Source organism: Candidatus Methanosphaera massiliense (assembly GCF_028890305.1).
In the GTDB taxonomy this organism is placed as follows: domain Archaea; phylum Methanobacteriota; class Methanobacteria; order Methanobacteriales; family Methanobacteriaceae; genus Methanosphaera; species Methanosphaera massiliense.
Genome location: NZ_JARBXM010000001.1, coordinates 579,214 through 809,899 on the forward strand (window position 1 = coordinate 579,214; position 230,686 = coordinate 809,899).

Below are 230,686 nucleotides of genomic sequence, written 5' to 3' on the forward strand. Positions count from 1 at the left end.
TGTCGATTATTTGGAAGTATACGTTTGCCATTCCATAGATTCCCGGGTCTCCTGAGCTGATTATTGCAACTTTTTTTCCTTCTTTTTCTTTTTCTATTGCAAGTTCTACTCTGTCCATTTCATCGCCCATACCTCTTCTGTATACTTCTTTTCCTTCTATTAGGTCTTCTATGTGTGTTAAGTATGGTTTGTATGCTATTATTACATCAGCTTCTTTTATTCTGTCTGCTGCTTTGAGAGTCATGTGCTCTCTTTTTGATCCTATACCTATTAAACTTATCATAATAATTCCCCATTTATTTACAGATTTTTAACTCAAATTAAAATAGTTTATATGTAACTGAATTATTATGTATTTTTTATATTATTTATTGATTAAGGTCATTTAAATCCAATTATAGTGATATTTGTTATGTTTTTCTATAATTTTGTTTTAAAAGATAATAAAAAAAGTGGGGGTTATATTATTCATCTTTTAGTAGGGAAGTTGAATAATTGTTTTATGCTCTTGCTCTACTTGTTGATGTATTATTTGCTGCTGTTGTGTTTGTAGCAGTTGTATTGTTTTGTGCATATTGTAAGAGGTTGTCTATTGATTGATTTGATGATGTGTTATTGTTTTGGTTGTATAAGAGTATTTTTTCTTTGATTGATATGGAGCTTGTGTTTATTTTTACTTTTCCGCTGGAGTATACTTCTCCTATTGCTGTTGCTGTTATACTATATGTTTGTTCTGGAACTATTTCTATTGCTCCTCCAGAGGTTACCTGTGCATCTTTTGTTGCTGTTGCTGTGATTGTAACTGTTTGATTACCAGGATCCTCACTAGACACCTTCGCAGTTACCGAGTTCAAGTTAACACTTAAATTTGTCATATTATTTAGTAATAAGGCTACATCATCATCATTTGTAATATTCATCGTGTTTTGATCATTAATATCTTTTTCACCAGAAAATGAACCTACAAAGTCAGATATACCGTTTAATTGTACTGAAACTAAATCCACGGGATTTGCAGAATCAGATGATATTAGACTATAAGATGCAAATAAACCTATTTCAAAGAATACTATAAGTCCTACAATAAACAGAATTATTTTCAAAATCCTTGACATTAATTCACCATCCCTATTTTTTCTTTAATATAATCAGAAAAAGCATTATATTTTTTAAAGTCTATTATTATTTTAAGTTAATTATCATATATATTATATTTTATTATTCTTGAAAAACATAAATAATTAATATTAAATAAAGAAAAAATAATTTAAGAACAATATAAAAAAAAATATTTTTAATAAGTGTGCTGATTATGTCAAGTGATATAATAAAAAAATTTCAACAAGCAAATCTTTTATTAAATAATAATGCATATGCAGAAATTAGAGGAAATGATGATTACGATTATTTAATAAATGAATTAATTCAATATGTAGAAGAAAATGAGAATGATCAGTATATAATAACAACCCAGACCATCAGAAATTACCAGGAACATGAAAGACAGCGTATACACGAAGCAATAATTGAAAATCCTAAAACAAGAGAAATCAGAGCAAAACAGGAAACACCATATGAAATAGTATTAGATGTGACAAACAAGTCATATACTGATGGAGATATTCAGGATTTAAATAAATACTTTAACAGCCGATATGATAAGCTTAAAAAAATAATACAACAAAACCCTGAATTTAAGAAAATTAATGAACTAAAAACAACCAAGACCAACATTGATAATCTTCATGCAATAGGTATAGTAAACAGTATCAACAACACAAAGAATGGTCATAAAATAGTGGAGATAGAAGATCCTACAGGTACCGGCAGTGTAATAATCCTTAAAGATAATGAGGACTTGATGAATGCTAGCCAATCATTAGTTAAGGATGAGATTATTGGTGTTAGTGGAAGTACTAATGGTAATCTTATACGAGCTGATGAAATAGTACATCCTGGTATTCAGAGAAGAAATATAGAAAAACCAATGGATTTCTCAATAGTATTCTTATCAGATGTACATATTGGAAGTAAACAATTTGATGAACAAGCATTCAATAAATTTATCAAATGGATTAATGGTAATTACGGTTCTGAAAAACAACAAGACCTCGCTAATGATGTAAAGTACCTTGTAATTGGTGGTGATCTTGTTGATGGTATAGGAATATATCCAAACCAGGAAAAGGAATTGAAAATCAAGGACATATACCAACAATATGAGGAAGCTGGTAGATTATTAGGTGATATAACAGATATTCCTATTATATTAAGTCCAGGTAACCACGATGCAACAAGATTAGCAGAGCCACAACCAGCAATAACTGAAAAATATGCTAAAGACTTATGTAATCAGAAAAATATTGAAATGGTAAGTAATCCTACAGTTGTTAATCTGGATAATATTAAAGTTGAAGTATATCATGGAAGAAGCTTTGATGATATTGTAATGGCACTGAATTATAGTCATGCAGAAACTGATAAAATTATGAAATTATTACTTGAAAAAAGACATCTTGCTCCTATTTATGGTGAAAGAACACCTCTTGCAAGTGAATTTGAGGATTATCTTGTTATTGATGAAGTTCCAGATGTATTACATACTGGTCACGTTCATATCAATTCTCATGTTAAATATAAAGGTGTTCATATGCTAAACTCAGGTACTTTCCAGAAACAGACAGAGTTCCAGAAAATATATAATATTGTACCAACTGTAGGACAAGTTCCAATACTTAGTCATGGAACTTTTCAGATGCTTGACTTCAGAAGTGATTAATTAAGTAGAATAAGGAGTTTTTATTATGATGAATAATAATATAATAGATAAAATAGTTAAAACAGCACATCATTTATATGATTTAGGGATGGTTATTGGTAAATCAGGAAATATTAGTATAATTGATGATGAAGGTGAATATGTTTACATCACAGCATCTGGTACTGACTTTAAAAGTCTTGTATATGAAGATATCTTGAAAGTTAAAATTGATGACTTAACATATACTTCAACTGATAACAGGGTTCCTTCAATGGAAACTAATCTTCACATAGGTGTTTATAAAAATAGGCCTGATGTAAAAAGTGTGGTTCATGTACATTCACCTTATGCTACTGGATTTGCATTTAGTAAAAGACATTTATATCAACAGGAGGGCTTTGGCGAAATCACTAGCGAATATATTGCTGAAGTTGACTATTATCCGCCAGGTAGTAAAAAATTAGCTAAGCATAGTAGTGATGCTCTTAAAAAAGAAGATGCTGTATTATTAAAAAATCATGGGGTTATTAGTGTTGGTAAAAATATTGAAGAAGCTACACTTCTATGTGAATATATAGAAGGTATAGCTAAAACACAATATATTACACATGTACTTAATCTTTAACTGCTTCTAATTCACTTAGAATGTTCCAAACAAGAATTCTTGCATGAATTGGTATGTTTGGATCATTACTTATATCATCTAATATTGATATAACAGTACTTGCCTTTATTGTTGGCTCTTCATCTTTAGCTAAAAGATTTGTTGAATCTTCTGCTGCTTTTCTTATATTACGTGGTACACTATTGTCATTGATTATTTGTGATAATATTTCAGTACAATTTTCAAATATTTCATCGTTACTCATTATATCATTCATAATTACACTCCCCTATTACAGTATATTATATAATTTATTTTTTATTAAATAAAACATGTAATGTAAAATTATCTTGTTATTATTAACAAAAATTACTGAGTATTTCTATTTTTTTATTCTTTGATTGATTATTAATATGCATAAATTAAATTTTTTTATATTATTATATTTATGGTAGTTATAATATATAAAAACAAGTGTTATGAACATTTTTGAGGGATAAATAGAATAAAAAATTTATTGTAGTGAAAATATGGAAAAAGAATGATTTCAAGTGATAATTAAAAATAAATGTTAAAAAGAAAAAGATATGTTTCTAGTGCAAAAGTTAGTTATTATTAACTGAAACAGCAATAGTAACACCATTATATGCAGTTTTTTTAAAGATTAACTCTGAATTATCACCATTAACTATCAAACATGCTGGTTCACAAACTCCTTTCACTCCAAATTGTTTCATAACAAAATCAGACTTTGAAATATCATTATTTTCATAATTCTTAATATCAGACATTTCAACTATTTCCAATATCTTATCATATTTAGACATTACATCCAATATTCCTTGTTCTTTAGCTTTAACATCAGCAGTGGCAAATAAGTCAATTCTATCAACAGGTACTTCTAATATTTTACAGGCTTCAAGTACAGCATGTTCAACTTTACTAGTAGCTATATTCTTCCTAGCACCTATGCCCATAACTAATCTTCTTGGCTTTAATATAACTTTGTGACCATCAATTTCTGAAACAATCATTTCAAGTGTATTATCTATATGAATATTATAGGAATATCTAACTGAATCAGTTAATATAAATGAAAATTTAGAAGGTAAATAAAGTTCCACTTTTCTATCATCAACTAATGCTCTGTTAATAAATTTAATATTACCAGTATTTTCTAAATTACAATAATAATGCTTTGCTATTGAATCAATACCTATTTTATTATTTATATCAGTTGAAGTAGTTATAACAGGAGTAGCATCAATAATATCAGCTATTTTATGTGTTAAATTATTAGCTCCGCCAAAATGTCCACTAAGTAAGCTTATTACAAAATTACCATTATCATCAACTAATAAAATTGCCGGATCAGATAACTTAGAATTAACGTAGGGAGCTATGGACCTGATCATAATACCAGATGCCATAATACCAATAATACAATCATATTCATTGAAAATATTTTTTATTGTTTTTTTAACATTTTTATGATATTGCTGAACATGAAGTATTAATGGATTATTTTTAAGATTAGAATATAATTTGTCTGAAATTAATTGTCCTTGTTCTGTTATAGAAATTATTGCTATTTTCATATTTAACACGCCAATTTATTTTATAATAATAACATTGCTATTATAAAGTAAACTAAAAGAATTGTTACGATAAATAGTATTGATGTTACTTTAGTAAGTTTAATTGATTCGGTTATTTTATCACTTGTTAACTCGGTTGTTCCATAGCCTAGCTGATATACTCCTTCTTTAGTTAAGGTTATATTTAGTGCTCCTGCTGCTGCAGACATTGTGTAACCACTATTTGGACTTGGTGTTTTCAATGCAAATTCTTTCATCACATGATATGATTGTTTGTAATCATAGCGTAGTATGTATGCTGATAGTATCATATAATATCCTGCTATTCTTGCAGGTATATAATTTAGTATATCATCGAGTTTTGCAGGATAACAACCCACATCTATTAATTCTTTTGTCTTGTAGCCTAACATTGCATCCATTGTATTACATACCCTGTATATTACAGCACAGGGTATTGCTATGATCATTCCGAAGGGTATGCTTATTATTGTTGTGTAAAATAATGGTGATATTATACTGTCAGTTATGTTTTCAGTTAGTGTTTCTATTGCTGCTGATGTTATTCTTGATTCTGTTAGTTCCTGTGTATCTCGGCTTACTAGATAGGACATTGATTGTCTTGCCTTGTCAATATCTTCATTTAAATCTTTTTGAATGTCTTTAACAGATTTTATTAGGAAATTGATTGAGAATGTTGTTGATAATATGATAGATGCTATTATTACATATAACCAGTTGTTGAGGTATGCTGTGATTAATAATAATATTAATGTTATTATTGAAAATGTGAAGTTTGTTGCTAGGATTATTAATAGTCCTGATGTTTTTGTAGCCGGCAGGTAATTTTTTAGTTTTGAAATAAAATGTCCCATATATATTACTGGATGTATTTTATCAGGTACCTCTCCTATTAATAAATCAATAAGTACGGCTAGACCTAGTATTGAAATTGAGTAAATTAAACTTTCATATATCATTATTATTATATTATATTAAAGTTGTATATAATAGACGTGTATTTCAAGTGTAAATATTTGTTTTTCCTATCAAAACAAATAGTGAGACGTACATTGCAAGTGTAATGTTTTTTTCATAGCAAAAATTTTCAAATAGTGAGAGGTATTTTTCAAGTGTAAAATTTTTTTGTACCTAACGCAAAAAGTTAAGACGTTTATTTCAAGTGTAATTTTTTCTGAATAAAAAATTTTGAAAAAAATAAAATTAAATTTCAAGTGTAAAAATTTTTGAAAAATATTTTTAAAAGTATTACTATAATACTTATAAGTATTTTTATATTACTTTTTTATTAAATTTTTAAATTAAATTAAATTAAATTAAATAATAAAATAATAAATAATAATAAATAGAATAATAAAATAATAATAAATAATAAAATAAATAATAAATAAATAATAATTAATAAAATAAATAGAAAAATAAATAAAAATAATAAATATTATATAATAAAAATTATTAATTTTCTTTTTTATTAATAAAAAAGAATTATTTAACTTTATTTTTAGCTAAAAACCATTTTTAAACATTTTTATTTTTCACTTTTTGCGGAATTTTAGTGGGGGGTACCTTTTTAATATACACTTGAAATATACGTCTCACTCTCTAAACCTTTTTATAGTATAAATTAGAAATAAAATATTATTAATTTTTCACTTGAATTTCTAATATTACATTTAAAATTATACTTGAAATTAAACTACATAACCAGGCGATTATATGACAAACATTTTTGAAGATTTAAATGACAGAAAAACAATATTCAAATCTAAACAATATTTAGATCATCGTTTTATTCCAGAAACACTGCCACACAGAGATGAAAAAATTAAATCAATTGCAAACTATTGGGTTGAAGCATTACAAAAAAACACACCACCTGACATAACTATCTATGGTAAAACAGGAACTGGTAAAACAGCAGTAACCCTATACGCTAAAAAACAGTTAGAAGAAGTAGCATCAAAACGAAATTTAAACATCAGAATCGAATACATAAGATGCACTGATTACAATACAGAATATCAGATACTAGCAAGATTATGTCAACAATTAGGAAAACCAGTACCGTACAGAGGATGGACCAAAGCAGAAGTAGTCAACACATTTAGAAATTTATTTAAAAAGAATATATTAGGTGAAGATTTAATACTAATCGTAATATTAGACGAACTTGATGTTATACTCAAAAATGATGGAGACAGTATTTTATATACATTAACTCGAACTGATAATGTATCTATAACATCCATAAGTAACTATGTTGACTTCAAAAGTTTTATTAAACCAAAAGTAAAAAGTAGTTTAAGAGACCGGGAAATTGTATTTCCTCCATACAATGCACAGCAACTAATAGATATTCTTAAAGAAAGATCACAACTATCCTTCAAAGAAGGAACAATAGCTGATCCAGTAATACCTTTATGTTCAGCATTAGCAGCAAAAGAAGAAGGAGATGCAAGATATGCTCTTGATTTATTAAAAACTTCAGGTGAAATAGCAGATGAAAAAGGGGCAGATGTTGTAGAAGAAAGCTTTGTTATAGAAGCTAAAGATCGTATAGAACACAATAAAATTATTGATGTTGTAATGACTTTACCTATTCAACAACAAAGAGTATTACAAGCTATAACATATCTTACAAATAAAAAAGAAGAAATCACATCTGGAAGATTATACGAAATATATGAGGACTTAGCTAAAAATGATAAAGTATCATATCGTAGAATCTTCGATTTTATCAATGAATTAGAAATGCTTGGTTTAATTTCCGCAAATACAATATCTCGTGGTAGAGGAAAAGGAAGAACAAATATCATCACATTACAATGTGATCCAGAATTAATTGAAAAAGCATTAGTATTTAAAGATTAAACTCTTTTTCAATTTCTTATTTTTTTCTAATTGTTTAATTTACAGTTATAATTAATCTTTTTTTATGAAAATAGCAGTTAATATTTTAGAATTTCTATTAAAATTTATATTTTTTAATATTGAAAAAATGAACTTTACACTTGAAAATAATCTCAAGTGTATAAAAAAAAATAATAATTTATATAAATTGGTATTTATACTTGTAATACAACTTTACAGAAAATAATCGTATCTTATTCTGATTTTATCATAGATAGTATCATTTTAAATCTTTCAGCTGCATGTAATGCATGTGGAGCATTTGCTGGCATTATAATCATATCACCCTTTTCAAGTGTATATAATTTTTTGTTTAATGTTAATTCTAGTTTTCCATCTATTATTTGAATCATTGCATCGTATGGAGCTGCATGTTCGGATAATCCTTCTCCTTTATCAAATGCAAATACTGTTATTGTTCCTGTTTCTTTTTTTACTAATTCTTTACTTACAACAGAATTTTCCTGATATTCTACTAATTTATCTATTTGATATATTGTTGATTTTTCAGTCATATTTATTCCTATCCTTTTGATTTTTCTATTTAACTTCTATATTAGCCTTGTTTATATAATAATTTGTAACTTAAATAGTTAATTAGAAACATCTTATTTTATTATGGAATCAAGTAATGCCATTCTAATTGGAACACCATAAAATGCTTGTTTAAAGTACATAGCATTATCTAGTTTATCAACATCAAATGATATTTCATCAACCCTGGGAAGTGGATGCATAACTATGACATCAGAATTCTCCAAATCTTTTCCCTTTAATGCATATTGACCTTTAACTTTCAAGTATTCCTGTGGATCAGGGAATCTTTCCTTCTGTATTCTAGTCATATAAACAACATCAACATCACTTATATTATCAGCTAAAGAACTTTTAATACTGAATTTACAATTAATCTTCTCCAAATCTTTAAGAATCTCCGGAGGCATCTGTAATTCATTAGGTGATATAAACACTATCTCAGCATTAAACATTGCAAGAGCATATACAAGACTATGAACAGTACGTCCATATTTCAAATCTCCAACAATAGCAATTTTAATATTATTAATATTATCTAATGTTCTTCTCATAGTATAAAGATCAAGTAATGTTTGTGTAGGATGTTGTCCTGCTCCATCTCCAGCATTAATAACAGGAACATCAACCTTGTTAGATATGAATCTTGCAGCTCCTTCCATATCATGTCTTAAAACAATAGCATCAGTATATTGGGATATAATCTGTGCAGTATCATATAATACTTCACCTTTCTGTATACTTGTTCCCTGTTTCTGGTTAAATCCTATTACATCTCCACCTAATCGTTTCATTGCAGTTTCAAATGATAATCTTGTACGAGTTGATGGTTCATAGAACATTACTCCTAATAATTTACCATCCTTTTTATGACATACTTTCTCTGATTTAGCAATTGGCTCCATGTCTTCAGCAAGATCTAATATGTATTCAACATCACTTTTCTTAAAATCTCTGATAGAAATTATATTTTCTAAATTAAAACTCATAATACTTCAACTCTTTATTAATCCACTTCTTATTTTTTCATTATAGCTTTCTTGCAAATGTAATATATCCTGTATGTCCTGCCATTCTACTATTAGGCCTTGTTTTATTATTTTTTATTTCTAATTCTCTAACATTACCCTCTCTTATTCTGATATTTTTAAATTTATTCTTCTGTAATTCTCTTGTTACTACTTGAAACTGTTCGACATAAGGAGTATACACTGCTATAAATCCACCAGTCTTAAGTATCCTATAAGAATCTTCAATTACATCTCCTGGTCTTGGAAGATCTAAAAATACTAAATCAACTGAATTATCTTCTTCTAAAAATCCTTCAGTAACATCTCTGTTATGTAATGTTATATTATTAAAATCAGTACCTTCAATGTTTTCTTTTATAATTTCTACAAAGTCTTCTCTTATCTCATAACTAGTAACATGTCCTTCTGGTCCTACAATGTTAGCAAAGAATAGTAGACTACTACCAGCACCTGTACCTGATTCTACAATTTTACTACCATAGCCTACTCCTGTAAATCCAATTATTAATCCAAGATCCTGGGGTAGTAATATTGAGCATTTTCTTTTCATTAATTCGATATAATCATTAATATTAGGTTCTATAACAGTATACTTTTTACCCATATGTGTTTCTAGTACATCACCTACTTTAGCATTTTTAATATCTTCTTCAGGTATTACTCCCTTTTCTGAATGAAATTCTTTATCATGTACTACGTATTTCCTGTTTTTTCTGTCTACTATTATCTTCATATTTTATCCCTTGTATATTATATAGGCTTTGTAGAGTTATTATTTTTTATTGAATTTAATTAATAAAATATTCATAAATGTCCTCTCGTACCGGATATTTTAGTTTTAATTTAAAGTTCACAGTATCCTTAAGTTCACCATTCTTATCCATGACTTTAGCTTGAGCTGGCTGTGTAGGAATAATAGGACCCATGTAATAGAATGTTTTTCCTTCTTCATTATTTTTTTTCATAAACAAGTAGAATTTCATATTTGTCTTTTTATAGTTAAGAATTTCTTTAATATCCTTTGATTCAAATGTTCTGGAACTAGTGGCCATCCAACTTAGTGTTTCATTATCATAGAATTTATTAACATATTTAGTGCTTTCTTCATTATTTTCTTTTTTATCATATGTTACACAGAATGGACATGTTTTCTCATTATCTATATTATTTTTTATCACATAACCGTATATAGCATCTTTTTCAGGCCAGTTTAGTAATTTAGCTATATCTGCTCTTGAATATCTTTCATATAACTTGAAATTCATGTTATCGAGATGTTCATTATAGTTATCTTCATATTCAGTTAATCCTACTTTTAAAAGGTCACATACATTATCTTTAAATTCTTTATTATCTAATAGTCTTTTAAATATTGGATCTATTGTGATTTCATCGTCTTTAACATCTATTATTTTACTTTTTAAGTAATAATCATGTTCTCTTGGTTTGTAGAATGATTTGTCAAGTACACGTATGGCACTTTCAATGGATATTCTGTCGTTAATAATATTATATCTTTCTTTGAGTATATTTTCAAGAACATAAATTTCAAGTGTATTATTTTTAATCAATTCCTCTATAATTACCAGTTCATGAGGTCTTCTACCATTTGCAAGTTTCTGAGTAATAAATTCTAAATATAATAATTCTAAGGTATTCATTGAATTATTATAATCATTATCAACTTTAGCAACAAAGTAAGGGTATGTTTTACTTTCCTTTAATGAATTAAGCTTATTCATACAATTAATTATAAACATAGGATTCAATTGATTATACTTGTAGAACTCATAAAGAGTAGGAATGTGTCCAAGCTTGTTTTTTAATTTGAAATACTCGTTTCTAATAAAATTCAAGTTATTGAATTTAGCTTTATTGATGGATTTATAAATTCTCTCAGATGATATTTTATCAAAATTGATTGTAGAACATCCAACAAGCATATTATCACGGTTAATCATAAACTTACGAATTGTATCCTTATCATAAGTGGTATCTCCTGATAATGCTATGGGAATCATGAAATTATTATTATAATTACCAATAAAGTCCAGTACGACAACATATTCCTTTCCTGGTGATTTACGAAGTCCTCTTCCAAGTTGTTGTATAAATATTATACTGGACTCTGTTTCACGTAACATTACTATTTGATTAACTTCTTTAATATCAACACCTTCATTGAAAATGTCAACTGTGAATATATAGTCAAGGTAATCTTCACGTGTATCACTAGTTAATCTATCGATTGCTTCATCTCTTTCCTTTTGTGAGTTATCACCACTAAGACTAATTGTTTTATATCCGCGTCTATTAAATTCATCGGATAATAATTTTGAATTTTTATTAGTATTACAGAAGACTAATCCTTTAACTCGATTTCCACTGTAACCATAATATTCAATGTTTTCAATTATATTATCTATACGAGTGCTGGATAAATCATTAACATCTAATGCTTTATCAGTTATACCAAAATAATTAAATGTGCAGAGCATATTCTCTTCCAAGGCATCTTTTAATCTTATCTCGTATATTATATTATGGTCAAATAAGGAGTAGATGTCAAAGTCATCTGATCTATCTGGAGATGCTGTCATTCCTATATAAAACTTAGGCTCGAAATAATTCATTATTTTCTGGTAACTTTTAGCTCCTGCTCTGTGTACCTCATCTATTACAATGTAGTCAAAATGATTCTTATCATATTTAGTATAATTCTCTTCACGTGACATCATTTGAATAGTACTGAATATAAAGTCGCTATCATAGTTTTTATTATTTCCTGAGAGCATGCCCATAGTTTTATTGTTAAATACATGTTCATATGATTGTTTTGCTTGTTTTGCTATTTGTTCCCTGTGTACTAGGAATAATACTCTTTTAGGATTAAGTTTTTTTAATCCAAATGCTGATGCATATGTTTTACCTGTACCTGTTGCACTTATCAGTAATCCTCTTTTCTTACCTGAATCTACTAGTTTACTTAGATTTTCCATGAATCGTTTCTGCATATTATTTGGTTTAAATTGTTTTGGAGCAGGTTTTATCCATGATTTCATCTGTAATTCTATATTTTCTTCATATAATTCTTCATATTGAGTTATACACTCATCTATATCTATTGAATTATTCCAATATTCATTGAATGTTTGTATTATCTCCTTGTTTACTTCATTATTAATACTGTCTTTTGTTAGTATATTCCATTCTTTGTTAACTGTCAATGCTTTTTGTGTTATGTTGGAGCTTCCTATCAGTATATCATAGTTTTCCTTGTTTTTAAATATGTATCCTTTAGTATGAAAGCCATATCCCTTTTCATTTACTGAGTATAATCGTACATCTATGTTTTTTAGTTGATTTAGTTTTCTTAATGCTTTAGGTTCACTGAAAGATAGGTAATCTGTTGTTAATATTTTACCAGGTATGTTATTTTCTTCTAATTCTTTTAGTGTTTGTAATAATGGTGTTATTCCACTTTCTGTTATGAATGCTACACTTATATAGAATTCTTCACAGTTTTCTAATTCAGCTTGTAGCGTACTTATCACTTTAACATTGTATTTTGAGTTGTTTATTATGAATTTAGAATTAGACAAGGTATAACTCCCCATTAATATGTTGATTAGTTAAAAATTATGGTGGTGAGGTTGTGTAACATTATTCATCTCTGAATTCTCTTTGTGTTACATCTATAATATTCGTAGCTGTTTTTTCTCCTATTCCTTCTACTTCTTTTAATTCATTTTTTGACGCATTTATCATGTTTTTAACAGTTTTAAAATGTTTGAGTAGACTTTTTGCTGATACTGGTCCTATTCCTGGTAGGCTTTCTGTTATGAATAATTGCTGTTCTGGTAGTGTAACTGGTTTTGTTTGTGTTCGTATACTTACTGGTTTTTTGTTGTCTTTGTCCTGTTCTCTTAATGCTATTCTTTTTAATAGGAATGCTGTGTCGGTTTCACTTTGAGTTTGAATAATTGGTATTCTGAAGTCAAGTGCTATAGATGCAAGTGCACCTCTTATAGCATTTGGATGAAGGAATGTATGATAAATGTTTTCACCTTCAATTATCATAAGGGGTTTTCTACAATTAGTGGTTAATTCTTTAGCTTGTTGATATAATCTTTTATCTGTTATTGACTTGCTGAAATCTTCAACAGTTTTTCTTTCAATAATAATATCATCAGTAATTTGATAATCACCAACACCCATACTTTTTACTTTTATCTCACAATTGATTTTATCTAATTCTCGCATCATGTTAGAATTTTTCTCACGATAATCAACATATATAGTTACTTCAGCATTATCTGGGTCTGTGTTGATATTATAAGATTGTACTTCTTCATTATTAGCCACGTAGTTATCAAGTGAAATATTATTCTTGTTGTATGCATTGTAGATGTTATTCTTCATTGCTCTTTCTTTTCTTTGACTAGCCCAGTAATATGATTCATCAAGTGTACCTTTAGTCATTAATATATACATTTCACCTTGATGTTTACGTCCTGTTCTTCCTTTTCTCTGAATCATTCTAATTTCAGATGGCACTGGTTCATATAATATAACATAATCTACAGCAGGTATATCAATACCTTCCTCTGCAACACTAGTTGAGATAAGCACGTTGTATTCATCATTCTTAAATTTATCAATTACTTCAATCTGTTTTTTCTGACTTAATCCCTTATCATTATCTCGTGATGCCTGACCATAAAATCTGATAGATTTAATATCATTTTTTTCACAATGTTCATGAATACTTTTTGTGGTATCTCTAAACTGACTGAATACTATAATCTTATTCTGATTATTTTCATCAAGAATTTGTTGAATTAACTCCATTAATCTTTTCATTTTTGGATGATCAATACCTCTATCCACATATTTTCTTGTTAACATCACAGCTTTATTAAACTTATAATCATTTTTCAATGATTTAGATGCTTTTGTTTTCTTCTTTTCAAGTTTATTAAAGTAATTATTCAATGTTTTAATACTCTGAGTTTCAAGAAGTTCTTGAGAATGCATAATATTTATTACTTCAGTTAATATTGAAATTCCTGTGAAATATTCTTTTTTAGGATTATTACTTGAGGCTATTTTTTGTTGAAGTCTTTTTTGTTCAACAAGAATTTCTCTTTTTGATGGTTTAGCTATTGAATCTATAATACCTAATTTTTTAAGAGTTTTTAATCTTATTTTCAGAGTTTCTGCTAATAAATCTTTTATTTCTTTTAATTCAGGTGTTAGTTTTACCTTTATCCATTTAGTCTGCACTTGATTAAAGTATGGTGCTACGTCAGGGTCATCTTCACTTTTAATTATAACATTATTTATGTAGATGTTATGGGATACTTCTTTTATTTTTTTCTCTTCCCATCCTGGACTAGCTGTTAAACCTAATACTAGTTGGTCTTTAGCTTGCTGAATATACTTTTGTGCTAAGTATACATAGGAATATGATCCTACTGCGTGATGACATTCATCAAAGACAATTAAAGAAACATCTTTAAAATCATATTCACGTGATATAATATCAGATTCTACAGTTTGTGGTGTAGCACAAATTACTCTATTTTCCTTCCATAATTCTTTTCTATCAGCAGGTTTGTTATTTCCTGTTATACTAGTTACTGAAGTATTTAAAAATTTTTTAAAGCTTTTTTCATGTTGTAATGTCAGTGGTTTACTTGGTGCTAATATTAAAATCTTACTATTTTCATAGTTTTTTAGTCTTTCAGCTGATATTAAAGCTGCAATTACTGTTTTACCCATTGCAGTAGGTGCTATTATCATTGTGTTACCTTTTTTAAGTACACTCATAGCTAAATTCTGTTGGTATATCCTTCCTTCTATCGTATTTTTATTTATGTATTTATGATCTATCCAATTTTTCATGCTAAATAAGTGTTTGTTTTATATTGTTTATTAATTATGTTTTTTTCATCGATATTTTATTCATAATAATAACACTGTGAGTTATTAATAGACAATGTTTAGTTATATACCTATAGAAACCTATATATACTAGTAAATATAATCTATTATTGTGAATAAGTATAAAGAAAAGAAATAATTTCTAAAATATTTATAAACAATAATAAATAAAATTAAAAAATAGATAATAAGTAAATTAATATTAACATTGTATATTAAAATAAATATAGAAAGATATATATAATAACAAAATATATTTATTATTGTGAATAAGTATAATTAAATTAAAAAATTTCTAAACAATTAACTCTATTAATTGTTGTAATATACAAATATTAACAAAGAAAAAAATTTCACATAAAGTGATGAAAATGAAGCGATGAAAAAAATTATTCTTAAAATAACGAAACAAAAAAAATATGAACAACTTATCACAAGCATATCACAGTTGTGATGAAAATGAAGTAAATACAATAAAGAAATTATAACATATAATACAAAAAAACTAACATTATAATAAATGAAAAAATAGATGAAATAATTTTTTGTAGTCGTGATTAAAATGAAGAACTAAAAACAACAACTTTAAATCGAATATTCTATTACAACATTACAAATTACAATATAATTAAGATAAAATAATAATTCAAATAATCATTTAGAGCGTGGTTGATATGAAGTGAGTCATATACTTAAGGAATCAAATAAATTAAATAAAATAATAAGAAAAAGGAATTTCAAGTAATAAATTATAGTGACAGTGGTTTATATGAAGTGAATCTTTTAATTAATGAATTAAATCATTGATTAAATAAAAAAAAGATCTAAAAACATAAAAAAAACAAAACATAAAAAAGACACTAAAATAAAAAATTCAAATTTAAAACAAAAAATAATCACATATGTTGTGATGAAAATGAAGTGAAGGTTAATAAAATATATAATTAAAGCTATATCGTAAATATAAATAAAAATTACTATCAAATATTCTAGTCGTGATAAAATGAAGAACTAAAAACATTTATCCTTAAAAAAATATTTCCAAAATAAATCACCACGACGAGAAGTGATGAAAATGAAGCGATAGAATAAAATATTATAAACCTAATCTAAAAACTCTTCAAAAATAATAATGAAAGATAAAATAATACCTTATAAGTATATATGACTAATAAATAAAATCTTTTCGGTGATAATTTAAATCAATTAATGATATTTATTAAAAAATATCTATAAAATAATCTCTTAATAAAAAAAATCAATAGAATTAAATCAATAAATTAATTAAACTACCATATTAAATAAAAAGAAGAATACCTGAACCTATAAAAGTAGTATAATTAATAAAAAGAATTGTTTACTTCTCTATTGATTTCATGTTTTATAATTAATAGAAATAATGATATTAAAAACATGTAAAAAAAGTTGTGTTAAAAAAAAGTATTGACGTGGTTGAAAAATACTTTTCTCAAATAAATTTCATAATTTGTTAATAAAACAAGGAAAAAAGGAAATATAAATTACAAAATCCCGGTGTAAAGGTAGGATTCCTTTATATTGTAATTTATATTCTCTAAACTATTTTTTTTATATTTAAAATTTATTCAGATATCATATCAATTAAATTCTCTACAGTATCATAAACAACATCTAACTTACACATGTTAGGCACATAATTTGCTGCTTTTGCTGAATTAACTCCAATAACTTCATAATCAAGTTCTTCAATAGGAGCTACAACCATACATGTATCAGAAACTATTTTTCCACCAGCTTGTTCTATAATATCAAGATATCCGCATTGTTGACTTATTGCTTTTATAGCTTTAGATGTGCAAATCCATAAGTCTTTAACTAGTTTTTTACCTTTAACAAGTTGAGTTACTTTCTGAATTTCAGTTATTGACGCATGTGGACATCCGAGACATACAAGATCAGGAATTTTATCTGTAGTAGATAACTTACTAATAGTATCCTTGATTATAGTTTCATCAATATCTATTGTTTCAAGTTCATCGAATGATTCATGATTTCTTGCAAACTCGGCTTCTGGAGTAATTCCTTCTACATGGTATTGACTTACAGCTCCACTACTTGCGAGAGCTGCTCCTAATAGTTTTAGATTATTTCTTCCAGGATTACTTGTAAGTTTAAAGTATGGTTTTTTATCATTAACTATTTGTCCAACATAGTATCCTAGTGCTCCGATTTCTGCTTCATTATTAAAATCATAGGATACATCAAATATCATGTCAGCTACTCTATTTTCTAAGATATGATTTCCATAGTATGGTGTTCTTCCAACTATTGCTGCTAGTAATGCACTTGGACCACCTTCACGGTTTGTTCTAGCACCTATAACACTATTTACATAGCATACAGCTGATGATTCGGACCATGATACATGATCATTCAGCATTGGAGTATTACCTATTAGGTATGGTGTACATGTACATGTGCTCATTACACCTATACTTTCATATCCTTTTATTATATCAATCTGTTTTTTAGTGAATTCTTCGCTGAATCCTAATTCTTCCCAGTTTTCAATATCTACTCCAGCAGGGTTAAGCATGGTTTCTAGTGTAACATCTGCTTTTTTACCTAAATCAACTACAAAATCCAGTCCCGCATCACCAATAGTTTTGTATGATACTCCAGATACTTGTGCAGATGTAATTGGTATCATTTTTTCTGCATCATATATTTTTCCTAGACTTACTAGTATTTCCATACATTCTGCTTTTCCTTCACCATATTCACCATTATACATGTCTTCTTCATACTTTGTAAGTTCCATATCTACCACTCATATCTTATTATATTTTTTTCCTAGTTGTTATTTATTTGATATTCTACCATTTCATCTACTAGGTGTATGAAATTATCTTTTTGGTTAGCAGGGATTGTTGCACCAGCTGCTATGTTATGTCCACCACCAGATCCATTGAAGTTGTTAGATGCTTGGTTCATTATAACACCTAGATTAACACCTTGTTCTACCATATTGTCTGTTGTTCTAGAGGATACTTTGATTAAGTTATCCATCTTCATCAGACTTAACACAGGTTTATCTGGAAGTATGCCAAGATCTATACCAATACTACTTACTGCTGCTGCAACTTTTTTAAGTTCTTTGTCTTCTGTGTATATGTATTGGATATTTTCTTCTTGAATACTGCCTTCTCTTTTTATCCACTCAATTCCATTCTGCATATTACTACTGTACTTAGATAATAATGATTCTGCATAGTCTATTTGTGCGTATTTTCCTAGTTGTATGCTTAGTGCTGCTGTGTATTCTTTGTTTTTACCACATGCATTTAATAGATTAGAATACTCTTCAATATTTGTTAGTTCTCTTCTGATATTAGGTATAGTGTATATTTCGCCATATATATTCTCATTAATATTGATTAATTCATTTTTCAATGTTTCATATTCTTCTTTAGATAGTTGACTTAGTAGCTTATCTTTAGGAATGTTATGATTATCTAAGAATTGTTTTGTTTCATCAATATTTCCAGATAATCCTTGAATTACTGGGTTGTATGTGTATGTTATTGCTTTGTATAATGGTTGACTGTTAGAGTATGCTAGTTTTAATTCGTCTTTGATTTCCATTGTATTATGTTCAATGGCTTCATCTAAAATTAGTTTGTTTATGCCTGTTGGACCATGTTTGAATTGCATATCACCATATGCACCAGTTAATGCTAATCCTGCTAGTTCATAGAATTCATAGCCATGCACTGATAAATATGAAAGTCCAGAACCACTAACATCTTTGGTTCCATCAATATTAAATATATGAGGATTCACGTGTATTATCTGCTTATTATCCACTTGTATTTCTGGGTCTGTACCTTCGGGTACTTGATGATGGTCTGCTATTATCACATCACCCTTGAGTTTAGAAATACTGTCCAGATTTCCACTTCCCATATCTGAGAAAATAAATAGTTTATATTTGGATTTGTTAAGTTCTTTAACGTTACTGTCTCTAAGACGTGGTAATATTGTTGTATGGAATCTTCCACCTGCCTTCTGTATTGCGTTAGCAAATATTCCAGCAGATGTTAGTCCATCAGCATCATTGTGAGATATTAATCTCACAACATGCTGTTTTTCAATGTGTGATTTAAGTAAATCACAAGCTTCGTCAGCTCTATTTAACAAGTAAAGCTGCTGTTGTTGGGTCATATCTCCATCCTTCAGGAAGAACATTGTTTTTAGTGTAGTATTTTACTAATCTTCTGATTTTAGATTCTATTTTGATTAATCCTCTTTTTGAGTGGATATCTTTTGGGTTTTCTTCGAGGTGTTCTCTTATGTTTACTGCTCTTTTAATTAAGTTTAGTAAATCTTCTGGGTAATCGAATACTATTCCATTTTTTTCGAGGATATCTGTAATTTTTTCACCTAAAACTGTTTTTGTACTTGGAATTCCGTATTGGTCTCTTAGTGTGATACCAATTTGGCTTGTACTTTGTCCGTCTCTGTATAGTTTTACGATTAATTCTTCTATTTCTTCTGGGCTTTGTTCTACCCATTCAGGTTTGTCTGCCATGTTATATTATTCTCCTAATTTATTAGTCTGTTTTTTTTAAGTAGTTTATATTATTTTAAAAAAATGTTTTACCTATTTTTTGTTTTAAATAATATAATAATGTTTTACTTGTGAATGTTCATTGTTCAGAATACCATTTGGCAAATTTTTCCATTGATTTTCTTCTATGGGAACATTCATCTTTTTCACCAGTAGTGAGCTCTCCAAATGTTTTATTATATTCTTTTACATAGAAGAGTGGATCATATGCAAATCCATTGTTACCTCTTTCTTCTGATAAAATTTCACCAGCGACAGTGCCTAAAAAAGTCTTGGGTTCACATTTGGGTGCACAGTAACCAATACATGACCTGAATTCGGCGTATCTGTCCTGTTCATCTTTTAGTAATTTTATAATTCCCTTATTGGTTAGTGTTTCCTGGACATAAGATGAGTATGTTCCTGGAAAACCGTTAAGGGCTCTGATAAACAAGCCGGTATCATCTACTATTATTGGTTTTTGAAGTTTTTCAGCAACGTATTTTGCTCCATATGCTGCTACTTCTTCTATTGAACCTTGAACTTCAGGATATCCTGGATTTTCATGGTTAACTTCTATTCCAAATTTTTCGAAGATATCTCTTGCCTCTTTAACTTTATGTTCGTTTCCAGTAATAAATGTTACTAACATATTTATAACTATGTTTTTTATCAATAATACTTTTTATGTATACTTAATTTTTTTTAAGAAAAAGAATTTATAAAGGGAGGGTAAAAGAGTTGTATACTTTTCTTAATCAAAGTTTGCTCTTGTTAATTCCTCTGCTTTTTTACGGTATTGCTCTGGGGTTATACCCTTAAGATATGCATAGAATATAGCTCCTCCTGCTCCTACTCCTTCTTTAATACAGCCTTTTGTATAGTTAACAAGTCCTTCCTCTGTTGAATTTTCAAACTTAGGGTCAGCAGCATATATTGATACATCACATATTTGTCTGAATATATCAACCATATTTGCAGTTTCATCATTAGCAACATAGATTGTTGTTGCTACACATATGTTATCAAAATTAAATTCTGGGTCCATAGCTTTAATTATACCACAAACAGCTGCCATCTGAGTACCACCACATAGTGTTACTGGAACAGTACTTCCCATTACTATACCTGCTGTAGCAATCATTGTAGGATCTCCTGCTATTTGAACAGCTTTAATTGGGTCGTCTTTGAGATCTCCTGGTTTAATATCATGTTTTTCTAGTGTAGCGTCTACAACACTATTTTTTAGTTCATGAGGATTAGTAACCATACATCCACTAACTTTATTTCTAACATCATATCCTAATGCTGTTAATACTCCCTGTGCAGTTGTTGTACCTGCAGGTGTGGATTCACCAATCATAATATGGTCTGTTATTTTAGATAATGTTGAACCTATCTCTTTAGCATTAATGTATAGTTCTTTAGCGTTTTCTACACCTATTCCTTCTCTTAGGTCTCCTCCAGGGGTTCCATGTAAATCAATGTATGGTACTTTTGGTGCAATTTCTAGTCCTGCATTAATAGGAATGAAAGGCATATCTAATAAATCGATTGTTGCCTTTGCCAGAATAGCTGGTGATGGTGCAGATAATTCCTCACTGTCTGTACTAGCAATTTCAGGTAAGGTAAGTGGTTCATCTCTTAATATTACTTCTACATCTAGTGCAGGAGTGTATGATGTAAATTCTGGTCCTCCAGCTCCTGTTAAATGGGGTATTTTAGAAATAGCTGTGTTTGATAATACACAGAGAAATACTGTATTTTTTGAATCTTCAACTACTTTCATTTGTTTGTCTGATCCGAATATTTTTATGTTTTCATACAATTTTTTCACCAAAATATAATTGTTTAATTATTAATGTCCTTTTCATAGAAAAAGAAATCCTATTATATTATTATAATATAGATTTTAAATATAATAATAATTATTAAAAATTATTAAATTAGATAAACAAAGATGGGAGAAATTTATTTGATTTGTTTAGGAATTGAAGGAACAGCTGAGAAAACAGGTATTGGAATAGTTGATTCTGATGGAAATATATTAGCTACCTGTGGAGACCAATTATATCCAGAAAAAGGTGGTATACATCCAAGAGAAGCAGCTAATTTTCATGCTGAGCATATTGTTCCATTAATACAGGATGCACTAGAAGAGTCATCACTCACACTAAATGATATTGACCTAGTTTCATTTGCAAAAGGTCCTGGTTTAGGACCAGCACTAAGAACAATAGCTACAGCTGCAAGAAGTCTTTCACAAAATATTGGCGTGCCTCTTATTGGAGTTAACCATTGTATAGGTCATGTTGAAATAGGAAAATTAACAACAGGCGCAAAGGACCCTGTTACATTATATACTAGTGGTGGAAATACTCAGATAATAAGTTATGAAGCTGGCAGGTATAGAATTATAGGTGAAACACTGGATATTGCAATTGGTAATTGTTTAGACCAATTTTCACGTGACATCGGATTAGGTCATCCAGGAGGACCTATTGTAGAAAAACATGCTAGAAATACTGATGAAACAATAGAATTACCCTACGTTGTTAAAGGTATGGACTTATCATTCTCAGGTATTCTCACAAGTGCTATCAATAAGTATAATAGTGGAATTGACCTTGATGTGATATGTAATAGTTTTCAGGAAACATGTTTTGCAATGTTATGTGAAGTTACTGAGAGAGCATTAAGTTACACGGGTAAAGATGAAGTATTATTATGTGGTGGTGTAGCTGCTAATAGTAAGTTACGTGAGATGTTACAGGTAATGTGTGATGACCATTATGTTGATTTTTACATGCCACCAATGAAATATTGCGGGGATAATGGTTCAATGATTGCAAGACTAGGATTATTATCATACAGTGAAGATAAGACTGGTATTAAGAATAGTTATATCAATCCTAAGTATAGGACAGATCAAGTAGAAGTAACATGGATTAAAGATAAAGTAGAGCATAACATAAATCTCCCTAATAATATTAAACATAAAGGTGCGGAAGCTGATATACTAGAAGCTTACTGGGATAATAAACCAGCTATCATAAAAAACAGAGTTAAAAAGAATTATCGTATAGATAAATTAGATAATAAATTACGAGTTGAAAGAACAAAAGAAGAAGCAAAACTATTATCTGATTGTAAACAATACAATGTAAGAACACCATTTATATACTCAGTGGACATCAACAATAAACAATTAATACTAGAAAAAATAGACGCACCACAACTACATGAAATAATAACAGACAATAAAACAGACGGCATGGAATCATTATTTAATAACATCGGCGAAGTAGTTTCAAGCATGCATAATGGGGGAATAATTCATGGTGACTTAACTACATCAAACATACTAGTAGATAATAACATGCCAATATTCATTGACTTTGGACTTGGAAAATATAGCGATTTATTAGAAGATAAAGGAACTGATTTGCTAGTGTTTAAAAAATCATTAACTACAATAACACCTGAAATGTCAGAACAATACTTCAAATGGTTTCTCAGTGGATATGATGATAAAAAAGTAGTAAAAAAAATAGATGAGATCGAAAAGAGAGGAAGATACCTCTAAATTAAGAGTTATTTCATGACTCTTTCCCTTTTTTTATTAATTATTATAATACTATTGATAATACAAATGTTAGTATACCAACAATCCAACAGTAGTATGCAAATATATCTAGACTCCATCCTTCAATCATTTTCATGAGTAATTTAATGGATAAATATCCGAATATTACTGAGGATAAAAATCCAGCTACAAGAACTGTTGTAGTAGCATCGATAATAGCTAAATCTTTAACTTTAAATACTGCTGCTCCTACTACTGCAGGTACACTTAAAAGGAAACTATATCGTGCAGCGTATTCTCTGTTTAATCCAAGACATAAACCTGATGCTATAGTTGCACCTGACCTTGAAATACCAGGTAATACTGCAATTCCCTGACAAATACCTATAGTTATTGCCTGTTTAAATGACATGTCTTTTTCTGTTATGTTTCCTGATGAATGTCTTTCAGAGTAGTATAATATTATTCCTGTAATTATTAAGAATAGACCTACAAATACAGTTCCTCTGAAAATTGTTTCGACAGCGTTATTAAATAACAATCCTATAATTCCTGTAGGTATTGTTGCAATAAGTATCAGCCATGCAAAACGTTCTTCAGGTACTCTTCGTAATCCATCCTTAAATTTATCAAAACCCTCGGTTAGATTAATTATACTAACAATAAATCCTTTAATAATATTTATAATATCTTTCCAGAAGAAAGTAAATATAGCAACTAATGTTCCTACGTGTAGTATGACATCAAAAGCAAGTCCTGTTTCTACACCAAGAAGATGTGGAACTATAACTAGATGTCCTGAACTACTTATTGGTAGAAATTCACTAATACCTTGTACTGCTCCTAGAATGATTGCACTAATTATATCTAGCAATATATCACCATTTAATATGAATTAGGAAAGATGTAAATTTTCCTTAATTACTATTTGTTAAACAAGATATAAGGTTGTTAGTAATTTATTTAAAAATAAGATAAAAAAATAGAAAAAGAAAGATAATATTGATGGAGTTTAGATGAAATCTAACCATCCGTATTTATCTTCTACTTTATTGTTTAATACATCAAACAAGTGTTCCTGTATTTTCTTGGTTACTGGGCCACGTTTTCCTTTACCAATTTGTATTTTATCAATAGATCTAATTGGTGATAATTCAGCTGCGGTACCTGTGAAGAATACTTCATCAGCTGTGTATAATCTTTCTCTAGGTATACGTTCTTCATGTACTTTGTAACCTAAATCTTTTGCAATAGTTATGACAGTATCTCTTGTAATACCTTTTAATACTGATGATCCAATGTTTGGGGTGTATAGTTCACCATCTTCTACAAAGAACACGTTTTCACCAGTACCTTCTGCTACCTCACCATTATAGTTTAGTAATATACTTTCCTTGTAACCATTAGAAGTTGCTTCTATTTTAGCTAATTGTGAGTTCATATAGTTTGATCCAGCTTTAGCTAGGTTTGGCATAGTGTCAGGTGCCATTTTTCTCCAAGAGGAAGTGCATACATCTATTCCTTGTTCTAATGCATCTTCACCGAGATATTGACCCCATGCCCAAACACCTATAACTGTTTCTATAGGACAGTTTAATGGGTAAACACCTAATTCCTGATATCCTCTGAATACGATTGGTCTTATGTAACAAGATCGGATATTGTTTATGTTAATTGTATCCTTGACAGCTTCACACATTTCATCTAGTGTGTATGGGATGTCCATTCTGTATACTTTTGCTGAGTTTTCCAATCTTTTCATGTGGTCTTTTAATCTGAATACTGCTGGTCCTTTTTCTGTATCATAGCATCTAAGACCTTCAAATACACTACTACCATAGTGAACTACGTGTGACATTACATGTATTTGAGCGTCTTTCCAGTCTATTAATTCTCCATTGAACCAGATTTTTCCTGTTTCATCGAATGCCATATTATTAATTCCTTCTATTTATTCTTATAATATTATATCTTTTTCTTATAATATAACTATTAAGATTATAAATACTAATTCACAATTTCCTTTATAAAGAAACATGCTTTTCATAGTAATATTTAATAATTCTTTAATCATTTATCTATAAAAAAAAGTTCATGACAAGAAAGTGTCTTGCCATATCATGTTTTAATCATTTAATTTGAACTTGAACTTGACCCTGAGCCTGAGCTTGATCCAGAGGATGAACTTGATCCGGAATCTTCATAGTCTTGACTTGACCCTTCATCTGAGCTAACAGTATTTGAATTAGAGTTACTTTCCCCGTTTATGTCATCTGTTCCATTGATATCCATTGTTTCATTTGTTTCATTTGTCATGTTAGTTGTATTTGTATTATTTATAGTTGTATTATTGTTATTGTTTGTTGTATTATTTGTTGAATTATTAGTATTATTAGGAATAAATGGTGTAATTTGTCTAAGCATGTTTAAGAAATCATTCCACCACATGTCAACATGTCCTATTATTCCAGTTTCTTTTGGATGTTTACAGGAACAGTTATCTGGACAGTCACATGATTCGTTACAATAGTAACATCCATTATTATTCCTTATCTGATTTTCATTTCCAGTTATGTTTTCAAAGTTTGGATCTTTACATAAGCATGAATTATTACAATGACATTCTGTAGAATTACATGCATAACATGGTGCACTTTGGTCATTATAAGTAGGTTGTGCTGCTGATAATGAGGTTATGCCTATTGTAATAACTGCAATTAAAGATATGATTGCTATTATTATCTTTTTATTCATAGTATCCTTCTCTATTTATCAAAAAATTATTTCCTTATCAATTTAATCTGTTATATTATATCATTTTTAGTAAATAAAATATTTTGGATATTTCACGTGATTTTATTCTATTATTTTCAGACTTTATTATTTAATTAATCATGATAATTTATGGAAATGTTTATATATAATGATTATAAAAAGTATAATATGTTGATATAATTTATATCATAACATGGGCTGGTGGTCTAGGGGTATGATACCTCCCTTACAAGGAGGGGATCAGGAGTTCAAATCTCCTCCGGCCCATTCAAATTAACTAAAATAACTAATTTTCAGTTTAACATTACATGATTCAATATAATCATATTATTTTAAAATGTCAAATAAAATAGTAACATTTATATAGTACTTTAAAGTAATAGTATAATAGTGCTTTAATTAGGACTACTACGATTTTTTTAACATGGGCTGGTGGTCTAGGGGTATGATACCTCCCTTACAAGGAGGGGATCAGGAGTTCAAATCTCCTCCGGCCCATTCAAATTAACTAAAATAACTAATTTTCATACAATTAATCAGATTATTACTAAAATTAAATAATTTATTCTAAAAAATCCTTAGAAGTTATAATACTTATTTTAAAAACAGTAACTCAGTTTAATTAAAAAAATAGTATAGTCTAATTTTAAATTTAAGTTTTTTATATTTTAAAAAAATAGAAAATGAGAGAAACTTTAAATATTCTAGTTTTACATTGTTAATGTTGCAATAGCTATTATTAGTGATATAAAGAATAATACAAATCCTTTGAATAATACATCAGATAGGTTTCTATCCACCAGTAGTAATCCACCGAAACAAATTACTGCACTTGTACCAATTTTACCTATACCTGTGTATGGTCCCATTGTCATTATATTAAATAAGTAAGATACTGCTGATGCAATAATTAATAATACTATCATGTATACTATGGTATGGTTTTTGAAGAAATCTAATACTCCACCCATATTCACTGAAACATGACTTACACTAGAACCAACATTACTTAATCTGTTACGTGAAGAGTAAGATGGTCTTGAATAATTAATATTTCTATTATTATTGTTATTTCTTTTAAATAAGGAGTGGGAGCTACTTCTATTGCTACCTCGATGTGGATTTAGACTAGCTGGTTTAGTATTAACCGGTTCATAGTATTCGTAGTCATCATAGTCTTCTTCATCTGTTGGCTCTGTTACTATGGTACGTTTTGCCGCATAGTTTTTAGCTATTTTTATTAATCCTTTTCTGTCTACAAGTTTAATATTTCTTTTTTGTGCATATACTGCTGCACTATGTGTATAACTACTTGTTGTAAATATGATTATTTTAGATGCATTGGTAGCTCTTGCTGCATTTTCCATATCTTTTAATACATCTAATCCTATCTTCCAGGGTTCTTCATAGTTTTTACAAGCTACTATTACGTTAACTTCTCCTACAGAAGTATTAAGAACACCATAGATATCAATTACTTGATTAGCTATTTTATAATTTTTTGTTATTCTAAAACCACTATCTTCCATGATAGTAGCAATAAAATTAACCAATCGATCTTTTTCCAAGTTTCTCCCTCAATATAATTAGCTTTATGTTTGTTTTGTGTATATTTTTTATATTTAATACTGAGTTATATTTTTATTATTTCATGTATAATAATTTAACGATATACCTATTTTTTTGGTAATTACTATATTTCTATGTATTATCTTGTTAATTTATTGGAGAATAGATTATTTTCTCATGGTTTCAAGGGGCTTCTAGTATTATTTTTTAGTAAATGTTTAAAGAATAATAAGAAGAACGTGATATACATAATAATATGAAAATCTTAATAACGAACGATGATGGAATACATTCTAGTGGTCTTCTAGCTGTGAATAATGCTGTGAAGGATTTTGGAGAAACAACAATAATAGCACCAGTAACACAGCAAAGTGGTGTAGGACATGCAATAACATTAATGAAACCTTTAAGAGCTTATGATACAAAATTAAAGGATGGAACTATAGGATATGCGGTAACAGGAACACCTACTGACTGTGTGATAATAGGGTCACAGGGTATTATGGATGAACAGCCTGATCTTATAATATCTGGTATAAATACTGGTGAGAATTTAGCTAAATCAATTACAACATCCGGAACTTTAGGCGCTACTTTCGAAGCATCAACATTTAATATACCTGCAATTGCTGTATCTATACAGGTTATACGTGAAGATATTAAATTTAAAGATGGTGCACATGAAATTGATTATAGTTTTGCTGAGAAGATACTTAATAAATTAGTTAAAAAGGTCATGAAACAGGGAATGCCGGATGGAGTAGATATTTTAAATTTAAATGTACCATCAAAACCTAAATCTGAGGAAATTATTCAAGCTCCATTTGCTGATAGAATGTATAGTACTAATGTAGAAAAAAGAATAGATCCATATGGTCATCCTTACTATTGGATAGTGGGCAGTCTTACAGGAGAAGAAGATGTTGGAACAGATGTACACACATTACGGGTATTACGCCAACCTGTAGTAACACCAATATCAACAGATATGGATGCTAATGTAGATATTACTAAATGGTTAGAAGAATAAATATTTTTTACTTATTTTCTAATCACATCAATACCCATGACTTTGTCCACACCCTTTTTTTCTATATCATACGCAATATAACTGCTTCCAATAGCACCACTTTTACTTGTAAGAACCCGTACTGGTGCTAGACGTTCAACTTTTTCTTTTATCATACCACTTATGTTGATGGGAGTTGTCATACATCCTCCAGAACCTGTAAGGATAATACCATCAAGGTCAGATTCCATGATACCATATAATCCATATATTTCCATAACAACACTCATTACAAGGGAATCTATTGCTAATAATCCTTTCTTATCTTTTTGAACAGCTTTTTTTATTATATCCTCTTTCACATTGTTTATTTTACTGTTTACATCTGCAATTTTTGATATTCCAGCATGTGAAAAGCATTCATTTGCTGTTTTCTTGCCTTCATCTATTTCCCGTATCATGCTTAGGTCTAGAGGACCGTGTATAAATCCCATTGCTCCTAGACATGCATCTATTGCACCTTTTATTTCACCATTTTCTACCAGTATGCAGACAGTGTTTGAGCTAATATCTGCTATTATCATGTTTTTCCATCCAGTTGTTTGATATGCGTAGTAGGTTAGGCTTACTTTTTCTGAACTTGCACAATGTGAGTAGCTTGCCCTGAATCGGTCATCTAGGAATTCACAGTCTGAATGTAGTCCTGGTATGAGTACTGCTGGTATTTTTAGGGATTCAATGTCTGTGTATACGTTACTTCCTCCTCCTGTTACTTTTCCAGCACCGTGTATTGATTGTATTCCTCTGTTTTTTACTTGTCCTAGCGGTGTTATTTTTGTTATTGCATCACCCATTGCATAGGTCATTGCCAGTAGTTTTATTTTTTTTATATCTACTTTTTCTTGAAGTGTATCTTTGAATGATACTTCTTTTCTGGATAGTTTATTCCTGTTTAGTTGAATATATGTTACCTCTTCTTTGTTTTCATCTATTATTTCGAAGGATACTGCTGTTGTTCCATGATCCATACCCATATAGTAATTCATATTTTCACCGTTAAATCTATTTATTTTAAAATTAGTGGGGTGTAATGTAATAAAATAAGAGTGTTATTGTTTAAAAAGAGTTATTATATTTTTAGTTTAAGTTGTAATTTTTTTAAAAAAAAGAGTTAAAAGAGGTTATTGTATTTATTCCTCTTTTTCTAATCCACATGCGATTCTTAGGTTTTTACCTACTTTTTCGATTTGTTTTTCTCCTTCTAATCTTCTTTGTGTTAAGAGTTTAGGATAGGAGTTTGAAGAGTCTACAGCAAATTCAGTTGCGAATGTACCGTTCTGAATTTCTTTTAAGATTTCTTTCATGTTTGCTTTTGATTCGTCTGTGATGATTCTATCTCTTCTTGTTAATCCACCGAATTCTGCGGTGTTACTTACATCATGCCACATGTTTCCGAATCCTTTTTCATAGATTAAATCTACGATAAGTTTCATTTCGTGGCAGGTTTCGAAGTATGCCATTTCTGGTTTGTATCCTGCTTCTACTAGTGTTTCAAATCCAGCTTGAATAAGTGCTGTTAATCCACCACATAATACAGCTTGTTCTCCGAATAAGTCTGTTTCTGTTTCTTCTCTGTAGGTTGTTTCAATTACACCTGCTCTTGTGAGTCCTACTGCTTTTGCCATTTCCATTGCAATGTCAAATGCGTCTCCGGTTGCATCTTGTTCAATTGCTACTAGACCTGGTGTTCCGAATCCTTCGAGGTATGTTTCTCTTACTTTGGATCCTGGTGCTTTAGGTGCAATCATTGTGATGTTTACGTCTTCAGGTACTCTTATACGATTGAAGTGTATGTTGTATCCGTGTGAGAATGAAATTGTGTTTCCTGGTTCAAGGTTGTCTTTGATTTGGTTTTCATATACATCTTTTTGTATTTCATCAGGAATTAAGATGTGTATGATATCTGCTTCTTTAGAAGCTTCTTCGATTGTTTTTACTGTTAAACCTGCTTCTTTTGCTTTGTTCCAGGATTTTCCGCCTTCTCTTAAACCCATTACAATGTTTAATCCGCTATCTTTCATGTTTAGGGATTGTCCATGTCCTTGGCTTCCGTATCCTATTACTGCAATGGTTTTGTCTTTTAATACGTTTGTTGTAACGTCATCGTCATAATAAACTTTCATTTTATCGAGTACTCCTATAATTTAAATAAATTTTATAAATTACAAATCTGTATACAATAAATAATATGTCATGTCTTAATATAAAACATTTTATTTTATTATCATAACCAAAAGTTATTTTTTAATTATTTAATAGTCAATTAAAATAAAGAATGCATGCATATATATTATATAAGATTAGATTACCCTAGGTGAAAATATATGAAGCCATTAGAATTTAGAGATACAGAAATACGTGGAAGAAAACATCCTGCAATTGACCAGGTTCAGATTATAAATAATCAGACAAACTTTCCTATCAGTTGGTTAAATACTCAGGGGTATTGTGAATATTCCCTGTATTTAGAAAACTTTCAGCATATTAAAGTTAAAGCAAATAAAGCAATGCTAAGGGGTACAAAGGTACATAATAAACTTGAAGAGAACTTTAAGAAGGATGCGGTTGTTAAGCCATTAGATGAGATAATATCAACATCAAAGACACAGGAAGTTCTCTCCAGGGAATTTTTTGTCATGAGTGAATCCTATGGTATAAGAGGGTATATTGATGAAATATGGCTTACTCCAGATAGTATTGTTATAATAGATGATAAACCAGGTAGTAGAGCTTATTATTCAATGATTCATCAGGTATATGCATATTGTTTAGCATATAAGGATTCTATTGGTGATGATAGGAAAATTGAGGGAGCACTTAGAACTAGAGGTACTGATAATATATTTTGGCGTCATGAATTTGATGAGGAAGCTGAAAATGAGATAATAGATCTTATAGAACATGTGCAGAATTTAATTGCAGGTGAAGATGACTTTATTCCAACAACTAATCCGAATAAGTGTCGCGCATGTAGATTTAATAATGCATGTCCTAATGCACAATAAAAAAAGAGTATATATAAAAGGGGGATTATAATACTTTATGTCCCCGTGTAATTGCTGTCACACCCGTTTTTGCTGTTTCTTTTATACCATAGGGTCTTACTAATTTTGTCAATGCCTTTATCTTTGTTGGGTCTCCTGTTATCTCTATTGTCACTGATTTTTCTGTAACATCAACTATATGTCCGCGGAAGATGTTGGTGTACTGTATTATCTCTGATTTTGTTTTCTCATCTGGTGCATGTACTTTTATCAGTGCTAATTCTCTTCTTATACTGGTACTTGGATTTAGTTCTCTGACTTTTATTATTTCTATTAGCTTGTTTAATTGTTTTGTTATCTGTTCCAGTATCTGGTCGTCTCCTGTTGTTGTTATTGTTATACGTGAAAGTGCTGGGTCATCTGTTTTTCCTACTGTTATATTATCTATGTTAAAGTTACGTCTTGTGAATAGTCCTGAAACTCTTTGTAGTACTCCTGGCTTATTTTCTACTAATATGCTTATGGTGTGTTTTTGTATTTTACTCATATTAATCAGTCCTCTGTTTTATATTCTCCAACTATTTTTGTTATTTTTTCACCAGGTGGTACCATTGGTAGTAGTTCATCTGAATCTATCACTACATCGATTACTGTTGGTTCTCTTGATTTAAGTGCATTTTGTATTGTTTCTCTTAATTCTCCTGGTTTTTCTACTTTTGTTCCTTCTATGCCATATGATTTAGCTAGTTGTACAAAGTCTGGTCTTGGTGATAGTTTTGTCTGTGATATTCTGTTGTTGTAGTATAGTACTTGCCACTGGTATACCATTCCGAGGTATCTGTTATCTAATATAACTGTTACAATAGGTAGGTCGTAGTCTTTTATTGTTGCTAGTTCCTGGGATACCATTTGGAATCCTCCGTCACCAACTACTGCCAGTACATTTTCTTCTGGTTTTGCTACTTGTGCTCCTATTGCTGCTGGTAGTCCGAATCCCATTGTTCCCAGTCCACCGGATGATATGAATGTTCGTGGTTTTCTTGTTTTATAGTAGTGTGCCATCCACATCTGGTTCTGTCCTACATCTGTAGTTACAATGGTTGTTGGTGTAATGGAATCCATTATTTCTTTTATTGTATCCTGTGGTTTTAAGGGTGTGGTATTAAATGTCATTTTAGGTACATATGCCTGTCTTTTTGCTACTACATCATTTGTCCATGCATCATGATTTCCATCTTCTATCTCAGATATCATGTCTCTTAGAACTATTTTTGCATCTCCAACTATTGGAATGTCTATTTTAACATTTTTACCTATCTCTGCCGGATCTACATCAACCTGTATCTTTGTAGCATTAGGTGCGAATTCGGATACTTTTCCTGTTGTACGGTCTGAGAATCTGCATCCAATAGTTATTAGACAATCACAATCAGTGACAGCATGATTTGTTGATTCAAGTCCATGCATTCCAAGTAATCCTAGGGATAATTCATCATCCTCTGAAATAGCTCCTTTTCCCATTAAAGTAGTGGCTACTGGTATGTTTGTAATCTTTGCAAATTTAGCTAATTCATTTGATGCATTTGCTAGTATAACTCCTCCACCAGCAAGTATTATAGGTTTTTCTGCATTTTGTATAGTTTTTACAGCATGAACTATTTGTTTCTTATTTCCCTTGGTTGTTGGTTTGTATCCTGGTACCTTAAACTCCTTACGCATATCATGCTCTGTTACCTCACCTTCAAGAACATCCTTTGGTAGGTCAATTACAACTGCTCCAGGTCTTCCAGTTGATGCTATATGGTATGCTTCATCAACTACTTGCGGTAATATACTTGATTTTCGTGGTTGAAAGTTTTCTTTTGTAATAGGCATGGTTAAACTTACAGTATCTACTTCCTGGAATGCATCTGTTCCTATGATTCCTGTTGTTACCTGTCCTGTTAATGCTATTATTGGTGATGAATCTATATTTGCTGTTGCAATACCTGTTATTAGGTTGGTTGCTCCAGGACCTGATGTTGCAATACATACACCTGGTTTTCCGGATACTCTTGCATATCCATCTGCCGCATGTGCTGCTGCTTGTTCGTGTCTTACTAGTATATGTCTAATATCAGAATCATATATAGAATCATATAATGGCAGTAGTACTCCTCCAGGATATCCAAATACTGTGTCTGTACTATTTTCTTTTAGTTTTTTTAGTAGTGCTTCACTTCCGTTCATGTTTTATAGCTCCCATAATTGAATTATTCTTTACTTTCTATTATTTTATTCTCAAATATTTTTCTTTTTTTTTATAAATTCATAGATTGACATTCACAACGTTTTATGTCCCCGTGTAATTGCTGTCACACCTGTTTTTGCTGTTTCTTTTATACCATAGGGTCTTACTAGTTTTGTCAATGCCTTTATCTTTGTTGGGTCTCCTGTTATTTCTATTGTCACTGATTTTTCTGTAACATCAACTATATGTCCGCGGAAGATGTTGGTATACTGTATTATCTCTGATTTTGTTTTCTCATCTGGTGCATGTACTTTTATCAATGCCAGTTCTCTACGAATAGTATTCCCTGGTTTAAGTTCTCTGACTTTTATTATTTCTATTAACTTGTTTAATTGTTTTGTTATCTGTTCCAGTATCTGGTCGTCTCCTGTTGTTGTTATTGTTATACGTGAAAGTGCTGGGTCATCTGTTTTTCCTACTGTTATATTATCTATGTTAAAGTTACGTCTTGTGAATAGTCCTGAAACTCTTTGTAGTACTCCCGGCTTATTCTCTACTAGTATACTAATTGTATGTTTACGTGTACTATTCATCTTTTATTCTCTCCTAACTTAATGAAATTCTGTTTTCATACAATCAAGTCTGCTACCTGGTGGTACAATAGGTAATAATTCATCTGGATTTATTACAACATCTATCACAGTAGCTTCTCTTGATTTAAGTGCATTTTGCACTGCTTCTTTTAGTTCTCCTGGTTTTTCTACTCTTTCTCCTTTAAGTTTGTATGCTTCGGCTAGTTTTACAAAGTCAGGAGTATCTGTTAGTTTTGTAGCATATACGTGTTTGTTGAATAATTTCTGTAGCTGTGCTACCATTCCAAGGTATCTGTTATTTAGAATACATACTACAATTGGTAGATCATTTTCTTTTATTGTTGCTAATTCCTGAGATACCATTGCAAATCCGCCATCACCTACAATAGATACAACATTTTCTTCTGGTTTTGCTACTTGTGCTCCTATTGCTGCTGGTAGTCCGAATCCCATTGTTCCCAGTCCACCGGATGATATGAATGTTCGTGGTTTTCTTGTTTTATAGTAGTGTGCCATCCACATCTGGTTCTGTCCTACATCTGTAGTTATTATTGTGTCAGGGGTTACAGCTTCCATCAATTCTTTAATTGTCTGCTGAGGTTTTAATGGAACTTCATCGTAGCTAATATTTTCTACAGAGTTCTGTCTTATTTTTGTAAGTTCCTTTGTCCAATTAGTTCTGTCTGGAAATTCTACTTCTTTAATAAATTCATTTAGCGTGATTTTTGCATCACCTACTATTGGAACATCTATTTTAATTGTTTTACCGATTTCTGCAGGGTCTATATCTATCTGAATCTTTGTAGCATTTGTTGCAAATTTATCCATGTTGCTGACACTACGATCTGAAAACCTGCATCCAATAGCTATTAGACAATCACATTCCGTTAATGCTTTGTTTGTGGATTGTATTCCATGCATTCCAATCATTCCAAGAGATAAGGGGTCTTCCTCTGAAATTACTCCTTTTCCCATTAAAGTAGTTGCAATTGGAATCTCAGTTAGTTTAGCAAATTTAATTAATTCCTCAGATGCATTAGATAATATAACTCCTCCACCAGCAAGTATCAAAGGCTTTTTTGAATCATTAATTATTTCAATTGCCTTTTTTATCTGTTTTTTATTTCCTTTAGTAGTAGGTTTATATCCTGGTGTCTGAGTATTTGGTTTAATATTATCTAATGATATTTCCTCTTTAAGAGCATTAGTAGGTAAATCTATAACTACAGGACCTGGTCTACCTGTTGAAGCAATATAATATGCTTTATCCACCACTTCTGGTATTTTATCTGCACTTCTTGGCTGATAATTGTGTTTACTAATAGGCATTGTGATTCCAATAGTATCTACTTCTTGAAATACATCTTTTCCAATGAGATTTGTAGCTACTTGTCCTGTTAACAATACTATTGGTGAAGAATCCATATGAGCAGTTGCCACGCCTGTGATTGTATTGGTTGCTCCCGGACCTGATGTTGCTAGGCACACACCCACTTTTCCTGATGCTCTTGCATATCCATCCGCTGCATGAGCTGCTGCTTGTTCATGTCTTACGAGAATATGATTAATATCTGATTCACATAGGGCATCGTAAAATGGCAGTAGTACTCCTCCAGGGTATCCAAAGATAGTATCTGTACCATTTTCCTTTAATTTCTTAATTAATAGTTCACTACCTTTCATTTTAACACCAATTTTTTCCATATTGAAATTGTAAATCTCAATTATTTTTTATTATTATATAAATATGTTATTTGAAAGAATTATATTTTTTTATGAATTAAGCTAGCTGGATGTGAACAGTTAAATAGAATAATTATTAAAAATTTTACAAAAGAATTAAGATATCCAGTATTCTCATATGAATTCTTGAAAAATAGGAAGATATAATTTAAGTTTTATTTGGTGAAGAAATGGATGAAAACAAAAGTAATGATAATGTTGATATAATTAGAGGAGATCCTAAAGAAGCAATTAGAAAATTAGCACCGCCTTTAATTATTTCACTTTTAATTATGAGTCTGTATAATATTATAGATAGAATATGGATTGCAGGTTTAGGAACTGAGCCGCTTGCAGCATTAGGATTTGTAGCACCTCTTTACATGGTTATTGTAGGATTAGGTAATGGTTTAGGTGCTGGTGCAAATTCATTAATCTCACGATATATTGGTTCTAATAATTATGATGAAGCAAGTAATGCTGGTATTCATGGATTGTTGATTGTAGTACTATTTTCAATATTAATTCCAATCATAATAATACCTTTTTTAAAACCTATAATTGTTTTAATAGGAGCTTCAGAAGTATTAACATATGCTGAAAGTTATATTTCTATAATATTTATAGGTACATTTGCATTCCTGTTAAATGGTCTTTTTGCAAATCAATTAAGAGCTGAAGGGGATGTAAAACGTTCAACATTTATCATGGTTTCTGGAGGAATAATAAATATTGTCCTTGATCCTGTAATGATATATCTATTAAACTTTGGATTAACTGGTGCAGCTTATTCCACTGTGATATCGAATATTATTCCTGATTTACTGGCAGTTTACTGGTTATATATAAGTAAGTCTACTTATCTGGATTATGGAATTAATAGGTTTAAATTCAAATGGACTGTTATTAAGGATTTATTAGCTGTCGGACTTCCTGCAAGTATTGAAGAATTAATAATGGCAGTTGTAAACATAGTTACAAATGGAATGTTGTCAATTGTTGCTGGAACTGCTATTGTAGCATCATTCACATCTGCATTTAGTATTATTGAAATTGCTACAATGCCTACAGTCGGTGTTGGTATAGCTGCTATTACAGTTGCGGGAGTTGCATTTGGTGAGAGAAATTATAATAAACTTAAAACTACAGGTCATTATTCAATTAAATTAAGTTTAATAGTCTCCTGTATATCATTAATTATAATATACTTGTTTGCTCCACAAATAGCATATCTATTTGCATATGGTTCTAATAGTGGATCTTTAAATACATTAATAGTTCAATGTTTAAGAGACCTGTCTTTATTCCTTATTGCTGGTGCAATAGGTATTGTTTCTGCAAATGTTTTACAGGGAATGGGAAAAGGAACAATGTCTTTAATCCTAACAGTTAATCGTGAAGTAATCTTGATATTGTTATTCTCTTATATCTTAGGCTTTGTATTCTCATGGGGAGTAAAAGGCATATTATATGGTATGACTATAGGTGTGCTTGTAGGTTCATTAGTAGCTTTATTAGTATTTGAATTATATTTAAAAAGATTTAAAGAGATTGAACTAAGAGGCACGCATTGAATTTAATAATTACTAACTAATAGTAGTTATTTTTTCTATTTTTTTTAGATGCTTATTTTAACTTTATTAAGTATCCTTTCTGAATTAATGATTAATGTTAAATTTAATAGAAAATTAGGCTTTGTAGAAATCCTATTTTTGCAAAATTTGAATAGATCTATAAATATTATAAAACACATTTTTTAATTTTGTTTCTTTTATTTGTAATTTCGTAGATCTACTATTGTTTATTCCATTAAATCTTCTTTTTTGAATACTATTCACACATTCTACTTGATTTCTGAAGTTATATACTGGTTTTAAGAAGATAGTTCTACATTTACTCCTATATTTTCCTGATTTTTGTCTAGTTTTCACAGGTATTTGTGGTAATGCTGTTGTTTCTTCTACTATTGTTTTTTTAATTATTTCTGAGTCATATGCTCTATCTGCTAATATATACCGTGGTTTGTACTTCTTTATTGCTCTAATTGCACTTATTGCAAATACTGTATCGAATTTTGGTCCTTTTAAAGCATTGTAATGTCTTATTAACATATATTTTGAATCGATTGTGATATGGTTTTTTATGTATTGTCGTCTTGTTTTATTTGTTCTATTGTTGTAATAGATGTCTGAATAGGAATTAGTGTATCCTGTTCCATCTAAACTGAAATAACACTCTTTCACAGGGAAATATTGTAATAATAGTCTGTTAATATTGTTTATTTGTTTTGTTTCTATTCTTTTGAAGAATTTCTGAATTGTTGTGTGATGTGGTATCGTTTTTAGTCTTAAAGCTTTCTGTAATTTAGTTGATACGTTTAGATTATCAATTGTTGTTCTGTAATCGTATTTATTGTATATTTTATAAGCTATTATTGCAAATAATTGTGGTTGTGTGTATTTTTTCTTTGAATAGTGTGATGAATATTTGTTAAAAGTTAATTTAGCATAATTATATGCTGTTAATACGAAATCTAACATCATATTGTGTGTTAAATTTATTTTTTCATTTTTGGATATTTCTGATAAATAATTATTATTTTGTCTTTGAATTCCAAAATCGAAAAGTTTAAGTTGTTTAGAATTCAAATACTTATTTGTAGAATAGATATTTTCGTTTAGCATATTTATATCTATTCTACTCTTTAAATAAATACTTATTCTTATTGTATTACTTTTAAACTTATTATTATTCTTTGATTTTATAATTTAGATTAATTTCAAGTGTAATTTTTTTATTTAATTATCTATTTTCTATTATAATTTAATTTTAAAAGATCTGATAATGTTTTCATAAAGATTTTTATTATAAAATTATATGTTTTCTACAAAGCCGAAAATTAATAAAAATATAAAAATTATATATATTAATAACGTTACTATTTCATGATAGATTAAGAAATAACGGAATATCACTTAAATTAACGGGATGTGAATATAGAATGAAAATATTAGTAGTAGGTAGCGGTGCACGTGAACATGCAATAGCTAAGGCATTAGATAGGACTGCAGATGTATACACATATATGGGAAGAAAAAATCCAGGACTAGCAAGATTATCTGTAAACTATGAAGTAAATGATGAATCAGACTTTGGTTCAATAATTAAATTTGCAAAGGATAATGAAGTGGAATTAGCATTTATCGGACCTGAAGCACCTCTGGAAAAGGGTATTGTAGATGAATTAGCAAAAGAAGGAATCCCTTCTGTAGGACCAACAAAGAAAGCAGCACAAATAGAAACAAACAAAGCATTTATGAGACAGTTATTCGATGATTATAATATACCAGGATCAATAAAACATGGAACATTTTATGATCTTGACGAAGCATTTAAGTACATCGATGAGTTTGGTGGTCCAGTAGTAATAAAACCTATAGGATTAACTGGTGGAAAAGGAGTTAAAATTGTTGGTGATCAACTAGCAGATAATAATGAAGCAAAAGAATATGTAAAAGAGATTTTCGACCAGAAAATGGGTGGATTTGAAGGAGTAGTAATAGAAGAATTATTACTCGGAGAAGAATACACAATACAGGCATTTGTAGATGGAGAACATATTTTACCAATGCCAGCAGCACAGGATCATCCACATGCATTCGAAGGAAATAAAGGACCGATAACTGGTGGAATGGGTTCATACTCTGATAAAAATCATCTATTGCCTTTTTTAACTAAAAAAGATTACGATGAATCAGTATCCATAATGAAACAAACAATAGATGCAATAAAAGAAGAGGCAGAACCATACAAAGGAATATTATATGGACAATTCATGCTATGTGCAGATGGACCAAAAATCATAGAATACAATGCAAGATTTGGTGATCCAGAATCAATGAATGTATTATCACTACTAGAATATGACTTAGCACAGATAGCAAGACAAATAGTAGACGGAGAATTAAATACAGTAGTATTCAGTAACAAAGCATCTGTATGTAAATATGTAGTGCCAGATAAATATCCAAACACAGAAGCAAATGACACAATAGTAACAATTGATGAAGAAAAAATCAATGATTTGGATGCTGAAGTATACTATGCAGCAGTATACAGTGATGAAAATGATGATATAAAATTAACTTCATCAAGAGCAATAGCAGTACTAGCAGTAAGAGATACAATAAGCGAATCAGAAAAAGCATGTGAAGAAGCAATAAACTATATTAATGGTGAAGTATACCATAGACGTGATGTTGCTACAGAAGCATTGTTAAATGAGAAAATAGAGCATATGAAAGAGATTAGAGGATAATTTTAATATTATTCTTATTTAATTTCATACTACCACTATTTTTTTCTTAATCAATCATATTTTATAATTTTTTTTTAATTATTTTCGATAATATCTACGTAATTTAATAATCTTTTTTAATTACTTAAAACAAATAGATATATTATTTATTATTCGAAATTATAGTTTATAAAAAAAATTTTTTTATTAAAGGGGAAGGAATAAAATGGACAATTTATTATCAATGTCTGATGCAAAAGATGAAGTATTCGATATACTTGACACAGCAGCAGATTTAAAATCAGGCAAAATAAAAGAAAAACCGTTTAAAGACAAATATTTAGGAATGATTTTTGAAAAATCATCAACAAGAACAAGAGTATCCTTTGAAGTTGGAATGAATCAGCTAGGTGGAACACCATTATATTTATCAAGTAAAGATTTACAGTTAAATAGAGGAGAACCAATATCTGACACAGCACGTGTACTGTCACGATTCCTTGACTGTATAATGATAAGAGCAAAGAAACATGAAACAGTAGAAGAACTAGTTAAGTATGCTACAATACCTATTATCAGTGGATTAACTGATAAAGAACATCCTTGTCAAGCATTCGCTGATTTATTAACAATCAAAGAATATAAAGGAGATTTTAATAGGAAACTAGTGTTTGTTGGTGATGGAAATAATGTATGTAATTCACTACTATTAGCAGCAGCATATGTAGGTATGGATATGACTGTATCATGTCCAAAAGGCTATGAACCAGATAAAGAAATATATGATAGAGCAAAAAAAGTAGCAGAAAAAACGAATGCTACAATAACAATTGAAGAAGACATACACAAAGCAGTAGAAAATGCAGATATACTATATACTGATGTTTGGGTAAGTATGGGTGATGAAGAAGAACAAGAAGAAAGAGAGAGGATATTCAGACCATACCAAATAAACAAACAACTATTATCAGAAGCAAAATCCGATGCAATAGTTATGCACTGTTTACCTGCAATAAGAGATCAAGAAATAACAGATGAAGTAATGACCTCATCTCAATCAGCAATATGGGATCAAGCAGAAAATAGGTTACACGCACAGAAAGCAATATTATATCATATATTAAAAGAATAGAAGATAATTAACAAAAGAACCTTTCCCAAATTATCTTTTTATTACAATAAATCAACACCATATAAAAAATAATTTTTTTTTAAACTTTTAGAGTGGAAGTAAAAATGTTATCAAAAAGAATAATACCATGTTTAGATTGTGATTTACAAGTACCAGAGGGACGTGTAGTAAAAGGAGTTGAATTTAAACAGATTCGATATGCAGGTAATCCTGTAGAATTAGCAACAAAATACTACCAACAAGGTGCTGATGAAATAGTATTTCTAGATATAACTGCATCCCATGAACACAGGTCAACCATGGCTGATGTTATAAAAAAAGCAGTAGAAAATGTATTTGTACCAATATGTGTTGGTGGAGGAATACGTAAAGTGGATGATTATGTTAACATGTTAAAAGCAGGAGCTGATAAATGTTCTACAAATACTGCTGCTATAAAAGATCCATCACTAATCAACAGAGCATCTGAACTAGTAGGAAGCCAAGCATGTGTAATAGGTATAGATGCAAAGAGAAGATATGTTGATAATCCAAGTGAATCAGATGAACACTATATAGTGGAAACTGATGAGGGATATTGTTGGTTTGACTGTAGTATATATGGCGGACGTGAATTCACAGGAATAGATGCAGTTAAATGGGCAATTGAATGTGAAGAACGTGGAGCAGGAGAAATACTACTAACAAGTATGGACCGTGATGGAACTAAAGTAGGATATGATTTAGACTTAACACGTACAATAAGTGAGAACGTCACAATACCTGTTATAGCATCAGGTGGTGTGGGAAATCCAGAACATATATACGAGGCATTTGACAAGGGAAAAGCTGATGCAGCACTAGCAGCTAGTATATTTCACTTTGATGAATATCCAATACATGAAGTAAAACAATATCTTAAAAATAAAAATATTTCAATAAGATTATAAAAAGAACTGGCGATTAATATGACACTAATTATAAACGTGACAACACCTGATGGAATAGTAATGGCCTCAGATAGTAGACAAACACAGAGAAATAATAAACAGATAACAAGAATATCAACAAACAGTGCATACAAACTATTTGAAGTAGATAATAGAATAATAATCGGAACAGCAGGATTAGCATTCTTTGCAGATAAAACAGGAATTCAAAAAAATGTGTCAACATATATTAAGGATTATTGTAATAAAACAGACCTTGAAAATTTAACAGTAGAGGATATAGCTGTAGGAATACATGAATATACAAATGATAACTATCCATGGGAACAACAATTAGATATGTCTGCACAACAACTAAAAATGGATGCAGAACGAAATGGAGCTGAAGTATTATCAATAGAAAAAATCAATGATTCAGTAGAATTCAGAATTAAACAGCCATCAGGAAAAATAGAAAAAGGTCATCTTAATATAGAACCAGTAAATCTACTGATTAGTGGATATAATAAAGATGGAACTTCAGAAACATATGAAATAAGATTTCCTGGAAGAATAGATAAAAAACGTGGAAATAATGAGTATGGAAGTACCTGGGTAGGACAAGGAGATCTTGTATCAAGGATGATTTTAGGATATGATGGAAAAATGCTAAATCTACCGTTATTCCAAAAAACATTATCAACAGTTCCACAAGAGGAAGTATTACGACAATTAAGAGGTATAGAATACAACATACCATGGGGATTACTAACATTACAGGATGGAGTAGACATCGCAGTATTTCTAATAAAAGCAACATCAATGATTCAAAGATATGCTGATGGAGTAAATATGGATAATGGAGACATACAAGGAGTAGGTGGACCAATAGATGTTGCAACAATAACGAAAGAGAATGGAATTCAATGGGTAAAACAAAAACAGATAACATACCCTGAATTCTGAACACAACACAAATTTCAATTACATCCTTTTTTTGAAAATTCTTTTATTTATTTGGTGAAATAATGGTAACAGGAAGCTTTACAATTAACAATGAGGAATATGATGGAGATTTTAACCTAGAATTAACACTAAATTCAGGACAAACAAGTCAACCACCATGGAATCATGAAGGTGACGTATACTCCGAAATATTACTAGTAGATGATACATTAGTATTAGTAGAAGTAACACAGCAAGATACAAACACGCCTTTAATTGTTAACTATTACAGTAAAGAAGAAGTGAATGAAGAACACATAAGAAGTACATTATTCTATATATTTGACCTAGAATACAATATAACAGAAGTATATGATTTTCTAGCAGATAATAATGAGTTAAGTGAGGTATATAGTTTTAACAAGGGATTAAGATTATATAAAGCTCAATTTCCATTTGAATGTATAATTTCCTCAATATGTTCAGCAAATAATTCTATAAAACGATGGACATCATCAATAATGCAAATAAAAGAAGCATATGGTAAAAAAGTAACAATCAATAATAAAAGTGGATATATCTTTCCAGATGAAGAGGTATTTGTTGACATACCAGAGGCAGACCTTAAAGAATATGGTGTAGGATACAGAAGTTCATACATGATAAACTCATCTAAAATGATATTATCCGATTCAGAATTCCATGATACATTAGATAAAATGAATTACAGCGATGCATATGATAAGGTAATAGAATTAGAAGGAGTAGGACCTAAAGTAGCAGATTGTATTTTATTATATGGTTATCATAAACGTGAAGCATACCCTGTTGATGTATGGATAAACAGAATAACTTCCTATTTATATTTTGATAGTAAAAGACAAGCTAATAATGTTATAGTGGATTTTGGACAAGAAAAGTTTGGACAATATGCCGGATATATACAGTTATATCTATTTAACTATGCAAGACTATCTGGATTAATGGAAAAGATTAAAAACATCTAAAATAAGAATTCCTAGAAATATGTTAGAAAATGTATTTTTAGGGAGGTGAAGGGTTAGAATGAATATTACATAAATTCTATTATTCTATCTATTTTTTTTATTATTTAAAATTTTATTTAATTTTATTCATCTGTAACTGTTACTTTTGTCATAACGTCACCTTGTCTAATTTTGTAGACAACATCCATACCATCAATTACTTGACCAAATACAGTATGTACTCCGTCGAGATGTGGTTGTGGGCTATGAGTTATGAAAAATTGACTTCCACCAGTATCTTTTCCTGCATGAGCCATGGATAAAGCACCAGTACCGTGTTTATGTGGGTTACCTTCGGTTTCACATTTAATTGTGTATCCAGGTCCACCGGTTCCATCTCCGTTAGGATCTCCACCTTGAATTACAAAGTCTGGTATTACTCTGTGGAATGTTAGACCATCATAAAATCCACTGTTTGCTAATTTTTCAAAGTTTGCTACTGTTCCAGGTGCTTCATTAGGATATAATTCTAATGTAATGTCACCTTTTTCTGTCTTTATAACGGCTTTTTTCATTATTTTCACCTACTTAATCTTATGTTATAAGGTATATAATAAACTCATTGTTTATAATAACTTAGCAACTAACTTCATCGTATCTACTTAAATGATAATATATATAGTTAATAGAATATAAAATATAAAATAGAATATTATATTTTTTAAAATCTTAATTTTCATTATATTAAATAACATAACACACTATTTGGAGGCTATTTTTTTGAATACACAAGAAGTTAAAGATACACTTGATACATATGTAATGCATACATATGGAAGATATGATTTAGTAATAGACCATGGACATGGTAGTAAAGTTTACGATAAAGAAGGTAATGAATACATAGACTGTGTAGCAGGAATAGCAGTAAACAGCATAGGACATACACACGAAAAAGTTGCAAAAGTGATAGCAGAACAAGCAAAAAAATTAATACACGTGTCAAACCTATACTACACTGAGGAACAAGCAAAATACGCAGAAAAAATCGTTAAAAAATCACCACATGATAAAGTATTCTTTGCTAACAGTGGAGCAGAAGCAAATGAAGGTGCAATAAAACTTGCACGTAAATACACAGGCAAAGGAGAAATCATAACAACAAATGGTTCATTCCACGGAAGAACTCTTGCAACATTAACAGCAACAGGACAAGACAAAGTTAAAAAAGGATTCGCACCACTACCATCAGGCTTTAAATACATAGATTACAACAACATAAAACAGGCAGAAGAAGCAATCACAGATGATACAGCAGCAATACTAGTAGAACCTATACAGGGAGAAAGTGGAGTAAGAGTACCTGATGATGATTACCTACCATCACTTAGAAAATTATGTGACGAAAAGAACATATTATTAATCTTCGATGAAGTACAAACCGGTTTTGGCCGTACTGGTAAATTCTTTGCATCAGAACTAACAAACACAGTACCAGACATAACAACCTGTGCTAAAGCAGTAGCAGGAGGTTTACCAATGGGATTAGTACTTGCAAACAAAGAAATTGCAGATGCATTTAATCCTGGAGACCATGCTTCTACATTTGGTGGAACAGCATTAGTATGTTCAGTAGCATCAGCAGTACTAGACATATACGATGAAGAAAACCTTGTTCAAAAATCACATGATAATGGTCAATACTTCATGGAAAAACTAGAATCTTTAAAAGAAAACCACGACTGTATCAATGAGGTACGGGGAAAAGGTTTAATGGTGGGTGTAGATATTAACTATGACTGTGGTGACTTAGTAGCTAAAGCTCAAGAAAAAGGAGTTCTTATAAATGTTACAAATGGTAACGTAATTAGATTTGTACCACCACTACTCATCACAAGAGAAGAATTAGATAAAGTTGTAGAAGTTATAGATGAAATATTACCATAAACTTCTTAACTCTTTTTTTTATATTACTATTTTTTACTTACTTTGTTATAGCTTCCCTAAAGAATTTAGGAATTAGCTTTCTATACATCTTATTTCTAAGTATTGTTTGTATATTCTTATCCAGAATATATGTGTCACAATGATCATTTTCTGCTCTCATACCACGACCATATGCCTGCATTAATGTCATAATTGTTTTATAAGCATACCATTGAGGGTCAATATTTTTTCTTTCATTTATCTGTTTATCACCAAGATAAGGGTAAGGTACCTTGTATATTACCTGGAATTGACATTTCTCGTAGGGTAAATCTACTCCCTCACTCATTGAAGGACTTACTAGTACATAAGGATTCTTTGATTTTTCAAATTCTGCTAGTACTTGTTCTCTAGTCTTAGGAGTGTGAGATAATATTCTCTGGTCACGAATATGCTCTGTAATGTATTGTTGACATTTATAACTATTAGTATGTATTAATCCCTTCTCGTCTCTATGTTTATCTAATATTTCTCTAAGTACAGGTATTGTTTTTGGTGCTGTATGCCATAATGCTCTTTTTGACATAGGTCCAACGAGTCTCATGTGTATTGGACGGTATTCCTTTTTAAATGGACTTTCACTTTTTATGTAGTATACTTCCTCAGGGTCTAATCCTAGCCATTTACAGAATAAATCCTTGTCAAGAATGGTTGCACTCATAAATAGAATCTTATCTGCATACTGGAATAATGTTTTTTCTGCATATTTATCTATTTTTAATGGTTTGAATGATACCATTTCACCCTCTGTTGATACAACCCAATTTTCGGAATCATTCTTGATGTTCTCTGTTATTTCTTTTATTTTTCTTTTTGTATGGTCTATTCTATCTCCTTTTTGTTTTGTCAGCATTGTTGTATTTATAGTATTATAGGAGTCGAATATTGCTTCTAGGAAGGCTATCCAATCTTTAACATCTGTATAGCTCATCATGTCACGGGGTATTGTTTCATTAATGTCTTTTTCTAGTTGTCTGCTGTAAATGTTTAGTTCAAGTTTGTGCATTATCTTATCTTCGATGTTATGTGCTTCATCCAGTACCATTAGGTTACGTTTCTGGAAGTGTTGTACGTAGTTTAATTCTAGATATGCGTAGTCATAGTTAAGTAGAGTCACTGGTTCTTGTATTGCTATTGCTTTTTGATTCCAATATGGACATTTTTCTGTTGATTTGAATGTGAATGGTGTAGTATAATAGTTGCTATGATCGTCTTTTCTTAAATCTTTCTGATGATTTGGTTCCATCTTTATACCATAAGGGCATGTGAATTCATCAGATGTTCTTATTGTTTGACATGTTCCCTGGTCACAAGTATTTAAAGACCCGCTATCTAAACAGGAAAAGTTGTTTCTTCCCTTCACTTGCGCATATCCAAATTCATCAGAATACTGTCTTTGTAATTGTTTTGTCATGGTTAATATGTATGCTGGCTGTAAGATTTGTCCAAGTGTTGCTGCGATAGCTGATTTTCCTGTACCCGTTCCTGCTTCTAGAATCACATAACGTTTTCCATCTTCAAAGGCATTAAGTATTTCTGTTATAAGTTCTAGCTGGTTATGTCTTGCTTCTTTGAATGGAAAGTTTTCTATTATTTCATCATCGATGTCAGGGTGTTGTCTTTGTAGTTCTTCTTTTTCTTCTGCGGAAGGTCTTTCAAGTAATGAGTTATGTTCATTATCCTTATCTGAACATATACACTTGGTTTTTATCATTCCACATTTTGGACAAAATATTGTATTCATATTATCATATCTTTATTTCATCTGTTTTTATTTTTTTCAATGTTTTCCATGCGATTCATATTTAATTTATTACTTTGTAGCCTTTTTTAAATATGGATTTAAAAATTATATATACTTAAACTTTTAAATTATTAGTATAAAGATATTCTATATTAGAAATTTAATTTTAATTGAATTTTTTAATAGAAACAGGAATTTATTAATTATTTTTTTTTTAAACATTAAAGGAACGATAACATGGCAATTGGAAAATTATATGGTATAGGAGTAGGTCCTGGAGACCCAGATTTATTAACAATAAAAGCAGCAAAAATCATCAAAAATACAGATATAATATTTGCACCTAAATCTAAGAATGGAAAGCCTAGTGTTGCATTAAATATAGCTCAGCAAATTATTGATGAAAGAGAGGAAGAGTGTGAAATATTACAGCCATTATTCCCAATGACCGAAGATAAGGATGAACTTGATAAATCATGGGATGAAGCAACAAACATGCTATATGAGAAATTAGCTACTGGACTAAACGCAGTATTTGTAACACTGGGTGACCCAACAGTATTCAGTACATTCTCATATATTTCAACAAGACTACAGGCAAAAGGCGTTGAAGTAGAAATTATTCCCGGTATAACATCATTCACCGCCTGTGCATCAAGAGCTGGAATACAGCTAACAGAACAAGATGATATAATGGCAGTTGTACCACAGGTAGATGAAAGATTAGCAAAAATATTACCATATGTAGATACTGTTGTTGCAATGAAAACATCCAGACATCTTGATGTTTTAGAAGATTGTATAAATAAAGATCCAAGAGAAAAAGAAATAGTATCAGTACAAAACTGTACAATGGATAATGAAAATATTGTACATGGATTTGTTGATAATAAGAAATACTTTTCAACCAGTATTATTAAATTTAAGAAATAATCTTCCTCTTTCATGTTCTTTTTTTAGGAGATTATTTATTTTTTCATTTATGAAGTTTAAGTGTTATCTTTTTTACTACTAGAAATAGTAAATTATAAACGAGAGTATTTACTAATATAATAATATTGTTCTAATAACAAGTTATTTTTCATATGCTCCAATAGTGTAGTCCGGCCAATCATTCGGGCCTCTCGAGCCTGAGACTCGGGTTCGAATCCCGATTGGAGCATTTAATTATTCTAAAAATTATTATACTATTTTTATGAAAGCTTATTTAATTTAAGTATTATTTTAAAAAAAAAGTTAGGTGATTAATAAGAGGTTTAAATTATTCCTCTTAGTATTTATAAAATCCTTCTCCGGCATTAACTCCAGTTTTACCAGCATCTATTTTTTCTTTGAGTTTTGCTGCTATTTTTCCTTCTGTTGTGTTAATGTCAGATGCTTTCGGATTCATTATTACAATGTTGTAAGCAGTAGTTAATCCTACAACATCAAGAATTCTGAATGGTCCTACTGGTGCACCTGTTGCTAGTACCCATGTTTTATCTATTGTTTCCGGGTCTGCTACATCATTTGCATATAATGCTTCTGCTGCAGAGAGGAATGGTACTAACATAGAGTTTAATATGTATCCTGCTTGTTCTTTCTTTAGTTTTAGTGGAACCATATTGATTGCTTCCGCAAATTCCACTACTTCATCATAATATTTCTGTTCTGTTTTTGGTTGACCCATTATTTCTGCAGTATTGTTTTTCCAGATTTCATTTGCAAAGTGAAGAGCTAAATATTTTTCTGGTCTTCCAGTGAAGTCTGCTAGTTGACTTGGCAGTAATGTTGATGAGTTTGTTGCTATTATTGTTTTTTCAGGGAGGTGTTTTGATAATTCTTCATAGAATGCTTTTTTCTGTTCTGGGTCTTCTGCGATTGCTTCTATTACTAAATCAGCATTTTTTCCAGCTTCTTCGTAGCTTGTTGTGAGTGTTAGATTTTCATAGCCTGATTCTACTTTGTTTTTTAATTCATCTATTTCATCGTCTGTTAGATTTTGTTTATCTGTGAATCCTCTACAGTATGCTTGAGGGTTTGTTTTCATTGCTTCTAGTGTTTCGAGGTATATGTTTTTTAGTCTGTCGATTTTTGGCTGTGCTCTTTCTATTGATCCTTCGCTTCTTAGCCATATTGTTACATTAAATCCGCTAAATGCTGTTTGAAATGCTATTTGACTACCGAGTACTCCTCCACCAGCTACTACTACGTTTTTTATATTCATAATATGCCTCCATTATAAATGTCATGTCCGTGTTTTTTTTTTTGAATATTTATTATTTTATTAAGATTATTATATATATTTATCATGAATAATTATGATAATTAATTTTATCTGTTCATGTAATTATCTAATGTTTTACAAAGATTAATCCAGCTAAAATGTTCATATATTGTTTTCTGAATTTTTTCAGGATTTTCTTTTATTTTATTCCAATTTTTAATAGTGTTTTTCAGTGTATTTTCTAATTGTTCTTTGTCATGTTCTATTATTTTTCCGTATCCTGTTTTTTCTATTATATCCGGTGATCCTCCTACATTTGTTGATATAATATAGTTTCCATGATATGCTGCTTCTAATGTGGATATTCCAAAGCTTTCCTTACTAGAAGTACAGCAATATATACTTGATTTAGCATATTCATTTGCAAGCACATGTTTTTCTGAAATATATCCCTTAAGTATGATTTTATCCTTTAATTCAGGATTATTGTTATAGAAATTATCTATAAAATCAGTCATATCCTCTTTTACTTCACCAATTAACACTACTTTCCAATCATTTAATTCAATATTACAAATAGCATTTAATAACAAGTCTATTGACTTATTTTTCTTTTCAATAGAACCAACATATAATATTGTTTTATTCTTATTATTTACATCAACATCAGTTTTAAGAATCCCATTTGGCAGATAAAGTAGTTTATTATTATCAATTAGATTACTACTTTCTAAAACATGATAATTCCTAATAGTTTCAATACTAACAACATCTATAAACTTAAACAAGATTTTAACTAATAATCTACGTACACATGGCTTGAAACCTTCACGTTTAACTAGAAAATCAATAAAATCATTATTAGCATCTAATTTTAGGTGTATGGTGCCCTTTTTGTTATGAAGTTTATATGTAAATACATACCATGGCAGAAGATTATATCTAAGATGATAGAATTCAATAAAATCAATATCACCTGCATTAGATCTGATATATCTAGTAACATCCCGTCTCTCATTTCCTGTATTTTCCAGATAATTGATTTCCAGGTTATCACTATTTAAAATATTCTCCATGTAGGTGTAGTTGTCATTATCATATGTTGTGATAATAGAATCATATTTCTCTGACAGCACATAGGGAATCATTCCAACATCTTTAGTTAGAATATAATTATATAATCCCGGAAATATACAGTTAAATTTCTTCAATTTAATTAAAACTCCTATTTATTCTTTGTAACAAAGTATTTCAACTTATTTTTTAATGTTATGTTAATTATTTTTCACCTAAAATAATCAGCGTTTAAAGTCGTCAAGTAATTTAAAATCAGCTTCTATAATTTCTTCATAGTCCTTATGCATTATAATTTCCACTTCATTTATTCCTTTATTTGTTTTCATATCTTGAAATCTATAATGGTATGAGTCCTAAGTTGACATATTAATTACAAAAATTAATTGTTTTATATTGATATTATATTAATCAAATAAATTATATATAATATATAACTAATATGCTATGGAGTAATAAAACATGTCTAATAATAAAAATTCAGGGGATAATTCAAAAGAGGATATTATTCAAAAAGGTAAATATGCTTTAATATTCATGGGTGGAGTAGCTGTAGGATTAGGACTAAAAAAAGTTGTTGATTCTCCAGAATTCCAAAATATTAAAGATAATGCAGCAGAGATGATAAATGATTATTTTAATCCTCAAGTAGAATACGTGAATGTAGATGATAATGACATTGTAGCTGATGAATCAGCATCTCAGAATCAAACAGAATAATTAGAGGGATTATTATTAATAATGGGAGAGTATCTATAGTACTGCTTAATTGGAATGGTGAAGAGGATACTGTAGAATGTTTAGAATCATTAAAAAGAATAGATTATTCTGATTATGATATTTATTTAGTAGATAATGATTCAAAAGAAAATTCTGTTAATTATATAAAAAATTACCTTGAACATGATGATTATTATTCATTTGATATCAAAACTAAAAATGATTTAGATAATTATTATAAACCAGCAGATATTGATGTTTTATTTATATTGAATGATGAAAACAGTGGATTTGCTGGTGGTAATAATGTTGCTCTTAATTATATTTCAGAAAAGAAGATTTCTGATTATATAGTATTATTAAATAATGATACAATAGTATCTAACGATTTTATTAATGGATTGCTTGATAAATTTAATGAATCTGATGATACAGGATTTGTTGGAATTAATCATTATTACTATGATAATAGAACTACTTTACAAACTGTTGGTGGAGGTAAAGTTGATCTTGTTCATGGTGAGGCAATGGCTATTACTAGTAAGGGTACTGTGCATGATTTTGATTTTATAACTGGTTCTTGCATATTAATGTCCCTGAATATTTTATTAGATGTTGGTCTAATGAGTGAGGATTTCTTCATGTATTGGGAGGATGTAGACTGGTCTACTATTGCACGTGAACATGGATATAAATTACGCGTATCAGACTATGGATATATATTTCACAAGGAAGGAGCATCAATAAAATCATTATCACGAATATATTACCATACACGTAATAGAATATTCTATATGAAACGTCATACTACTGGTTTAAAGTACTATAAATTCATTATATACATAATTCTATACGTACTAAAAGAATCTGTTACAAACATGACAAAAAATAGTAGCTATTCAAAAACACTATTAAAAGGGCTAAAAGATGGATTATTAAAAAATTAATAATCTAAAAATATATAAAATGATTTATAAAATAATAACTATTACACCAACCACAATTAATATGGATAAAAAGAGGATTGAAACATGACAGACAGAAAATTAAAGATTGCAGTTTTTCATAATCTACCATCTGGGGGAGCAAAAAGGTCACTATACACCTATATAGATTATCTAACACAACAAGGACACACAGTAGATGTATATATACCAAGAACAGCAAATGAAGATTACCTACCATTAGCACCTATAGCCAGCAACATGATAGAATATGATGTTCGTCCAAGTTTTATCAGAGAAAAAATCTATTCAATATTCAGTTATGTACCAGCAATAATCAAAAGAGTATCCGTAAATAATGTAATGAAAACAGAAAAACAAATAGCAGAGGACATCAATAACTCAGATTATGATATTGTTTACTGTGAACAAGACCAATACACGATGACACCAGTAATACTAAAATATCTAAAAAAACCAACAGTATACTACTGTCAACAGCCTATCAGAAAAGACAGAATACTAAAAGTTGTCAATGACCAAAAAGAAAAAGTAGGCATATTCAATAATCCAATAATCAAACCATTTGCACAATACTTTGTAAACTACATAGAATCCAGGGATTATGATAGGGACATGGCCTTTGCACAATATGGAGAAAATCTACTTGCAAATTCCTACTTCAGCCATGAATCAATACTCAAACAATATGGTAAAAACTCCTACGTATCCTATATTGGTGTGGATACAACAATGTTTAAGCCATTAAACCTTGAACGTGACAATTTCGTATTATCCGTGGGTACATGTATACCACCAAAAGGATTTGATTTTCTAATAAAATCAATAGCACACATACCAAAAGATAAAAGACCAGAATTAGTTGTTGTTGGAAATAGTAGTGATGAAGGATGGGTGAACTTCCTAAAAGAATTAGCAAGAAATAAAGATGTAGAATTAGATATTCTTACAATGATATCTGATGAAGATCTTATAAGATTATACAATAAAGCTAAGCTAGTAGTATACGCACCTTACCTTGAACCATTCGGTTATGTTCCATTAGAAGCAATGGCCTGTGGAACACCAGTAGTAGGTGTTAAAGAAGGTGGAGTTAGAGAATCAGTAAAACATAAAATAACAGGATTATTAGCTCCAAGAGATGAAAAATTATTTGCAGAAGCAATAGTTAAATTATCAGAAGACAAAGAATTATGGAATAAATGTTCAGTAAATGGAGTTAAATATGTACATTCATTCTGGACACTAGAACATGCAGGAGAGAGATTATTAAATCACCTGTACCGAGTACTTGAAAAAGAAAAAGATGATTAAAAATGACTAAGTCGACAAAGCCCTTGGTATCAATAATTTTACTAAATTGGAATGGTTATAAGGATACATTAGAAGCACTAGAATCATTATATCAAATTAATTATCCAAATTATAATGTTATAGTGGTAGATAATCATTCAACTAACGATTCCATAGATAAAATAGAGCAATATGCTAAGGGTAATATTAAATTTGAAACAGAATATACAATGTTTCATGAAGAAAATAAGCCAATTGAATTGATAGAATTAGCAGAAGATGAATTAGACCATGCTGTTGATTATACCTCAACAGAAGATCAAAAAAAATTATTACTCATTAAGAACTTTGAAAACTATGGTTTTGCAAAGGGTAATAACATAGCAATGGATTACACACTAAAATACGATAAACCCGATTATGTGTTACTATTGAATAATGATACAATAGTAGACCCTGATTTTCTTATTAATATGATTGATGTAGCACTAACAGATGGTAATATAGGTATTGTAGGTCCTAAATTCTATTATTATGAATATAATCAATCACACAATAATGTATGGTGTATAGGAAATGTAGTAGATTTAAAACATTATCCGGGCCATCATAGTATAATGGAAGAAGATAGTTATGATTTATCAAAGAATGTGATAGATTGTGATTGGGTTTCTGGTGCAGGTTTGTTAATTAAAAGCGAAGCAATACCTGAAGGTTATTTAGACACTAGTTTCTTCTTCGGATGTGAAGATGTTGATTTAGCAGTCACCGTAAGAAAGGAAGGCTATCGCATAGTATCTGTTATGGATTCTATCATATGGCATAAAGTTGGAATGTCTAGACATAAAAGTTCTACATTTCATACAGAATATAATCATGTGAAAACTAACCTACAATTTATTAAAAAATATAATAAAAATTATTATAAGGATTTACCAAGATATATCGGTCAGATATTTAAATTGTATGTCAGGGCGATTATTAATAAATTCTAATAACTCTTCTTTTCATTCATTCTCTTTTTAGTAGACGTAAATTGCTTTAAAAATCTATTTTTTAGGATATAATTTTAATAGTATTGTTGAATAAAAATAGTATTACATACTTCATATGGAGTCATGTTAATTATTTTACAATAAAATAAATTATCTTTGAAATGAATATAATAGATAATTTTAATAGGAGTTGTTAAGATTAAGAAAGTACTTATCTTAGTACTACTGACAATAGTATTAATAGGTATATCTGCAGTATCTGCAGAGGATAATAATCAAACATCTGCCTTAACAACAGGTAATAGTCAATCATTATCTTCAAGTACAGCGGATACTCAGAGTATATCATCAAATATAGCTGCAGAATCGGATAATCATGTGAGCTCACAGTCAAATTCTACAGTAACTAAGAAAAATACTTCAAGTATTCAAAAAACAACGAATAAATCAGTAAAACAATCAACACGAACTACATCCACTAAACACACTTCAACAATTACAGTGACAAACAAAACAATAAAATACGGTAATAGTGTGACTTTAGTAGCAACCGTTGCTGATAAAACATTGAATAGTTATGCTAAAAGTGGAAAAGTAGTATTTAAGGTAAATGGTAAAACAGTTGGTTCTACAACAGTATCCAATGGAAAAGCTTACTATACTTACAACTCAAAATCATTAAGTGTTAAAACATATACCATATCTGCAGTATATGGTGGTAATTCCACAATAACAAGTAGTAGAAATACAGGTTATCTTAAAGTAATAAAACAAGCATCTTCGATGAGTGTAAGTAATAAATCTGTTAATGCTGGATCATCAGTACAACTAGTAGCTACAATCGTCAATAGCCAAACTAATGCTTATATTACTGGTGGAAAAGTAGCATTTAAGATTAATGGTAAAACAGTAGGTTATGGAACTGTAAGTAATGGTAAAGCATATTATACATACAGTACTAAATCATTGGGTGCAAAATCATATAAAATAACTGCAACATATTCAGGTAATAATAAATATCAATCAACAACTGGCTCAGGGACATTAAAGGTTACTTCTGTCTCTTTCACATACTCACAGGTTAAAAATGCTGCAGTATATGTTAGAAATCAACTAGAATCTAACCATATGATTAAAACAGTAACGGTAGGAAGTACTACAATGGGAATTGAAGATTTCTTACCAATAATGATAAATATGGTTAATAATGTTAAAAACAAGAAAAGCTCAAGTAAGGTTGCATACCAGAATTATAATTCAATATCATCACAGACTGATACAATGTCTACAACAACATTGTATTTATCACAGATGATAACTGTAGGAAATTCAGTGTTAACATTTTATAAAAATAATAATCGTCCGCCTACATATGTCACAGTAAATGGAAAGAAATTTGGATATTATAATATTATTTACTCTTATAGTAAGATATTAGATGTATCTACGACTTCATACTTGCCTGCAACAACAAAGGTATATAATTGGAATTCAATACATCCAACAGTTGTAACGGCTAGAGCAATATATATTTCATCAGATAATATATATTCAAACACTAAGGATAAGGCATTTGTAAAGCAGATAAAATCATTACTTGAAGCTAAAGGATTTAAAGTATATACTTTAGGCATTGGTCCGAATACACATAATACTGCAATATGGTCTGGTTCATTACCAGATAATGCAGTTCAATTATCATTATTTGGTGGAGCTGATGCTGGAGTAATATATGATGTATGTACAAGAAGCTATATGAGAACAAAAGCTAATCGGTTAGTCTTCTTTGCATTCAATGCTAATACTGCTAAAAATATTACTGGATTAAGTTGGCTTGAAAGAGCACACGATGATAACTATAGTCCAAGTAGTTTTAAAGGTATAGCAAATCCGGATACATATCTTAAAAACCATGGATACGACTATATGTATTATACTAGTGCGTCACAAATAGTAACTGCATTAATAAAATACATTAGTTAAAACTCAAGAAAAAGTATTTTTCATTTTTTCTTCTTTTTTTTATAAAAATAGTTAATTATTAGGAATTTAATTCTAATTTTATAAAATATAATTATTTATTTATTACAGATTCTATTGTTTCAGTAAATGCATTGACCATGTTAGAATACTGAAACTTATTTTCAATAATTATTCTAGAATTCTTACCCATTATTTCCTCTGTAGTGTCATCACTAATAATTTGATACATTGCTGAATATAATTCATCACTATTTCTTTCTGGAACAATAAATCCATTATCTTTTATCATATCCGGGGCTGCTCCAACAGCAGTTGTAGCAATTACTGGATTACCATAATACATTGCTTCATTTAATACGAAAACCCATGGATCACCCATACCCTCATTAATAGAAGGTATAACAACAAGATTGCTCTGTTGATAATAACTCTTCAATTGGTTATTATCTATTTTACCAGTAAATGTAACATTATCTATGTTATTATCACGCACATATTCTTTTAAAGTATCTTCTTCTGGGCCAGAACCAATAATAATTAATTCAATATTATTTATTTGTCTTTTTAATTTAGAATATGCCTTAATTAGATAATCTACACCTTTACGTGGAATAAGACGTCCAACATATAATATTTTTTTATTATCATGACTTCTTTTAATGTTCTCATCATATCCAGAAATATTACTTACATTAGGCATTATATGAATATTATCTGATAATACACCGAGTTTGGTGAAGTATTCTTTATGAAGTGTTCCAGGTACAAGTATAGCGTCGGAGTGGGTTGTTATATACTTTATAACACGATTTAATATCTTTTCTTTGAAAGTGTTTTCTCTTTCCCAATCCCAATCTTCACGCCATATTATGAATGGTTTATTTTTTATCCGGGTCATCAGATGTAACATAATTGTTTCAATAAGTTCCTGAGCAGTGTCCCAGCTTCCTCCAACTACTACATCATAATTTCCTCCTGCTTTTTTAAAAAGTCCCTTACAAAATCCATGAGTATTAGGTAGTATGGTATAATTCACACCTTCAAGACCTTCTATTTCATTGTTTATATTGTTGTCATAGATGTCTTTTATAACATTAATGTGTGTGAACACCAAATCTAAATCATAGATTTCGGATACTTTCTTGAAGAAAGGTAGCCTGTACCACATCGCTGTATTATGCGTAAATAGTATTTTTGTCTTGTGTGACATAGTTAATATCTCCATTTATGGTATTACTCGTTTATATATCTGTGAATCTCCATTATCATATATTTTACTTGACTTTACAAGTCCTTCATAAATTGGTATGTATTCTCCATTACCATAGAGGAATGTTGAATGTTTAATATTATGATCTCGCAGGAACAGGTAACTACCTGGCTGCATATCCGACATATTCTTAGGATTTGTTGTTCTAATATCATTAAGCCAGTATAATAGTATATTACTAAATGCATCAGAGAATACTGTGTCATTGTCATTCACCCGGTAATCTCTAAACCATGCTACTCCTGCATATTCACCTTGACTAAATATTGGAGCATCAATTGAGCTATCTAATGGTAGTGTAGAGCTTTGTCCTAATTCTAAATCTATTAAACCAGTGTTCAATATGAAGAATACTACCATAAATAATCCTATGACTTTAAATATGTTTTTATTCCTTTGTTCTAAGCTCATTGATTTAATGAATCCTATTGCAGAGTTACATATGTAATATAATCCTATTACACAGAATGGTGCAAGAACCACAAATGTTACCTCATAAATTCTCTGTAGACTAAGCTGACCTCTGAATGATGGTATGAATAATCCACATGCAAGTATAACCATGTTAAATACTGCAAATGCATTATATTCTCTTGTGAAATGATAATACTTAGGTTTTATAAGATTCATTACAAATCCTACAATAATGAAGTATACTGATAAGAGAATTACTCTCTGAGCATTAATGCTAACAATATTCATGAATCTGAATGGCCACCAAATATGAAGAATCACAAGCACAGTGATTAATACAATTATGCCCTGTTTTCTTCTAAGACTCATATTAGTTAATTTAACAATGCTATCATGTATTCTAGGATATGATGTTATATCCTCTGGGTCAATATCCTTGGATATTTTCTTAAATATTTTATATCCAACAACTGCTATTATGATAACTAACCCAATACCTGCTAATATAAGCATAGGATGGACAGCACCTGAGACGGTTAATGTTTTAACATTACCACTAACTATCTTTAAAGCATCAAATAAAGAAGCTATTGGCTTACTGTCTGCGGTAAGAGAATAATACACTATGATAAATCCAATGAAAAACAATGACAAGGGTAAACTTATTGTCTGATCCTTTGTTTTGAAATATTTACCAAAGTATTTACGTTGAGCTCCACATTTAATCAAGATAGTGTTTAGTATATTACCAAAACTGCTATGTAGTAATGTTAATGTTATGATAGTAGTAAGTAACATGAACATGAATAGGTATGTAATACTGTAATGTGATAGAATCAATCCAACACCAAACAAGAGGTATAATAGTTTACGCTTGTTTTGTGGAATTTGTCTATCTATCATCAGCCATACTAGAAGCACAAGGAATATTTCAGCGATTTGCTGACGTGCCATTTGCACCATCCAACCATATGAAAACCCATTGTAGGCTATGAAGAAGAATGCTGCGAGGAATGCCACTTTACTTCCTGTGTGTTTTGCAAATATCTTATATAATCCCATACTTATTAATGAGAATAGAAATGGATAAATGAATTTTAAAATCCATGTTAACGTCATTCCAGATAATTTATTATATATAGGAGCATACATCACAACACTTAACATAGCATTATAGGCGTGTGGCCATGTATAATCCCATATACCATTCTTTATAACATATGTAGCAAACTGGTACTCGAAGAATATGTCATATCCCCATATATGGTTAGATATTAAAACACTATAATATAATAAAGATATTGCAATACTGAAGATTGCTAAATGATAATATTCCTTTTTCAAGTAACCCCAAGCCATAGCTAAAACTACAACACATATACAAAGTAATAATAATATTTGAATGCTATTATTATCATAGTACTGGTAAGTATATGCACCTATAATAGCAATTAAGGGTAACAGACAAATACAAAGGAATTGATTTGATGTTAATAATTCAAAACTTAACTTTGAACTACTTTCATGATAATAATCCCTATCAGTAAAGTATGATATCACTAGCAATACCATGTTATATATTGTGAATGTTACCAGTAATGGTATAGTCTCTATTGGATGAGCTATTCCAAACCAAGGATATACCTGATTCATGAATAAACCAATTAACATCACAGATATTATACTCAAACCAACACTAAGCAGAGTAGTAAAAGTGTTTCCAAGATCATGTAGCTTAAGGTCTCTTAAAATTATTATACCTGGTATGAATCCTATGTATAATAATGTTATAATATCATTAAAGATAGGTATATGAATACTATTATTGGCAGCTATACCTACAATCCACATTAAAACCTGGACTAATATAATTACAGCCGCAAATTCATTAAATTTCCAGTCATTTAATGTAAACATGTTTCGAACTTTCATAATATTCATGTCCTTAATAATTTTTTATATTCTTCAATCATTCTGTCTGTCATTATCTTCATAGAATTTTCTGGTAATGTTGAAGCAGCATTATCCTCTAATCGTCTGAGTAATACATTATTATTAATTATAGTCAATATTTTATCTTTTAAATCTGCACTGTTTCCTGGTTCAAATAATAATCCATTATAGTTATCTATGATAAGCTCGGGTATTCCTCCAATGTCACTGCCAATAACAGGGGTTCCTGTACTAAAACTTTCATAAATGACAAGTGGTGAGTTATCATAACATATTGATGGAATGATAACAATATTAGAAGAATCATAATACTCTGTTATGGAATTGTTATCTACAAAGCCATGGAATATGATTCTTTTATCATTCTGTGCTCTTTGTTTGAACTCTTCCTCATCATAACCTTTACCTATGATGTGTAATCTGATATTTGAATTAGGTATCTCTTTAAATGCATTAATTAAGGTATGTACACCTTTATGTTTTCCAAGTGTACCAATATATGTTATATCTATTATATCATAGGTCTTGGCTGATTTGTGATTAGTATATTCTACACCTAAAGGTATTTTTACACAGCGTGTATTGTTAAAGAATTGATTTTCTTTAAATTTTTCTATCATGAAGTGTGATGGAGATATTAATAAATCCACATTGTCTGATAATAGTTTACGTTGTTTATCAACATATATATCACATATCAGGTTTCTTTTTTTACATAATGTGTTATTTCCACGTATTAAATTAGCCCTAGGACATATTAATGAGAAATCATGTGATTCAAATACAACAGGAATACCTAAATCCTTTCCAGCTTTGAAACAAGATAAAGATAATCCTTTATAATTGTTAATATGAATAATATCAGTATCTGTATCCTGTAGTATTTTCTCTATCCTGTTTAATGTATCATTGTTCCAAAGGTCATAAATATGCCATAAAGGCTTTTTAATACCACTAACCTCTGTTTGTCTGTATACGGGGTATAATTTTGTAGTATTTATCTGATAAATACGGATATTTTCATGTTTTATGAAGTGTTCTTCATAATCCGGACTAGTGGTAATGACAATAACCTTATGACCCTTTTTAACCATTTCCAGAGCAGTTTTTTCTACAACTATCTCTGCTCCACCCAGTACTGTTGGCGGATATAGATTAGTTATATAGCATATTTTCATAGTAACTCCTCATATAAGCTGTGTATTTCATGGGCAATTTTTTTCCATTCATATTTCTCTTGTACTAGTTTTCTTCCTGCATATCCCATTTTTTCTTGTAATTCTGGATTTGATAGTATTTCTATTATGGCGTCTGTTAGAGCGTCAACATCTTTGGGTGGTACTATTATACCACTATTTGTATTAATAACATCATCTGCAACGCCTACAATATTTGTACTGATAACGGGGGTTTGACATGCTAGGGCTTCCAGTACTACTATTCCGAATCCTTCCTGTAAAGATGATATTGATGGTAATATGAATAATTCAGATGTTGTATAGTAATTTATTACTTCCTCATCTTCTAGAAATCCTTTAAACTCGACATTATCTTTTAATCCCATTTCTTCTACTTTTTCCTGATAATATTCAAGTAGTTCTCCTTTTCCTCCTACTATGAGTTTAATATCGGGTATTGTTACTTTTACGTTAACTAATGCTCTTAGAAGGTAGTCTAATCCTTTATATTTATGGAATTTGTCTAATACGCTTAGGAAGAATATTTGGTGTTTTTGACGTTTAGTATTCTGAGGTTTGAATAGTACTGTATCTACTCCGTTAGGTATTGTTACTATCTTATCCTTATAGTTTTGTAGATGTGGTGATTGTATGTAGTCATCTTGTGTAATTATTATCTTGTCTGCCTTGTTCAATAGGAATTTTAGTGCTGTTTTGTTGTATATATTTGCTATTGTGTTAGCTACTCCTGTTCCTATTATGTCATTATGATATGTTACTACAAGTGGCTTGTTTTTTATTCGGGTTATGATGTTACTCCAATCACTACTCCAAGGTGTGGGTATATGTGTATGAATAATGTCAAAGTCTTCATTGTAAAGAACATTTGGAAGTGATAACGTTATGTTTGTATTAGCAATTTTTCCAGAATATTTAAGACGTATAATATTTATGTCATTATACTGTTCTTTAGATACATTATTTGGTTCATTTGCACAAATAACTGTAACATCACAATCATCATACTTCACCAATTCTTTGGAAATATAATAAACATACTGCTCCACCCCACCAATAAAGGGATAAAAACGTACGGGGGTTTGTAAAACTTTCAATGTGTAACCTCTCCTAAAAGTAATAAATTAAAAAGAATAACTATACACTAATTATTCATATTCCATGAATTTAGATTTAATATAATATATAAGCTTAATTACTTAATAGATTTATCCTTAATTATAAAAAAAATAGTAGAAATATCTAATAAAAAATAGATAAATGATATAAATAAGAGAATCATGTCTTATTAACAATATCATAGTAATAATTTTCAGTTAAACTAGTTATATGATTCCAATCATACTTTTTAGCAAATTCTCTACATTTATTTCGCATTTGATGAGGAATACCCTCAGAAATACATTGATTAATAATCTTTGCGAGATTTTCACAGTTATCATTAATGACCCATCCATTTTGATGAACCACTAAATCCTTAGAAGCATTCATAGGAGCATTCACTGTAACAACAGGAACACCACAAGCATTAGCTTCAATAACAACTATTCCAAAACCTTCTCTAAGTGATGGTAAAACAAACAGAGATGAACTTTTCAAAGTCTTATATAAATCTCGCTGATCCTCATAAAAGCCTTTGAAGAAAACATTATTTTCAAGATTTAAATCTGACACTTGTTTTCTAAGAGCATCCTCTGATGGTCCCTCACCAACAATAAAACATTTAACATAAGGATGTTTCTTTCTAACTATATCAATAGAATCAATGAGAAGATCCACATGTTTCTCAGGTATCAATCTACCCGCATATAATACATCACAATAAGTATCACTAGGATCAATGTAGACAATATCCTTAATATTCACACCATTTGGAATAATACAAGCGTTAGAAGGATTACTGTTCTGTATCATGTTATCATATGTTAATTCTGATACACATATAACATTATCAGTTAAGTGAAGAAGTCCTTTCTCAACAATCTTTCCAATGAATCCCTTTTTACCCAGGTACTCATACCAATAATCATTCCATATTTCATGTAATGTGATAACAAGATTTGTTTCATTAATAAATGTTTTAATTTTACTGGTATAACATGAAAAATATGGAAAACCCTGACAATCAACTATATCAAAATCATCAAAGTTAGCACTTAATACACGTCTAGCAAAATATAATGCCTCTCTAACAGACCTAGTATTATTATCAGTGTATAAATCCATTGGTTTTCCCAAACTATGGTATGTTATTCCCTTATATTTTATAACTTCTTGTCCTGCATATTCCTTGGTATTCATCCAATAGCCTAGAGAAAAAATATGAACGTCATGTCCTCGAACCACAAGACGAGTTCCAATTTCATAAATTCTACGTTCTGCTCCTCCAGTAACCCATGGATAGGCAGTATCATATATTAATGCTATTTTCATCGATAAGCTCCTGAAAGTATATATTTAATAAGATTCTTTATAAAAAAATTAGGTGGTAAGTAAAGGTGTTTATTATGTTAATTTTTGCCAAATTTACGGGTTAACATGTATTTAACATGTCTCCATCCATCATCAAATGAACTGAGTTTGGCTTCTCCACCACCACGCTTTTTATAACGTATAGGTACTTCTTTTATATGCAAACCTTTTTCACTAGCTTCAATAACCATTTCTATAGCAAATTCCATTCCGGGTGCTTTTAAGTCCATTTTATCTAATGCTTCTCTTGTAAAAGCTCGCATTCCACAATGAGTATCCGAGTAATCTGAGTGGAATAAAATATTTAACATCTTGGTTAATAATGGATTTCCAATGTACTGGTGTAATGCAGGCATAGCACCATCCTCAATAGTACCATCAAATCGTGAACCAATAACAAAATCACAGTTATCATCAACAAGATAATTTATGAAATCCATTGACTGCTCTAAAGGATAGGTTCCATCAGCATCACCCATTATTATAATATCACCTGTAGCTTCCTTGAAACCACGTAGGTATGCATTACCATATCCTCTTTTCTCTTCTAAAAATACTGTTGCACCAGCATCGCTTGCTTCTTGAGCTGTATTATCTGTAGAATTATTGTTAACCACTATTATTTCAACAGTATATCCTGCTTCTTCTATTTCTTTAACAGGAATACTTCGTATAGTTTTTCCTACAACTCCCTCTTCATTTAAAGCTGGTATTACAAATGAAACTTTCATATTTCGACAATCCTTAACTAGTTACCCCTATGAATTAATGTTATATTAATTCTAAAAAAATACGTATATATTATATTATTTATGTTTTTATTAATATATAATTAGAATGTTTTTAATTATTTTAAGTTATATTACTATTTCATCAATTATCTTTTCTATTTTATGTGTTGCCCTCTTCCATGAATAATTTTTTTCAACAAATAATCGGGCATTATCTGAAATCCTATTTCTAAGCTTATCATTGTGGATTAATACTATAACAGAATTTTTAAAGGTAATTGCATCATCGGCTAATATAAATTCTTTTCCGTCTGTAGCATCTATTCCACTTATACCTCTTGTTGTTGATACAACTGGTAAATTCATGCTCATAGCTTCAAGAATCTTATTTTTTATTCCAGTACCTGAAACCATTGGTGTTATAAATATTGTGCCCTGTTTCAAGTATGTTCTAACATCTTCAACAGAACCTGTCACAGTTATATGTGAATCCTTTTCTAAACTTTTAATATAAGTAGAAGGGTTACGTCCAACAATATAAAAGGGAATAGTTTCCTTTTCTAGAATTAATGGATAAATTTCATTAATAAAATACGTTACAGCATCATTATTTGGTGGTGTACTCATATCTCCAAGAAATACTAATTTTTTTTCTGATTGAGCTTCACTATTTTTAAAATAATTTGTGTCTACACCATTAGCAACGACTTCAATTGGCGTATGAATATATTTTTCCAATAATTCCTTGTCTTTTTCATTAACAACTATACATGAATCAAAACAATTGTATGTTTTTTCATATCTATGAATCTTAAAGTAGTTTAAATACCAATAAATCTTAGAGTAGATGCCTTTTGCCTTCTGATACATGTTATAATTATAATTACTAACAGCGTCAAATGCATACACTATTTTAGGAATATTTACACGTTTAACATAGAATGCCATAGGCATATCTGTAATTATAACATCATATGATTCATTTAAAGTATTTTTTATCAGTTTACTCATGTTTTCATGATAATAGTAGTTCATAAAGCTACGTGTATGTAAGTTATCTAATGATATCATGTTTTTAAGAGTATATATGAATTGATCTTTAACTGATAAATATTCTGGAATTGCAATTGTATCATAATCACTAAGATATTCTTCAAGTTCGCTAATATTGTATTTACCTGAATCAAAGGATATTAAATGGATATCATAATCTTTTTCCATGTTTCTTATCAGATGATAGAAAGGTAATGTTGCTCCTACAGTCATGGAAGGTATATCATGACAGATTAATAGTATTTTTTTCATTGTCTTTTTCCTATTACTTTTTCATATACTGATATTATTTTATCTGAAACAGTACTCCATTGTAGATTAGATTTAATATATTCCTGACCTTTTCTAATCTCTGTGGACGTGGTTTCTTTATCTTCAAGAGACTCTATCATGGCAGTCTTTAACAGTTCAATATTACCATATTCAATGATTTTACCTGCACCTATTTTTTCTATTAATTCTCCCGATTCAGGTGTTACAATTACAGGGGTGTCTGATAGTAATGCTTCAAATACTGTTATTGACACGCCACCCATATATTTGACAGGATTTACAAATACTTCAGCATCATGATATATGCTTATTTTATCCTCTTCTTTTATAAATCCAGTAAATATGACCCTGTTTTCTAATTTTTTATCATTTATTATTTTATCTAGTACTGTTTTATAATTAGTTATTTTTCCAGCTATTACTAGTTTATATTCTGAATATTTCTCAGGTAATAATGAAAATGCTTCTATTAAATGATTTATTCCTTTTAATCCATCCATTCTTCCAAGATACAGAATGTAGGGTGCATTAATATGTTTGTTTCTGAAGGTTCCCTGTGGTGGTAGTTGATTATATTCTTCAATATTCATTCCATTATATATTAATTCTATATCTTTTGCATGCATCCGTTTATCATAATATGCTTCTTCTTCAGATACTGCTATAACACTACTAGCGTTTTGCATTATCTTGTTTCCATATAATTTATCATATACATTCTTGATGAATGATTTGCTAATGTGTTTCGGTGTTGAAGCATGTGGCTGTAATACATAGGGGATGTTATACTTCTCTGCGTACTTAATTACTATATTATTCTGGTATGATCTGAGTTCATGGAGATGTATTACATCATACTCCTCAATATTTTCCTTAAGCCATGATTTGATTTTTGGAGAGTAAATAAATAATGCTAAGTTAAATACGTATGGTAATGGTACCATTGTAAGGTTTGGTATTTTATCAGTATCTTCCTTATTATAGTCCATGGTTGTGGTTAGTATGGTTACAGTATGTCCTTTTTTAATCAGTTGCTTTGTTAAATTATAACATACATTTACATCGCCACCTCTTGTAAATGAGAAGTAGGGAATAATTTGTAATATGTTCATGTAATATCACTCAAAAAAATGGTTAAAAATGAGGAGTTTAATGTTATATATCTTTTAATAGAATATCCAAGACTATGTCTTCAAGTATACCCTCAAATTGTAATGTAAGATTACGCCAATCATTACTTTTTACAAAGTTGTATCCTGCAGATCCTACGTTTATTATTTCGCGTTTGTTTGTGAATTTTTGTTGTACTATTTTAAGTACTTCTTCGGGTGTATTAATGTAGACTATTCCATTTCTTTCTCCAAATTCTGCTACTAATCCTGGAAGTCTTGTTGCTATAACTGGTTTTTTCATCGCCATGTATTCATAGATTTTTATTGGTACAATATCCTGCATTATTTCCTCATCTTTATATGCCGGTAATATACAGATGTCACTTGCTCCTATTAAATCAGGCATTAACTTGTATTTTTGCCTTCCAGTTAATATCATCTGGTCTTCTAATTTATATTTCCTCTGGATTAGTTCTAGTGCTTCGAGTGCGTCCCCATCACCAGTTATCATTATTTTTATATTAGGATACTTTTCCTTGTTTTTTCCTAGTTCTAGTGCTAATTCTTTAAGTCCTGCAAAGTTGTATAGGAATCCCATGAAGAATAATACTATATCATTGTTTTTAATGTTATAGAATTGACGTATTTTGTATCCATTATGTTTTTTGTAGTTGAATTGGTTTAAGTTAATTCCTGCTCCAATGATACTCATTTTATGTGGATTAGCACCTAATTCCACTGCTGTTTCATTGAGTTTTCTATTTATTGTTAGCACGTATGATGATCTTTTTATAGTATTCTTTGTTATACGTTTACCCAGTCCTCTGAAATGTTTTTCTGGAATTAATTTATATAATACATCTATGAAATAGTATACAAATGGAATATTTGCTTTTTTAGCTTCTTTTGCAGCTATATTTGCGTTTAATATTCCGAATCCTACTATAACATCTGGTTCAAATTCCTTAATTTGGCGTTTTATTTCTTTTCTGTGATAATATAGTACTGAAAAATAATTTAGTACAGGTAATTTAATTAATGGTGGTCTAATTACAGTAACGTTATCTGTGTTATATATTTTCTTGTAATGTTCGAAAACTTGTCTTGGGCTTTTATATTTATATTCAGAATCTTTTTTATCAAGTTTCCAATCTACTTCATAGTCTATTACACGAATAGTATGTCCTCTTAGACCTAGTAATTCCATTAAGTGGTGTTGTTGATGAGGATTTCTTTTAATCCAGTCAGATTCCTGCACTACTAATATTTTCATTTTTCATCACCATTTCGTTGTGGAATTATTATTATATTTTTTCTTCAAATAAATTTTTTGATATTAAAAAGATAAAAAGGGTGTTTAAGTAGGTGGTTAGAATCTATTTTATTTAATTAGAATTCTGCACTTTTTTGTATATTATCCCAGTTTTCTACAAACCATTCATGTGTATTTTCAAGTCCTTCTTCGAAGGTATGTTGTGGTTTGTAATCTAGAATTCTTTTTGCTTTATCTATTGAAGATAGGAGTTTATTTTTAGCATCCCAATTTCTACGTTCCTTATATTCTACTCCTGCTTCATTACCACATAATTCATTAACTTTATTTGCCATATCAATTACTCTATGGTCTACTCCAGAACCAAGATTTATTGATTCTCCTATTGCTTCTTCAACAACTCCTAATCTTGTTAATCCTTGAAGTATGTCATCTATATATGTCCAATCACGTGTTTCACTACCATTTCCAGTTATAGGTAGTGCTTGACCGTTCATTGCCCAATACATGAAGTTTGGTATAACATTTCTGTATTTTCCTGGAACTTCTCCTGGTCCAAACACATTGAAAAATCTAGCATTAGCAATTGGTAAATCATATAGGTTATGGAAGTAGTTTGTGTATAATTCTCCTAATAATTTAGTAACCTGGTAAGGTGTGTGTAAACTAATACTAATGTCATGTTCTTCAAATGGCATTTTTGATTCTAATCCATAAACTCCACATCCACTACTAGAGTATACAAATCTTTTTACTCCAGTTAACTGTGCATATTCTAATACTTTTAATATACCTAGCCCATTTACTTTTAAATCTAACTCTGGTTTGTCTACTGAATTTTGGTTAGCAAAGTGTGCTGCTAAATGGAATACATAATCAGGGTTTTGTTTGAATACCCATTTTAATACCTGATCATCACATATATCTCCCTCTATGAATTCTACACAATCTAATTTTGGTATATTCCATGTATATGCTGAGGATAAGTTATCTAATACAATAATTTTCTTAGGATTATATTCTGCAAGCTTTTTTGTTAAATTACTTCCAACACAGCCTGCTCCTCCTGTTATTAATATAGTCTGGTCTTCATATGCACTAGCAACATCAATCATTTTTATCTCCTTATATTATTATATATCATGTTAAATTTTTATTAATCTCTATTAAGAATTATATTTCTTTTTAGTTTTATTTAAATTTTAAAATAGTTTTTCCTATATATAAAAATAAAAAAATATTGGAAGTAATAAATTAATTAAACTATTCTCTGACCTATTTTATATAAAATTAATTTATTGATAGGATTATTCAAATAAATAAAAATAGGTACTTCTTCTTTTTTAAGAAGGGAGATTAGGGTATTATCTTTTTATTTAGGACAGTAAACCTAATCAGTATATTTTGTTAGATAGTGTTCCTTGTTTTAGCTACATATATTTGGATTTGCACTACTAAACTTTTCTAGTCATATGAGCATGGCAATTCTATTATCTTCAATAGTTATCTCTGTTATTACTTTTAATGTCTTGTTTAAACATCTTAATAAGAATAAGGTTAATTAAGGCTTATTTCAGAAGTGTTTTGCACATCTGTTCAATTTATATGAAAAAATAAATCTTTATATATCCTAATATGCATATAAGTATTTATGAATGATAAATCTTACTGGGAACAATACTACAAAAAGAATCCTAACCCTGTAGAACCATCTACATTTGCTAGATTTACAAGTGGATTTTTACATCCAGGAAATTCATTAATAGAATTAGGCTGTGGAAATGGTAGGGACAGTGTATTTTTTGCTCAAAATAACTTAAACGTGACAGCTATTGACCAAGTAGAATCAGAAATGGATTATTTAAATCATAAATATAGTTTATATAATCTTGATTTTAAAGCAGATGACTTTACTCGCTTAAATTCTGATAAATCATATGACTATGTATACTCACGATTTACACTACATTCTATTAATGAAGAAGCAGAATCTAGAGTATTAAAATGGATAGGCTCAAATCTTAAAGATCAAGGTTACTTTTTCTTAGAAGTACGTAGTATTAATGATCCCATGTTTCAAAAAGGCGAAAAAATAAGTGATAATGAAAATGTAACAACTCATTATCGTAGATATTTGAATTTAGAAGACACAATCAACAAGATAGAAAAATGTGGATTAAAAATAATCTATCAATTAGAAAGTCAAGGATTGGCAGTATATAAAGATGATGATCCTATGTTAATTAGGATTGTTGCACAAAAATAAATTTATCTAAAATTTTCATTTATATCTTTTAATTTTTGTATTGCTTCCTCAAATCCTTGATTAATCTCTTCTTCATTATTATTAAACTGATTTTTAACAAATCCTGTAGTATTATGGTCTAATGCTATACGAGGAATATGCATATATTCTGGACCATAGATTAGAGGCAGATATTTTTTGTAGTTATTTGGACAAGAGAACTCATAGTGTTCAAATCTAATTTTTTTAAGTGGGAAAACATATTCTGTTTTATATATTCTATTATGAATATTATTATGTAAACCATCAACAGCATCTGAAATCTGGTTTGTTCTCTCATCACAGAATTTCATTTTATTTCTCTGTACTTCAAGACCTTCCTCAAATGTCCAGTCACCACTTTCTATCTTATTTCTTAGTTCTACTTGTAATTCTGTTTCTAAGTTATTACGTTCTGGTGTAAGTCCTTCATCTTTTATATACTCTTTAGGAAATACATCAAAGTGAACAAATGGTTTTTTATATGCACATTGGAAGAATAGTATAAATGTATTGTTATTTAAAGCATCTAATTCATTAGTATCTTCTAAATTATCGTGTGGTCTTGTTAGTTTAGATATAATTATGTTATCTTTTATACTGTCAAGCTTTTCAATTTCCTGTGGAAATATCTCAACGAATTTATCATAATCCTCGCGTATCATTCCAATATCTATATCATCATCCCATGGAACAAAACCACCATGTCTTACAGCACCAAGTAAAGTTCCATAATCTAGCCAGTATTCTAAATCATATTTATTACAGATATTATCAAATAATTTAAGTAGTTCTAGTGATAATAATTGGATTTGTCTCATCACACCCGTCGCTTTTATATCACAACTAGCAAAAATCATATCTAACATCTTATAATGAGAATCTATTTCCCTAAATTTGTTATTATTGTTGAACCGCTGTACTAATTCAATCATACGTGGATGATTTTTTATGCTTTCTGGTAATATTTGGTATAATTTAGATAATACTGGAACCATATCTTTTTTCTCCTACAATTTTTGTCTAGTATTAATTTTATCTTTTTTAAATTATATAAAGAAAACTTTTTATTAATTAATTATAAAAAAAATATTATTTCAAAACTCTTATTATTACAAAAAATAATCTGAATATTCTATTTTAAAATAATTTTTAATTTAAATCCATTTTACGTATAAATCGTATAATTTCCTTAACTTATTATAATAACATTTATATTATCTTTAAGATATAACAGTAATCATGATTCCTATAAATTATTATAATACTACAAAGATTAAAATCTATTCTACGAATAAGGGAATAAAAATAGTAGATAGTCCTATAAAAATACAAATACTTAACTTATTAGAGGGAGAAATAAGCGAAGCTGACATAGTAAAAGAAACAGGAAAATCCAAATCAACAATATCTGTACACTTAAAAAATTTGATTGACGAGGGAATAATAAGTTTCAAATCCCATCCACTAGATAGGAGAAGTAAATTATTTTACATCATTGCAGATTACATTGGAGAAATATATCCAGACAAGATAATCTACAAATTACCAGAAACAGAGTCTGACCTCGAATCACAGGATCAATTATACATTGAAATACTCAGACAATTCAAGTCAATCTTATTAATTCATGGATTACAAGTAGAACCTCTAGAAGTATCAACAGGACAACGTATAGGCGAAAAAATATACAGTACTTTTGATTATGAAACTATAGATGATTTAATAGAATTAGTAAAAAATAAATTTGAACAATTAAATTTAGGAAAAATAAAAATAAGTAGTATTGAACCATCAATAATAATAAAAAATACTGGGTGTCATGAATGTTTCAAACTACAATATAATATTCCAACATGTAACATAACAAAAGGAATACTAAAAGGTATCTTTGAAAAACACTTTGAAAAAGAAGTTCAAGTAGATGAAGTAGAATGTACTTCAAAATATGATGATTGCTGTACTTTCATCATAGACTACTAGTATTTTTTATATTTTTTAATTAGTCTCTGGATTCTAATAGGAACAAATGTAAACCAGTCTCCCATACATGTACGGATTAATTTCTCTTTTTTATACTTTTTTTGTAAATTAGGTAATGTCTTGTAATATGATTCAGACATTGAAGCACCCTTTGAACGATGATCTAATTTTGATGGAATAAGATAAGCATTATAACCCTCATTTTTAATATTATAAACATAATCCACACAATATAAATGCCAATCAGGACACTGCTTTTCATCCAATGGGTATTTATTGAAGATAGTTCTAGGTATGATAAATAAACACTCATCAAGTGTACTGGCAAGCTCGGGTTTATTAATCTTAAACTGTGTTAAATCGACAGGATTAATTCCCTGTCTAATATTTCCCCGAACAAGACTATCAGTAGTTTTACCAGCAACACCAGCAATACCCATATTATCCAGAGCTTCCAATTGTTTAACAGTATCTTTTATCCACTCCTCTGAGAAATATATATCCTGATGACTAAATACAAAATAATCACCATTAGCCTTACTAGCCCCGTAATTTAAAGCGGAAGCAGCACTTGTAAATAATTGTTCTCTGTTATCTACAAGTACTAGTTCATAATCTTCATCCTGGTTTTCAAGGCTTTTTATTAAGTATTTATCAAGTATTTCCTTATTATTGTACACACATATAATACTAATCATGGATTTCATCGTCCTAGCTTATCTAGTTTCTCATTAACCTTTGCAGGTAGTAATTGTTTTATTATTGAGATATCTTCATCATTAAATGTTCTAAGAAGGAATATCATAGCAAAATATACTATTACTCCAATTATGATGCTGACGAATAGGTCTAAGTTTAGTACATGGATTACAGCTCCCATAACTATACTAGCAATGAGTGGTTTTATGATTATTTCTCTTAATGGTACTGAGTATCCATATTTATGCATTATATAAATATAGAATATAACCATACTTACCTCATTAAGAACAGTAATCATTGCAGCACCAACACCACCAAATAACTTAATTAATATGAAGTTTCCTATTGTACTGAATAGTAAACAGATAAATGTAGCTTTCATAGTTTCATGTTGCTTATTTATTGAAGCAATACTAGTACCTAAAATATAACTTAAGAATATTGCAGGTAGTGCCCATATTATTAATTCAAGTATTGGTATAGTGTTCACATAAGCTGGTCCATAGATAAATAATATAATCTTATCTGCAAGTATTGTTGTTCCCATTGCTATAGGTATACTAAGTATTGAAAGATATTTTAATGATTTTTTGTACGTATAATTAAGCATTTCTGGATTGTCAACATAGAATTTTGAGAACAATGGTAGAACTGCAGTTGAGTATACTGTTGGTATAAAGATTAGTGCCTGCATTAAATTGAAAGCAGCAGTATATTCCCCTACAACAGCACTTGTAGTTAACATATTTAATAGAATTGTATTCATTTTAAATGATATTAAAGCGAATATACTTGTTATTGCTAGTGGAAATGCATTATATATTAAATATTTCCAGAATTTAAAGTCTGCCTGGAAGTGTATTAATCCATAATTTTTACTACACATTGCAAAGTCATATATTAAAACTATTACTGTTGATATAAGATATACCATTGCAACTGCTATTACAGACTGTTTTGTAAATACACAAATCATAACACCAATAAACATGGTTACAGCATTGATGATTTCTGCTATGGACTGATATTCCATTTGTTCATATGCTCGGAACATGGATGTGAATGTTCCACTAAATGCATCAATAATAACAGATGATCCTATCAGATATACAACATATTTTGTAGTATCATTAAAAACACCTATGTTTACAAAGGTTACTAGAACTATCATTGTAATTATTGATAAAATTAGTTTTATAGTTCCATGATTTCCAAGATATTTATATGTTCTACTTTTATCTCGCGCAACTTCTCGTATTGTTAATGTTGATAATCCGAGATCTGTGAAAATAGCAAATAATCCTGATATTGCTGTTGCAAATGAAATTATACCAAAATTAGTTGTTCCAAGGTATCTGGCTGAATATAATGTATAAAAAAATGCTAGAACATAACCTATCATTTGTGATAGGAATAATACGCTCGTGTTTTTCGCTAATGTTCTAACAGTATTCATTATTTAACCTTCTTTTAATTACAATTTCTTTTATAGTTATTAGGATATATATTTTATAGTTTCATCAGGGATTGTATCTTCTTTTAAAAATTTAGTTTCAACAAGTTCTAATGCTTCTTTGACAACTTGGTCCATATTTAAGTTTTTGTACTGAGCTAACCTTCCAATGAATGATACCTGAGGGAATTTTTCTGATAATTCAAGATATCTTTCATATAATTCCTGGTTTTCTTCGCGTGGTATCGGATAGTAGGGGATATTACTTTCAGGATAGTTTGGATTATAGTCTATAGGAAATTCAAATTGAACAGCTGACTTAAATGATTGTTGTCCAGTTATATACTTGTATTCTGTTATTCTTGTAAAATGGTACTCATTAGGATAGTTTATTGTAGCATTATCCTGGAAGTGTGGTCTGTCAACAGTTTCATCCATTAAAATTAATGACCTGTACGGTAAACGGCCGTATATGAAGTTAAAGAATTCATCAATCATGCCGGTGAATATTACTTGTCCCTTGAATTCCTCATCATGATAATATATTTTTTTATTTTCAAAATCAATATTTAATACGTCATGATAATCCTTTTCAAGTAGTATGTTAATGTTATGATTAGATATCATATTTTGAAACATTTGAGCGTAACCATTTGTTGGTACGCCTTGATAGATGTCCTGATAATACCTGCAATCATATGATAAATGTAAGGGTAGTTGCTCCATAATTGCTGAGTCAAGTTCCTCTGGACGATAGCCCCACTGATTTAATGTATAATTAAGATATATTTCATTATACAGGTAGTCTGCAAGTTTTTCAATATTAGGGTCGTCTGATTTTTTTAATTCATGAATAGGAATCTTATCATTAACATTATATTTTTCTAGTAATGCTGTTTTTATATCTTCTGATTCCTCTGGCATACACTTATCTATACTGATAAGATTAAATGGTAAGGGAACATAATCTCCATCAATTTTTCCAACTACTTTATGGTTATATATGTTCCAATTAGTAAATCTGGATAAATATTTGTATACTTTGATGCTGTCTGTGTGGAAAATGTGTGGTCCATATTTATGAACTAGTATTCCCTCCTCATTATAGTAATCATAACAATTTCCACCTATATGGTCTCGTTTATCGATTAATAGTACTTTTTTATTAAGTCTGTTTGCTACTTGTTCTGCTACAGTAAGCCCTGCTATCCCTGCACCTACTATTATAAAGTCATATGCCAAAATATTTATCCTCCCTTAATTTATTTAAATAATGTCTTTTAATGATTTATCAATTATTTTTATTCCCTTTTTCTGTAGGAATATGAACATTGCAATGGTTATGAAGGTTTCCGTTATTGCGAATGAAATTGCTATTCCTATCTCTTTCATTAATGTTATAAGTATTATTCCAAGTATAATGTCAAGTATGCCTCCGAGCATTACTATTGTTGTGAATGCTTTTTTATAGTTGAATGTTAACATGGTTTCTATACCGAATATTGTACTTAAACTAACTACGAATGGTAGAACTGATAATATTCTCAGTAATATAATTGAATTATGATATGCCTCTCCAAATAGTATTGAAATTATAAGATCTGCAAATACAAATAATCCAACAGATAGTACTATTCCCACTATAGCCATTATTTTTGTTATCTTACGTATGAATTCGATACTTGTTTTTTTATCACTTGCTACTTCACGGCTAATAAATGGATATAATGCCTGTGATATAGGATTTAATAATCCATTCACAGCTAATACTATCTTCTCTGCAATACTATAATATCCTACGAGGGTATTGTTTGTTAATAAACCTAATAGGAATGTGTTAGTGGTTGTGTACATATTTATAGATATTGTAGATATGAATACATGCCATCCTTCCTTTAGCTGATACTTAATATTACTTATAGATGGTAGTTTTATATTAATATCAAATCTTGTTAAAGCTACATATATTCCAAGAACACCCACTATGATAAATCCTAGAGAGTTTATCACAGGTACTAATAAATAATCTGATGTATTATGTACAAATACAAATATAAGCACGGTGAATATTACTTTTCCGATAATATTAAGAATACTAGTATACTTCATATACTCCATTCCCTGAAATAGCCATGTTGGAAAGAGCATATATCCAATAACCATACCAAAAGTTAATAGGTATACATCAGCATCAGCACTAAATTTAGGAATGAATGTTATTATAGCATATAATATTAGAAAGCTTAATATACATAGGCATACCTTAATAAACATCACAGAATTAAAAATTTCCGACACTTTATCTTTATCAGTACGATACAGAGCTAGTTCTCTTGTTGCTGATAAATTAAATCCATAATCAGTTAAATATTCAAAATAAGTAATTAGTGATATTGCATATTGGGTTAAACCGAATTTATCTGGTCCCAACACCATTGTTAAATAGGGAAGTGTTATTAATGGTAAAATATAACTTGCAAATTGAAGTCCTGTTAAGGATACCATGTTTTCAAGAATTCTCTTATATTCCTTTTTCTTAAATAGACTTTTTATTCTTGAAATCATTATATCACCATTAGAAACAATAACAAATAAAATAGGATTTAAATCCTATTTATTCTTTTTCAAATTCATTCACATAAAAATTAATAGTTTCCTTCAGCTCTTTTTTGAAGTCATGTTCACTTTCAAATCCAAATGCTTCCTGTGCTTTACTAATATCCGCAACGGAGTTTCTAATATCACCATTACGCACAGGTTTATAAACTGGGTTGAAGTCACAATCCATTATTTCACAAATAATTTCAAGTAATTCATTAATAGATGTTGTTTTTCCATGAGCAATGTTATATACTCCTGTTGCATTACTTTTTGCTACTTCATAGTTTGCTTTTGCGATGTTTTTTACGTATATGAAATCACGTGTTTGTTCTCCATCACCATATATTATAGGTTGTTCCTTATTCAGTAATGCTTTGATGAATTTTGGAATAACACCACTATATGGTGAACCTACACTTTGTCTAGGTCCAAATACGTTAAAGTATCTTAGACAGGCAGTTGGAAGATTATATGTGTTTGTAAATGTGTAGGAGTATAATTCAAGCAGTGCTTTTGAAACAGCATAGGGTGATAATGGTTGTAGGGGCAGTGTTTCTACATTTGGAAGAACATCTGTTTCACCATAAACTGCTGCTGATGAAGCGGATACTACTTTTTTAACATTTGTTTTACAAGCAGCTTTAAGTACGTTAAATGATCCATCAATATTAGTTTTATTTGTTTCAGTTGGTTTTTCAACACTCTCTGGTACACTTATAAGTGCTGCTTCGTGAAATACATAGTCATGATTCTCAAATATAGGCTGTAAATCTAAACTTCTAATATCCCCACAGATTAATTCTATTCTGTCATGATCTAAGTCTTTAAGATTTTCTACTTTTCCCGTAGACATATTATCTATAATTGTTACTTTAGATACGTTATTATTTAGTAATGTTTCTGTAATATGTGAGCCAATGAAACCAGCTCCTCCTGTAACTATGCATCTTGTATCTTTCATTTATTTAACCTCTATTTTATTGGAAAATATTATTGTTTTCGACTAAATCTTTTTCTAAATAGTTTATATAGTCATGTTTCATTAAAATTTCTATATTTAATATATATTTATTCTATAATATGGTTGTTTATTTAATTATGAATATAATATTATATTTTGTCTGTTATTTAATGTTTTTTTATATTCTTATTTACCGTATGATGATTTTTGAAATTAAACAGGAATTTTAGTTTGCTGTCACATTGTATAACAGTTTTAAAGTTCTATAAGGATTACTATCATTTCCTTTATATAATTCCACATCTAATTCCTGATTAGCACCGATATAGCTAGTTCTATCAATATAGTATGGAGTAATACTCTCCTCATTATTTTTCAAAGTTCTATTATACTTTGTAATAGTATCATTATGACTCTTGATTTTCACAGTATAATTCATGTCCTGATGTTCCTCATTTTTTATACCAATATTAATCTTCTGAATAGAATACTGTGGAATGCTAGTTGGATAATCTGTTGTGTTATTATGGTGGTCTAACATATAGAATTCAGTATATCCTTCACCTGGATTGTGAATTACAACTAAATAAATAACTGATATTATTGCTATTATAAGGATAGTCACTAATATACCTTTAATAACCTTATCTATTAATCTCATAATTCACCTCCCAATTCTTATCTAAAAACTAATTATAATTTAATATGTATCTTATAATATAGATATTTATAGAATATAAAAGATTACTTATTCATGATTAATAGTAGGAGTTCATATAATGGATAAATTTTATGTAACCGACTGTGAAGGACCATTATCTGTTAATGATAATGCATATGAGATATCAGATTATTTTCTTCCAGAAGGTGGAGATTTTTTCAGTATACTAAGTAATTATGATGACATGTTAGTAGAACGTAATACTGAAGGATATCTTGCAGGCAGTACATTAAAACTTATATTGCCATTTTTCAAAGCACATGGTTTAACAGAAAATGATTTGATAGAATTCTCTGAAGATAATATTCTCATGATTGACGGAGCATATTCCATGATTAAATATGTTCAAGACATCATGCCTTTTTATATTGTAAGTACAAGTTATAATCAGTATATTAAAGCATTATCTGATAAAACAGGATTTAAGTATGAGAATACATATTCCACAAAGCTGGAATTAGATAAATATGAATTAAATGAGGAAGAACAAGATAAACTCATAGATATTCATAATAATATATTATTTGATTCTAGTTTTGAGAATATTGATAGACTCTTCAATGACGTAATATCTAAAATGGAAATCAATAAACTGGTAGAATCAGTAAAACCTGTTGGTGGAATAGGTAAAAGAGATGCAATTCTAGATATTATTGAGAAAAATAATTATCAACCAGAAGGTCTGATGTATAGTGGAGACAGTATAACTGATAAAGAGGCTCTGGAATATGCAAAAGATAACAATGGTTTAAGTATATCATTTAATGGAAATAATCACTCAATAAAATCTGCTTCAATTGCAATTGCTTCAACAAATAATTTAATATTAGCAGTAATAGCTGATATATTCAATAATAAGGGAACAGAAGGAGTATATGATTTTATAAATGAATACAATGAAGAACCATTGGAAGCAATTCTAAACTCTTCAAATAATAATGAAATCACACAAGAATTACTACTTAGTAAACCATCAATTGATGTAATAAATGAAGATAATATAGAAGAATTAACTAATAAAAGTAAAATAACACGTGATAAAGTACGTGGAAAAAGAATAGGAAATTTAGGATAGTGATTAGAATGGATTTTGAAATAGAAGATACATATTGTGAAGCATTTACTGGAACATGTGTAAGAATGCTTGTCACAGCAGAAGATGATATAACAATACAAAAAATAGCAAATGATGCTACAGCAACACCTGGAACGGTAATAGGAAGAACAGAATCTGGAGTAGAAAAATTTGTTGATAAAAGCGAAACACCAGATAACAGGCCAGGAGTAATCATCCAATTCTGGTATAATACAAAAAATCTTGATAAATTTGATAAAGAATTATCATTCAGGATAAGACAAGATATACTAGTAAAACCATTCGTTAAAATATTTGATGCATCAATAGACCCATTTGATTACATAGACACAACAGAACATGTAGGACACTGTGGAGATGGATATGAATGGACAGAGGAATTATATGGCAGAACAATGATTCATGTACCTATTTGTGTACCAGACTTCTACATAGAACAAAAATTAGGAGCAATGGAAGGAATAATGGGTGTAAACTTCTGGTATTATTGTAGTACTAAAGAAGCAGTATTAGAAGCAGGATATAAAGCACTAGATGCACTAGCAGAAGTTGATGGAATATGTACGCCATTTGACATATGCTCAGCAGGATCAAAAGTAGAAACAAATTATCCTGAAATAGGTCCAACAACAAACCATCCATATTGTCCATCACTCAAAGATAAAATTGGAGATGAATCTAAGGTAGAAGATGGAGTAAACTATATACCTGAAATAGTAATCGATGCATTAACCCTAGAAAATGCTGAAGAATCATTAAAAAAAGGAATAGAAGCATTAAATGGTGTTGATGGTGTAATAAAAGTATCTGCAGGTAATTATGGTGGAGATCTTGGTAAATATAAATTCCATCTAAAAGATGTATTAGATTAAATTTTAGAGTTGAAACAAAGATGAACTTTGATATAATTGGATGGGGTGCATTAAATATAGACAGATTATGTCATGTAAACGAGTTTGCACCATCAGATGGAGAAACATACATAAATAATGAAACAAAGGCATGTGGTGGTTCTGCATCAAATACTATAATAGGAATATCAAAACTAGGATTAAACACTGGATATATTGGAAAAGTAGGTACTGATTCTAATGGAAAATTAATGAAACAATACCTCGAAGATAATAATGTTAATACAGACCACTTAATAGTAGAAGAAGGAGAAACAGGAGAAGTAATAGGTTTTGTAGATAACACAGGGGATCGTAAACTATACGTAACACCTAAAGTTAATGACAAAATATCTAACGATGAAATAAACAGGGATTACATTAAAAATACTAAAATATTACATTTAACCTCATTTGTAGGATTAAATCCTGAAGATCCATCAATAAATACACAAATGGAATTATTAGAAGAACTACCTGATGACATAATAATTTCATTTGACCCTGGAATGCTGTATGTAAACCGAGGAAAAGAATTCATGGATAAACTGATATCATACACAGATATCTTACTTATCAATGAAACAGAATTATTAATGACAACAGGTAAAGATACATTAAAAGAAGCAGTAGATATTATTGCACCACAAGTAGATATTCTAGTAGTAAAAAGATCAACAGAGGGGTCATATATTCGTAAAGGTAATGAAGAATATAATGTTGGAATATTTAAAGTGGATACAGTGGATACAACAGGTGCTGGTGATGCATACAATGCAGGATTCCTTTATGGAATACTAAATAATTATTCCCTTGAAGATTCTGGTATAATTGGAAGTTATATTGCAGCACAATCCACTATAAAACCTGGAGCAACAGAATCAATACCATATATAAAAGATATTAATTTAAATCAAATAATACAAAATTTTAAAAATCAATAAGAACAAAATATAATTAGTGTTATAAATAATTTAATTTATTATATACTCTAATATTCATATAAGACTAATCAAAAATTATAATAAAAAAAGGAGACTGAAAATGTTACACGGAACAAAAGTATTAAAAGAAGGATTCGCTAAAATGACAAAAGGCGGAGTAATTATGGATGTAGTAAATGCTGAACAAGCAGCAATAGCTGAAGATGCTGGTGCTGTATCAGTAATGGCTTTAGAAAGAGTACCTTCAGACATAAGAAAAGCTGGTGGAGTAGCAAGAATGGCTGATCCTTCCAAAGTAATAGAAATTATGGATGCTGTAGACATACCTGTAATGGCAAAAGTAAGAATCGGACACTTTGTAGAAGCACAAGTACTACAATCATTAGGAGTAGACATGATTGATGAAAGTGAAGTACTAACACAAGCAGATGAAGACTTCCATATAGACAAAGAAAAATTCACTATACCATTTGTATGTGGAGCAAGAAACCTTGGTGAAGCACTAAGAAGAATTGATGAAGGAGCAGCAATGATCAGAACTAAAGGTGAAGCAGGTACTGGTAATGTTGTAGAAGCAGTAAGACATATGAGAGCTATTAAAGGAGCTATAAGAGAAATAGAAAACAAAACAGAAGAAGAATTATGGCAAGTAGCTCGTGAAATAGATGCACCAAGAGATTTAGTAAAACTCACAGCAGAAAAAGGAAGAATTCCAGTAGTAAACTTTTCAGCAGGAGGAATAGCAACACCAGCAGATGCAGCATTAATGATGCAATTAGGAGCTGATGGAGTATTTGTAGGTTCAGGTATATTCAAATCAGAAAACCCAGAATTAGTTGCAAAAGCTGTAGTTGAAGCAACAGCACACTATGAAGATGCTGATTTAATTGCAGAAGTATCCACAGATTTAGGTGAAGCAATGCCTGGTATTGATATTAATGAAATACCTGAAGAACAAAGATTACAAAACAGAGGAAACTACATATAATTCCTCTAAACTATTTTTTTTATATTTAGATTTATAGTAAATTTATTCTAATACTGTTTTTTTTAATATTTATAGTAGTATGTATCATATAGACTAATACTGAAGAATATTGGTGAATAAATGAATTCCAATTCTAATACTGAAACTTTGAAAACATCTAAAAAACTCGAAGAAATCAGAAAAACTCTTCCAAAAGAAAACGTCACAATAAGAATATTACTTGATAATCTATTAAGTGAGGGAATTTATTTATTAGTTATTATATTAGTAGCTCCTTTTATCATACCTGTATCTATACCAGGAAGTAGTACACCATTTGGGATAATGATCATGTTACTTGCTTTATCAAGCTTACTTAATAAAAAGATTTATCTTCCAAAAAGTGTTGAAAATTATGAAATATCCCCTGAATCATTTGATAAAATATTCAATGTATTGTATAAGGCATTAAAATTTATAGAACGGATAGCTAAACCAAGGGGAAATCTTGTTAATAACACATATATTTTAAAATTTAATTCAGCAGTTATCTTTCTATTAGCATTCTTTTTATTCTTACCGATACCAATACCATTAACAGATTTTTGTCCTGCACTTGCAATACTTGTATTATCAGTAAGTAATCTAGAAGAAGATACATATTTAATGATAGTGGGATATTTAATTACTTTAGCAGGTATAACTTATTTCTTGTCTGTGAGTTACACTGGATTAGAATTAGCAAATACAGTTTTAAATCATTATAATATTACAATCTTAAATAATATAATTTAAAAAAAGAAATTAGGTAGTATGAGGATGTTTAATTAAAATAAAATATAAATGGATTCCTTTATCTTTTTTTACCTTTTGGGTGTGGAACTCTTTTTTTACGTTTATTAGCATCTGTCCTATTAAAGTCATTTAATTTTTGTTTCCAGTTGCGTCTGTTTATGTTTTCAGAGTTAAAACTTAGTTTTTCCTCATTTTCTTTTTCTTTTCTAACATGAGGAACTTTAGCATCTTCCCGTATGACTTTAACATCATTTTTCATGTTCTGTGCACGGTTCACATTCATATCAAAGTATTTTTTCTCTGGTTTTTTATTTGTATTTTTTTTAGGAGTACTAGCTACCTGTTTTGTTTTCACTGTTTTGTTTTTGGTATTTCTTGTTGATTTTTCTAAATCCGTGAATAATTCATCTGAGTCTAACACTATGTCATCGGTATTTACTGGAACTACTTCTTCATGTTCTACAGTAATATTCTCATTATCTCCATGGTCAATTGTTATATTTTCGGTATCGTTAGTTTCTTTGTTTTGGGATTGGTTGTGATGTAATTTTAGATTGAATTTGTTATTGAGATTCATGTGGCCTGATTTTTCGTCAGAAAATAGGTTGTTTTTTGGTTCTGTTTTTGTGACTTTTGCTTCTTTTGGATGGAATGTTCTGAGTATTGTATCTTTTAGCATTGATAATGTATTACCATTATTTTCTTTTTTTGGCTCATGAGCGTCATTGTGGAATGGATTATAGCCACTTAGTATGTCTTCTTGTATGACTTCATGTCTTCTTTCTTCTTTATCGTTTAAATCTTCTATTTCTATTTCTACATCATTAAATGGATTATTTGTTGTTTTTATGTAGTTGTTTAACCATGGATCAAGAGGATAATCTGTTATTCTGTTAAGATCAATCCAGCTATAGTTATCATATTTTTTTGAGAGAAGTAATTCTCCATTTAGGATTACACTATCCATAATGACATATAAGTCTTTTTTGTCATGTTTTTGGTAGCTAGTTACACCAAGTATTTTACCGGGGTATGTGTAGTATCCTATTTCTTTCTGGATATTAGTAAGTACTGTTTCATCAAAACTTTGATCTTCTGTTAGTGGTGCTCCTGGTAAATCCCAACGTGCTTTTTTATCCATACGTTTTTGTTTTAGTAATAGTATTTTACCGTGTTCACTACGTATAATAGTTTTAACATGCATATTAAATGTGTTCATTTTATTAAACATCCTATGAAATTATCAATTTTTAGTTAGTTCATGCGTTAGTATATACTAATATAATTTATGTCATTACTTGATATTATTATTTTAGTATTATTACTAAATTCATAAAAATAACTAGTTTTCTTTTTATTTTAAACTTAATTAGAGTGGATATATAGTACAACTTTATAAAAAATTAAGTTTCCGTTTAATTTTAAAAAAAATAGGTGGAGGGAGAATTATTGTGTTGTAGTTGTATTATTCACGTTTTGTGCTTGTGCCTGTGTGCTAGGTTCACCATAGAATGCTGGGTCTAGATTTAAATCATGTACTTTTTTATTTAAATCTGGGTTTTGGGCGAGTAATGTTTTTATGTCATTGTATGTCTGATTTAATTCATTATTTGAGCTAGTTGCATCATCATTGGCTCTGTTTATTGCATTTTGTGCGTCTTCATTTGTTTTTTCACCTTTGACATATTGTGATACTGCATTTAATGTAGTAACTGTTGCATTTAGGTTTTTAGATTGTAGTTCTACTCTTTTTATTTGTAAATCTATGTATTTTTTTTCAGTATCATTATTAGTAACAGCACCCGTTTCATTTAGCCGTAGTAGTTCCTCGGAATATTTAGGTGTTATGTCATTGTTTATGGTATTCATAAGCACATCCACATCTGTACTGTTTTGGTTATTGAATTGTTGCGTTGTGGTTGAAATACTAGACTCAATACTACTAGCATTCTGTAAAGTCTCATTGAAATGCTCTGACAATAGTTGGTCCTGGTATGATTGGTATTGTGGAATTCCTATTATTAAGATTATTGCTATAACAATAAGAGCTCCTATAACCTTATTATTCATTTTATCACCTAGATTATTTTTTTTATCTTATCAATGTTTTTCTTTTTCAATTTATATTAAATTATACTATATTTTTCTTTATGTGTAAAATCTTCGGTTAATCCTTTTATTAAAATGATGGTCATGTAAACTCATGAATTATAGTTGTAAAGTTTTAATATTGCATAATATAAATATTAATAATATTAGAGTAAATTAATCATGTATTAATTAATCATGATAAGGACGATTAGTGAAGTTTATTTTTTTTAATTTTGCTAAATTATACATTAAATAAGATATATCTTATTATAATCAGTGCAAGGTGTATTCAATGGGAATTAATGACGAAAATCCAAAAATGGAAGTTTCTAATCAAATAAAAGATTTGATTCATGAAGTTTTTGAATTAGAATTAAGTGGTCATAAAGATGCGAGAAATTTATACAGTGATGAAATAGCAGGTTTTTTAATTAGAACTGAGGACGGTTCATATACATTAACATCCGGTTCACGTGATGAAAACGATCCAGAAACATTACATAGTACATTTGGAGCAAGAACAGAAGCTTTTAAAAAATTTGCAATACCTTCCAAGTTAAGAGAAAAATCAGAATCAAGTAATTATTTAAGAATATTAGATATTTGCAGCGGTATTGGATATAATGCATCAGCAGTACTTGATTATTTAAATGATTCTGATACAGAAATTGAAATTGACATGGTTGAATCATCTCTTGAAACATTAGCTACCACCTTATTTATTCCTAATATCTGTGAATCACACGGATATGTTAAAAAAACCATTGAATCCTACTTAATGGATAAAGGATATCTACGTTATAATAAAGTATTAAGTGATATACCATCTAATATTAAACTCAATATTCATGTAATGGATGCTAGAACTTATGTTAAAAATATAATGAATGTTGAATATGATGCTGTATTTTTAGACCCATTTAGCCCATCTAAATGTCCTGAATTATATACTGTTGACTTTTTTAATAAATTAAAAGAACTATTAACACCTACAGCTTTAATATTAACCTATACTGCTGCCAGCCCAGTTAGAAGTGCAATGGTTGATGCTGGATTGGAAGTTGGTGAGGGACCAGAATTCCATAGAAGTGGGGGAACTGTTGCTTCTAGGTCTCCAGATTTAATAGAATCACCTTTAAGTTTCTCTGATGAAAAATTAATTGCATTAAGTGATGTTGGTGTTCCATTTATGGATCCTGATTTAAACGATGATTATCACACCATTATTGATAGACGTAGGTCTATACGTGGAAAAATAAGAGGAGTGTCAGTTTTCCCTGCATCTAATAAACTTCCACGTTATTTAGGTCTTGACCCAGAGACTATTGAAGATGAACGTCTACGTAATAAACTTAATTCTTATGTTCAAAGTATGGGATTTGATGCTATAAATGATTCTAAAATAATGGATATTTTAGATATTGATGATTCATTAACTAGTAGAAATCAAATCCTTCAGTTAAGAGATAATTTGAGGGACATGTTAGAAAAAATGAATGAGAATTAGAATAATTGCATTCTAATTCCTTATTAATTATTGTATTGACTATATTTATTTCTATTTCTTTTAGACCTGATTATATTTACAGCACTTAATTCACCTAGTAGGTATACGTGTATATCCCACATAGGATTTTTATTATTCACAGGTATATTTATTAGCTCTTCTATGTTCGTTTTTAAGTTTTTTTCTAGTTTTATTCTGTCAAATGTTACTGAAAATGAGTAGATATGGTATGTTACATTGAATGTATCATCGTAGGCTACTTTATGTTTTATTTTTCTTATAATTGCTGAGGTTATGTAATTTATGTTGCTTTGAACACATTCTACTGGTACTAGCTCTACAATATTCTTTAAATCATCCCTGATTTCAATTTCTTTTATTAATTCATCTGGTTTTGGATATTCTAATATGAATATGAATGGATTTTCAGATTCTTTTAGGAAGTAATTATATGCTTGTTCATTCATTTTCTTTTCAAACAGATAAATTTCTTCATCTAATTCCTGTGGCGTTGTTACTTGGTTGAATTTTACTAGCATTTCGTTTTGTTTTTGTTTGTTTATTCTCATAGTTATTTAATCTCACTCCATTATACATTGTATAATTATTTATCAAATAGATATTATTTTTTATATTATATAAATATTATTATTATAAAATTTATATTAAATTAATAATATAATTATAAACATGGAAGAAAAAGGAACAATAATCTTAGAATATATCATAGTATTTTTTATATTAATAGTACTATGTTCATTACTAATTTCAATAACATTCACAGAATTTCAAATGGCAGATGAAACACAAAACAGAAAAGAAGCAAGAATCATATCCAATCAAATAAGCGAGATAATAAATAATGTTAATATAAATCAAAATGGGTACTCAACAACATACACGCTTCCAGATAAAATTAATAAAGAATCATATATAGTAAAAATAAATAAAACAGGAGTCTACATAAATAGCCACTATCAATTAACAAGATCAAATATTATACCAAAAAACGCACTAAAAAATACTAATTATATTTTAACACCTGGAAATACATATGAATTTAAAAATATAAACCAAACTATAGTGATAACTCAAAAATAATTAAAATAACACTAATAATAAACGTAATATAACAAAAAAATATCATGAATAATAAAGGACAAATTACAGCAGAATACATGTTACTTGTAGGCGTGATAATCATAATACTGATAACCACAATAAACATGAGCATAACTCAACAAGAAAAAAACACAATACAAGCATCAGCACAAATAGGAGCACAAAATGGGGTGGATAAAAATGGATACGCCATGTACTACAATGATACATTTAACAACTACCAAGACAACTATCCAAAACTACTAACAAGCACACATATAAAAATAATACAAATTAAAATGATAGAAAAAGACAATAAAACCATAGAATTACAAGCATATGCCCACTCAGATACGACACTAACAGTACAAGAAAAAAATCACATAGGCTCAAGAATTAACTACTATATAAGAAGAAGCATAACCGAAACATTCAACAAAGAAAAACAAAACGAATACTACAACCCTGCTGAATCAGATAACTATATAATAAAAACAAGAACAGTAATATGGAAATAAAAAAAATAAAAAATAGAAAATGTATTAGATAATAGCGCCTCTAGCAAGATAAGCTATTATAATACCTAATAATCCGAAAAATAAACCAATACCCCATATAATATGAACAACTTGTTCCTCACGCATAGGTTTTTTAAGTATTGATCTAATCAATGAATTAAAACCACCAGGAGGAGCAATTAGTATTCCATTCTCCTTAACCTGAGTAGGCTTAAAGTTTTGACGTTCCATAACACCAGCGCTTCTAAATTTAAGAAAACCATCTACAATATTAGGAATAAGAACAATAAGAGCAATAATTTTAACCCTACCAATAAATGCAATAATAGCAATACAGGCTCCAATAATTAAAGTTCCAACATCACCCGGGAAAACATTTGCAGGATACTTATTGTAGAATAAAAATGCTATAAGTGCACCTAACATTGAAAAAGAAATAATTGCAACGTCATACTTGTTCATAATAATACATGAAAGTGTAAGTGATGTTAAAGCAATTACTCCAAGACCCGTTTCAATACCATTAAGTCCTGCTAACATATTAGTAAGATTTGAAGCAATTGAAACAGCAATAGGTATGCTTAACATGTAGATAATACTAACATTAGGTGGAGTAACCCACATTATTGGAAGACCCGCAATCCATAATAATATCAGCTTCTCTTTAGAAGATAACATTATTAAATCATCAACCATACCAATTATTCCAGTTAATAGAATAACTATCAGTGAAATAGTAAGCTGGGATTGCCATTCTGGACACAGATACACTCCAACCATAAGGGCTATAGCAAAACCGAACAGTATACCAATACCACCCATTTCTGCTACTTCTGGCTTAGATATCTTATGAATATCTTTTCCAACAATTTTAGCTTTCTTCAGTCTTCTGATTAATGTAGGCATAACAGCAAAAGTAATAAGAAATGCTATTAATCCACATCCACCTGATATTAAGAGAAGCTCACTTTGAATCAATAATTACACTCCTTCTTGTTTATTTTTTTTATTCTGTTCTAGTATGTAATAAACAGTTCTAACAGGTATATCTAGAGCTGAGGATATGTTTTTTACAGAAGTTCCCTCATTTTTCATTTTAATTATTTCTTTTTTTGTTTCATCAGAATACTTTGATTTAGGGCCTTGTTTAAGTTTTTTATTTTTAAGATAATAAACAGTTTTAACATTGATATGTAAACGGTTTGCTATTGCTTTAGGATTAAGACCTGAGTCTAATAATTCATCTATTTTTTCTTTTAAAGAGTCATCATACTTTTTTGGTCTTCCTCTGTTTTCGATAACGGATATTGTTATCTCTAATTCGTTTAATGCGTCAATATATGTTTCGGAGGTTCTATCATATAAACTTTGAGGGCATTCTATTTCTTCTAGATCGGGATTGTCATTTAATAATTCAATAATTAATCTTGATGACAATGGTTTATCTACATGTACTTTAGAACTCATAATACTTCACCATTACTTATTAATTATATCTAAGAATTTTTTAGCTTTCTTAGTTGATGGTTTTTCAATTTTTTGAAGTGTTTTTTTAGCATCAGTAGCTTCTTTTTTATCAACATATAGTAAATCAGCAGCTCTATTTAGTGATAACGTTGTTTTACTGTTTAAAGCAACAGCACCATAAGCTGCATGATTTGATTTTAAATGTAAATTTTTACGTTTAGTTTCTAATTCAGAATTATATTGGATAACATCCCTCATGTTTGGAATAACATCTATATTTTCACCATCGTCCTGTAATATTTGAACGACGTCTCTTGGAAATTCATCATCAAATACTTTCATTTGATTATAATCAAGGGTAGGTCTAAGATTAGGGAATGGTCCTGAATAATTATTCCTTCTATTTTCGGATGTTGTTAGATAATATTTAAAAATATCCCATCTAATAAGAGTGTGTGGTGTCTCAATATAATAATGTCTTTTTATTTCAGACTGTCTGTTAAGATCTGATTTTAATTCACGATCTAATTCATGATTTTCATTAATGAGATTAGCTTTTTTGAGTTTAATGTATTTTAAATCTTCCTCTAAATCCATACGTTCTTCAGCGCCACGTGCTAATCTATTAGCATCCTTACGGGCTTCTTCAACTAATCGGTCATATGTTTTTATTTTGTCCATATTATGGATATGTTTTGGAATAATATCATCAAGTTTTTTATTTACTATATTTTCTGAATATTGTAGATATGCTATAGCAAGAGCATTTTGCACATATTTATCATTTATTAATGATGGCTTTTTATAGTGGAATTGAAGTAATTCTATGCGTACATTTGGACCATATCTTTTACGAAGTTCTAACTCATAGTTAGATTCGTCAGCATAGTCAATGTTCATTTTTTTACTTTTCCATTTACCAGTTCTTTCATCTTTTATTTTAGCAATTACAGTTATACTTTTTACACGTCCCCGTTTTTCCTGTTTCATAACCTTAATTATTTTACGGTATGCCTCGAGGCTGTAATTATTTAACTGTGATCGTTTAAGAAGATATTCTCCGCCTAATGGAAGATATTTAATCATATCTAAACGGTAAATTCCATTACTATTAGGATTAAATATGAATTCATGTGAACCACATGTACATTCATAGTTTGTTACTTCAAAGTTTTCATCATAATTCAGAATACTTTCAAGAGTATTTGTCTTATATTCCTGTCCACATTGTTTACATGTGATTTCAGCGTATTCTTCTAAGTGACCTATTGCTATCTTATGTGATGCAATAGCAGATTTTACCTGGTCGAGAATATTCTTCTTATTTGATGCTTTAATACGGAAATATTGAGCATGCCTTGACTGGTCATAGACGTCATCAGGAATAATTTCTTGATTACTATTACCTTTTCCATATCTTTTCAAAGCACTATAAGGAGAAGTAAACCCTCTGATTTCCATTTTATTTCGAAGATCTTGTAATTTGTTAAGATTATTCTTAAGATAGCTGTATATTTCTATAAAGCTATCAAAATCTTCAATGGATTCAGCTATTATGGGTTTATGCTGTATCTCTTTAAGAAACTTCTCACTCTGTGTCACTAAGAGTTCGCTCATTTTATATATTCACCAACATTTCCTTCTGTTGTTAAAAGTTCCATGCTATCAGTTGCTAGTAACATACCATTGGATTGTACTCCGAATAGTTTTGCTGGTTTAAGGTTTGCAACTACTATTACTTTTCTGTCAATTATTTCATCAGGTGCATATTTCTTTGCAAGACCTGCTACAATTTGTCTTATTTCATCTCCAAGGTCTACTTGTAGTTTTAATAGGTTGTCTGATCCTTCAATTCTTTCTGCTTCTTTTACCTGTCCTACTACTAATTGTACCTTTCCGAATTCATCTATTGATATTTGTTCGCTCATATTTTTTTCCTCTTTCTTATCTTTTTCTTTTTCTTCTTCTGCCTGTTCTAGTGCATATAATTTGTCTTTCTCTTCTTTTATTACTTTATCCTCTATTTTCTTAAATAAAGGTTTTGATTTTTTAATTTCATGTCCTGGTTCTAGGAATTCTTTTGATTCATCCCATTTTACTAATGGTCCTCTTTCATCAAATTCTGTGAATCCCTTGACATTCTCAACAGGCATACTTAGAACTTCTCTTATTTTCTGTGCACTTTCAGGTATGTATGGGGTTAATATTACTGCTAATTCATGTACTAATTGGTTGGAAAGATATAAGCATGTTTTTGCACTTTCTATATCTTCTTTAACTCCTTTCCATGGTTTTTTATCATTGAAGTATTTATTTGCTTCTTTGGTTAATGTCATGATTTCCAGTAATCCATCACGGAATTCAAATTCTTCAATCTTTTCAGCTACAGTATCAGGTAATGCTTTGATTTTTGCTTCAAATTCTTTGTCTATTTCATCATATCTACCAGGTTCTGGTATTTTACCATCAAAGAATTTGTTTGTAAATGTAAATGTCCTGTGTATGAAGTTACCAAGATTGTCTGTTAATTCATTATTTATTCTTCTCTGGAAGTCATCCCATGAGAAATCAGTGTCTTTGCTTAAGGGTGCATTAATTACCATGTAATATCTGAGTAAATCACTATCAAATTTTTCTAGGAAATCTTTTACCCAGATAACCCATCCTCGACTTGTTGACATTTTCTGTCCTTCAAGTGAAAGGTATCCTCCACCTACTACTGAGTATGGTAGTTTCCAGTCATGTCCCATTAACATACTTGGCCAGAAAATGGTATGATGATATATAATATCTTTTCCTATGAAGTGTACAGTTTTATCATCCCAGTATTCCTTCCAATCCAGTCCATGTTCTTTTGCCCATGCACCTGCTGATGATTGATAACCTACGAATGCTTCTGCCCATACATATAATACTTTACCTTCTGCTCCTTCAAGAGGTACAGGAATTCCCCAATTCATATCACGGGTCATAACCCAATCCTTTAAACCATCTTTTATCCATTCTTTTGCAAAATTTTTAATATTAGAAGATAAATGGTCATTGTTAGATATCCATTCACGGAGAGGTTCTTCAAATTCATGTAATTTAAAGTAATACTGTTCTGATTGTTGAACATGTGGTGTTCCATCACATATTAAACAATGAGGCTCTTTAAGTTCTGTAGGATTTAAATGACGTCCACATACTTCACATTGATCTCCTCTTGCTTCACTATCACAATATGGACATATTCCCTCAACATATCTATCAGGTAGACTACGTTGACATGTATCACAATATAACTGGTCAATCTTCTTTTCATAAATGTATCCTTTATCATATAATGTTTTGAAGAAGTCTTGTGCCATTTCATAATGTAATTCATCGGTAGTTCTTCTAAAGCTATCGAGTGAAATATTACATGCTTTAAGGTCATCTTCTATTACTTTATGATAATAAGTTGCTATATCTATAGGATCTTTATTTTCCTGTTCAGCCCTTACCGCAATAGGTGTCCCATGTTCATCACTAGAACATACCATTACAGTATCTACGCCATTCATTCTATTAAATCTAGCATAGATGTCTGCTGGAATATAGGTAGAACGTAGATGTCCTAAGTGACAAGGACCATTTGCATATGGTAATGCACATGATATAAATAATTTACTCATTTTTTTTAATTCTCCATACTTCATTTTACATTATTATTAAATATAATGTGTAATTTCTATAATAAAATAATCAATAATCAATTTTTAAGTATAATTATTATATAAACTCGTTATTCTTCTCTTATTCTTTAATTTAATCTAATTTCTTTATTTAGAGTAAATATAATTAATTCCAATTAAGGATAATAAGATATTATTAATATTTATATATGTTTTTAATCATTTATTTATTTTACTAGATAATACTTTTAACACCTAAAGTGAAAAAATCAGTATATAATTATTACTACAATAGATTATAGATATTATATTATCATGATAAAGACTTCATTTATAAATCCATTTAGCAGTGATGCTAAAGAAATTGTAAGTAAACTAGGACAAATTGATAAACTAGACACTCAAGAGGCTAATTTAATAAATATCATCAATCACACACATGGACAAATATTAGACCGTTCTGCAAAAATACCAGAAACAATAAAACAACTAGCAATACGTAAATATGAATGGTATCTTTACAGGAAAACAGATAAATTTGATGAAAAAAGATACGAATACCTTTTTAATCCGGATATCTATGAATATGATGTAGTATCATTTTATCTTTTATGTCAAGCAGTAGCAATAGGATACGGTCCGGATAGTCATGAGACAAAACAAGTAATAGACATGGAAAAAGAACTTATCAATCAAAGACTAGAAAAAATAAAGATAGAACCTAACGACTTCCAGGAAAGCTTCCTGAGAAAAACATTAAACCAACTAATAGATACAAACAACACATACTGGGTAAATCTAAAAGAAGTACTAGAACAAGGAGAATTAGATCTTAATAAACTATTATTAGTTAATGGTAGAGTAATAATAGAATACGAGGACTTCATGGAAGAATATGGAAACCTAATAGAACATAGAGACCCACGTACAATGTATGAAGTAACATGTGGAGTAGAACTTAAATCACGACTACTGAAAAGCTTAATAATGTTACATACAAAAAACTACATTAAAACAGTATCTGAAATGTCAAAAAGGATGGTTGAACCAAATCCATTAATGCAGGACATATCACAGAGCCTTAAAGAAATTCAACTTAAAGCACAGGAAGCAAGATATGGTGGTAAAGCAGGTTCAATCTTCGCAGATAATCAGCCAGTAACATATGAAATGGAAGCATTTCCACCATGTGTACGTAAATGTATGCGTGGAATAAAAAGTGGTGGACGTAATGATGCAATAGTACTATTTCTCACACCATTCATTTCATATGCAAGATTATATCCGGGAATATTCTCACAGGAAGGCACGGTTAAAGTATCTGATGTAGATCCGTCACTAGAAATAACACATAATGAAGTAATTCCTATGATTTATGATGCTGCAGAAGCTTGTAGTCCACCATTATTTAAAGACCAGCCTCAAGAAAAGATTAATATTAACTCTAAATTAGGCTTTGGAATGCATGAAGAATTAAAATTAGAGAGTGAGGGAGAAACACAATGGTATACTCCTATGAGTTGTGAAAAAATAAAATTACACATGCCAAGCTTATGTACGCCTAATGTAGACTGTAAAAAAATAGGAAATCCCCTCACATACTATAATCGTAAACGAAAACTAATGAAACGAGATAATAAAAATAACAAAGGGCAGGTGAATAATAATGGAAATTGAACTTAAACCTGCATCAAAATATGAACGTAGAATATTCTATAAAGAGGAATGGAATGTTAAAGATGTTCCAGACTTTATAATTGATTCAATAACAAGTAGAGAATTTGGATTTGATCATTATGGTCAAGGACCAAATGATAGATATAAAACATTTCCAGATGCTCTAAGATTAAAACGTTTTATTAAAGTAAAACAACCATTTGCAGCATATTGTTCTGTTGCTTTTTATGAAAAACCAAAACAGAGAAAAGGATGGCAACAATCAGAACTAGTCTTTGATGTAGATGCAAAGGATATACCAATAAGAACATGTGACTGTAAAGAAGGAGAAGTATGTGATAAATGCTTAAATCAAGCAAAAGACATTGTTTTAATGATAAAAGATGTTCTTAATGATGATTTCGGGCTTAATAATATTAACATGGTGTACTCTGGAAGAGGATATCACGTGAGAGTGCTTGATGAGGAAGTGATGGATGCTTCCAGTGACCTTAGAGGACAAATTGTACAGTATGTTATAGGTGCAAAAGAGCCAGATTTAACAAATAATCTTGGATTTAATAACTTACAGCATTTCATCATACCTTATGGTTATCCATATAATTTCACAAGATGGGCAAAATACACAATACTTCATCTTACAAAGGATTCAGAACTAGATAATGTAAATAAAAAACTATTGCGTGATGTATTAAAGGAAAGACATTTCCTTGAAGAAGATTCATGGGGATTATTTAGGGTTAACATTGGTCCTATAAGATATAAAAGGTTAATAAGTGCTGTTGCCCGTGTAAATATGGGTATTACAGATACAAAAGTTTCCATTGACTTAAAACGTATATTACGTCTTCCATCTACATTACACTCTAAAGTAAGTATGAAATCAACACTTATTAAAAATATTGAAACTTTTGACCCATTTGATGATGCAGTACCTCAATTTGTATATGACCGTAAATAAAATGGAATTAACGTTCTAATAGATAATTTGGATGTAAATACAGGTATAACTCTGACATATCATCCTGTTTTTCTATGAATTCGTTAATTTTCATTAACTGGTAGTTATCCAGTATTTCCTTTTTTATATTTTTTCCAAGTTTTAATATACTCATGTTCTCTTCTTTTAGTATATCATGTATCATATCATCCACGTTAACATATTTACGGTTACTTAATACTATCCATTTATTGTTATGAATATATGCTTCTGGATATTTCTTTTTAAAGCTATTACTATTTTTCTCATCCTGGATTAGTGGACCATGATGTATCTTAACATTGCTTAGAGTATCAACATCATATTCTAGGATGATATTTGCCGTATTATCTTTTGTGATATAATATCCTTTTTCTAGTAATCTGAAATCATACATCTTTGAGACCTTTTCCAATGAGTTCATAGTCTTATTTACCTGTGGATAAATAACATCTGTTGGTAGGTCGGGCACATTAAATGATAAAACATAGCAATGTGTACCTCTAGTATTGAATATGTTTATTAAATCCTTGTCTGATGTGCATATGGTTCTATCCTGGAAGTACTCTATACTTGGATTAGCCAGGTAATTACGTGCTGCTACAATAAATTCTGATAATTTTTGCATAGATAGTGCAGCAGCCACATTTCTATTTGCATCTACTGGATCAATTGCTATTAAGGGGTCTTTATAGTTATCACAGGTACCATAATCTTCAATATCAATATGAAATTTCATATGCCAATTATTAGCAGCTTCCTTTATTACATTGATAAATGAATGATATTTTAGTATTAATATTTCACAGAGATAACCAGAAAATCCGCTTACCTTATAGTTTGCTCCATACGTGTTTATTGACGTCATGAATTTCTTAAGTAATAATACTTCATCAGCTTCTTTGTCTGTAAGATGTTTTTGAACATAATCTGTGTGTAGTATGGTACGGTCTACAGCAGATTTTAGTTGACTTGCATCTTTTATATGATAGCAAGGTACAAAATCTATCTCATAGCCGTCTATTAATCCTGTGATATAAGGGTGTGATGCATATCTCTTCTCAGATTTACCATGAACCTTGTTAATACAATACTGTCCGAATTCAAGGCCATATTCTTTAAGCTCATCATCAGAGTAACTAAGTGGAAAAGTCATGAATATGTCAATATCTGCTTTGTTTTTAAGTGATGTTTTCTTAGCCATAGAACCTACAAGTCTACAATCAATATCTACGCCTTTACTATTAGCATATTCTAGTATTATGTTTATAAGCTTATCCGAGAAATCTATTATCTTTTTTCTTTCAGTAGCAGTTGGTTTGATTGTATCTAGTATTTTATCGTAAATATGTATCACCTATAATTATTTTAGTAAAACAAGTTTAATTTGGTGTTGAAAAAAAAATTTAAAAAGAAAATTTAATTAGTTGTTTTATATTTTTTTAGCACTTACAATAGTTATTGGATTTAATGCTTTCATCATAACTCCACGGTCTAATAGGTGACCTCGAGATACTGTTATGTTAACAACCTCTGGCTTTGCACCTAATTCTTTTAGCATGTGAACACTGTCAGTTGCTGTTTCTAGAACTATTGAAGTAATAATAATACGTCCACCAATTGGTAGTTTAAGATATCCTGTTTCGATAATGTTCTGAAGATTACCTCCACTTCCCCCTATCATTAATTTAGTAAAGTCTTCTATATTATCTAATGCTTTTAGACCTTCATCTTCTATTAATTCAACTTTGTTTTGAAGTCCGAATTTCTCAAGATTTTTTCTGGTAGTTTCTATTGCATCAGGATTCATGTCGATACTGTATACTTTTTTGGCACGTTTTGCAAATTCTAGGGTTAATCCGCCGGTACCACATCCAACATCAACTACAACATCTTCATCGGTTAATCGTACTTTACTAATAACAAGTGCTCTTATTTCTTCCTTTGTAGGTCCTGGTACTTTTTTTGTTTTGATGAATTCATCATCGGGTGTTATTTCGAAATACATTTAAAATTCTCCTAAAATTATTATATGTTATTATTAAGTTATTGTTTCCATTTTGTAAATAGATTATTATTAATATCAAGTATATCGAAAATTTTTCCTATAATAAAATCAATCTGGTCATCAATTGTTTTAGGTTTATGATAGAATCCAGGCATAGGTGGTAGGATTATTCCACCTTCTCTACTAATATTCACCATATTTTCTAGATGTATAGTACGTAAGGGAGTTTCACGAGGTACAATGATAAGTTTTCTTCTTTCTTTTAGTGTTACATCAGCAACACGATTTATAGTATTATCTGCATAACCATTACTTATTGCTGATACAGTTTTCATACTTGCTGGTATGATTATAGTAGCATCAAATTTAAATGAACCACTATTAATTATAGCACTAAGGTCATCTTCATCATAAAAGAAGCTTGCTATAGATTCAACATCCTTAACGGAGTAGTCTGTTTCATATTCTATGATGTCCTTTGCTATGTTGGATATCACAAGATGTGTTTCAATTTCCTTCTTTTTTAATTCTTCTAGTAATCTAATTCCATAGATTACTCCACTAGCACCTGTTATGCATACTACTATTTTCATTTTCATTGCCTCATAATATGTATTCTTCTTCTGTGTTATAGATAGGACCGTTAGGTGTAAGTTGGCTGGATTTAAGACAGATTTTATTCACTTCAAGTTTACCATAATAATTATTTTTTAGTTTTTTTAGTGTTTTTGTTAATTCTGTATTGTCAGATACTTTCTTTACTCTTCCTATGGTAATATGAGGAACATAATCATGTTCTTTTTTAAATCCTATCTTGTTAAATGATTCATCTAATTCTTTAGATAGTTTTATAGTGTTTTTATTCTTATCTCTGGCACCTACCCATATTACTCTTGGACGGTTATTGTTTGGAAATGTGCCTACTTTAGCTAACTTCAGAGTATATGGTTCATAGTTTTCTATTGTGTTGTTAATTATTTTAGAGATTTGTTTTTGTTTTCTTTTGTTAATATCTCCGAAGAATTTAAGAGTTAGATGAAGATTTTCATTTTCAACGTATTTGATTTTAGCATTTTTATTCTTTCTAAGAATATCTTGCGTATCGTTAATCTTGTTTTTTAGATAATCATCTAATTCTATTGCTAAAAATGCACGCATAAGAATTAACTCCATTATTTTTTCTTTAATGTATAAAATTTTTAATAATAAAAAAAGGGTTATATCACAGGGGTAATCCTGTGATATTAATTTAATTGGGGAATTGTTCTATTTATTTTTCAATAATTTGTTCTTCTATTGCCATTCCAAAGTGTCTTGCTCCTTCACTAAAGAATGCTAATATTTTGTCGCCTACTTTTAGTTTAGCTACAGATACGGGTTCTTGTTTGTCTGATACTAATCTAATTGTTTCAGCATTTTGTAGAAGTGTTCTGATTTTTATTCCTTCATATTCAGCTTCTACTAGTAGTAATGGACGTTTTTCTATTTTCACACGTCCTACTATTGCTGTTGATGCTTCACCTTTTGTGTTTATTGTAAGAACTTCATCTCCTGCTTCTAGTTCGGAGAGATATCTTGTTTTGTTTCCGGGTGTCATCACATATGCTTGTACAGGTCCTGCATTTACTCTAAATGGTCTTGAAGCTACATATTCACTTTCTAGTGTTTCACTGTGAACTAGGAATAATCCTGTGGCATATGATCCTATTAGCATTCCCTCACCTACTTGCATCATGGAGCAGGTGTCTACGCATACACGGTCTCCAATTCCTACTGGTTCCACTTTTGTTACTGTTGCTGCTTTAAGGTCATATGTTTCTTTGGATTCTTTTTCTATTAGGGTTCCTAATTTTCTTATTTCGCTTCCTTCATTTGATGATAGAAGTACTCCATCTGATCCATGTTCCATTGTTTCTAGTGCTAGTTTTGCTTCATCATAGTTTGGTACGTCTACAATTATTTTGCTGCTACGGTCTTGTAAGCTTGCTATGATGTTTTCTAGAGGGATAACTTTCCAATTTTTTCCTTTTAGTATAACATAATCTGCTACTGTTCCTAGTTTGGATACTAGTTTTTCATCTTCTTTATTGTTTATTTCGACGTATGCAGCTACTTGTTTTCCTTTGTTTTGTTCTTTTTTAACATCGGCTACTGTTACTTTTTCATTAAATCCTAGTAGTTTAATATCTGCATCATCTTTATCAGATATTATGGATACGTTTCCTAATTGTTTTATTGTATCGGTGTTGTCAAAGTCAAGGATATGATCAAATCCTGATTCTAATGCATCTACTATTGCATCTTTTCTATCGTTCCATGTTCCATTTGGTCTTATCCATGCAAATTTCATTGTTTTTCCCTCTTATTCTTTTAATATTTCTAATGCTTCGTCAGGTGTTGCTTTGTTATGTACAACTTCAACAAGTGCTCTTGTTATTTTAGTTGGGTTTTTAGCTTGGAATATGTTTCTTCCGAATGCTACTCCTGCTCCACCTACACTAATTGCATCGTATACCATTTCAAATAATTGTCTTTCTGTTTCAATTTTTGGTCCGCCTGCAATTATTACAGGTACTGGACATCCATCCACTACTTCTTTGAATGTGTCTGGGTCTCCGGTGTAGTTTGTTTTTACTATGTCAGCTCCAAGTTCTGCTCCTACACGTGCTGCTAGTTTAACTACTTCAGGGTCATGTTCATTCTCAATTTTTGGTCCTCTTGGGTACATCATTGCTAGTAATGGCATTCCCCATTCATCACATTCTTCTGCTATTCTACCAGTAGTTGCTAACATTTCTGGTTCTTTTTCTGAACCTATGTTTACGTGTACACTTACAGCGTCTGCACCTAATTGTAATGCTTTTTCTACGCTTGTTACTTGTACTTTGTGGTATGGGTCTATACTTAAATCTGTACTTGCAGATAAGTGTAAAATTAATCCTATATCACTACCGTATCCACGGTGTCCGTTTTTTACCATACCTTTATGCATAAGTACAGCATTAGCTCCACCATTTGCTACTGCATCAATGGTCTTTGTCATGTTAATTAGTCCTGGTATAGGTCCGCCAGATATTCCATGGTCCATTGGAGCTATAACACATTTTCCTGTCTTACGATTTATTATTCTTTCAATTCTTATTTTTTTTCCAATCATTGTATCCCTTTTAATAAAAATTTTCTATTTCAACGTATATCTATTATACGTTATTTTATGTTTTTTATTCTTTAAACAGTTATTGATTTTCATGTTCTCTATAGAGGTAATATTTTTATTATTTTGTTCTCTTTTTGAGTTCTGAGGGTATTATTTCTTTAGCAGAAGAAGTTAGATACCCCTTATTTGACAGGATATTTTCACTTGAAATGGACGTGTTTACAAAGTCCATCAAACCCCTGTTTCTTATTAAAGTTACACGTGGCCGAAGTATTGAAGACCATAAAAAGAATACTTTGAATACAGTATCCGGATGGTATCCTCCGCCAAGATCTATACATAAAACGTCAATATCATCACATTTTTTTGAAAATTCATATAATGATTTCTTATCCCGTACATCTAGCTGTTTAAATTCAATATTTCTATACTCTATTCCTAAATTGTGCATAGCCTCTACACTTTCAGGACTGTTATCAAAGGCATAAACAGTTCCATCTTGGCATAATCGTGACAATATCTTTGTGGATGTTCCAATATGACATCCTAACTCAACCACATTATCTAATAATTTAACATGTTTAATCATATCTTCTTGATATACATCTCTGTTATAACTAATATGAATCATGATTATCTCCTTGATTTTATTGATGTGGCTGCAAGAACTCCTGTTGAAAATGCTTTCTGCAAGTTATATCCGCCACATATTCCACATCCCTCTATAAGTTCTCCTACAATATATAAGTGAGGTACTATTTTTGATTCACATGTGTCAGGATTAATTTCTTTTCGTTTTATTCCGCTATTTGTCACTTGACTCTCATTTTCCAGAACATCTACAACCGTTAGTCTTGTTCTTTTTAATAAGTCTCTTATTTTCACCCTGTCTTTCTTAGTCACTTGATTTAACTTGGTTGTTTGGTCAATATTAATCTGTTCTAGAAATATTTCCACCATATTTTTTGGAAGATATTTGTGAAGATATCTCTTCAAGCCCTGTGTAGGATGTTTTTGAAAATCCTCCTGCAAGGTTTTATATAATGATTCATAAGTATAATCCGGAGTTACATCCATATTAAGAATAACTTCCCTGTTTTTACGTAAATGTCTTTCAATAGTCATACTATTATTCATTATTACAAATCCGCTAATTCCATTATGAGTGAATATTATTGAACCAGAATCCTTCACTATTGACTTGTTATCTGCTTTAAATTCAAGTTTTACAGGTAGTGTTATTCCTTGCAACTTATTTATCCAGGTTTCCTCTATTTTTATTGGTGAAAGACCACCCATATTTTTTGTATTCTTATGTCCTAATGCTACTGCAAAACGTTTACCATCACCAGTTGAACCAGTTTCAGGATAGGATAAACCTCCTGTAGCTAGTATAATGTTATTTGCACTAATATGGGTATTGTTATAATCTATGATAAATTGATTATCGTTTCTTGTTATTGAATTTACGTTACAGTTTAGCTTGTATTGAGTTTTCTTATTGTCAAGTATGTTTATTAACGTGTTTAATACAGTTTTTGATTTATCAGTAACTGGGAACACGCGGTTATCATCTTCCACTTTTGTTTTACAACCATTGGATTCTAGTAATTCTATAATGTCTTTATTAAAGAATATGTTGAAGGCTGGTCTAAAATAGTTTCCTGAGTTATAATAACTATTAATGTATTCCTTGAGTGTACTATTGTTGGTTAGATTGCAGCGTCCTCCTCCTGTAATCAGTAGCTTCTTTCCAAGAGTATTGTTTTTTTCTAGAATTATACTATGTGGGTCGTTAAGATATATTCCTGCTAATATACCACTTGCTCCTCCACCTATTATGACTGTATCATAATTCTTCACTTTTAATCAAATCCCTATTCATCAATTAGATTGTACATTATTCTGATTGAGTCAAGTAGTCCATGTGCATAGGCAATACAGGCAAATGAGGTTAGTTCATCATCAATATCTAAATAATACTTTGTGTCTTTGTAATATCTTATAGCCATGTCTTTAACTAGCACTTCTTTTTCTGTTAAATCTAATTTTTCAACTTCTACAATATTATCTTCAAATATTTTTAAATCTTTAGTTATACGTTCTTCTGGTTTCATAATGAATCATATCCTCTTTTTAGTATATTATCTGTTTTTGATTGTTTATTTTAATATTCATAAAAATAGTCAGTATATTTCAATTGTAATTAAAAAAAATTTAAAAAGAAAAAAATAGTTGGAATTAAATTATTAAGTATTAATTTCTAATAATTCAAAAAGTATTGGTTATTTATAGTTTTTTTGAGAAGAATATTTGCTTTTTCAATACTATAAAAAAATAGGAAGAAGGAGGTTATTTTAATTGTTTAGTTCTACATATACATGGTATACTCTTTGGAATACTGTAATGTAACTGAGTATTGTTAGTAATGCCATTGTTATAAACATTATACTGTGTGATCCACCAAATATGGCTGCTATTATAGAACCTACAACAATTATAAGTAATCTTTCTGCTCTTTCTGCAATTCCCACTGAACATTTTATTCCTTCACTTTCTGCCCGTGAACGAACATAACTCACTGTTAATGAAGAATGTATTGCTAAAGCTCCTAGTATTGGGTCTACAAATCCACTATACATTATTCCTATAATTATAGCAGCATCTGCAAAACGATCACAAGTGGAATCTAAAAATCCTCCAAATTTTGTTTTACGATTTTGAGAGCGTGCAATTGCTCCATCTATCATATCACAGACTCCACTAACAAGAATGAATAATGCTCCAGCTGCTAAATTTCCTGAAGCAAATAATACTCCTGCAAAAATACTAATAAATAATCCAAGCAACGTGATTATGTTTGGATTTATAGGTATGTTTTTACCTATCTTTCCTGTAATTTCATTAGTCTGTGGTCGTAATCTATTATTTAACATAGTATTTTATTTATAAATTAGGTTATATATAAGTATATAATTAATTTTAGTGGATGGTAGAATGAATATAGTAGAAAACCCTAATAAAAAAGAGTTAGAATGTGTGATTTCTGATTTAAAAAAGGGTCATTTGATTGTTTATCCTACTGATACAATTTATGGTATAGGAGCAAATATTTATGAAAATGATGCTCTGAAGAAGGTGTATGATGTTAAACATAGGGATATTTCAAAACCAGTATCATTATGTTTACATGATATTAATCAAATGGAGGATGTGGCATATTTAACTAAGCCTATAAAAGATATTATAGAAAAGATTCTGCCAGGACCATACACATTATTACTCGAGAAAAGGGATATTGTTCCGGATATTTTAACTTCAAATACCAGTATTGTTGGTGTTAGAATACCCAATAATAGGCTATGTTATGAATTAACAAAAGAGTTCCCTATTACAAGTACTAGTGCTAATATATCTAACATGGAAACTCCTAATAATATTGATGATATTGTTAAGCAATTAGGAAGTAAAATAAACACCTATATTGATTGTGGAGATGTAACAGATAATACTCCTTCTACAATTATTGATTTAACTGGTGAATATCCTGAAATTATAAGAAATACTCAGCAGCATACTAAATTATTAGAGAGTATATTGAAAATTAATTTATATTAATTATTTTAATAACTATTATTATAGGAAGTGTAATCATGGTTGTCACTGATAAATTAGGAAGAGAAATAACTGAAGGTGCACATGTAATATATACAAATGTCGGAACTATTGGTAAGGTTCAGGATATTAAAACAGATGAAAATGGATCCTGGGTTCTTATACAAATTGATGAATTAACAAAACTTTGGTATAACACAGAATATGTGGAATTAACAGATCAGACATCCAAAGTAACATTCAATGAAGAAAAGGATAAAGAAGTATCCATTGATGATATTAAGGATGAACTTAAAAATAATTTTGAAAACACGGAAATGGGTGATGATGGAGTAGGAGGAGGATAACCTCCTAAATCATTATAAACTATTTTTATTTAATTTTTTTAATCTAAATCTTCTCTGATTTTTTGATAAACATTATTTTTCTTATTATTCATTTCGTATTCAATCATTCTAGCTTTTCTATCAATTTTCTTATTCATTTTATATAATTCAACATCAATCTCATGATATTTCTTGTTAAATAATTTTTGATGTTCTGAATTAATTTGATCCTTAGAGTCAATAAGGTCATGATATACTTCACCAATACTACTGTCAGAGATTAAACTTTCAACAGTATACTTATCACTTTTTAATTTTTCATCTAAATCCTTTACTCCTTTATCAATTAACTCGTCACGTATTTTTTCACGTTTTTCAAGAGTTTCGTCAATTAAATCTTTAGTTTTTGACCTAAGCATAATTACCACCTAACCCTTCATTGATTATTCATCTGGAATAACAGCTATACAATATCTACACACTGCTTTTTCATTATCTATATTGTATTTTTTCACAGGACAATAATATTTTTCACCATCAGTATAGATACTTACCATACCAGGGAATACGGTGCCAGGAAGATGCACTGGCCTATGTTTTAGATATGTTGTATATACTACAATTACATTTAATATATGTCCTACTAATTCATCATTATCATCAAGTAGTTCATTAATTTCCTTTGCTTCTTTTTCTGTTATCTGACCTTCAAAGTTTATCTTTGTATTCTTCAGCATTGCAAATCTACTGATAATTACATTGAGTACGGATTCAGTGTATTTCTTCTTATACTCTCTTGGCAAGTATCGTGTGTCTTCATTGAATTGAAATGATAACTCATATAACTCTTCTAATGTTACATTTTTTATTTCATTCTGTAACATTTCTTTTAGTTTATTTTTTTCTAATCCTGCTTTAACTTTTTCCATACTTTATTCACTCCTTATTTTCATAGAATTTTATAATATTTTCTGCAGTTTTTTCTCCAATACCATCAATACGTGTTAAATCTTTAATATGAGCATTACCCAGATTATCTCCATATGTATCAACAAGGGTACGTGCACGTTGTCGACCTAAACGTTTTATACCAACAACTAATGGTATTAATTCTTCTTTTACTCCATAATATAATCTTGATGCTAGTTTATCTATCTCATTAAGGAATTTGTAATTACCGAGGACATCACATATATCATAGAAGTATTTGACAAGGTTGGATGCTTCATAACTAGCTCTTCTTGTAGAAGCTGCATAGACCTTTAAGTAATTCTCAATTTCATATTCTTTTCTTTCATTAATCCATTCTAGTAGACTTGCAGCTGTTGATTCATTATTAGATACAAAGCTTATAAATACTCCATTTTTACTTAAAACTTCCTTGATATTATCCTTGTTTGCCCTAAATTTAGTGTTGATTTTTGGCATGTCATGTGTCTTTGATATTTCATATATAAGTGATCCCGGATTAAAGTTATCACCCATCATTGTACTGTAATCTTTAAGTTTTACTGCAGTTTTTACCTCATAATTATTCCTTGAAATCAGTGTTCCAAGAGGCGTTGTTTGTAGTCCTGACGGAGTAATTCGTATAATACCATTCTGTACAAGATATTCTAGTGCACTAGATATTTCATATTTTATGGATTCATCTGAAAAGCCTAGACTCATAGTGTTATAGGTATGTGATATCTGGAATCCATAGAATGTCTTGTTAAAGAAATCTACAAGCTCATCCATGTCTTTTGCAAATCCACTTGATACCTGTGTTATGATTTGTTTTAGTACTGCATCTTCGTTATCTATGAGTTTGGAGTTTGTCACCTCTATTTCTCCATGTACATAGTATTCATCAAGATTGAATGCTTCATCATATGTTTTTGCTAGTAGGTAGGAGTATCCTTCGGTATCAAAGCCGGGTCTTCCAGCTCTTCCTGACATCTGTTCATAGTCAAATACAGGTATATTTGTCTGTCCTTGATCAGTCCATCGTGTATAATCACGTATAACTACATTTTTTGATGGAAGGTTTACACCATACATAAGACTAGGTGTTGCTGTTATCATTAGAAGATTACCATTAACAAATTCTTCTTCTATTATTTCCTTTTGTTTATCAAATAATCCTGCATGGTGGAAAGCTATACCATTTTTAACACAATCCGCTAGTTTGTAACAGACTTCCGTTGGCTGTGTATTGTTTCTTCGAGGAACATCCAGTATATCCTCAGCTATGTTATTGAATATTTCTCTTTTACCATCAGGTATGTATTTTGAAATTTTCTTGGACATATTCTGAGCTAATGATTCTGTGAATCTTCTAGTAGATACAAATGTTAACATTTGTGAGGATTCATTAAGTGAATCATTAAGTATCTTAAATACCATGTTGTTTTTATCTTTTGTTCCGAATTCCTCAGCACATAGTACTTCCTTATGTAAGGGTACTGGTCGGTAGTCATGGGTCACTACTTCTGCTTCTAGCCAGTGTGCCATTTCGTCCATGTTCTGTAGTGTTGCTGAAAGTGCTATTATTCTTATTCCAGGGTTATGTTCCTTTATTCTTGTTATTGCACATTCTATTGTTGGTCCCCTTGAATAATCGCCTATCATATGGAATTCGTCTAGTATGAGAAGATCTATTTCATTTAACACATTTCTTGAAAATCTTGTTAATGCATCGAAGGATTCAAAGACCATTACTGCAATGTCTGCTCTTGACGGATGTTTTCCTACTTTAAATCCAAATTTCTCAAATACTTTGAATTCCTTGTATTTCTCATTTTGTAGTGAGATTAATGGAACAGCATATACTACTTTACCCCCTTTGAGTAATACTTTAAGCGCTGCTAATACTCCTAGTACTGTCTTTCCACTTGCTGTTGGAATAGATATAATATAATTCTCATCATTATCTAGATATCCTGATTCTATCACTGCTTTTTGTGCTGGATTATATTCTTCTATATATGGATAACACTCTTTCATTATCTTCTGAATATCAGGATCTATATTATTCAAAAGTTCACCTCCACTTTAGTTTAGCTCCAGTTTTATTCTAATTTTAGTTATTTATTTTATATTATTTATGTATGGAATATTCATTTTAGAATATTTTTCTATTATTCGTTTACGTGCATTTTTTCCTATTTCCTCTCTTCTAGTTTTATCCTCTATAAGATTATCTATAGCGTGGGATAGTTTTGTCGGATTTCTTGTGGGTACTATTATTCCATTTGTATTATTTGTTATGGTTGTTCTTATATTGCCCGTATCTGTTGATATTAATGGTTTTCCACAGGACATACTTTCAAGTGCTACTATACTAGCGCCCTCTGATACTGATGGTAACACCATTATATCTGATTCGGGTATTATCTTTTCGGGTTCCATTGTTTTTCCCATTAGGTATGTGTCTTGGATATTATTTTCTCTTATAATATTTGAAAGCTTGTCATGTTCTGGACCGTCACCATAGATTAGAAGAGTGTACTCTGTTTCTGATATTTTCTTTGCTTCCAAGAGGTATTCTAGTCCTTTTTGTTCTACGAGGTTTCCTATGAACATTACTATTGGCATGTTATATTTCTTGTTTAATGTTTTTTTATCAGGGATTATTGGTTTGAATTTCTCTGTATTCACAGTGTTGGGTGTTATACTTGACTTTTCTTTTAATCCAGGTATTCCAATTTGTAATGCTTTTTCCTCTAATTTTTCACTTACAAAATATACTTCATCCGCCCTTTTCAGGGTTCGTTTTATTAGTTGTTTTGTAATCATGTTTGTAGATAATATATTTATGTCTGATCCATGTGCAGTTATCACTATCTTTACATGACTATCTTTAATTAATGATGCTACTAATCCAGGAGGAATTATGTAATTTGCATGAATTACATCTATATTATATTCTTTGACAATTCTTTTTAGAAGCTTATAACTGGATATTGTGAAGCTTATACCTCTTAGCAGAGGAATATTAATAACATTTGCCTCAAACACGTTATCTTTTCTTGGACAATTCTGTGCATAAGTTAATATATATACATTATGTCCTCTACTTCTTAATTCATCCTCTAATTGTTTAGTGTATGTTGCTATTCCACCAACCTGTGGGGGATATTGACCTAATATACATATATTCATAATAGCACCTAATGTATTCTAATTCTTCCATTCAAATGGTATATCTTTCATTTTAGAAGGTGTTAATATTGTTCCATCCATTTTAGCTATTATTGCATGGAATTCTATGTTATATTTTGAGTTACATAATTCTATAATCTTATCTGCAATTAATTCAAATACTTCTGTTGTAATGCCTTTCTTGTCTAGTATTTTTATAACATCTTCTGTGGTGATACAATCATATACGGCTTGTAATGTTTCCTTATCTGCCCCTATTAGTGCAGTGTATGCTGTCATTATCTCTCGTCTTGCATCTGCAACACTCTGTTTTGTGTTAAATATTCCTGCTGCAATTTTTATTAGTTTACCTGCATGGCCAAAAAGTGTGATAGATTTTATTTTTCCAGTTTTATCAGCTTCATCTAACATGTATCCTACAAAGTTACTCATCTCTATTATTGCATCCTCATCTATTACTAATCTCTCATTTGCTATTCTTGTTCCAATATTTCCTGGTACAAATAGTAAATCTTCATATTTATTAGCTATTGCAACATCTATCTGTATTTTTAATGAGTCTGTGTATGCTTTTGAAGACATTGGACGGGCTATACCTGTTGTTCCTAATATAGATATACCATCTATTATTCCAAGTCGGCTATTCATTGTTTTAGGTGCTATTTCTTTTCCTTCAGGAATAATAATTTTCACTATAGCTCCCTTATTTTCTGGAAGATATTTTTTAACATTTGCTTTTATCATTTTTCTTGGAACAGGATTTATAGCATATTCTCCAACAGGTATTTGGAGTCCAGATTTAGTTACTTTTCCCACTCCTTCTCCGGCAGTTATTTCCACGTTACCAGCATCATCAGTTAAGGTCACCTCTGATTTAATAAGGATTCCACGTGTAACATCAGGATCATTATATGTAGGTTTTCTAACGGTTGATATAGCTTTATTTTTACTTAATAATTTGTTATCTTCTATTTCAACTGTTAGTTCATCATTTGGAGCAGTTATTTCAATTACTTCAGGAGCTTTATCTGTTATGGTGAGTATTGCTGCTACACTAGCTGCTGTTGCAACACTTCCAGTGGTAATTCCTGATTTTTCATCAGAGTTTTTATGAGCTTCTATTTTAATTCCCCCATTTATGGATGGTTATATTGTATTTGAATTTTTATTAATTCTTTTTATTAATTAATATATTATGAGTTAATTATTCTAAAATATTTCATATAAAATTTGAATTAATTAGCATTATATTATTTAGATGTATTAGAGGATTAAAATGAAAATTTAGATAAATTTTAAATTATTAAAAAAAGTTTAAAAAAAAGAAGGGTATGGGTTTATATTTTTTCTTTTAGTTTTTCGATTAGTTCATCAGATTCTGGTGCACCAATGAATGCTACTTCACCATCTATAACTACTGTTGGTACAGACATAATCTGGTATTCTCTTACTTTGTCCATATGTTCATTTACGTCTAGGTGTTCATACTCTATTTTGTCACCTAATTCTTTTACTGCATCTTCTGCAGCTGCTACTGCCATTGGGCAGTATGGACATGATTGTGATGTGTAAACTTCTAATTTTACTGCCATTGATAGTCCTCCTTAAATTATTATAATTAATATTTTGTCTGTCATTTTTTTTTATTTATTTTTTTCTTTCTTATGATTTTATAAATACTTCTTGTATATATAAATTTTTTTCTATTATTTTGTTTTAGGAGTGTATTCAGAATGTATTATATATTATTATGTATTTTTTTTTATTTTCCATGTAGGGGTTAATGGTTAAATTTATGAATATAGGGGAAGATATATAATATATAAATTAGAGAAGTGTATATTTATGGTTATAGTTCGTTCACCAGCATCTGCAACTGTAGTCAATGCTATAAGTATGGGTAAAGGTTCTGCTTTTGGTATAAAATTATATGTTACTGCAGATGTCACTGTTTTAAATTATGATTCAGATAAAGATATTGAATGTAGATTTAAGAGTCTTGATGATCCAGATATGGACTCTGAACTTGTTGAATTATGTATTAGAATGGTTTATGATGAATTAAATAAGTATGATGATTTTAATTTAAAAAATATTTGTTTAAAAGTTGAGACTAAATCGGATATTCCACCAGGTTCTGGTTTATCTAGCAGTAGTGCTGCTTCAAATTCAGTTGTATATGCTACTTTTTTATTATTACTTGAAGAAGCTGGTATGACAAGGGAAGATGTTGATATATCTGAGTGGGATCTTCTTAATATTGGTATTGATGCATCATTAGAGGTTGGTGTTACTAAAACTGGTTCTTTTGACGATGCTACTGCATCATTTTATGGTGGTTGGAAGGTTACTAATAATTATAATAGAGAAATTTTACATGATTATCTAGTTGACTATTCGAAAGTTTTAATATATATACCGAACAAATCGTTATATACTGCACAGTCTGATGTTAAGGCTATGCAAACCTTAGCACCACTTGTGGAAATAGCATTTTCATATGCTATGAAAAAGAATATTGAGAAAGCTCTTACTCTGAATGGCTTCTTATTTTGTGTTGCATTGAATGTAGATTCTCAAGTTTCAATGGATGCACTTAAAGCAGGAGCAAAGGCTGCAGGATTATCTGGAACAGGTTCTGCATATTCTATATTAGTAGATGATTCAACGGATATTGATGAAATAAAAAGTGCACTTTCAAAGTATCCTGGAAGATTAGTAGAAACTGAGCCTGATAATGTGGGATCTGTAGTATTAGATAACTTGTGATAATATGAATAAAGAAGAAGCAGAAAATTTATTAAAAGAATCCCGGGATAAAATAGACGTGCTAGATGAACAAATAATAAATTTAATTGTTAAACGTACATCTCTGGCATATGATATTGCAATATCTAAGAAAGCTCTTAATAAAGAGTTATTAGATACTTCAAGGGAAAATATTATCCATGATAAGATAAATAATTTGTTAGATGGTATAGATATTGATAAAGATAGTGTGATAGAAATCTTTGGCATTCTAGCATCTATGAGTAAAGAAGAGCAGAAAAAATATTTAGATTAACGTTAATTTAAAAAAAGAATTTTTTATACAAAATATATGGAGGCATGATTATGGGAAACATAAGAACAACATTCGTAAAAAGAACAGCAAAAGAATTATTAGAATTACACGGTGATAAATTCACAAACGATTTCGAAAACAACAAACAAGTAGTTGCCGAATACTCAACAGTATCCACAAAACACTTAAGAAATCAAATTGCTGGATATGCAACTCACCTTTTAGAACAATAAATAATTAAATTATTTATTTTTAATCTATTTTTTTTAAATAAATTTTATATTCTATTTAATTGGACTATTTTTTAATACTATTACTCAGTCATAGTCACTATTTTTTAATCACATTACCTGAAATTCTACTTTAATGATTTATAAATATATATAAAAATTTTTAATAGTATAAAATCATATATTTATTTAATAATAACTTTATGGTTAACTTGTTATTAAGAAAAAATATTATTTATAAGAATAATTAGAATAAAAGGTGAATTTATGGGAATAATCGTGGCGAAATTTGGTGGTACATCTGTAGGTACAGGAGAAAGGATTCATAAAGCTGCCAATTCCGTTGTTAATGAATACATGCAGGGAAATCAAATAGTGGTTGTGGTCTCTGCTATTAATAAAACTACTGATGAATCTATAAAATTAGTTGATGAATCAATTGGAGAAAATATCACTGAAAAACAATTAGCAGGCATCCTCTCCATGGGAGAAATGCAAAGTGTACGTATAATGGCTGCTACAATAGAGTCACTAGGTGTTAAAGCAGAATATATTGACCCATTCAGTGAAAAATGGCCTGTAATAACAGATAATAATTATCTAAATGCTAAAATAGACAGGAAAGAAACAAAGAAACGAGTAGAAGAACATATTCAGAAACTATTAAATCAAGGGATTATACCAGTAGTATGTGGCTTCCTAGGAAGAGATGATGAGGGATGTGTAACAACTCTTGGTAGAGGTGGAAGTGATGTTTCAGCATTTTTAATAGGGCACTGTTTAAATGCTGATGAAGTAATAATAGTTACAGATGTAAAAGGAGTCATGTCCACAGATCCACGTAAACTAAACACTGCTCGTAAATTAGATAAAATTACAGTAGAAGAAATGATTGATTTAGCAAATTATGGAGCACAGGTATTACATCCTAATGCATTAAGATTCAAGGATCCAAATATAAAAGCAAAAATAATTAGTTTTGAATATGGAGATTTGAGAGTACAGGGGACTGATATTATAGGACCAACTTATTCTGAAGAAGATGTTATAACAATAACAAAATTAGATGAAAAATTATCCTTGGTCGCTGTAGTAGGCGAAAATTTAATGAATAAACAGGGAATAATTGCAAATATTACAGAGAAAGTATATGAAAATAACATTGGAATCTATGGTATTTCAACTGGCGAAAGTTCTATAACATTATTCTTCAAGGAAAAAGATGCAAGTAAGGCACATGAAGTATTACATGATCTTATAATACATGGTGATAGATTAAGTTCTATATCATTAGGTCAAAAGATTGCAATGATTTCTGTTGTAAGTCATGATTTTATTGATACACCAGGCATAATAACAAGTATAACAAAACCGTTACATGAAAACAATATAAATATAGTTGAATTATCCTCTAGCCAAACAGCAGTAATAGTATTTGTTGATTGGAGTGATGGTGATAAAGCATATAAGCTAATTAAGGAGAATTTACAATGAATTTAGATGGAACACACGTAGCAATGATAACACCTATGGATGCAGATAATAATATTGATGAAGAAAAATTCAGAAGTTTAATAGATTTTCTCATAGAAGGAGGAGTATCTGGAGTAGTTGCTGCAGGAACTACTGGTGAATCAGCAACAATGAGCCATTCTGAACATCAAAAAGTAATAGATATAATGGTTGATGAAGCTAATGGAAAAGTCACAACCATAGCTGGAGCAGGAAGTAATGCAACATCAGAAGCACAGGATTTAGTAAAATATGCTGAAGATGCAGGGGCAGACACAGCACTAGTAATAACACCATACTATAATAAACCACAGCAAAGTGGATTATATAACCACTTTAAACTACTCAATGATTCAAACAACATTCCTATAATAGCATACAACGTACCTTCAAGAACAGGAGTAGATTTAGCAGTAGATACAATAATAGACTTAGCAAAACTTGATAATATAGTAGCAATAAAAGAAGCAAACCCTGACCTTAATAAACTTGCAAATGTATTCAGCCAATTAACAAAAAACAACTTAACAGATAATTTCACAGTACTATCTGGAAATGACTCTCTTACACTACCTATGATATCACAGGGAGCAAGAGGAGTAATAAGTGTAGTAGCAAACATACTACCTGATGAAATGTCTGACATGGTAAACAGTGCATTAAATGGGGATTATGATAAAGCAAGAGAATTATCAAATGATTTATTTGATTTGATGGATGTTTTATTTATAGAAGCTAGTCCAGCACCAACTAAAAAAGCATTAAGACTAATGGGACATGATGTTGGTGGACTAAGAATGCCTATAAATGAAATTTGTAAAGAAAATGAAGAAATACTAACAGAAGTACTTAAAAACCACAATTTAATATAAAATAATAATGGAGAGATAATCACATGATAAAAGTAGCAGTAACAGGTTGCGCAGGAAATATGGGTTCTAGAATAATTAGGACAGTACAAGCACAAGATAATATGGAAGTAGTATTAGGTATAGAAATGCCTAACACACCTTTAGAAGGTAAAGATTTAGGAGAACAATTAGGATTAGGAACTATGGGCGTTGAAATAATAGGCTCACAAAACCTAAAAGAAGGATTAGAATCAGTTAAACCAGATGTATTAGTAGATTTCACAATAGCATCAGCAGCAGTAGAAACAGTAAAAACATGTGCAGAATGTGGAGTAAATGTTGTTGTAGGAACAACTGGATTAACAGATGAACAATTAGATGTTATGCATAAGGCAATAAAAGACAATGATGTAAAAGCAGTAATATCTCCTAACATGGCTACCGGTGTAAACGTATTCTTTGAAATCGTAGGACAAGTAGCAAAAATACTAGGTAATGACTATGATGTAGAAATAATAGAAGCTCACCATCATAACAAACAAGACGCACCATCAGGAACAGCTAAAAGAGCAGCAGAAATTATAGCTGAAAACCTTGACTTAAATCTTAAAGAAAATGCTTGTTATGGAAGAGAAGGTATGGTTGGTAAACGTCCTAAAGATGAAATAGGAATTCATGCTGTACGTGGTGGAGACATTGTTGGAGATCATACTGTAATGTTTGCAGGTGATGGTGAAAGAATAGAAGTAGTTCACAGAGCATCATCAAGACAAGCATTTGCAAATGGTGTGATAAGAGCAATTAACTATCAAAATACTAAACAAGATAAAAATATTGCAGACATGTTTGATGTACTTGGATTATAAATAAAGTACTAATGGAATTATGGAATGATTAAAATGGTAAAAAATGTATGTGTACTTGGTGCTACTGGAATGGTAGGACAGAGATTTATACAATTACTCTCCAATATACCTGACTTTAATATTGTAAATGTAGCAGCTTCAGAAAGGTCTGCAGGTAAAAGATATGAAGATGCAGTAACATGGCATCAGACAACACCTATACCTGAAGAAGTAAGGGATATGAGAATAGTAAACACTGATCCTAATGAAGTTAGTGATGATGTAGACTTTGTATTTGCTTCATTACCAGCACAGCTTGCTGGACCAGTAGAAGCTGCATTTGCAGAAAAATTCATTGTAGCATCAAATGCTAGTGTTAATCGTATGAAAGAAAATATTCCTCTTGTAATTCCAGAGGTTAACCCTGAACATCTTGAAATGATGGAATTACAGAAAGATATTAATGGATGGGATGGATGTATAGTAACAAATCCTAACTGTTCAACAATAGCATTAACATTAACTCTTAAACCATTATTTGATAAATATACATTCAGAAGAGTAACTGTTACTACAATGCAGGCAATTAGTGGTGCAGGATATAATGGTGTTCCATCAATGGGTATACTTGATAATATTATACCATACATTGGCAGTGAAGAGGAAAAGATGCAGTCTGAAACATTACATTTACTAGGTAAAGTAAATGGTGGATTAGTTGAAAAAGCAGATTTCCCACTCAGTGCATCATGTAATAGAGTAGCTGTTGTAGACGGTCATACAGAATCTGTTGCAATAGAATTTGAGGAAGATGATGTTACTGTTGAGGATATAGAAAAAACAATGTCTGAATTCAGAGGATTACCGCAGAAAGAAAAATTATCCTTTGCTCCAGAACAACCGGTTATTGTAAGAAAAGAGGAGGATAGACCACAGCCTCGTATGGACAGGGATGCTGGTCATGGTATGAGTGTTTCTGTTGGTCGTGTACGTGAAGATGTATTCGATAACAGTTTCAAGTATACACTAGTAGGACATAACACTATACGTGGTGCAGCAGGAGCTTCAATATTAAATGCTCAGTTAATTTCTAAATTATATTTATAAGTCAGATTTAACCCCACCAATTCTTTTCCTTTTTTTTCAATTTCTTTTATTTAGATGATTATCATGATTTCATTATATTCTATAGATGTGGCGATACTTGAGTTTGTGAATTTATCGTATCATACACCTTTTACTAATATGTTAGCTCAGCTTGTTTCATGTATGGGTATACTTTATTTTGGATTAGCTGTAGCAGTGATATTATATCTACTTGGTGGCAAAAAAGAAAAGCATGTTGCTAAAAGGTTATTTGTTATACTATTAGTGACTTATGTTTTAGTTCAGATAGTGAAAATTTGTGTCATGCGTCCAAGACCTTATACTGTGTTATCTACATTGATTGTTGTGAGTCTGGAACCAGATTTTTCATTTCCATCAGGACATACTGCATTAAGTACTGCATGGGCATATGTATTAGGAAAGAATTATGGACATCGTAGATATTTTATGATAATACCTATACTTGTAGGACTTTCTAGATTATATTTAGGGGTACACTATCCATCAGATGTAATTGGTGGTTTTTTATTTGGTATTTTCACCGTTTATCTATGTGAATATTTGTTCATGAATAAAACAATAAGAAAATACTTATAATAAAGAAAAACTTTTAAACTTTAAAATTAATATATATAAATTAGTGATGAATATGGCGTTTTTAAAGGATGTAGAATCAGAGGAATTGAGAGAACTAGTAAAATCTTGTTTTAAAGAAATAAATAGCCTTAAAGAGCAATTAAATGAAGAAAACAAGGATATCAAGACAAACGAAGTAGTAAAAAACGTTTTAATACAAAATGAGAGTAATAAATCAGATTTACATAAAAGAATAAATGAATTATCAGACGAATTAGAAAAGCAAGAAAATGCTCTCAAAGAAAATGAACTTAAAATACAGGAAAAAGACACACAATTAAAGGAAAAAGATTTACAAATAAGTGAAATACAATCCAAACTAGAGACTTCCCTATCTTCTTTAAATTCAACAGAAGATGTAGATGAATATAAAAAACAAATAAACGACCTTCAAGATAAAATAAGAACACAGAATGTAGAAATATCAGAACTAAAGGAATCTGAAAAAATATCAGATGATGATGCAGAAAAAGATTTAAAAGATGAAATTTCAAGACTAAAATCTGAAAATGAACAACTTAAGGGAGCATCATCACAGACAGAAATTCATCAACTAAAAACTGTAATAGATAGACAAAATGAAGAATTAAAAGAGATTCCTGAACTAAAAAATCAACTAACAAGAGAAGTTGGACTGAGAGATCAGAAGATAAAAAAATACGAAGAAGAAATAGAATCCTTAAAAAATAATAATACTAATGCAGATAATGCTGAGAGTGAACAAAGGATAGCTGAATTAGAACAAGAATTAGCAGAAATACAGGATGCAGCAACGACAGAAAATCAAGAAACAGTAACAGAACTAAATAATAAAATAGAACAATTAGAACAAGAAAATAACTTGTTAAAAGAACAATCAACATCTGATGAATCATTAACATCAAGCAGTATACTGGAAGATTACACCAAGAAATCAGAAGAACTAATTTCACTAAGAGCAGATTATCAAAGACTAGAAGATTCAAATAAGATAACAGGATTTAAGATGGAAGAGTTACAAAAAGAAAACGCCAAATTAAAAAACTCTGTAAATCTTAATGATTCATCTGAAATAGAAGCTCTCAAAGAATCAGTTATAGACAAAGAACAACAACTCAAAATAGCAAATGACAAGATAGAACAACTAAACAATAAAATAAAAGAAACAGAATCACAAGTAGAAGAAATTAAAAACGTACCAGACACAGAATACAACACAATAAAACAAGAACTAGTTGATAAAAATAATGATTATGATGTTCTAAAGAAAGAATATGATACCTTACAACAACAATACATAAACATCGAAACAGACAACAAAGAATTAAGTGATAAATTAACAGAAATATCACAAGAATCAGAAAACAACAATTTCAAAGAAGAATTAGATGATAAAATTTCACAACTAGAAGAATTACAACAACAATACTCTGACCTAGAAGAGAAGAACGAGAAATTATCAAATGAATTAACAGAAACAAGAGAAAAGACTGGTGAACAACAAGATCTTAAAAAAGATTTCAACGAGAAAACAATAGAATTAAACACATTACAGCAAAGATACGATGATCTTAAAGACAGTAATCAAAAATTAGCAGAAGAACTATCAGAACTCAAAGGAAAAAATAATGAACAAGATGCAGCAATAAGATCATTAACTCAAGATAATGATGCAAACGAATCAAAAGTAAAAGATTTAGAGAATCTATTATCTAAAAAAGATGATGAACTAGCAGAACTAAAAGTAAAATTAGACTCAGTTGACATAGAATCACAATCACGGGAAGAATCATCTGATTTAAATAATCAACTTAAAGAAACTAAAAAACAATTATATGATAAAGATGCAGAATATGACAAATTAAAACTAGATTACAATCAACTACGCAGAAATACTTCAGCACAAATAAGAGAACTCAATGAAGGACTAGAACAAGTAAGTAATGATAATGAAAAAATAAAATCAGAGAAAGAATATCTTGAAAAAGCATTAAATGAGAAAAATACATCAATTAACAAGTTAGAACAAGAGAAAAACTCATTAGATATACTAATAAAAGAAAAAGATTCCGATTACCAGAACTTAAGAAATAATTACCTGGAAACTAGAAAAAACTCTGAAGATCAAATAAGCAAATTAAAACAAGATGTTCAAGATAAAAATGATAAAATAGCAGCATTACCTCAAAAATTAGAATTAAAGGACATTGAAATATCACAGCTAAATAAATTACTCAAATCAAGTGAAGTAGAAACCACTAGTAAAAACAAGGAAATCAAAGATTTAAGAAATAATTTACAGCTTGCACAGGAAAAAATCAAGAACTTAACAGATAAATTATCAGAAAGTTCCAACGCTGTAGAAGAAAAATTATCCTCAAAAGAAGATGAAATATTCAAATTAAAAGAGAACTTTAACGCTGATAAGAAAGAAAAAGACCAGGAAATAACCAAACTTACTTCCTTACTTAACCAGAGAAAATATAAGATTGATGAATTAACTGAAAGTATTGAATCATTAAATAATGATATTGATTCCTTGAAATCTAATCTTAAAGATGAATCTGATAGAAATTCACAATCTGCAGAAATTATTCAATTAAAAGATAAACAAATAAGAGATAGAGAAGAATCAGTAGAGGATTTAAACAGACAACTTGAAAGATTAGAAAACAAATTAAAACTTAAAGATGATGATTTAACTGACTTAAATAATGTCATTTCAGATAAAGATGGTGTAATTAATAATCTTAAAACAGAGATTGACGATGCTAATAGGAAACTTGTAGAGATGGATAATTTATCTGAAGAGATAACTAGAAAAGATGGAGTTATTGAGGATAAAGAAAAACTTATACAAGAAAACTCACGAGCTCTTGAAGTTGAGAATACCCGTATAGCTGAGCTTAAAGACATTGTTGAACGTAAAAATCAAGATATAGAAAATCATAAAAAACTTATCTCTGACAAGAATGAGGAATTAGATAAACTTAAAGATTTAAAACCTCGTGTACGTGAATTAGAATCTGAAAAAGCAACTTTAAAAACAGATTATGAGAAAGAAATAGCTTCATTAAAATCTGATCTTTCAAAGATTGATCTCTTACATGAAGAGAATGAGAAAAATTCACAGGAAATCAATAGGTTAAATGAGGAACTTGATGACAAAGATGCTCAACTTACAGATTATGAAAGGTATAAGGATTTCTTCACAGTGATGATTGCTAAACCATTACCTGGTCTAACAAGTTTCCAATCACAAATTTATCAATTATTACCTGATGCTAAGAGTGCTACAGAATTATATGATTACTTATTAGAGTTAGGTTTCACAGATCTTGAGAAAGAGAACTTTGCTAAAACACTTAAAGCATTAGAAAAACGTGAATATTATCAGAGAGCACGTGATGGAGATAGAGTTATTTGGGTAAAATCAGGTAAATAAACTCCACACTTCTCTTTAATTACTTTTTTTTATATTATTTTTCTGTTTTTATTTGATTATATTTGATTTAATCTTTTTCTGTGTTTTGTACAGAAAAATAACCGCAAAGTATTTATATAAGGTCAAACCCATTTATGAATATAGACTGATTATGAAATTTAGATTTTTTAATGAAATAATATTAAACTAAAAATATATGATTTAAATTAATAGAGGTAATAACATGGCACAACAACAACAACAACCATTAATCATCTTACCTGAAGGAACATCAAGAAGCATAGGTAGAGATGCACAAAGAAACAATATCTTAGCTGCAAAAGTATTAGCAGAAACAGTAAGAACAACATTAGGTCCAAAAGGAATGGACAAAATGCTTGTAGACGGACTAGGAGATATTGTAGTAACAAACGACGGTGTAACAATCCTAAAAGAAATGGATATTGAACACCCTGCAGCAAAAATGTTAGTAGAAGTTGCAAAAACACAAGAAGACGAAGTTGGAGACGGAACAACAACAGCAGTAATTATCGCAGGAGAATTACTCAAAAAATCAGAAGATTTATTAGACCAGGAAATCCACCCAACAATCATAGCATTAGGATACAGACAAGCAGCAGCAAAAGCAATCGAATTATTAGACGACATTGCAATTGATGCAAAAGATGAAGATACCTTAACCAAAGTTGCAATGACAGCAATGACTGGTAAAGGAACAGAAAAAGCAAGAGAACCATTAGCAGAGCTCATCGTAGGTGCAGTAAACCAAGTAGTAGAAGATGGAAAAGTAGACACCGAACAAATCAAAATTGAATCAAAAGACGGTGCAGCAATTGATGATTCCGAATTAGTATCAGGAGTAATCATCGACAAGGAAAAAGTACACCCAGGTATGCCATCAGAAGTTTCAGATGCAAAAATCGCATTAGTAAACAGTGCAATTGAAGTAAAAGAAACAGAAGTAGATGCAGAAATAAGAATCACTGATCCAAATCAAATGCAAGCATTCATAGAACAAGAAGAAGCTATGATAAAAGAAATGGTTGATGGATTAGCAGCAGCTGGAGCAAACGTATTATTCTGTCAAAAAGGTATTGATGATTTAGCACAACACTACTTAGCTAAAGCAGGAATCTTAGCAGTAAGAAGAGTTAAAAAATCAGATATGGAAAAATTAGCAAAAGCAACTGGTGCAAAAATCATCACAAACCTCGAAGATTTAACAGCAGATGACTTAGGAGTAGCTGGAAACGTAACAGAAGACAAAGTAGCTGGCGACGACATGATATTCGTAAAAGAATGTAAAGATCCTAAAGCAGTAACCTTATTATTAAGAGGTTCAACATCACACGTTGTTGACGAAATCGAGAGAGCAGTTGAAGACGCAATAGGTGTAGTAGCATCCACAGTTGAAGATGGAAAAGTTGTTATCGGTGGAGGAGCTCCAGAAATAGCAATTGCAAAAGGATTAAAAGACTATGCAGAAACCATCAGTGGAAGAGAACAATTAGCAGTAACTGCATTTGCAGAAGCATTAGAAGTTGTTCCTAGAACACTCGCAGAAAACGCTGGACTCGACAGTATTGACTCCTTAGTAGATTTAAGAGCAGCTCACGAAGATTCAATATACATGGGATTAAATGTATTTGAAGGTGGAGTAACTGACATGAAAGAAGCTGGAGTTATCGAACCTCACAGAGTTAAAAAACAAGCTATACAATCTGCAGCAGAAGCAGCTGAAATGATTTTAAGAATTGATGACGTAATCGCTTCCTCAAGTGAAGGCGACGCTGCAGCAGCAGCAGCTGCTCAAGGCGGTATGGGCGGAATGCCTCCAATGTAAATTGGATAGATCTATTTAGTTAAGAACTACTAGACTACTGATAATTTGTAATCATAATATTTAAATGGAAAGTTCATGAATTAATTTTTTTCATGAACTCTTTTTTTTTATTAACTATATTATTATATCTTATTTTTTACAAACATTTACTTAGACAATAATTATTCTTTTAACATGTTAGGGGTAGCAATTATGAGTAAGATATTAGATTTTAATGAACTTTTTTTCGGAGATTTAACTGAATATAAAAAATTAATTATAGAATTATTAGAATCTTTAAGAATAGTATCACCCACTACGTTCTGGAGTATGGATGCTTCTACAAAAAAGGGATTATCTACTGTTGTTACAATGGAAATTATTAATATTATCTTGGATTCTTTCGATGCAGTTTCTGATAACTTATATTCTAATACATTAATGGCTCATGAATTTCCTTATTTTGTGGAAACTAAGGAAATGGTTGAATGTTTATTAATGGATCCCATATATGAATCTGACGAGTTTCTTAATTTAGCTATTACATTAACCTCAGATTTTTTCACATTATTAGAGGTTAAATTGTTGTTGTTTGATGGATGTCAAACTGAGATTGAAGCGCCTCAAAATGTAATTGAGGAATATGATAGAGAGCTTGATAATTATTTCAAACGTTTTAATAATTATCGTGATGAATTTATGGAGTTACATAAGTAATCTTTTTTTTTACTATTTTTTTTTAAATAGATTCCTTTTTTTTAGATTTTCTTTGTTTGAGTTCTCTTTTTTTTCACTTTATTTTATTTATCTGTGCTTTTAGAGAATAATTTCAACTGTAATTTGTTTTTCAGGTATTCCTGCTATTTTCTAAAATATCTAAAAAAATGAAAAAAAGTAGTTAATTGTATTTTTTTTTAGTTAGTAGTTATTATTTCATAACACTTATTTATTAAATCATATGTCCTGTTTGTACTGTCTTGTTCTGTTATGTTTTCAGGTATTTCATATACTAGTGTTTTATAACCTGCATCAGCAATAGGTTTTGATGTTAATTCTATAGATGTACTTTTATAATTTTCTGTTTTCTGTGTACTGTAATAGTTAAAATCAATATTACTGTTATTAATTGAATGAGCAAGATTTACTGATGCTGAATCCATAGCGGGTGTTGCAATATAATAACCTTCACCATAGGTAGGTATATGGGAGTGGCTAATTATCACTACATCTGCATCAGTATTATTAATGTCGGGTACAACATACTGATTTACTAGATGTTCTCCATTATAACGACTTTTTGAATAATCATCAGCATCTTTAGTTACTTTAACATTATAGTTAATTACTTTAACATTTCTATTATTTGATGCAAATTGATTAGCACTATCTATTTCAGGGTCTATTGCTAGTTTTTCTCTTGGATGAATTCCAGTAACAAGAACTATTGTAGCATCTGCTCCTGTAGGATTATATACTGTTTTTTCCACATAGCCCATATCATTGGATCCAATAGTATGGGTATTGTTATCTAATACTAGAAAGTATACTGAGACTATGATTAGTAATAGTATGATGAGTGTAATTCCTATTTTTAATGATTTTCGCAAATCATCATCTCCTATTATTTATATAGGAATATTATCTTTAATTAAATTAAGTATAGAAAAAGTATAAATGTGGAGGGGATGAATTATAATTATTCTTATTTTCTGTTAATGGATAAGATGTGTACTGCTGCTGTACCACCAGTTCCACCAATATTTAATGTTAAACCGTTTTCAACGTCACTTACTTGACGTTTGTCTGCTTCTTGTCTTAATTGCCAGGTAACTTCTGCTGCTTGTGCTATACCTGTTGCACCTAATGGGTGTCCTCTTGCTTTTAATCCACCAGAAGTGTTTACTGCTATATCTGAATCTCTTTCAATTAAGCCGTCTTCTATTGCTTGTCCACCTTTTCCTTTTTCAAAGAATCCTAAATCTTCAATTGCAAGTAATCCGTTGATACTGAAACAGTCGTGTACTTCTGCTACATCCATATCTTCTGGTTTTAGTCCTGCTATTTCATATGCTTTTCTGGATGCTAGTACTGTTGACTGGATTGTTGTTAAACTTTTTCTGCTGTGTAATGCTATTGTGTCTGATGCTTGTGTTGATGCTCTTACATATACTGGTGTGTCAGTATATTTATGTGCTTCGTCTGCTGGTACTACTATTACTGCTGCTGCTCCGTCTGATACAGGTGAACAATCTAGTAGGTTTAATGGTTCTGCTACCTTTGTTGAGTTAAGTACTGCATCTATACTTATTTCTCTTTGGAATTGTGCTTTAGGGTTTAATGCACCGTTTTTATGTCCGAGTACTGCAAATCCTGCAATCTGTTCACGTGTTGTACCGTATTCGTACATGTGTCTTCTTGCCATCATTGCATATAGTGATGGGAATGTTACTCCTTGTTGTGCTTCCCATTCTTGGTCTGCTGCTGCAGCAATTGCTGGTGTTGCGTCTACTACATCAGTCATTTTTTCTACTCCTGCAGCCATTACATGGTCGTAATATCCTGATGCTACTGCCATGATTGCTTGTCTTAGTGCTAATCCACCTGATGCACATGCAGCTTCTACTCTTGTTGCTGGTATTGGTGCTAATCCTGAGTGTTCTGCTATTAAAGCACCTATGTGTTCTTGTCCTACGAATAATCCTCCGGACATGTTTCCTATGTACATAGCATCTAGGTCGTCTCCAACCATATTTGCATCTCGTATAGCTGCTACTCCTGCTTCTACTACTAAATCTCTAAAGGATTTTTCCCATAATTCTCCGAATTTTGTCTGGGAAACTCCTATTATTGCGACATCTCTCATGGTTTATCCTCCTATTTCTTGTTTATTTCTTGGTTTCACGTTTTTATAGTCTTTCTAATCCATTCGTATTTTACCTTTGAATTTAGCATATGTTGCATAGTTTACATAGGTTACATTTTTCTGTATTTCATCGGATGTTTTAGCATTATTACGTACTTCATCTATTCTATCATTTACAGTTATTTTGAATGCGTCACTTCCTGCACCTGAACCGTATGATACTACGAATATATTATCTCCTGGTTTTGCTATATCAAGTACTGATGCTAATCCAAGTGGTGTTGCTCCAGAATAAGTGTTTCCTATGGTTGGAGTTAGTAATCCTCGTTTGTATTGTTCTTCTGTGAATCCTAATTTCTTTGCTGCTCTTATGTAGAATTTACCATTTGGCTGGTGGAATACACAATAGTCATAATCTTTTGCAGTGGTACCTGTTTCTTCTAGCATCCTATTAGCTGCTCCTAGAACATGTCTGAAGTATGCTGGTTGTCCTGTGAATCTTCCTCCGTGTGAAGGGTATGTTTGTCCTTCTCTTCTGTAGAAGTCAGGTGTATCAGTAGTGTAACTGCATGTTTTTTCAATGTCTGCAATTGTGTTATCTTCACCGATGATGTATGCTGCTCCTCCTGCTGCTGCAGTGTATTCTAATGCATCTCCTGGTGCTCCTTGGGATGTGTCAGCTCCTATTGCTAATCCGTATTTAATCATTCCTGATTTTACTAATCCCATTGCTGCTTGAATACCTGCTGTTCCTGCTTTACATGCAAATTCTAAATCTGCAGCTGTGAGGTTTGGTGTTGCTCTTATTGCATCTGCTACTATTGTTGCTGTTGGTTTTACTGCGTATGGATGTGATTCTGATCCTACATATATTGCGCCTATATCTTGTGGATCTATTTCTGCTCGTTTAAGTGCGCGTCTTGCTGCTTCTACTGCAATTGTTACAGTGTCTTCATCTGGTCCTGGGACTGATTTTTGTTTTACTATTAATCCTTTTGAAATAGATTCTGGGTCATCTCCCCATACTTTAGCAATTTCTTCTACTTTTATTCTGTATGAGGGAATATGAGCTCCATATCCGACGATTCCTGTCATTTTATCACCCGCGATGTATAATTAATAATATTTTTTTCTTTTCTAAATATTTTGTATAAATGTATTATACCTAATATATTTTAGAATCAATTATCTAGTCTATAATTATATGATTTAGTTAATAATATTAATATATTTATCATATTTTGTCAAATTTTTGTTATCTTTTATATAGAATAACCTAATATAATAACTTTCTTATTATGTGAGTAACAAATAATATTAATATAAAAAATATTTATCTTAGGAATTAGTCACGTGTTTTATAATAATATATCTTATTAATAGATAAGATTTTCATGGACTAATATTCTATTATATGCATATAGTCAGAATGAGACAATTAGGTAATTGGAGGTTAATTTATGTATGGTGATTCAGGACGTTCTCCAATCAGTTCTTCTAAGATACTTGTCGTATTGATTATTGCAGTAATTGTTATTATGGGGGCTACTGTCATGTTAAATGGTACACAGCCAACAGCTCCTGTTGAAAATGATACTGAGAATCAGACTAATAATACGGTTAGTGTTGAACAAACGGTAATTGGTAATAATAGTATGGGTAGTGTTACTAAGTATTCTTCTTATGGTGATGCTAGTTCCGATATTCATATTGCATTAATTGTTGGTGTGGATCAGAGAAAACAGAGTTCAAATGCTATTATTCCAACAATGGAAAATGCTAAAAATTTAAAATATGCCTATGATATATACGTGATTAACACAACAAACAATACTCAAACTAATAACAGTAGCAATAGTTCAAGTAACCTTACAGTAAATAATATGTCTGAGTCATTAGCTAATGAATATGCAGTACCAGATATAATTAACAATCAATATAATTTCAGTGTAGATATACATGATGCAAATGATTCAAATTCATACATGTTTGTACCATCTGAGGATACATTTACTTCAAAAGTAGCTGTTTCAAATATTTCAAATACTACAGGTATAGGAGTATATACTCCAAATAAATATTCATATGCAAGTTCAGTGTCAATTCCATTAATTTCAGATAATATTCCATCAATAGTTTATGTAACTAATGAGTATTATGGTAACAGTACTTCACAGGAAATTAGTAATGTAATCAGTGCTTTAGATAATTTTGATTTTAATCATTTATTAGACAATAGCACTAGTGGTAATAGTACTGGTAATGGTACTACTAATAGTTCAAGTAGTAATAATTCAAGTAGTAGTGATACTATGGCCTCTGTAGAAAGTGGTAACACAGAGATTAAATAATTATTTATTCTCTTATCTTAATTTTTCTTTTTTTCTAATTAATTTTTTGTAGTGTTTATTTTTGTTTTTAGGTTGTTTTTATCTTTTAATATTAATATTTTTTTTAGTAATTTTCAAAAAACTTTATATTAACATATGAATAAATATTCATATGTAAAGTGATTCAAATGAAAGAAGATAAATTATACAATGTCGGAGATGACATGTGCAGCATACCAGTGTTACATCAAGAACCAATAAAAAGAGCAAAAGAGAATTTATTAAACGAAGAGGCATACATGGAATTATCCGATACGTTTAAAATCTTCGGAAATCCAACAAGACTAAAAATATTATCCTTGTTAGCTGTTGAAGACTTATGTGTATGTGATATTTCAGAAGCATTAGATATGAGTCAATCAGCAGTATCACATCAATTAAGAACACTAAGAAGTAAAAACTTAGTAAAATTTGTTAAAGAAGGAAAACAAGCAAGATACTCTTTAGCAGATAGACACGTAACCGAAATACTTAAAATAGGAATCGAACACGTATTAGAATAAAACTTATATAAGGTGGAAATATATGGCAGAAGTTCATAAAAATGTTGAACAAAATAGGTGTTATGATCCATCCTGTGATAAAAAAGAGTGTTTTAACCCTGAACACTTTAACTATATATGTATGGATCCTAACTGTGAAAACACTCACTGTATGAATCATCAGCATTATAATAAAAAATTACTAAAAGACTTCCAAGAACACACAGATTTCAGTGTATATCAACACAATACTGAAAAAATCGAAGATATGGAAGATGTTGATGTGAAAATGTGTACATGTGATGATTGTAACGACGATGAACATCATCACCATCACGAACATGAACACGAACATCATCACCATCACGAACATGACCATCATGAAGATAACTGCGATTGCTGTGATGACGATGATATAAAAATATGCAACTGTGATGATTGTTGTGATGATGATGACGATGAAGAAGAAGTAATAAAAGAAGGTGTACCATTAATTCAGAACAGATCTATACAAATTATTGTATCAAGTGGTATACTATTTGTTATAGGTCATATACTAAATTACTTCTCAGTATATAATGGAATACCAGCAACATTAGTATTTGGATTAGGTGCAGTAATATCTGGTTATGACATTGCAATCATGGCTAAAAATGCATTAAAACGTCACAATATATCACCAGCAGTATTAATGTGTATAGCAGCAGTAGCTTCTTTCCTAATAGGACATCCAGAAGAAGGTGCCGCAGTAACATTATTATACTTCCTATCAGAATTCCTTGAGGATTACTCAGAACAAAGGGCACAGCATTCAATCAAATCATTAGTAGAAATAGCACCAGAAACTGCAAGAGTAAAAATAAATGGTGCTGAAGAAATAAAACCTATTGAAGAAGTACATATAAATGATACTGTAGTAGTAAGACCTGGAGATAAAGTACCATTAGACGGTACAGTTATTGCAGGAACATCATCAATAGACCAGGCATCAATCACTGGTGAAAGTGTACCAGTAAATAAAGCTGTAGATGACATAGTATATGCAGGTACAGTAAACCAGGATGGTTATATAGAAGTACAGGTTACAAAAGAATCCAAAGATAGTGTTATATCAAAAATTGTAACATTAGTAAAAAGATCTCAATTAAACAGATCACATACAGAGACACTCGTAGAAAAAATAGCAAAATACTACACACCAGTAATTGTAGTAATCACAGCATGTGTAGCATTCATACCACCACTATTCTTTGGAGGAGACCTAGTAAACTGGGTATACAGGGCATTATCATTAATGGTAATATCATGTCCATGTGCATTCCTAATATCAACACCAATAGGAATGGTATCAGCAATAACCTCAGCAACTAGAAAAGGAGTACTTATCAAAGGAAGTAGCTACGTAGAAGAAATGCGTAAAATAAAAGCAGTTATCTTTGATAAAACAGGAACACTCACTGAGGGTAAATTAAAACTTAACAACATAGAAATGATAAATGATAACTACTCTGAAGAAGACATGATAAAAATTGCTGCTTCACTTGAAACAAAAGCAAGTCACCCTATAGGTAAAGCAATAACTAATTACGCTGAAGAAAAAAATATATCCTTAGAAGAAATTGATAACTTTAAAAATGTACCAGGTAAAGGTATTGTGGGATATATCGGAGACAAACAATACTACGCAGCAAATGAATGTCTAATAGAAGAAAGTGACTTTGATATACCATACGATACTGTTGTAAAATATGCAAATAAAGGAGAAACAGTAGTATTTGTAGGAGACAAAGTAGGAGTAATAGGTATATTAACAGTAACCGATAAAATTAGAGATGAAACGAAAGAAGTAATAGAAAATCTCAAACAATCTGGTATAAAAACAGTTATGCTAACAGGTGATAACAGCATAGCAGCAAAAGCAGTAGGTGAAGAAATCAACATAGATTACATTTACTCAGACTTATTACCAGAAGATAAATTAAATATACTTGACACAATCAGAAATAAATTTGGTGATGTTGCAATGGTTGGTGACGGTATTAATGATGCACCAGCACTAGCAAGATCTAATATAGGAGTAGCTATGGGTGCAGCAGGATCTGACGTTGCAATAGAAACTGCGGATGTTGCTTTAATGCAGGATGATTTAACAAAATTACCATATTTATTTAAATTAAGTATCAAAACGGATAATATTATTAAACAGAATATAGTTACAGCTTTATCTGTAAAATTCTTATTTGTAATACTTGCAATATTAGGATTAATTACATTAATGATGGCTGTAGGTATAGGAGATCTCGGACTAACCTTGTTGGTTATCCTTAACTCATTTAGAATAGGAATTGTAAAAGATCCAATATTTTAAACATTGTATCTTTTATCTCTTATTTTTTTATGAATCTTTTAAAACTCTTTTTATTATTATATCATAAACACGGTTAAATTATTTTATTATAATATAGACTTCTTTTTAGTAATGTATTTTATCAATATCTTATAATTAATTCTAAGTTAACAAATTTATCAATAATTAATTCTTATTTTTAACATAAAAGAGTTTATATATTACAATATCTTTAAATAGTATTATAACCTAATTATAAATATAGATGGAGGTGAAAATGTGGCTGAGTTACCAATTGCTCCTGTAGGTAGATTATTAAAAAACGCAGGTGCAGCTAGAATTAGTGATGATGCAAAAGCAGAATTAGCTGATGTACTAGAATCAATCGGTACAGATATTGCAGAAGATGCAGTAAAACTTGCAAAACACGCAGGAAGAAAAACAGTTAAAGCATCAGATATAGAATTAGCTTGCAAAGATTTATAATCACATATGAGGTTTATATAAGACTTTTATATTTTTATTTTTTTTTTAAAACTATTTAACTTAATTATTAGAGACTATTTTTTTAAATGAATTAATTTAATTGAATATTATATATGATGGTAATGTTAAATTTAAAAAACTTATCTTAGCTTATTAAAGTATCTTTTTTACTATCGATTTTGATTAATTTTGCTTATTTTATTAATTTATATCTAATTTTATTTTAGAAATTTTAATCATTTTTAATTTGTTATTTTTTATAGAAATATTATTTTATTTTTAAAATATTTATAAATTTATTAAAAAATCATGTTATTTTAATAATTTTCATGTTTTTAATTTTTCATTTATTTTTAATATTTTTTTCCATATTATAATACCGTAAAGTATAAATATTATTTACTGGATATATAATAATGCTTACTAAATTTTAACTATTTTTATATGCCAAGGTGACCGAGCGGCTAGGTGTGTGGCTGCAGACCATAATACTAGGGTTCAAATCCCTACCTTGGCTTCAACATAATTAAACTTAATATTTAATAATTTTATCTACAAGAACTGACTATTTTTTTTAATAGAATATTTTATTTAAATAAAAATTTTATAGTTTTAACAATATACATAATTCTTATATGATTTACAATTATTTTAGGAGTATTTAGAAATCATGATTAATATCTACAACACAATGACCCGAGAAAAAGAAGAGTTAAAGGTAAAAAACAATAAAATTAAACTTTTCGTCTGTGGACCAACAGTATATGACTATTCACACATAGGACATGCAAGAACATATATTTCCTTTGATGTAATAGTAAGATATCTTAAACATGAAGGATATTCAGTATTTTATCTACAAAATATTACAGATATAGATGATAAAATAATAAAAAGAGCAAAAGAAAGAGGAGAAGACCCACTGGAATTATCACATAGATTTGAAAAAGAATATCTTAATGATATGAAAAGATTAAATGTGAATAATGTTAACTTCTATGCACGTGCTACTGAGCATATGGATGAAATAATAAATCAAGTTCAAACACTCATAGATAAGGGATATGCATATGATACAGAATCAGGAGTATACTTTGATGTATCAGCATATGAAGACTTTGGTAAATTATCAAACAGAAATCTTGATGATTTACAGGATAATGCAAGAGTTCAGACAGATAGTAACAAAAGAGATCCTAAAGATTTTGCATTATGGAAAAAACAAGGTGAAGAACCATACTGGGAATCACCATGGGGTAATGGAAGACCGGGATGGCATATAGAAGATACAGCAATAACTGAAGCATACTTTGGACCACAATATGATGTACACGGTGGAGGATTAGACTTAATATTCCCTCACCATGATGCTGAAATAGCACAGATGGAAGCAGCTTCTGGTAAAAAGCCATTAGTACAATATTGGATGCACACAGGTTTTCTTAATGTACGTGGAGAAAAGATGAGTAAATCATTAGGTAACTTCATTACAATTAAGGAATTACTTGAAATGTTCAGTCCAGAAGTATACAGATTCTTTGTATTATCTACTCATTACAGAAGTCCTATTGATTTTAGTGAGGAAATACTTAAACAGGCAGAAAATAGTTTAAACCGTATACAAAACACTGGTAAAAATGTACTGGAAAAATATGGTGAAGATGATTTACCTGCAGAGGATAAAGTAGATGTGTTAAGCATGGTAAATGAATTTAAAAATGAATTTTTTGATGCTATGAATAATGATTTTAACACTCCTATTGCATTATCTAGTTTATTTGATTTTACTCATAAATTAAATAAATCATTAAATGATAATGCTATTTCAAAAGATTCTTTAAAGATTATCTTAGATACTTTTGAAGAAGTTGAGGATATTCTTGGATTTTCTGTTGTACCTGTAAATGATTTAAGTTCTGACTTATCTGATGAATTATTAACATTAATTACTGATGTTAGACAGGAATTAAGGGCTAAAAAAGAGTGGGATTTAGCTGATAAAATAAGGGATGAATTAGCTAGTTTGGATATTAATCTTGAGGATAAATAATCCTTTTTCTTATTTTTTTAATAAAATATATAACGTTGTTAAATTAATCTATTAATTGATAAAAGATATATACTAAATTTATTATTGTTAATGAAATAAATAATAAATTATCAAGGAAATAATGATACATTAAGTAAAAATGAATGAAAATAATTACATAAAATTTTATTTATAATAGGTGTTAACTTTGACAAAAGTTAGAAGACGAGAAATGAAAAAACAAGGAGACGAAAATGACCTAGCACACAGAGTACTAAAAGACATAAAAGCCTCAAAAGACTTAGGATTACTAAGATGTGTACAATGTGGAATGTGTGCATCAACATGCCCGGCAGCAAGACACTCAGACTATGACCCAAGAGAAGTAACAAAAAGAGTGCTAGATAATGATAAAACAATCCTTGAAGATAAAGAAATATGGAAATGCTTCTACTGCTATAATTGTCACAGTATCTGTCCAGTAGGAAACAGTGTATGCGAAATAAATCAAATACTAAGACAAATGGCAATAGAACAAGATAACGGAAAAAGAGAAGTAAACTCCTTCATAAGCTTTGCAGATAGCTACATTGAAAAAGGACTGGGAATAATACCTAAAGAATATCATGGACAACTATCAAAAGACTATGGAAATCACTGGAATAGATTACAAGATCATTTAGAAGAAGTACGAGATGATTTAGGATTAGAAAGCATGTATTTATTACCAGAAGCAGAGGAAGAAATAGGACAAACACTAAAAGCCATAGGATTCACAAAACGTACCCAGGAAATTAAAGACGTGGAAAAGAAATAACAGGTAGGAGGTTAAAGGAGTGGAAGAATTGAACAAATTTATACCTGACAAAGACATCACCCTATTTAGAAGTTGTCTAGTATCTGCAGAATATCCAGGTATAGAAGCCTCAACAAAATATATATTTGATAAATTAGGAATAGAATACTTAATAGACCGTAATCAGTCATGTTGTACAGGACTAGGACATTATTATGATATATTTGATGAATTATCAACAACAGCATTAGCAGCAAGAAACTTCAGTCACGCAATCAAAAACAATCACAAACACTACGTACCAATGTGTGCAACATGCTATGCAATATTAAAGAATGCAGCAGTAATACTAAACGAAAAAGATGATGTAAGAGAGGAAATCAACAAATCATTCCGAGAAAATGGATTAGAAGACTTACAATATCATAAAGGAGATATAGACCCCGTAAATGATATAACACACGCAGCAGAAATACTATATGCTCACAGAGACGAACTATCAAAATATAAAAAAGTAGATCTATCCGGAATAAAAATAGCAACACACCACGGATGCCACTACTGCAAGGTACACTACCATGACACATTAGAAGGAGTAAGAGACCCAGAACTCTTAGATAAAATATGTGAAGCAATAGGTGCACCAACAATAGGATGGTATGACCATAAAAAACTCACATGCGGATGTGGATTCAGACAGAGATATGCTAATAGGGATTTATCACTAGAAGTATCAACAGATAAATTTGAAAGTCTATACAATGAAGATGTGGACTTATTAATAGTAATGTGTCCAAACTGCCACCTACAATTCGACAGATATGAAAAAGTAATACAAAACCAGACAAATCATAAAAAACACATGGCAGTATTAAACATAGCACAACTAGTAGCATTATACATGGGAGCAGACCCATATAAAGTACTGGGAATACAAACTCATACAATAAGAGTAGAACCATTACTAGATAAACTAGGCATAGAGTATGATGACAGGGAGGATAAAATACATGACTGAAAAACATAAAATAGGAGTATTTCTCTGTCACTGTGGTGGAAACATATCTGATGTATTAGATATGGATAAAATAGAGGAAGAATTATCTAAAAATGATGAAGTAGTATCCATAAAACACCATCAAAATCTATGCTCATTAGAAGGAAGAAAAATAATAAAAGACCAAATCCTAAGAGAAGGATTAGATAGAGTAGTAATTTCAGCATGTTCAAAGGTAACACATGGAGAAACATTCCAGAACTACATAAAACCATTAAATCCATACTTATATGAGATGCCAAATATAAGAGAACAATGCTCATGGGTAACAGAAAACCCTGAAAAAGCAACAGTAAAGGCAATATCTCTAATTAACTCAGGAATAGAATCAGTAAAATATGATGAACCACTACAGAAAATACCAACACAGGTAAAAAATAAGGTACTGGTAATAGGAGCAGGTATATCTGGTATAACAACAGCAATATCCCTAGCAAAACAGGGAATGAAAGTAACATTAATAGAACAAAAACCTGCAGTAGGCGGAGCAATGGTACAGGTAGGTAAAGTATTCTCGCCAGAAAAATTAACAGAGGACTGTGCCGCTTGTCTGTTAAATCCAGTTATAAACGAGATGGTACATAATAAGAACATTCAATTACTAACTAACACTAAACTAGAACGTTCTGAAAGAAGAGCAGGTAACTTTGATGTAATCCTAAGAAAAAAACCTAAATATGTTGATCCAAACAAGTGTACTGGATGCGGCCGATGTACCGAGGCATGTCCTGTAATCACACCAGATGAGTGGAATGAAGGATTAATTAATCGTAAAGCAATATATAAGCCATTTCCGCAGGCAGTTCCAAGTACATACACACTCGATGATGAACACTGTATAAAATGTGGAGCATGTACAAAGGTATGTCCAACAGATGCAATAAACTTAGATGCTATTGATGATATCATATCACTAACAGTAGGATCTGTTGTAATAGCAACTGGACATCAACGTTTTGATACAAGTAAAAGACCAGAGTATGGTCATGAATTATATGATGATGTAATTAGTCAAATGGAATTAGCACGTATTATGGGTGTTAATGGTCCTACTCATGGAAAATTACTTGTACCCTCAACAGGTAAGGTGCCAAGACGTGTTGTAATGATACAATGTGTTGGTTCAAGAGACCAGCTTCCAGGTGGTAATAAATACTGCTCCAAGGTATGCTGTATGGTTGCTCTTAAAAATGCTAATCTTATCCGTACACATTACCCTGATACAGAGGTTATCATATGCTACACTGATATCCGTACCGTAGGTGTTTATGAGAAATATTACAAGTATGTTCAAGATAATGGTGTAGAGCTTATTCGTGGACGTCCTGGAGAAATTGCACAGGAAGATGACCATATGATAGTAAGGATAGAAGATACACTAACCGGTATTAGGGAAGAGATTCCAACAGACCTGGTAGTGTTATCAGCTGCACTTGAAGCTAGTGCTGGAACTATTGAAGTTTCAAATACATTGAATGTTCCAAGAACAGAGGATAATTTCATCAAAGAAAAACATCCTAAGATGAAACCTGTTACAACAGATATTGAAGGTATTTTCGTATGTGGTACAGCTCAGGGACCAAAAGATATTACTGATAGTATTATTCAAGCTAATGCAGCTGCAACTAAGATTTCCGAGTTAGTTAATGGTGGTTTAGAGGTTGAACCATTTATTGCTACAGTTAATGTTAAAAACTGTATCCTATGTGGTACCTGTGTGGATAATTGTATTTATCAGGCGATTACACTTAGCAGGCAGTCTATCCATGTAGATCCTATCTCCTGTACTGGATGTGGTGATTGTATACTCACATGTCCACAGGAAGCTATTAGTATACAGGGACAGAGTGATGATAAATTAGAGGCAAGTATTCGTGGAATGTTGAAAGATAAACGTGATGATGAACAAATAATCATAGCATTCCTGGATGATATTGGTAATGTTTCAGCAAACAATATGGGTATTAACAGAGTTACTTGTCCTGACTCTGTACGTATTATCAATGTTCCATTCATCAACCGTGTAAAGTATAGACATGTTAAATATGCTTTAACTCATGGTGCTGATGGAGTATTCCTAGGAGAGTATCCTGATACTTCTAAACATAATGAGATTAGAAAAAACGTGAATATCATGAAGAAACAATTAGAAGAGGATGGTATTAATCCTAACAGATTGTTAATTCACAGTGTATTTATTCCATACTTTAGAGGATTGGCTAATCAGTTTAAAGAGTTTGATAATAATCTCAAAAATGAATCATATTAACATTCAGAAGAGTAGTTGAATGTAAATCACTTCCATGCTACTCTCCCATATTATTTCTTTTTTTAGTAATAGAGGTTTAGATTACACATGATATCTGAGGATAAATTTATAGAATTAGTAGATACTGTATTAGATAGAAATATCAGTGAAAATATTAATCAGAAAGAAGCTATCATGGCAGATATATCTAATAGTCAGTATATTGTAGCGGGCCCTGGTAGTGGAAAGACTACTGTTCTTGTTTTAAAGATTTTAAAGTATTTTTTTGTTGATGATGTAAATTTAGATGAAGTTATAGTCACTACTTTCACAAAGAAAGCTGCACGTGAATTGAATAATCGAACTATTGAATGGGCTAAGTTATTATGTGGTGCATTAGACATACCTTTACCTAAATCATTTAATTCTCTGATGATAGGCACGCTTGATAGTATTGCAGAGGATTACGTGTCAAAAGTTCGTGATATTGATGTTATTGATAATTTCACATCTTCTGCTGTGATGATGCAAACATTACTTGATGGAGAACGTAATACTGATAAACGTTTAAAACAGTTCTTTAAGCAATTAAAGAATAATAGTGGTGGTGTTAATACTGCTGAAATGAATAATCTGGTACAGGATATCAGGGAAAGATTGGTTTATGACATGGTGGATTATGATGCTATTAAGGCTAGTGCTGGTCGTGAACAGGTAATGTATGAGATTATTGATGATTATAATCAACGCTTGTATTCACGGGATATTCTTGATTATCCATTACTTGAGAGGATATTCTATGATTTATTAGCTGATAATCTTATTCCTGAGGTTAAAGGTGTACGTGTATTATTAATTGATGAATATCAGGATACGAATTATCTTCAGGAACAGATTTATTTTAAATTAGCACGTCATGTGAATGATAATAATGGTAATATTACCGTAGTTGGTGATGATGACCAGTCATTATATAGATTCCGTGGTGCTAGTGTTGAATTATTTACAGATTACGTGGAAAGAATTGATGAAGCTTTATCTATTAGGCCTAATACTATATTCTTACAAAAGAATTACAGGTCTACAAGTAATATTATTGATTTTACAAATGAATTTATTCATATGGATAATAGATATCTTTCTAACCGTACTATTAACAAGCCTTTGATTGTTCCATGTGAGAATACTGTGGATGGTTTACCTGTTATTGGTTTATTTAGAAATAATATTGAGGAGTTATCCACTGATTTATCTAATTTGATATATAATCTTAAAATGGGTAACAGTTTTAAGGTTACTCGTCACGGTGTTTCTTATGATATTTCTGCAGGAAATAATCCGTCTATTGCATTACTTATTAATTCTCCTAAGGAGATTAACGCGTTTAATAAGAAGAGATTACCTTTCTATGTGAGGGAAAGCATATCTTATAAGGATGAGAAGATGGTTGTATTTAATCCCCGTGGTCAAAATATTGAATCTACTGATATAGTGTCATTGATTTGTGGTTTGATTTTGTTGTCTATTGACCCTGAAGGTAAAACTCAGGATAATCTTGATAATATTCCACCACATACAAAGAATGTATTAAAATCATGGAGAAAATATGCTACAGAGTACATATCTAGCACGGATAAATCAATTATTTTAGAGGGGGATGTTATTAACCTAGATAACTTACTGGAAGATATAGATAATGAATGTAATTCTTTAGTGGATGAGTCACAGGAGAACGCAATTTATCATGATATTATAATGGATACTATTACTCAGACAAAGAATGCTATTACAGTTGATGGTTTATTATCTACAAAGCAGGTCTTTTGGCATATTCTAGTTCCTATTGCCTCTGGTGCTATTGATATTGATGATGACATGTTTGAAATTAATTATGAGGATAATATTAATATAATGTCTATTCATCAGTCTAAGGGATTGGAGTTTGATGTTGTCATTGTTGATGTGGGCTCGGATATCTATAATAATTCAAGTTCTACAGCATTTAAGCGTTTCCCTAATCGTGGTGGTAAGACATTTAATATTGAAAGATATCTTAGGAAATATTCTAGTTTAGATGATAGTTATGATTCACATACGGGTCTTGATGATGAGTTTAATGATCTTATAAGACGTTATTTTGTTGCTTATACTCGTGCAAAGTCTGTACTTATTCTTGTTGGATTGAATAGTATGCGTTATGGTTATAAGGGTGATTTCCAGGATAATATTTTAATTCCTAATGTTGCTACTGGTTGGAGCAGGGATAAGGTTTGGCATTGGGATAATTTGAATAATTTGTTAAATATTTAAATGTATACTTATCTTTGTTTAATTTATTTTAAAATGAGTAATTAAATAATTGTTTTAAAAATTAGTAGTTTAGAATAAAAAAAAGAGTTTTGATGTGTTATTTATTATAACACTTATCCGTGGTATCTTTTTTCTCTTACTCCTCTTCCTTTCTTGTTTCCTTGTTTTTTGTATCCAGATTTTGGTCTGGTTCTTCTGTTTGTTCCTTTGACTTTTGCCATGATGTTCCCTCCTGTTAATTTTCTATGAATCGTTATATTATTCATTATCCATCTTTATTATGATTTTTCAGATAATGTCCGTTTCTTATACTTAATATATTATATTAAGTTTTCATCATGAAATAGTATATATAATTATATTTAAAAACAATAATATATATTTTTTCATTTGTAATCAGGGTTCCTATTCTTGTTTTCTATTGTGGTAATGTATTTTATTTTTACTGTTCTTATTCACATCCAGACGTATATTTCAAGTGTAACTTTTCACTATTTATGAATTCTAACTTGACAATTGATAAATTATTTTACAAGTAAATGTAATATATCATATATAGAGATAAAAAGTTGGAGACAGTTAACATGGAAAAAGAAAACTCTAAAAAAGTAATATGTCTTGTAGATGGAGAACATTACTTTCCTGTAACAAAATCAGCAATAAATAAAATAGAATCAAAAGGATATGAAGTAGAATTACTATTATTCATAGGTGGAACAGAAAAACTAAGAGATAGCAATGTAGATGTGATATCTGAATTCTTCAATAAGCCAGTAATATTTGGAGAAGATCATAAACTAATCCCCTATGATTTAATAAAAAAATCAATAGAAAAATACAATCCAGATATTGTAATAGACTTATCAGATGAACCAGTTGTAAATTATGGTAAAAGATTTAAGATAGCAACAGTAGTTCTACAGGAAGGAGTAATATATAAGGGTCCAGATTTTGAATTCAAGCCACTTAAGGAAGAGGAAGTTCTAAAAAATCCATCATATAAAATAATAGGAACAGGTAAAAGAATAGGAAAAACAGCAGTATCAGCATACACTGCAAGATTAATCAACAAGGAAGATAAATTCACGCCATGTGTAGTTGCAATGGGTAGAGGTGGACCCGAAATTCCGGAAATAGTACATGGTGATAAGATAAAACTAACACCAGAATATCTTATGGAACAATCAGATAAAGGTTTACATGCAGCATCAGATCACTGGGAAGATGCTCTAATGAGCAGAGTATTAACAGTAGGCTGCCGTAGATGTGCTGGAGGTATGGCAGGAAAGGTATATATCACAAACATGGTTGAAGGTGCAAGGATGACAAATGCATTAGACACTAACTTAATAGCCATAGAAGGTAGCGGATCTGCAATTCCACCAATAAAAACCGATAAAGAAATAGTATTAGTTGGTGCTAATCAGCCTATTGACACTATCACTGAGTTCTTTGGACCATATAGAATTAAATTAGCTGACCTTGTTATCATAACAATGTGTGATGAAGAAATCTGCTCTCCAGATAAATTAGATTTATTACTAAAAGAGATTCACGCTATTAATCCTAGTGCTGATATTGTTCCTACAATATTTAGGCCTCATCCTGTTGATTCAATTGAGGGTAAGAATATATTATTTGCTACCACAGCTCCAGAATCTGTTCAACATTTATTAAAAGAATATTTAGAGGAAAACTTTAATTGTAACGTGGTTGCTATTTCATCTAACTTATCTAATAGACCACTACTTCAGAAAGATATTGAAGACAATATTGACAAAGTAGATATCATGTTAACAGAACTTAAAGCTGCAGCTGTAGATGTTGCCACTAAAGATGCTCTTCAAAAAGGTTTAAAAGTAGTTTACTGTGATAATATTCCTATTCCAATTGATTCAAGTTATAATCTTGATAAATCTATTATGAATTTAGTTCATGATGCTGTTGAATACTTTAATGATAAGAATAATTAATTATTTGATTATTTTTATTTTTTTTTTAATAGAAAACCATAAAGTATTTATATAAGTTCAAACACCGTTATAATCATTAACTATATATATAGATAAATATATATTATAATAACAGTTGGAAAGAATAATATTTAAGAAAAATTATTTTCATGAATATTTTATTAATTATCAAAAATTTTATATCAGTCTATGAAACACGGTTTTTTTAGGATATTATTCATCTAAAAATTCATAAAAAATAAATAATCAGTCTATAAAATAAATTTAATGAATTTATCAGTAATATCTAAAATTGGAGGATAATTAATATGGCAAGACAAAACCAACAACCATTAATCATTCTAGCTGATGGATCCACAAGAAAAAGCGGAAGCCAGGCAACTAGAAACAATATAATGGCAGCTAAAATATTATCCAACGCACTAAAAACAACATTAGGTCCAAGAGGAATGGACAAAATGTTAGTAAACACTATTGGTGATGTTAAAATAACCAATGATGGTTATACAATACTAAAAGAAACAGAACCAGATCATCCAGCAGCAAAAATGATTGTAGATTTAGCAAAATCACAAGAAGAAGATTTTGGGGATGGAACAACAACAGCAGTAGTATTAGTTGGAGAAATATTAAAACAAGCTGAAGAATTAATAGAACAAGGAATACCAATATCAACAATAGAAAAAGGATTCCACGAAGCAAGAAACAAAACACTAGAAGTATTCAATGACATCGCAATCACAACAGACAAAGAAGAACTAATAAACATAGCAAGAACATCAATGACTGGAAAAGGCTCATTTAGAAATATCGACAAAATGGCAACAGAACTAGTAGAAGCACTATTAGATGTAGAAAAAGACGGTGAAATAGATCAAGACATGATTAAAATAAGAAAAATCCACGGTGAAGCAACAGAAGATACCGAGATTTCTGAATCAATCACAGTAGATAAAAACGTCGTAGAATCAGAAATGCCAAAAGATGTTAAAAACGCTAAAATAGCATTACTACAATACCCAATAGATGCAAGAGAACTACAAAACGATGCAAAAATAAAACTAACAACACCGGGAGAATACCAATCCTACCTTGATAAAGAAGCAGAAATGCTAAAAGAAGAAGTACAAAAAATAGTAGACTCTGGTGCAAACGTTTTATTCAACAACAAAAAAATCAGTGACCTCGGACAACACTACCTAACAAAAGCTGGAATATTAACAGCTAAAAGAGTAAAAGCAGGAGACCTCAGAAGATTATCCAAAGCAACAGGAGCAAACATTGTAAATAATGTACGTGAACTAACTCCTGATGATATCGGAGAAGCGGAACACGTATATGAAAGAGAAGTATTTGAAGACAGAGAATACATTTTCATAGAAGGTTGTAAATACCCTGGTGTTTTAAACATAATCGTAAGAGGAAGTACAAAACACGTCACTGACCAACTAGAACAAGCAATTAACGATGCAATTGGTGCAGTAATAAAAGCAAGAAAAGAAAACAAAGCACTTCCAGGTGGAGGAGCAGCAGCTATTGCAGCATCCAAAGCATTAAAGAAATATGCAAACCAATTTGAAGATAAAAAACAACTAGTAGTAGCAGCATACGCAAAAGCACTAGAACAACTACCAGTAGCACTAGCTAAAAATGCTGGAATGGATACAATCGATGTAACAACAGAATTACTAGCAGCACAAGAAAAATCAACAAACATGGGTATAAACGTCATAAAAAGAGAAGTATCCAACATGAAAGATGATGGAGTACTTGACTCTAAAAACTCTGAAGACGAAATAGTATCAGGTGCAACAGAAATAGCATGTGAAATACTACGTATTGATGATGTAGTAGCTACAAAACCAGAAACTCCAGTAGGAGGAGACATGCCTGGAACACCAAACCCATACATGTAGAGATGGAAACACTTAAGAATGAAGGATAATTCATCCCTTCTTCTTAAATAAACCTTATTCTATTTATCCAATACACATAATCGCCCTATTATAAATAATATTTAATTTTTATATTAACAATTTAAATATAGAGTTATCTAGGCTTTTTTTAAGATAAATTACATAATTAGTCATATTATAGCATATTTTTAATAGTATTAAAAAAGATATATTTAATTATAATATTTTATTAATGTATTCTGGAGGATTAAATTGCTAGAAATAATAGATTTAAAAAGAGAGGACTTCTCAAAATATACACAAAGAATTCAAATGAATTCAAACGAAGTAATACAACCAGTACAAGAAATAATAGCCAATGTACAAGAAAATAAAGACAAAGCACTACATGACTACACTCTTAAATTTGATAAAGCAGATATAACCGACTTAATGGTACCTGTTGAAACAATAAAAGATAGTGTTAATCATATTAGTCCAAAACTAAGACAAGCATTAGAAGACGCTGCAGAAAATATTAGTAAATTCCATAAAGCACAAATACCATCAGACTGGACAATGACAGTAAAAGATGGTGTTAAAGCAGGACAAATAATAAGACCATTAGAACGTGTCGGATGTTATATTCCAGGCGGACGGGCAGCATACCCATCATCAATATTAATGACAGTAATACCAGCAAAGATAGCTGGAGTAAAGGAAATAATATGTTGCACACCTCCTGATAAAGATGGAAACATAAGTAATGAAATACTAGCAGCAGCATACATTGCAGGAGCAGATAAAATCTACAAAGTAGGAGGAGCACAGGCAATTGCAGCAATGGCATACTCCACTGAAACAATACCATCAGTAGATAAAATAGTAGGTCCAGGAAATATATTCGTAGCAACAGCAAAAAAACTAGTCTATGGTGATGTAGACATAGAATTCCCAGCAGGACCATCAGAAATGTTAGCACTAGTTGACCATACAGCTAATCCATCATACATGGCAACAGAATTACTATCACAGGCAGAACACGATCCTAATGCAGCAACAATAATGGTGTCAACATCACGTGAAGTAGCAGAAGAAACTGTTAAATATGTGAAACAGTACCTGGAAGAACAAGAAAGAAAGGAAATAATAGAAGAATCACTAACAAAATACAGTCACATACTAGTAGCAGATAACATGCAAGATGCAATTGACTTTACTAATGCATATGCTCCAGAACACTTAGTAATAGTAACTGAAGACTACTATAAAACATTAGAATCCATTAATAATGCTGGATCAATATTTCTAGGTAATCTTACACCAGTAGCTGGTGGAGATTATGGTTCAGGTACAAACCACGTATTACCAACAAGTGGTGGTGCAAGAATGTACTCCGGACTATCAGCTGATTCATTCATCAAAAAACCAACCATACAGGAACTATCACCAGAGGGCGTTATGAACATAAAAGATATGGTAGTAAACCTAGCTGAAGCAGAAGGATTATACGCACATGCATTATCCATAAAGAAACGTGCTGAGGATATAGAATAAAACTTTTCATATTCTCATTAATTACTATTTTTTTTAATAATAATAACAGGAATCAAATAATCCTATTATGAAATAACATAAATAAATTATATCAATCAAGAAAAACAAATATAAATATTAATACTTTATTATTTTTATTTAAATCATATAAAATATAAATTAGGTGAAAACTTGACAGACATATTCGATAAATGTAAAAGAACACACTACTCAAACCAGATAAGCCCAGAAAACGAGGGAGAAACAGTAAAAGTAACTGGATGGGTACACGAGATAAGAGACCTTGGTGGAATAGTATTCCTATTACTAAGAGATAAAAATGGAATAACACAGATAACAGCTCCAAGTAAAAAAGTATCAGCTGAAATGATGGAAGATATCAGAGCTGCAAGAAAAGAAACAATCATCACAGTAACAGGAACAGTACAAAAATCACCAAAAGCACCAAATGGAATTGAAATAATTCCTTCAAACATAGATATAATCAACGTAGCACAGCTACCCCTACCATTAGATACAACAGAAAAAGTAGATGCAGAACTAGACACAAGATTAGATTCAAGATTCATAGATATAAGAAAACATGATGTAAGTGCAATCTTCAAAATAAAAAGTCAAATGTTACACACAGCACGTAACTACTTCTATGACCATGATTTCACAGAAATAACAACACCAAAACTAGTAGCATCAGCAACAGAGGGTGGAACAGAATTATTCCCAATCACCTACTTTGAAAAAGAAGCATTCCTAGGACAAAGCCCACAATTATACAAACAAATGATGATGGCAACAGGACTGGACAATGTATTTGAAATAGGTCAAATCTTCAGAGCAGAGGAACATGATACACTAAGACACTTAAACGAAGCATTATCCATAGATGCAGAAATGTCCTTCAGAAGCCAGGAAGATGCAATGAACACACTAGAAAGTTTAATAAAAACAATTCTAGCTAACATACAAGAAAACTGTGCTAAAGAACTAGAAGATTTAGGTCATGAATTAGACATACCAACAGAACCATTCCCAGTAGTATCCTATGATAAAGTACTTGATATTGTAAACAGTCATGATGTTGAAATGAACTATGGTGATGACTTAAGCAGAGCAGCAGAAAAAGTATTAGGAGAAGAAATGGGTAGTTACTATTTCATCACAGAATGGCCAATGTCTATTAAACCATTTTATGTAATGCCAAGTACAAAAGACCCTGAAATAAGTACATCATTCGATTTAATGTACAGAGACCTAGAGTTATCAAGTGGATCACAACGTATACATGATTATGATTTATTATACTCTAGATTAGAAGCTAAAGATTTAAATCCTGATTCATTCGAGAAATACCTTGAAGCATTCAAGTATGGTATGCCACCACACTCTGGATGGGGGATGGGTGCAGATAGACTTACAATGGTTCTTACAGGTTCTAAAAACATAAGAGAAACAGTATTATTCCCAAGAGACAGAAGACGACTCACACCTTAAGCAGGTGTAGGGTTTACACTTCTAAAACTAACCACCATTTTCTAATTTAATTATTTTTTTTCCAGAATTAAACCTTAAATAAAAAAAATCAGCACTTGTTTTAAAAAAAGAGGATATTATAACTATTATTCCTATAAAAAATTAGTATTTATTCCTTGTTAGGTAAAAGAAGATGAATGGGTGATTATTCATCGAGTATCTTTTTAGATTCTATATATAAGTATATTCTTTCTTCCTTGAAGAAATAACTCTGATCTACTTCTAAGTCATATGCAATCTCGTAGAGTAATCCTGTATCTCTTAATTTATAGATTCTTTCCAGGAATTCATCATAATCATACTGACTGTTTCTATTAGTATATACTCTGTTAAAACCTTTAACACTCCATTCAAAGCCATCCCACGCATATAATTCAGGTGTTTTAGGGGGCTGTGTAACTATTTTTGCATTGATTTCAAAATCATCATCTTCATATTTATCATCTAATATGATACATTCAATCTCCTTAACAGACAAGACTACAACCTCTATAATTTATTTGCGATAATATGTAACTTATATTGTTCTTTATCAGTTGTTTGTTTGTCGTTCATTGCTTTTAAATCCTTCCATATGTTTCCATGAACCATATAATCATGTACTCTTGTTACAAAATCCTCAAATTCATCTCGACTAGCCTTGTCGTTTGGTGATAACTTATTGAGGTCTATGAAATCTTTAAGCCATTTATCACCATCAAAAAAGTAATAGTTGGTGTTATAATCATTGTTAGTGTCATATTCTACCTTACATTTTAAAAAAAAGGAATCATTATCCATGTCTGTAAGATTATATTCATATGTTTCTATCATTAAATTTCACCTTTATTTTATTAATCTAATTATACATTATAGATTTTGTTTAATGATATTAATAAAGATAATACGCTTTAAATATAATTTTTAAAATACAGTATGTACTAAAAAGAATATTTATGTTGTTATTCATGATATTTAGCTGTAATATCCTTCAGAATAATTTTATAAACAATAGCTGGACACTCTGCTATTTTGTTGATTTCGTTATATTCTAATTTACAATGCTTTAACATTAATTTATACGCATGAGTTTTATCTTCAATATCTTCAACTAATTCGGCATGACCATGAGCCATGACAGAGTTATATTTACAGGTAATGTCATAAAATCTGATGATATTATCAAATTCAACGAAAACATTTGAATTTCTGTTAATCAAATCTATTTTATGACCTTCACTAGCTGAATGAATATATATAATAATTTCATTATTCACTACTTCATATCCAAAAGCTAATGGAACAACATATGCATAATCATCATCTTTAAGGCCTAATCTAACAACCTCTGATGAATCAATAAAATTTACTATCTCGTTAAAATCTGTAACTTCTAGATCTTTTCTTCTTATAATAATTCCTCCCTTAATACTAATTTTTATTATACATTATAGATTTTGTTTAATGATATTAATAAAGATAATACGCTTTAAATATAATTTTTAAAATACAGTATGTACTAAAAAGAATATTTATGTTGTTATTCATGATATTTAGCTGTAATATCCTTCAGAATAATTTTATAAACAATAGCTGGACACTCTGCTATTTTGTTGATTTCGTTATATTCTAATTTACAATGCTTTAACATTAATTTATACGCATGAGTTTTATCTTCAATATCTTCAACTAATTCGGCATGACCATGAGCCATGACAGAGTTATATTTACAGGTAATGTCATAAAATCTGATGATATTATCAAATTCAACGAAAACATTTGAATTTCTGTTAATCAAATCTATTTTATGACCTTCACTAGCTGAATGAATATATATAATAATTTCATTATTCACTACTTCATATCCAAAAGCTAATGGAACAACATATGCATAATCATCATCTTTAAGGCCTAATCTAACAACCTCTGATGAATCAATAAAATTTACTATCTCGTTAAAATCTGTAACTTCTAGATCTTTTCTTCTTATAATAATTCCTCCCTTAATACTAATTTTTAGAATTCTATTCTCTTTCTTTTAAGTATACTTCTAATGTGTATATAGTTTCATGGCTTAATTTATCTGTACTTACTTGTAATTTATAGGATACTTGTTCTTCATGGAAGGGCATTCTACTTCTTTTATATTCTTCTTCATGCTTTTTCTTATATTTTTCTATGAGGTCTTTATTAATACCTATGTAATATTGATCCTCATTTTCATCAATTATGTTGATTTTATTATTCTCTTTAGTGTTGTTGGTTATATACCATGTAGTACTATCTTTTTTTATAGCATATAGGTCATTTATCACGTCATAATACTTTGCAAAATCAAATATGTATCTTGGAATAATAATGTATCCAAAAGGCGTAATTTTAGAACATGAACGGAACACATATCTTAGTTTACCTTCATCTAATAGATTAAATGATAACTTTTTACAATTAGAATTAACATCTAAATCTAAATCACCATTTAGTGAATCTAAATTAATTTCCATATTTATCACTTTAATCTATTTTATGTAAATTTAAGTAAAAAATATTTTTTATTATTTTTTCTCTCATAATAAGGGAGACTATTAATTCAATAAATGAAATTAAAGACTATTTAATAATTGAATAAAGTACTTGGTTGTTTATACTAAGTTAATTATTCAGTAATTCCCAAAAAAAGAGTAAAAATAGGATGGAAAGTATTTGAGATTCCTTCCACCTATTTAGTATTCTGCATTTACTATTCCTGCATCAATAAGTTTTTCATTAGAATTCAATGAATCATCAGATAATCCTTCAGGATTATTTAAATCCACATTATCACTAGTTGGATGAATAACTACTGATGAATTAGTACCTTCCACAGTTATACTACCTGGTATATCTGTAATATCATTATATTCAAGCATTATTGTACCATTTGAATCAAATAAATGTTGTGCTGTGGATGTTCCTAAAATTGCTACAAGTTGGTCATATGTTAAGTTACCATTTAAATATAATAGATAAATGTATAAAACATAACTTGATGTTGTATATGGATGATTTTCTTTTCTTATTTCTTCCCTATATTTTGTTACAACATGTGTATGTGCTACTTGCATTGTTTTATTTGCATAATAGGTTATAGTTCTATTATTTGCTACCTGCACTGTTTTATTTTGGTAAGATAATATTGTTCTGTTATGTGCTACTTGTCGTGTTTCATTTTTGTATGTAGTTATGGTTCTATTGTGCGGTACTTCTACGGTTATTGTTTTAAATTTAGTTACTGTTCTGTTATTAGCAACTTGTACAATTTTTGTCCTATAAAGAGTTATTGTCTGATTATGTGCTACCTGTATTGTTTTGGTTATATATTTAGTATTATTTTTATTTATTATAGTTATATTATGTTGTCTTGGTTTTAGATTTGATTTTATAAATTGTGTTGAATTAGTTGGTTTTGTGATTATTTTTGTATTAATACCCTTATTTCTGTTTATATTGTTAGGCATGTTATTGATAGTTCTTATATTTTTGTGTTCTATCGGCTGTTTTGTTGTATTTGTGGTATTATAATGTTTAATTGTGTTATTATATGGTATCTGTATAGTCTTATTTGTATAATACGTCTTTGTTATATTGTATGGTTCTTGTATTGTCTTATTTGTATAATATATTTCTGTTGTATTGTATGGTTCTTGTATTGTCTTATTTGTATAATATGTCTCTGTTGTATTATATGGTACTTGTACTGTCTTATTTGTATAATATGTCTCTGTTGTATTATAGGGTTCTTGTATTGTCTTATTTGTATAATATGTCTCTGTTGTATTATATGGTACTTGTACTGTTTCATTTGTATAGTATGTCTCTGTTGTATTATATGGTATGGATACAGTTATTTCTGTAATGTTATCATGGGTTATTGTTTTGTTGAGTACTTTCCATGCCCATGATAATGAGTTTTTTTCTACTACTTTGTAGTTGATAGTTATGTAGTTTTGAAATACATTAGAATCTGGTTTATAGATTAGGAATTGATATGCTATTGTTGTACCATTAGGTTGAACGTAGATACCATAGTTTGCTATATCCTTATTTAGTGTTTTATACATGTTTATAGTTTCATTTATATAATAACCTACAACCTTGTCACTTATTTCTCTGTCAAACCATTCTTGATCTACTTCATCATTTAATGTACCGTTATTGTATTGTAAAATATCGTATGCTGTAAATCCTTCAATAACTTCTCTGTTTGATTGATGGACATTTACTGAATTTATGAAATCAGGGTCATTACAATGATTTACCATGAATAATTTAATATACGGTAGAACATTGACATTTGGAGTATATAATTCATTTATACTAGTTTCATTTGTTAACTTATATCTAGTATATGATTCATTTACTCGTGCAGCATCTTTTGATTCATCAATACAATAAGCCCAATAACCATCACTAAATTGCGTGTATGCGCCCTTAATATTGGCTGTTACAGGTACTGGTGTCTCTATGTCCCATGGTTCACTTGTTGATTGGTTGTGATTAGTATAATTTTTTTCTGAAGTGTTAGAAGGCACTACACTTTTATTATGGTATATATTGTAATTATTATTCTCTGTTTTTACTTGTTTATATGTATTGCTGAGGTTATTGGGATGATGATTTGTATGAGTAATTTCTGTATTATTTGAGTTTGTTGTGTTACTGTCTGTAGCATATATTGCTCCACAGCATAAGAGGATTATTAAACTGAACAGAACTATTTGCTGTATTAATTTTATTTTTTTTATATTTTTATCTCCTTTTTTTTATTGTGAGTGTGCATGATTCCTATTTAAAGAATATATTCTAGAATATATCCTCTTTAAATATTTAATTCATTTATACAGGTCTAAATATCTATAATTTAAATATTTGAATAATTTAAAGCGTAATTAGATTATTGCACATGAATTCCTTTATTATTAAATATATATAATCTTTATGTCTAATGTAGGAGTTATTAATTTTATTATACTCTACTTAAAACGGTTTATTTCCTATTTATTGACCTAATTTTATCTTTCTGTAGTCTTTTCTTAATGAAAAGTATTATTTTAGTTTACTGTTATATATAATAATAGACTATTTGTTTTTTATGTTGATAATTATGAAAGTTCATAGACATCATGTATATACTGATAATGATTTTAGACATCTTGTTCAGACATATCTTGATAATAATTACCGTATTATTGCTCATGAGAATAATATGTTTTGTTTGGAAAGGCCAATCTATGGTAATTTATTAATCCATGTAGTCTTGTTTATTCTAACATTTTGGTTTTCATTTGGACTTCTGAATATAGTATATTATTTTATAAACCGTTATTTTAATCAGGAACGTATTGTTATCACATTAAATCTTGATGAAAGTGGTTTTAATTATCTTTCGTATAGTGCTGATTATGATGTGATGTTTAATGATTTATCGGAAATTATTAATTATTTGAATGCACCCGTTAGTGCTTCAGATGATGATGAATCAATTGTATGGGATTCTTCTACGTCTATTCTTGATTATCTTGAACATAAATAATAATACTTTTAAATATATTTGTATTAATAATGGGATATTTTATATACAATTTTTAACATAGTAGTATATAACAGAAATATAGTATAACATAATTTTTCTATACTCAAAGCTATATTATAATAAAGGCGATTTAAATGAATTCAAGACTATCTAATATTTTAAAAGGTCTTAGTAATCCAGGTACTTCTTCGGTACATAATACAGCATCAGATAATAACTCAGGAGAAACTAGTAAAGTTTACAGTTTGGAAGAAGCTGGGGATTATATTGAAACAACCTATAATGGTATTACGGTTTATGTAAGAGAAAATTATCCTTACTATAATCCACAGAACGATAAAATTTATTATTCAAAAGAAGAAGAAGCAGAAGAGTTGTATCAATTATCTAAGGATATGACTAAGTCATCATTGAAGAGTTTAGATATCTAAATTTTAACTTTTTTTATATACAGGATTTAACTATTTTTTTATTATTTCTATGTTATGGTGTATATACTTAATTTTTATTTAATAAAGGGATGATTTTTTAGGGAATTAATTTATAATCTTTAATATTCCAGATTACAAAGAGTTTTAAACTATTAAATAATGAGATTAAAATCATCGCAAAAAAATATACATACTTTATTCAATCTATTAATGATTATATAATGATATATCTTAATATTAAAGTATACTAAGTAATTATAAGTATTTTTGGATATTATTATTAGTTTTTAAAATTCATTTTATTTATTTTAGAGAATATTATTTCTCATAATATGAACTAAGTAAAAATATTAAAAAAATACCAAATCATATATATGTAAACATATAAAAATAGTACATTATAAGAAAATCATATTTATGACATAAACATTATTAAGGAACAGCAAATATGAAAAATAAATCTAAAATCATGTTTTTATTTACATTACTTGTAACAAGTCTATTAGCAATAAGTACAGTTTCTGCTGCAGGTAACAGTTACTCAGGATTTCAAAATGTTTCAAATAGTGGATTGCAAATTCCGGATGAAAATGAAACAATCAGCCAGCAGATTAACATTTTAGAAGAACTAAGAAATGATTCAGACAATGAAACATATAAAGAATATGTATATAATGAAATAAAACGTCTAAAGTTAGAACAAATTATTTACAATAATCTGTCTGATGGTCAGGACTTCTTTAAAAATCCAAATAATCCATTTAACAGGGCTTTTAACTTAAATAATAGTTTTTCTCATATAGTTAGAGATAATAATTTTAATTATACTGGCTCTGATAATTTAAGAATCGATTCATCATATTGATTATTTCATAATCTTTTTTCCATATATTTTTTTATTATTTTTCTCCATTGAATATATTAAACATTTGTTAATCTTTTTTATTTTTAGTTGTAAATAATAATTCAACGTCTGTTATTATTAAACATAATTTTATATATTCTAATTTACAATATAATCATTAAGGAGGAATTAATCATGAAATGTTATGTATGTGCTCAAGAAGGAAAGGACACAGAAGCAGTAGCAATATGTATAGTGTGTGGTATGGGATTATGTGAAGATCACATAGTACGCGAAGAAATTGAAATGTGGACTGGAGGATACCCATTCCCAGCAGAGAAATTAGATGTAACTTTACCTAGGATCTTATGTAAAAGATGCTACGAAGCTTTACAAGCAAGTGAAAAGTAATCTTTTTTATCCATATATTAAAAAATTTCTATTTTTCTTTTTTAATTTTATTTTTTTCCATTTAACCAGTATTTTATCATCAATATTGAAAATAATGTTATTTTTTTGATATAATACTAGTTAAATTAATTTTAATAATTATAAAAAATGAACAGGGCTTGTTTTGTAATTTTTTATGTTAATCCATTGAAGTAGGTATCTGCTTCAAAGAATAAATATAATGTTATACTAATTATCCATTTATAATGAACATTGAAACCTATTATTATATATTTCTATAACTATTTCTAATTTTTTTAAAGACTTTAGAATATTTTTATTATTTTATATTTTTACATATATTACATATATATCAAGTGATTAATATTTTATGTTTTAGGAAGCTAGACTAGGTGGTATTATTTTTTATTAAAATTAGTTGTGTGTTTGAAATTTGTATAAAAAAAGAAATAAAATGGAAGAATTAGTTTTTTAGATTATTATATATTTATCCATCCACAATATGCATCAAGTGCAAATATAATTCCGATGAGTCCTGCTATGTATGTTCCTGCTCCTCCTAGAAGCGCTGCGAGTATAATATCGATGATTAGTATAACTACAAATAGGATTATCCAGTTATTTCCTTTACCTAATAGATATTGACCTATTCCTGGAAGGAATAATGAAATTATTGCTGCTAATATTTTGTTTTCCATATCTTTCACCTTTTTCAACATTGTTTATTTAATAGGGAGTTTATCTAATACAAGTTAATAATAATACAATATTACTAACTATTGTATATTATCATTCTTATTTTGTATGAGGTAATATATATATATGTATCTTTGTTATTTTTTTACTTTTTATAGTAAAAAGGAGTTTTTTGCTTTTCTGATGTTCTTGTTTTTTTGTTGTATTTTCTTGAAAAAAAAGCATTTTTGATTCGTTATACATAGATATTACGAAGCAAAAATACAAATAAAACCAAAAACAAAAAATCTCACCGCAAAAATACACTACTTCAACCTAAAAATCAAACACGCCATATACCCCAAACAACAACAAAAGATAATACTAGAAAACAATTTCAAGTGTAAATATGAAAAACCATACCCACACCTCAATACATGAAAAACAAAACTAATAAAAAAAATTACCTGTCCTAATCTTAACAAAATAAATCAAAAATTAATTTAATAAAAGTAGTTATTTAAATATATAAAAAATTAGATTTAAACCTAATTAAATAAAAAAAAGATTATGTAGTCAAAAGAACTACATATTCTTTATTTATCATCCAGAATAATTATCACTATAATTGTTAGAGTAGTTATTATTGTTTATCTCTTGATAGTTGTTGTTTGTTTTATTTTCAATAGTACTCTGGTCTGGTACTACTTCATCCATAGAGTAACCTCCCATTAGCTCACCATTTGGACTAACTTCAATATAAGTGTTATTACGGGAGTCGGTTACTACAATTTCTGGGATTTTTGAATAGTATGTTACACTAACATATGTCCAATCAGTATTAGGATACATTTTCCGTACTAGTTGTAATGCCTGACCTGCAGTAATATTGTATTTAAAGTCTCCAGTACTATTATGTGTGATTATTGTTTTATTATAATCTGTTGATGGTATGGTTGGATCGCCACCTTTTTGGTAATCATATTTGTATTCTTTATTTGTTTTCTGGTCTGGTACTACTTCATCCACAGAGTAACCTCCCATTAGCTCACCATTTGGACTAACTTCAATATAGGTGTTATTACGGGAGTCGGTTACTACAATTTCTGGGATTTTTGAATAGTATGTTACACTAACATATGTCCAATCAGTATTAGGATACTTTTTCTGTACTAGTTGTAATGCTTGACCTGCAGTAATATTGTATTTAAAGTCTCCAGTACTATTATGTGTGATTATTGTTTTATTATAATCTGTTGATGGTATGGTTGGGTCACCGCCTTTTTGGTAATCATATTTGTATTCTTTATTTGTTTTCTGGTCTGGTACTACTTCATCCACAGAGTAACCTCCCATTAGCTCACCATTTGGACTAACTTCAATATAGGTGTTATTACGGGAGTCGGTTACTACAATTTCTGGGATTTTTGAATAGTATGTTACACTAACATATGTCCAATCAGTATTAGGATACTTTTTCTGTACTAGTTGTAATGCTTGACCTGCAGTAATATTGTATTTAAAGTCTCCAGTACTGTTATGTGTGATTATTGTTTTATTATAATCTGTTGATGGTATGGTTGGGTCACCGCCTTTTTGGTAATCATATTTATATATATTGTTTGGTTCCTGTACATTATGTATTGATCCATTTAATACTGTTTTAACTATATTCTTATTGCCAGTTAAATTATTTGGATTTTGGTTATTTGTATTTGCAGGTAAATTGTTTGGGTTTGTGGTTATATTTTGATAGATTGTTCCTGTTTGGTTAGATTCTGCTGTGTTAATAATATTGTCGATTATATTCTGACTTTCCGATGTTATGTCTTTGTTTGAATTTTCATATTCCTTTTTTATTGGATTGTTTTGTGTTGTAGTTGTAATGATATTGTTCATAGTATTATGAGGTTTTGAAGTTATATTATTTTGATCATGTGTTATCATGCTACTTGCAGTATTTAATATGTCGCTAGGGCTATTACTACCGGGATTAGTAGTTGTTTTATTATTTTCAAAATAATATGCTGATGTAGCGCCTATAATAGCTATAATTATTAAAATTGGTATTATTTTTTTCCACATATTAAATCACACTCCTTAAAATGGTAATTCTGATAATAATTTTTGATTCCATGTTCTTATTTCATTACTAGATGTATGTCCAATAGTGTTACTATTACTTGTTGGATCTGCATCTACCCATGTATTGTTTAGGTATATTTTACACCAAACATGTCCTGTTACTTTTTTAGAATTATAGAAGTAACATTGTGCATGAGCATATCCCGCTTTTATGCCACTAGCTCTTAGTAGTGCTATTAATAAATGTGCTTGGTCACAACAATTGCCTAATTTAGTAGATAATGTTTCCAATGCACCTTTTCTTGTATTACCATAATTCTCGTAACTTATATTATTTCGTACAAAGAGGAATAATGCGTTGGCTTTAGAATATAATGAAGTGCAATTATTTGTTAGTTTTCTTGCTAAATTAATTATTATTGAACTATTGGACTGACAATTTTTTGAAGGTAATAAGTAGGGGTCTGTGGTGTTTACTTGAGGTTTTGAATATGTACTTTCATTGTATGCAGTGTAATTTGGTAATCTGTTGTTATTATATTCAAAAGCTAATGCTCTTGAATACCCATCTATTGTTGAATTTAAACTTAGCTGTCCTAATGATGTGTTAATATAACCAGGTACAACACCATTATTTGCAATAGATTGAGTGATTGTTTTTGCTAATTTTAGGTATTCCTCTTTATATATTTTTCCAGCAGTTATATTTTCTTTTATGATACTTTCTGGTTGAAAGTTTCCCTCAGATAAAGAACTGTTGGATATTAATGATTGACACATTAAGTATAAAAAGTCATACATTGTAACGTCATTATTATTTATCACTACATATTTTGGCAGTGTTTTAAATTTATCATGATATTTTTTCACACGATTAGCTGCTTCTATTATCTGTGCTGTTGTATAATTATGAACTGTTGTATTAATTATTCTTATTTTAACATTGCTTTCATTATAATTGAAGAACGTGTTTTCTCCATAGATTATAGTTACGTTATGTGTACCTATACTTTGAGTAGGCGTAAAATTATAATTAATGATTCCTGTTGTAGTATTAAGATTGGCTATGGTTTTTCCATCAATTTTTAATGCTAATTTACCCGTATATACTTTTTGATTATTTTGGTCACATATAGTGGCATTAATATAACTCATTGTATTTCTTTGAGCAAAGGTTAAATAACTTGTTTTTATTGTTGTGTTCAATCGATATAATGTTAATGTACTATTTTTGGATAATGAGTTAGTATTACTTGTTTCCCCCACTACTAGTGTTAAATTATATTTTTTCGCACTCCATTGAGGTACTTTAAAATTATATAGCACTGTTCCATTAGTCACGTTTAAATGTGCCTGTGTTTTTCCATTAACTTTAAATGCTACTTTTGCTGATGTTACTGGGGTATTATTTGTTGTTTTAACAGTTGCATTAATAATTATTGTTTTACCCGCGTATGCAGTATAATCCTTTAAATTTATAGTAATATTTGATTTGTTATTATTATTTTGATTACTTACTTTTCTTGGATAATCTGTTATACTTTTGTTTTCATCAATATCCGTAATATTATCTATAACATCTATAGAATCATCATAAAAGTAATTATTGTCTATTTCTGTATTATTCTGTATTTCTTTAGAGTTACTTGTATATTCTTCATTAAATCCGTTTTCAAGTGAATTATGCGGTTCTATGTAATTATTATTAGCAGTAATTGTTGAATTATTATTTATGTCAGTTGCATTAACTGATACTATTGTTAATATAATTACTATGAAGAATAGAAGTATTTTATTATATTTCATCTTAATTCCTCATATAATATATTTTAAGTAATAATAAATTAAAATAATATCAAGTTGTGTTAATTAAAGTCTCTGATATTGATTTTATGGATATTTTAGTGTTTTTAACTAAAATATCTATGTAATAATATGTTTTTCTTTTATATATACTCTTTTATATAAGTTATACTTTAAATCAATATTTTTTTCTGGATTAAAGACATATTAAAATATAAGAGTGTTATATTTTTGAATTTTAATCTATTATATGTATTTTTATAAAAATAGTTATTTAATAAAATAAGGGTATTTTGGGTTGGAGGAAAATTTACTGAATTATTTTAGGTAACTGTCTTCTTTTTTGATTTTTAGTTTCTTTGAATATTTCTGTTATGTATATTATTTTTGTGAATGTCATGAATACTGTTGTTCTAATTTCTAGGATTTTTGAGAAGACAAGTAAATTCTCATCTTTTAATAAATTTTATAGGCTTTAGACTTGGATAATTGGTATTACATGGATATTTTTTAATGTATTTCTCTTTGTATATCATTAACTTTCTTATAATGGTGTTACCTCTAGTTTTTGTTCATGTTTTCAAAGGAGCTATTAGTCAGAAATTAATAAATAGGACGATGATAAAATTTTTAATACCAATAATATGTGGACATGATGATTTATAATTACAGGATTTTATCTGATAAGTTCCACAAAAACATCAACAAAAAAAACATTCACTAATCTAAAACGACCAATAATTTTTCATGGCTTTTAGACCAATTAAACTTATATAAAAAAATAGACTTCATATAAAGTCAATTTTTATCAATCCTCAATAAAGTATATCAATAAAGTATAAAAAAAGGGATGGTTAACTGGTTTTTAAGGTTTATTTTATTTATTTAATAGAAATCTCGTGTTTATTGTTTTATTTGTTTATTAAATATTTATTTTTTAGATATTTATATATATATAACTTTAAATAAAATATTAAGTAAGTTTTAGTTTAATTTAATTTTTTTTAATTAATTTAATTTAAAACGTTATATTTAAAGGAATATGAGGCGATTTTTTCATGAAATATCAGTGGAAATTATTTTGTTTTCTTTTGATTTTAATATTAACTATCACTGCTGTATCTGCTGTAAATACAGATGATTTATCAGAACATAATTGAACTGATTCCAATATAAATCACATAAAAAGCACAGATACAAATGTTAATATATCTATTAAACAACAAAACAATCAAAAAACAGATTACAAACAATCTGTAAAAAAAGTATCAAACAAAAAACATACTGAAACTAGAACAAGAGGAAATAAATCAGTTAAAACAACATCTCAGAATAATACTATTCAAATAAAGGATTATTTCTGTAAACAGAAGGATAAAAGGAGTTAAATATTATGATATCTGAAAGAAAAAGTGAATTTATTGTATTTACTTTAACACTTTTTCCTCTTATTTTCTATACTTTTTTAGTATATTATGTAGAGGACATGTTAAATATTGGTATTAATCTGTTAATGTTTTCTGTCGTATGGATGTCTTCATGTTATATTTTAAGGGATAAAATTCCTATAGTTAAAAAAACAGTGGAAATTAACAAGTTATATTCTGATAAGCTAAAACCATTGAAATCATATAAAATATTTATAATTGTAATGGCAGTAGTATTTGCAGTTTATTATAATCTCTTAAATAAAGATATTTTTTGGATTCCTCTGTGTGGTTTGGGATTGATTTATTTGGAAGATTATAAAAAAGGGTTGAAAATTTTCTTTATTGATGTTTTTTTCAAAATAGTTGAATATATAGTATATGTTATAATTATCTTTTATAATTATAATACCCTATTAGAAATATTACTTTTTATTTTATTTGGTATTGAATGCATATATTTAGCTTTATGGTTTAATGAAACAGCATTATTATATTATACAAGATTTAATTCAGAATCATCAGGGGATAAAACTAATATCAAGGAGAGAGAAGATAAATTAGGAAACATGTAACTGGTATAGAATAGAAGGTATAATCTAGGTTGAAAATATGTAATTACAAAAGATGATGGTATAAAAGGAGTTATAACTGTCAAAGTCAGGAATAATTTTTCTTTTGATAAATCGAATGTAACATTTGAGGAATATAATGGTGAGGGTTATTTAATGCCAGAAGATGAAGTTAATAAATATCTTCCTGATAATGATTTAACAGGATATTGGTTGAATTTATTTAAATTGGAGTTATATTATGACATTTGAAAGGAAAAGTAGTTTTATAATGTTTAATTTATTATATGTGAATTCTACTTCCTATTGGGATTATTATTTAGGTGGTATATTATGAAATTTAATTATAATTATAGAATTCATATGGGTATTTTTTTTAGTTTATTATCTTTATTTCAATTTGTGTATTTTATAAAATATTTAGATAACTCTTTATTTTATTTGAATAATAGTATTGAATCTTTAATAATTGTGGGTGTAATTTGTTTAATATGGTTATATCTCTCATATGATGTGTTATTATTGATTTAGAAATCGTTTATAATATTAGATGATGAGGAAATAAATTCTAATAAATATAATGATACTATAGGAGTAATTTTATTTATTATAACTCCTTTTGTATTATTTTTAGTTGCATTATCTTTATTGTATTATATTTTAACTATATATCATGCATTTTATATTTTATTATTACCTTTCTCAGGTCTTTATTTATTATGTTATAAAAAGTATAAATTAGGTTTAAAAGTAGTATTTATCGGATGGATTATTAGATTATTTGAATATTTCTTAATTCTTTATATTGGTACGGTATCTCAAAATGTAATTGTTTGTTTAAATTATCTTTTTATATTGTTAATATTGATTTTAGGCGTATTGTTTAATTTCATCAATAACATTAGGATATATAAGAGAAATTATAATTTTAATAAATAATAAATAACCCGAGAAAAGAAAATAACGGATATACTATTGAAATATTAACCTTTACCTTATTTTTGATTTTTTAACTACCAGTACCATTTTTTCATAAACATTACGAATATTGTTAAGTAAATCAATGAGTAATAGATAACTATTTTTTCATAATCTTTTAGTTTTCTAAGATCAAGGCCTGTAATTTTGTATATCATGTTACCTGTTGACTTGGGAAATAAAACTATTGTCACTATCACTAATAAGATAAGATTTATTAAAGTTAATGATGAGTTAAATATCATAGTATAGTTTAAAGTATATTGATATGGATAGGAGTAATGTAAATAGTAGAATATTACTAATGGAATTATAAGTATTAGATTATTATCAGTGATTGCAACGTAATAATCATAATTATTTAATTGTGGTGTGTTGTTTTCTACTATTTTCTTATTTAATGATGATGATCTTAGAATTAGCATTATGCTGGTATATCCAAGTACTATAAATGTTTTACTAAATACTTCTGGATTAATAATTAATAGGTATATCATGACTAATATTGTTATTAAGCTCATTACTTCTGCACGTGGACGTCCATTTAATAAAATTTTTTTACCAGTAATTCTATAGAAGATATCTATTCCTTCGTGTTTAGCTTTATTATCTACATATTTTAGAGGACGAAATGGTATTCTTAAGAATGCTATATAACAGCAATACGTAATAAAGTAAGCAATTATAATAAATTCTAAAGCATAATTTTGCAGGTTTAATATTTCAGGATCCATTATTTTTCTCTCCCCTTTTTAAGTTAATTTTATTCTCGTGTTCTAGTTTAAAAAATGTTATTATAGTTAAATTTATCTTTATTATTATTTATATATTTAAACTAAAACTAGTTAATAAAAAAACAAACAAAAGGAGGAGGTAGAATTGAAGCTATTCAATAATATAATGTTACAAGGGGCTTGACATGAAACAAGTATAATACAATGTAGTGTAAATGTATCATAAATTAGAATAAATTTACTAACACCAACGGTGTGAATGATTATTTCTGATGATAGTATTCTTTGAATGTTTCAGTTCTGTATATTATTTTTGTGAATGTCATGAATATTGTTGTTCCTATAACTATTTCTAGTGGAAATAGTGTTAGAATATCTTCTGGTACAATTAATGCTAATAGACATATAGCTCCTATTGGTGGAAGATATGTTTCTGTCCTATATATTAGAAGTATTGTAATAGTTATTGCTACTATACTTGTAACTGTTATAGGTATATTGTAAGTTATTGTGAATATATATCTACACAGGCATCCTATGATTGCACTTATTGTTAGTAGTATGATTGGTTTCAATGGTTTTTCTCGTAATTTACCACTTTTTTTACTAAATTCGATGAATGCTACAATAAGTGGTGGTGCAATTATGAATTTTAAGTCAACTGCACATGCCATGTATGTTACTACTACAACTATCATCACACGTAGTGTTATAAGAAGGTATTCCTTTTTATTTGGCTTGTTTAATGCTTTGAATACTTCTTTTGTTCTTAATTGTTTTTTAACTTCTATTTCATTAAATAGTATAACTAGTATTGTTAGGATGATTGTTGACAGGGGATAAATATATCCTCTTGATTGTAGAAGTACTGGTAATACGATAGCTGATACCATGGGTGCAAGATCTGTTCCGGAGTATGCTAATAGTAATTGACCAATAACAAATGCTAGGCAGAGTTGTTGCCATAAGAGTAGTGGAACATATTCTACTATGATAACTCCTAGAATAGCACATGTGGATATGCATGTTAGCATTCTTTTATGATTAACAGTCCATGCATGTTTATGATATAATAGGTAACCAATACATAATGCAGAGATTTCTGGAAATATGACTTCTGTGTTATGTATTATTTCAGAGGAAGCAAACATTACACATACTACTACTAGTGTCATGCAAAATGATATCATGAACTGTTTATTATTGAGCATATTCATTATATTAAACCCTTTTTTCCCAGAATCCTTGAGAACAAGTAAATTCTCTTTTTTAATATATACTTTGTACGTTATAATTATTATAAACTATGGATGAGGATATTGAAAAGAATAATGTAGAACTATCAATTAATAATTTATATTTAGCCAGTATAATTATAGAAAACATTAAAAATAGAAAATAATAAGGGTATATTAGGTGAAATTAGGGTTTGTTGTTTAAGTTTAAGTGGAAAAAACATTAAATATATTAAAAAATTTAATCAATCGTTGTATAAGTCTTCATTACTATAAAAATGTAAATTGGTAGGAGTGTTTAAGTTTACTAGATATTAAAGGGACTACTTATTTATTTTTAGTAGTTTTTCTAGTTTTTCCTGTGGTATGTTTAGAACTTCACTAACCTCATCTATTTTTTCAGAGTTACTTAGATTTTCATGGTTCTCTGATAGTTGTCCCAATGTGTTTTCTTTTAAGTTTTCAGAGATTTTCATACTATTTATGATTTTATTTTTATAGTTGTCAGTGATTTTCTGTTGTTCTTCTTCATATGATGTGTCTTGGCTGACTTTCATCTTCTTCATATTATCAAGTGATTGCTGGTAGTTATTTATTAAGTCAATAATATCGTACATCTCTGTAAATTCAACTACTTTTTCTAATGGGTAATGGTTATGTATTTCTGATAATACCTCTAATAGAAATATGATATGATCCTTATTGAATGGTTTTACTCTATCCTTGTATGAGGTTAGGCCAATACCTGCATCAAGTTTATAGTTTAATTTTTTTAAATCTATATCATCCTCAGGATATTCTTCTTCAAGTATTGCTGGTGCTCTTTTTGATATTTTTTCTTCAATACTTGTCTTGTGATGCTGTATTGCTAATTCTTCAAAACTATTATAATGTAGTAATGTAATCTGTGTTATATTATCTTTTACTGTGATATCTATAACTTTAAAGCAGTTAAGGATACCTGAAACTGCTACTTGTTTATTTCTGTAATGTAACTGTAGTTGTTTGCCGGGTAATTCCTGAAATTCCTTGGAATAGATCAGATATCTTACATTTTTTCCGGGTTTTGTTATTCTTGATGTAGTGTACAGGTTAGTCGGCTGGTATAGTAATTGTCCGACATGGTAATGGTTAATAACTTCCTCTTCCAGGTCTACATCATATACATATGGATGATATAGTGTAGGGTTTAACTGTTCTTTAAGTTCCTTCTGCTGACCCTTTGATAACGTGGTATAATCAATCTCATAGGTTAGTTTAAAGAGGTTTTCCTCCTCTAGAAATATATTTTCTCTGTCTATAGAATCCATACTAATAAAACACTTCCCATCTACTTTATTATACTATGATATGTTTGACATTATACATTAATATAAATACAGCCGTTCATGTTTCATACTATTCTTTTTTAATATAATCTTTCTTTGAACTATTATATTTTTTTAGTATTTATTTAGTGTTATATTCTATCTTAACCTGATTTATAATATTAATTACAATTCTCTGAAAAAATAATGTCTTTTATTGTTTTTTATTATTAACCAGGGATTATTTACTTAATTTGGTTGATCTTTTTTATAGTAACTTATTTATATTATTGTTTTGTTATATATAATTGATTAAGTTTAAATTGAATTTTAATAAGAATATTAGAATTAATTCAATTAATTATCAACTTAATATTTCATTAATTACTTAGAATTACACCCATTTTTAATTCTAGAACGTTTAATGAATAGCAAATTTATAACTAATAATTCAAAGGGAGGAAAATGTTTCGATGAAACATAATACTAAACTAGTATTATTCACAGTAACACTTATCATTCTACTAACAGGACTAACAGCACTATCCGCAGCAGACACTAATGATACACAAACAGTAACAACAACTAATCACGTACAGACAACAACACAGGACACAATAGAACACACAGCAAGCCAAATACAAACAACCGATAATAAAGCAACTATTAAAGAAGATAAGAAAGTACGTAGTAATACTAAAAATCTTAAAAAAACAAAAGATATCACTGTAAATAACAGTAACTATAACACTTACTTTAAAAACAGTGGATTAAATAATGTTAATGATGGAGATACTATCTATGTTAATGGTACTATACAAGCTAATCAACCAGTTGTTATTGATAAAGCAGTAACAATAACCTCAGCTAGTGGTAGTACTGGTAAAATATATTTAAACACTACATCAGGAAGTTATTTCGGTAACGAAACTGGTAATTCATTCACAGTTACTAACACAGGATCTTACACTAACATATCCAATATTAACTTCTACAATACACAGATATTTGTTAAAAATGCTACCAAAGTAACATTTGACAATGTGAACGTTACAGTAGAAAACCAGAGAATTGGATCAGGAGTTGGAGTAGTTTCCATAAGAGACAATTCCAGCTTTGTAACAGTAAAAAACAGTAACATCACAGTTAATAATAATAGTGGTAGTAGTTGTATAGTTCTTGCATGGGCAAATAACTGTACATTACAAAACAATGTGATAACAGGAAAAAATACTGTTGGAAACTTAATATACCTCACAACATATAATGTAGCAGGCAAAGATTATACTAATGTTACATTAAACAGAGGAAATAGAATAGTTAACAACACTATTAATGGACCATCAACAAGCTCAATAATATGCTACGGTATCACATTAAGTGGTGGAGATAACTTTGTTGAAAATAATATTATTAATTATGCAGGTCAAGGTATAACCACACAATGGATGAGTACCAGCTCAATTAACTGGAGCATTGGTGATAACTATCAAAGATATGTTGGAAACACATACAAAAACAACATATTAAACAATGGTTCATCATTCACAGCATCACTAAACAGTACCATAACAAACAACACATGCAGTGGAACAGTAAATAGTGGTGAAAACAGTACATTAGAAAATAATACATTCAGTGGAACAGTAAAACTACAATCAGGATCTAATGCAACTAAAGATAATGTAAGTATTATTTATCTTTATGGTAAGAATGTAGTTGATAATGTATATGTAAGCGATACAATGAATATCGTTGGGTCTAATTGCGTGTTAAAAAATAATTATATAAGTTATTTATATGTTAAACCTGGAGTAACTAATATTACTTCAACTAATAATACTATAAATGAAAAAAATAACAAAACTATCTCTAGTAATGTTAATAATTTAAGAAAGGTTAAATTTTCATCTCTTAAAAGTACGCCTATTGATTTTAATGAGAGTGAATACCAAAATGTCTATGTAATTAATGATGATAATTATAATACATATATTAGATCAACAGGTACAATAAGAACTCCTAAGGTACGTGGTAATACATTATTTATTGTTGAGTCACTTCCTGATAGTATACCAGGTATTCAATGTGGAACAGCAGCTAGTGATTTCGCAAATTATAAAATGACATTTGTTGGTAAAGATAATTTAGTATTAAAAAATAAGTTCTTAAGTGCAATTGCAATATGTAATGTAACTTTTATTAATTTTACAATTGATATAACTGATACTTCAATTTATGATTATTATCCTTATGCTCTATATAGTGATGCAGATGATTCAAAAACAAATCTATTCCATAACATAACAATTCATCAAGTATATGATAGTGAAAATCTGATGGATGAGTTAAATTGTGTATCATTAGAAAAAAATACAATTATAGAAGATTGTACATTTAATGCTACTTTACCATCAAATTATATCAACTGGGATACCACAAATCATCCAATGTCCATTGCTGTTAAAATAAATGGTAATAACAATATCCTTAGAAATAATAACATATTCGTTAATGGAACTGATACTCTAAATGCTTCATACAATACAATATATTCATGTTTAGTAACTGGATCAAATAATACAATTATTAACAATAATATTTCAGGCATAGCAGAAAATTATTTATATCACATTAATGTAAGAAGTTCTAATAATACAATTTGTAACAATAACATCACAGCAGTCTCTGATGATTATTGTTCTGGAATAATGATGGAAGGCATTGGTTTCCAAAATAACACAATTTCCAATAACTATATTAACTTAACCTGTGGAATGGATTCTAGTAATCCTATAACAAATGCAGAAGATGTAATTTATGGAATCACAATCACTGATTTCCTGTATAGCGGAGGAGCATATACTCCTGGAAAAGGTAATATTACTAACAACACAATATCTAATAACACAATAATAGCTACAGGATACAATACCTATGCTATTGAACAGTTTGGTGGAGATAACACAACCATATCTAATAATACCATAAACATAAGTGGTTACACACCTATGGCTGTTGGTGTTATAGGAGCATACTGTAATATAACTAATAATAACATATCAGTTGCTGGTGAATATCCTGGTGTTATAGGTACTGCTGATTATCTTAAAGGAAGAACCGTAGGAATCTACAATTACTTTGGAACTAATAACACTATAACTAATAATAATATTAAAACAATAACAGGTCCAGGAATAATCCTAGAAGGACAAGCAAATACCACAGTAACAAATAACACAGTTAAAACAACCAATAACACAAGAAGTATAACCACAATATCAGGTAGTAATGGTAATGATATTGAATATAACCTATTAAAAGCAGATGGCACTGGTGGAGATGCTAGTGTAAATGCTACCTCAGAGGACACTGTTAAAAATAATGGTGTACTAAAAACAAATACAACAATAACCACAACACCTGTAAATGGTAAAGTAGGAGATACTGTAACAATCACAGCTACTACTGCAAACATAACTGATGGTAGTACTGTAACATTCACAGTTGATGGAACAGTAATAGGAAATGCAACAGTAGCTAATAACACTGCAAGTATTGATTACGCATTAAATAATGCTGGAGCACACATACTAGTAGTAAACTATGCAGGTGATGCTGAAAGTCTTAATTCACAAGCAGCAACATTAATCAATATTAAACCAGTAGAAACAACAGTAACAATAAATCCTGTAAATGGTAAAGTAGGAGATATTGTAACAATCACAGCTACTACTGCAAACATAACTGATGGTAGTACTGTAACATTCACAGTTGATGGAACAGTAATAGGAAATGCAACAGTAGCTAATAACACTGCAAGTATTGATTACGCATTAAATAATGCTGGAGCACACATACTAGTAGTAAACTATGCAGGTGATGCTGAAAGTCTTAATTCACAAGCAGCAACATTAATCAATATTAAACCAGTAGAAACAACAGTAACAATAAATCCTGTAAATGGTAAAGTAGGAGATATTGTAACAATCACAGCTACTACTGCAAACATAACTGATGGTAGTACTGTAACATTCACAGTTGATGGAACAGTAATAGGAGACACAACAGTAGCTAATAACACTGCAAGTATTGATTACGCATTAAATAATGCTGGAGCACACATACTAGTAGTAAACTATGCAGGTGATGCTGAAAGTCTTAATTCACAAGCAGCAACATTAATCAATATTAAACCAGTAGAAACAACAGTAACAATAAATCCTGTAAATGGTAAAGTAGGAGATATTGTAACAATCACAGCTACTACTGCAAACATAACTGATGGTAGTACTGTAACATTCACAGTTGATGGAACAGTAATAGGAGACACAACAGTAGCTAATAACACTGCAAGTATTGATTACGCATTAAATAATGCTGGAGCACACATACTAGTAGTAAACTATGCAGGTGATGCTGAAAGTCTTAATTCACAAGCAGCAACATTAATCAATATTAAACCAGTAGAAACAACAGTAACAGTAAACCCTGATAATGGAGCAGTAACTGATGCTGTAGTGTTAAACACTGTAGTAACCGATGCTAATGGTAACAGTGTAACAAGCGGTGTAGTAAATATCATAGTAAATGGTAACACTTACTCATCTGATATTGTAAATGGCACAGCTAGTGCTACTATACCAGTAAACGTATTAAAAGCTGGAAATAATATTATATCTGTAAATTATAATGGTGATGTAAACTATGAACCATCAGGTATAACCTACTACACTAATGGTACATATTACGGACCAGTATACTATGTAGCAGTTAATGGTTCAAGCAGTAATAATGGTAGAACACCACAAACACCATGGACTTACACATACGCATTTAACACAATACAGAACAGTTCATACAATAATTCATTAATATACATATTAAATGGAAATTACGTGATAAATAACACAGTTAAATTTAATAAAAATTTAACCATAAAAGTAATGAGTGACAGCGCAGTATTAGATGGAAATAATAATGCTACAAATTGTTTCAACATAGAAAATGGAGCAGTATCAATAGAAAACATTACCTTCACCAGATTTACAAATACAACCATCCTAAACAGAGCAAATAATACAATAATAAGTGGAAACACTTTCATAAACAACAAAGGAACAAATGGTGGAGCAATCAACAACTATAATACAAATAACGCAACAATAATAAACAACGTATTCACAAACAACACAGCAAAATATGGTGGAGCAATATACAACAGAGGAAACAACACAGAAATAACAAACAATACATTCACCAAAAACAATGTAACACTTTCATCAGGTGCAATATACAACCTCGGAGCAAACACTAAAATAACAAACAACATTTTCACAGATAACACTGCAAAAACCCTAGGAGGAGCAATCAGTAACTGGGATGCTACTGGTACAGTAATAACAGACAACCAGTTCAATGGCAACCAGGCAAACTATGGTGGAGCAATATACTACCGTGGAACAACACTAACACTAGATAATAACACTATGACAGGTAACACTGCACTAGTAAGCGGTGGAGCAGTATTTGTAATAGGACAAAACAATAACATAACAAACAATGACTTCACAGCTAACAAAGCAAGAAGTGGAGCAGCAATAAACAACCTTGGTACAGATATAATCATCAGATCAAACACAATTGCATACAACACTGCAAAAACAATTGGAGGAGCAATTAACAACTGGAATGCAGGAAATACAACAATAGAAAGTAACAGTATACATGACAACCAAGCTCAATACGGAACAATATACTTAAGAGGTTCAAATATAACTGTAGACTCTAACAGTATATACAATAACCGTGTAGCAGCTAGTGGAGCAGCAATATTCAACATAGGAACCAACAACACAATAAGCAGAAACATAATTGATAGTAACATTGCAAAAAGCTATGGTGGAGCAATCAACAATTATAATGCAGTTAATACAAGAATAACTGATAATAACTTAACAGGTAATATTGCAAGCTATGGTGGAGCAATTTATACTCGTGCAACAAACACCACAATCACTGGAAACAATATAACCGGTAACACAGCAACAACTGGATCAGCAATCTTTGACATTAAACATAAAACAACAATATTTGAAAACAATACTGTTAAAGATAATACTGCACATAGTGGTAATGAAACAGTAAATAAATAAGAACTGTTATAATAAGTAAAAAAGGGATTTGTGAAGTTTATTATTACTTCATTCACCCTTTTTATAATATTTTTTCTATAAACCCTATTTTTCTAATAAATTAATTTATAATTGTAAAACATAACTATTTTTTCAATTGGAGATTAATGAATTGATTTTCTTTTCTCTATCTCTTTTTCTATATAATTCAGTTGTCCTCTGTTTTTTAAGTTGTTAATTCTTTTTTTAAGTTTTTCTAAAATAGGAAAAATATATATTTAGTCTACAATATAAATAACCATGTTAGTTTAACTTGAATAGGATGACTAATGTATAATATAATAAGGTGATAAATATGGCAGGAAATCCATATAAAATTAATGATACTTGTGTAGGATGCGGATTATGTGTAAACGCATGCCCAGTGGATGCTATCTCTGAAGGTACTCCATACGTAATTGACGCAGAAAAATGTGTAGGTTGCGGTGTATGTGCTGAAGCATGTCCAACACAAGCAATTGAAGAAACAGCATAGATCTGTTTCCTCAATTCTTTTTTAACCCCCCTCATTTATATAGTTAAATATTTATTATCTAATTCTAATTATAAAATAATTCTAATTTGTATAAAAATTACTGATTTTAAAAAATAGTTTTCGTTAATTAATTGTTATATTAGTGTTATTCTTTACAGGGATAAATAATATAAAAAAAATAGGTGGGTTAATGAAATTATCATTTTTTTCTGGAGAGGGAAAATTTTATCTAATTAATTTAATGTTCTATCTCTGATAATTGTTTTCCACCTACTCCAACGTTATCTTGTTCACATTCATGTATTGTTATAACAATTGATTGAACTGGAAGTCCGTAAGCTTCTGCTACGTCTTTTGATACTTTTTCAATAATTTCTTTTTTTGCTTCTTTTGTTGCTTTTGGTCCTTCTATTGTTATTGCTGGCATGTATATCTTCTCCTAAATTATTTTAATTAATTATTTTGTCATTTTATATTATTATTTACTTCATTTCTCCATTTGAAAAACATTATAAATGAGTTAATTAGATATATAAGAGACATTAACATAATAGCAGTATTACCTGCTCCTTGCATTAATGGTATTATCCACAGTATTAATTTTACAGAATTTGCAACAATCCATAAAATCCATTGTTCCATGAAACGTTTAACAGCAATATACATGGTAACTACGGATAACAAACTACTAAGTGCATCAATAAATGGATTATTTCCATGTAAACTAGTTAATATCAATCCAAAGAAAACAGTAGTAACAACCAGTATTAATAAGAGTATACATCTTTCTTTATTGGTCATACGTCTCTTATAAACTTCATTAGTCTCAGGATTCATATTCTTATTCCATGAATACAAACCATATACCTGTATTGGAATGTAATATAAGATATTTAATGACATTTCTCCATAATATCGGGTATTATATGCAATTACTGCATATAAAATTGCATTCACAATACCAAATATAAATCCGGATAATTTTCCTTTTCCAGAGCATATTACTGATATTACACCTGTAACAGCAGCAATTATGCCTATAATTTCATTATTTGTTTGAATAGACAATATGATGATAAAAAGGGTTGCACATAATAGCCATGATATCTCCCATGTATTCCAGCCTGTAACCTCATTTTTAAGTATTGAATGTAATCTATTCATGCTTCTATTTATATCCCTTTATTCTTATTAAATTATTTATAAGGAAAATATGTGTAAAAAAAAGATAATAATTTAGAAAAAATAATTAGGGAGGTGGTGATGTTATATTAGATTCATATCTTGTTTTGTCTAAGAGAATAATTCTTTAATTTTATCAAAGAATCCTTTATGTTTATTCTCCTGTTCTTCTTTTTTATTAATTGCTTCTTTTTCAAGTTCTTCTTTTCTCTCGAGTTCTTCACTTTCTTTAATTGCTCTTTCCTGGAAGAATTCTTGTGCATTAGTATGTCTGGATTGTTGAATATGCTCGTAGTCACCGTTACTATTGATTCTACGACCTTTAATATCATCATGTAACATTACTTCAAGATCTTCTAGAATTCTTTCTTTAATTCTTTTATCTTCAATAGGGCATGCAATTTCAACACGTTTTGAAGTATTTCTTGTCATCATATCAGCACTGGATATGTATAGTAATCTATCATCTCCAGTACCAAATGCATATATTCTTGAATGTTCAAGATATCTTCCAACAATACCTCTAATTTCAATATTATCTGTTTTATTTTTTAATCCCGGAATAATACAGCAAATACCTCTAATAATCATTTTTATTTTAACACCGCTCTGGGAAGCCTCAGCAATCTTATCAATAATTTTTCTATCAGTAAATGAGTTCATTTTCATTATGATCTCTGCTGGCTGATTATTTTTTGCTTTAGCAATTTCCCTGTCTATTAGTGATATTATGCCTGTTCTTAAGCTTGATGGAGCTACTAAAAATTTGTTATAGTGACCTCTTGGGTTAGATAATGAGAGATTTTTGAAGAATTCTGTTGCATCATCACCAAGTGCCTCATTAGAAGTTAAGTAACAGTAGTCAACATATAATTTTGCTGTTTTTTCATTATAGTTTCCGGTTCCTATTTGTGTGTACTGTTTTATTACTCCATCATGTTTTCTTGTTACTGTACATATTTTTGAATGTACTTTGTAGTCTTCAAATCCATATAATATTTGACATCCTGCTTCTTCTAGAAGTTCTGCATAATGAATATTGTTTTTCTCATCAAATCTTGCTCTTAATTCGATTAACACGGTTACATCTTTATCATTGTCAAGTGCTTCTAGCAGGTATTTTATTACGGATGATGTTTTTGCAACCCTGTATAATGTTATTTTTATGGATAATACTTCTGGATCATTAGCAGCTTCTTTTAAGAAGTCTAGGAAGTGTTGCATTGTTTGATAAGGGTAGAATAGTAATATATCTTTTTCATCTAATTGTTTGAATATGGATGTATTAGGATCTATACTACCACTTCTTTGTGATTCAAATTTAGGGAATGTTAATTCTTCACGTAATGCATCAGGTAGTTCTTTTATGAAGTCACCTATATAATCCAGGTTTATAGGTGTTTGTGTAACGAATACTTGTTCCTTCTTTAGACCTAATTCATGTCTAAGTTTTTTAGTGTATTTTGGTGTGTTATCATGGTAGAATTCAAGTCGTATCGGTGATAATCTTTTCCTTTTTTTAAGAATGTTCTTCATGAAGTGTCTGTAATCTTCATCTTCATCTATAGGTGTGCTTTGAAGGTTTATATCTGCGTTTCTTGTTACTGCTGTCACGGTTTTATATTTGACTAGATAGTTAGTGAATATGTTTTCTGTAAATGCATATATTAAATCTTCCATTAATATGAATTCCATGCTTCCAGGGAATTTAACATATTTTGGTAATGTTTGTGGTATTGGTATTAATCCCATTAATTCTTTTTTCTTATTCTTTTTATCTGCATATTCAAGGATACAGTAGACGTATAACTTCTTGTTTGCCATGTGAGGGAATGGGTGATGTGTGTCAATGATTTGAGGGGATAATAGTGGTGCAACATTTTCATAGAAGTATTGTGTTATGTATTTTCTTGTTACACTATTTAGTTCGTCAAAGTTATGTCTGATTATTCTATGCTTTCGTAGTTCATGCTGTATTTTTTGGTATATTTTATCTCTTTTCTCATATAATGGATGTGTTGATTCGAAAATTTTATCTAATTGTTCTTGAGCAGTCATTCCAGTTTTATTGTCTATGTCTTTCTTATTAATAAGAGTTACATCGTATAAACTACCACATCTAATCATATAAAATTCATCAAGGTTACTGTTGAATATAGATATGAAGTTTATTCTTTCTAGTACTGGTACTGTGTTATCTTCTGCTTCTAATAATACCCGATCATCAAATTTTAACCATGATAATTCCCTATTTTGTGTATATGAGTAGTCTCTTTTTTTCATTATATCTCCTCATTTTTTATTAATGAATATAGTACGCCCTCTCGTAGTGAGTCTTGTGTTACATGTATTTGTTCTACATTGAAGTAGTTTGATATTGTTTTTACAATAAGTATACCTGGTACTATTGTGTGGATACGGTCAGGTTTTACTTTAAGTATTTTATTATAGCATTCCTTGGTGTTTTCATTTAATTCATCAAGAAGTTGGTCTAGTAAGTCTATAGGCATTACTTTGTTTTTGTTAGTTTTTATTTCCATATGTTCCAGTAATTTTTTCATGGTACGAACAGTACCTCCAACTCCATATAGGCATTTTTTGTTGTATTGTTTTATTCCTGATTTTTTTAATTCATCCAATACACGTTCTTCAATTTTTGCACGTTCTTCTTTTGTTGGAAGCATTTGTGAAACATATTCTTCATAGCAGTAGAGTGATCCAATAGGTAAACTGGTTTCATCTACTGGTTTCCATTTTTCAAATATTGTTATTTCAGAACTTCCACCACCTACATCAATCAATACTCCTTCTTTATTTTCCAATTCATCATTTTTCACTGATATAAAGCTTAACTCTGCTTCTTGTTGGCTGGATAGTATTTTTATCTTGATTCCTGTTTCTTTTTTTACTTTATCTAGTGTTTCTTTAGTATTAGTAATATTTCTTAGACTTGCGGTTGCAAAGAAACAACTTTTATCCACATTCAGATTTTTGATGTATTTATTGAATTTTTTTAAGGTAGAAATTAATATATCTATGCCTTCATCGTTTAATTTACCATTTTCACGGTATGCTATTAATCCAGCGGTCTTTTTCTTTGAAAATAATTCCTGTACTTTATTGTTTTCGTATCGATATATTTTTAGTCGTATAGTATTTGATCCAATATCTGTAATTCCATATAACATAATTTTACCTTATTATTCTATCATTATATGTTTATTTAGTTAAATTTATTTATACATATCTGTTTTAAGTTAGTTTATTCCCATAATTGGAATTATAACAGCGTAAATATCACTATATGTGAATAAACATTCTTATTTTAATAAAATATGTGTAATTCAACCAATTATAATAAAAATATGCTAAAAAAGACATATCTAAAAAAAGTTAATAGGGAGAGGATACATGTTATTTAGTTATCATTATTCCAGTTTACCGCACCATATATTATACATATAATTGTTATCAGGATACAACTTAAATATGCACAAATAATTATAGGATCAGTAAGACCTAATATTTCAATCATTTAGCATCACCTTCAGCAAACATTTGATCAATAGCTTTATTATCCTCAGTACTATTTTTAGTTAATAAAGATACAGCTATTGTAATAATAAATGATAATGGTAATGCAATAACCATTGGATCAACATAAGGCCAAGGCATACTAGTAAATAATACTGTTTGACCAGTTAATAGTTTGCAAATACCAAGCCCTGCAGCTTCTTTTTTATGAGTGAAAATCAGACAGAATAAACTGATTGCTGTTCCACTAATAAGACCTGCAATAGCGCCTTCTCTTGTTGTACGTTTCCAGAATAAAGCACATATGTAAACTGGTAAAAATGCGGCTGCACATATTCCGAAGAATATAGTAGTTCCCTGAGCAACAATGTTTGATGGTAGGATATATGCTAATACAACAGCAATAATGATTGCTATTAATATACCTAAACGTGTAACAGTTAATGTATATTTTTGTTTATGCTCTTTAAGTGAACCATAAACATCATATGCAATGGATGTTCCCTGAACATGGAATTGTGTACTAATAGTACTCATAGCTGCAGAAAGCAGTGTTAATAGGAATATATATGTAAACCATGTAGGCATAGCACTGTTAATAAATGTAGGAATAATTTTATCTACATTTCCACCAGCAGCCTGTATAGCTAGTTGTCCTGACGTCTGATAGAAATATACATTAGATAATGCTCCAACAACATATGCTGAAAATGTTGCTACAAATATAAATATACCACCAACAAGAATAGCACGGTTTAACTCTTTATTACTTTCAACAGTCATGAATCTGACAGCTAATTGTGGTTGTGCTATTGCACCGATACCTACACCTAGAATGATAGATGTTACTAAATTCCACCAGAACACACTGCCCGTCACAGGGAACGTGGTCCAACCAGTTGCTCCTGTAATCTTTGAGGATTCAGGGAATAAAGGTGCCATATTAGTTAATAGTTGATGAGCATGTGTAACTCCTCCAAGCATCCAATATATACTGATAAGTAATATTAACATTCCAATAAACATAATAGAACCTTGTAATGCGTCAGTATACATTACACCTTTTATACCACCATAAATAACATAGAATCCTATTAGAACTGCTAATACAATGATGGCTATGTTAAAGTCAATGTTAATTGTTGTTTCTGCAAAACGTGCTGCACCAATAAGTACACTAGCGGCATATATTGGCATGGCACAGAAAATTAGAAGTCCACTAAAATATTGTATAAATTTACTGTTAAATCTCTTAGATAAAAATTCGGGAAAAGTCAATGCATTTAAATATTGACCCATTTTACGAGTTTTTTTACCAAATACTGCAAATGCTAAGAATATTCCAACTGCAATGTTTAAAAATACTAACCAGAGTATTCCAAGACCGTTTGTTCCGGCTAATCCTCCAAAACCAACAATTGCAGAGGTACTGATAAATGTAGCACCATAACTTAGAGCCATAATATATGAATTTGTTTGTCTTCCAGCAACAAGATAATCTTCTTTGCTGTTTGTACGTTTCCACGCAACATATCCAACTATAAGCATTAATGCTACATATATAAATATAAGTAGTATTAATAAATAATTCATCATATCTCCTTTTTTGTTTAATTCAATATTAAAATAATTATATACATATTATATGTTTTTAATAGTTTATTAGTTTAATGAATAAAATATCAGCGTTTTATTCTCTTTTTATACTTGTTCTTTATTAATTTAAATATAATTTGAATTGTTATTGAAAAAAAGTTTCTGTTAGTTTATAAAAGAAGTGTTTAAGGAAGAGGATGTTATTCTATTTTTTGTTCTTCTTTTTACGATAACTTGAAGGTAATACACCCATTTCTGTCTTGAATGCTTTAGAAAATTTACTGCTACTTTTATATCCCACCATATTAGCAATTTTTGATATTGGATAAGTGGTATTTTTAATTAGATCTGTTGCTCTTTGGAATTTATATTCCCTGTACCATTTATATAATGGTTTACCATACATGTCTTTAAAACAATTTTTCATAGTTGTTAAATTAATACCATATGTTGCCGATAGAACGTCTAATGAAATGTAGCTTGCAATATCACGAGATAATGTATTTTTTATTTTTCTAACTACTCTAATTTGAACATCTGAGTAGACATTTCTAGAATATTTTTCATCATGTATGTTAAATTCATATAGTAGAATTATTAATTCTAATATTTTTAATCTTTCATAATTATTATTATTAATTCTCCTTTTCTTATTTTGGTACTTCTGCATCTGGTGGATGACTGTTTTTATATCTTCATCAGGTTCAAATATTACGTTACGATATACGTCAGATATATCATATAATCTATTAATCATTTTAACATATTCTTTTGTATATCCTTGAACTTGTTTAGTAATTAGTTCTTTGTTAATAATTATATGAATAAATTGTGATTCTCCTATAAAATCAATAGCATTAGGATTTTCTGATTTAATATACATGTTCATGTCCCCTTCTTTCGCAAACACGTATTTATCATCACCAATAGGAATCTGACATCTACCTGTTGTAACATAGGTTATTACTAGTATATTCTCAGGGTGTTTATATTCAAAAATATGGTCTTGATTTGTATATCTTTCCATAAGGTCAGTATGATCTTTTACTGTTATTACTCCAGGAATTATCTCATAACATTTAAGTTTAATAACGTTTCTATATGGTTTTTTTATTAGAAGTTCTTTTCCATGGGATATTTCTTCTATTTCAGTGTAGGGAGCGTATTTATCTTTAACATACATCTCTTCAAATATTTCATTATTGTCTAGATTCATATTCTCCCTCCTATTTTAAAATATAGATTATTACTAATATAATATTGGGTAATATATTTATTTTAAAGTTTTGTAGAAGTTTATAAAATTAGCTTTTGTTTTTATCAATTATTCTTTGAAATAATATAATTTTAAAAAAATGTAGGGATATATTTTTTTATAAAAAAATATAAAAAAATGAGAATGATAACATGATCTATCATTATCTAAAAAAATTTCTCTTTCCGAAATAGAAACTAAAAATCATTTTTTGTGAAGAATATTTCTTATATTTTATTATGAAGAATGTTTCCTTAAGTAGGTATTATTTGATTAGTTTCTATGTTATTCTAGGATAATTAATACAATAATTAACGTATTCTATGCTGATATTACGTTTAAATTAATAATTTCTCATATTGATGTAATAAGATATTTTTTTTAATGAAATAACTATTTAAATTGTTCAATAGATGAAAACATGTCTATAACATATTCTGAACTATTTCTTTATTAATTATTATATGGTGGATAATAATTAATTGGGTTAACAAAAATTTCTTTTTGTTATATAATAATTATGTTAAAGTACTATTTAAACTATTCTCTTTTTATCATTATTAAACATGATGATTATTTGGCTTATTTAATAATGTATTTTTTATATTTTAATTATATTTGCAGTTTAATTATAACATAAGCTATTCTATAACTTATTATTATTTAAACATCTTCATATCCTAAATTATTTATCATTCTATTTGAATTAATATGTCTTACTTTTTATTTATTTTTCATGTAATTTATCTAATTTATAATGATTAATTATTATATTCATATTTATTAAAGAAAAAATTAAACTTAATTGGACTTATTTAATCTCTTCTTATCTTTTATTTTATTAATAATAGCTTCATGCATACGTTTAATAAATTCCGATCTATCCTCATATTTAAGTACATCTAAATAGCCTCTAGAAACAAGATTAAAAGCAAAAGGCGTAGGAATTACGGTATTAACAGTTTTTATTACAATTTTACCAGATTCAATATCCCGTAAAACATCTTCAGCATGAGAAACATCCATATAATCCTCCATAACCTCACGACGAGCCTCGTCAAGAATAGCAAAATGGTCATCAATCTCTTTTACAAAATTAAGTAAAATCTTACTAGTCACCTGCTGACGTCCAACACTTTTCTCACGCCCCTTATATCTACGTAAAATCATTAAAGACCTATTAGCACAATCACGAAAACGACTAGCTAACGTTTCAGTTTTATCAATAGCTTTAACTAGCGTTTCTCTTAAATTATCACTACTTAATTCTTCAAAAGCTTCAACACCCCCAATCTTAGAATCACTACTAAGATAAAAACCATTATCATCAATACTAATCATAACATCATGATGATAACGTTGGGATATAATATATGCTACTGCACGACTAAGAGCATCATTCACACGTCTACCATACAATGAATGAAATACCACAAACTTTCTACCACCAAAACCAGTATAATATTCTATTAATAATCGATTTCTAGTTGGAATTTCACTATAGAGGAATTGTTCTACAAAGTAGTAATATATAGAATTTGCGGAATTCTTATCAACATATAAATAATCTGTTATAAACTTGATAATATCCTCCTCTGGAACATCCGTAGAAAGCTTCCAATCCATCATAGAACGGAAATTCTGGATAGAAACTGCTAAATCATAAGATAATGGTAATTGTTCAGAAACCCATGAAGGAATACTAGGAGTACTACCACTAGGAACAACAGTTACAGTCATACCACGAGCATATCTAAATTGATAAACACGTCCCCCTAGAACAAAGGTATCGCCTTTATGTAATTTTTCCATGAAATCTCCATCAATACTACCAATTACTTTACCATTACACTTGACACGTGCATGACTCCTATCAGCAATAGTACCAATATTAGTAGAATATAATACCCTAGCTAACTTTCCACGTTTACCAAAAGTATTAGTATCCCAATCAACCCAAATCTTAGCATACACATATCTATGTTCAAGTGTAGTATATTCACCAGCAAGGTAACGTAAAACCTGCTCATAACTATCCCATGAAAGTTCATGATAGGGCATTGCCTGACGAATCATATGATAAACATGCTTAATATTCTGTTTATGCTCAATAGCAATACCATAAATATGTTGTGCTAACACATCAAGACAATTACGTGGAATATCAATTTCATCAATATTTCCCTCCATAGCATTCTTAAGAATTAAACTACATTCTACAAGATCATCTCTATTAACAACAACCATACGACCCTTAGATTTCTCATGAAGTCTATGTCCACTTCTACCAATTCTTTGAAGAGCACGTGAAACAGATTTAGGTGAACTAATAAGGATTACAAGATCAATATAACCAATATCAATACCCAGCTCTAAGGAAGTACTACTAACAACAACCTTTAGATTACCCTCTTTTAATTCATTTTCTGTTTCAAGACGAACCTCCTTGGAAAGAGAGGAGTGATGTGCCATTACATTACGTTCATTATAATACTTTGGAAATCTCTGTGTTAACTTATATGAAACACTTTCAGCACCACTACGAGTATTAGTAAATATTAATGTAGTCTTATGTTGTTGTATCAGTTTATGTAACATTTTATACAATTCATTATTCAATGTTTCCTGGTCTGTTTCTATAATATTATCAACAGGACATAGAACTTTCATGTCTAATTGTTTAACATAATTTACATTAACAATCTCACAATCTCGTGGCTGTCCCCATGAATATCCTGAAAGAAAATGTGCAATCTTCTCAGGAGGGCTTACGGTAGCACTAAGACCAATTCTAGTAAAACCACCAGTTAATTCATTAAGACGTTCTAAGCTAAGACTTAGGTGAGTTCCACGCTTATTTTCAGCAAGTGAATGTATTTCATCGATAATCACATATCTAACATTTTTTAATTTCTCTCTGAATTTAGGTGCAACAAGGATAATGGATAGTGTCTCAGGGGTAGTTATTAATATGTGAGGTGGATGTTTTAACATTTTAGAACGCTCATACTGTGTGGTATCTCCTGTACGGACAGCTTGCCTGATACCTAAATCATAACCTGCAATATCATTAATTCCCTGTAATGGTTCTTCAAGATTCTTAGAAATATCATTATCTAATGCTTTAAGTGGAGAAATATATAGACAATAAACTTGTTCTTTAAGCATACCTCTCTCACTAAGACTTGTAAGTCCTGATAAAATAGCAAGAAATGCTGTTAATGTTTTACCAGAGCCCGTAGGTGATAATATTAATATATTCTTGCCTGCATTGATATGGGGTATTGCTTGTCTTTGAGCATCAGTAAATGTGTCAAATGTTTTTTTAAACCATTTGCTAACATAGGGGTGTAACAAGCTATGAATTTCATCGTCACTATATTCTTTCATAATAGTCTCTCCAAAAAAAATAGAATAGAATCCGTTTTTTTTTTAATAGTAGTTTTCTTCTTGGCTAACACTTAAAATATCTTTTATACTTCCAAAGGGGTATACTTCCCAGTTTTCAATAGCGTATACCTTAAATTGTGATACATCTTTAATAAATGGTGAAATAGTTTTTTCATGTAGGATGTCAGAACCATAACTAACAGGCGTAAATGAGGGCATAACAATAAGATTATAATTTGTCCAGGTACCCTGTAGATATGATTTAACTTTTTCAACGCGTTCTCCATTACGAATACCTATACATGGATGTTCATGACCTATTATGATTGTTTCTATATTATCTGGTATTTCTGGGGGTAATTTATGGCCATGTGTTATGTAGAAGTTATCAATTATAATATGATTCTTCATTTTTATATCTCTTTTATCTAGGATGTATTGTGTGAAGTTATCATGATTGCCTTTAATAACCTGTATTTCTACAAATAGGTCTGAAAGATAGTCTATGAAATTTAATACTTCTTTCCATTCTTGACGGTCTATTTTTCCGAAGTTATGTTTTATATCTCCATTTAATATGATGTTTCTAGCACATGCTTTATCCTGAATGCTTGTTATTTGATCTATTATTTTTTCAAATTGGAATTGAGGAATCATGAATCCTTGACTATTTAGGGAGGATTCGTATCCAAAATGTAAATCTGAGATTATAAGGCTGTCTTCGACCATTAATGCATTATTTAATACTTTTGCACCACATATATCAAAGGAATTCATATCTTATTATATGTTTTTTTAAATATAATATAATTGCACTGTTTATAAAATATAAATAATTTTTTAGTATATTGAATACAGATATATTATTTAGATGAGGCAATCTTACATTATTTCTAATAAATAGGATGGAATACTTATGACAGATATAGAAGAATTAAAAGAAAAATTAGCCAGTGAAGATTATGAGGAAAGAATAGCTGCATGTAAAGAATTGGAGGAGTTTTCTGATGATGCAATTGATTTATTAATTAATACTTTTAATGATGAGAATCCTCATGTTAGATTTCAGGCAGCAAAGTCTTTATCACAGATTGGAACACCTGCTATTAAACCTTTGATTGAAGCTTTGAAGGAGGATGATGTACGTGTTCAGAAATATGTGATTTTATCATTAAAAGATATTGGTGATGATACTGTTGCTACTGAACTTATTGATTCATTAAGTTCTGATGATTTCGCTATTAGGAAGTTTGCTGCTAAAGCATTAGGTGAAATGGAAGTTAAAAGTGCTGTAGATCCTTTAATCGAATTATTAACAGATGATGACTGGGGTGTTAGAGCTTCTGCTACTAAAGCTCTTGGTGATATTAAGGATAAAAAAGCAATTGATCCTATTAAAAAGGCTAGGCGTGCAGCTACCGGTGATAAAGATTATAAGAAAGTTGCTAATAAAGCTCTTAAGAAGATTGATCCTAAACCTAAGAAGAAAAAAGCTAAGAAATAATTTTTTTAACCATCTCTTTTTTTATCTATTTTTTTTGTAGTTACGTTTATATAATATTACTTTCATAATTATAATTAAGTTTATAAAGTAAACAGTTTACTAATTCAATATAATTTATAATTAATTTCACACAAAAAATAAAGGATAATAAAAACATGAATCGAGAAGATTTAATAATATATATCATGGTTCTAGGAACCTTTGGTATATTAAGTACCGAAATGGGAGTAGTAGGAATACTTCCACAAATAGCACAATACTTTAATGTGAGTATTACACAGGCAGGACTTTTTGTCAGCATGTTTTCATTAACAATAGCAATATTTGCAATATTCATGCCAGTAATATTTAGTAAATACGAAAGAAAGAAAACATTTTTACTAGTTCTAACAATATTTACAGTATTCACGACAATAGGAGCATTTGTACATGATTTCAACATAGCATTAATATGTAGAATAATACCAGCAATGTTTCATCCAATTTACTGTAGTATAAGTATGACAGTAGCAGCTGAGATAGTAGAGCCAGAAAAGACACAAAGTGCGGTAAGTAAAGTTATCATGGGTGTAAGCGCAGGTATGATTATAGGAGTACCAATCACAACATTCATAGCAACTAATTTCGGATATCAATATGCAATGCTATGGTTTGCTATAATAAATTTAATAGTACTAATATTAACACTAATATTCTTCCCAAAAATACCTGGAAAAGAACAATCCTACTTAGACCAAGTATCAGTAGCAAAAACAGGGGTATTTATTATATCAGTATTAGGAGTAATATTCTTAAATGCAGGATTATACACTGGATACTCATATATCTCAGAATTCCTAGGAACTTTAACGCATATAGCAGGAACAAACTTAAGTATAGTTCTATTTATATATGGAGTAGCATCAATCATAGGAAACTGGTTAGGATCAAGACTATTAGTTAAAGATGCAAGAAAACTAGTATTACTCTCACCAATAATCATATCTCTAATATTATTAGGTGTATTCATAGCATGTAATAATGCAATTCCAACAATAATATTCATGGCACTATGGGGACTACTAGCAGGAATATTTAATGATATATCACAATATTGGATGGTATCATCAGCACCACAAGCTCCAGAATTTGCAAATGGGATCTTCTTGAGCATGGGAAATGTAGGTGTAACCCTTGGAACAACATTAGCAGGAATTGTTGTGGCTGGAATAGGTATTAGATATGTAATGCTATTTGCAATACTTGTATTAATGTTAGATTTAATATTATTATTCACAAGAACAAAAAGATACGATATAGATTAGAAAATATTCAGTCAATAAATAACATACGTGAAACAAGAATAATAAAAGAAAATAAATAATGAACGATAAAGAATATATATGTAAAACTAACAATAATGAAGGGATATCATGTCACTTCCAACACAATTCGATGGAAACTATGAAAATATTAGAATATATCACTACGTGGAAGAATTAGTAGCTGATTATAAAGAACACCTTGTAAAATCACTTGATGAAACAGAAATATCATACTCCGAAGTTCCAATTCTAATTAGAATAAGATTTTTGGAAAACACAACACAAAAGGATTTAACAAAACTATTCAAGGTGAGTAAGGGATACATAGCAAGATTATTACGGAAATTTGAAGATGAAGGATTAATAACAAGAGAAGAACATCCTGATAATCATAGGATAAAAGTAGTAAAATTAACAGCTAAAGGTTATGAGGTTACAGATAAACTAGTGAATCTAGTAGATCAATGGGAGTTCAAGGTTACAAAATCCTTATCTGAAGAAGAAACAAAGACTTTAAAAAAATTATTATATAAATTAGTTGTAAATAAATAATATTCTGGATAACTAATAATACATAATAATATTTTACTTATTTTTTTGTATAGTATCATATACGTCATGTCTCTTGTTTTTAAGGACGGGTATTTGTTCTCTTACACTTGTTATAGTGGATTGTTTTATTTTAGTTGTTAACATTTCCTCTTTTTTATGAGCTTGCTCTACTATTTTACCCCACGGGTCTACTATCATGGAGTGACCCCATGCAATATAATAGGGATTTTCTACTTGACTAGGAGATGTTGCTATTACATATGCTTGATTATCTATTGCCCTTGCTCTTATTAATGTCTCCCAGTGTAAGGGGCCGGTTGTTAAATTAAATGCTCCAGGTAATAGAAATATATCTGTATGGTTCTTACTCATCAGAGTCCATAATTCAGGAAATCGGATATCATAGCATATTGCTAGTGATATTATTCCAAGTTCTGTTTTTATTGTGGTAACTTTATCTCCTGGACTTAAGGTATCTGATTCTTTAAATTTCATAGTATCTGTATCAATGTCAAACATGTGTACTTTCCTGTGTTTTCCTATAATTTTTCCTTTAGGATTTATAAGATATGCTGTATTATATAATGCATTTTCTTCTTTTTCAGGCATTGTACCACATTGTAGGTAAATTTTTTCCTCTTTGGCTATATCTTTCATTGAATTTAGTGTAATACTTTCATCTTCATACTCAGCATTTTCAATAAATTTGTCATTTGTGTAATGAGTGTTAAACATTTCAGGTAAAGTAACTAAATTGGCATTGTATTTTTGTGATGCTGTTCTTATCATGTTCTGGGCATGTAATATATTTTTCTTTTTATTGTCAACTACGTTCATTTGACAACTTGTTAATATAAAATCTTTCATAATATCATCTAACTTTGAAAAGCTGTATCTTATATTTATATATGTAAAGTTTGATAATAATAATTATAATCAGGTGATTAAATTGTTAGATGTAGAAATTGATAGAGCTAATTGTAAAGGTTGCGGGGCATGTACTAAACCTTCACAAATATTATATTTAGATGATGATAACTTAGTTAATATGAAGGGTGCTGTTGTAGTTGATGATACTGTTGAAGGTATGGTAAACTCTTTATATGAAATTGAAACATCTGCCAGTATTTGTCCTAATGATTGTTTCACAGTTTTTAATGAAGATGGTGATGAAATAGAAATAGAACGCCATGCATTGATATAGAAGAGGGTGTAGTAAATGTTAGATTTATTTCCAGAAGAAGACATGACAACTTGGAAACTTTTTATTTCTTATCCAGTTGATTGTCAAGATTACAACACATTCATATCTCGTTTAGACACAGCTACTGAGGCTTTCAGGTGGGCTGATGTAACAGATACTAGTGATAACTTTGCTGAAGCTATTGATAAATGTGATGCATTAATTGTATTATCAGGTCTATGGTCAGAGAACAAGAAGTTAATATCTGAACATATAAAGTATGCTCAAAGTTTCAATAAGCCAATTATTATCATAAGACCTTATGGAGCTGAAGAAATTCCAGAGGAGCTGAATGAGGTTGCTACAAAGATTGTAGGTTGGAATACTGCTTGTATCGTTGATGCTATATTATTAAGTATTAATGGTGAAGAGTATGAGTTTATGATGTAGAATATTTTCTACAATCAAATTATTTAATATTCTTTTTCATTAATTCAAGAATGAATCTAGTGTTGATGTTTTATGTTTTAATAGGTCTAATGGTGGATTCATTTGTATAAATTCCATTTGTAGTGACTCTAGTAGTTCTCTTGCATTATCTGTGATATCTGGTGCTACTATTATGCCTCTTACAAATTCTTTATTATCCATGAAACATTCAACATATCCTTTTAATTGTTTAACAGCATTTGTTCCTGCTTTTCTACTTTTGAATTCAAGTATCATTAGTTTTTCGTCTTTGTCAGTTCCCATAAGATCTATAAATCCATTTTCTGTCTGGTATTCTCTTCTTGTTGGTCTGAATCCTTTTTCTATTAGCTCTGGTTTTTCCCATGCTAGGTCTACCATATGTTTTTCATATCCTCTTATTTCTAGTTCTTTAGTGTCTATACAATTGTAGTATGTGACGCTGTATGTTTCATCAAGGTATACTTTTATTTCTTCAGTAGGTTTTGTTTTCTTGCTTGTTAATATAACTTGATTGTTTTTGACTGATACTTTGTTTTTGCATCCTGGTGCTTGCCAGTTAACAGGGTCTAGATTTAATTCTTGGTGTATTGCAAAAGTTCCATCTTTTTTTATTAGGATTAATCTGTCACCTGGTGCTAATCTGCTTCGTGCTCTTCCTTCATATTCTACGTGACATTTGGCTAATATTATTATCATGGCTTTTTTATTGAAGCCTTCTTGTATTGTTGTGTATGCTTGTTCTATGTCAGGGTTTTCTATGGTTTTGTATTTTATGGGGTATTCCTCCTAAATCTTTTTTCATGTTATTTTTTTATTCTAATAAAAATATTTAAATTAATATTTTTATATATTTATATAATATTTGTTTATATAATGATAATTTTTAACATTGTTATATTAATGATGGGTTACAAAGAAATAAAATATAGGTGAAACAATATGTCTTCGTCAACACTCCTAAAGGGATTCGAAATAATCATAGCAGTTATAATAGCAATCCTAGCAGCAAGAGTAGGAATAAGTTATATGGTTATACTACTAGCACTAGGATTTATAATGACATTACTAACAAAAAGCAAAGGGGTAGGAACAACTTCTGGAGCAGCATATGCTCTAATAAGTTATATAATATCATATCCTGCAGGATTACTACTAACAGATTACATGCCAACAACTAACATAACAGTAGAAACAAGTGCAGGGTCTATGATGTTTAACTTAGTAATGGGTGCATTAATACCAATAATAGCTGCTGTGATAATATCAGGGGTAGCAGCAATAGTAGCAGGATACATACTAGGATTATTCCACAGAAATAACAAAGATAAAGAAGAAAAACGTGAAGAACATCACTATAAAGTAGTAAACGACTTTAATGAAATAAGACAGAGAAACAAACAACAAAGACGTAAAAAAGAAGAAGCAATATATATGACACCTATTCAAAAAGCTAAAATAAGAAGAGAAAAAGAAAGAGAAAAAAGGTGAAATAATGAAAGATGTTATAATAATAGGAGCTGGAACTGGAGGATTAAGCGTAGCAAGAGAATTATCAAAAAATGATAATGTAAATATTACAATAATAGAAAAAGGACCACTAGCTGATGCTGAAGATGGATATAAATTCTATGATCCATGGGATAAAAATGAAATGGAGCTAATAAAAACAACAGTGGTAGGAGGTTCATCCCTTGTAATAGCAGGAAACTTTATACCATCATTAGTAGGTGAACTAAAAGAATATGACATTGACATAGAACCACAAATAGCACAACTAAAAGAAGAACTAAACATACAACCAATGCCAGAGTCTCATACAGGAAAAATAAATAACCTGCTAGAAAAAGCAGCAAAAGAACTAGGATTAGAGATGAACCCGACTCCAAAAGCAATCAATCCTCAAAAATGTAAACAATGCGGAAGATGTGCATGGGGATGTCCACATGGAGCAAAATGGAGTAGTCTAGAAGACTTAAAAGTAGCATTAGACAATGGAGCAACACTTCTAACAAACGAAGCTGCAATAAAACTAATCATAGAAGAAGATAAAGTAAAAGGTGTAGTAACAGACAAAGGAAACACATACACAGCAGATGTTGTAGTAGTAGCTGCAGGTGGAATGATAACTCCAAAATTATTACGTACTGCTGGAATAAAAGCAGGGGAAACTTTTGCAGTTGATCCATTTGTAACAATAGGTGGTTACTATAAAGGTGCATGTCAAGACCATGAGATTCAAATGAACAAATACCTTAAACTACCACATATCCTCATAGCATCACATACAAGCCAATATCTACTACCAAAAATACAAGAAACGCATCCTGACGCAACAGCAGATGATATAATAAGTTTCATGGTAAAAGTACCAGACAATCTTAAAGGAAAAGTATATGCAAATGAAGTAGTAAAAGGCATAGATTTTGATGATGCATCACTAATAGCAAGAGGATGTGGAATTGCAAGTGCAATACTAGTGCAGGTAGGTGCTGATATTGAAAGTATTTCCTCAACACATGTAAGAGGAGCACATTTATTATCATCAGCAAGAATAGGTGATATAGTAGATAATAATCTAGAAACTGAAATTAAAAACTTATATGTCGGTGATGGATGTGTATTACCAGAAGCACCAGGATTACCACCAATTTATACTATACTAGCATTATCTAGAAGATTAGGTCAACACTTAGCGGAGATATTATAGTGTTATTATTTATCTTACCCTCCACTATTTTTTTTATTGAGTAATAATTTAAGTTTATCTTGTAGAAAATAAGAATAAATATTTCCTGTACAATTTTTTATAAAAAAAAGTTATTAAAAAGAAGATACTGAATACATATCCCCTAATTTTAAGATTAACAATATTAATACTCAACTTTGGTTATAGTTTCATACACATCATTGAGTAAACTTTTCTGGTCAATATCTTCGATTATTTGATTGACAAGATTTAAATCAGCATGGGTTTCAGGATATCTTGGTACTGCACCACAACCACTATCTGGAATAATAGAAACTTCATATGATCCTATTTTCTTACCAATATTTTCTATTTCAATCTTATCTAAACTTATAAGTGGACTAAATATAGGCATTCTACATTGATATCTTGTTGCCTCTATATTATTAAGTGTCTGTGAAGCTACTTGTCCTATACTACTACCATCTGCTATTGCATTAGCATTTTCTATTTTTGCAAGATGTTCTGCTGTTTGATACATACCACTCTTACATAGGACACAGGTCATACGTGGTGGTGCATCATTTCTAGCATGTTCTAAGTATTGTCCTAATTTTACTTTATATAATCTTACCTCTGAACCAAGAGAATATCTTTGTAAATTCTCAGCTTGTTTTTTAACTTTGTCTATTGTACCTGTAGTGAAAGGATAATTATCACAGTGTAATAATGTTACAGAACATCCTCTTTTAAGCATGAGATAAGCAGCGACTGGTGAATCAATTCCTCCAGATATTAAACATACAACTCTACCTTGTGAGCCAACAGGTAATCCTCCTAATCCTGGTATTTTTTCTGTGTAAATATATGTGTCATCATTTCTTACTTCAACATATATTGTGAAATCAGGATTAGATAAATTTACTTTAGCACTAGTTAGTTCAACTACTACAGCTCCACAGTATCCTGCCATCTCTTGACTAGTGAAATCATGTTTTCCTACACGTCTACATTTAATAGCAAAAGAATCTTTTTCTGGATTGAATTTACCAGACTCTATTAATTTTGGAACTATATCCTTAAGCAATGCTTTAATATCTTCTTTATCTGTTTTTGTTTCTAATACTGGACTGTATGATACAATTCCAAATACTCTTCCTAGTACGTCATGTACTTTTTCTTCTTTTTCTTCAGTTATTAATGTTATCCGTCCTTGATCATTTTCAAAGGTACAGTTTAATTCAGTTTTTATATTGTTCATCAATTTATTTTCGAATTTACGTCTGATTTTTGGACTTTTTATTCCTATTTCACCATATCTTACAAAATATTTCATGTTATACCTCTTTTATAATTTTGTTATTAATTCTGCTAGATGTTCTAGGTTACCTATTTCATATACTTCTGCTCCAGCATTCTGGTAGTCTCTAACACAGCTTGTAGGTGTATCCCATCTTATTTTTTTTTCAGGATTTAATATGATTACTTTTGAGCTTTGTTTTACTATTTTTTTTAGTATTTTAGCACTTTCCAGTATTCCCTCTTCTCTTTTTCCTCTCCAATCTCTACAATCTGTTAATATGATTACTATGCTCCTATGATTAAGATTTGCATCTTTTAAGAATTCTTTGAATGATTGGGCCATGTCTGATTGTCCATGTATCATTCCTCTTCTCATTCTTTGTGTGGATATTGATGTGAATGATTCATAGTATGATTCACTTTTGAGTGCTTCAGTTGTGTTGATTATGTTGCTGTCAAATTCATAGCTTGATATTTTGTCAAATGATTTTTGACATCCATATATTATTGAAAAGAACCAGCTACTTATCCAGTCACATGATCCACTTATGTCACTTAGAAATATGTGTTTGCTTTTATGTATTTGTGGTTTGGATTTGTATAATTTGATTAGTTTTCCCCCGTTTTTTAAGTTCCCTCTTATTGTTCGGGGCATGTCTATGTTGTTTGTTGTCATTAGTCTTTTTCTTTTTGATCTTTTGTTAGCTATTTTTTCTGCTAGTTTACGGCAGAGGTCAAGTATTCTTTCGTCGTAGCTATTTATATTGCTTATGTCTGTTTTTAGTAGGTCTTTTTCGTGTATTTTGTTTTGTTTTAGTTGTTCTGGGTTAAAGTCAGGTGGTATTATTTTTTCTATGGGCAGGTCACTTTCAACTTCACTTGGCATGGGCATTATGTCTTCTTGTTGTATGCTTGGGTCGTCATGTGAGTTATTGTAGGGGTCTTGTTGTATATTATTTGGTTTGGTTTTGTCTTCTATGTTTGTGAATAATTCTTCGAATACTTTGTTGAATTTCTTGTTGTCATGATGGTCTTTGATGTATACACTTCGTAGTGCTGTTTGTATTTCGTTGAGATTACTGTCTGTTTTCATGAGATTCCATACGTTACAGGCTGTTTCTGTGCTTCTTATACTAACGGATACTCCTTCGTCACGTAGTTGGTTTGATAATGCAACTATTCTTTTGTTAACCACTTTTATTTCTCCCTGCATTTTTATAGTATATTTTAATATATGGTCGTCTTAGTATTTTATTATTCCAATCCAACTATTAACATTGTTATAATATGTTTTTGTTTATATAAAATAATTACTCACTTATAAAAATCTATATGATATTAATTTAAAATATAATAACATAAAATAAAGAAAAAAAATAATAACGCTAACATAAAAAGTAGGTTAATTAAATGAAAAGAATACTATTAACAGGAACAGGAAGTGGAGTAGGCAAAACAACAATAACCACAGGAATCATGAAAGCACTATCAAAAGAACATAAAATACAATCATTCAAAGTAGGCCCAGACTACATAGACCCCTCCTATCACAATTGTGCAACAGGAGTACCCTCACGTAACCTTGATTCATTCTTCATGACAGAAAAACAAATAAGACAATCTTTTAAAAATGGGATGACAGAATCTAAAGCAGATTATGGAATAATAGAAGGGGTAAGAGGATTATATGAGGGAATCAGTCCAGTAAATGACATAGGAAGCACAGCATCAATAGCAAAAGCACTTAATGCACCAGTAATATTAATCATAAATAGTCGAAGCCTAGTAAGAAGTGCTGCTGCAATGGTAATCGGATTTAAATCATTAGATCCACAAATCAACATTGAAGGAGTAATTCTAAACAATGTAAAAAGTAATAAACACTATTTAAAAACAAAAGAAGCAGTAGAAAAATTAGCAGACACTCCTGTAATAGGTGGAATAGTAAGAGATAAATCTATAACAATGGAACAAAGACATCTAGGATTAATACCGGCAGTAGAACAAGATAGAATAAAAGGATTAATAGAAAAATGGGGAGAACTAGTAGAAGATAACCTAGACTTAGACATGATAATGAACATAATGAACAATTCACAGCCAATAAAAGATGAATATGAACCAATATGGTCAGAAAACAAAACCAAACAAAAAACAAAAATAGCAATACCATTTGATGAAGCATTCAACTTCTACTACCAGGAAAACATAGAAGCACTAGAATATAACAATGCAAAAATAGAATACTTCAGCCCAATACATGATGAAACAATGCCTGATGTTGATGCATTATACATTGGTGGAGGATACCCTGAGATATTTAAAAAAGAATTATCCCAAAATAAAAAAATGCTCAACTCAATAAAACAATTTTCAGATGATAATCATCCAATATATGCTGAATGTGGTGGATTGATGTATTTATGTAAATCAATAGATAACCTACCAACAGTAGGAGTATACCCCTTCAAATCAATGCTAACTAAAAAAGTACAAGGATTAAGTTATACAATAGCACACGTAGAACAAGATACACCAATACTAAAAAAGGGAACAGAATATCATGGCCATGAGTTCCACTATTCTAAAGTAGAATACAAGGGATCTAATAAAAATGATTTTGCATTCAAAATGAAACGTGGAGTAGGAATCACAGGTGAATACGATGGATTATTAAAAAATAATACTGTTGCAAGCTACATTCATACACACACTGCATGTTTACCAGAATTTGCATATAACTTTACACAAACAGCATATGATAATGAATAATATAAGCACCTAAAAAGAATAATAAGAAAAAACATATTAATTATTAATAATTTTGACGTGAAAATATGGTAGTAAAAATAGGAATAATAAAAGTAGGTAATATAGGAACTTCACCAATAATAGATTTGGTATTAGATGAAAGAGCAGATCGTGATGATATAGATGTAAGAACAATAAGTTCCGGGGCAAAAATGGGTAAAAAACAAATGGAGGATGTATTACCAAAAATAACAGAATTCAATCCGGACATGATTATCTTCATTAGTCCTAATCCAAATGCTAAACAACCTAGTATTGCAAGAGAAGCATTATCTAAAACAGGAATCCCAACAATTATCATAGGGGACCGTCCAGGGGAAAAAGCTATTGATGAAATGAAAGAACAAAAATTAGGATACATATTAGTAAGAGCAGACCCTATGATTGGTGCAAGAAGAGAATTCCTTGACCCTACAGAAATGGCATTATTTAATTCAGACGTTCTAAAAGTACTATCAGTAACAGGTGCTTTCAGATTAGTTCACGAAACAATTGACGGTCTTATAGATAAGATAAGTAACAATGAACCTATAGAAGTACCACAAATTGTTGTAACAGCAGAAAGAGCAGTACTAGCAGCAGGATTTAAAAATCCATATGCAATGAGTAAGGCAATAGCCGCATACAATATAGCAACACAAGTATCTGTTATGGATGTAAAAGCATGTTTCAAAACAAATGAGCCTAATATATACATACCTCTAGTAGCAGCAGCTCATGAAATGATGTCATCTGCAGCAAAACTAGCAGATGAAGCAAGAGAAATAGAAAAAGGTAATGATACTGTTTTAAGAACACCACATAGGCGTGATGGTTCTACATTACATAAAACTTCTTTGATGGATAACTTTGAATAAAAAAGTTTATTCCACACCCATTTTTTTATATTTTCTGAAAAAAATAATTAGAATAAAGAGAAACCTATTATAATACTCCTTTTGTGCTTAATAATTGGTCATGAGTAATTGTTGTAGCGCTGTTTAATGCACGTGCTAGTGATTTAAATATAGCTTCACAGATATGATGATCATTTTCTCCTTCAGCTTTAACATTAATATTCATTAAACCAGTATTTGCAAAGGATTCTATGAAATGTTTGATATTTTGTGTTCCAACATCACCTATGTATTGATACTCAAAATCTGCATTAAACACAGTGTAACTACGTCCACTAAGGTCAACTGCTACTGTACTTAATGCTTCGTCCATTGGCACCATACTATAGCCCATACGTTCTATACCTACTTTATCACCAACAGCTTTGTTGAAGCATTCACCTAATAGTAATCCTATATCTTCTACTGTATGATGGTCATCTACTTCTATGTCTCCATCACATTTTACTGTTAAATCAAAAAAGCCATGTTTACTGAATGATTCTAGCATGTGGTCTAAGAATTTAAGTCCACTGTCAATATTGCTTTTTCCAGTACCGTCTATGTTTAGTTTTATTGTTATGTTAGTTTCACGTGTTTTTCTAGTTAGTTCAACTTCTCTTTTATTTTTCATATCAATATCATTCCTTTTTTTTATCTTATTATTATTGTTTATATATTAATTCATGCTTTTCTATAAATTTTATTATTTTTTCTGTGTAAGGTCTTAAGAATGTTTCCCTGTTTAAGTAGTCTGTGAAGAATTTAATATCTCTTTCTGATAATACTCTGAAGAGGAATAAACAAACTATGTATAGGATTGTTCCTACAATAAATCCAATTATAGCACCAATAATTGTTTTTGGTATAATAATACAAGCTATCATTAAAATAATATTGCATGTCACAATAAGCAGTATATTTTTCCATGGAAGTGATATTTTTGTATTTCTTATTACAGTGTATAATATCACAATCATAAGTATACCTGTAGTGATGGTAGTACCAATACCTGCACCTACAATACCAGATACATTAACAAATATAACATTTAGTACAATGTTTAAAACAGTACCTGCTATTAATATGTACATTGGAAGTTTAGGCTTACCTGTTCCCTGTAATATACTACTACAAATCATGTATATACTATAAAAAGACATTCCTATAACAAGAATACTTAAAACACTTGCACCTTTAATATAATTACTTCCAAAGAGTATTGTGATAACAGGCTCACTAAATACACTAATCATTACACATAATGGTAAAACTGTTAATATACAATATCTTAGACAATCAACAACATACTCCTGTAATAATTTCTGGTTCTTCATAGTGTATGCTTCAGCGGTTGCTGGAAGTAGTACTGTTGAAATAGATAATGAAATAATCAAAGGAATTCTAGCAATAGGATCTGCTGAATTATAATAACCAACATCACTAGACAACATGAATATTCCAATAATCAATGTTCCAACATCATAAATTGCCATCTCAGAAAGTGCTGTGATAGTAACAGGTATAGCAAATCGTATGAGCATCCATAGAAGATTTAACTCATCTTTCCTACTCAAACTTAAATCTTCCTCAGTTTCAAAAAGACCGCTGATATATTTCTTGTAGAAATACACTGCAGTAATTGCAGATACAATAAAACCAAAAGCACTACCAAGAACGGCACCAGTAGCATATAATCCGACATATACAAAAAGACATGCAAAAACAATAGTAGAAATCTGTTCACACATCCTATTATAAACAGTATATTCGTTCTTATATACTCCCTGATATGCTCCACGCATAGCTCCAACAACAACACTGAAAGGAGTAATAAGACTAATAACTCTTAAAGGCCATACAACAGCAGGCTTGTGAAAAATAGCATTAGCAATAAAATCCGATGCAAACAACATTATAACTCCCAGTATAAGAGCCATAAATATCATATACTTCGTGGATGTTCTGATAATTTGTTTTATCAGAGCATGCTCATTTTTAACATTATACTCAGAAATATATTTAGCTATTGCAGGTGGAAGACCTCCTGCGGATAATATTTGGAAAATACCTTGAAAAGGTAATGTTAATCCATATAAACCATAACCTTCTGGTCCTAACATTCTACTCATTAATAGTCTGTTGATATATCCTCCAACACGGAATAATAGATTACCTATTACTAAAATAATACTATTCTTCATGAGTTTATTTGTCATATTTTCACACTGCTAGTCTATATTTCTTCTGATTAATTACTATCTATGTATATATTACTATAAAAATTACATCTCTTTACCTAATATCTCTTAATGGAATATAACTGGGAAAATCGGTAAAGAATACATCATTGTCTATATAATATTTTCAGATAATATAAATAAAATGTTTATATCAGTTTATAAAAATATAAATATATAATTTAGTATTTATATTTTACTTATTCTATTATGGTTGATGAAAATGGATTATAAGAAGTTAGACTTATTTACACCAATGATTGTAGTACTATTGGTTTTTGTATACTTAATATTTGCATATATAGGCTTTTATTATCATATTAGAGAACTAATAGGCGTAAATATGAATACAATAGGAATTATCCTTTTAGGTTTAATTTTTTATATACTAGGATATTATATAAGCAAGTGCTTGCTAAAAAATAAGGAGTTAAAAATCAATAAGCCAAGATTAGATAAGTTAACAGGGAAAAAATTTGTATTAACATTAGTTATACTTGGTATTCTATTACAAATAATTAACTTAGTCTATTTAGGTGGTATTCCATTACTTAGTGGTCATTTGAAGGCACGGGCTGCTACACGTATATGGTTATTATCTTATCTATTATTTTTACCATCAATAAATATTCTATTAGCAAAATATGATGATAAGAAATATTATCTATTATTTGTGATAGGATTAATCTTGTTTGCATTAACAGGATATCGTACAACAGCAATAGCAATAGTATTAAGTGTACTAATCACAGCATATTATACTAAGGATTTACCATGGGAATATCTTATACTTGCATTAATTGGAATATTCTTATTATTATTAATAGTAGGTTATGTTGCAGTTAAATCAATTGAATGGCAGACATGGACATTAAATCCTATAGAATTATTATTCTACCGTGCAGGTTATACATTACAAGTACTTGGAAATGCTGTTGTTTTACAGGGAAGTACTCATGGGCAACTACTATATAATACATTAACTGGTTTCATGAAATCTACAGATCCACGTGTAATTGTAGGTTCAACAACTCTAGGATATGCTCATTCAACAACATCAATGATATTTGGTCCAGCATTACTAGATTTTGGATTATATGTCATGTTAATACAGATGCTTTTAATAGGATTTATTATAGGCATGTTATATAACATTCAAAAATCTCTTAATACAGCATTTGTAGGATTATATGCTATGTTATTAGCTCATGTGATAATATGGATAGAAACAGGACCAACAGATTTAGTAATATTATTATTCTTTTTAATAGCAATAATAATAGTATTACTCACTGTAAAAACTAAGAAGGGGGGAAATATTTGAATATTGCACTGGTAGCAGAAACAGCTCCTGCTAAAACATTAATACCAATTATTAGTAAATTAGATGCAGATATTTTATCCTTAACTCATAGTGAAGGAGCAATGAAACTATTATCTCCTTATAGTAATGAAATTGAATCAATTGGAGAAGGAAGACGTAACAATTCAAAAAAAAGAAGTAATCTAACAATAGCCAGATTAGTGTTACAGGACACACATAGAACATACAAGGCATTAAAAGACAGGTATATTGATTTATTATTAACCTGCGGAAATGCGGGGGATGTTAGAAAGGGAATACTAGCAGCAAAACGATTAGATATTCCAAGATTACACATGGAACAGGATGTATATAATCCTATAGAAATGATTGCTTATGCAGACCTAATAACAGTACCAAATCAGCATGCAAAAAAGAAACTAAAAAAGATGTATGATATAACAAATACTGTTAACATTAAAGGATATCCTCAGGCAGAGTATGTTAGTAAACAGAAACTAATAAATCCTAATAAATTATATGAACACTATGGTACCGATGACTTCTATATTCTCTTTTTAGGAGGAGATACAAATCCTGAGGATATACCTGAAATTATAAATCAGGTTCAAAAACTAGATAAAGATATTATAATAGTACCTTACAGATTTGAAATAGATTTAATAAGACAATATATAACAAGACCAAGAGTATTTATTGTTAAAGGACATGTTGATTTAGTAAGTCTTATGAATGCATCACAGGGAATAATATACTGTGCAGGAATGGGTGTTACTATAGAATCTGGAGCATTATCAGTTCCAGCAGTAAAAATACAGGGATTCCACACAAAACATGCGAGTAATGATTTAGCACGTACCCTTGGAATAACTGTGGTATCTGTTTATGATATACCATATGCAGTAGATCATATGAGAGCTCCTTATGGTAAACTTTTAATCAAAAATGGATGCAAGGCCAGTATGAGAGCTGCAGAATTAACTAGTCAAATGAATTTATTTGATCAAACCCAAGGCGGAAGAAATAGTTTAAAGAAAATATGGAATCAAAGAAAGAAGTATAGATAACAGTGAGTAATAATACTCATTACTTTAACCTTTTTTTTTAAAAATTTATTTAGTAAATCCTACAATAAGAGTACCGCTATTATTATCATGTATATCAAAACAATTTTTAATAAAGTTATCTGTAGATATGGAAGGTAAGCCCACGGTAAGACTTTTAACTACTTTTTCAAGATCATGATTGCTTACAAAATATTTAGAAGCGGGAGATACAATTAAATACTGTTTTTCACCAGTGTTACTTAGATTATCATATCTAACAAACGTGTCTGACAGGAATGTAACATTATTATCTTGATGTAATTCATCTAATTCTTCTTTGTCATATACCTCTTCACCAATAAGAATTCCTGAATCACTAATTAATGTAAGAGTAGGCTTTATGGATACATTCATAAATACTTCTTTGTCAATGTCTCGAATTATTACCAGGGCTTCATCTTCTTCTAATGCTTTTTCAACACCTTTGTTTATCAAGGGTATATTTTCGTGTATTCTTTCCTTTTCAAGTTTAAGTATTTCATTCTTCATTTTTCCAGTTACTATTTCAACACGTATAATATTCGCTTCACGTCTTATTAAATCTATAATTTCATAATCTCCTATCATAATAAAATACCTCTGCTGTCAATTATATAACGGGACATCATCCAGTTGTAAATCCTACTATTATAGGTATATAAAAGGAATCTTGTTTAATTCTATAACAATTAAGTACAAATTCTCTCACATAACTAGAGAATAAAGCAACAGATAAACTACTAACACAAGTATCACGAAGATTTTTACAAATAACCTCAGATGATACTTCTTTTAATAATAAAAATTTACCTTTATCAGGAGTATTAATTAATACTTTATTAGATTCAAAAAATTTCTCATATGAAGAATAATCTACTTCTTTAATTAATAATATAGCTTCTTCTTCTTTTAATGCAGTGTCTAATCCTTTATTAATCATAGGAATATTATTTTGTAATGTTTTGATTTCTAGATTCATGACATCGCTTTTCATCTTATCTGACATTAATTCAGCTCTAATAATATTGTTTTCATCTCTAATAATATCAAGTAAGTCGTATCTATTAGTCATATTACCACACATTAATCCTTAGATTTCTTATAATTAATTATTATAATTTGATAACTAAATAAATTTACGATTTACAGTTTTATTATTTATATTAAGAAGAAGTAATGATATTATTCAAATATTTAAAATTAGTTTTATTGTTTTTAGGGGTGAAGAGAAAATAAAAAATATCAAAAGAATGTAATAACTCTTTTGATTTAATATGGTTGTTTAATATTTAATTTTAGTAACTACGTCTATGTCAACTGCTTTAACAGTTTTTCTTCCAGCGTGTTTTGCTACTTTGATAGCATCTTCTGAAATATCGGTACCTATTTCTTCTAATACCTCTGTTAATGCAATTTTTGCTTCATCACTTACGCGTTCAGCTCCAGCGTTTTTAATAACTCTGCCCACAGGAGCTACTGGTATTTCTGTCATGAAAATTCACCTCCATTTTATAAAACATTCACGAATCTAAGGATTATCTTATTAAATTATAATTTCAATTCGTTATTTGTAATGAAATTCCTATATTATTTTATTTAAGTATCCTAATATTTAAATTTTCTATTATTTATTATTTCAATCAATAATTAGTTTTTATTAAGGGAATAATAAGTTTATTTCAAAAAATTCACATATTCTTAAGTATGTAATAATTTAAAGGAGTTCTACCCACTATTAATTTTGAATTTTTAAAAAATATCAGGGCGTTTTTTCTTTTAAATCCTAATTTTCGATAAGTTACGTTGTTTTTTTTTTAATAATTTGATTAATTGTATTTTTTTATTTTCTATAAAAAAGTATAAAAAATTCAGGGGGGGGGGGGTTGAAAATATAAAATTATAATGCTATAGGACCATTACTTGGATCTGAACCATATAATATATCACATATTTCATATAATTGGTCAATTCCACGTACTTCATGTGCCTGTAATGGTATTTCTGCTATAATTTGTCCTTCAAATTCTGCACGTATGGTATCTAAACGTTTTTCTTGTATTTCACGTCTAGCTTTACAGAAGTCACAATGATTATTGTCTGGTTGTATTTTATTAACAATTACTCCATCTGCTTTAATATTAGATTTAGCTAATGCATCCATTGCCCTGCTTGATTCAATAATTGACATTTCCTCGGGAATAAGTACGGTTTTAAATGTTGTTCTAGATGAATCTGTTAGTACATCTCTTGCTTCGATAATTTCTTTTTTCATATCCTCTAACTCAGCCATACTTTGTTCATTTTCGTCGTCAGAGCCCATGAATGGTATTATATTTTTTAGTTTATTAGCAGCAGCACCAAGTTTTTTTCTAGCTTTTATTAATCGTCCTACCCATGAATCCATCATTTCAGGGAATGATAGTAATCTGAGTGTGTGACCAGTAGGTGCTGTGTCAAATATAATCACATCATAATCATCAGTATTCATATATTGCATAAATTTATCAAATGATGCTATTTCATCAATACCTGGTGATGAACTCATCATATCCATTTGTTCAGAGAACATGTTTAAAGCGTCATTGTATTGTTGCTGGATTTGTATTTTATCTTTATATTCATCCATAGCTTTATCAGGGTCAATTTCTATTGCTTCAAGATTATGTACAATTGGTGTAGGTGTGTGTCTTATTTTTCTTTCAAAGGAATCACCAAGAGAGTGTGCCGGATCGGTTGATATTACTAATGTTTTTTTATCCATTCTTGCACACCATAATGCTGTTGCTGCAGATACTGTGGTTTTTCCTACTCCACCTTTACCTCCTATGAATATGAATGTTGTTTTATGTTTGTTGAATTTTACTAAATCTGTGAATGCCAAAGTTATCTCTCTCCATATAATATTATGCCTATATTTAAAAATTATTCAAATAATAAGTATATACTTTTATTCAATATATACTTATCATGGTTTTAATAAAATTCCTGTAACTTTTTAAGGATTCATTACTTTTATAATCTATAAAATAAATAATATTCATTAAGTGTAATTTAATTAGTGGATTGATATACATGATAGATTTACCTGATTTTGATGCAAAAGAATTTATAATGAGAACTTGTACATTTATAAAAAATAAGGTTGAGGAATCAAATTCTGATGGAGTTGTTGTAGGATTAAGTGGTGGAATAGATTCAACAGTAGTTGCAGCTTTAGCTGTTAAAGCATTAGGCTCAAGTCATGTTAGAGGATACATATTACCATCACTAACAACATCTGATCAAGATTTATTTGATGCAAAATTAATCAAAGAAGGATTAGACATAGAGACTGAGTACATTTCCATTGCAGATGTTTATGACCAGTTTTTAAAAACATGCGAGAACGATGAGTTACCACAAAAAAATAAATCATTAGCATCAGCTAACCTAAAACCTAGAATAAGAATGACAATATTATACTACTATGCTTCAATATATAACTCCTTAGTAATAGGTACAGGAAACAAAACAGAATTACAAATAGGATACTTCACAAAGTATGGTGATGGAGGAGTAGATTTACTACCAATAGGTGATTTATATAAAGAAGACGTTCGAAAAGTAGCAATAGAACTAGGAGTACCTGATTCAATAATCAATAAGGCACCAACAGCAGGACTATGGCCAGGACAAACAGATGAATCAGAATTAGGCATGACCTATCCAATTCTTGACAGAGTATTATACTTATACTTGGAAAAAAATTATGATTTAGATTATATTGCAGATATTCTTGAAATACCATCATCTGAGGTAGAACGTATAGTTAACATGGTTCATAATGCAGAACATAAAAGACAAATGGCACCAATATGTAATAAGTTCGAATTTAATGATGATGAAGATGATGAAGAATTCAATGTTTATGTAGATGATTACTAACATTAATGATTATGTAATCTGAATCATCACAATCTTTTTTTTTAAATAAATAATTATACTTTTTTTATCATATTTCACAGCCCATCTTTGTAAAAAAATAATATTAAAATTAAAATAGGTTCATGAAGATAAATATAACTATTATAAATTAATTTTTTCAGAATTATAACATTTCATGTATTATTATTTAATAAATAATATAACGGAGTTTAATCTATGGTAACAGATATAGAAAAGAAATGGCAAAAAAAATGGCAAGATGCTAAACTATTTGAATCAAACCCTGATGACAGGGAAAAAATGTATATAACAGTAGCATTCCCATATCCAAGTGGAGCAATGCACGTAGGACACGGAAGAACATACACAGTACCAGACGTCTATGCAAGATTTAAGAGAATGCAAGGATACAATGTATTATTCCCAATGGCATGGCACGTTACAGGAGCACCTGTAATAGGAATAGCAAAAAGAATAGAAAGAAAAGACCCATGGACAATTGACATATACAAAAATGTTCATAAAGTACCAGAGGATGAATTAAAGAAATTCGCTGACCCAGAATATATTGTAAAATACTTCAGTAGTGAATATCATGAAGACATGACTCACATGGGATATTCTATCGATTGGAGAAGAGAATTCAGAACAATTGATCCACATTATCAGCAATTTGTTAAATGGCAAATTAGAAAACTAAAAGATAAAAATCTTATACGTAAAGGATCACACCCTGTAAAATACTGTCCTGATGATGACAATCCAGTAGGTGACCATGACTTATTAGAAGGAGAAGGTGTAGGAATTAATGAATTAACATTAATCAAATTCCCATATGAGGATTGTTATCTAGTAGCAGCTACATTCAGACCTGAAACATTATATGGTGCTACTAACTTCTGGTTAAACCCTGATGCTGAATATGTTAAGGTAGAATATGAAGGAGAAAAATGGATTATTAGTAAACAATCTTATGGTAATATTATTCATCAGAAAGAATCTATGAAGATTATTGAAGATGTTGATCCTAAGGATTTCATAGGTAAATCTGTTGAAAATCCTATGACTCATGAGCAGTTACCAATATTCCCTGCATCATTCGTAGACCCTGATTATGCAACAGGAGTAGTATTCTCAGTACCAGCACACGCACCAGCAGATTACATAGCATTAGAAGACATTAAAAAAGACACAGAAACAATAGAAAAATACAACCTACAGGAACAAATAGACAACATAAAAATAATAAGTCTAGTAAACCTAAAAGGATACTCAGAATTCCCAGCAAAAGACTTCTTAAAACAATTCAATGTAACAAGCCAAGGTGATGAAAACCTAAAAGAAGCAACCAATGAAATCTACAAAAAAGAACATGCAAAAGGAATAATGAACGCTAACACTGGTGAATTCGAAGGAAGAAAAGTATCTGAAGTAAGAGATGACGTAATAGAAAAACTAACCAATGAAGGAATAGCAGATAAATTATACGAATTCGCAGAAAAACCAGTAATCTGCAGATGTGGCGCAAAATGTGTAGTAAAAGAACTACATGACCAATGGTTCGTAAAATATTCTGATGAAGAATGGACTAAGAAAGCATATGAATGTCTTGAACAATTAGAAGTAGTACCAAAAGAGATAAGGTCAAACTTCGAATACTACCTTGGCTGGTTAGAAGATTGGGCATGTTCAAGAAGATTAGGATTAGGTACACACATGCCATGGGATAAAAAATGGTTAATAGAACCATTAACAGATTCAACAATTTACATGTCCTACTACACAATAGCTAAATACATGAAAGATATCAATCCTGAAGATTTAAACGATGCTTTCTTCAACAAAGTATTCCTAAACCAAGATGGAGCAAATGATGGTTCCGTAAATAAAATACCAGCAGAATTAACAGAACAAATACAAAAAGAATTCCAATACTGGTACCCACTAAACTGGAGATTATCAGCAAAAGATTTAGTAGGAAACCACTTATCATTCACAATGTTCCACCACTCAGCAATATTCCCTAAACATTACTGGCCAAAAGGAATAACAGTCTTTGGTATGGGATTACTAGAAGGACAGAAAATGTCCTCATCCAAAGGAAACGTAATATTACTAAGTGAAGCAATAGATAAATACGGAGCAGATACAGTAAGATTATTCTTAATGTCATCAGCAGAACCATGGCAAGACTTCGACTGGAGAGAAACAGAAGTAAACGGTATACAAAGAAGACTTGAAGCAATCCAGGAATTCCCAGAAAAAGTAGAAAAAATAATAGGCGAACCATTAAAATTATCTCTTGAAAACGAAATACCAAAAGTAGAAAAACCTATCAATAAATGGATAATTAGTCAAATCAACAGAAAAATAGAAGTAGCAACAGAAGCACTAGAAGGTTTCCAGACAAGAAAAGCATTACAAGCAAGCCTATTCCTATTTAGAAAAGATGTGGACCACTACATTAACAGAATAACAACAATAACAGATGAAGAAAAACAAACACTAACATACATTGTCAACACATGGATAAGATTATTATCACCATTTATACCATACACTACAGAGGAGATATGGGACCAATACAACGATGATGATATATTCATGTCTTCCATAGCATGGCCTAAAGCAGATGAATCAGTAATTGATGAAAAAATAGAGAAAAGTGAAGAAATAGTCTTAGATTTAGCAAAAGATATTAAAGAGATTATAAAAATCACTAAAGCAACACCAAAAACTGTACATCTATACACAGCTCCAACATGGAAATATGAAGTATACAACATTGCACAAGAAGTAGGTAAACCAAATATTGGTGAAATAATACACAGAGCAATGGATGCTAATTTATATGATAATAAGAAAGAATTATCTAAGTTTGCTACTAAAACAGGTAAAACATTTAATAAAATAAATTATGTCGGACAGTTAGATGAAGTATCTATCATAAATAATGCTAAAAATTATTTAGAAAATGAAATAGGTGCTGAAATCAAAGTATATGATGAACCAACATATGATCCACAGAAAAAAGCACAAAATGCTTCACCATATAAGCCAGCAATATACTTAGAGTAAATTTATTTCATAATATGATGAAATAATTCTTTTAACTCTTTTTTATTATTTTTTTACATAATCATTAAACGAAAAATTTAATATTAACTACAAACAAATAATAATATAGTATTTTATACTAAACTATTCTAACAAAATTATAGTAATATATGCCTTGATAGTGTAGCGGATATCACGAGGGACTGCGGATCCCTTTACCCGGGTTCAAATCCCGGTCAGGGCACTAGACTAAATCTTTTTTTATCAATAATTATTTTCACATAATCTTATTATAATTATAAAACATAACTGTATACTTATTCTATAATATTTATTTTTCAAGATATTCCCTCAGGAATTATTACTATTTATAATAGATTAATCAAATTATTAATTATAATATAAAATTATTTATGAGTGATGAGTGTATGACAAAAATAGGTATAGTTGAAGTAAAAGGAATATTAACATTATATGAAAATTTTGGACATCTACCTACTAACATAGTAAAAGCAGATGGAACTATAGAAAATGGAAAAAAGGCACATGAAGAGGTAGATGGTCTTATAATTCCTGGAGGTACACTTTTAGAATCCGAGACAATGACACCTGAATTAGCAGAGGAAATCAATCTAATAAATGATAATGATGGATTTATTCTAGGAATGTGTGCAGGTTTCCAAATACTTGCAAAACATACAGATGTAGGAAGAAATTCACCAGTTCCAATAATAAGGGATGGATTAGGATTACTCGATGTTACATTTGGTCCATTAATCAATACTAACAGAGTAAATGCAGATATTGTAGATGATACAACAATTTTTACTAAAGGCCTAAAAGGAGAACAAGTAAAAGGTTTCCACTGTCATACATATGGAAATATTGAATCTAATGATAAAAACGTATTATATTCAAATATTGAAAGATCAAACTACAAATATAAACCACAGAGAATTCTCTCAGGAGTTGCTAATAAGAAAGGAAATATATTAGGAACAACAGTTCATGATTTACTAGATAACAATCAGGCAGTAGTTAATAATATACTAGAATATATTGATGCAGTAGATGAATATGAAAATATTAAAAGAAGAAATAAAGAATTATCAGATAAAGTATTCAAAGAAATAGCTATTGAAACAAATAATATAGCACCACCACGTAAACAACATCCTGATAATCCACCAATGATCATGTTAATGGGTACAGGTTCCGAATCTGGTAAAACATTCCTAGCAAGTGGTATAGTTGGAGCACTAAGAGAAAAAGGAATTCATACCTATGTTATAAAAGTCGGACCAGATATACGTGATTTATCCCCATCATTATATGTCAATAAGGAAAAATTACATGATTATGCATCAATTCAAATAAGTAATATTGGATGGACACCTCTTGAACAAGTAATAGAGGATGTTAAAGGAAAAGGTTATGATTTAGTACTGGTTGAAGGTGTTATGAGTGCAGCTACAGGATTATTAAATAAAAAAACACCATTTTCAACAGCAGAAGTAGCATATGCTGGTAACATACCTGTTATAATGGTATCTAGTGTAAATAAGGGTGGTATTGAAACAGCAGCTATTGATATTGAAGCACATATTGAACTACTTAATAAAATGAATATAGAAACTAAAGGTATTATTCTTAATCAGACTTACGACCCAAGTATAGTAGAAGAGGTAACAGAATTTCTCTCTAATAAAACTGGATTAGATAAAGATAACATATGGAGTATCAGTAAAGCTAAAGTTGAAAATAAGGGAAGAGTTCCTGAGGATTACCTTCAATTAGAAAACTTCACAGAGGCAGCTATGAACGTAGTTAAAAAAGATCTTGATGTTATGAAGTTTGTAGAATTAGCACAGCAACCTGAATTTAGAGGTTACTTATCCTATGAGGAAATCTGTGATTTATATAAAAAATAGAATATTGATTTAAAAAAAGAATTGGAGTATAGAAAGGGAATTTAATTATTCTTCTTAAATTCCTTGTATGCTTCTATTATTTCATCTCCACTTATGAAGACATGGTTATTTTCTTCAGCATATTTTCTTGTCTCAGATACGGGCATTGATTTTCCATTGTCTCCAATCATTTCACAGCATACACCAACTGGTTCAAGGCCAGCCATTTCTAGAAGAGCTACTGTTAGTTCTGTGTGTCCTTCTCTTGTTAGTACAGCATCTTTTTCTGCTCTTAGTAATGTTACATGTCCTGGTGCTCTGAAGTATTTACCAAATTCTTTTTGTTTACCTGCTTTACATAGTAATGCTAATTCGCGTTCTGTTTTTGCTCTGTCATCGTCAGGTATTCCAGTGTAGGTTTCTCTGTGATTTACTGTTATACTGAAAGCTGATTTTTCATCATAGGATATATCATTAGGGTATAATTCTTCTAAAACAGGGTATTTGTCATATGCTTCTTTTAGAATATCTACCATGAATGGTATTCCTAGTTTATCACAGTTCTCACTAGATACAGGCATACATACTAGTCCACCAGCATGTTTACGAATTGTTGTCATTTTTGCTGTGGTCATAAATTCTGCTGCTGCAATCATGTCTGTTTCACTTTCACGATCGTCGCTATCATAGATTAGTACTATTTCTCCATTTTTTATTGCTTTAATTGCTTCTTTTATCATATATTTTACCTTGATTATTTTTTTGGATTTTTGTTTAGGTATGAATTATATTTCATCTTTTATATTTGCTATTTTCTTTTCAAGAGTTCCTTGTTTTATAATCATACTTAAAACATTTGATAAATGTAACATGTTGTCAACTACTACAAGATGTTTTGCTTGTAGCAATGAATATATTGTTTTTATGTCTGCTGATGGTATATCAAATGTTTCTCCATCATAGCTTTCCCATGTTGTTGTATATTTATTGTCTTGGTTTTGATTTTTGTATAATTTCACTTCTTTAGGATAAGCTTTTATAATAGTTTTATCTGATTGTTCTATTGGTTCGGTTATTTTCTCTTGTTTGATTGTAGAGATTTGTATTATTTTCTCTGTTGGAATAATTTTAAGATATTGGTTTTCACCAATTTTTCTTATCATAGATTTGTTTACTGTTCCACTTGATACTAGTTCATAGTTATTTTCCAATTTGTATCCCTCCCGGAATACACATAATAATTCATAGTTTTCGTCTGTTAATCTGTTTTTGATATCCCCATTAGAGTATAAAAAAATATCATTATAATTAACATGTATTATTAATATTATTTTTCACATTCTTTTTTAATATTCTTTATTATTATATATTTTCCAGTTTTTCTTTATTCATTTATTTCTAGGATAACTGTCGTTCCATCTTTAAGATTCATTGTTTCTCTTAATTTTTCATTGGATATGAACTCTAGTGTGTTTGTAGTATACACAGTTTTCACTGGAAATAGTATTGCTCCTTCTTTGGTAATTGTTTTATTTTTGTCAGTTAATACAGCATAGAGGAAGTAGACATCTCCTAATGTTTCATCTCCATCTATTTTCTTTAATTTTTCTGATAATTTACCGTTAATATCTAAAGTAATATCATTTTTTAGTTTAATATTTAAAGTACCTTTATAGGGTATGAATCCTAGTTTATCCATGTATTGTTTATGATATACTTCTTTTTCTATGAATTCACCAGCTTCCTGTAATCCTGAGGTTACTATACCTTCTATTTCTTTCATTTCCCTTTTATACTCCCTTTCGAACTGATTTTTTATTATGAATTTTTAATTTATATAATTTTATTTATCTTGAATTATATACATAGTATTAATTTATATCAAATTATTTTAATTAAATTATCTTTATAGAAAAACATGTAAATTCATGTTTTCAATGGAGGAAAAAAACAAGATGAATATTCGAATAGCATTGCCTTCTAAAGGTCGTATAAGTGGTCCTGCAGTAGAATTACTAGAAAAGGCAGGTATAGGATTAACCGATAATTCTAATAGAAAACTTTTTTCTAATACATTTGATCCTGAAATTAGTGTAATGTTCACTAGAGCTGCTGATATTCCAGAATATGTTGCTGATGGTGCAGCTGATATGGGTATCACTGGTTACGATTTAATTAGGGAGACTAATTCTGATGTTGAAATTTTAGAAGACTTGAAATTTGGTTCTACAAGATTAGTAATAGCAGCTCCAGAAGATTCTGATTTTAAAACAGTTGATGATTTAAGTAATGTTAAAACTGTTGCTACAGAATTCCCATGGTTAACCCAGGATTACTTTAAAAGTAAGGGTGTTACTCCAAAAATTCTATCACTATCTGGTGCTACAGAGGTTGCTCCTCTAATTGGTGTTGCTGATGTAATCAGTGATTTAACAAGTACAGGGACAACACTTAAGATGAATCACCTACGTGAAATAGATACAATTCTTAACAGTTCTGTTAGACTTATCGCTAACAAGGATAGTGTGAAAGAAAAATATGATAAAATTGAAGCTATTAGAACTGGAATAATAGGAGTGCTACATGCAGACCATAAGAAATTAATAATGGTTAATGTAGCAAAATCTGACCTAGAAGCTGTTAGAGAAGCAATGCCGGGTATGGGTGGACCTACAGTATCAGAAATATTTGGTTCTGATGATACCGTTGCTGTTCACTCTGTAATCTCAGAGGACGATGTTTTCGAAACAATAAATAAACTACGTAAAATTGGTGCTCGTGACTTACTAGTACTACCTATTGAAAGAATACTTGAACAGTAACCATGTAGTGTTAAAAATGAAGTATATTAGATATGAACTAGAAGATGAGAACTATGTAGGTATTTTAGATGATGATATTATTCATCGTCTAAATTATTCATCAATATTATCTGCAGTTGAATCTGAGGAAAATCTAGAGTATGCCTGTGTAGATGATAAGATAACTGATGTGAATATATTACCACCAACCAATCCCTCAAAAATAGTGTGTATTGGATTGAATTATAAAGATCATGCTGAAGAATTCAACATGGAACTACCACAGGAACCATTATTATTTATAAAACCTTCAACAAGTATCATAGGATGCTATGATAATATAATATATCCTGATAGTAGTAATAAACTAGATTTTGAAGGAGAACTAGGCATAGTAATATTAGATAAAATTGATAAAAACACGTTAGATATTCATATTGGTTATACAATAATAAATGATGTAACTGCAAGAGACTTACAGCAGAAGGATGGTCAATGGACTCGTTCAAAGAGTTTTGACACATTCTGTCCATGTGGTCCAGTAGTATCAACTAATATTAATCCATCAAATCTACACATACAATCAAAAGTAAATGAACAAATTAAACAAGATTCGAATACAAAGAACATGATTTTTTCTCCAATAGAATTAGTTAAGTACATATCTAATATCATGACATTGAATCCTGGAGATTTAATTGCTACAGGCACACCTCCCGGTGTAGATCATCTACAGAAAAATGATGTTGTAACAATCACAATAGAAGAAATTGGAAGTTTAATAAATATTGTAAAATAAAATATTAGGGGTTTTATTCATGGAAATTAAAGAATATACATGTGATATACTTGTTATAGGCTCTGGTGGAGCTGGTTGTAAATGTGCAATAATAGCTAGACAAAATGATCAGGATGTAATAGTAGTATCTAAAGGATTAACCTTCAAATCTGGATGTACTATGTTAGCAGAAGGAGGATATAATGCCGTATTTGGTTATGTTGATGAAGAAGATTCACTACAATTACACATTCAGGATACACTAAAAGGTGGAGGATTCCTAAACGATTTAAACCTAATACATAAACTAGTAACAGAAGCTCCTGCAAGACTAGTAGAACTAGAAAAATATGGTTCACTTTTTGATAGACAAGAAGATGGCCGATTAAACCAACGAGCATTCGGAGGACAAACATACCGTAGAACCTGCTTCAAGGGTGATGAAACAGGTCATGAAATGATGGTTGGATTAAGACAGGAAGTTATACGAGAAGGAGTAAAAACTCACGGCGAAGTAATGATAACTAAATTACTATACGATGAAGCACATGAAAGAATCGTTGGAGCAATGGGAATCTCCCTAAAAGATAGTTCAATTGTAATATATCATTCAAAAGCTACTGTAATAGCTGCAGGTGGATGTGGATGGTTATATCCTGTAACCTCAAATGCCGTGCAAAAAACTGGTGATGGAATAGTAATGGCATATGAGGCAGGTGCTGATGTGATGGATATGGAAATGGTACAATTCCATCCAACAGGAATGTTATCACCAAAATCAAGAAGAGGTGTGCTAATAACAGAAGCAGTACGTGGTGAAGGAGGATATCTTTTAAACAAGAATAATGAACGTTTTATGATTAACTATGATCCACGTCAGGAACTTGCAACAAGGGATATTGTAGCAAGAGCAATATACACGGAAATACAGGAAGGCCGTGGAACTGACAATGGTGGAGTATACTTATCAGTTACACATTTACCTGATGAACAAGTAAATACTAAACTAAGAACCATGGTAAGACAATTCAAAGATATTGGAGTAGACATAACTAAAGAGCCAATGGTAGTAGCACCAACAGCTCATCATTTCATGGGCGGAATCAGAATTAACACTGACTGTGAAACAAACATCAAAGGATTATATGCAGCTGGTGAATCAACTTCTGGTGTCCATGGAGCAAATAGATTAGGGGGTAATGCACTAGCAGATACACAGGTATTTGGTAATGCTGCAGGACTTAAATCATCTGAACAAGCAAAACAGACAGAATTTGCAGACCCTGATGAAGATGAAATTAAAGAAGAAATTTCAAGAATAAACTCATTATATGGTGATGGAACATACAGGCCAATGGATCTTAAAAAGGAGATACAGGATGTTATGTGGAAGTATGTTGCTATTGTCAGAGATGAGGAGGGTCTAAAAACAGCACAGACAAAACTTGATGAGATTGACAAAAAAGCTAATGATATGAAAGTTTCAGAGATTCCTGAATTTAATGAGGATATTATTGTAGCACTTGAAATTAAAAGCATGATAAAACTTGCAAGGTTAATTATTCAATCAGCTCTTCTTAGAAAGGAGAGTAGAGGTGCTCATTTCCGTAGTGATTATCCTGAAACTAATGATGGGGAATATCTTAAAAGTTTCATATTAAATAAAAATGGTGAAGTTAAAACTGTTAAACGTGGATTATTTGATTAAGTAATATAACTAAACCCCTCACATATTCCACTTTTTTTCATAATATTTTTTTTTAGAAATAGTTCTATTATTTTATAAGATAAAATTATATTTTGGTGGATATTTAATTTAATTCTATAAAAAAAGGAGTAGGATAAGTAATTGAATAATCTAATTATTATTCTAATTATCTTATTTTCCCATCACATGATTTTTACTAAAAGTGTACTATTTATAATTAATTATTTTCAAGAGCACTCATTGTTTTTATAACTTTATAATCTTCTTCTGGTTTTGCTTGTAGTTGTATTCCTACTGGTATATCATCTACTAATCCTGCTTTCATACTACCTGCAGGTATACCTGTAATGTTTGCTAGTACAGTTAGTACATCATATGCATACATGTCCATTGGGTCTAATTGGTCACCAATTTTATGAGGTAATTTTGGTACAGTTGGGCCTGCAATTATATCCACATTATCTAGTAGGTCATTGAAGTCATTACGTATGAGTGATCTTGCTTGTAATGCTTTTTTATAGTATTTACCACTGAATTCTTTTTGACTTATGTATGAACCAATCTGAATTCTACGGGATACTTCTGGTCCACATACTTCTTCAATTCTTTCTCCATATTTACGTCCGTCATATTTTCTAGTTGCTGAGAAGAATTCCACATAGTTTATTAAGTAATATGTTGGAAGTCCAAGTGTTATGTCTTCAAATGTTAATTCTTTGATTTCTGCTCCTAGATTTGATAATGTGTCTATTGATTGGTTTATTTTGTTATTTATTTTATCATCGGTAACATCCATGAATTCTTTTACAACACCCACTGTCATGTCGTCTAGGGATGTGTTACTTGCATATGGTAGGAATTCAGGGGTTTCTTTTTTCATTGTTGTTGGGTCGTATGGGTCATATCCTGTTATAACATCTAATATTAATGCAATTCCAGTAACGTCTTTTGCTAGTGGTCCTATTTGGTCGAGACTCATTGCAAGGTCAAGTAATCCTTGTCTAGATACCAGTCCATATGTTGGTTTAAATCCGATTACTCCACAGTGTGATGCAGGGTTTCTTATTGAACCACCAGTATCTGAACCTAATGCTATATCACACATTCCAGATGCTATTGCTGCTGCTGATCCTCCACTGGAACCTCCCGGTATATGTCCTGGTGCTGATGGGTTATCTGTAGGTCCATACATTGATGTTTCTGTAGAACTTCCTGCTGCAAATTCGTCCATGTTTGTTAATCCAATGATTACTCCATCTTCTTCTTGTATCTTATTAATTACTGTTGCATTGTAACTTCCAATATAATCTTTTAGTGTTGGTGATGCTGCGGAAATTATATAATCTTCTACGTTTATATTACTTTTAATACCAATTACTAGTCCTGCTAATTTTCCTGTTTCTTCACCATTTTTTATTCTTTTATCAATATCTTCTGCAACTTTCTGTGCTCGTGGTAAGTCTGTTTCTACAAATGCATTGATATCATCATTTTTTTCTTCGATAACATTATACATCTGTTCTAGGTTCTCTGTTGCTGTTAGTTCTTGATTTTTTATTGAGTTGACTTTATCTATTATTTTCATGTGTTCACCTTTAGTAAATTAATGAAATGTTCTATCTTTATATGTTTAATATATCTAGTTGACTAAATTAATATAATTTAATATATTAATTTCATTTCTTTGTGTATATTTTTATTGAATAATTATATTCTTGTTAAATTATATGATAATGTTAATTGTACTGTACTGTATTATTGAGCTTTATTTTTTTAAAATAATTGGGTCAAGTTTATAAAGACTAAAAGTTATATATTATACTAATAACAAGATTGTGCTTGTGAAAAAATAATATGCAATTAATGTAAATAGTCTTATACTCACATATAAACTATTTTTAACATTGATCTTTTTTAATGTATAACTAGTGCAAACTTGTTAATTAATTGAAACATTTAACAATAATAATGTTTAACATTAAAAAATAACTGAGTTTTAAACTCATATAATATATATATTATAAAAGGTGAACACATGGATCTTATAGAAAATTTAAAAGCAGCATTAAACGGTGAAGAAGTAGAAAAAGTACCAGCAATAAGTGCAACTGCAGCAGCAGTTGAAGAAGCATTCCCAGCAGCAGGTGTAACATGGCCAGATGCACACAAAGATGCAGAACAAATGGCAAAATTAGGTGTTTCATTACACGAGCAAGTTGGATTAGAATGTGCTAGAATACCTTTCGATTTAACAGCTGAAGCAGAAGCATTCGGTTGTGAAGTAGATTTAGGTGACATGGAAAACACTCCTACATTAAGATCAAACGCTCCAATAGATGACCCAGACGATTTAGAAGTACCTGATGATTTTGTAAACAATGGTAGATTACCTGTTATATTAAAATCAATTGAAATATTAAAAAATGAATACCCTGATGTACCTGTAGTAGTAGGTATGGCTGGTCCTTTCACATTAACCGGTCACTTATTAGGTGTAGAAGATTTAGTAAAAATGTTAAAAACAGACAGTTTCGTAGTAGAAGATGCAGTAGATGTTGCATTAGAAGCACAAATCGAATTAGTTGATGCTTTCAATGAAAGTGGAGTAGACGTAATTTGTGTAGCAGACCCAACATCTTCACCAGAATTATTAGACCCTAATGATTTCAGTGAATTTGCACAACCTGCATTAGAAGACTTATCTGCTGAAATGGAAATGGAAAGTATTCTCCACATTTGTGGTAACTCAAGACCTATTCTTGAAGACATGTTAGATTGTGGATTCAACGGAATATCTGTAGAAGAAGCAGTAAACATGGAAGAAGCTCAAGAATTAAGAGCAGATATTGATGCAGATACTGTAATGGTTGGTAACATATCAACAAGTCAAACATTATTCAGTAAAACCCCTGCAGATGTAAAAGCTGAAGTAACACAAGCATTAGAAAGAGGTACAAACGTATTAGCACCAAGTTGTGGTATTGCACCTAAATCACCTTTAGCTAACTTAAAAGCATTTGTAGAAGCAAGAGATGAATTTTATCAATAAGTAGTTTAACTACTTATCATCTTTTTTTTTTAAATTTAATCTTTTTTTATTAGCAGTATTTTTTTTTTTTAATTTGTAATCAATTATTCTAATCTTATTATTTATTATCAAAAAGAATTTATCGTTTTCATCTATATTATTTTAATTATAGAATATTTTAAATTATATTAAAAGTTACTTCTTTAAAATTAATTTATTGAATTACTTCTTTGATTATTTCTCTAAGTAAGGTAAAAATAGAAAATATTAATAAAACGATATATATGTGATTAATAAATTTTTAATAAAAAAAATAGGGTAGGATTCAATTACTCATCATCTTTTTTGACATTAAATCCTACAAGAATTGATGCTAGTTTTGGATCATCTTCGAAGTTGAAATAATTTTTAAGATATACATCTGCTAGAGGATCAGGACTACTAGAAACTACATCGCAAGTATCTTCAAGTTCTTCCACTTCAATAAATTGCACTGGTGGTAAAACGAATGCTTGTTTAGTAGGGTTTTTTTCAAGATTCTCTTGTTTTAAATCGTTTTCAATATCTTTCTGATCTTTAAGTAGTACAAAGTCTGGGTTAATCATGTTTGCTGATTTATCATTTTTATACTTCTCTCTCTGTTCTTTACTAACAATTTCTTCTCCGAGTATGTGTCCTTTGTTATCTACTAATTGTACTGTTGCTGTTGGAGGTGGTCTGAATGATGCATTTTTGATTATTGCTACTGTATAATCTCTATTAAGACATTCATTAACTCCCATGTTAATTACAGGTATTAATTCTCCTGCTTTATCCATTTCTATTTTTAGAATATTTTTTCGTACATCATCGTTTAAGACACCTACATTTAATACGCCTCTTAGTGGGTTGATAGTGTCAATTACTTCTTGAAGTACTTCTTCTGGTTCTTTAGTCATCTAATCATCTCAAAGTATTTTTTACTTTTTATAATTTAATATATCTTTTTTATATTTATAAATATTATCAACGTTATCCAAATGGTGCATTAGTTCTATTGATTTAAAAAAAAGTATTACATGATGTGTAATATTTTCTATAAAATACCTGTATTAAAATAATACTAATTTATATTATTTGAAAGAATTAGCCTAATTAAAAAACTAGTATAACGTTATTTTTCTAAATGATTAAATATATACTATATTTATCCCTAAAAAGAGTTATTTACGTTAATTATAATTAAAATATTCATATATTTTGCTTTATAATATTTTAAAAATAATTAATAAAATCATAAAATTAAATATTACTTTACTAAATTTCAAGTATTTAGTAATAAAATAGGGGTATATATTATATACCTAAAAGGGCTATAGTAATAACTATGTGGGTATAAGATTAACAACAATTTTAAGTGGTGAAATTATATGTCAAGAAAATATTTTACAAAAATGGAAAACGAATCAGCAGATGAAATGGTATTCGGACAAACTAAACACCCAGTTAAAATGGGATTAGACCAAGTTATGGGTGGAGGAGAAGTAGTTCCTAACATTAAAGTAGCACCAGCTGAAGGATCAGAAACAAGTATTGATGGATTAGTAGCAACATGTAAAAATATTGCATTTGCAGCTTGTGACCGTGCAGCAGCTATCGGATTACCAGCAATTCAGATAGAACAGGAACACGTACAACAACAATCCATTAGTAAAGAAGCATCAGCAAAAACAACAGCTGTACAATGGGAACAATTAGAACAACTACACGACAAATACGGTACAAAAGTATCATTAATGTCAACAGTTGCAGATATGAGAGAAGAAGAAAACGGATTAAGAGGATCTGACTTAGACGTAGCAATGGATGAATCATTCGAAGCATGTGCAGAAAACGGAGCATCCATGTTATGTGTAGAAACCATAGGTGGTAAAGTAGTATCAGACTACGGTATATCAAGAGGAGATGCAAGAGCTATACTATACGGTATAGGAGTACTTGGTTCCATAGATATGGAATACATGTGGACAAAAATAGTAGACATAGCAAAAAGAAACAACATCACCCCTGGTGGAGATACAGACTGTGCACAAGCAAACACTGCAATGTTCCTTGCAGGTGGATTAACCAGTAAAAACGTATCACACACAATTGCAGCAGTAGCAAGAGCAATTGCAGGAGCAAGAAGTTTAGTAGCAGTTGAATGTGGTGCAACAGGACCTACAAAAGACTGTGGATATGAAAACCCAATCGTAAAATCAATCGCATCTGTACCAATTTGTGCAGAAGGTAAAAACGCAACCTGTGCTCACTCAGACTTAATGGGTAACTTAACAGCAGCAGTATGTGATGTATGGAGTAACGAATCTGTATATAACAGAGAAGAAATGGGTGGACCAACTCCTGGTGTATGGTTACAATCCTTAGGTTACGAATGTGCATTAATGAACACCGCAACCCAAATAGGAACAGCAAAAGAACTAAGAGACACATACGTATTAGCAGATAAATACCGAGACCCTCAAGGTGTAATTCTTGCTTACGATAACGCATACAAAATCGGTGAAGCAATTACAGCAGAAGGAGAAAACATTTATCTCAGAGCACGTGCAGCAGCAATCAAAGCAATGGAATTAATTAATGAAGCAGTAGATCAAAAACGTATCTTATTAACAAGATTCGAAAGAGATACACTTGACTCTACAATGAAAACATACGAACAATTACCAGATGACACTGATAAATTCGTAAAAACATGTATCAAAAGATACGGAAGAAAAGTAAAAGAACACGACCCATCACAATACGAATTATAAGTGTTGGTTTAGTGTAATAAAAGGATATTATTAGGAATTAATTATAACAGGATGTGTGTACAAATGGCAAGCCCTTTAGAAAAATATTATGATAAATTTGACGATTACGAAAAAATCGCAATCAGATACAACGTAAAAATAGAAGGTCCAGCTCTCAAACCTGAAGACGACCCAGAAGTAGTTGAAATATTACCAAAAGATGGAATAAAAAGAACATTAGCTTTAGATGTATTATACGGTGACAAAGATAAATGTGACGCAGACACAGAAAAAGCTCTAGAATCTGGTGAAGAACCAATAGATCTTATTAACAATTCTTTAATGAAAGGTATGGACAGTGTAAGTGCATTATATACTAAAGGTGAATACTTCTTACCTGATTTAATGCTTGCTGGTGACGCAATGATGTCTGGAGTAGACATTTGTGAGAAAAAACTAGGACACAAAGCAGATACCAAAGCAACAGTATGTTGTTGTGCAGTAGAAGGAGACCCTCACGACATTGGTAAAAACCTAATTGTTATGTTCTTAAACGCAAATGGTTACAACGCAGTAGACCTTGGTCGTGACGTACCTAATGCAGATGTTGTAAAAGCAGCAGAAGAAAACAAACCTGTACTAATAACAGCAACAGCTTTAATGACAACAACCATGACAGCATTTGGTAAAATTGTAGCATTAATGCAAGAAGCAGGAATTGACACACCTATCGGATGTGGTGGAGGAGCAGTACGTCGTGACTTCGTAGAAGAAAGTCCACAAACATTCTATGGTGTAGAAGCATACCACGTACCAAAAATTGCAGATGCAATTGTAGATGATGGTAAAACATGGGAAGACATCAGAAAAGAATATGATGACATCGTAGGAGAATACGTAGCAGCATACGCCTAAGTATGAAGCTATTCTTTCCTTTTTTCTTTTTTTATATTGCTTATTTTTGATTATATTATTTTTTAATTTTGAATTTATAATGCTAAAAAAGTATTACCTATTATGAATAATTATGTTTTTAGTTAATACATGGAGTATTACTTTTTATCAACAGAGTTTATATTTATTGACTTATTCTCATTATTTTAAAATTGTCTTAAACATGTTTTTATTCTTTCTTAGTTCTATTTATTTGTTTATATTCAGTTTAATGATTTTTTTATAAAGTAATATATTTATATAAAATTAATCATAAGTATTATGTAGAAGTATTAAATTATTACTTATCTTTTTTCAATTAATTAATACTTTTTTATTATATTATGTGGGTATATTAAAATTTTTAATTGGTGAAATAATGACAGTGAAACGTTTTACAAAAATGGAAAATGAATCTGCTGATGACTTAATATTTGGAAAAGCAGCACATCCTGTAGAATATGGGATTGGTGTTAAATTAGGTGTAGGAGAAGTAGTTCCTAACATTAAAGTAGCACCAGCTGAAGGATCAGAGTCAACTGTAGATGGAATGGTAGCAACATGTAAAAATATTGCATTTGCAGCTTGTGACCGTGCAGCAGCTATTGGATTACCAACAGTTCAAATAGAACAAGAACATGTAGCTCAACAGACAAAGAGTCGTGAAATATCTGAAAAAACAACTGCTGTACAGATGGAACAGCTTGAGGAAATGCATGATAAATATGGAACTAATGTCTCATTAATGTCTACCATAGCAGATATTCGTGAGGAAGATATGGGTGGACTCAGAGGATCTGACTTTGATGTAATGATGGATGAATCCTTTGAAGCATGTGCGGAAAATGGTGCATCAATTCTATGTATAGAAACCATTGGTGGTAAAGTAGTATCAGATTATGGTATATCAAGAGGAGATATCCGTGCAATATTATATGGAATAGGTGTACTTGGTTCTATTGACATGGCATATATGTGGCCAAAAATTGTGAAAGTAGCTAGTAAACAAAGCCATTGTGTACCTGGTGGAGACACAGACTGTGCACAGGCAAACACTGCAATGTTCCTTGCTGGTGGATTAACCAGTAAAAACGTATCACATACATTAGCTGCAGTAGCAAGAGCAATTGCAGGAGCAAGAAGTCTAGTAGCAGTTGAATGTGGTGCAACTGGACCAACTAAGGATTGTGGGTATGAAAATCCTATAGTAAAAGCTATTAGTGGTGTTCCAGTATGTGCAGAAGGTAAAAATGCTACATGTGCTCACTCAGATTTAATGGGTAACTTAACCTGTGGTGTGGTTGATTGTTGGAGTAATGAATCTGTATATAACAGAGAAGAAATGGGCGGACCAACTCCTGGTGTATGGTTACAGTCATTAGGTTTTGAATGTGCTTTAATGAACACCGCAACCCAAATAGGTACTGCAAAAGCACTAAGAGATACATATGTATTAGCAGACAAATATAGAGATCCACAAGGTATAGTTTTAGCATATGATAATGCATATAAGATAGGTGAAGCTATAGTGGCTGAAGGAGAAGATATATATCTTAGATCTCGTGCAGCAGCACTTAAGGGTATTGATTTAATAAATGAAGCAGTTGATCAAAATCGTATCTTATTAACTAGATTCGAAAGAGATACTTTAGATTCAGCACAGAAAACTATTGAACAATTACCAGAAGATAAAGACAAATTCATAAAAACATGCATTAAACGTTATGGTAGAAAGGTTAAAGAACATGACCCTTCACAATACGAATTATAATCAAATAGAATTATTAAGGAGATGTCTAGGATGGTAGATAGATTAATTGAATATATGAATAAGTTAGATGATTACGAAAAAATCGCAATCAGATATAATGTAAAAATTGAAGGTCCTGCTCTTAAGCCTGAGGATGACCCAGAGGTAATTGAAATTTTACCTAAGGAAGAAGGTACACAGAGAACATTAGCTCTAGATGTATTGTATGGTGATAAAGATAAATGTGATGCAGACACAGAAAAAGCTCTGGAAGATGGTGCAGATCCAATAGATCTTATTAACAATGCTTTAATGAAAGGTATGGATGGTGTAAGTGCATTATATACTAAAGGTGAATTCTTCTTACCTGATTTAATGCTTGCTGGTGACGCAATGATGTCTGGTGTAGCAATCTGTGAGAAAAAACTAGGACACAAAGCAGATTCTAAAGCAACAGTATGTTGTTGTGCAGTAGAAGGAGACCCTCACGACATTGGTAAAAACTTAATTGTTATGTTCTTAAACGCAAATGGTTACAATGCCGTAGACCTTGGTCGTGACGTACCTACACCTGATGTTGTAAAAGCAGCAGAAGAAAACAAACCTGTACTAATAACTGCAACAGCTTTAATGACAACAACCATGACAGCATTTGGTAAAATTGTAGCTGCATTACAAGAAGCAGGAATTGACACACCTATAGGTTGTGGTGGAGGAGCTGTACGTCGTGACTTTGTAGAAGAAAGTCCACAAACGTTCTATGGTGTAGAAGCATACCACGTACCAAAGATTGCAGATGCAATTGTAGACGATGGTAAAACATGGGAAGATATCAGAAATGAATATGCTGATATTGTAGGAGAATATGTGGCAGCATATTCCTAATTATCATCTCTTTCCCATTTTTTTCCATTTTTCACTATTTTCTTAATATTGTTTTACTTTTTATAATAATAATCTTATTTTGCAATATTTCTAAAAAATATTTTAAACTAAATTATATTAATATAAAGTATATTTGTATTACTTTCTACTATCCTTATTTAAGGTAATACATTTAAATAATAATTCATTTTTAAAAAAACTGAACAGAACAGTTAATTAGGAATATTCTTAATTATATGAATTATCGATTCTAAAATACGTACATATGCTATGTTTTAGATAATTTGATGTCTATTAAAACCTTTTTATATTTAGATATACTATATGTATTAACTGTAAGTATTAAGGTAGTACATAAAAATCTCAAGATTTAATTATCTTAATATTTTGAAATACATTTAAAATATTCATGTGGGTATAAGACAATTTATATGATTTATATAATTGGTGAAATATATGGTAACAAAACGTTTTACAAAAATGGAAAACAAATCAGCAGATGATTTAGTATTTGGAAAAGCAGCACATCCTGTAGAATATGGATTTGATGTTAAATTAGGTGTAGGAGAAGTAGTTCCTAACATTAAAGTAGCACCAGCTGAAGGATCAGAAACAAGTGTTGAAGGAATGGTAGCAACAACAAAAAACATAGCATTCTCCGCTTGTGACCGTGCAGCAGCTATTGGATTACCAACACTTCAGATAGAACAAGAACACGTAGCTCAACAAACAAAAAGCCGAGAAATATCTGAAAAAACAACAGCTATACAAGTTGAACAATTAGAACAATTCCATGACAAATATGGAGCAAAAGCATCCTTAATGTCTACTGTAGCAGATATTCGTGAGGAAGATATGGGTGGACTCAGAGGATCTGACTTTGACGTAGCAATGGATGAATCATTCGAAGCATGTGCAGAAAACGGTGCATCAATCCTATGTGTAGAAACTATTGGTGGTAAAGTAGTATCAGATTACGGTATATCAAGAGGAGATATCCGTGCAATATTATACGGTATAGGATTATTAGGTTCCATAGATATGGAATACATGTGGACAAAAATTTCAGATATAGCAAGTAAATACAGTTACTGTGTACCTGGTGGAGATACAGACTGTGCACAAGCAAACACTGCAATGTTCCTTGCTGGTGGATTAACCAGTAAAAACGTATCACACACACTAGCTGCAGTAGCAAGAGCAATATCTGGAGCAAGAAGTTTAGTAGCAGTTGAAGCTGGAGCAGTAGGACCACTAAAAGACTGTGGATACGAAAACCCTATAGTAAAAGCTGTAGCAGGAGTACCTATCTGTGCAGAAGGTAAAAACGCAACCTGTGCTCACTCAGATTTAATGGGTAACTTAGCATGTGCAGTAGTAGATTGTTGGAGTAACGAATCTGTATACAACAGAGAAGAAATGGGTGGACCAACAACTGGTGTATGGTTACAATCATTAGGTTACGAATGTGCATTAATGAACACTGCAACAAAAATAAACAAAGCAGAAGAATTAAGAGATATGTACACATTAGCAGATAAATACCGAGATCCACAAGCACTCGTTCTTGCATATGATAATGCATACAGAATAGGTGAAGCTATCGTAGCTGAAGGAGAAGATATATACCTCAGAGCACGTGCAGCAGGATTAGAAGGAATCTCAATAATCAACGAAGCAGTTGACGCTAAAAAATTATACTTAACAAGATTTGAAAGAGATAGCCTTGACTCCGCACAAAAAACCATAGAACAACTACCTGAAGACAAAGATAAATTTGCAAAAGCATGTATCAAACGATACAGTAGAAAAGTAAAAGAACACGACCCATCACAATATGAGTTATAATTATAAAAAAATAGGAAGTGTATTAACATGTCTGAAAGTCCATTAGCAAAATATGATGAAGAAGTATTCGGAGGAGACAACGGATACGAAGATATCGCAGTAAGATACAACGTAAAAATAGAAGGTCCAGCTCTCAAACCTGAAGATGACCCAGAAGTTGCAGAAATCTTACCTTCAGAAGAAGGAATTAAAAGAGAATTAGCATTAACCGTACTATACGGTGACAAAGATGCATGTGATGCTAAAGTTCAAGAAGCTTTAGATGCAGATGCAGATCCAATAGACCTTATTAACAATGCTTTAATGAAAGGTATGGATGGTGTAAGTGCATTATATACTAAAGGTGAATTCTTCTTACCTGATTTAATGCTTGCTGGTGACGCAATGATGTCTGGTGTAGCTCTTTGTGAGAAAAAATTAGGACACAAATCCGATACAAAAGCACCTGTAATGACATTTGCTGTAGAAGGAGACCCACACGATATTGGTAAAAACCTAATTGTTATGTTCTTAAACGCTAACGGTTACGATGCAATAGACCTTGGTCGTGACGTACCTACAACAGAAGTTGTAAAACAAGCAAAAGAAAACAAACCAGTTCTCATGACAGCAACAGCTTTAATGACAACAACCATGACAGAATTCTCAAAAATTGTAGCTGCATTACAAGAAGCAGGTATAGACACACCTGTTGGATGTGGTGGAGGAGCTGTACGTCGTGACTTCGTAGAAGAAAGTCCACAAACTTTCTACGGTGTAGAAGCATACCACGTACCAAAAATTGCAGATGCAATTGTAGATGAAGGTAAAACTTGGGAAGATATCAGAAAAGAATACTCTGACATTGTTGGAGAATATGTAGCTGCATACTCCTAGATACTTTAGATATTCTACCATAACATTTTAAATAATTTCATGGGAAAATAAGAGGAAATAATATTTTTCTTCTTATTTCTTTTTTTTAATTTTTTAATACTTAATAAAGCTTTTTTTTTATAAATAACTACTAATTCTACTCTCTTTTAGTAACATACTATCTTATTTTAATCTATAATCCCGTTATTATCTATAATTTTAGAGATTACTTTAAAAAATTCTAGCTATATTTATATTCTACAAAATACTATATTTTAAATAAGGTAGAAAAAGTTACATTAAAATGAAACTATTTTCTATATAATTTAAAAATGTATAAAGAGAGGATGATAATATGGTAGAATATGCTATAGCAATGGATATAGGTACTAGTGGTATCAGAGCCCAAGCAATAGATATTTCAGATAACAGTACTATATCAACAACAGTTACATTAAGACACCCAATTCCAGGTGCAAATGTAATGGATCACTTACACTTTGCAGTAAATGTTGGAAGAGAACAAGCACACCAATTAATTATGGAAGCTGTAAATAAAGTAGTTGATAATTTAGGAGTGGACAAATCAAAAATTGTAAGATTTGCAGTATGTGGAAACCCTATACAATTATCATTATTCCAAGACATTGAAATAAGAGATTTAGCATTTTGGGGAACCAATGCAGTAGAAAGAATGCATATAACACCTCCAAAAAGAAATGCACAAACAATAAAACCAGGAGATATTGGTTTAGACATAAATCCTGATGCAGATGTATACATACCACCAGCAATTAAACACGAAATAGGAGCAGACGCATTAGCAATGCTTGTGAAATCTGACGTTATAAACAAAGAAGGTATATACCTAGTATCAGACTTTGGTACAAACGCAGAAATCGCATTAGTAATTGATGGTGAAATATACTCATGCTCAGCTGCAGCAGGACCAGCAATGGAAGGTCAAGCAATTGAATGTGGTATGCTAGCTTCTCCAGGAGCAATATCTGACGTTATACCTGAGGGTGACGATTGGAGAAATGAAGTACTAAACAATGACTTAAAAGTAGAAGATTGTGATTTAATCAATGTTAAAACTGGTGAAGTAGTAGAACCAGGAAAAACAGACACAAAAGCAAGAGGTATTACTGGTACTGGTGTAATAGCAGCATACAGTGTTGGTACAGAACAGGGTGTAATATCAATACCTAAGATAAATACACCAGATGAAAAAATTAACTTACAGGATGATGTATACTTATCAGAAAAAGATTTAACAGAAATAGGTAAAGCATTAGGTGCATTCAGAGCAGCACATATAACTTTATGTGTAGAAGCAGGTATAGACTTAGAAGATATTGATGGAGTATACATGGCAGGAGCTTCTGGATTTTATGTAGACCCTCTTAAATCATTAACAGTGGGTCAGATTCCAGCTTGTTCATGGGATATATATCAGATAGGTAACACTTCTCTAGCAATGGCAAGAGATATTGTTGAAAACCCTGATTTACTACAAGAATTACAAGAAATTGCAGATAACATGAGAGGTAACCATATTACATTAGCTACTTCAGAAATTTTTGAAAAAATATATGGTCTGGAATTAGCTGTATGTGAACAAAACATGCCATTATGGAAATATGATGAATGGCTAGAAACCTATGGATATGGTAATCTCCCTGAATTAGAAGAAGACCCTGAAATACACAGAATATTTGAAAGTGATATACCTGATTTAGGTGTAAATGGATTATCTATTATTGAAGAAGTAGGTACAAAACTAGAAAATAAAGTTGAAGGCTGTGTAAACTGTGGTGCATGTGTAGAAGAATGTCCAGAGGATGCTTTAACAATGAATGATGGTGTAGCAACTATTCGTTCTGACTTCTGTAATGGAAGTGCTTGTTTAAGATGTGAAAGAGTCTGTCCACAAAAAGTATTCTTATATGAAAAATTATTCTACATTGAAGGAGAAGAAGCATCTAACTTATAATGCTTCTCTTTTTTATCTCTTTTCAAATACTATTTTATAAAAATTTAATCATATTAATTCTTTCGGTGAAACATTAATGAAATCAATAGTTTTTGATAATGCTGGTACAATACTAGAACGAGTAACAGCACTACTTGATATGTCCACTAAAAAAATTCTTTTTGAAACAAATACTATAGGTATCACTAATCAAAAAAATGATAGAATTATAGTTGTAATACAAACACCAACTCCTGAAATAATAAAAGAACATGGAACAATACATGATTTTTTAAAAGAACATCCAACACAATTTGAGATAAGTTATTCACATGAAAGATTCTCCAAGAATGATGTGATTAATGCAGTGTGTAATGATAAATCATCAATAGAGGATATTAAAACGTCTGCAAAATCATTAATCGATAAGTATAATATTGAAATCTGTAGCGGGTCTGCACTGATTATTGACATGAAAAAAGGTAGAATTGATTATGTATATACTGCAGGAGGAATGTTTTTTAAAGATACAAGAAATGTCATAGATTACATAAATAAATTAGGCCTGAATATTTACATAGTATCTGGTGATAATAAACAATCACTAAGTAAGATAGCCTCTATTTTAAACATACCTCAAAGTAATATATTTGATACAAGGGACATGAGGGGTAAACAGGAAATAGTTGAAATGTTACAAAAAAATGGAAACTATGTATACATGGTGGGTAACAATACAAATGATCAACTAGCAATAAAACAAGCAAACTGTGGAATACTTACATTAGAACAGGGTGAAACTGTACCCGATTCCTTAATAAAATCATCTGATTATACTATCAA

Annotated in this window: 199 protein-coding genes and 5 tRNA genes (2 of these 204 running past the window's edge); 95 read left to right on the forward strand and 109 right to left on the reverse strand. The window is 30.0% G+C overall.

All coding sequences use genetic code 11. From position 1 onward, the window contains the following. Positions 1-283 carry the 5' portion of a precorrin-3B C(17)-methyltransferase gene (gene cobJ, locus OTK55_RS02855; protein ID WP_274870474.1) on the reverse strand. Its footprint begins 824 nt before the window's first position, so the window shows 283 of its 1,107 coding nt (coding positions 1-283); it begins with the start codon at positions 281-283; its stop codon lies beyond the left edge, outside the window. 217 nt (positions 284-500) lie between these two features. Then, on the reverse strand, positions 501-1,115 hold the full coding sequence (locus OTK55_RS02860; protein ID WP_274870475.1) for a hypothetical protein: 615 nt from the start codon (positions 1,113-1,115) through the stop codon (positions 501-503). A gap of 197 nt (positions 1,116-1,312) precedes the next feature. Here OTK55_RS02860 and OTK55_RS02865 point away from each other — a divergent pair, with 197 nt between their 5' ends. Both OTK55_RS02865 and OTK55_RS02870 read left to right on the forward strand, forming a co-directional pair. Continuing rightward, entirely contained in the window at positions 1,313-2,779 is a 1,467-nt protein-coding gene (locus OTK55_RS02865) for a DNA-directed DNA polymerase II small subunit (protein ID WP_274870476.1), read from the forward strand. A 25-nt stretch (positions 2,780-2,804) separates the two neighbouring features. Then, positions 2,805-3,386 (forward strand): class II aldolase/adducin family protein, encoded by a 582-nt coding sequence (locus OTK55_RS02870; RefSeq protein ID WP_274870477.1) that lies wholly within the window; start codon positions 2,805-2,807, stop codon positions 3,384-3,386. Here OTK55_RS02870 and OTK55_RS02875 read toward each other — a convergent pair. From OTK55_RS02875 to OTK55_RS02885, 3 genes are all read right to left on the reverse strand, one after another. Beyond that, a complete protein-coding gene (locus OTK55_RS02875) occupies positions 3,376-3,630 on the reverse strand; it encodes a UPF0147 family protein (RefSeq protein WP_274871750.1) in 255 nt (84 codons plus the stop codon). The two genes, OTK55_RS02870 and OTK55_RS02875, sit on opposite strands and share 11 nt — an antisense overlap. Before the next feature lie 340 nt (positions 3,631-3,970). After that, positions 3,971-4,963 carry a cobalt-precorrin 5A hydrolase gene (locus OTK55_RS02880; protein WP_274870478.1) on the reverse strand — a complete coding sequence of 331 codons (993 nt, stop codon included), beginning with the start codon at positions 4,961-4,963 and terminating at the stop codon, positions 3,971-3,973. A gap of 20 nt (positions 4,964-4,983) precedes the next feature. Beyond that, positions 4,984-5,943 carry a cobalamin biosynthesis protein gene (locus OTK55_RS02885; protein WP_274870479.1) on the reverse strand — a complete coding sequence of 320 codons (960 nt, stop codon included), beginning with the start codon at positions 5,941-5,943 and terminating at the stop codon, positions 4,984-4,986. Between the two features lie 757 nt (positions 5,944-6,700). Between OTK55_RS02885 and OTK55_RS02890 the strand changes: the two genes are divergently transcribed. After that, positions 6,701-7,855: a Cdc6/Cdc18 family protein gene (locus OTK55_RS02890; protein WP_274870480.1), complete on the forward strand. Its 1,155-nt coding sequence runs from the start codon at positions 6,701-6,703 to the stop codon at positions 7,853-7,855. A gap of 233 nt (positions 7,856-8,088) precedes the next feature. Here the strand turns inward: OTK55_RS02890 and OTK55_RS02895 are convergent, their stop codons facing one another. The 10 genes from OTK55_RS02895 to cobT all read right to left on the reverse strand — a co-directional run bounded on the left by OTK55_RS02895 (position 8,089) and on the right by cobT (position 21,821). Continuing rightward, positions 8,089-8,409: a cupin domain-containing protein gene (locus OTK55_RS02895; RefSeq protein ID WP_274870482.1), complete on the reverse strand. Its 321-nt coding sequence runs from the start codon at positions 8,407-8,409 to the stop codon at positions 8,089-8,091. 93 nt (positions 8,410-8,502) lie between these two features. Continuing rightward, positions 8,503-9,417 (reverse strand): aspartate carbamoyltransferase, encoded by a 915-nt coding sequence (pyrB, locus tag OTK55_RS02900; protein ID WP_274870484.1) that lies wholly within the window; start codon positions 9,415-9,417, stop codon positions 8,503-8,505. Between the two features lie 40 nt (positions 9,418-9,457). Further along, a complete protein-coding gene (locus OTK55_RS02905; protein ID WP_274870486.1) occupies positions 9,458-10,192 on the reverse strand; it encodes a tRNA (adenine-N1)-methyltransferase in 735 nt (244 codons plus the stop codon). Between the two features lie 55 nt (positions 10,193-10,247). Beyond that, positions 10,248-13,061 carry a DUF3427 domain-containing protein gene (locus OTK55_RS02910; protein ID WP_274870487.1) on the reverse strand — a complete coding sequence of 938 codons (2,814 nt, stop codon included), beginning with the start codon at positions 13,059-13,061 and terminating at the stop codon, positions 10,248-10,250. A 61-nt stretch (positions 13,062-13,122) separates the two neighbouring features. Beyond that, positions 13,123-15,366, reverse strand: a complete 2,244-nt coding sequence (locus OTK55_RS02915) for a DEAD/DEAH box helicase (protein ID WP_274870488.1) — start codon at positions 15,364-15,366, stop codon at positions 13,123-13,125. 1,639 nt (positions 15,367-17,005) lie between these two features. Further along, complete coding sequence (locus OTK55_RS02920) at positions 17,006-18,205, reverse strand: aconitase X catalytic domain-containing protein (RefSeq protein ID WP_326520446.1); 1,200 nt, start codon at positions 18,203-18,205, stop codon at positions 17,006-17,008. A gap of 32 nt (positions 18,206-18,237) precedes the next feature. Next, a complete protein-coding gene (locus OTK55_RS02925; RefSeq protein ID WP_274870491.1) occupies positions 18,238-19,608 on the reverse strand; it encodes a single-stranded-DNA-specific exonuclease RecJ in 1,371 nt (456 codons plus the stop codon). Further along, positions 19,574-19,975: a 30S ribosomal protein S15 gene (locus OTK55_RS02930; RefSeq protein ID WP_274870494.1), complete on the reverse strand. Its 402-nt coding sequence runs from the start codon at positions 19,973-19,975 to the stop codon at positions 19,574-19,576. Before OTK55_RS02930 ends, OTK55_RS02925 begins: the two co-directional genes overlap by 35 nt. A gap of 118 nt (positions 19,976-20,093) precedes the next feature. Then, the gene (locus OTK55_RS02935) at positions 20,094-20,645 is read right to left on the reverse strand and encodes an XTP/dITP diphosphatase (RefSeq protein ID WP_274870495.1); all 552 of its coding nucleotides are present in this window, start codon (positions 20,643-20,645) and stop codon (positions 20,094-20,096) included. 102 nt (positions 20,646-20,747) lie between these two features. Continuing rightward, complete coding sequence (cobT, locus tag OTK55_RS02940) at positions 20,748-21,821, reverse strand: nicotinate mononucleotide-dependent phosphoribosyltransferase CobT (RefSeq protein ID WP_274870496.1); 1,074 nt, start codon at positions 21,819-21,821, stop codon at positions 20,748-20,750. A 132-nt stretch (positions 21,822-21,953) separates the two neighbouring features. Between cobT and OTK55_RS02945 the strand changes: the two genes are divergently transcribed. Further along, positions 21,954-23,579: a bifunctional N(6)-L-threonylcarbamoyladenine synthase/serine/threonine protein kinase gene (locus OTK55_RS02945; RefSeq protein ID WP_274870497.1), complete on the forward strand. Its 1,626-nt coding sequence runs from the start codon at positions 21,954-21,956 to the stop codon at positions 23,577-23,579. A 43-nt stretch (positions 23,580-23,622) separates the two neighbouring features. Here the strand turns inward: OTK55_RS02945 and OTK55_RS02950 are convergent, their stop codons facing one another. From OTK55_RS02950 to OTK55_RS02960, 3 genes are all read right to left on the reverse strand, one after another. Beyond that, entirely contained in the window at positions 23,623-24,453 is an 831-nt protein-coding gene (locus OTK55_RS02950; protein WP_274870498.1) for an undecaprenyl-diphosphate phosphatase, read from the reverse strand. A 138-nt stretch (positions 24,454-24,591) separates the two neighbouring features. Beyond that, on the reverse strand, positions 24,592-25,512 hold the full coding sequence (locus tag OTK55_RS02955; RefSeq protein ID WP_274870499.1) for a branched-chain amino acid transaminase: 921 nt from the start codon (positions 25,510-25,512) through the stop codon (positions 24,592-24,594). A 200-nt stretch (positions 25,513-25,712) separates the two neighbouring features. Then, positions 25,713-26,333 carry a hypothetical protein gene (locus tag OTK55_RS02960; RefSeq protein ID WP_274870500.1) on the reverse strand — a complete coding sequence of 207 codons (621 nt, stop codon included), beginning with the start codon at positions 26,331-26,333 and terminating at the stop codon, positions 25,713-25,715. Between the two features lie 216 nt (positions 26,334-26,549). On the opposite strand from OTK55_RS02960, the gene OTK55_RS02965 reads away from it, so the two are divergent. Together OTK55_RS02965 and OTK55_RS02970 are read left to right on the forward strand one after the other, a co-directional pair. Next, positions 26,550-26,621: transfer RNA gene (locus tag OTK55_RS02965), tRNA-Val, on the forward strand. A 159-nt stretch (positions 26,622-26,780) separates the two neighbouring features. Further along, positions 26,781-26,852 (forward strand) — tRNA-Val (locus tag OTK55_RS02970). Positions 26,853-27,064: 212 nt separating this feature from the next. On the opposite strand, the gene OTK55_RS02975 is transcribed toward OTK55_RS02970, so the two are convergent. Further along, on the reverse strand, positions 27,065-27,922 hold the full coding sequence (locus tag OTK55_RS02975; protein ID WP_274870501.1) for a restriction endonuclease: 858 nt from the start codon (positions 27,920-27,922) through the stop codon (positions 27,065-27,067). Positions 27,923-28,179: 257 nt separating this feature from the next. Between OTK55_RS02975 and surE the strand changes: the two genes are divergently transcribed. Beyond that, positions 28,180-28,953, forward strand: coding sequence for a 5'/3'-nucleotidase SurE (gene surE / locus OTK55_RS02980; protein WP_274870502.1), 774 nt, complete (start codon positions 28,180-28,182; stop codon positions 28,951-28,953). 11 nt (positions 28,954-28,964) lie between these two features. Here surE and OTK55_RS02985 read toward each other — a convergent pair whose 3' ends face one another. Next, positions 28,965-29,978: a methanogenesis marker 12 protein gene (locus OTK55_RS02985; RefSeq protein ID WP_274870504.1), complete on the reverse strand. Its 1,014-nt coding sequence runs from the start codon at positions 29,976-29,978 to the stop codon at positions 28,965-28,967. 144 nt (positions 29,979-30,122) lie between these two features. Next, positions 30,123-31,115 (reverse strand): ketol-acid reductoisomerase, encoded by a 993-nt coding sequence (gene ilvC / locus OTK55_RS02990; protein ID WP_274870506.1) that lies wholly within the window; start codon positions 31,113-31,115, stop codon positions 30,123-30,125. A gap of 201 nt (positions 31,116-31,316) precedes the next feature. On the opposite strand from ilvC, the gene OTK55_RS02995 reads away from it, so the two are divergent. Next, the gene (locus OTK55_RS02995; protein WP_274870507.1) at positions 31,317-31,997 is read left to right on the forward strand and encodes a CRISPR-associated protein Cas4; all 681 of its coding nucleotides are present in this window, start codon (positions 31,317-31,319) and stop codon (positions 31,995-31,997) included. A 25-nt stretch (positions 31,998-32,022) separates the two neighbouring features. Here OTK55_RS02995 and ilvN (OTK55_RS03000) read toward each other — a convergent pair whose 3' ends face one another. The 4 genes from ilvN (OTK55_RS03000) to OTK55_RS03015 all read right to left on the reverse strand — a co-directional run bounded on the left by ilvN (OTK55_RS03000) (position 32,023) and on the right by OTK55_RS03015 (position 36,482). Then, a complete protein-coding gene (ilvN, locus tag OTK55_RS03000; RefSeq protein ID WP_274870508.1) occupies positions 32,023-32,523 on the reverse strand; it encodes an acetolactate synthase small subunit in 501 nt (166 codons plus the stop codon). Between the two features lie 5 nt (positions 32,524-32,528). Continuing rightward, positions 32,529-34,205, reverse strand: coding sequence for an acetolactate synthase large subunit (locus tag OTK55_RS03005; RefSeq protein WP_274870509.1), 1,677 nt, complete (start codon positions 34,203-34,205; stop codon positions 32,529-32,531). A 93-nt stretch (positions 34,206-34,298) separates the two neighbouring features. Further along, on the reverse strand, positions 34,299-34,799 hold the full coding sequence (gene ilvN, locus OTK55_RS03010; RefSeq protein WP_274870510.1) for an acetolactate synthase small subunit: 501 nt from the start codon (positions 34,797-34,799) through the stop codon (positions 34,299-34,301). Positions 34,800-34,817: 18 nt separating this feature from the next. Further along, the gene (locus tag OTK55_RS03015; protein ID WP_274870511.1) at positions 34,818-36,482 is read right to left on the reverse strand and encodes an acetolactate synthase large subunit; all 1,665 of its coding nucleotides are present in this window, start codon (positions 36,480-36,482) and stop codon (positions 34,818-34,820) included. A gap of 230 nt (positions 36,483-36,712) precedes the next feature. Here OTK55_RS03015 and OTK55_RS03020 point away from each other — a divergent pair, with 230 nt between their 5' ends. Next, positions 36,713-38,095: an MATE family efflux transporter gene (locus OTK55_RS03020; protein WP_274870512.1), complete on the forward strand. Its 1,383-nt coding sequence runs from the start codon at positions 36,713-36,715 to the stop codon at positions 38,093-38,095. A 132-nt stretch (positions 38,096-38,227) separates the two neighbouring features. On the opposite strand, the gene OTK55_RS03025 is transcribed toward OTK55_RS03020, so the two are convergent. Then, a complete protein-coding gene (locus OTK55_RS03025; protein ID WP_274870513.1) occupies positions 38,228-39,205 on the reverse strand; it encodes a transposase in 978 nt (325 codons plus the stop codon). Between the two features lie 317 nt (positions 39,206-39,522). On the opposite strand from OTK55_RS03025, the gene purD reads away from it, so the two are divergent. From purD to OTK55_RS03050, 5 genes are all read left to right on the forward strand, one after another. Further along, positions 39,523-40,839 carry a phosphoribosylamine--glycine ligase gene (gene purD, locus OTK55_RS03030; protein WP_274870515.1) on the forward strand — a complete coding sequence of 439 codons (1,317 nt, stop codon included), beginning with the start codon at positions 39,523-39,525 and terminating at the stop codon, positions 40,837-40,839. Positions 40,840-41,044: 205 nt separating this feature from the next. After that, positions 41,045-41,950, forward strand: coding sequence for an ornithine carbamoyltransferase (gene argF, locus OTK55_RS03035; protein WP_274870516.1), 906 nt, complete (start codon positions 41,045-41,047; stop codon positions 41,948-41,950). 104 nt (positions 41,951-42,054) lie between these two features. Continuing rightward, on the forward strand, positions 42,055-42,879 hold the full coding sequence (gene hisF / locus OTK55_RS03040; RefSeq protein WP_274870517.1) for an imidazole glycerol phosphate synthase subunit HisF: 825 nt from the start codon (positions 42,055-42,057) through the stop codon (positions 42,877-42,879). 18 nt (positions 42,880-42,897) lie between these two features. Continuing rightward, entirely contained in the window at positions 42,898-43,824 is a 927-nt protein-coding gene (locus OTK55_RS03045) for an Ntn hydrolase family protein (RefSeq protein ID WP_274870519.1), read from the forward strand. Between the two features lie 62 nt (positions 43,825-43,886). Next, entirely contained in the window at positions 43,887-44,810 is a 924-nt protein-coding gene (locus OTK55_RS03050) for a DNA glycosylase (RefSeq protein ID WP_274870520.1), read from the forward strand. A 122-nt stretch (positions 44,811-44,932) separates the two neighbouring features. Here the strand turns inward: OTK55_RS03050 and OTK55_RS03055 are convergent, their stop codons facing one another. Beyond that, positions 44,933-45,364 (reverse strand): peptidylprolyl isomerase, encoded by a 432-nt coding sequence (locus OTK55_RS03055; RefSeq protein WP_274870522.1) that lies wholly within the window; start codon positions 45,362-45,364, stop codon positions 44,933-44,935. A 205-nt stretch (positions 45,365-45,569) separates the two neighbouring features. On the opposite strand from OTK55_RS03055, the gene OTK55_RS03060 reads away from it, so the two are divergent. Next, on the forward strand, positions 45,570-46,736 hold the full coding sequence (locus OTK55_RS03060; protein ID WP_274870524.1) for an aspartate aminotransferase family protein: 1,167 nt from the start codon (positions 45,570-45,572) through the stop codon (positions 46,734-46,736). A gap of 37 nt (positions 46,737-46,773) precedes the next feature. Here the strand turns inward: OTK55_RS03060 and OTK55_RS03065 are convergent, their stop codons facing one another. Continuing rightward, positions 46,774-48,519, reverse strand: coding sequence for a helicase C-terminal domain-containing protein (locus OTK55_RS03065; protein WP_274870526.1), 1,746 nt, complete (start codon positions 48,517-48,519; stop codon positions 46,774-46,776). A gap of 237 nt (positions 48,520-48,756) precedes the next feature. Here OTK55_RS03065 and cobI point away from each other — a divergent pair, with 237 nt between their 5' ends. Together cobI and OTK55_RS03075 are read left to right on the forward strand one after the other, a co-directional pair. After that, positions 48,757-49,452, forward strand: a complete 696-nt coding sequence (gene cobI, locus OTK55_RS03070) for a precorrin-2 C(20)-methyltransferase (protein ID WP_274870527.1) — start codon at positions 48,757-48,759, stop codon at positions 49,450-49,452. A gap of 154 nt (positions 49,453-49,606) precedes the next feature. Continuing rightward, positions 49,607-49,681 (forward strand) — tRNA-Glu (locus OTK55_RS03075). A gap of 108 nt (positions 49,682-49,789) precedes the next feature. Here OTK55_RS03075 and OTK55_RS03080 read toward each other — a convergent pair. Continuing rightward, positions 49,790-50,725 (reverse strand): 3-hydroxyacyl-CoA dehydrogenase, encoded by a 936-nt coding sequence (locus OTK55_RS03080; RefSeq protein ID WP_274870528.1) that lies wholly within the window; start codon positions 50,723-50,725, stop codon positions 49,790-49,792. Positions 50,726-50,832: 107 nt separating this feature from the next. Further along, positions 50,833-51,936: a glycosyltransferase gene (locus OTK55_RS03085; RefSeq protein WP_274870530.1), complete on the reverse strand. Its 1,104-nt coding sequence runs from the start codon at positions 51,934-51,936 to the stop codon at positions 50,833-50,835. A gap of 325 nt (positions 51,937-52,261) precedes the next feature. Between OTK55_RS03085 and OTK55_RS03090 the strand changes: the two genes are divergently transcribed. The 5 genes from OTK55_RS03090 to OTK55_RS03110 all read left to right on the forward strand — a co-directional run bounded on the left by OTK55_RS03090 (position 52,262) and on the right by OTK55_RS03110 (position 57,755). After that, complete coding sequence (locus OTK55_RS03090; RefSeq protein ID WP_274870531.1) at positions 52,262-52,519, forward strand: hypothetical protein; 258 nt, start codon at positions 52,262-52,264, stop codon at positions 52,517-52,519. 41 nt (positions 52,520-52,560) lie between these two features. Beyond that, on the forward strand, positions 52,561-53,466 hold the full coding sequence (locus OTK55_RS03095; RefSeq protein WP_407652433.1) for a glycosyltransferase family 2 protein: 906 nt from the start codon (positions 52,561-52,563) through the stop codon (positions 53,464-53,466). Positions 53,467-53,550: 84 nt separating this feature from the next. After that, the gene (locus tag OTK55_RS03100) at positions 53,551-54,798 is read left to right on the forward strand and encodes a glycosyltransferase family 4 protein (RefSeq protein WP_274870532.1); all 1,248 of its coding nucleotides are present in this window, start codon (positions 53,551-53,553) and stop codon (positions 54,796-54,798) included. A 2-nt stretch (positions 54,799-54,800) separates the two neighbouring features. Next, positions 54,801-55,772, forward strand: coding sequence for a glycosyltransferase family 2 protein (locus OTK55_RS03105; RefSeq protein WP_274870534.1), 972 nt, complete (start codon positions 54,801-54,803; stop codon positions 55,770-55,772). Positions 55,773-56,150: 378 nt separating this feature from the next. After that, positions 56,151-57,755 carry an Ig-like domain-containing protein gene (locus tag OTK55_RS03110; protein WP_274870535.1) on the forward strand — a complete coding sequence of 535 codons (1,605 nt, stop codon included), beginning with the start codon at positions 56,151-56,153 and terminating at the stop codon, positions 57,753-57,755. A 91-nt stretch (positions 57,756-57,846) separates the two neighbouring features. Here OTK55_RS03110 and OTK55_RS03115 read toward each other — a convergent pair whose 3' ends face one another. From OTK55_RS03115 to OTK55_RS03160, 10 genes are all read right to left on the reverse strand, one after another. Next, positions 57,847-58,965 carry a glycosyltransferase family 4 protein gene (locus OTK55_RS03115; protein WP_274870536.1) on the reverse strand — a complete coding sequence of 373 codons (1,119 nt, stop codon included), beginning with the start codon at positions 58,963-58,965 and terminating at the stop codon, positions 57,847-57,849. Between the two features lie 15 nt (positions 58,966-58,980). Next, positions 58,981-61,356, reverse strand: coding sequence for a DUF2206 domain-containing protein (locus OTK55_RS03120; protein ID WP_274870537.1), 2,376 nt, complete (start codon positions 61,354-61,356; stop codon positions 58,981-58,983). A gap of 20 nt (positions 61,357-61,376) precedes the next feature. After that, on the reverse strand, positions 61,377-62,570 hold the full coding sequence (locus OTK55_RS03125) for a glycosyltransferase family 4 protein (protein ID WP_274870538.1): 1,194 nt from the start codon (positions 62,568-62,570) through the stop codon (positions 61,377-61,379). Continuing rightward, positions 62,567-63,685: a glycosyltransferase family 4 protein gene (locus OTK55_RS03130; RefSeq protein WP_274870540.1), complete on the reverse strand. Its 1,119-nt coding sequence runs from the start codon at positions 63,683-63,685 to the stop codon at positions 62,567-62,569. Before OTK55_RS03130 ends, OTK55_RS03125 begins: the two co-directional genes overlap by 4 nt. Before the next feature lie 181 nt (positions 63,686-63,866). Beyond that, complete coding sequence (locus tag OTK55_RS03135; protein WP_274870541.1) at positions 63,867-65,021, reverse strand: glycosyltransferase family 4 protein; 1,155 nt, start codon at positions 65,019-65,021, stop codon at positions 63,867-63,869. A 77-nt stretch (positions 65,022-65,098) separates the two neighbouring features. After that, complete coding sequence (locus OTK55_RS03140; RefSeq protein WP_274870542.1) at positions 65,099-65,791, reverse strand: glycosyltransferase family 2 protein; 693 nt, start codon at positions 65,789-65,791, stop codon at positions 65,099-65,101. A 126-nt stretch (positions 65,792-65,917) separates the two neighbouring features. After that, positions 65,918-67,096 (reverse strand): glycosyltransferase family 4 protein, encoded by a 1,179-nt coding sequence (locus OTK55_RS03145; RefSeq protein WP_274870543.1) that lies wholly within the window; start codon positions 67,094-67,096, stop codon positions 65,918-65,920. Further along, entirely contained in the window at positions 67,093-68,229 is a 1,137-nt protein-coding gene (locus OTK55_RS03150; RefSeq protein ID WP_274870545.1) for a glycosyltransferase, read from the reverse strand. The genes OTK55_RS03145 and OTK55_RS03150 overlap by 4 nt, the downstream gene beginning before the upstream one ends. Positions 68,230-68,272: 43 nt before the next feature. After that, on the reverse strand, positions 68,273-69,502 hold the full coding sequence (locus OTK55_RS03155; protein WP_274870546.1) for a glycosyltransferase: 1,230 nt from the start codon (positions 69,500-69,502) through the stop codon (positions 68,273-68,275). A gap of 116 nt (positions 69,503-69,618) precedes the next feature. Next, entirely contained in the window at positions 69,619-70,617 is a 999-nt protein-coding gene (locus OTK55_RS03160; RefSeq protein WP_407652415.1) for an NAD-dependent epimerase/dehydratase family protein, read from the reverse strand. 536 nt (positions 70,618-71,153) lie between these two features. On the opposite strand from OTK55_RS03160, the gene OTK55_RS03165 reads away from it, so the two are divergent. Further along, entirely contained in the window at positions 71,154-71,768 is a 615-nt protein-coding gene (locus OTK55_RS03165; protein WP_274870547.1) for a class I SAM-dependent methyltransferase, read from the forward strand. A gap of 2 nt (positions 71,769-71,770) precedes the next feature. Here OTK55_RS03165 and OTK55_RS03170 read toward each other — a convergent pair whose 3' ends face one another. After that, positions 71,771-72,784, reverse strand: a complete 1,014-nt coding sequence (locus OTK55_RS03170; protein ID WP_274870548.1) for a LicD family protein — start codon at positions 72,782-72,784, stop codon at positions 71,771-71,773. A gap of 244 nt (positions 72,785-73,028) precedes the next feature. On the opposite strand from OTK55_RS03170, the gene OTK55_RS03175 reads away from it, so the two are divergent. Beyond that, positions 73,029-73,769 carry a V4R domain-containing protein gene (locus OTK55_RS03175; protein WP_274870549.1) on the forward strand — a complete coding sequence of 247 codons (741 nt, stop codon included), beginning with the start codon at positions 73,029-73,031 and terminating at the stop codon, positions 73,767-73,769. Here the strand turns inward: OTK55_RS03175 and OTK55_RS03180 are convergent. From OTK55_RS03180 to OTK55_RS03205, 6 genes are all read right to left on the reverse strand, one after another. After that, on the reverse strand, positions 73,766-74,467 hold the full coding sequence (locus OTK55_RS03180; protein WP_274870550.1) for a glycosyltransferase family A protein: 702 nt from the start codon (positions 74,465-74,467) through the stop codon (positions 73,766-73,768). The two genes, OTK55_RS03175 and OTK55_RS03180, sit on opposite strands and share 4 nt — an antisense overlap. Before the next feature lie 5 nt (positions 74,468-74,472). After that, positions 74,473-75,927: a flippase gene (locus tag OTK55_RS03185; protein ID WP_274870552.1), complete on the reverse strand. Its 1,455-nt coding sequence runs from the start codon at positions 75,925-75,927 to the stop codon at positions 74,473-74,475. A gap of 39 nt (positions 75,928-75,966) precedes the next feature. Next, positions 75,967-77,166: a UDP-galactopyranose mutase gene (gene glf, locus OTK55_RS03190; RefSeq protein WP_274870553.1), complete on the reverse strand. Its 1,200-nt coding sequence runs from the start codon at positions 77,164-77,166 to the stop codon at positions 75,967-75,969. 24 nt (positions 77,167-77,190) lie between these two features. Next, positions 77,191-78,489 carry a flippase gene (locus OTK55_RS03195; protein ID WP_274870555.1) on the reverse strand — a complete coding sequence of 433 codons (1,299 nt, stop codon included), beginning with the start codon at positions 78,487-78,489 and terminating at the stop codon, positions 77,191-77,193. 49 nt (positions 78,490-78,538) lie between these two features. Then, a complete protein-coding gene (locus OTK55_RS03200; protein WP_274870557.1) occupies positions 78,539-79,486 on the reverse strand; it encodes a GDP-mannose 4,6-dehydratase in 948 nt (315 codons plus the stop codon). Positions 79,487-79,712: 226 nt separating this feature from the next. Further along, positions 79,713-80,147, reverse strand: coding sequence for a DUF1616 domain-containing protein (locus tag OTK55_RS03205; RefSeq protein WP_274870558.1), 435 nt, complete (start codon positions 80,145-80,147; stop codon positions 79,713-79,715). A 118-nt stretch (positions 80,148-80,265) separates the two neighbouring features. On the opposite strand from OTK55_RS03205, the gene OTK55_RS03210 reads away from it, so the two are divergent. From OTK55_RS03210 to OTK55_RS03230, 5 genes are all read left to right on the forward strand, one after another. Next, positions 80,266-81,282: a hypothetical protein gene (locus OTK55_RS03210; protein ID WP_274870560.1), complete on the forward strand. Its 1,017-nt coding sequence runs from the start codon at positions 80,266-80,268 to the stop codon at positions 81,280-81,282. Between the two features lie 8 nt (positions 81,283-81,290). Continuing rightward, positions 81,291-82,175, forward strand: a complete 885-nt coding sequence (locus OTK55_RS03215; protein WP_274870561.1) for a formylmethanofuran--tetrahydromethanopterin N-formyltransferase — start codon at positions 81,291-81,293, stop codon at positions 82,173-82,175. 20 nt (positions 82,176-82,195) lie between these two features. Beyond that, positions 82,196-83,137, forward strand: a complete 942-nt coding sequence (locus OTK55_RS03220) for a carbohydrate kinase family protein (RefSeq protein ID WP_274870562.1) — start codon at positions 82,196-82,198, stop codon at positions 83,135-83,137. A gap of 100 nt (positions 83,138-83,237) precedes the next feature. Next, positions 83,238-84,125, forward strand: coding sequence for a pyridoxal 5'-phosphate synthase lyase subunit PdxS (pdxS, locus tag OTK55_RS03225; protein WP_274870563.1), 888 nt, complete (start codon positions 83,238-83,240; stop codon positions 84,123-84,125). Between the two features lie 120 nt (positions 84,126-84,245). Next, positions 84,246-84,899, forward strand: coding sequence for an exopolysaccharide biosynthesis protein (locus OTK55_RS03230; protein ID WP_274870565.1), 654 nt, complete (start codon positions 84,246-84,248; stop codon positions 84,897-84,899). Positions 84,900-84,957: 58 nt separating this feature from the next. Here the strand turns inward: OTK55_RS03230 and OTK55_RS03235 are convergent, their stop codons facing one another. Continuing rightward, positions 84,958-86,118 carry an NUDIX hydrolase gene (locus OTK55_RS03235; protein ID WP_274870566.1) on the reverse strand — a complete coding sequence of 387 codons (1,161 nt, stop codon included), beginning with the start codon at positions 86,116-86,118 and terminating at the stop codon, positions 84,958-84,960. Positions 86,119-86,345: 227 nt separating this feature from the next. Beyond that, complete coding sequence (locus OTK55_RS03240) at positions 86,346-86,969, reverse strand: hypothetical protein (protein WP_274870567.1); 624 nt, start codon at positions 86,967-86,969, stop codon at positions 86,346-86,348. 313 nt (positions 86,970-87,282) lie between these two features. On the opposite strand from OTK55_RS03240, the gene OTK55_RS03245 reads away from it, so the two are divergent. Next, a complete protein-coding gene (locus OTK55_RS03245; protein ID WP_274870569.1) occupies positions 87,283-88,497 on the forward strand; it encodes an MnmC family methyltransferase in 1,215 nt (404 codons plus the stop codon). Between the two features lie 23 nt (positions 88,498-88,520). On the opposite strand, the gene OTK55_RS03250 is transcribed toward OTK55_RS03245, so the two are convergent. Next, a complete protein-coding gene (locus OTK55_RS03250) occupies positions 88,521-89,066 on the reverse strand; it encodes a THUMP domain-containing protein (protein ID WP_274870570.1) in 546 nt (181 codons plus the stop codon). Between the two features lie 121 nt (positions 89,067-89,187). Between OTK55_RS03250 and OTK55_RS03255 the strand changes: the two genes are divergently transcribed. Both OTK55_RS03255 and OTK55_RS03260 read left to right on the forward strand, forming a co-directional pair. Further along, a complete protein-coding gene (locus OTK55_RS03255; protein ID WP_274870571.1) occupies positions 89,188-89,598 on the forward strand; it encodes a hypothetical protein in 411 nt (136 codons plus the stop codon). A 44-nt stretch (positions 89,599-89,642) separates the two neighbouring features. Then, positions 89,643-90,116, forward strand: a complete 474-nt coding sequence (locus OTK55_RS03260) for a class III signal peptide-containing protein (protein ID WP_274870572.1) — start codon at positions 89,643-89,645, stop codon at positions 90,114-90,116. 24 nt (positions 90,117-90,140) lie between these two features. Here the strand turns inward: OTK55_RS03260 and OTK55_RS03265 are convergent, their stop codons facing one another. The 4 genes from OTK55_RS03265 to metG form a co-directional block, all read right to left on the reverse strand. After that, entirely contained in the window at positions 90,141-91,022 is an 882-nt protein-coding gene (locus OTK55_RS03265; protein WP_274871753.1) for an MraY family glycosyltransferase, read from the reverse strand. Between the two features lie 75 nt (positions 91,023-91,097). After that, the gene (locus tag OTK55_RS03270; RefSeq protein WP_274870574.1) at positions 91,098-91,583 is read right to left on the reverse strand and encodes a resolvase; all 486 of its coding nucleotides are present in this window, start codon (positions 91,581-91,583) and stop codon (positions 91,098-91,100) included. 12 nt (positions 91,584-91,595) lie between these two features. After that, complete coding sequence (locus OTK55_RS03275) at positions 91,596-93,200, reverse strand: DUF530 domain-containing protein (protein ID WP_274870575.1); 1,605 nt, start codon at positions 93,198-93,200, stop codon at positions 91,596-91,598. Next, positions 93,197-95,239 carry a methionine--tRNA ligase gene (gene metG / locus OTK55_RS03280; RefSeq protein WP_274870577.1) on the reverse strand — a complete coding sequence of 681 codons (2,043 nt, stop codon included), beginning with the start codon at positions 95,237-95,239 and terminating at the stop codon, positions 93,197-93,199. The genes OTK55_RS03275 and metG overlap by 4 nt, the downstream gene beginning before the upstream one ends. A 315-nt stretch (positions 95,240-95,554) precedes the next feature. Between metG and priL the strand changes: the two genes are divergently transcribed. Both priL and priS read left to right on the forward strand, forming a co-directional pair. Next, the gene (gene priL / locus OTK55_RS03285; protein ID WP_274870578.1) at positions 95,555-96,916 is read left to right on the forward strand and encodes a DNA primase large subunit PriL; all 1,362 of its coding nucleotides are present in this window, start codon (positions 95,555-95,557) and stop codon (positions 96,914-96,916) included. Then, positions 96,906-97,877 carry a DNA primase catalytic subunit PriS gene (gene priS / locus OTK55_RS03290; protein ID WP_274870579.1) on the forward strand — a complete coding sequence of 324 codons (972 nt, stop codon included), beginning with the start codon at positions 96,906-96,908 and terminating at the stop codon, positions 97,875-97,877. Before priL ends, priS begins: the two co-directional genes overlap by 11 nt. A 7-nt stretch (positions 97,878-97,884) precedes the next feature. Here the strand turns inward: priS and cca are convergent, their stop codons facing one another. The 10 genes from cca to pgsA form a co-directional block, all read right to left on the reverse strand. Next, positions 97,885-99,252 (reverse strand): CCA tRNA nucleotidyltransferase, encoded by a 1,368-nt coding sequence (gene cca, locus OTK55_RS03295; RefSeq protein WP_274870580.1) that lies wholly within the window; start codon positions 99,250-99,252, stop codon positions 97,885-97,887. 75 nt (positions 99,253-99,327) lie between these two features. Next, positions 99,328-99,903, reverse strand: coding sequence for a precorrin-6Y C5,15-methyltransferase (decarboxylating) subunit CbiT (cbiT, locus tag OTK55_RS03300; protein WP_407652416.1), 576 nt, complete (start codon positions 99,901-99,903; stop codon positions 99,328-99,330). 38 nt (positions 99,904-99,941) lie between these two features. Continuing rightward, on the reverse strand, positions 99,942-100,496 hold the full coding sequence (locus OTK55_RS03305) for a UbiX family flavin prenyltransferase (protein ID WP_274870581.1): 555 nt from the start codon (positions 100,494-100,496) through the stop codon (positions 99,942-99,944). A 10-nt stretch (positions 100,497-100,506) separates the two neighbouring features. Further along, on the reverse strand, positions 100,507-101,061 hold the full coding sequence (gene thpR, locus OTK55_RS03310; RefSeq protein ID WP_274870582.1) for an RNA 2',3'-cyclic phosphodiesterase: 555 nt from the start codon (positions 101,059-101,061) through the stop codon (positions 100,507-100,509). Between the two features lie 112 nt (positions 101,062-101,173). After that, complete coding sequence (locus tag OTK55_RS03315; protein ID WP_274870583.1) at positions 101,174-102,253, reverse strand: 3-dehydroquinate synthase II; 1,080 nt, start codon at positions 102,251-102,253, stop codon at positions 101,174-101,176. A 12-nt stretch (positions 102,254-102,265) separates the two neighbouring features. Next, positions 102,266-103,060: a 2-amino-3,7-dideoxy-D-threo-hept-6-ulosonate synthase gene (locus OTK55_RS03320; RefSeq protein WP_274870584.1), complete on the reverse strand. Its 795-nt coding sequence runs from the start codon at positions 103,058-103,060 to the stop codon at positions 102,266-102,268. A 118-nt stretch (positions 103,061-103,178) separates the two neighbouring features. Then, positions 103,179-103,691 (reverse strand): class I SAM-dependent methyltransferase, encoded by a 513-nt coding sequence (locus OTK55_RS03325; protein ID WP_274870585.1) that lies wholly within the window; start codon positions 103,689-103,691, stop codon positions 103,179-103,181. 2 nt (positions 103,692-103,693) lie between these two features. Next, on the reverse strand, positions 103,694-104,923 hold the full coding sequence (locus OTK55_RS03330) for a BaiN/RdsA family NAD(P)/FAD-dependent oxidoreductase (RefSeq protein ID WP_274870586.1): 1,230 nt from the start codon (positions 104,921-104,923) through the stop codon (positions 103,694-103,696). Positions 104,924-104,937: 14 nt separating this feature from the next. Continuing rightward, positions 104,938-105,177: a DUF357 domain-containing protein gene (locus OTK55_RS03335; protein ID WP_274870587.1), complete on the reverse strand. Its 240-nt coding sequence runs from the start codon at positions 105,175-105,177 to the stop codon at positions 104,938-104,940. A gap of 240 nt (positions 105,178-105,417) precedes the next feature. Next, positions 105,418-105,996, reverse strand: coding sequence for an archaetidylinositol phosphate synthase (pgsA, locus tag OTK55_RS03340; protein ID WP_274870588.1), 579 nt, complete (start codon positions 105,994-105,996; stop codon positions 105,418-105,420). 61 nt (positions 105,997-106,057) lie between these two features. Here pgsA and OTK55_RS03345 point away from each other — a divergent pair, with 61 nt between their 5' ends. After that, positions 106,058-106,678, forward strand: coding sequence for an L-threonylcarbamoyladenylate synthase (locus OTK55_RS03345; protein WP_274870589.1), 621 nt, complete (start codon positions 106,058-106,060; stop codon positions 106,676-106,678). A 35-nt stretch (positions 106,679-106,713) separates the two neighbouring features. After that, positions 106,714-107,022 (forward strand): DUF2098 family protein, encoded by a 309-nt coding sequence (locus tag OTK55_RS03350; RefSeq protein ID WP_274870590.1) that lies wholly within the window; start codon positions 106,714-106,716, stop codon positions 107,020-107,022. Between the two features lie 38 nt (positions 107,023-107,060). On the opposite strand, the gene OTK55_RS03355 is transcribed toward OTK55_RS03350, so the two are convergent. The 6 genes from OTK55_RS03355 to OTK55_RS03380 form a co-directional block, all read right to left on the reverse strand. Continuing rightward, the gene (locus OTK55_RS03355) at positions 107,061-107,420 is read right to left on the reverse strand and encodes a hypothetical protein (protein ID WP_274870591.1); all 360 of its coding nucleotides are present in this window, start codon (positions 107,418-107,420) and stop codon (positions 107,061-107,063) included. Between the two features lie 24 nt (positions 107,421-107,444). Continuing rightward, positions 107,445-107,930, reverse strand: a complete 486-nt coding sequence (locus OTK55_RS03360; RefSeq protein WP_274870592.1) for a DUF2115 family protein — start codon at positions 107,928-107,930, stop codon at positions 107,445-107,447. Between the two features lie 7 nt (positions 107,931-107,937). After that, positions 107,938-109,989 (reverse strand): DEAD/DEAH box helicase, encoded by a 2,052-nt coding sequence (locus OTK55_RS03365; RefSeq protein WP_274871755.1) that lies wholly within the window; start codon positions 109,987-109,989, stop codon positions 107,938-107,940. An 84-nt stretch (positions 109,990-110,073) separates the two neighbouring features. After that, complete coding sequence (locus OTK55_RS03370) at positions 110,074-111,147, reverse strand: glycosyltransferase family 4 protein (protein WP_274870593.1); 1,074 nt, start codon at positions 111,145-111,147, stop codon at positions 110,074-110,076. Positions 111,148-111,165: 18 nt separating this feature from the next. Beyond that, positions 111,166-112,269, reverse strand: a complete 1,104-nt coding sequence (gene cbiD / locus OTK55_RS03375; RefSeq protein WP_274871756.1) for a cobalt-precorrin-5B (C(1))-methyltransferase CbiD — start codon at positions 112,267-112,269, stop codon at positions 111,166-111,168. A gap of 215 nt (positions 112,270-112,484) precedes the next feature. Then, a complete protein-coding gene (locus OTK55_RS03380) occupies positions 112,485-112,739 on the reverse strand; it encodes a thioredoxin family protein (protein ID WP_274870594.1) in 255 nt (84 codons plus the stop codon). Between the two features lie 253 nt (positions 112,740-112,992). Here OTK55_RS03380 and OTK55_RS03385 point away from each other — a divergent pair, with 253 nt between their 5' ends. From OTK55_RS03385 to OTK55_RS03435, 11 genes are all read left to right on the forward strand, one after another. Then, on the forward strand, positions 112,993-113,916 hold the full coding sequence (locus OTK55_RS03385; RefSeq protein ID WP_274870596.1) for a shikimate kinase: 924 nt from the start codon (positions 112,993-112,995) through the stop codon (positions 113,914-113,916). 4 nt (positions 113,917-113,920) lie between these two features. Continuing rightward, on the forward strand, positions 113,921-114,211 hold the full coding sequence (locus OTK55_RS03390) for a chorismate mutase (protein WP_274870597.1): 291 nt from the start codon (positions 113,921-113,923) through the stop codon (positions 114,209-114,211). Positions 114,212-114,261: 50 nt separating this feature from the next. Then, positions 114,262-114,444: a 30S ribosomal protein S17e gene (locus OTK55_RS03395; RefSeq protein ID WP_274870598.1), complete on the forward strand. Its 183-nt coding sequence runs from the start codon at positions 114,262-114,264 to the stop codon at positions 114,442-114,444. A 264-nt stretch (positions 114,445-114,708) separates the two neighbouring features. After that, positions 114,709-115,935 carry an aspartate kinase gene (locus OTK55_RS03400; protein WP_274870600.1) on the forward strand — a complete coding sequence of 409 codons (1,227 nt, stop codon included), beginning with the start codon at positions 114,709-114,711 and terminating at the stop codon, positions 115,933-115,935. Continuing rightward, positions 115,932-116,825: a 4-hydroxy-tetrahydrodipicolinate synthase gene (gene dapA, locus OTK55_RS03405; RefSeq protein ID WP_274870602.1), complete on the forward strand. Its 894-nt coding sequence runs from the start codon at positions 115,932-115,934 to the stop codon at positions 116,823-116,825. The genes OTK55_RS03400 and dapA overlap by 4 nt, the downstream gene beginning before the upstream one ends. A 23-nt stretch (positions 116,826-116,848) precedes the next feature. Then, positions 116,849-117,670, forward strand: coding sequence for a 4-hydroxy-tetrahydrodipicolinate reductase (gene dapB / locus OTK55_RS03410; RefSeq protein WP_274870603.1), 822 nt, complete (start codon positions 116,849-116,851; stop codon positions 117,668-117,670). 33 nt (positions 117,671-117,703) lie between these two features. Then, on the forward strand, positions 117,704-118,756 hold the full coding sequence (asd, locus tag OTK55_RS03415) for an aspartate-semialdehyde dehydrogenase (protein WP_274870604.1): 1,053 nt from the start codon (positions 117,704-117,706) through the stop codon (positions 118,754-118,756). 105 nt (positions 118,757-118,861) lie between these two features. Continuing rightward, the gene (locus OTK55_RS03420; RefSeq protein ID WP_274870606.1) at positions 118,862-119,353 is read left to right on the forward strand and encodes a phosphatase PAP2 family protein; all 492 of its coding nucleotides are present in this window, start codon (positions 118,862-118,864) and stop codon (positions 119,351-119,353) included. A 46-nt stretch (positions 119,354-119,399) separates the two neighbouring features. Then, the gene (locus OTK55_RS03425) at positions 119,400-122,816 is read left to right on the forward strand and encodes a hypothetical protein (protein WP_274870607.1); all 3,417 of its coding nucleotides are present in this window, start codon (positions 119,400-119,402) and stop codon (positions 122,814-122,816) included. Positions 122,817-123,039: 223 nt separating this feature from the next. Next, the gene (gene thsA / locus OTK55_RS03430) at positions 123,040-124,659 is read left to right on the forward strand and encodes a thermosome subunit alpha (protein WP_274870608.1); all 1,620 of its coding nucleotides are present in this window, start codon (positions 123,040-123,042) and stop codon (positions 124,657-124,659) included. Between the two features lie 192 nt (positions 124,660-124,851). After that, on the forward strand, positions 124,852-125,355 hold the full coding sequence (locus tag OTK55_RS03435; protein WP_274870609.1) for a hypothetical protein: 504 nt from the start codon (positions 124,852-124,854) through the stop codon (positions 125,353-125,355). Between the two features lie 197 nt (positions 125,356-125,552). On the opposite strand, the gene OTK55_RS03440 is transcribed toward OTK55_RS03435, so the two are convergent. The 3 genes from OTK55_RS03440 to OTK55_RS03450 form a co-directional block, all read right to left on the reverse strand. Next, positions 125,553-126,245, reverse strand: coding sequence for a hypothetical protein (locus OTK55_RS03440; RefSeq protein ID WP_274870611.1), 693 nt, complete (start codon positions 126,243-126,245; stop codon positions 125,553-125,555). Positions 126,246-126,340: 95 nt separating this feature from the next. Next, positions 126,341-127,501 carry a thiolase domain-containing protein gene (locus tag OTK55_RS03445; protein ID WP_274870613.1) on the reverse strand — a complete coding sequence of 387 codons (1,161 nt, stop codon included), beginning with the start codon at positions 127,499-127,501 and terminating at the stop codon, positions 126,341-126,343. Positions 127,502-127,555: 54 nt separating this feature from the next. After that, on the reverse strand, positions 127,556-128,596 hold the full coding sequence (locus OTK55_RS03450; RefSeq protein ID WP_274870615.1) for a hydroxymethylglutaryl-CoA synthase: 1,041 nt from the start codon (positions 128,594-128,596) through the stop codon (positions 127,556-127,558). 365 nt (positions 128,597-128,961) lie between these two features. On the opposite strand from OTK55_RS03450, the gene OTK55_RS03455 reads away from it, so the two are divergent. From OTK55_RS03455 to aspS, 14 genes are all read left to right on the forward strand, one after another. Further along, positions 128,962-129,852, forward strand: a complete 891-nt coding sequence (locus OTK55_RS03455) for a hypothetical protein (RefSeq protein ID WP_274870616.1) — start codon at positions 128,962-128,964, stop codon at positions 129,850-129,852. 167 nt (positions 129,853-130,019) lie between these two features. Next, entirely contained in the window at positions 130,020-130,394 is a 375-nt protein-coding gene (locus tag OTK55_RS03460) for an ArsR/SmtB family transcription factor (RefSeq protein WP_274870618.1), read from the forward strand. 22 nt (positions 130,395-130,416) lie between these two features. Further along, positions 130,417-132,741, forward strand: a complete 2,325-nt coding sequence (locus OTK55_RS03465) for a heavy metal translocating P-type ATPase (protein WP_274870620.1) — start codon at positions 130,417-130,419, stop codon at positions 132,739-132,741. A 258-nt stretch (positions 132,742-132,999) separates the two neighbouring features. Further along, positions 133,000-133,206, forward strand: a complete 207-nt coding sequence (locus OTK55_RS03470; RefSeq protein ID WP_274870622.1) for a histone family protein — start codon at positions 133,000-133,002, stop codon at positions 133,204-133,206. 446 nt (positions 133,207-133,652) lie between these two features. Continuing rightward, positions 133,653-133,723: transfer RNA gene (locus tag OTK55_RS03475), tRNA-Cys, on the forward strand. A 156-nt stretch (positions 133,724-133,879) separates the two neighbouring features. Further along, positions 133,880-135,256 (forward strand): cysteine--tRNA ligase, encoded by a 1,377-nt coding sequence (cysS, locus tag OTK55_RS03480; RefSeq protein WP_274871757.1) that lies wholly within the window; start codon positions 133,880-133,882, stop codon positions 135,254-135,256. Positions 135,257-135,443: 187 nt separating this feature from the next. Continuing rightward, positions 135,444-136,052, forward strand: a complete 609-nt coding sequence (locus OTK55_RS03485) for a 4Fe-4S dicluster domain-containing protein (RefSeq protein WP_274870624.1) — start codon at positions 135,444-135,446, stop codon at positions 136,050-136,052. Positions 136,053-136,080: 28 nt separating this feature from the next. Beyond that, entirely contained in the window at positions 136,081-137,049 is a 969-nt protein-coding gene (gene hdrB, locus OTK55_RS03490; RefSeq protein ID WP_274871758.1) for a ferredoxin:CoB-CoM heterodisulfide reductase subunit HdrB, read from the forward strand. Further along, positions 137,042-139,357, forward strand: coding sequence for an FAD-dependent oxidoreductase (locus OTK55_RS03495; RefSeq protein ID WP_274870626.1), 2,316 nt, complete (start codon positions 137,042-137,044; stop codon positions 139,355-139,357). The genes hdrB and OTK55_RS03495 overlap by 8 nt, the downstream gene beginning before the upstream one ends. Positions 139,358-139,444: 87 nt before the next feature. Beyond that, the gene (locus tag OTK55_RS03500) at positions 139,445-141,646 is read left to right on the forward strand and encodes a UvrD-helicase domain-containing protein (protein ID WP_274870628.1); all 2,202 of its coding nucleotides are present in this window, start codon (positions 139,445-139,447) and stop codon (positions 141,644-141,646) included. 584 nt (positions 141,647-142,230) lie between these two features. After that, positions 142,231-143,619 (forward strand): P-loop NTPase family protein, encoded by a 1,389-nt coding sequence (locus OTK55_RS03505; protein ID WP_274870630.1) that lies wholly within the window; start codon positions 142,231-142,233, stop codon positions 143,617-143,619. A 308-nt stretch (positions 143,620-143,927) separates the two neighbouring features. Beyond that, complete coding sequence (gene thsA / locus OTK55_RS03510) at positions 143,928-145,535, forward strand: thermosome subunit alpha (protein WP_274870633.1); 1,608 nt, start codon at positions 143,928-143,930, stop codon at positions 145,533-145,535. Positions 145,536-145,847: 312 nt separating this feature from the next. Next, positions 145,848-147,071 carry a histidinol dehydrogenase gene (hisD, locus tag OTK55_RS03515; protein WP_274871760.1) on the forward strand — a complete coding sequence of 408 codons (1,224 nt, stop codon included), beginning with the start codon at positions 145,848-145,850 and terminating at the stop codon, positions 147,069-147,071. 171 nt (positions 147,072-147,242) lie between these two features. Then, positions 147,243-148,562, forward strand: coding sequence for an aspartate--tRNA(Asn) ligase (gene aspS / locus OTK55_RS03520; protein WP_274870635.1), 1,320 nt, complete (start codon positions 147,243-147,245; stop codon positions 148,560-148,562). A gap of 184 nt (positions 148,563-148,746) precedes the next feature. On the opposite strand, the gene OTK55_RS03525 is transcribed toward aspS, so the two are convergent. The 6 genes from OTK55_RS03525 to OTK55_RS03550 all read right to left on the reverse strand — a co-directional run bounded on the left by OTK55_RS03525 (position 148,747) and on the right by OTK55_RS03550 (position 153,151). After that, entirely contained in the window at positions 148,747-149,079 is a 333-nt protein-coding gene (locus OTK55_RS03525; RefSeq protein ID WP_274870637.1) for a hypothetical protein, read from the reverse strand. 11 nt (positions 149,080-149,090) lie between these two features. After that, positions 149,091-149,414: a hypothetical protein gene (locus OTK55_RS03530; protein ID WP_274870639.1), complete on the reverse strand. Its 324-nt coding sequence runs from the start codon at positions 149,412-149,414 to the stop codon at positions 149,091-149,093. Between the two features lie 128 nt (positions 149,415-149,542). Continuing rightward, on the reverse strand, positions 149,543-150,025 hold the full coding sequence (locus OTK55_RS03535) for a pyridoxamine 5'-phosphate oxidase family protein (protein ID WP_326520465.1): 483 nt from the start codon (positions 150,023-150,025) through the stop codon (positions 149,543-149,545). Positions 150,026-150,120: 95 nt separating this feature from the next. After that, a complete protein-coding gene (locus OTK55_RS03540) occupies positions 150,121-150,603 on the reverse strand; it encodes a pyridoxamine 5'-phosphate oxidase family protein (RefSeq protein WP_326520466.1) in 483 nt (160 codons plus the stop codon). A gap of 1 nt (position 150,604) precedes the next feature. After that, a complete protein-coding gene (locus OTK55_RS03545) occupies positions 150,605-151,084 on the reverse strand; it encodes a hypothetical protein (protein ID WP_274870640.1) in 480 nt (159 codons plus the stop codon). A 219-nt stretch (positions 151,085-151,303) separates the two neighbouring features. Then, complete coding sequence (locus OTK55_RS03550) at positions 151,304-153,151, reverse strand: hypothetical protein (RefSeq protein ID WP_274870641.1); 1,848 nt, start codon at positions 153,149-153,151, stop codon at positions 151,304-151,306. Between the two features lie 572 nt (positions 153,152-153,723). On the opposite strand from OTK55_RS03550, the gene OTK55_RS03555 reads away from it, so the two are divergent. The 4 genes from OTK55_RS03555 to OTK55_RS03570 all read left to right on the forward strand — a co-directional run bounded on the left by OTK55_RS03555 (position 153,724) and on the right by OTK55_RS03570 (position 155,838). Beyond that, positions 153,724-154,152, forward strand: a complete 429-nt coding sequence (locus OTK55_RS03555) for a hypothetical protein (protein WP_274870643.1) — start codon at positions 153,724-153,726, stop codon at positions 154,150-154,152. 134 nt (positions 154,153-154,286) lie between these two features. Then, positions 154,287-154,583 (forward strand): hypothetical protein, encoded by a 297-nt coding sequence (locus OTK55_RS03560; protein WP_274870644.1) that lies wholly within the window; start codon positions 154,287-154,289, stop codon positions 154,581-154,583. A 448-nt stretch (positions 154,584-155,031) separates the two neighbouring features. Next, positions 155,032-155,448 carry a hypothetical protein gene (locus tag OTK55_RS03565; RefSeq protein WP_274870645.1) on the forward strand — a complete coding sequence of 139 codons (417 nt, stop codon included), beginning with the start codon at positions 155,032-155,034 and terminating at the stop codon, positions 155,446-155,448. 174 nt (positions 155,449-155,622) lie between these two features. Then, positions 155,623-155,838 carry a DUF2180 family protein gene (locus OTK55_RS03570; protein ID WP_274870647.1) on the forward strand — a complete coding sequence of 72 codons (216 nt, stop codon included), beginning with the start codon at positions 155,623-155,625 and terminating at the stop codon, positions 155,836-155,838. 479 nt (positions 155,839-156,317) lie between these two features. Here the strand turns inward: OTK55_RS03570 and OTK55_RS03575 are convergent, their stop codons facing one another. From OTK55_RS03575 to OTK55_RS03585, 3 genes are all read right to left on the reverse strand, one after another. Beyond that, positions 156,318-156,536 carry a hypothetical protein gene (locus tag OTK55_RS03575; RefSeq protein WP_274870648.1) on the reverse strand — a complete coding sequence of 73 codons (219 nt, stop codon included), beginning with the start codon at positions 156,534-156,536 and terminating at the stop codon, positions 156,318-156,320. A gap of 580 nt (positions 156,537-157,116) precedes the next feature. Further along, positions 157,117-158,598, reverse strand: coding sequence for a hypothetical protein (locus OTK55_RS03580; RefSeq protein ID WP_274870649.1), 1,482 nt, complete (start codon positions 158,596-158,598; stop codon positions 157,117-157,119). A 15-nt stretch (positions 158,599-158,613) separates the two neighbouring features. Continuing rightward, positions 158,614-160,404, reverse strand: coding sequence for a transglutaminase-like domain-containing protein (locus OTK55_RS03585; RefSeq protein ID WP_274870650.1), 1,791 nt, complete (start codon positions 160,402-160,404; stop codon positions 158,614-158,616). 1,390 nt (positions 160,405-161,794) lie between these two features. Here OTK55_RS03585 and OTK55_RS03590 point away from each other — a divergent pair. After that, positions 161,795-162,403, forward strand: a complete 609-nt coding sequence (locus tag OTK55_RS03590) for a hypothetical protein (protein ID WP_274870651.1) — start codon at positions 161,795-161,797, stop codon at positions 162,401-162,403. A gap of 1,010 nt (positions 162,404-163,413) precedes the next feature. Here the strand turns inward: OTK55_RS03590 and OTK55_RS03595 are convergent. The 3 genes from OTK55_RS03595 to OTK55_RS03605 form a co-directional block, all read right to left on the reverse strand. Next, positions 163,414-164,112: a hypothetical protein gene (locus tag OTK55_RS03595; protein ID WP_274870652.1), complete on the reverse strand. Its 699-nt coding sequence runs from the start codon at positions 164,110-164,112 to the stop codon at positions 163,414-163,416. Between the two features lie 263 nt (positions 164,113-164,375). Continuing rightward, positions 164,376-165,329, reverse strand: a complete 954-nt coding sequence (locus OTK55_RS03600; protein WP_274870653.1) for an HPP family protein — start codon at positions 165,327-165,329, stop codon at positions 164,376-164,378. 341 nt (positions 165,330-165,670) lie between these two features. Next, positions 165,671-166,657: a hypothetical protein gene (locus OTK55_RS03605; RefSeq protein ID WP_274870654.1), complete on the reverse strand. Its 987-nt coding sequence runs from the start codon at positions 166,655-166,657 to the stop codon at positions 165,671-165,673. 470 nt (positions 166,658-167,127) lie between these two features. Between OTK55_RS03605 and OTK55_RS03610 the strand changes: the two genes are divergently transcribed. Together OTK55_RS03610 and OTK55_RS03615 are read left to right on the forward strand one after the other, a co-directional pair. Continuing rightward, on the forward strand, positions 167,128-172,809 hold the full coding sequence (locus tag OTK55_RS03610) for a beta strand repeat-containing protein (protein ID WP_274870655.1): 5,682 nt from the start codon (positions 167,128-167,130) through the stop codon (positions 172,807-172,809). Positions 172,810-173,143: 334 nt separating this feature from the next. Next, a complete protein-coding gene (locus tag OTK55_RS03615) occupies positions 173,144-173,323 on the forward strand; it encodes a 4Fe-4S binding protein (RefSeq protein ID WP_274870657.1) in 180 nt (59 codons plus the stop codon). A gap of 238 nt (positions 173,324-173,561) precedes the next feature. Here the strand turns inward: OTK55_RS03615 and dmpI are convergent, their stop codons facing one another. From dmpI to OTK55_RS03655, 9 genes are all read right to left on the reverse strand, one after another. Continuing rightward, positions 173,562-173,750, reverse strand: coding sequence for a 4-oxalocrotonate tautomerase DmpI (gene dmpI / locus OTK55_RS03620; RefSeq protein ID WP_274870659.1), 189 nt, complete (start codon positions 173,748-173,750; stop codon positions 173,562-173,564). Between the two features lie 38 nt (positions 173,751-173,788). Beyond that, positions 173,789-174,487 carry a nicotinamide riboside transporter PnuC gene (pnuC, locus tag OTK55_RS03625; RefSeq protein WP_274870660.1) on the reverse strand — a complete coding sequence of 233 codons (699 nt, stop codon included), beginning with the start codon at positions 174,485-174,487 and terminating at the stop codon, positions 173,789-173,791. Positions 174,488-174,616: 129 nt separating this feature from the next. Then, the gene (locus OTK55_RS03630) at positions 174,617-176,788 is read right to left on the reverse strand and encodes an RNA degradosome polyphosphate kinase (protein ID WP_274870661.1); all 2,172 of its coding nucleotides are present in this window, start codon (positions 176,786-176,788) and stop codon (positions 174,617-174,619) included. Then, the gene (locus OTK55_RS03635) at positions 176,788-177,693 is read right to left on the reverse strand and encodes a Ppx/GppA phosphatase family protein (protein ID WP_274870662.1); all 906 of its coding nucleotides are present in this window, start codon (positions 177,691-177,693) and stop codon (positions 176,788-176,790) included. Before OTK55_RS03635 ends, OTK55_RS03630 begins: the two co-directional genes overlap by 1 nt. A gap of 230 nt (positions 177,694-177,923) precedes the next feature. Continuing rightward, complete coding sequence (locus OTK55_RS08615) at positions 177,924-178,040, reverse strand: symporter small accessory protein (RefSeq protein ID WP_326520449.1); 117 nt, start codon at positions 178,038-178,040, stop codon at positions 177,924-177,926. Then, entirely contained in the window at positions 178,037-179,632 is a 1,596-nt protein-coding gene (locus OTK55_RS03640; protein ID WP_274870663.1) for a sodium:solute symporter family protein, read from the reverse strand. Before OTK55_RS03640 ends, OTK55_RS08615 begins: the two co-directional genes overlap by 4 nt. Positions 179,633-179,840: 208 nt before the next feature. Beyond that, the gene (locus OTK55_RS03645; RefSeq protein WP_274870664.1) at positions 179,841-180,851 is read right to left on the reverse strand and encodes a helix-turn-helix domain-containing protein; all 1,011 of its coding nucleotides are present in this window, start codon (positions 180,849-180,851) and stop codon (positions 179,841-179,843) included. Positions 180,852-181,691: 840 nt separating this feature from the next. Then, positions 181,692-184,280, reverse strand: coding sequence for an ATP-dependent helicase (locus OTK55_RS03650; protein ID WP_407652417.1), 2,589 nt, complete (start codon positions 184,278-184,280; stop codon positions 181,692-181,694). 42 nt (positions 184,281-184,322) lie between these two features. Then, positions 184,323-185,057, reverse strand: a complete 735-nt coding sequence (locus OTK55_RS03655) for a metallophosphoesterase family protein (RefSeq protein ID WP_274870666.1) — start codon at positions 185,055-185,057, stop codon at positions 184,323-184,325. A 139-nt stretch (positions 185,058-185,196) separates the two neighbouring features. Here OTK55_RS03655 and OTK55_RS03660 point away from each other — a divergent pair, with 139 nt between their 5' ends. The 3 genes from OTK55_RS03660 (at position 185,197) to OTK55_RS03670 (ending at position 187,640) form a co-directional block, all read left to right on the forward strand. After that, positions 185,197-185,784: a HEAT repeat domain-containing protein gene (locus OTK55_RS03660; RefSeq protein WP_274870668.1), complete on the forward strand. Its 588-nt coding sequence runs from the start codon at positions 185,197-185,199 to the stop codon at positions 185,782-185,784. A gap of 155 nt (positions 185,785-185,939) precedes the next feature. Then, positions 185,940-187,088: an MFS transporter gene (locus OTK55_RS03665; protein ID WP_274870670.1), complete on the forward strand. Its 1,149-nt coding sequence runs from the start codon at positions 185,940-185,942 to the stop codon at positions 187,086-187,088. A 108-nt stretch (positions 187,089-187,196) separates the two neighbouring features. After that, positions 187,197-187,640: a MarR family winged helix-turn-helix transcriptional regulator gene (locus OTK55_RS03670; RefSeq protein WP_274870671.1), complete on the forward strand. Its 444-nt coding sequence runs from the start codon at positions 187,197-187,199 to the stop codon at positions 187,638-187,640. A 33-nt stretch (positions 187,641-187,673) separates the two neighbouring features. Here OTK55_RS03670 and OTK55_RS03675 read toward each other — a convergent pair whose 3' ends face one another. Continuing rightward, positions 187,674-188,507 carry a carbon-nitrogen hydrolase family protein gene (locus tag OTK55_RS03675; RefSeq protein WP_274870672.1) on the reverse strand — a complete coding sequence of 278 codons (834 nt, stop codon included), beginning with the start codon at positions 188,505-188,507 and terminating at the stop codon, positions 187,674-187,676. 82 nt (positions 188,508-188,589) lie between these two features. On the opposite strand from OTK55_RS03675, the gene OTK55_RS03680 reads away from it, so the two are divergent. Together OTK55_RS03680 and OTK55_RS03685 are read left to right on the forward strand one after the other, a co-directional pair. Beyond that, entirely contained in the window at positions 188,590-188,844 is a 255-nt protein-coding gene (locus OTK55_RS03680; protein ID WP_274870674.1) for a ferredoxin, read from the forward strand. Between the two features lie 15 nt (positions 188,845-188,859). Next, positions 188,860-189,273, forward strand: a complete 414-nt coding sequence (locus tag OTK55_RS03685; RefSeq protein WP_274870675.1) for a hypothetical protein — start codon at positions 188,860-188,862, stop codon at positions 189,271-189,273. Positions 189,274-189,312: 39 nt separating this feature from the next. On the opposite strand, the gene nucS is transcribed toward OTK55_RS03685, so the two are convergent. Next, positions 189,313-190,068, reverse strand: coding sequence for an endonuclease NucS (nucS, locus tag OTK55_RS03690; protein ID WP_274871763.1), 756 nt, complete (start codon positions 190,066-190,068; stop codon positions 189,313-189,315). A gap of 165 nt (positions 190,069-190,233) precedes the next feature. On the opposite strand from nucS, the gene OTK55_RS03695 reads away from it, so the two are divergent. Further along, entirely contained in the window at positions 190,234-190,782 is a 549-nt protein-coding gene (locus tag OTK55_RS03695; RefSeq protein ID WP_274870676.1) for a hypothetical protein, read from the forward strand. Positions 190,783-190,786: 4 nt separating this feature from the next. After that, positions 190,787-192,001: a GMC family oxidoreductase N-terminal domain-containing protein gene (locus tag OTK55_RS03700; RefSeq protein WP_274870677.1), complete on the forward strand. Its 1,215-nt coding sequence runs from the start codon at positions 190,787-190,789 to the stop codon at positions 191,999-192,001. A 163-nt stretch (positions 192,002-192,164) separates the two neighbouring features. On the opposite strand, the gene thiI is transcribed toward OTK55_RS03700, so the two are convergent. Both thiI and OTK55_RS03710 read right to left on the reverse strand, forming a co-directional pair. Beyond that, a complete protein-coding gene (thiI, locus tag OTK55_RS03705; RefSeq protein ID WP_274870678.1) occupies positions 192,165-193,316 on the reverse strand; it encodes a tRNA uracil 4-sulfurtransferase ThiI in 1,152 nt (383 codons plus the stop codon). 12 nt (positions 193,317-193,328) lie between these two features. Beyond that, positions 193,329-194,477, reverse strand: coding sequence for a VWA domain-containing protein (locus tag OTK55_RS03710; protein WP_274870679.1), 1,149 nt, complete (start codon positions 194,475-194,477; stop codon positions 193,329-193,331). Positions 194,478-194,692: 215 nt separating this feature from the next. Between OTK55_RS03710 and cfbB the strand changes: the two genes are divergently transcribed. Together cfbB and OTK55_RS03720 are read left to right on the forward strand one after the other, a co-directional pair. Beyond that, the gene (gene cfbB, locus OTK55_RS03715) at positions 194,693-196,054 is read left to right on the forward strand and encodes a Ni-sirohydrochlorin a,c-diamide synthase (protein WP_274870680.1); all 1,362 of its coding nucleotides are present in this window, start codon (positions 194,693-194,695) and stop codon (positions 196,052-196,054) included. Between the two features lie 65 nt (positions 196,055-196,119). Beyond that, positions 196,120-196,950 carry a F420-dependent methylenetetrahydromethanopterin dehydrogenase gene (locus OTK55_RS03720; RefSeq protein WP_274870681.1) on the forward strand — a complete coding sequence of 277 codons (831 nt, stop codon included), beginning with the start codon at positions 196,120-196,122 and terminating at the stop codon, positions 196,948-196,950. Positions 196,951-197,017: 67 nt separating this feature from the next. Here the strand turns inward: OTK55_RS03720 and hisB are convergent, their stop codons facing one another. Together hisB and OTK55_RS03730 are read right to left on the reverse strand one after the other, a co-directional pair. After that, entirely contained in the window at positions 197,018-197,602 is a 585-nt protein-coding gene (gene hisB, locus OTK55_RS03725; protein WP_274870682.1) for an imidazoleglycerol-phosphate dehydratase HisB, read from the reverse strand. A 31-nt stretch (positions 197,603-197,633) separates the two neighbouring features. Next, positions 197,634-199,187, reverse strand: coding sequence for an oligosaccharide flippase family protein (locus tag OTK55_RS03730; RefSeq protein ID WP_274870683.1), 1,554 nt, complete (start codon positions 199,185-199,187; stop codon positions 197,634-197,636). A gap of 244 nt (positions 199,188-199,431) precedes the next feature. On the opposite strand from OTK55_RS03730, the gene OTK55_RS03735 reads away from it, so the two are divergent. After that, positions 199,432-200,532: an oligosaccharide repeat unit polymerase family protein gene (locus tag OTK55_RS03735; protein WP_274870684.1), complete on the forward strand. Its 1,101-nt coding sequence runs from the start codon at positions 199,432-199,434 to the stop codon at positions 200,530-200,532. Continuing rightward, entirely contained in the window at positions 200,529-201,599 is a 1,071-nt protein-coding gene (locus tag OTK55_RS03740; RefSeq protein WP_274870685.1) for a glycosyltransferase family protein, read from the forward strand. The genes OTK55_RS03735 and OTK55_RS03740 overlap by 4 nt, the downstream gene beginning before the upstream one ends. Before the next feature lie 45 nt (positions 201,600-201,644). Here OTK55_RS03740 and OTK55_RS03745 read toward each other — a convergent pair whose 3' ends face one another. The 4 genes from OTK55_RS03745 to OTK55_RS03760 all read right to left on the reverse strand — a co-directional run bounded on the left by OTK55_RS03745 (position 201,645) and on the right by OTK55_RS03760 (position 204,498). Beyond that, a complete protein-coding gene (locus OTK55_RS03745) occupies positions 201,645-202,205 on the reverse strand; it encodes a hypothetical protein (protein ID WP_274870686.1) in 561 nt (186 codons plus the stop codon). 37 nt (positions 202,206-202,242) lie between these two features. Then, on the reverse strand, positions 202,243-202,689 hold the full coding sequence (locus OTK55_RS03750; protein WP_274870687.1) for a hypothetical protein: 447 nt from the start codon (positions 202,687-202,689) through the stop codon (positions 202,243-202,245). Between the two features lie 210 nt (positions 202,690-202,899). Further along, a complete protein-coding gene (locus tag OTK55_RS03755) occupies positions 202,900-203,109 on the reverse strand; it encodes a histone family protein (protein WP_274870688.1) in 210 nt (69 codons plus the stop codon). 405 nt (positions 203,110-203,514) lie between these two features. Next, a complete protein-coding gene (locus OTK55_RS03760) occupies positions 203,515-204,498 on the reverse strand; it encodes an ArsA family ATPase (protein ID WP_274870689.1) in 984 nt (327 codons plus the stop codon). 191 nt (positions 204,499-204,689) lie between these two features. Here OTK55_RS03760 and OTK55_RS03765 point away from each other — a divergent pair, with 191 nt between their 5' ends. The 4 genes from OTK55_RS03765 (at position 204,690) to OTK55_RS03780 (ending at position 210,529) form a co-directional block, all read left to right on the forward strand. Beyond that, positions 204,690-205,541 (forward strand): NAD+ synthase, encoded by an 852-nt coding sequence (locus OTK55_RS03765; protein ID WP_274870690.1) that lies wholly within the window; start codon positions 204,690-204,692, stop codon positions 205,539-205,541. A gap of 216 nt (positions 205,542-205,757) precedes the next feature. After that, positions 205,758-208,619, forward strand: coding sequence for a leucine--tRNA ligase (gene leuS, locus OTK55_RS03770; protein ID WP_274870691.1), 2,862 nt, complete (start codon positions 205,758-205,760; stop codon positions 208,617-208,619). Between the two features lie 151 nt (positions 208,620-208,770). Then, positions 208,771-208,842: transfer RNA gene (locus tag OTK55_RS03775), tRNA-Arg, on the forward strand. Positions 208,843-209,026: 184 nt separating this feature from the next. Beyond that, a complete protein-coding gene (locus OTK55_RS03780; RefSeq protein WP_274870692.1) occupies positions 209,027-210,529 on the forward strand; it encodes an AAA family ATPase in 1,503 nt (500 codons plus the stop codon). A gap of 41 nt (positions 210,530-210,570) precedes the next feature. Here the strand turns inward: OTK55_RS03780 and ribB are convergent, their stop codons facing one another. From ribB to OTK55_RS03795, 3 genes are all read right to left on the reverse strand, one after another. Then, positions 210,571-211,248, reverse strand: coding sequence for a 3,4-dihydroxy-2-butanone-4-phosphate synthase (gene ribB, locus OTK55_RS03785; RefSeq protein WP_274870693.1), 678 nt, complete (start codon positions 211,246-211,248; stop codon positions 210,571-210,573). A 45-nt stretch (positions 211,249-211,293) separates the two neighbouring features. Next, positions 211,294-211,719: a hypothetical protein gene (locus OTK55_RS03790; RefSeq protein WP_274870694.1), complete on the reverse strand. Its 426-nt coding sequence runs from the start codon at positions 211,717-211,719 to the stop codon at positions 211,294-211,296. 173 nt (positions 211,720-211,892) lie between these two features. After that, positions 211,893-212,291 (reverse strand): CTP-dependent riboflavin kinase, encoded by a 399-nt coding sequence (locus OTK55_RS03795; protein WP_274870695.1) that lies wholly within the window; start codon positions 212,289-212,291, stop codon positions 211,893-211,895. 172 nt (positions 212,292-212,463) lie between these two features. Between OTK55_RS03795 and hisG the strand changes: the two genes are divergently transcribed. Genes hisG through tfrA form a run of 3 tightly spaced genes read left to right on the forward strand, consistent with a single transcriptional unit; the run spans position 212,464 to position 215,795 of the window. Beyond that, entirely contained in the window at positions 212,464-213,330 is an 867-nt protein-coding gene (gene hisG, locus OTK55_RS03800; RefSeq protein ID WP_274871764.1) for an ATP phosphoribosyltransferase, read from the forward strand. A 16-nt stretch (positions 213,331-213,346) separates the two neighbouring features. Next, positions 213,347-214,108, forward strand: coding sequence for a fumarylacetoacetate hydrolase family protein (locus OTK55_RS03805; protein ID WP_274870696.1), 762 nt, complete (start codon positions 213,347-213,349; stop codon positions 214,106-214,108). A 19-nt stretch (positions 214,109-214,127) separates the two neighbouring features. Beyond that, positions 214,128-215,795, forward strand: coding sequence for a fumarate reductase (CoM/CoB) subunit TfrA (gene tfrA, locus OTK55_RS03810; protein WP_274870697.1), 1,668 nt, complete (start codon positions 214,128-214,130; stop codon positions 215,793-215,795). A 217-nt stretch (positions 215,796-216,012) separates the two neighbouring features. Here tfrA and gatA read toward each other — a convergent pair whose 3' ends face one another. Next, on the reverse strand, positions 216,013-217,380 hold the full coding sequence (gene gatA / locus OTK55_RS03815) for an Asp-tRNA(Asn)/Glu-tRNA(Gln) amidotransferase subunit GatA (RefSeq protein ID WP_274870698.1): 1,368 nt from the start codon (positions 217,378-217,380) through the stop codon (positions 216,013-216,015). A 450-nt stretch (positions 217,381-217,830) separates the two neighbouring features. Between gatA and mtaA the strand changes: the two genes are divergently transcribed. Continuing rightward, the gene (mtaA, locus tag OTK55_RS03820) at positions 217,831-218,844 is read left to right on the forward strand and encodes a methylcobamide:CoM methyltransferase MtaA (protein ID WP_274870699.1); all 1,014 of its coding nucleotides are present in this window, start codon (positions 217,831-217,833) and stop codon (positions 218,842-218,844) included. 308 nt (positions 218,845-219,152) lie between these two features. Here mtaA and OTK55_RS03825 read toward each other — a convergent pair whose 3' ends face one another. Further along, positions 219,153-219,761 (reverse strand): hypothetical protein, encoded by a 609-nt coding sequence (locus OTK55_RS03825; protein WP_274870700.1) that lies wholly within the window; start codon positions 219,759-219,761, stop codon positions 219,153-219,155. A 471-nt stretch (positions 219,762-220,232) separates the two neighbouring features. Here OTK55_RS03825 and mtaB (OTK55_RS03830) point away from each other — a divergent pair, with 471 nt between their 5' ends. The 8 genes from mtaB (OTK55_RS03830) to OTK55_RS03865 all read left to right on the forward strand — a co-directional run. Further along, on the forward strand, positions 220,233-221,618 hold the full coding sequence (gene mtaB, locus OTK55_RS03830; protein ID WP_274870701.1) for a methanol--corrinoid protein co-methyltransferase MtaB: 1,386 nt from the start codon (positions 220,233-220,235) through the stop codon (positions 221,616-221,618). Positions 221,619-221,681: 63 nt separating this feature from the next. Then, positions 221,682-222,512: a methanol--corrinoid protein MtaC gene (gene mtaC / locus OTK55_RS03835; protein ID WP_274870702.1), complete on the forward strand. Its 831-nt coding sequence runs from the start codon at positions 221,682-221,684 to the stop codon at positions 222,510-222,512. Between the two features lie 403 nt (positions 222,513-222,915). Next, on the forward strand, positions 222,916-224,301 hold the full coding sequence (mtaB, locus tag OTK55_RS03840; protein WP_274871765.1) for a methanol--corrinoid protein co-methyltransferase MtaB: 1,386 nt from the start codon (positions 222,916-222,918) through the stop codon (positions 224,299-224,301). A gap of 30 nt (positions 224,302-224,331) precedes the next feature. Beyond that, the gene (gene mtaC / locus OTK55_RS03845; RefSeq protein WP_274870703.1) at positions 224,332-225,165 is read left to right on the forward strand and encodes a methanol--corrinoid protein MtaC; all 834 of its coding nucleotides are present in this window, start codon (positions 224,332-224,334) and stop codon (positions 225,163-225,165) included. Between the two features lie 456 nt (positions 225,166-225,621). Next, on the forward strand, positions 225,622-227,013 hold the full coding sequence (gene mtaB, locus OTK55_RS03850; RefSeq protein ID WP_274870704.1) for a methanol--corrinoid protein co-methyltransferase MtaB: 1,392 nt from the start codon (positions 225,622-225,624) through the stop codon (positions 227,011-227,013). Between the two features lie 27 nt (positions 227,014-227,040). Then, positions 227,041-227,889, forward strand: a complete 849-nt coding sequence (gene mtaC / locus OTK55_RS03855) for a methanol--corrinoid protein MtaC (RefSeq protein ID WP_274870705.1) — start codon at positions 227,041-227,043, stop codon at positions 227,887-227,889. Positions 227,890-228,223: 334 nt separating this feature from the next. Then, positions 228,224-229,864 carry a methylamine methyltransferase corrinoid protein reductive activase gene (locus OTK55_RS03860; protein WP_274870706.1) on the forward strand — a complete coding sequence of 547 codons (1,641 nt, stop codon included), beginning with the start codon at positions 228,224-228,226 and terminating at the stop codon, positions 229,862-229,864. Between the two features lie 76 nt (positions 229,865-229,940). After that, positions 229,941-230,686, forward strand: the 5' portion of a protein-coding gene (locus tag OTK55_RS03865; RefSeq protein ID WP_274870708.1) for an HAD family hydrolase. Its footprint extends 40 nt past the window's final position; the window shows 746 of its 786 coding nt (coding positions 1-746); its start codon is at positions 229,941-229,943; its stop codon lies beyond the right edge, outside the window.

Bases quoted from the DNA above. Each gene is read 5' to 3' on its own strand.
- OTK55_RS03675 (WP_274870672.1), bottom strand. From the start codon at position 188,507: ATGAAAGATTTTATATTAACAAGTTGTCAAATGAACGTAGTTGACAAT.
- OTK55_RS03735 (WP_274870684.1), top strand. From the start codon at position 199,432: ATGGATTATAAGAAGTTAGACTTATTTACACCAATGATTGTAGTACTA.
- OTK55_RS03335 (WP_274870587.1), bottom strand. From the start codon at position 105,177: ATGAAACCAGAAGAACGTATAACTAAAGATTTAAAAATATTTGAAGAT.
- OTK55_RS03530 (WP_274870639.1), bottom strand. From the start codon at position 149,414: ATGATAGAAACATATGAATATAATCTTACAGACATGGATAATGATTCC.
- OTK55_RS02915 (WP_274870488.1), bottom strand. From the start codon at position 15,366: ATGAAAAATTGGATAGATCATAAATACATAAATAAAAATACGATAGAA.
- OTK55_RS03270 (WP_274870574.1), bottom strand. From the start codon at position 91,583: ATGAGTTCTAAAGTACATGTAGATAAACCATTGTCATCAAGATTAATT.
- OTK55_RS02955 (WP_274870499.1), bottom strand. From the start codon at position 25,512: ATGGCATTCGATGAAACAGGAAAAATCTGGTTCAATGGAGAATTAATA.
- OTK55_RS03590 (WP_274870651.1), top strand. From the start codon at position 161,795: ATGATATCTGAAAGAAAAAGTGAATTTATTGTATTTACTTTAACACTT.
- OTK55_RS03640 (WP_274870663.1), bottom strand. From the start codon at position 179,632: ATGAATTATTTATTAATACTACTTATATTTATATATGTAGCATTAATG.
- OTK55_RS03635 (WP_274870662.1), bottom strand. From the start codon at position 177,693: ATGTTATATGGAATTACAGATATTGGATCAAATACTATACGACTAAAA.
- OTK55_RS03575 (WP_274870648.1), bottom strand. From the start codon at position 156,536: ATGGAAAACAAAATATTAGCAGCAATAATTTCATTATTCCTTCCAGGA.
- OTK55_RS03320 (WP_274870584.1), bottom strand. From the start codon at position 103,060: ATGATTGGAAAAAAAATAAGAATTGAAAGAATAATAAATCGTAAGACA.
- OTK55_RS03425 (WP_274870607.1), top strand. From the start codon at position 119,400: ATGAATATGGCGTTTTTAAAGGATGTAGAATCAGAGGAATTGAGAGAA.
- OTK55_RS03250 (WP_274870570.1), bottom strand. From the start codon at position 89,066: ATGAGAATAAACAAACAAAAACAAAACGAAATGCTAGTAAAATTCAAC.
- argF (WP_274870516.1), top strand. From the start codon at position 41,045: ATGGACAATTTATTATCAATGTCTGATGCAAAAGATGAAGTATTCGAT.
- OTK55_RS03055 (WP_274870522.1), bottom strand. From the start codon at position 45,364: ATGAAAAAAGCCGTTATAAAGACAGAAAAAGGTGACATTACATTAGAA.
- OTK55_RS03495 (WP_274870626.1), top strand. From the start codon at position 137,042: ATGACTGAAAAACATAAAATAGGAGTATTTCTCTGTCACTGTGGTGGA.
- OTK55_RS02885 (WP_274870479.1), bottom strand. From the start codon at position 5,943: ATGATATATGAAAGTTTAATTTACTCAATTTCAATACTAGGTCTAGCC.
- OTK55_RS02960 (WP_274870500.1), bottom strand. From the start codon at position 26,333: ATGAATAAAAAGATAATAATAGCAATCATATCTTTAATTGCAGTTATT.
- OTK55_RS03695 (WP_274870676.1), top strand. From the start codon at position 190,234: ATGTCTTCGTCAACACTCCTAAAGGGATTCGAAATAATCATAGCAGTT.
- cbiT (WP_407652416.1), bottom strand. From the start codon at position 99,903: ATGTATTTCGAAATAACACCCGATGATGAATTCATCAAAACAAAAAAA.
- OTK55_RS03860 (WP_274870706.1), top strand. From the start codon at position 228,224: ATGGTAGAATATGCTATAGCAATGGATATAGGTACTAGTGGTATCAGA.
- OTK55_RS02875 (WP_274871750.1), bottom strand. From the start codon at position 3,630: ATGAGTAACGATGAAATATTTGAAAATTGTACTGAAATATTATCACAA.
- OTK55_RS03805 (WP_274870696.1), top strand. From the start codon at position 213,347: ATGAAGTATATTAGATATGAACTAGAAGATGAGAACTATGTAGGTATT.
- pgsA (WP_274870588.1), bottom strand. From the start codon at position 105,996: ATGTTAAATAATAGATTACGACCACAGACTAATGAAATTACAGGAAAG.
- OTK55_RS03350 (WP_274870590.1), top strand. From the start codon at position 106,714: ATGGTTGTCACTGATAAATTAGGAAGAGAAATAACTGAAGGTGCACAT.
- OTK55_RS03210 (WP_274870560.1), top strand. From the start codon at position 80,266: ATGGATAAATTTTATGTAACCGACTGTGAAGGACCATTATCTGTTAAT.
- OTK55_RS03255 (WP_274870571.1), top strand. From the start codon at position 89,188: ATGGAAGAAAAAGGAACAATAATCTTAGAATATATCATAGTATTTTTT.
- OTK55_RS03135 (WP_274870541.1), bottom strand. From the start codon at position 65,021: ATGAAAATAGCATTAATATATGATACTGCCTATCCATGGGTTACTGGA.
- hisF (WP_274870517.1), top strand. From the start codon at position 42,055: ATGTTATCAAAAAGAATAATACCATGTTTAGATTGTGATTTACAAGTA.
- cobI (WP_274870527.1), top strand. From the start codon at position 48,757: ATGGCAATTGGAAAATTATATGGTATAGGAGTAGGTCCTGGAGACCCA.
- OTK55_RS03655 (WP_274870666.1), bottom strand. From the start codon at position 185,057: ATGAATTCCTTTGATATATGTGGTGCAAAAGTATTAAATAATGCATTA.
- OTK55_RS03080 (WP_274870528.1), bottom strand. From the start codon at position 50,725: ATGAATATAAAAAACGTAGTAGTAGCTGGTGGAGGAGTACTCGGTAGT.
- OTK55_RS02860 (WP_274870475.1), bottom strand. From the start codon at position 1,115: ATGTCAAGGATTTTGAAAATAATTCTGTTTATTGTAGGACTTATAGTA.
- tfrA (WP_274870697.1), top strand. From the start codon at position 214,128: ATGGAAATTAAAGAATATACATGTGATATACTTGTTATAGGCTCTGGT.
- OTK55_RS03015 (WP_274870511.1), bottom strand. From the start codon at position 36,482: ATGAAAGGTAGTGAACTATTAATTAAGAAATTAAAGGAAAATGGTACA.
- OTK55_RS02905 (WP_274870486.1), bottom strand. From the start codon at position 10,192: ATGAAGATAATAGTAGACAGAAAAAACAGGAAATACGTAGTACATGAT.
- OTK55_RS03825 (WP_274870700.1), bottom strand. From the start codon at position 219,761: ATGACTAAAGAACCAGAAGAAGTACTTCAAGAAGTAATTGACACTATC.
- OTK55_RS03385 (WP_274870596.1), top strand. From the start codon at position 112,993: ATGGTTATAGTTCGTTCACCAGCATCTGCAACTGTAGTCAATGCTATA.
- OTK55_RS03505 (WP_274870630.1), top strand. From the start codon at position 142,231: ATGGAAAAAGAAAACTCTAAAAAAGTAATATGTCTTGTAGATGGAGAA.
- OTK55_RS03780 (WP_274870692.1), top strand. From the start codon at position 209,027: ATGACAAAAATAGGTATAGTTGAAGTAAAAGGAATATTAACATTATAT.
- ilvC (WP_274870506.1), bottom strand. From the start codon at position 31,115: ATGAAAGTTTATTATGACGATGACGTTACAACAAACGTATTAAAAGAC.
- OTK55_RS03645 (WP_274870664.1), bottom strand. From the start codon at position 180,851: ATGAATCTAGACAATAATGAAATATTTGAAGAGATGTATGTTAAAGAT.
- ribB (WP_274870693.1), bottom strand. From the start codon at position 211,248: ATGATAAAAGAAGCAATTAAAGCAATAAAAAATGGAGAAATAGTACTA.
- OTK55_RS03170 (WP_274870548.1), bottom strand. From the start codon at position 72,784: ATGGTTCCAGTATTATCTAAATTATACCAAATATTACCAGAAAGCATA.
- OTK55_RS03275 (WP_274870575.1), bottom strand. From the start codon at position 93,200: ATGAGCGAACTCTTAGTGACACAGAGTGAGAAGTTTCTTAAAGAGATA.
- OTK55_RS03455 (WP_274870616.1), top strand. From the start codon at position 128,962: ATGTATGGTGATTCAGGACGTTCTCCAATCAGTTCTTCTAAGATACTT.
- thsA (WP_274870608.1), top strand. From the start codon at position 123,040: ATGGCACAACAACAACAACAACCATTAATCATCTTACCTGAAGGAACA.
- OTK55_RS03465 (WP_274870620.1), top strand. From the start codon at position 130,417: ATGGCAGAAGTTCATAAAAATGTTGAACAAAATAGGTGTTATGATCCA.
- hisG (WP_274871764.1), top strand. From the start codon at position 212,464: ATGAATATTCGAATAGCATTGCCTTCTAAAGGTCGTATAAGTGGTCCT.
- OTK55_RS03570 (WP_274870647.1), top strand. From the start codon at position 155,623: ATGAAATGTTATGTATGTGCTCAAGAAGGAAAGGACACAGAAGCAGTA.
- OTK55_RS03755 (WP_274870688.1), bottom strand. From the start codon at position 203,109: ATGACAGAAATACCAGTAGCTCCTGTGGGCAGAGTTATTAAAAACGCT.
- OTK55_RS03580 (WP_274870649.1), bottom strand. From the start codon at position 158,598: ATGTGGAAAAAAATAATACCAATTTTAATAATTATAGCTATTATAGGC.
- OTK55_RS03500 (WP_274870628.1), top strand. From the start codon at position 139,445: ATGATATCTGAGGATAAATTTATAGAATTAGTAGATACTGTATTAGAT.
- OTK55_RS03020 (WP_274870512.1), top strand. From the start codon at position 36,713: ATGGATGAAAACAAAAGTAATGATAATGTTGATATAATTAGAGGAGAT.
- OTK55_RS03745 (WP_274870686.1), bottom strand. From the start codon at position 202,205: ATGATAGGAGATTATGAAATTATAGATTTAATAAGACGTGAAGCGAAT.
- metG (WP_274870577.1), bottom strand. From the start codon at position 95,239: ATGAGTAAATTATTTATATCATGTGCATTACCATATGCAAATGGTCCT.
- OTK55_RS02985 (WP_274870504.1), bottom strand. From the start codon at position 29,978: ATGAATTACTATATGGGTATGGATCATGGAACAACAGCAGTATCCTTC.
- OTK55_RS03345 (WP_274870589.1), top strand. From the start codon at position 106,058: ATGAATATAGTAGAAAACCCTAATAAAAAAGAGTTAGAATGTGTGATT.
- OTK55_RS03750 (WP_274870687.1), bottom strand. From the start codon at position 202,689: ATGACTAATAGATACGACTTACTTGATATTATTAGAGATGAAAACAAT.
- OTK55_RS03205 (WP_274870558.1), bottom strand. From the start codon at position 80,147: ATGAGATTAATAGATAAGGTTATTAAAGGTATATTAGTGACTATCCTT.
- OTK55_RS02925 (WP_274870491.1), bottom strand. From the start codon at position 19,608: ATGACCCAACAACAGCAGCTTTACTTGTTAAATAGAGCTGACGAAGCT.
- OTK55_RS03685 (WP_274870675.1), top strand. From the start codon at position 188,860: ATGTTAGATTTATTTCCAGAAGAAGACATGACAACTTGGAAACTTTTT.
- mtaA (WP_274870699.1), top strand. From the start codon at position 217,831: ATGGATCTTATAGAAAATTTAAAAGCAGCATTAAACGGTGAAGAAGTA.
- OTK55_RS03115 (WP_274870536.1), bottom strand. From the start codon at position 58,965: ATGTCACACAAGACAAAAATACTATTTACGCATAATACAGCGATGTGG.
- OTK55_RS03090 (WP_274870531.1), top strand. From the start codon at position 52,262: ATGTCTAATAATAAAAATTCAGGGGATAATTCAAAAGAGGATATTATT.
- OTK55_RS03565 (WP_274870645.1), top strand. From the start codon at position 155,032: ATGAAAAATAAATCTAAAATCATGTTTTTATTTACATTACTTGTAACA.
- OTK55_RS03610 (WP_274870655.1), top strand. From the start codon at position 167,128: ATGAAACATAATACTAAACTAGTATTATTCACAGTAACACTTATCATT.
- dmpI (WP_274870659.1), bottom strand. From the start codon at position 173,750: ATGCCAGCAATAACAATAGAAGGACCAAAAGCAACAAAAGAAGCAAAA.
- OTK55_RS03235 (WP_274870566.1), bottom strand. From the start codon at position 86,118: ATGAACACATTTAATATGCATGTTAAAACTATTATACGTAGTGAACAC.
- OTK55_RS03140 (WP_274870542.1), bottom strand. From the start codon at position 65,791: ATGAAAGTTTCATTTGTAATACCAGCTTTAAATGAAGAGGGAGTTGTA.
- OTK55_RS03215 (WP_274870561.1), top strand. From the start codon at position 81,291: ATGGATTTTGAAATAGAAGATACATATTGTGAAGCATTTACTGGAACA.
- OTK55_RS03195 (WP_274870555.1), bottom strand. From the start codon at position 78,489: ATGATTTCAAGAATAAAAAGTCTATTTAAGAAAAAGGAATATAAGAGA.
- OTK55_RS03460 (WP_274870618.1), top strand. From the start codon at position 130,020: ATGAAAGAAGATAAATTATACAATGTCGGAGATGACATGTGCAGCATA.
- OTK55_RS03305 (WP_274870581.1), bottom strand. From the start codon at position 100,496: ATGAAAATAGTAGTATGCATAACAGGTGCTAGTGGAGTAATCTATGGA.
- OTK55_RS03380 (WP_274870594.1), bottom strand. From the start codon at position 112,739: ATGGCAGTAAAATTAGAAGTTTACACATCACAATCATGTCCATACTGC.
- OTK55_RS03180 (WP_274870550.1), bottom strand. From the start codon at position 74,467: ATGATTAGTATTATATGTGTGTACAATAATAAGGAAATACTTGATAAA.
- OTK55_RS03595 (WP_274870652.1), bottom strand. From the start codon at position 164,112: ATGGATCCTGAAATATTAAACCTGCAAAATTATGCTTTAGAATTTATT.
- OTK55_RS03730 (WP_274870683.1), bottom strand. From the start codon at position 199,187: ATGACAAATAAACTCATGAAGAATAGTATTATTTTAGTAATAGGTAAT.
- OTK55_RS03390 (WP_274870597.1), top strand. From the start codon at position 113,921: ATGAATAAAGAAGAAGCAGAAAATTTATTAAAAGAATCCCGGGATAAA.
- OTK55_RS08615 (WP_326520449.1), bottom strand. From the start codon at position 178,040: ATGATTGAAATATTAGGTCTTACTGATCCTATAATTATTTGTGCATAT.
- OTK55_RS03545 (WP_274870640.1), bottom strand. From the start codon at position 151,084: ATGGAAATTAATTTAGATTCACTAAATGGTGATTTAGATTTAGATGTT.
- ilvN (WP_274870508.1), bottom strand. From the start codon at position 32,523: ATGAGTAAAATACAAAAACACACCATAAGCATATTAGTAGAAAATAAG.
- OTK55_RS03240 (WP_274870567.1), bottom strand. From the start codon at position 86,969: ATGAATAATAAGGTTATAGGAGCTCTTATTGTTATAGCAATAATCTTA.
- mtaC (WP_274870703.1), top strand. From the start codon at position 224,332: ATGGTAGATAGATTAATTGAATATATGAATAAGTTAGATGATTACGAA.
- OTK55_RS03105 (WP_274870534.1), top strand. From the start codon at position 54,801: ATGACTAAGTCGACAAAGCCCTTGGTATCAATAATTTTACTAAATTGG.
- OTK55_RS03585 (WP_274870650.1), bottom strand. From the start codon at position 160,404: ATGAAATATAATAAAATACTTCTATTCTTCATAGTAATTATATTAACA.
- gatA (WP_274870698.1), bottom strand. From the start codon at position 217,380: ATGAAAATAATAGATAAAGTCAACTCAATAAAAAATCAAGAACTAACA.
- OTK55_RS02880 (WP_274870478.1), bottom strand. From the start codon at position 4,963: ATGAAAATAGCAATAATTTCTATAACAGAACAAGGACAATTAATTTCA.
- OTK55_RS03395 (WP_274870598.1), top strand. From the start codon at position 114,262: ATGGGAAACATAAGAACAACATTCGTAAAAAGAACAGCAAAAGAATTA.
- OTK55_RS03185 (WP_274870552.1), bottom strand. From the start codon at position 75,927: ATGAATACTGTTAGAACATTAGCGAAAAACACGAGCGTATTATTCCTA.
- OTK55_RS03065 (WP_274870526.1), bottom strand. From the start codon at position 48,519: ATGAATACAATATTTTGTCCAAAATGTGGAATGATAAAAACCAAGTGT.
- OTK55_RS03360 (WP_274870592.1), bottom strand. From the start codon at position 107,930: ATGGAAAAAGTTAAAGCAGGATTAGAAAAAAATAAACTAAAAGAAATG.
- OTK55_RS03045 (WP_274870519.1), top strand. From the start codon at position 42,898: ATGACACTAATTATAAACGTGACAACACCTGATGGAATAGTAATGGCC.
- mtaC (WP_274870705.1), top strand. From the start codon at position 227,041: ATGTCTGAAAGTCCATTAGCAAAATATGATGAAGAAGTATTCGGAGGA.
- OTK55_RS03700 (WP_274870677.1), top strand. From the start codon at position 190,787: ATGAAAGATGTTATAATAATAGGAGCTGGAACTGGAGGATTAAGCGTA.
- OTK55_RS03145 (WP_274870543.1), bottom strand. From the start codon at position 67,096: ATGAAAAAAATACTATTAATCTGTCATGATATACCTTCCATGACTGTA.
- surE (WP_274870502.1), top strand. From the start codon at position 28,180: ATGAAAATCTTAATAACGAACGATGATGGAATACATTCTAGTGGTCTT.
- OTK55_RS03100 (WP_274870532.1), top strand. From the start codon at position 53,551: ATGACAGACAGAAAATTAAAGATTGCAGTTTTTCATAATCTACCATCT.
- OTK55_RS03370 (WP_274870593.1), bottom strand. From the start codon at position 111,147: ATGAATATATGTATATTAGGTCAATATCCCCCACAGGTTGGTGGAATA.
- OTK55_RS02930 (WP_274870494.1), bottom strand. From the start codon at position 19,975: ATGGCAGACAAACCTGAATGGGTAGAACAAAGCCCAGAAGAAATAGAA.
- OTK55_RS03555 (WP_274870643.1), top strand. From the start codon at position 153,724: ATGAAAGTTCATAGACATCATGTATATACTGATAATGATTTTAGACAT.
- OTK55_RS03260 (WP_274870572.1), top strand. From the start codon at position 89,643: ATGAATAATAAAGGACAAATTACAGCAGAATACATGTTACTTGTAGGC.
- OTK55_RS03265 (WP_274871753.1), bottom strand. From the start codon at position 91,022: ATGCCTACATTAATCAGAAGACTGAAGAAAGCTAAAATTGTTGGAAAA.
- mtaB (WP_274870704.1), top strand. From the start codon at position 225,622: ATGGTAACAAAACGTTTTACAAAAATGGAAAACAAATCAGCAGATGAT.
- OTK55_RS03600 (WP_274870653.1), bottom strand. From the start codon at position 165,329: ATGAATATGCTCAATAATAAACAGTTCATGATATCATTTTGCATGACA.
- OTK55_RS03670 (WP_274870671.1), top strand. From the start codon at position 187,197: ATGTCACTTCCAACACAATTCGATGGAAACTATGAAAATATTAGAATA.
- OTK55_RS03200 (WP_274870557.1), bottom strand. From the start codon at position 79,486: ATGAAAGATACAAGATGCATAGTTACAGGAGGAGCTGGTTTCATTGGC.
- OTK55_RS02935 (WP_274870495.1), bottom strand. From the start codon at position 20,645: ATGTTAGTAACATTTATTACTGGAAACGAACATAAAGTTAAAGAGGCA.
- OTK55_RS03325 (WP_274870585.1), bottom strand. From the start codon at position 103,691: ATGATTCATATTAGTTATAACAGAGATGTATATCAAGAAGATATGATT.
- OTK55_RS02945 (WP_274870497.1), top strand. From the start codon at position 21,954: ATGGGAGAAATTTATTTGATTTGTTTAGGAATTGAAGGAACAGCTGAG.
- OTK55_RS03400 (WP_274870600.1), top strand. From the start codon at position 114,709: ATGGGAATAATCGTGGCGAAATTTGGTGGTACATCTGTAGGTACAGGA.
- OTK55_RS03720 (WP_274870681.1), top strand. From the start codon at position 196,120: ATGGTAGTAAAAATAGGAATAATAAAAGTAGGTAATATAGGAACTTCA.
- ilvN (WP_274870510.1), bottom strand. From the start codon at position 34,799: ATGAATAGTACACGTAAACATACAATTAGTATACTAGTAGAGAATAAG.
- OTK55_RS03230 (WP_274870565.1), top strand. From the start codon at position 84,246: ATGAATTCCAATTCTAATACTGAAACTTTGAAAACATCTAAAAAACTC.
- OTK55_RS03315 (WP_274870583.1), bottom strand. From the start codon at position 102,253: ATGAAATTTGCATGGATAAGACCAAATGGAACATGGAACGATAGAAAA.
- OTK55_RS03175 (WP_274870549.1), top strand. From the start codon at position 73,029: ATGATTCCTATAAATTATTATAATACTACAAAGATTAAAATCTATTCT.
- OTK55_RS03120 (WP_274870537.1), bottom strand. From the start codon at position 61,356: ATGTTTACATTAAATGACTGGAAATTTAATGAATTTGCGGCTGTAATT.
- thsA (WP_274870633.1), top strand. From the start codon at position 143,928: ATGGCAAGACAAAACCAACAACCATTAATCATTCTAGCTGATGGATCC.
- OTK55_RS03435 (WP_274870609.1), top strand. From the start codon at position 124,852: ATGAGTAAGATATTAGATTTTAATGAACTTTTTTTCGGAGATTTAACT.
- purD (WP_274870515.1), top strand. From the start codon at position 39,523: ATGAAAATATTAGTAGTAGGTAGCGGTGCACGTGAACATGCAATAGCT.
- OTK55_RS03765 (WP_274870690.1), top strand. From the start codon at position 204,690: ATGATAGATTTACCTGATTTTGATGCAAAAGAATTTATAATGAGAACT.
- OTK55_RS03560 (WP_274870644.1), top strand. From the start codon at position 154,287: ATGAATTCAAGACTATCTAATATTTTAAAAGGTCTTAGTAATCCAGGT.
- OTK55_RS02865 (WP_274870476.1), top strand. From the start codon at position 1,313: ATGTCAAGTGATATAATAAAAAAATTTCAACAAGCAAATCTTTTATTA.
- OTK55_RS03245 (WP_274870569.1), top strand. From the start codon at position 87,283: ATGGGAATTAATGACGAAAATCCAAAAATGGAAGTTTCTAATCAAATA.
- mtaC (WP_274870702.1), top strand. From the start codon at position 221,682: ATGGCAAGCCCTTTAGAAAAATATTATGATAAATTTGACGATTACGAA.
- thiI (WP_274870678.1), bottom strand. From the start codon at position 193,316: ATGAAATATTTTGTAAGATATGGTGAAATAGGAATAAAAAGTCCAAAA.
- OTK55_RS03160 (WP_407652415.1), bottom strand. From the start codon at position 70,617: ATGATTGATGTTGCTAGTGCATATGAAGACCAGACTATATTAATAACA.
- OTK55_RS02895 (WP_274870482.1), bottom strand. From the start codon at position 8,409: ATGACTGAAAAATCAACAATATATCAAATAGATAAATTAGTAGAATAT.
- OTK55_RS03365 (WP_274871755.1), bottom strand. From the start codon at position 109,989: ATGAAAGAGTGTTATCCATATATAGAAGAATATAATCCAGCACAAAAA.
- OTK55_RS03795 (WP_274870695.1), bottom strand. From the start codon at position 212,291: ATGAAAGAAATAGAAGGTATAGTAACCTCAGGATTACAGGAAGCTGGT.
- OTK55_RS03450 (WP_274870615.1), bottom strand. From the start codon at position 128,596: ATGACAGGAATCGTCGGATATGGAGCTCATATTCCCTCATACAGAATA.
- asd (WP_274870604.1), top strand. From the start codon at position 117,704: ATGGTAAAAAATGTATGTGTACTTGGTGCTACTGGAATGGTAGGACAG.
- OTK55_RS03445 (WP_274870613.1), bottom strand. From the start codon at position 127,501: ATGAGAGATGTCGCAATAATAGGAGTTTCCCAGACAAAATTCGGAGAA.
- OTK55_RS03630 (WP_274870661.1), bottom strand. From the start codon at position 176,788: ATGAAAAAAAGAGACTACTCATATACACAAAATAGGGAATTATCATGG.
- OTK55_RS03005 (WP_274870509.1), bottom strand. From the start codon at position 34,205: ATGAACGGAAGTGAAGCACTACTAAAAAAACTAAAAGAAAATAGTACA.
- OTK55_RS03220 (WP_274870562.1), top strand. From the start codon at position 82,196: ATGAACTTTGATATAATTGGATGGGGTGCATTAAATATAGACAGATTA.
- priL (WP_274870578.1), top strand. From the start codon at position 95,555: ATGATAAAGACTTCATTTATAAATCCATTTAGCAGTGATGCTAAAGAA.
- OTK55_RS03605 (WP_274870654.1), bottom strand. From the start codon at position 166,657: ATGGATTCTATAGACAGAGAAAATATATTTCTAGAGGAGGAAAACCTC.
- OTK55_RS03665 (WP_274870670.1), top strand. From the start codon at position 185,940: ATGAATCGAGAAGATTTAATAATATATATCATGGTTCTAGGAACCTTT.
- OTK55_RS03125 (WP_274870538.1), bottom strand. From the start codon at position 62,570: ATGAAAATATGCTATATAACTAATCTATATCCGCCAACAGTACTGGGT.
- thpR (WP_274870582.1), bottom strand. From the start codon at position 101,061: ATGCGTGCATTTTTAGCAATAGAATTAGATGATTATCTAAAAAACAAG.
- OTK55_RS03155 (WP_274870546.1), bottom strand. From the start codon at position 69,502: ATGAAAATATTAGTAGTGCAGGAATCTGACTGGATTAAAAGAAATCCT.
- hisB (WP_274870682.1), bottom strand. From the start codon at position 197,602: ATGAAAAATAAAAGAGAAGTTGAACTAACTAGAAAAACACGTGAAACT.
- pnuC (WP_274870660.1), bottom strand. From the start codon at position 174,487: ATGAATAGATTACATTCAATACTTAAAAATGAGGTTACAGGCTGGAAT.
- OTK55_RS02870 (WP_274870477.1), top strand. From the start codon at position 2,805: ATGATGAATAATAATATAATAGATAAAATAGTTAAAACAGCACATCAT.
- dapA (WP_274870602.1), top strand. From the start codon at position 115,932: ATGAATTTAGATGGAACACACGTAGCAATGATAACACCTATGGATGCA.
- dapB (WP_274870603.1), top strand. From the start codon at position 116,849: ATGATAAAAGTAGCAGTAACAGGTTGCGCAGGAAATATGGGTTCTAGA.
- pdxS (WP_274870563.1), top strand. From the start codon at position 83,238: ATGTTACACGGAACAAAAGTATTAAAAGAAGGATTCGCTAAAATGACA.
- OTK55_RS03650 (WP_407652417.1), bottom strand. From the start codon at position 184,280: ATGAAAGAATATAGTGACGATGAAATTCATAGCTTGTTACACCCCTAT.
- OTK55_RS03660 (WP_274870668.1), top strand. From the start codon at position 185,197: ATGACAGATATAGAAGAATTAAAAGAAAAATTAGCCAGTGAAGATTAT.
- OTK55_RS02890 (WP_274870480.1), top strand. From the start codon at position 6,701: ATGACAAACATTTTTGAAGATTTAAATGACAGAAAAACAATATTCAAA.
- leuS (WP_274870691.1), top strand. From the start codon at position 205,758: ATGGTAACAGATATAGAAAAGAAATGGCAAAAAAAATGGCAAGATGCT.
- OTK55_RS02995 (WP_274870507.1), top strand. From the start codon at position 31,317: ATGAAGCCATTAGAATTTAGAGATACAGAAATACGTGGAAGAAAACAT.
- OTK55_RS03615 (WP_274870657.1), top strand. From the start codon at position 173,144: ATGGCAGGAAATCCATATAAAATTAATGATACTTGTGTAGGATGCGGA.
- OTK55_RS03050 (WP_274870520.1), top strand. From the start codon at position 43,887: ATGGTAACAGGAAGCTTTACAATTAACAATGAGGAATATGATGGAGAT.
- OTK55_RS02920 (WP_326520446.1), bottom strand. From the start codon at position 18,205: ATGGAACTTACAAAGTATGAAGAAGACATGTATAATGGTGAATATGGT.
- OTK55_RS03355 (WP_274870591.1), bottom strand. From the start codon at position 107,420: ATGCTTAGGTCAAAAACTAAAGATTTAATTGACGAAACTCTTGAAAAA.
- cfbB (WP_274870680.1), top strand. From the start codon at position 194,693: ATGAAAAGAATACTATTAACAGGAACAGGAAGTGGAGTAGGCAAAACA.
- OTK55_RS03165 (WP_274870547.1), top strand. From the start codon at position 71,154: ATGAATGATAAATCTTACTGGGAACAATACTACAAAAAGAATCCTAAC.
- OTK55_RS03025 (WP_274870513.1), bottom strand. From the start codon at position 39,205: ATGCTAAACGAAAATATCTATTCTACAAATAAGTATTTGAATTCTAAA.
- OTK55_RS03150 (WP_274870545.1), bottom strand. From the start codon at position 68,229: ATGAACATATTACAAATTATTCCCTACTTCTCATTTACAAGAGGTGGC.
- mtaB (WP_274870701.1), top strand. From the start codon at position 220,233: ATGTCAAGAAAATATTTTACAAAAATGGAAAACGAATCAGCAGATGAA.
- priS (WP_274870579.1), top strand. From the start codon at position 96,906: ATGGAAATTGAACTTAAACCTGCATCAAAATATGAACGTAGAATATTC.
- hisD (WP_274871760.1), top strand. From the start codon at position 145,848: ATGAATTCAAACGAAGTAATACAACCAGTACAAGAAATAATAGCCAAT.
- pyrB (WP_274870484.1), bottom strand. From the start codon at position 9,417: ATGAGTTTTAATTTAGAAAATATAATTTCTATCAGAGATTTTAAGAAA.